Raw genomic sequence first — 230,686 nt, forward strand, 5'->3', positions numbered from 1 at the left:
AATTCTTCAACAGCACTGTCTAGAACTTTAGAATTTTGTACAGCGTCACCTACACCCATGTTCACTACAATTTTATCTATTTTTGGTACTTCCATTACTGAAGTATAATCAAATTTTTTCATTAAGTTTTCAGTAACTTCTGAGTTAAACTTTTCTTTTAAACGGTTCAAAGTGGGATCCTCCTTTCAACTTATAATTAATTATTAGATTTAATTTCTTCGCCTGATTTTTTAGCGATACGAACTTTTTTACCATCAACAAATTTGTAACCAACACGAGTAGGTTCATTTGTTTTTGGGTCTAACAATTGTACGTTAGAAACATGGATTGCTGCCTCTGTTTCTAAGATTCCACCTTCAGGATTTAATTGAGTTGGTTTTTGGTGTTTTTTCATAATGTTAACACCTTCCACAACGACACGGTCTTTTTTAGGTAGAGTTTCTAATACTTTACCTTCTTTACCTTTGTCTTTACCTGCGATAACTTTTACGTTGTCACCTTTTTTGATATGCATGTGGGCACCTCCTTATATATATTGGTTAATGATTATTATAGTACTTCTGGTGCTAATGAAACGATTTTCATGAAGTTACCTTCACGTAATTCACGAGCAACAGGACCGAAGATACGAGTACCACGTGGGCCTTTGTCATCACGAATGATAACACATGCATTTTCATCAAATTTGATGTATGAACCGTCATTACGACGAACACCTGATTTAGTACGTACGATAACAGCTTTTACAACGTCACCTTTTTTAACAACGCCACCTGGTGTTGCATTTTTAACGGTACACACGATTACATCGCCAATGTTCGCTGTTTTACGACCAGATCCACCTAATACTTTGATTGTAAGAACTTCACGAGCACCAGAGTTATCTGCTACTTTTAAGCGTGTCTCTTGTTGGATCATTAATTAAACCTCCCTTATCTTTAAACTTGTATTAAATAATTACTGACTCTTCAACAATCTCTACTAAACGAAAACGTTTTGTTGCTGATAAAGGACGAGTTTCTTGAATTTTAACAATATCTCCTAATTTAGCTGAATTGTTTTCATCATGAGTTTTGTATTTTTTAGAGTATTTTACACGTTTGCCGTATAATTTGTGTGTTTTGTAAGTTTCAACAAGTACAGTAATAGTCTTGTCCATTTTGTCTGAAACAACTCTACCTACATAAACTTTACGATCATTTCTTTCGCTCACTTTTGTAACCTCCTCTTTCACTTAATTATTGATTAGCCTTACTTTGTTCAATTTCTCTTTCACGAGCAACAGTTTTTAGACGTGCAATCGTTTTTCTTACTGTACGAATACGTGCAGTTTCTTCTAATTGACCTGTAGCTAACTGAAAGCGTAGGTTAAAAAGCTCTTCTTTTGAAGATTTGATTTGTTCTTCGATTTCTGAAGTGGTTAAGTCTCTAATTTCCTTAGCTTTCATTTGTTTCACCACCCAATTCTTCACGTTTTACAAACTTAGTTTTTACTGGAAGTTTGTGACTTGCTAAACGTAGTGCTTCACGAGCAACTTCTTCAGATACACCAGCAACTTCGAATAAAATTCTACCAGGTTTTACAACTGCAATCCAGCCTTCAACCGCACCTTTACCAGCACCCATACGTACTTCTAAAGGTTTTTTTGTATATGGTGTATGTGGGAAGATTTTAATCCAAACTTTCCCGCCACGTTTCATGTAACGTGTCATTGCTATACGAGCAGATTCGATTTGACGAGACGTAATCCAAGACGTTGTAGTTGCTTGTAATCCGTACTCACCAAATGTTACGTAGTTACCGCCTTTTGAACGACCAGTTGTTTTAGGACGATGTTGACGACGATATTTTACACGTTTTGGTAGTAACATTATTATTTTCCTCCTTCACTAGTGTTCTTAGTAGGAAGAACTTCTCCACGATAGATCCATACTTTAACGCCTAATTTACCGTAAGTAGTATCAGCTTCTGCGTGTGCATAGTCAATGTCAGCACGTAATGTATGAAGTGGAACAGTTCCTTCTGAGTATTGTTCAGCACGAGCGATGTCAGCTCCGCCTAAACGACCTGATACTTGTGTTTTAATACCTTTAGCACCAAGTTTCATAGCTCTTGTAATTGCTTGTTTTTGTACACGACGGAATGAAGCACGATTTTCTAATTGGCGTGCAATGTTTTCTGCCACTAAACGAGCATCAAGATCAATTTTTTTGATTTCAATAACGTTGATGTGTACTTTTTTATCAGTTAACGCATTTAATTTGTTGCGTAATTTTTCGATTTCTGAACCGCCTTTACCAATTACCATACCAGGTTTACCAGTATGAATTGCAATGTTGATACGGTTTGCAGCACGTTCGATTTCTACGTGAGAAACAGACGCTTCTTTTAATTCATTATCAATAAATTTACGGATTTTTAAATCTTCGTGTAATAGTGATGCGAAGTCTTTTTCAGCATACCATTTAGCTTCCCAATCACGGATGATACCAACACGAAGTCCGATTGGATTAATTTTTTGACCCACAGTATTCCCTCCTTAAAAAGTTTATTAAGCTTCTTTAGCTTCTTCTTTACCGTCACTTACGACGATTGTAATGTGGCTTGTACGTTTGTTAATCGCACTAGCACGACCTTGTGCACGTGGACGGAAACGTTTCAATGTTGGTCCTTCGTTAGCATATGCTTCTTTGATAACTAATTCATCTGTGTTCATGTCATAGTTATGTTCAGCATTTGCTAAAGCGGACATTAATACTTTTTCGATTACTGGTGATGAAGCTTTGTTAGTTAATTTTAAAATAGCAATAGCTTCAGCAGCATTTTTACCTCTGATTAAGTCAAGAACTAATCTTACTTTACGAGGTGCGATTCTTATTGTTCTAGCAACCGCTTTTGCTTCCATTAGGATGTCCTCCTCTACTTTTAAATATTATCTTCTAGTTTTTTTGTCGTCTGCAGCATGTCCTTTAAATGTACGTGTAGGAGCAAACTCACCTAATTTATGACCTACCATATCTTCTGTTACATATACAGGTACATGTTTACGTCCGTCGTATACTGCAAAAGTATGTCCGATGAAATTAGGGAAAATTGTAGAACGACGTGACCATGTTTTGATTACTTGTTTCTTTTCGCTTCCTTCTTGAGCTTCAACTTTTTTCATTAAATGCTCATCGACGAAAGGTCCTTTTTTAATACTACGAGCCATTTGGGCGCCTCCCTTCTTATTATGTGCGTGCAGCACTAGGCCGCACACTCAAATAAGTTGATTTTATTATTTTTTCTTACGTCCACGAACGATAAGTTTGTCTGATGATTTTTTACCACGACGTGTTTTCTTACCAAGCGTAGGTTTACCCCATGGTGACATTGGAGATGGTCTACCGATAGGAGCACGACCTTCACCACCACCGTGTGGGTGATCGTTAGGGTTCATTACAGAACCACGAACAGTTGGACGAATACCTTTCCATCTTGAACGACCAGCTTTACCAACATTAACTAATTCATGTTGAATATTACCAACTTGACCAATTGTAGCACGACAAGTTGATAAAATCATACGTACTTCACCAGAACGTAGTCTGATTAATACATATTTACCTTCTTTACCTAATACTTGTGCGCTAGCACCAGCTGAACGTGCAATTTGTCCACCTTTACCAGGTTTAAGTTCGATGTTGTGTACTACAGTACCTACTGGAATGTTTTGTAGTGGTAATGCATTACCTAATTTAATATCAGCTTCTGCACCACTTTCAACGATTTGTCCAACTTGCAATCCTTTAGGAGCAATGATGTAACGTTTTTCACCATCTGCATATACTAATAATGCAATATTTGCTGAACGGTTTGGATCATATTGAATTGAATCAACTTTTGCATTGATTCCATCTTTATTTCTTTTGAAGTCGATAACACGGTATTGACGTTTGTGTCCACCACCATGGTGTCTTACAGTCAATTTACCTTGGTTGTTACGTCCCGCTCTTTTCGGTAGCGGTTGTAATAATGACTTTTCAGGTGTTGTCTTTGTGATTTCTGCGAAATCCAAAGAAGTCATATTACGACGACCATTTGTTATTGGCTTATACTTTTTAATAGCCATTGTCGCTTACCTCCTTAATGGTAAATGTATTAGTTGAATAAGTCGATTGAACCTTCTTTTAATGTAACAATCGCTTTTCTTCTTTTATTTGTGTAGCCTTGGTAACGGCCCATACGTTTTTTCTTAGGTTTGTAGTTCATGATATTAACACTAGCTACTTTCACATCGAAGATTTCTTCAACTGCGATTTTAACTTGTGTTTTGTTAACACGAGTATCTACATCAAAAGTATATTTGTCTTCTGCCATAGCTTCAGAAGATTTCTCAGTGATCACGGGGCGCTTAAGAATGTCTCTAGCTTCCATTATCCGAGCACCTCCTCAACTTTTTTAGCAGCAGCTTCTGTAATTACTAAGCTGTCAGCATTTGTAATATCTAATACGTTTAAACCTTGTGCAGTTGTTACTTGAACATTAGGAATGTTACGTGCTGATAATTCAACATTAACATCTTCGTTATCAGTAACTACTAACACTTTCTTAGGTTGTTCTAATGTAGTTAATACATTTTTAAATTCTTTTGTTTTAGGTGCATCAAAATTGAATGCATCAACAATAGTTAAGCTGTTTTCTTGTACTTTGAAAGATAACGCTGAACGTAATGCTAAACGACGCATTTTCTTAGGCATTTTGTATGCATAACTTCTTGGTGTTGGTCCGAATACAATACCACCACCACGCCATTGTGGCGCACGAATTGTACCTTGACGCGCACGTCCTGTTCCTTTTTGTCTCCATGGTTTACGTCCGCCACCACGAACTGCTGAACGATTCTTAACAGCATGTGTACCTTGACGTAATGAAGCACGTTGTAAAGTAATAGCTTCGAAAAGAACACTATTATTCGGTTCGATAGCGAATACTGAATCACTTAATTCTACTGAACCTGATTTAGTTCCGTCTAATTTTAAAACATCATAATTAGCCATTATGCATTTCCTCCTTTCACTTCTTATTATTTATTACCTTTTTTAATTGAAGTTCTGATTTCTACTAATCCTTTTTTAGGTCCAGGTACATTACCTTTAACTAAGATAACTTTGTTTTCTGTATCAACTTGAACTACTTCTAAGTTTTGTACAGTTACTGTGTTACCACCCATACGTCCAGGCATTTTTTGACCTTTAAATACTCTAGAAGCATCTGAAGCCATACCTACTGAACCTGGTGCTCTATGGAAATGAGAACCGTGAGACATTGGTCCACGAGATTGTCCGTGGCGTTTAATTGCACCTTGGAAACCTTTACCTTTTGATACGCCAGTTACATCAATCACATCTCCAGCTTCAAAAGTATCTACTGAGACTTCTTGACCTACTTCGTAACCTTCCACGTCAACATTACGGAATTCACGAATGAAGCGCTTAGGTGCTGTGTCAGCTTTTTTAGCATGACCTTCAGCTGGTTTGTTAGCATATTTATTAGATTTAGCATCTTTTTTATATGCTTTTTTGTCTTCAAATCCTATTTGGATTGCGTTGTACCCATCAACTTCTTCAGTTTTCTTTTGTAATACAACATTTTCTTTTGCTTCTACTACTGTTACAGGGATTAATTCACCGTTTTCTCCGAATACTTGTGTCATCCCAATTTTTCTTCCTAAGATTCCTTTGGTCATCGAAAGTCCACCTCCTAATTTTGTCTATTATAATTTAATTTCGATGTCTACACCAGATGGTAAGTTTAAGCCCATTAAAGCATCAACTGTTTTTGGTGTTGGGTTAACAATATCGATTAAACGTTTATGTGTACGTTGTTCGAATTGTTCACGTGAATCTTTATCCTTATGCACCGCACGGATAATTGTGTAAACTGATTTCTCAGTTGGTAACGGAATTGGTCCAGAAACATCTGCACCAGAACGTTTCGCTGTTTCTACAATTTTCTCTGCTGATTGATCAATCACACGGTGATCATAAGCTTTTAATCTGATTCTGATTTTTTGTTTTGCCATTATTTTCCCTCCTCATTCGTCTACATTTAGTGATAGACTTCTCCACGAAAACTATCTTACACATCGCCATGACAAAGTGGCCGGGTGTGTCAGTAACCTTTCGCTTCATCGCTTTTCTTAAAGTCCAACGTTAGTTATATTACATGAAAAATGTCCATAAATCAAGGCTTTTCATATAATTATTCTATCTGTCTAACACATACTTTATTATTTTACTTTATATATATTGTTAGTTCAACAGTTTTCTAAATGTTTTTCTTTGTTTTTATTACATTAACTTTTTATAAATCATTTCATTATTAACTCTGGGAATAATTTTATATACTTATCTTATGAAAGGTGTTGTAGTTTATGAAAAATGGTATTAAATTAACTTTATCAATTATAGGTGTCTTTTTAATAGTTTGTGAATTCTTTTATGGCATTCCATTTCTTGGAGGTAGTGTAATCGTATCTTTTGGTTGGCAACCATTATTGTTTAATGCGTTATTATATTTAATTTTAATCATTGTGTTATTAGTAGATAATCAAAATGCTATAAAACCTATGGCCTTTATTCCTTTAATGGGATTAGTTGGTAGTTTTATTGCCTTTATTCCTATCATTGGAATGGTAATTCACTGGATTTTATTCTTCCTTATGATATTTTTTGTTATTGTGGTGCTGTCTGCACCAACTTATATACCAAACAGAAACGCTCGCGTAATTTATACTCAATATAAAGATGATAAAAGAGAGTAAGGTTGAAATATGTATTTATAATAGAAGAAACTATTTTAAATTAGTTTAAAACAATCAAAAAAGCCGACCTCCTTAATAGGAAGTCGGCTCTTATTTTTACAATTTATCCATGTACAAAAACGAAGTAAAGTATGAATAAAACCATCAATACATACATTATCGGATGTACTTCTTTATGTTTTTTAGAAATTAGCATCGTGATTGGATAGAAGATGAAACCACATGCAATACCTGTTGCGATAGAATATGAAAGTGGCATCATAATAATTGTTATAAATGCAGGCACGGCAACTTCAAAACTCTTCCAGTTTATTTCTGCAAAGTTAGCAGCCATCAGAACACCAACAACAACTAACGCAGGTGTTGTAACTGCACTTGTAACTACAGCTATTAATGGACTAAAGAACAATGCTAAAAGGAAACAACAGCCTGTAACAATACTTGCAAAACCTGTTCTAGCTCCAACTGCTACACCAGAAGTAGATTCAATATATGATGTTGTTGTTGTAGTACCAAATATTGAACCTACTATTGTTGCTAATGAATCAGAGAATAAAGCTCTACCTGCTCTAGGTAACTTATTATCTTTCATGATACCTGCTTGTGTTGCAACTGCAACTAACGTTCCCGCTGTATCAAAGAAATCAATGAATAAAAAAGTTAATATGACAATTAAAAATTGAATTGTAAATAGTTGGCCAGGATCTTTAAATGCTTCAAATGCTGCACCAAAAGTTGGTTTAATACTTGGTATTTGTCCAACTACTCCTGTAGGTGTATGTATTAAACCAGTCAGCATACCTACAATTGCAGTGACGATCATACCTATGAATATAGATCCTGGTAATTTCTTAGCATATAAAATAACCGTAATGGCGATACCAAATATTGCCAATAAAACAGGTCCTTTTGTTAAATGTCCAAGTGTAACTAAAGTAGAATCATTCTTCACAATAATTCCTGAACTTTGTAAACCAACAAATGTAATAAACAAACCAATACCGGCAGACACTGCCATCTTCATTTGATATGGTATAGCGTTAATAATAACTTCCCTAAACCCTGTGACCGTCAATATGGCAAAAAAGATTCCCGAGAATAGTACACCAGTTAATCCAACTTTCCACGGAATTCCCATAGTTAAGACTACAGTAAACGCGAAAAATGCATTTAATCCCATACCTGGTGCTAGTGCTATAGGGTACTTAGCAATTAATCCCATAAATAATGAACCTACAAATGCTGCAAGTGCAGTAGCTACAAATATTGCACCTTGGTCCATTTTCATATCTTCAGATATGCCTTTTACACCTGCTAAACTTAATACTTGTGGGTTTACGGCTAAAATGTAAGCCATTGATAAAAACGTTGTAATACCACCCAGAATTTCTCTTTTGAAATTTGTTCCGTATTTATCGAACTGGAAATAGTTTTTCACGAATGGATGCTCCTTTATTTAAAATACTTTAATAGTTTAATATCATTCACTCTAAAAAACAATACCAAAAACGAACTTTTGCAAATATAACTATTAATTTGTTCGATTTTATCTATAATTTTAGATTCTTAAGTGCATCTTTGAACGGATTATTATCAATATCTTCTTGCTGATTCATATATTTTTTCATTTCTTTTTTCGAAACTTTACCAGATGTTTTATTTTTCATACGTTTATCCATTTGCGCTTGCGTTTCAGAATGACCACAAACACATCTATAAACAGCTTCTTTTCCTTTACCAAATAATGTCATTTTCTTTTTACAATTTGGACAACGTGCATTTGTTTTACGTTGGATATTTTTTTTGGTCTTACATGATGGATCCTGACAAACTAACATTTGTCCATTTTTAGTTTTAACTTTAATCATAAATTTGCCACATGTTGGACATTCAGTTGTGGTTAAATTATCATGTTTATATTTTTGTTCACTATTTTTTATTTCATTAACAACGGCTTCAGTAAATTTCTTCATCTCATTTATAAATGTCTTACTTGAATATTTACCACGTTCAATTAACATCAATTTTTCTTCCCATTGAGCTGTCATTAATGGCGATGTTAAATCGATTGGTGCAAGTTCTAATATCTGTTTCCCCTTTGTAGTTACTTTAATTTTGCCATCTCTTGATTCGATAGCATTCATATTAAATAACTTATCAATAATATCAGCTCGTGTTGCTACCGTTCCAATACCACCCGTTTGTTTTAATGTTTGTGCATGCTTTTTATCTTTCATCTCTATATAATTTTGAGGATTTTCCATAGCTTTTAATAAAGACCCTTCATTAAAATATTCTGGTGGTGTCGTTTGATGTGTTTTAATTTCTAAATGATTAATATTAATCGCTTCATTTTTATAAAATGGCTGTTGCTGCTCAGTTAAAGTTGACTGTTGTCTGAGTGCCTTAAATCCTAAATTTGTCGTCACATTTTCTTTAAGTACAAAAATATGTCCACCTACTTCTATATTCACTGTAATCGTATCATATTCATGAGGTGGCATTAATGATTCTAAAAAGCGTTCCACAATCATGTCATATAGTTTAACTTCTCTATTAGTTAGTTCCGCTAGCATTGGTCTAATTTCTGTTGGAATAATAGCATGGTGATCAGATACTTTTTGATTATTAAATATAGACATTTTGGGTGATATATTTTTGGACATTAGCGTTCTTGCAACTTCTTTATATTCAGTAGCCATTGTCGCTTGAACACGTTCTTTAATTGTATCCGCCATATCAGTTGTTAAATAATTAGAATCTGTACGTGGATATGTCACTAATTTATGTCTCTCATATAAGTTTTGTAATGTATTTAAAGTTTCTTTAGGACCTATTTTATAGCGTTTATACATATCCTGTTGTAAATCAGTTAAATTATATAGTTGCTGTGGAAATGTTTTCTTATGCTTCGTCGTTACATCTTTAACTAGCCCTTGCTTACCCTTAATATCTGCAACAATACCCTCTAATATCGACTTATCTTTAATACGTTGTTGTGTTGCTAATTGAAAATCAAATCCTCTGGTCGACAACATTAATGTATAGTAATTTTCAGGTTTAAAATGATTGATTGCATTTTGACGTGTTTGTACTAATTGAATCGTTGGTGTTTGAACACGACCTAGTGATAATTGTGCATCATATTTCGTTGTTAACGCACGTGTCGCGTTAATACCTACAATCCAATCCGCTTCGCTTCGTGCTAATGCTGCACGATATAAATTATCATACTCACGACCGTCTTTAAGATGCTTAAAACCTTCTTGAATCGCTTTTTTAGTTACAGAACTTATCCATAAACGTCGTAACGGTTTTTTATTTCCCACTTTATCTAAAATAAGTCTTGCTACTAATTCGCCCTCTCGTCCGGCATCAGTGGCGATAATGATATCTTTAACATTTTTATCTAATATTAAAGATTTCACTGTTTTAAATTGTTTACTTGTCTTACCTATGACAATTGTTTTCATATGTTTAGGTATAATTGGCAGGTCTTCAAGACGCCATTCTTTTAAATTTTTATCATATTGTTCTGGAGTCGCATTAGTGACTAAATGTCCAAGAGCCCATGTCACAATATATGTCGGACTTTCAAAATATCCATTTCTTTGTTGATTCACATTCAAAGCATGTGCTATATCTCTTGCTACAGAAGGTTTTTCTGCTAAAATTAATGATTTCATAAACTAAATGTCCTTTCTCTTTGCCAAAATATCTTGTTATGCGATGTCGTTTCATAATAAATGTTAAGAGTATTGTAACATGTTCATGCACCTCTAAACTTTCATTTCCATATAAATACTATATAATTAAGATATTAAATCGTACGGAGGTCATTGTATGAACATTGTTCAGTTATATGATAAAAAACAAATCAAATCGTTCATTGAACATTCCAATTACGAATCAACATCCTATTTATATAAACTCCCTCAACAATATAAAGATATTGATAGTATGATTGATTGTTCCATCCAATCTCCAGGTGTTTTTGCTTATCAATTAGCTAATGACATCAAAGTATTAATTCTAAGTTTTGCTTATGCTGAAGATAAATATAAAGTCATTGGTCCTTTTGTCTCTAAAGATTTCAAATTAACTGCAGATATTTTCAAAGATTTATTTACTACTATGACTCAAAGTCAACCTGATGATGCTGTATTTAACTTTTCATTCGAACAAGGCATTCAACAATATAAACATTTCATGAAAGCAATACAATCAAGTTATAATTTTACAGACTACTACCTAGAAACACATTCGCCGCTTGAACAACAGACGCATCAGCCAAATATCATTCCATATCACAAAGGATTCTATCGTGCCTTTAATAAATTACACCATTCAACTTTTAAATATAATGCATTATCCGCACGAGAAATCGTTGATAATTTAGATGACCATCATCGTTTATTTTTATTTGTTAGCGAAGGCTTACTTAAAGGCTATTTATATTTAGAAGTAAATGCACAACAATCACTCGCTGAGATTAAATATTTTAGTTCGCATAGTGACTACCGCTTAAAAGGTATCGCTTTTGATTTACTTTCCTTTGCTTTAAGTTTTGCTTTTGATCACTTCACGATTAGAAAGGTATATTTTAAAATTCGAAATAAAAACAACAAATTAATAGAACGATTTAACCAATTAGGCTTTCAAATTAATTATGAATACGTAAAATTTAAATTCGAATCCCGTAACGTTAAAGAAGAACATCACTTATTATCATAAATAAATATGCTGTGATAATCTTCCAACAGACATCTTGACATAAATATTCCTTTGATCTATTCATCATAAATTGCACCTTATAAGAATTATAAATAATCAAAAATATAACAATAAACATTTAGACTGAACTCATATTGATACATTTTCCCAATAAATTATTTTTAAAAATATATTAATGGGGTATATAAAATCAATAGTGTTTCAGTCTAATTTTTTTACATTTTTTATCATTTATGAGCAATTGATTTTTACTATTAACACAGTTTGCTTTAAAATAGCTCTCAAGTGTAAAAAAGGGGAGCACTTTTAACAAATAGAATTGGAGAGTGAGTTTAACGTGCAATTTCTTGATTTCTTAATCGCACTATTACCTGCATTATTTTGGGGTAGTGTTGTTTTAATTAATGTGTTCGTCGGCGGCGGACCTTACAACCAAATTAGAGGTACAACTTTAGGTGCTCTGATTGTAGGTATTGGATTGTTATTAACTGGTTATGCTAAATTTGATGATCCAGTCGTCATTTTCGTCGGCTTATTCTCAGGTGCTTTCTGGGCATTTGGACAAGGTAATCAGTTGAAATCTGTTAATTTAATAGGTGTATCTAAAACGATGCCTATTTCAACTGGTATGCAACTCGTAGGTACGACATTATTTAGTGTCATTTTCTTGGGTGAATGGAGTACTATGACACAAATTATCTTTGGCTTAATTGCTATGATTTTACTTGTAACTGGTGTTGCATTAACATCTTTAAAAGCCAAAAATGAACAAAAATCGAATGACCCAGAATTTAAAAAAGCAATGGGTATTTTAATTCTTTCAACTATCGGCTATGTCGGTTATGTTGTTTTAGGAGATATCTTTGGTGTTGGTGGCACAGACGCACTGTTCTTCCAATCTGTAGGTATGGCTATTGGTGGTTTCCTACTATCAATGAACCATAAAACATCACTTAAATCGACTGCACTTAACTTACTACCTGGTGTTATTTGGGGTATTGGTAACCTATTTATGTTCTACTCTCAACCAAAAGTTGGCGTAGCAACAAGCTTTTCATTAACACAATTATTAGTTATCGTTTCTACTTTAGGTGGTATTTTCATCTTAGGCGAGAAAAAAGACCGTCGTCAGATGATTGGTATTTGGAGTGGTATTATTGTTATCGTTATCGCTGCTATCATTCTAGGTAACTTAAAATAGATTCAATATAGGAGGAGTCATTATGTTTGCTGATTTAAAAAATAAAGTTGTCATTATCACAGGTGCCGGAAGTGGTATTGGTAAATCAATAGCTGAAAACTTTGGCAAAGCTCAAGCTAAAGTGGTATTAAATTACCGTTCTGATAAACACCAAGATGAATTAAATGAAGCTAAAGAATTGATTACTAATGCTGGTGGTGAAGCCATCACTGTTCAAGGTGATGTAGCTGTGGAAGAAGACGTCAAAAATCTTGTACAAACAACAATTGACCATTTTGGTACATTAGATATTATGATCAACAACGCTGGATTTGAAAAAGCAATCCCTTCACACGAGATGTCTTTACAAGAATGGCAAAAAGTCATAGATATTAATTTAACAGGTGCATTTATTGGCTCAAGAGAAGCTATTAATCACTTTTTAAAAGAAGATAAACCAGGCGTTATTATTAATACAGCAAGTGTACACGATAGAATTCCTTGGCCTAACTACGTAAACTACGCCGCTAGTAAAGGCGGTTTGAAATTGATGATGGAAACGATGTCAATGGAATATGCACAATATGGTATTCGTATAAACAATGTCTCACCTGGAGCAATCGTTACTGAACATACTAAAGAGAAGTTTTCAGATCCAGAAACACGAGATGAAACTTTAGATATGATTCCAGCTCGCAAAATTGGTGAACCTCAAGATGTAGCCAATGTTGTTCTATTCCTAGCTTCAGACTTTTCAAGTTATGTCCACGGTACAACAATTTATGTTGATGGTGGTATGACAAATTACCCTGCATTTATGGGTGGCAAAGGATAATCACATAAGCTAAATCACTATAGTTGCTACAACAATAAATATGCCATGTATCTCTCATATACGTTAGATACATGGCATATTTTGGTTCTCTATTTTTTAGCACTGATAAATAAAAAAAGAATAATTTAAAAGACAAATTATTTTGAAGCCGAGACTCCTGAGGTAGGGACCCAACATAGAGAAACTGTGAAACAGTTTCTACAAGCAATGCAAGTTGGGCAACAGTGCTAGTCGAAGACCGGGGCCCCAACAAAAAGAAACTAATCATTTAGTTTCAACGGACAATGCAAGTTGGGGAGGCTGAGACAGCACCCTAGGAAGGGACCCAACACAGAAAAACTGGTTATCCAGTTTTTTCATGCAATGCAGGTTGGGCATAGCGAGGCCTTAAAATTTAATTATGTGTCAGTCCGACTTGTTAGAGAACCCATATTTTAAAATTTAGGACATTAATAAGTGAATCAGTAGTCAATAACATAATAGTTAGTGTTACACAAAAATTGCTTGATAAATATATAAAATAATGATACTTATAATAATAGTTAAGTTAGTTACCATTCCTATAAAGGGTAGCGTTTTATATTTAAATTGAATACCGTAAGAAATAATAGCAACACCTACTGGTAACATCCAAGTAATGAGTAGTGTTGTTTTAATCATGTCATCAGACACTGGTAATAAAAAGTGAATCAACAAACCGGCTACTAAAGCCAATCCATAATGTAAACCCAGATATTTAAACGTTGCTGGTAAATATTTGCGTTCTATTGTGAAATTCAACATCACTCCCAGTAATATCATAGATAAAGGCATATTAGCTTTTGAGATAATGCTGAAAAAGTCAATCGCTATATGTGGTAAATGAATTTGACTGATATTTAGTATAAACATCACAATATATGTCACTAGTGGCACAGATTGTATCAGCTTTTTACCTAAGAACTTAAAATTAAATTGATCACTACCCTCACTATAATAACTACCTACAAAATAAGTCACACCAAACATAATAAAGGCACCGCCTATATCGGCCATACCGAAATAAACAAGACCCATTTTAGGCCATATTGCTTCGACTAAAGGATATGCAAACAAACCGATGTTCATTGCCCCGGTCATCATCCCTACTGAACCTCTCATTTGATTATCATATTTTCTAAAAAACCAAATAACAATTATTTTAGCGATAATACCATATGCAATCATTAATAACGGTAAAATTGAAAATGACAGCTTTAAATCTGCACTATTTAAATTTACTATTACTAAAGAAGGCAATGTAACATTTAACACTAATGTGGCTAAAACTTGACTATCTGTAGCTTTCACAAAATTAATACGTTTTAAAAAATAGCCAAGTGCTATTAATAAAATAATCATCGTAAATTGCTCTGTCACTTTTATACCTTCTTTCTGATGGCTCATTACAATTGATAACTTTAACATATTTCCTAGTTATTTTAGAAGTCACTCGTTTCGTGATATAATCAATTAGACATGTACATAACTATACTTTAAAGGAGTTTATTTCAATGACATTAGAAGATAAATTGACTGAACTAAAATATGATTATGTTCGCTTGCAAGGTGACTTAGAAAAGAAAGAATCACTCAATTTAGATACATCCACACTCGTTAATCAATTGAAAAATATTGAAAATGAGATACGTGAGATTCGTACACAAATGGGAGTGGAACAGAAATAAATTTTATATAAAATTTATTTCGTATATGCCCGTCTTGCACATTTAGAACTAGTTAGATTTACAATCTTTACTAGTTCTTATGCAATTGTTGCGCTAGCAACCAATTGTAATCCTTTACTTAGATTTTAATCTTTAGTAGCTCTTGCCCAACCTGCATTGTTTGTAGAAACTGTAAGTACAGTTTCTCTGTGTTGGGTCCCTATACAATTGTAAGAGTTTCTGCTATCTTGATAGCTAGAAAATCTTATGCAGTTTATTATGAATTAATAAACTGTAAACCTTTTTCATAGCAACCAATTGTAATCCCTATATTTTTCTATGACGGGTCCCTCCCACCCCGGCAAGACTGACTAGGTTTGTAAAACGTTGATACATCAGCATTTTACAAACCAGATAGTTACTGCCAAATGCTTGAATTTAACTGTGACATGTTTTTGCCCCAGGCTCTTTTAAGTCATAATTATGTTCACCATCAACTAACTTATATGATCATCATATGATGAATTTTCAGATGAGAGAGGACGTTTCAACATGCAATTTTATCTCATATTACTAGCAATTCTTTATCTAGTTGTTAGTTATATCAGTATCTTTAAAATGGACAATATCTTTACACGTATCTTAAGAATAATAATGGGCGTATTGTTATTGTTTGTTTTAGCATTAACAACGATGCATTTCCCTAAAGAAAATTGGTGGGTGTTCATTGTCCTACTGTTACTAGTAGGTAATGTAGAAATTACATCCTTCAAAATGATTAAAAAAGATCTTAAGGGTGTTAATATTCTTAATTTAATGTCTCTATTTATCTTTATTATTTATTGTATTTTAACACTGATATTATTCTAATATCTTCCTAAATATTCATTTGAAAAAGGCTAACTGAGTCTCCCTCAGTTAGCCTTTTTCTTTGAATTTTTACACTTATCAAATACTATACTGTCTTATTTTATTTTCCAACTTTTATTTTGTGTGTCGGTGTGTTATTCGATTTTTTAAAGTGAATAAAATTTCATAAATAACTGGAACTACAACTAAAGTTAGAATGGTTGAAGATATTAATCCACCAATAACGGTAGCTGCCATGCCTTTAGAGATTAAGATTGAACTATCTTGTCCAAATAATAATGGTATTAATGCACCAATTGTTGCCACTGCTGTCATCAAGATCGGTCTAATTCTAGTACCACCTGCTTCTATTAATGCGTCTTTCATCTCCATACCATATCGTTCATTATTTATCACTCTATCTATTAATACAATCGCATTCGTTACAACAATACCGATCAACATGAGCATACCAATTAAACTTGGTACAGAAATCGTTTCTCCTGTAATTAATAATGCAATAATCACACCGATAATTGTATACGGTAATGAGAATAATATTGTAAATGGTGCTAAGCCACCTTTAAATGTAATTACTAAGATAAGGTAAACGATAATAATTGCAGCGATCATAGCAAATACTAATTGAGTAATTGCATTGTTAATATCATCATTCGCACCACCAACATTTACTTTGACATTATTAGGCTTATCTAGATGATTGACTTGTGACATCACATCTCTAGTTGTACCACCAACGTCTTTATTAATTACTTTACCTGTTATGGTAGTTGCATAATCACCTTGTTCTTGTGTTAACTTACTTGGCGTTGTTGTCTTTTCAAGTGATGCAATATCACTTAACTTAATTGTTCCACCTGTTGGTTTCTTCAATTCAATATTGTTAAGTTTCTTTGCAGACCAATCTGTAGCCTTATTTTGTTTCACTTTAACATCAATTGTCTTACCTTGTTCTTTAACAGTAGTAATTGTTTTTTCAGGCAAGTTTTCATTTAAATTCATTGCTAATTGTGCAGCTGAAATACCATTTTGAGCTGCTTTATTTTGATTTACTTTCACTTCATATTGATCATATGTTTGTGATAAATCAGATTTTACATTTGCTAATCCTTTGATGTCTTTCATTTTTTCTTCAATTTTATTAACTGTACCTTTGATATCATCAGTCGAAGGGCCTTTGACAGTTACTTCTACAGAGCTATTACCAGCACCTGTACCTAGATCTTGATTTTTCCATTCTCCTGGATGTTTAAAACTATCTACATGTTTCAATACTTTATCAGGTTCTTCATCAAAGTTCGGTGTATCATTATCATACTCAACCATAATAGCCATGCTGTTAGTACTACCAGTTGGATCTACTGGACTTGGTCCACCAACAGAGTATTGTACTATTTTCACTTTATCTTTATGTTGTAAATATTTTTCAACATCCTTGGCATGATTTAATACAGCTTGTTGTGTCTCACCAGGTTTAGGGGTATAGGTAATTGCTAAAAATTTATCATCACCAGAAGAGATAAAGCTTGTTCCTAATCTAGGTCCTCCAATCACTATCGTTAGTACTAAAATAATCGTGCTAATAATAATAACTAACCATTTATGATTCAACGACCATGCTAGGACTTTTTTATAACTTTTACTAACAATACCTAATTTTTCTTGTTGACCATTTTGACGATGTTTCACACCTTTTTTGAATAAAGTAGCAGCTAATGCTGGAACTAAAGTGATAGAAACTAATAATGAAGCTAATAAACTAAAGGCGATGGCTAAAGCAAATGGTCTAAACATCTCACCAACAGAGCCTGAAACAAATACAAGTGGTAAAAAGACAATAATTGTCACTAATGTCGATGACATGATTGGCTTAAATACTTCTGTAGTTGCACTAATAATTAAATTCTGTCCTTTCATCGATTCGTTAGGATCAGATAATCGTCTATAGATATTCTCTACTACTACAATAGAGTCATCTATCACACGTCCTATCGCTACAGTTAATGCCCCTAAAGTTAAAATATTTAACGATACATCACTCAATTTTAAAGCAATTAAGGCCATTAATAATGACAGTGGTATAGAAACAACAGATATTGCTGTAGTACGAATATTTCTTAAGAAAAGTAGTATAACTATGATAGCTACAATTGTACCAAGAATTGCTTTTTCAACCATTGTATAAAGCGAATCTTCAACAGGTTTGGCAGTATCCATTGTTTTTGTAGCCTTCAAATTATTGTTATCTTTGACAAATTCATTAACTTTTTTCTGAACATCTTTCGCTACTTGAACGGTATTAGCGTCTTGTGATTTCAAAACTTGTAAATTCACTGCATCTTTTCCATTTGTTTTCGAAATCGAAGTTCTAACGTCCCCAACTGATACATCTGCAATATCTTTCAACTTAATTGTTGGCATACTACTTGAATTTGAGCTAGGCATAGCCGCTTGAGATGATTTCGAACCTGAGGATTGATTAACTTCTGACATTGCAGAGTTATCTTCTTTACTATCATCACTACTTTGTGACTGACTTCCTGCAATATTCAGTGGTATATCAATATTTTTCAGTGCATTGACTGATGTAAATTGACCATCTACAACAATAGATTTATCTGTTTTCCCAAATTGGAATAAACCTAATGGTGTTTGCCTTGTAGCTGTCTTTAAATAATTTTCTACATCTTCCGCAGTCAAACCATTTTTTTCTAATTGGGATTGTTTAAATTTAAGTGTCACTTCACGATTTGTCTGACCATTTAATTGAGCGTTTTGTACACCATCTATAGTTTGTAGCTTAGGAATTAACGTATCATTTAGCTCTTTAGTTACTGTTTTTAAATCTGCATCTTTATTTGAAAATGAATACGCTAAAATTGGAAAAGCATCCATAGAGTTTCGTGTTAATTCTGGGTCTCCAACTTCATCTTTAAATTTAATCTTATCGATTTCTTTTTTGAGTTGTTCCTCTGCTTTATCCATGTCCGTGTTATTTTCATACTCAACAGTTACAATTGAAGCATTTTGAATCGATTGTGTTTTAACATTTTTAACGTAAGCTAATGACCTAACTTGATCATCTATTTTAGTACTGATTTCATCTTGCGTACTTTGTGGTGTAGCACCTGGCATTGTCGTTTGTACAGAAATGACTGGATTTTGTACATCTGGAAGCAATTCCAATTTTAACTTCGTACTAGCATAAACACCGCCCAAAATAACCAATACGACCATTAAAAATATGGCGAATTTATTCCCTAGTGAAAACTGCAATAATTTTTTTATCATTGCTAACAAGTACCTCTTTTCAATTTATAATTTTCTTTCTTATCTCCCATATTTTAAGCATTATTAAAAAATCTGAACGCTTGCAATCATTTGTATAGCGCTCAGATGTATTGTTCATTTATTATTTACGTTTTAATTTACGAGAAATTTTAATCTTAGCTTTTGTTAAACGTGGTTTAACTTGTTCAATTAATTGATATAATGGTTGATTTAACACATAGTCAAATTCACCAATTTTCTCACTTAAATAGGTGCCCCAAACTTTTTTAAATGCCCATAAACCATAATGGTCAGAATCTTTATCAGGATCATTATCTGTACCGCCAAAGTCATAAGTTGTTGCACCATGTTCACGTGCATACTTCATCATTGTATATTGCATATGATGGTTAGGTAAGAAATCTCTATATTCATTAGAAGACGCACCATATAAGTAATACGATTTAGCACCTGCAAACATTAATAGTGCACCCGATAAATAAATGCCGTCTGGGTGTTGACGTTCAAGTTCTTCTAAATCACGTTTTAAATCTTCATTTTTAGCAATTTTATTTTGCGCATCTTTAATCATATTTTGTGCTTTTTTAGCTTGCTTTTCTGATGTTTCTTTTTTCTTTTCCCATTTTTTTATTTCGTCATTTAAATCAGCAATATCTTGGTTTACTTTTTGTAAATTTGAAGTTGGGTCGAGCTTAACTAAGAATAGCTCTGCGTCGCCATCTTCATGTAATGCGTCATAGATATTTTCAAAATAGCTAATATCACGAGTTAAGAAACCGTCACGTTCACCAGTTATCTTCATTAATTCAGCAAATGTTTTCAAACCTTCTCTGTCTGAACGCTCTACAGTTGTGCCTCGTTTTAATGCTAATCTTACTTTAGAACGATTACGACGTTCGAAACTTTCTAATAATTCATCATCAGATTTATCTATAGGAGTAATCATTGTCATACGTGGCTGAATATAATCTTTTGATAAACCTTCTTTAAATCCTTTATGTTTAAAGCCTAACGCTTTTAAATTCTGCAATGCTGCTGTTCCATGTTCTACTTCTACGTCAGGGTCTATTTTAATGGCATATGCTTTTTCAGCTTTCGCTACTTCTTTCGCACTATCTAATAATGCTTGTAATGCTTCTTTGTCATTATAATCAACAACAAACCCTCGTGAAATATAGCATAATGTGTATGGTAATTTAGGTACTTTTTTAAATAGTAATTGCCCTACACCTTTAACTTCACCATTTTCTCCAACAGCAATACGTTTAGAATACCATCCTGTTAATTGTTTTGTTTCAGCCCATTTGCTCAATTGTAGTAAATCACCATTGGGATGAGATTTTACAAATGCGTCATGTTCTTGATTAGTGATATGCATCTTTTCCATGATTTATGATATCTCCTTCTATGTTTAACAATAATGTATATTATACCTTGTCTAAGCTACAGTGTCGATAAAGACTCTTCTTCATTAATAGAAACTCATTACTGTTATTTATTATCAAATCTTTGTCACCATTTCTGCCAACTTCATTCGTCCTTTGATACAAATCATGCTAAAAATTTGCTCAAATACACTACATTAGTAACAAGTGACATTTGTTTCCTGAAATACATTAACTTGTTATAATTGTGTCATTCTTTTAATGAGGTGTTATCAATGAGACGTATATTACTAAGTTTATTTATTTTAATAAATATCATTGCTATTTTTGTTTCCATGACAGAGACTTTATCTATTAACTATTTTAGTATTAGATTAATTATCGCGTTTTTCACATTAGTTATTTCAATATTCTTCATCTTAATAAAATCAAATCGTTTTAATCATGTTTTAGCGATTATGTCTGTTATTTTGGCTACTAGCCATTTAATAGTAATTGCACATAGTGCATATACCTATTTATACTAATGGTTCAAATTTATAAACAGCACCTCTGATAAAAATCGAAAACGGCATATTAGCTTGATTATCTTTAATGAGTAATGCATGGTATTTTGATTGTTTGCCATCTTCAATTCTAATGTAAATATCATCTGTTTTTAAAATTAAATCCGTATAGGTATCTGTGCTTTCAACAATGTCTAAATCAAACCATTGTTGAAAGTTTGTTACGGTCTGTTGTCTTTGACAACTTTTTATAGTAATCATTTCAATTGAAAAGTTAGTTTGAAATTTATCTTTTAATTTGTCATGTCTTACAGCATCCGTATCATCCCACTGAATGAAAAATGGCGGTTTGACACCTTCCTCATCATTATTAACAATATAAAGTAATTGCCATTTAACTTTGTTACCCTTTTTCCCTTCTCTTTCCATAGAAATCGGACCTACACTTTCAACACCACTATCATCTAATCTTTGTTTTACATTAGCAATATCATCTGTTCTAAAACATATATTTTTAAACCCTTGTTCATATTGCTCTTGCACAATTTGTGTAGCAAATGCGACATCACCTTCAGATGTTTTAGCCATTTTTTTTAATTTTTCATTATCTTCGACATCTAATAGTTCTATATAGTTGTCATTAATATATGCTATTTTATTATATGTACCGTATTTATGATGATTGCCACCAGATTTCAATTTTAAAATATCTCCTGGAAAGTTAAAGTGCTCTAATTGCTCAATATAATGAATAATATGATCGAATTTCAACGTCATAATATAATCCCCCAATATTTATCCTTACGCTTAGTCTAACAAAATAACAAATATTTTTCTCATTATACATTTTTAAAGTATGCAACTATTGAAATAAATGATTTCAAGTCTTATAATTATTTTTGTCGCTAAAAAGGTTAGCCTAGCTAACTATTTAACTAAAAGGAGTTTCACTATGCTAGAACATGATTTTTTCAATAGTTTCGTTACTGTTTATCGACCTTATTTAAAATTAGCTGAACCTATTTTAGAAAAGCATCAAATTTACTATGGTCAATGGCTTATATTACGAGATATCGCCAAACATCAACCTACGACACTCGTTGAAATTTCACATAGACGTGCCATTGAGAAACCAACTGCTAGAAAAACCATCAAAGCATTAATCGATTATGGTTATTTGAATGTCGATTCTAGTAAAGCAGATAAACGTCAAAAATTATTAAGTTTATCTATCTCTGGTCAAGATTTATATACAGCTGTGCATCAAGATATAACATTGTTACAACATTCAATTACCCAACAAACTGATATTACACATGAAGAAATGGCACAAACCATTACCATTATGAATAAAATTCATTCAACATTATTAGGAGGAGAACAAAGTGACTGAACATTCATCAATTAAAGATCCAATATTTACCAAAAGTTTTAATACTAACTTTTTAATTAATTTTGTTGTTTATTTATGCATGTATCTATTACTCGTAGTTATTGCTGGATATAGCATAAGTGAATATCACGCTTCTGATTCTTTAGCTGGATTAGTTGTCGGATTGTTTATTGTCGGATCGCTAATAGGACGTTTTGCATCTGGTAAGTTTGTTAACCAAGTAGGTCCAAAACGATTACTATTAATAGGACTTATTTGTTTAATTATTACGCAACTATTATATTTTATACCTGGATCATTAAGCTTTCTCATTTTCGTTAGATTAATTAATGGTATCGCTACGGCTATGGTAACTACTGCAACAGGTACAATCGCTGCATACGTTACTCCAGCTACAAGAAAAAGTGAAGGTATTAGTTTATTTTCATTAAGCTTAGTTCTCGGTACAGCAATAGGTCCATTCTTTGGTATGTTATTAATTACACATTATCCAATTACTTTATTATTCATTATTTGTGTCATATTAGGCTGCTTAGGTCTCGTGATGTCATTCTTTATCAAAGTTGACTTTGATACAACATCTGAGCCAACTGCCACAACACAACAAACAAGTAAATCTAAATGGAGTATACACAATTTTATTGCTAGTGAAGCAATACCTGTTGCCATCGTCATGTTATTAGTCGGTATTACTTATTCATCCGTACTAACGTATTTACAAGCGTTTGCCGTTGAACGTCAGTTGGTGACGGCCGCAAGCTATTTCTTTATATTCTTTGCCATCACATCATTAATTACACGTCCCCTTGCTGGTAGATTAATGGATGCTAAAAATGAAAATATCGTTGTTTATCCTGCATTTATTGCATTAATTATATCGTTCATATGTTTAATGTTCAGTTTCCAAGGTTGGATGATATTTATAGCTGGCGCTGCCTTAGGAATTGGCTATGGTAATTTATCTTCTTCTATGCAAGCGATAGCTATTAAAGTGTCTCCACCAGTTAAATACGGTTTAGCTACTTCAACCTTTTTCGTTGGGTTAGATGCTGGTGTTGGTTTTGGTCCATCATTACTTGGATTAATTACTCATATATTTAGTTATAGCCAAATTTATGGGTTAATGGCCTTACTTGGCTTAATTACATTGATCGTCTACTTCCTCATTCATGGTCGTAAAGTTAAAGCATCAACTTATTAACCATTGACCATGAAAAATACTAAAAAATAAGGATGTTTACAATGACCTTTAGACACATTGTCCCCGTACTTGAGTCTAAATCATGTAAACATCCTTTTTATATTAATTAGTGACGCTTAAAGCTTCAATTTCTTTCGTGATTTTATCTAATAATTTCTTTTGAGTTGCATTGTAGAAGTAAAATACTTGTCTTTCATCAGTTTCAGAACGTAATTTTGAAATAAGATCTTTTTTATAAATCTTACGGATAATGACATCTATCTTACTTGTATCCCATAACATTTCAAAATGAAGTGTATCTCTCAATTCTTTACCACTAATTTTTTGTCCTTCATATACTTTAAATAATACTACAAATTCCTCGATAGAAATTTTATAAGTACTTTTAAGCCAGTGCTTTAATTGACTTAATTCTCTTTCAGCTGATATGAAACGTTGAACTTTATTACTCATAATATGATGCCTCCTATGTCAATTCTTAGATGTGTGTAATTCATATTATAATAAAATTTCTTATTTTTATTATATAACATTTTATGCATCTTATCTATTTTAAATATTAAATTGTCGACTATATCTTGTTGATATTTATATCTTTTGAACAACTAGTTATTTATTTATCGGTATATCATCTTAAATTGTATATGTATTTCGTCCATAAATTCATAACTTTATAGTTCTAAAAAATAGATAACTTTATTAACATATATTTTTTTAGCAAGTTCTCTATTTTCTTAAACTCTATTAATAATTCCCAACCATATAAAGTGATTCTCTAACCAATGGGACTGAAATTTTTAATAATTTAAATTTACATTTAATTAAAGTTCTCTATTTTTCAAGATTGATAAATAAAAAATGAATAACTATGTATCAGTCCAATTTGGAAGAGAACCTTAATTAATCAGTCAAAAAAACGAATTACACAGTCCACACAAACAAAAAACTCAACAGTCATTGCGACTACTGAGTTTTAACAACATATTAGCTTTATTTATTAAAAACATAATTCAAGTATCAATACTTAACCACCAATATAGTTCATATTGATTTTTTTACGTCGACGATTAGCTACTGTTTGTTCTGTACGTTCGTCGGAATATCTATCATCTCTAACTTGCCATAAAGCTTTGAATTGTTCTAATAATTCTTCATCTGTCACACCAGAACGCATAAATTCTTTAACATTAAATCCATCAACCGTTGCAAATAAACAACCATAGAATTTACCATCTGATGATAAACGTGCACGTGTACATGTTGAACAAAATGATTGAGAGACACTTGTAATCAAGCCGAATTTAACACCATTATCTTGATGTCGATAATATTTTGCCACTTCACCAAAGTATTTAGGCTCTACTGGTGCCACTTCAAAATGTTGTTCAATCATAGATAGCATGTCGTCTTTTGATACGACCTTACTAAAATCCCATCCATTATCATTACCAACATCCATAAATTCAATAAAACGAATTTCAATATCTTTATGTTTAAAATATTCTAACATAGGAATAATTTGATCATCATTCACACCTTTTTGAACAACAACGTTAACTTTAACGTCAAAGCCAATTGATACTGCATAATCAATTTGTTCCAAAATGGTTGTTGCTTTAATATTTCTATTATTAAGTGCTTTAAATACTTCATTATCAATAGCATCTAAACTAACATTAATTCGTCTTAAGCCAGCATTATATAATTTTTGGCCATGTTTTTTAAGTAATAAACCATTGGTTGTTAAACCAATATCTTCAATACCTTCAATTTGAACTAATTGTGCAATCAGTTGATCTAAATTACGTCTTAACAACGGTTCTCCACCTGTGATACGTATCTTTTTAACGCCTAATCGGGCATATACTTTAGAAATTCTGACCATTTCATCAAATGTTAGCAATTCATCTTTAGGTAAGAAGACATAATCATCTCCAAAAATTTCTTTTGGCATACAATAATCGCATCTAAAATTACATCGATCCGTTACAGATAATCTTAAATCACGTATGGGACGCCCTAATTTATCTTTAATTTGTTCTACCATTTATGGACCTCCTTATTACTTATATTATTCTATTCAAAGAGTCCAAATCTTGTTGATAGTTAATATTTTTATACCAATAATCTGGTGAATTAACTGCTTTAACATCCAAACTATCCGTTGATAGCTGTTTATAGACATTTTTAAAGCTGTAATCATTTGAATGCAGTGCCTCACTTATTGCTGACATAGCATTCGGACTGTAAAATGCAATCGTTGGTATATAGCGACCATCTTCTTTAAATGCTGCAATATCTAGATGATCATCAATAAGATGTGACACTAAAAACTGATACAATTCACTAATTGCTTTACCAGTAATCATTGGCGTGTCAACTGACACAACAAAGAATAACTCTGCATCTTGATATTGTGTCATCACTGTATAAATTCCTGCTAATGGGCCCTTATCTTTATGCTCTTCATCATCTACAACAATCTGATCATAGTTAAATAATGATTTGATTTGATCATTGGTACTAATGACAATGTCATTAAACATGTTGGTCGCTTCTAATTCTCTAATGATACGTTGATAAAACATTTCACCTTGTATCGTCGCAAATGCTTTATGCTGACCAAATCTTGTCGAATGACCTCCTGCTAATATAATAGCTATCATATATGGTTTAACCTCCACTAACCGGTGGAATTAAAGCCACAACATCATTAGGTTGAATCACATCTGTTTTTTGAACAAATTCTTCATTAACTGCTACTTGAAATTTTTTATTATCTATTTGTGGATAACGTCCAAATAAGTAATTTTCAAATTGTTGTACACTTACTGCTTGCTCAAATGTAATATTTTCTTCTGCTTTTTGTATCAACTCTTTAATTTCGGCGAAGTAAAGTATCTTCATATTTATTCCCCCCTCTTCGCTTCTTCATAACTTCCTTTTTGATGCCCTTGCCATTCTGAACCGTCTTCCCATATTTCTTTTTTCCAAATAGGAACGATTTCTTTAATACGTTCAATAGCGTATTCGTTCGCACGATAGGCATCTTTACGGTGTGGCGATGATACCGCAATTAACACTGCTATATCAGAAATTTGCAATGGTCCGATTCTATGGACAATTGTTGTAATCGTCCCAGGCCATTGTCTAGATATTTCATCACCAATTTGAGCTAATTTCTTTTCAGCCATTGGAATATAAGCTTCATATTCTAAATATTCCGTTTTAACACCTTTAGTCCATTCTCGAACATGCCCGGTAAACACGACAACAGCACCCTGACATTCATTCAGCGTGAAGTCACGATACTGTTCTGTTTGAATAGGCTCTGTTACAATTTCAAATTGTTTCATTCATTTCAACCCTCTATTTTGATTCTATTTAAAAGCCACTCATCAAATGTTGTAAAATCTTTCGTCTCCCAAATATTGATGCTATAACAAATATGAGATAATTGCTCTAATTCTCTAAGTTGTTGCTCATCTTTATAAACTATCACTTTGTTGTAATCAGCTTGCTTAAAACCTTCAACTAAAATGATATTGGTATCAATTGTAACAGATTTCTCAATAATTTGAGTAAGATTTTGTTTATTATGACGTGTCACAGTTTGTTGAAAATTGGTACCTTGAACAATACTTTGATCTGCACCTGCTTCAAAATGTTTCATATGGTCAACATCATCACTTTGTAAAGCAATATCTTCTTGACTATGACCATGATGTTTAATCGTTGCTACTGTGTAGCCTTGAGATTTTAAAAATGACACCATATGTTCCATCAACGTTGTCTTTCCAGAATTTTTAAAACCTACAATTTGCAAAATCATAGCATTAATTCCTCTTCATAAGCGTTAGATTCCGTTAAAATGACATCAACAGTATGACCTGCTTTAAAACCACGTGAACCTCCAGGCAACATAATCATAGCATTAGCATGTGCTATAGCCACTACTGCACCAGATTTATTAAAACCAGAAGGTACTACTGTCGCACCAGCAGTTGTTAACGTTGCTTTAGCTCTAATAAAACGACTAAATGGATTAGCTTTAGTAAAATCCTCCATTAATGTTGCTTTAATAATTTGTGGATACATTTCTAGCGCACCACACATGTGTCTGACAGCTGTTTTAACAAATAGTTCAAAGCCTGTGAAACACGCTGATGGATTACCAGATAAACCAAATAAATATTTACCTTGTGCAAAAGCCACAGTTGTTACACTACCCGGACGCATAGCAACTTTATTAAATAGTACTTCAGCTCCGATGGCTTTATAAATTTCTGGTAAATAATCAAAGTCTCCTACTGAAACACCACCTGTCGTTATGACAATATCATGTTCAGACATGGCCTCTTTAACGATTTGAATACCACTAGCTAAGTCATCTTTTTGTGTACGATAAACACCAACTTCAAGTCCAATTTTTTCGGCTAACGCTTTAATCATTGGCCCATTAGAGTTTCGAATTTTACCTTCTTCTAATTCATCAGCTACATCAAGTAATTCACTACCAGTTGCAATCACAGCTACGCTAGGTTGCTTAACAACTTTAACCTCTGTATAGCCATATGTTGCTAAGACAGCGATGGCACCTGGATTAACTGTTTGACCTTTCTTAAGTACTAAATCACCTGTCGTTGTTTCTTCACCTTTTAATGAAATATTTTCATTTTTAGCAAATGGTTTACGAATTGTAAAAGTGTCCTCTTGTTCGATAGTTTGTTCAAACATCACGACAGCATCAGCGCCTTCAGGTACTTGTGCACCTGTCATAATTCTAACCGCTTCATGATCTCCTACAATTTTATTTGAAACTGATCCTGCCCCGATATGATCGATGACTTTAAATTCAACACGATGTTGACCACTGGCATTCGCTGAATCTTGACTACGAATAGCAAAACCATCGTATGGAGATTTATTAAATCTCGGAATATCATATGTTGCCACAATATCTTCAGCTAAAATATGACCTAAACTATCATTTAATGACACAGTCAATGTCTCCATAGAACTTTGTTGTTTAACGATACGTTCGATAGCTTCTTTAACTGGAATGGGATTTCTTTTTTCTACTACCATTAAAATCATCTCCAAAAAATTTATTTTTTCATGCTATACTAGATTAACTAGGAGGGGTAAAAATGTCTGAATTTACTCATATCAACCAACAAGGTCATGCAAAAATGGTTGATGTATCAAATAAAACTATTACTAAAAGAACTGCAATTGCACATTCCAGTATCATTGTTAATGATGTCATTTATCATCAAATCGTCACTAACACTGCAGCTAAAGGTAATGTACTTAATACTGCACAAATTGCTGGTATTATGGCAGCTAAAAATACTGCAACGATTATACCTATGTGTCATCCATTACCATTAACTGGCATAGATGTTTCATTCAGCTGGGACACGTCACAAGCACCAACATCTTATATATTAAATATTGAAGCAACAGTGTCTACGACCGGTAAAACTGGTGTTGAAATGGAAGCTTTAACAACTGCTTCTGTAACAGCATTAACAATTTATGACATGACTAAAGCTGTCGATAAAGGTATGATTATCGGTCAAACTTATCTTGAAAGTAAATCTGGTGGTAAATCCGGTGACTACCACCGTTCTAATTAATTCAATTACTATTTTGTTAGCTCATGAACTAGATGATTTAATTCTGGTTTGATGAGCTTTTCTATTGCTAACTTAACAGCACCTGTTGAACCAGGTAATGAAAAGATAAGTTGATTATTAACTGTACCTGCCACTGCTCTAGATAATAAAGCTCTTGTACCTACATCTTCTGTATAACTCAAATATCTAAATAACTCTCCAAAACCTTCTATTTCTTTAGTAAGCAATGGTCTAACTGCTTCAATTGTAACATCACGTTGGGCAATACCAGTGCCACCAGTTGTAATAATGACATCTACATCTTCAGCAAGCCATTCTTCTATTTGTGTTGTAATTAATGCTTTATCATCTTTGACGATTTGATAATGGTGATCAGCAATAATCACTTGATCTTCTTGTAATAAACGTTTAACTAACTGTCCGCCTTTATCTGTATCAACATCTCTAGTATCGGAGACTGTTAATACTGCTGCTTTCACTTGTCTATTCAATTTGACGTTAGTATGTTCACCCATGTTAATCTCTCCTTAACCAAATAATAAATTCATTAAATGCGTGGCATCTGTTACACGATTTAAACCATGAATTAAAAAGCGTCCACCCTCGAAGGCAACAATACGATGTCCTTTAAATTCAAACATCACCATATATTGATTACTCCGATAGTTTAATTGATGTTCATTTAAAAATTGAATTAACATATCATGTGTAATGGCTTTATTTTCGTATTGTACAGTATCTCGACCACATAATGTGGCATAACTTTGTTCGCCACTTTGTAAATACGGAAATGTTGGATTTTCACCACACGTTTGACATGTAGGTCGTTGCATTCTACTAAAACCAAAAGAATGATGTGTCCCATCCCAAATATCACCATATGTAATTTTAGTATCAATCTGTTGCTGTGTTAGTATTTTTAATGCATCTCTTAATTGTAAGCTTGTCGTCATCGTTACAGCTGGTTGTATCACGCCAACCGTATCACATGTTAAATTCAACACTGGCAACTGAGGAACCAAACAGTTAAAACATGGTGTTTGTCCAGGGATAAATGTTGCTTCTATATACGTACTTTGAACAACCCCACCATATATCCAAGGAATATGATATTTATAAGCTACATCATTAATGAGTTGTCTCGTTTCAAAATTATCAGTAGCATCTAAAATAACATCCACATCATGGATATGCGTATCTAAAAAATAATAATCAACATGTTCAATATATGCATCAATCTCAACATCATGTCGTATGTCAACCAAATGAGATTTAGCAGCTACTACTTTAGGCATCATTTTGAGCGCATCTTGTTCAGTGAATAATGTTTGTCGTTGTAAATTACTAAATTCAATATAATCTCGATCTACAATGGTAAGTTTCCCAATACCAGCTCTAACAAGACCTTCTGCTAAATGTGTCCCTAAAGCCCCCATTCCAATAATTAATGCATGTTTATGGTTAATTTGTTGTTGTCCTTTTGCACCAATATGTTTAAATAATATTTGTCTTGAATAGCGCTCTTGATTCACATTAAGTTTCCTTTCTTATCATGTCATTAACTCTATTATAAGGCTCCCACCATTGACTAACAAAAATTGCGCTTAAAAAAAGGCTAAAACATCATTAAAATTTCTATAGAAGTGAACAACTTCAAAATTTTAATACGTTCTAACCTCTTAATCACGATCATAACGTCCCCAAGACATTTATATTATCTTCGGTGTCCAATATTAACAATGTCATGAGCCATTCGTTTAGCTTCATAATCTGAATGCGTCACAAATATGATAGGAATTTTCCATTCATCAAAAATACGTTGTACTAATGTGATACTTTCATCTTTAGTAGCATCATCTAAACTAGAAAATGGTTCATCTAATAAGATTAAATCAGGTTTAGTACTTAATGCTCTCGCTAATGCTACACGTTGTGATTCACCACCAGATAATGTCATAGGATATTGATTTACTAAATGTTCAATATTTAATGTTTTCATCAAATTAGTAATATGCTCAGATGGTTCAGCCATAAAAGTAATATTATTATAAACCGTCATATTAGGAAATAGTTGATAATCTTGGAATAAATAGCCAATATGGCGTTGTTGTATTTTAACATTGACTTTATTGTTAGTATCAGTTAACAGTCGTCCATTTACTTTTATCAAAGCTTCGTCAGCTTGACGCAGTCCTGCAATCATATTGAGTACTGTAGTTTTACCAATACCAGAAGGACCTCGTACAGCATAAATTTTCGGTGTTGTATCATCTATATCGATATTGATTAAAGTATCTTTTAATTGATATTTAAGTTTAATTGTTAACATTTAGTCGACCTCCTTATACTTATCTCGATTTAATAAATTAATCGTTGAGATAACTACAACAGAGAATGCAACTAATACTAATACCCATAACCATGCTTCGTTTTCTCTACCTTGTTCTACTAAGAAGTAAATTTCTAAAGGTAACGTATTCGTTTTATTAGGAATGTAACCTGCCACCATTAAGGTAGCACCAAATTCACCAAGTGCACGTGCAAAACTCATCATAATACCAGCTAGAATTGAACGCTTGGCAAGTGGTAATACGAGCTTAAAAAATATTTTCAGCTCACTAGCGCCCATTGTTCTTGCGGTATTAAGCATTTTAGTATCGATGCTACGAAATCCTTGCACTGTATGTTGATACATTAATGGAAAACTAACAATGACAGATGCAATAACTGCACCTGTCAAAGTGAACACTACGGGTAAGTGTAAAATATTAGCAAAGAATTGCCCTACTACACTTCTTGGTGAGAATACAATAAGTAATATAAACCCAAGGACTGTCGGTGGTAGGACAATTGGTAATATCAATATACTTTCAAGAACTTTAACCCAATGCCCTTTACGATGATACAACCATTTAGAGATGATAATGCCAATGATAGTAACAATAATTGTACTAATGACTGCGACACGTATCGATATCCAAAAGGATGTTAAGTCAGGCATGGATTACAACTCCTTACGCTGCGAAATGATAATCTTTTAAGATTTTTTTAGCTTTTTCTGATTTTAAGAAATCCATCCATTCTTTAGCTAATTTCTTATCAGATGTAGCTCCTGCTTCATAAGTGATTGGTTTTTTAAGTTCTACTTGTTTAATTTCTTTTACAGAATCAATTTTTTTGTTTTGTTTGTATAAATCAGTTTTATAAACGAAACCTGCTTGAGCATTTCCTTTTTCAACATAATTTAATACTTGTTTAACATCTTTAGCATAAACAATTTTATTTTTTACAGAATCATAAAGATTATTATCTTCTAAATATTGTTTAGCATATTTACCAGCTGGTACAGTTTTTTCTTCACCAAGCGCTAATTTTTCGTTACCTTTTAAATCTTTAACAGATTTCAAATCAGCATTTTTATCTCCAATTAATACTAAGCTGTTTTTTGCATATTTGTATGTATCATGTGCTTTGTCTTTATCTTTCAAAGCATCAACATCTTTAGTGTTTGCTGACATGAATACATCTACAGATGCACCGGATTCAATTTGTTTTTTCAATGCACCAGAACCACCATAGTTGAATTTAATATCAACATTTTTGTGATCTTTTTTGAATTCTTTTTCAAGTTCTTTCGTTACATCTGTTAAGCTAGCTGCTGCAGAAATTTGCATTTCTTGTTTTTTACCATTATCAGATGATTCTTTTTTACTATCCTTACTGTCATTTGAACTAGAACAACCTGCAAGAACGATACATAATGCCATCACTAAAGCTAAAATATGTTTCATTTTCATTATGTGTACAACCACCATTTTTAAATTTATTACAATTTTAATTATACACTTATTACAAATTTTTAAAAGATGTGTGTGAATTTTTGAACAATATTCGAATAACTGACACATTTTTTATATTGTTGCTAATTGTGTTCAACATTTTTTATTGATCAAGTTTAATGAGTGATTTTTTTCAATCTTTTGCAATTATTAACTGGTCAATATAATTTTATTTAGGCAAATATATTAAAATTGTTTGTAAATTAGTATATTATATATATTATGCTATTTTTTAAAGGAGTATTATCATGAATGAAGATGTATCTACAGGGCAACCTATCGTTAGGTATGAAAACGGTGAATTATATGAAACTACAGATCAATATGTCACTGAATTTCCATTAACAATTATGGTTAATGGTGAAGAATTTGCCACTGTCATCTGTAGTCCAACAAATCTTGAAGAGTTGGTAATTGGTTTTTTAGCATCTGAGGGCGCAATTTTAAAAAGAGATGAACTAAAATCAGTCATGATTGATGATAGTAAAGGATTTGCTCATGTTGAGTTAACTAAAGCATTGGGAGATCGTTTTGAATACTCTACAAAACGTATGATTGCTTCTTGTTGTGGTAAAAGTCGTGAATTCTATTTTCAAAACGATGCTGCAGTTGCCAAAACATCTATGTCAAAAATCAAGTTAAATCCAACTCAAATATTTAATATGATGACTCGCTTACGAACTGCAAGTCAACTTTATCAACAAACTGGTGGCTTACATAATGCTGCTATTAGTGATGGCGATAATTTCTTCGAACATCGTCAAGATATAGGTAGACATAATGCCCTAGATAAACTGTATGGCTTTTGTATTCAAAGACATATTCCAGTACGCGATAAAGTTCTTATTTTTAGTGGTCGTATCTCGTCTGAAATTTTAATCAAAGCTGCTAAAATAGGTGTCGGCGTCATTTTATCTAAATCCGCACCGACAACTTTAGCTGTCACTTTAGCAGATGACTTAAATATTACTGCTGTTGGTTTTATTAGAAATGGCGGTTTCAATATTTATAGTCATCCAGAACGTATTGTAGAAGACGAAGACGTCATAGAACAAAATGACGTATCATTAACAAATTTTAAATTTAAATCATAAGAACAGGCGTGAGCCAGAAACAATTTGTTATGCAACAATGTTTTCTGGACCACGCCTTTTATGTTAGCTATTCTTCTGTACGCTCATTTTGTGTCACATCCGTTTTTAATACATGATAAGCAAAGCTTAAGAATACGTATCCTTGTTTTAAGTACATATCTTTAGCAGTATCTTCCCCATCTGCAACTAATATGATGGTTTTGTTACCATGCTTCGTAGCATATTCTCCGATGAACGCTTGAATAGTTGAGCCTATTCCTTGCCTTTGGTAGTCATCTAACACACCAAAACTATCAATTTCTATGGTTGATTCATTTTCAATAAAATCTACTGAAGCTACTGGTAAATCATTTAAATATGCCACTAAACGCGTAATATGGTCATCTGCAAATTGTTGTCTAACACTTTGGCAACTTTCTTCAGCAAATGCTTCACCAAACGGTTGTGCAAAATGATAATGTATCTGCAAATAATCTTCCAATGTTGTTTGATCAACGACTTTGATTTCTACATTATTGTTAACTGGTAATTGTTGCAGTGTTTCACTTTCAATCGCGTATAACTCCATCACTCCTAATTGAAAGCCCTTATTTTTAAACAATGTCATCCATTGTTCATCAAGCAATTCATTTTCCGGGAAATAAAAAGATAAATGATGTGATTGTTGTGCATCATGTAATTGTTGTTGTCTTGCCATATCCGACAGCCATTGAGCTATTGTCGGTGTGCGTTTATAAATCCAAGTATTGCAATAATATTTTAAAGGGAAGGAAGGCATTAAATAAATAACGTAATCATCAGTATCTTCAAAGATTTCTCCTTCACGATATATATCTGTCATCGAAAGTTGTTGCATGTTAACCCCACCTTTATCAATATGTGTACTTAAAACAGCATTTGATTTATGGAGTGGGGTAGACATAATTTTTATAAAATTTATGTCGTAATCCACCCGACAAAACTGACTAAGTTTTTAAAACGTTGATTTATCAACATTTTGAAAACCAGACAGTTACTACTCAATGCTTAATTTTAAGTGTAAAATATTTTTTATCTCAGGCTCACCTAATTAATTGTTTAAACCTAGAATGGTTAAGTATTGCAGTACCAATCAAACTAGCTATAATTGCTTTAATTAAATCTCCGGGCATAAATGTTAATGATAGTAACAACGCTTTAGATAGCGGTATATGTATCATCAACCCCATAATAATAGTACCTAAAATATTTAGTCCTACAACTCCAAATAATAAAATAGCTATAAACAACACGATAAAATTAACTCGTTGTAAATATTTATCTCTCACCAGTCCTATAAAATAAGCTACAAAAGGATATAGCACAAGATATCCTACTGTTGGGCCAGCGAAGACTGCAATTCCACCACGTCCGCCTGATAAAAGTGGCAATCCTGCAATGACAAGTAATAAAAATATGATAACACTTAATGCACCTAAACGACGTCCTAAAATAATTCCAGCTAAAAAGATACCAATATTTTGTAAGATAATGGGTACTGGCATAAATGGCAAAGGAATTCCCGGCACAAGGCCAAGTATAGCAATAATAGCAGTCATTAACGCTGTGTAAACTAATTGTTTGGTTGTCATATGTATCGTCATCTCCTTAGTAATATAGAGATAATTATAGCATTAATGTTAACTTGTAAAAACGAAAAGTTTACATTACAACTAGATAGACTTTCTGCTAACTATCTTATTTAACTTTTTTCGCTAACTCAGTGATGTAATCGAAAAATGACGTTCTATCAACATGATTAATCACATTAACTGGTCTTCCCTGTGAAACTTCAAATGTACGTCCCTGACTAGGGCCATGGTTGATAACATCAACTAACTTATGCTCATATTGTACAAGTTCAGGTTTACCTACATAAGCTGTTGTCAGTACATCCCATAAAAAATATGTGGAGTTTGTTACAAAATGAGTTAATGGTGGTACTGCTGCATAACTAACACCTAAAAAATCAACACCTTCATATTGACGTTCATTAGCCCAACGTTGTCTAACATCTAGTGTAAGAGGTACTTGGTTTGTGCTTTCTAACGCTATCATATCGATAGTTATGTCACTTTCAAAGACAGTTTTAACAGCATCTGGATCCCAAAATGCATTCCATTCAGCTGTACCATCATGTTCAGGTTCTTCTACATTGCCTTTGTCTAAAAACGTACCACCCATCCATACTAATTTTTCAATATTTTGAGTAATGGTTGTATCTACAGTTAATGCTTTTGCTAAATCTGTTAATGGTCCCGTAAATAATAACGTCACCTTGTTTGGATTAGTCTTTAACGTATCAATGATATCTTGATATGCTTCTTTATCACTTTCCAGCGCATTGCGTTCTTTATGTATAGGTTCATTTAATACTGGTAAGGCATCCATGAAAAATGCATGCATACGCCAATCTTTTGGAAATGGATTTTTACCACGTTCATATGATGGTGCAACATTTATCTGTTCATGTGAAAAACGATTAATCACTTTTATCGATGCACTAACTGAAGGTTCTAAATAACAGTCTGCACCTATTGTACTAACTCCAATCAAATGAATATCATCCATTTGTAATAATAAAAATAAAGATACTAAATCATCAACGCCACCATCATGATTAAAGTATACATCTGTCATAATTATTCCCCTTTATTAATTGATTTTAATTAACTATAACATGTACCAATAACTATCGTCGAAACAGCTCAAGATACTTGCAATAAAAAAGGAGTCCCCCAAATCGGACTGATATTTTTGATAGTTTCGCATGCCAACTTTCGCATTATAGTAAAATTCTTTACTTAGAGTTTTTCTCTATTGCTTTCGTAGCTCAGATGTCTCGGATTCAAATCATTTTATATTTTTAATATTTTCTACTTACATATAATCAGTCCTGAAGAATAGAAGACCCACAATATTTGTAATAAAAAAAGTTGTAACCAGGAATTTTAAGTATCCTAATTACAACTTATTATAATCACTGTTTAACTTATTCAGCAGCTTTGATTAGTTTTTCTTTTAAATCTTTACGCATAAAGTCTAATGTGTATGGATCGTTATACCAATAAGTACCAGCTTCAACTTTTACAATATGACCATCTTTAACAGCTTTTAAGTTTTTCCAAATGTTTGTTGATTCATATCCAGGTGTTGGTTTACCTTCGCTTGTACTTACGATGTAGTCACCACCATATTTATCAACTTCTTCTTGCTTAATTTCTGCAAATCCAGCTTTTTCAGTTGCTTTCTTTTGTTCTGGTTGCATTTTTAGACCAAATGCTTGGTATAATACTTCGCCACCACGACCCCAGTTATCGCCGTATGTGTATAATTTTTTGTCAAATTCATCAAATAATGACACTGTTGAGTCGGCACCAATTTTGTCTTTAATTTCTTTGCCGTCTTTTTTAGTAGTGTCTTCCCATTCTTTTTTCCATTCTTTTACTTTGTCTTCTTTACCAACTAATTTACCTAACATTTCTTGTTGTTCAAGATATTTATGTTTGTTATAGTCGATGACTACTGTTGGAGCCACTTTTTGATATTTTTTAATATCTTTATCAGTAGAATATACTAAAATCATGTCTGGTTTTTCTTTAGCAACTTTTTCAACATCCCCGTCGCCAACTTTAGTTACGCCTTTAAATTTATCTTTTAAGACTTTGCTTTGATCCACTTGTTCATTAACAGCAACAATATTTGCTCCCAATTTTTTAAGTCCACCAGCATATGTAGGTGCTACAACTGCAATACGTTTAGGGTTTTTTGGAATATCGACAGTTTTGCCGTCATCCATTTTGTAAGATTTAGTGTCTGCCTTCTTGTCTTTATCTGAATTATTACCACAAGCAGCTAACACTAATACCAATATTATTAATGGTAAAAGTAATTTTTTCATAATATCCTCCTATTGAAAATCGTTATCAATTACTTAAAAAGTATACTAGATTACATATAAATTTACAATAGCTAAAAATGATATTTTTTTACTGATAAAATATATTTTGACAAAACTTTTCTATTAAAATGGTAAGCGCTTCACTTATTTTGAATATTATTTCTTAATAAAATTAAACATTTGAAACCAACATTTAACTCTATTCATCGTTCATCATTTGATATCATCTGTCATTCAAAAATAGATGTCTCACTTCAATAGAATCATATCCATTTAAATATTCGACTGGTCGTTTCCATTCTTCATTACATTATAAAAAGCTTGAATCATCATAACTGACTTCAAGCTTTCAACACATTATTATTCAAATTGTCCGGTAATACTTTTGGCAATATTTGTATAAACTGCATCTTCCATTGGCGGATTATGCAATCCAGCACGCATATCTCTATAGTATCTTTGTAATGGTCGTTCCATCTCTAAACTTTTGGCGCCTACAATTCTCATCGCCAAATCTACAATTTCTAAACCTTGATTCATGACTAACACTTTACTAGCAGATGTTGCATTTCTAATTTGATTATCATCCTTGTAAAGTCCATACCCTTTAGCAGTGCTCCAGAGAAAATGTCTGGCTGATAATAATAAACTTTCCATTTTACCAATATTCTGCTGTACAGTTGGTAATGTCGCAATACTTCCTTCTATGCTATTAGGTTGATAGTGCTGTGCAAAGTCTACGGCATAATCACGTGCTGCTTGAGCAATTCCTAAATAACAACTTGGAATGTGTAATATCCAACCATTAGGTGCTGTGCTTCTTTGTTGCTCTACAAAATGATCAGCAGGTACAAAAACATCATTTAATATTAAATCATGACTTTCAGTAGCTCTCATTCCTAACATATTCCAGTTATCAGCAATTTCAACACCATGTGCATCTTTAGGTACTAAAAAGAAGCCAAGTCCATGTAATTCTTCAACATACGCACCCACAATAAAATGCGTTAGCGCCTTACTCATTGATGTGAATGTTTTAACACCATTGATAATATAACCTTCACCACTTTTAACAGCATGCGTGCTTGGTCTTCCACCTCGTGTAGGACTTCCTGTCTCCGCTTCACTAACCGCTCTATTAACTAAAGCACCATGTCGCACTTCCTGAGCGAATCGTTGCAACATATCTTCAGACCATAAACGTTGTTCGTAAATTTGACCTACTACACTCACATGCCAACCGATAGATAACGCAGTAGCTCCATCAATCTCACCTAAAAATGATTGCAAAATAACCATATCTTCTATTGTCGCACCTTCACCGCCATATGCTTTTGGCAATGTTAATAACGTATAGCCTTCATCAATAAGCCATTGAATATTGTCATATGGAAAATGACTATGTCGATCGTTATAAGCTGCTCGCGCTTTAAATTGTTCAGCAATCGTCGCAAATTTATCAATCCATTTTCGTTGAATATCAGTTGTGATTAACATTGAATTAGCCATACCATTCATTTGTAACACCTCGTCTAATTTAGCAATTTATCGAATTATTCCTAGTTTAACACTCGACTTTAAAAAGAAAAAGTAATGTGTTGTGAACATTTAGTAACAAAATACGTTTATGTAATTACCGTTAGAACACTACCATTTCACTTATAGTCATCCTTTCATCATGTAATAACATCATAATTAACAATATCTAATTTTTTATTGTCACTTCTATTAGGTAAATGATGTTTAAAATTAAGCCGACATCTATAAAATTTCTGCTACAACATTCTGTACTAGTTATCTGGGCAAATGATAACAACCTAAAAAAGCACTTCATCACATACCGAACTCAAGCATATGTAACAAAGTACCTTTATATAACTTTAAATTTATTGTGAAGAATCATTCTTGTCACGTTGAAATCTTACATGATTGTGTTCCCTATTTTTGATACCTGCAAATAATAGTATCCACGTTGCAATAATAAATGGCATTGTTAACGATGGTATACCGAAAGGCTCTAATAAAGTATTAAGTCCTAATTGGACAATTACTGTTAGCATTGTTCCAAAAATAGTTGCGACATATGGATTAATTACAGTTTTAAATGTATAGCCTAAAGCAATAGCCATTAACGTAAAATTATAACCAAATAAACCGTGGTTAATATCATCATAATTACCACCTAGTAATGCCACAATTAAAAATCCTGCTAAGTTAGCACCAATAGCTAATAATGCAGCTTTTCTTGAAGCTATCACTATACCTATTAAAATAAATAGTCCACCTAGTACACTTGTTTCAATAAACACTTGGCTAAATCCTTCTAATAAAGATTGAAATAAATGAATGTGTTCATAGTTTTGATTAAAATGAGTCGGTTCAATTTTATTAGGAATCAATTTTAACGGCGTATCGACCAATTTAACTTGTCCCGGCAACATTACCGCAAACCAAGTCACAATTACAAAAGGTATCGTTAACATAGGAATTTGATATGGTTTTAAAAATTCTCTCACCGCTGAGCCAACTGGCAATGTAAGTACCGTTGCCATAACAGTAATCAGAATATTTAATCCACTTTCATTTAAAAATATCGTTAGTGCGACTGCTGTTAAAACAGGATTAAATCCTACTAATCCTTCATTAATTTCTTCATCAGTATAGTTAACATGATGTGCCAACAAATAGGCAATTAGACTACCCATAATTGCTGCTAAACCTACTGACCAATCCGCAATAAACAAGCCAATTAAGATAAATAAGCCTGTCCATTTATTACTTAGTAATACTACTTGCGAAATATTTTTTAATAAAATATCTACAACTTTCAACACTTCCACCTGATTTCATTAACTTTGATATAACTATCATACATTATTGGTCAAATATACTACTATTTATAAAATTTAACATTATTATGAATGAATTTCCTGAAAATTAATAGAAGTTATTATTTATTTTGAATTTCATTTTTTCTATTATGTGACCAGTTTTTTAAAAAATTAGTTTTCTTTTTTACACTTATTGTTGTTTAAAACTTGTTTATTGCAATAAATAGGATTAAGATAAATTTTGTAAAACATATTAAACAGGAAAGTGGGGGTTTTTACTTTGCATTTTACACAACGTGAGCAGGACAAACTGATGATTGTTGTTGCAGCTGAAGTAGCACGTCGACGTAAAGCACGTGGTTTAAAATTAAATCATCCTGAAGCTTTAGCTTTAATTAGTGATGAACTATTAGAAGGTGCACGCGATGGCAAGACAGTTGCAGAATTAATGAGTTATGGTCGTCAAATCTTAGATAAAGACGATGTAATGGATGGCGTAGAACATATGATTACAGAATTAGAAATCGAAGCTACATTCCCTGATGGTACTAAGTTAATTACAGTGCACCATCCAATTGTATAAAGGAGGATTACAATGATACCTGGTGAAATTATTACTAAAAGTAATGAAGTTGAAATCAATAAACATCATCCAGAAACTGTAATAGAGGTTAAAAATACTGGTGATCGCCCTATACAAGTTGGATCTCATTTCCACTTTTTTGAAGCAAATCCAGCATTAGATTTTGAACGTGAAATGGCTTATGGCAAACATTTAGATATTCCAGCTGGCGCAGCTGTACGTTTTGAACCTGGAGATAAAAAAGAAATTCAACTCGTTGAATATTCTGGTAAACGTCGTATTTATGGTTTCCATGGTATGGTTAATGGTCCTATCGATGAAGAACGCGTATACCGTCCTACTGGCGAAGATGATAAGTATGCTGGTGTCTTTGGTGACGAAGGTGAAGAAAACGTCAACAAAAAAGGAGGAAAAAGATCATGAGTTTTAAAATGACTCAAAACCAATATACCAGTCTGTATGGTCCAACTATTGGTGATTCTGTTCGTTTAGGCGATACCAATTTATTCGCACAAATTGAAAAAGATTATGCCGTTTACGGTGAAGAAGCTACTTTTGGTGGTGGTAAATCGATTCGTGACGGTATGGCACAAAACCCACGTGTAACACGTGATGATGTCAATGTTGCAGATTTAGTTATCACTAATGCTGTTATTATCGACTATGACAAAATCGTTAAAGGTGATATTGGTATTAAAAACGGTTATATCTTTGCTATTGGCAAAGCTGGTAACCCCGACATTATGGACAAAGTAGATATCATTATCGGTTCTACTACAGATATTATTTCCGCTGAGGGTAAAATTGTAACTGCTGGCGGTATTGATACGCATGTCCACTTTATCAATCCTGAACAAGCTGAAGTAGCACTTGAAAGTGGTATTACAACTCATATCGGTGGTGGTACTGGTGCATCTGAAGGTGCTAAAGCTACAACAGTAACACCGGGACCTTGGCATATACATCGCATGCTAGAAGCTGCAGAAGCTTTACCAATCAATGTTGGTTTCACTGGTAAAGGTCAAGCTACTAACCCTACTGCCCTAATCGAACAAATTAACGCGGGTGCAATCGGCTTAAAAGTGCATGAAGACTGGGGTGCCACACCTTCAGCATTAAGTCATGCTTTAGATGTAGCTGATGAATTCGATATCCAAATCGCCTTACATGCCGATACTTTAAATGAAGCTGGCTTTATGGAAGACACTATGTCAGCAGTTAAAAATCGTGTACTTCATATGTATCATACAGAAGGTGCTGGTGGTGGACATGCCCCTGACTTAATTAAATCAGCAGCATTTTCAAATATCTTACCATCATCAACAAATCCAACACTACCATATACGCATAACACAGTTGATGAGCATTTAGACATGGTTATGATTACACACCATTTAAACGCTTCTATTCCAGAGGATATAGCTTTTGCAGATTCACGTATTCGTAAAGAAACAATTGCTGCAGAAGATGTCTTACAAGATATGGGTGTCTTCAGTATGATAAGCTCTGACTCTCAAGCAATGGGTCGTGTTGGTGAAGTTATTACAAGAGCTTGGCAAGTTGCGCATCGTATGAAAGAACAACGTGGACCTTTAGATGGCGACTTTGAATATAACGATAATAACCGTATTAAACGTTATATTGCTAAATATACAATTAACCCAGCTATTACACATGGTATTTCTGATTATGTTGGTTCTATTGAAGCTGGTAAATTAGCTGACTTAGTATTATGGGATCCAATCTTTTTCGGAGTTAAACCTGAATTAATTGTTAAAGGTGGACTAATTAACAGTGCTGTTAACGGTGATGCTAATGGTTCAATCCCAACATCTGAGCCAATGAAATATCGTAAAATGTATGGTCAATTTGGTGGTAACCTTACAAGCACATCTATGACATTTGTTTCTAAAACAGCATATGAAAATGGTATTAACCGTGCTTTAAACTTAAAACGTATGGTTCGCCCTGTTCATAATATTAGACAATTATCAAAAGCCGATATGAAAAATAACAGTGCGACACCAGATTTAGATGTTGATCCTCAAACATATGAAGTTTATGTTGATGGTGAAAAAATCACAAGTGAAGCAGCAACTGAGTTACCATTAACTCAAAGATACTTCTTATTCTAGGAGGAATTTATTTATGATTATTGAAGAAATTCAAGGCAATATTGCCAATTTATCAGATGCTGAAAAGCAAAAACATATTGAAAAAGTTTATCTTGAAAATTCAGACCTTGTAAAACGTATCCAACGCGTTGTTACAGATCATGGTAATGAAATTGGAATTCGTTTAAAACAACCTATCGATTTGCAATATGGAGATATTTTATATTCAGATGACCACAATATGATTATTGTTGATGTTAATTCTGAAGATGTCTTAGTGATTAAACCACGTACATTACAAGAAATGGGAGACATTGCTCATCAATTAGGCAATCGTCATTTACCAGCACAATTTACAGAAACTGAAATGTTAGTACAATATGATTATTTAGTAGAAGACTTATTAAAAAGTTTAGGTATCCCTTATGTTCATGAAGATCGTAAAGTCAATCAAGCCTTCAGACATATAGGACATTCTCATGATTGATCACACACATCTAAGACTATTTCAGTTCTGTGATTCACAATTTCCAACGGGTGCGTTTAGTCACTCGTTTGGATTAGAAACATATATTCAACGCAATGATATTCGCGATGATCAAACATTTATTAAATGGTTGAAAATGTTTTTAAGTGAGCAATTAACTTATACAGATGGCTTAGCTATGCGTATTGTTTATGATGCTATAGAGAATAATGATCCTGACAAAGTTTTGAAAATGGACCAATTGATTTATGTTCAAAGCTTGCCTAAAGAAACCCGTGTTGGAGCTAAACAAATGGGTACGCGCATGGTAAAACTAGCATTAGAACTATATGACAGCGAATGGATTGCTTGGTATCATCAACAGATGAAAGATAAAAAAGCAAAGCTTAATCCAGCAATTTGCTTTACTATGCTTGGACATTATTTAGGTGTCGATATAGCAACGATTATCGATTATTATTTATATCAAAATGTTTCAAGTTTAACTCAAAATGCTGTGCGTGCCATACCACTTGGACAAACAGCTGGTCAAAAAGTAGTAACGCATATGATTCCATTTATAGAACAAACAAGACAACATATCTTTAATTTACAAGAATCTGACTTTGGCTTAACTGCCCCAGGTTTAGAAATGAATCAAATGGAACATGAAAATGTTAACGTCAGAATCTTCATTTCTTAGGAGGTTTTTATTGTGGCAGATCCAATTAAAATTGGTATCGGAGGACCTGTTGGCGCAGGTAAAACTCAATTGATTGAAAAAGTAGTAAAACGTCTTTCAAAAGATATGAGTATCGGTGTTATTACCAATGATATTTATACTAAAGAAGATGAAAAAATATTAGTCAATTCTGGTGTCTTACCAGAAGACCGTATCATTGGCGTAGAAACTGGAGGTTGTCCTCATACTGCAATTCGTGAAGACGCATCTATGAATTTTGCTGCTATTGATGAATTATTAGAACGCAATGACGATATTGAATTAATTTTCATTGAATCCGGTGGAGATAATTTAGCAGCAACTTTCAGTCCAGAATTAGTTGATTTCTCAATTTATATCATTGACGTTGCACAAGGTGAAAAAATCCCACGTAAAGGTGGACAAGGTATGATTAAGTCAGACTTTTTCGTTATTAACAAAACTGACTTAGCACCATACGTCGGTGCATCTTTAGACCAAATGGCTGAAGATACAAAGGTATTCCGTGGTGATCGTCCATTCGCTTTTACTAACTTAAAAACTGACGAAGGTTTAGATAAAGTGATCGATTGGATCGAACGCGATACATTACTTAAAGGACTAGCATAATGGCTGACGAACAACAACGTTGGACTGGCCAATTAGATTTAACCGTCTTTTTCAATGGACAAAGATCTGTCGCTAGAGATATCTTTTTTGAAAAAGCGTTAAAAGTGATACGTCCTGTATATCTAAACAACTCAACTATCCCTACATTTTATATTGTCAATGTGGGTGGTGGTTATTTAGATGGAGATCGTTATCGCATGAATGTCAATGTCGATGATAATGCTAAAGTAACCTTAACATCACAAGGTGCTACTAAAATATATAAAACACCTAATGATTGTGTTGAACAATATCAAACATTTACACTTAAAGATAATGCTTATTTGGAATATGTTGCTGATCCTATCATAGCTTATGAAAATTCAAATTTTTATCAACATAATACTTTTAATTTAAGTAGTTCAAGTTCATTATTCTATACAGATATTATCACGCCAGGTTATTCAAAAGAAGATAAAGATTTTTCTTATAACTATATGCATTTGCTAAATGAAGTGTATATTGATAATGAACTTGTTACATTTGATAATTTATTATTAGAACCTGCGAAACAATCTATCAGTGACGTCGGATATATGGAAGGTTATTCCCATTACGGTTCAGCCTACTTTATCCATCCTGATGTGAATCAAAAATTAATCGATCGAATATATGACGCTGTTAAAGATTATTTAGCAACCTATGATTGTCGTTTATCGATTTCTCAACTACCTACTCATGGTTTAGCTATACGTATTTTAGCTTATCGTACACAAACAATCGAAAAAATATTAGGTACAATCCAAGGATTTATTGCAGAACATATTTATGATCGTCAACTCGATTTTTTAAGAAAATACTAATAAAAAAGACTAGGATCCTCACAGCTTTAGTTATAAAGCTGTGATTTATCCTAGTCTTTTTGTTATGCAACCCTATTCATTTTAAGTTAAGTGATTATTCCAACGCTGAATACTATATTTTCGCTTTAATAAATCTTTGCCAAATCTGTTACATTTAACCTAACATTCAATTAGTTATTAATATATTCTTCTAACTCAGAAATTAATTTTTTAATATTTTTCTTTTGAGTATCTGTAACAAAAACAATAACTGTTCTTTCATCGTGTAAGCTTCGTTTTTTTGAAAGTAACTTTAAGTCTTTTAATTTTTGTAAAGCCTTTGTTAAATAATATGGCTTAAACTCTGAACATCTCGCTATCTCTTTAGATGAAATTTCATTAGACTCACTATTTATAATATAATTTAATATATATATTTCTTCATAATTTAAATTAAATTTCTTTTTTGTGTCTCTAAAAAATTTCTTTACTTGAAATGTTGCACTAACTAAATCATTAATATCTTTGATTTTACTCATTATCAAACCACTCCTCTGATGCACATCTTGTTGTAGCAAGGTTCCTTTGTATTTATTAAATCGAAATTCTATCCAACTATGTTATAAAGTTATTCTAAACAAATAAGTATAAAAATTCAATATTTTTATTACTAGAATATGGATTTATACATTTATTTCTTATAATTATTTATTATTTTAGATATTTTGTCAAAATAAAAATTATTATTCTGAATTTTTCGTATTTTAAATGATATTATAATTATTTAAAATGAGAAACAATAACAATGCACTTCATTTAATATAAGGAGGCTGGGACATAAATCCCAAAATCGAGTAGGAGGATAACCATTATTTGATTATCCGTCCTCTCACACCACCGAGCGTACGGTTCCGTACTCGGCGGTTCAATATCTTGCGTAAGCCGTCTCTGCGAGTTGGGTTAATGGTTCTAACCCCCACTTGTAGAGACGTTTTGTTGTAAGTGCACGATGAACTTCATGCGTTGATGATAAGCGCCAGTATTTCTTTCTTGAATTGGCAATTTTCATTGCACTCTTATGGTCAAGTCCATACTTACGTAACATCTTATATTTGGTTTTTATTCTTTTCCATCTTTTGAGGATTAGTTGTCTAATGCGTCGGTTTAACCATGATTGTAACTTCGTTACAAAACCTGTAATAAATCCTTTACCAAAGTAATTTATCCACCCTCGTGTTACTTGATTAATTTCTGATATAATCTCTTTAAAGGTACCTGGTCTATTTCGTTTCGTTAGACGTCTTAAGGTGCGTTTTAAATTTCTTCTTGCTTCCATAGTCGGTCTGAAACGATAAGTGCCATTTACTTTGGTCATTAGACAACTCAAGAACTTTAAACGTGTGATAGAACCTACCTTGCTCTTTTCACTATTTACAATAAGTTTAAGGTCTTTTTCGATAAACTTTGTCACACTTTCCATGACACGTTGACCCGCTCGTTTTGTACGTACAAAGATGACGAAGTCATCTGCATAACGAACAAAGCGATGACCACGTTTCTCCAATTCATTATCTAATTCGTGAAGATAAATATTACAAAGTAACGGGGAAATAACACCACCTTGCGGTGCACCTATTTCTCTACTTCGATAATTACCATTGAGGTCGATTGCACCAACCTGTAGGCTTCTACGAATAAATTTAGAAATGGCTTTATCTTGAACATGTCGTTCAAATAGATACATTAATTTATCATGGTTCAACATATCAAAGCACTGTTTTAAATCACAATCAACTGCAACTAAGTAACCTTCTTCATAGTATGTTGCACATTCTTTAAGTGCAGTTCCTGTACTACGATTCGGTCTAAAGCCATGACTGTGTTTTGAGAAAGTACGGTCGATACTAGGTTCAATGACTTGTTTAATGGCTTGTTGGATAACTCTGTCTCTTGCGACAGGGATTCCAAGCACGCGCTTTTTCCCATTTGATTTAGGTATTTCAACCTTTCTTACTGCTTGTGGCTTATACGTGCCATCAAGCAGTTTTTGTTTAATTTGTGGAAAGTATTTTGCGAAATGTGATGTTAATTCACTTACTCGCATGCCATCGATGCCAGGTGCACCGTTGTTTTTCTTCACTTTCTTAATTGCTTTTTGTATATTATTCTCTCTTACAACAAGCTCCATCATAGATGGAGACTCACGATACATTTCTTTCATTTCACCTAAGATTTACTGTACGCACTCATATATCCTTTTTCGTTCCACTACTTATCTTTCTATGAGTTGCCAATCATTAATTGTATTCTGTACGTTGTAAATCTCTAACCTCCATTCTTTACTTTGTATGAATATTGTTCAGTCCTTCAGTATTTCTACCTACTATGACCTCTGCTGACTTCTCATCATTCGTTATTACTACGATTTTTTTTATCGCTGATGAGACCTCCCCGGGTAAGAGTAACCACTTTCCACTCATTCCACTGCATCATTTACTATATAGAACTCGGGTAGTATCGGACTTTATCTTGTATTGCAGATTCATCCATTCCACATAGCCTTGTATGATATTTCTGTTCGTCAGTGCGAGTGTTTGCGTCCGACTTCCTTCAGATTCCATTTCACAATGGACACCCTTGTCTTTCGCTAACAGTTCCTACTACCAAGCCTGTAACGGACTTTCACCGTCTAGTAATTACCCATGCCGGGCGCACAATAATAGCACAAAGATGATTTTATTGTTAAATCGTCTTTGTGCTTCTTTATGTTCAATACTCCGTATTGTAGTTTCGCGTTCCTAGGGTGCTGTCTCAGCCTGTAGTCTTCGACTAGCACTGCTCCCTCAGGAGTCTTCACTACAATACTTCGTTTTTTATGTAATTTTACATGTAAATACTTCAAAAAAATAAGACACTTTCGTATAATTTAATAAATACCAATAAACCAAATTAACGAGGTGTCTTATGTATAAAGATTATAACATGACTCAACTTACACTACCAATGGAAACTTCAGTAAAAATTCCTCAAAATGATATTTCAAGATACGTTAATGACATAGTTGAAAGCATACCAGATAGAGAATTCGACGAATTCAAACATTATCGTGGTGCGACTTCATATCATCCAAAAATGATGTTAAAAATTATTCTATATGCCTACACACAATCTGTATATTCTGGAAGAAAAATAGAAAGATTACTCAATGATAGTCTTCGTATGATGTGGTTGTCTCAAAATCAAACACCTTCATATAAAACAATTAATCGATTCAGAGTCAATCCTAAAACAGATGCCTTAATTGAATCTTTATTTATCCAATTTCATAGTCAGTGTCTAAAGCAAAATCTTATTGATGACCAAGCTATTTTTATCGATGGAACCAAAGTCGAAGCTGATGCCAATAGATATACGTTCGTATGGAAGAAAAGTATTTTAAATTATGAAACAGATATAAACGAAAATTCAAAAACAATCTATCAAGAATTAGTAAAGGATAAAATTATACCAGAGATTATAGAAGATAAAGATACTGATTTATCAAAAGAAGATATTGATTTAATCGGTAGTCACTTGGATAAAGAAATCGAAGATTTAAATCAACAAATTGATAATGAAACACAACCAGAACTAAGAAAGCAAACTCGTCAAAAAAGAACTAAAATAAAAAAAGTTAAAAAGAAATTTGATGATTATTCTGACCGAAAGTCGAAGTACGAAGAACAAAAAGCAATTCTTCAAGACCGTAATAGTTATTCTAAAACAGACCATGACGCTACTTTTATGAGAATGAAAGAAGATCATATGAAAAATGGACAACTTAAACCAGGATACAATTTACAAATAGCGACAAATTCGCAATTTGTTTTATCATATAATGTCTACCAAAATCCAACAGATACTAGAACTTTAATACCATTTTTAACTTTAATTAAAGAAACCTACGGTTATTTACCTGAGTATATTGTCGCTGATGCTGGTTATGGTAGTGAACAAAATTACATGGCTATTATCGATGATTTTAATAGAACACCATTGATTACATATGGAATGTTTATTAAAGATAAAACTAAAAAATTTAAAAGTGACATTTTTAATACTCAGAACTGGGATTATGATGAAATCAACGATGAATTTATTTGTCCAAATCAAAAACGATTAGGATTTAAACGATATGCTTATCGTAATGATAAATATGGATTCAAAAGAGATTTTAAATTATATGAATGTGATGATTGTACAGATTGTCCACTCAAACATCAATGTATGAAATCAAAGTCAAAAACAAATAAAAAAATAATGAAGAATTATAATTGGGAGTATTTTAAATCTCAAGTAAATCAAAAGCTTTCTGAGCCAGAAACGAAAAAAACCTATAGTCAAAGAAAAATTGACGTAGAACCTGTTTTTGGATTCACGAAGGCTATTTTGGGGTTCACTCGAATGTCAGTTCGAGGACTCGATAAGGTTAAACGTGAACTTGGATTTGTATTAATGGCAGTTAACATAAGGAAGCTAGCAGCTCAAGGAGCTGTTTATTTCAAAATTAATAATGAAAAAGACAATTTCTATCAATTTTCAATAGAAATTGTCTTTTTTACTTTCACCAAGAACTTAATGTCCCAGGCTCCTTATGCATTTTATTACGCAGTAATGAAATGTATTCCTCTAACCCTGCTATTTTAATAGCTAGAACCTCTTATATGAGGAGAACAAAATATATACAAATTATATTTTATCCATACCCCTTATTATAAAAAAAGAGTTAAGTTATCAACTACTATGTTAATTATAGTAGGATCCACTTAACTCTTTTTTAATATATTAAACTGTCATTTGTTCTTTAATATAAGCTACAAAAACTTCAACATCACCCGCTTTAAAATTATACATTGGAACATTACCAATATTAAATTTAAAATTTAACGTTTGACCATCATAATCTATTGCTTCAACCTCATTATAACTAATACTTCTATAATAGAATTGACCGTTCATATCAACATTCATAATTATTCTTTCATTTGTTGCAATAAATGCCCCTTCAAATTGTGACTGTCCTTGCACATTATATTCGATAGTTCCTAAAATAGATGGCCCTTTCTTTTCTGTTGGAAATAAATCTTTAGGATTTACATTATCTAAAATCATTGTTGTCCTCCTTTTATAACCTTGATTCCACCATCAAATAAGTTGAAAAATCACCTTAATGTATTGTGATGAACTTAATATTTATTATTGCTTAAAAAGTACTATTGTCAAACAATTACTTGGCGAAATCACTAATGATTATATTTTATTCCCTTTTCTAGAAAGTTATAACATGCTTCAATAATCTTATTGATTTTAGACCTTTTATCTTTCATGATTTGAATAGCTACACATCTTTCATCATGACTTGTTCTTGTTTTACTCACTAACTTTTTCTCTATTAATTTTTTAATGATTGGACTAACTGTCATAAACTGATGCTGTTGTTCGTATTGTAGCTCTTTAATTGTTAATCTATGATCATACAAGGATAATATTCCAAGTACATAGATTTCTTCAATAGATAAGTCACATAAAGATAAATATTTAGTCAATTTCTTTATTACTTGTTGGCTCTGAATTAAATATTTAACACTATCAGTCGCAGTTTGGAAAAAACAATACTTAAAATGATGTGCTAAATAGTCATCAATTTCTTTAAGTAAGTATTCAATTCTACTCAGTTGTGAACTTGAAAGTATAATACTTAACTTACGTTGGTCATTTATATCTTTAATTTTAGTTAGTAAATTTCTATTATTTAAATCATTTAACATTTGTAGCAATGATATTTTTGAATTGATATAACCACTATTAAGAATATAATCTATCGTCGATATATGAAGTTTTTGATATTGATAATTTAAAAGTAATTTTAAAAATTTTAACTTGGTTTAATGTGATATGAAATGAGTATTTTAAAATATCATCTATCACTTTTAACATCATTATATGAGCTACAACCACTTTAATGTGAGAATAAATCATTATAAATCACACCTCTTTAAATCACGCTTAGATTTTAAGATGGTATTTTACATGAATAATGCTGTATCCAGGGATCACTATGGTGCTGTCATTAATATATTTATCAACATAATATGCTTGCCAACACTGTGGTTGGTCTATAATTGCATTAATCATAGCACTATTCTGATTATGTACGAATGGTACATATGGATTAAATACTATTTGTGTCATATTAGCGTGATGAATTTTTTCCAGACCAATATACTTAATTTGTATATCGTCAATATCGCTACTGTACATTGTTATCGGCAAACATATGACACACTGTAGTTCATGCTTAAATCGAGTTACTATCATTGTGTCATCTATAAATATGACATTTCCTCTTAATTGATTAAACTTAGTAATAATAAATTGCATTATAGTATGTGGTGTTAGCTGTGATTTAGCCACGCTTTTGCTAGTATTGGGTGCAACTATTTTAAAACCACTTAATTTTTGGCAATACTTCATAATTGATGACATATGTACTATCATGTCATCTGTCACTTTATTTTCCGCCATTGCCGCAAATGATGATAAATCTAAGATAACCTTGGACATTGACCCCTTAAATCGCTCTATATTATCCACCTTTAGAATAAATTGATTTATATCCTCATAAAATTGTTGCGGATGGTCATTATTGTTATCCCAATCAGTCATTTGATATATCACTTCATAACACTCTATATAGTTATTTATCATTCTCTTTAATTTGTTAGTAGCTGTATGTGTTAAACGCTCTACTAAAAATGATATTTTTAAGCCTCTATTTTCAAATGTTGAATTAAATATTGCTATCATTATTTTTTCAAGTTTATTTCTTTCCATAGAAGTCAATATACCTTCATATCGATGCTGAATTTTAAAAATGATGTTACTGCGTAAATAAGTTATTTTATCTATAAATTGACATAAATCTTGATTTTCATCTATTAAATCTAAGTTAACTATTATATGCACTTTGTCCTTATTTACCTTAAGCAATTGATTAATCATATTTATAATATGACTATCAAGCCAATACCATTGCTCATGTTCAATTAAAATTTTCGGATAGTTATAATCCAAGTGAACCTTGCTATTGCTATTAGAGACATCAATTTCTTTAACTAACTGCTTGGACTCATTATCTTCTTCTAGTAATTTCAAAATATTATTGTTAATTTCAATTATTTGGAAATTGTCTTCAGAATAAGATGAAGGTTGATGTCTCTTCCTTATTAATTTAGGTGTATCTCCATATGTTTCTTTAAATAAGTGAATGAATCTAGAATAATGATTAAAACCGTGATTACTTGCTATTTTTTCAATAGGAGTTGTTGAAGTTAAGATATCAATTAAACAATAATTCAAACGTATTTGATTGACATACTGATTAAAATTATTATACGGAGAATGTTTAAACATTTCAGTTAATGATTTATTTGAAATACTAATATGACTGAGAAGATCCTTTTTATTAATTTTTTTATGGTGATTAGTTGTTAAATAACTATGTACTTCTTCAGCCACTAAAGACTTTTTAGATACATATACTTGTAAATTAGCTAACTCTATACATATGTATGTAAGCAACTTGTCATTCGATACTTCAATACTATTACTAATACAATGATTACTAATAAGATAATTTATTAAAATCTTAATCACTTTTTTATCTTTATGTGAGATGAGTTGTCCTGTCATATCATATAATGTCATATTAAATTTCAAAAAGAATTGAATATCAATATCTAAAATACAACAAATGGCATTACTGGAACTGTTAATTTGATATATATCATTAACTGTAACAAGTGCAATGTCATATCTTTTTACGTCAAATTTTTGTAGATTGATGACGATGTCACCATTACCTTGTAACCAGTATATTAATTTTATATTCGTAACTTTCGTACTTCCTATATTCATATTTTTAAAAATATGTAGTGAAAAATTCTCTGTCATCTTATATCCTCACATAACATCTGTTTTGATTTACTCCCCAATTTCTATTTATAAATCAATTCCAACATCTATTCTTCACTAACAATTATAAAAATCTATTTAAAAAAGCAGTAACAATACAAGATGCTATTATATCAAATAATTTAATTATTTAACTATTTTTTTATAATAAACTTGGACGTTTTATCATAATTTTTACTATTAACTTCAAAAATACCAACTATGCATTCTACATAAAATTTAAACGTCCGTATTGAATATTTATTCATTTTAAGCATAAATCGCTATCATTATTCACAAAATATACATTTTAAATATTCTGTATTTTTACAGTTATGTAACATAGTTATTTTCTGATTATTCATTAATTATGATAAATAGCGTTATTACAAGTTTTATAAAATACAATTACCTACAGTTCAATAATTTTATTGTGTCAATATATTAGAAGAAAATTACAAAATGTTAACATTGCACACAAATTGCATAATTTCTGATATAGTCTTTGTTGTCGTTAAATAACGAGATTACTAATTAAACACATTGTCACTTTTAGACAAATATAATATGAGTTATTTTTAAAATTATTTAGGAGGATATTTACAAAATGAAAAAAATCGCTACAGCTACAATCGCAACTGCCGGATTCGCTACATTCGCTTTTGCAGGACATCATGCACAAGCAGCAGAGCAAAACAACGGTGGATATAATCCAAATGATCCAACATCATACAGCTATACATATACAATTGATGCACAAGGTAACTATCATTACACTTGGCAAGGTAATTGGGATCCAAGTAAATTAGAACAAAATAATTATAACTATTACTACTACTATAATAATTACAACAACAATTACAATTATTATAACTATAATAACTACAGTTACAATAACTACAGTAATTACAATAATTACTCAACAACTACAACATCAGCTAAAAATTATAGCTACAATAATTACAATAGCTATAATTCAAGTAACCGTACTGGTGGTTTAGGTGCAAACTACAATTCAACAAGCAATAATGTGCACGTTACTTCAACTATAGCGCCATCATCAAATGGTCGCTCTATTTCAAGTGGTAGTGGTTCTTCACATAACCTATACACTGCTGGCCAATGTACATATTATGTATTTGACCGTGTTGGTGGTAAAATCGGTTCTACTTGGGGCAACGCTAATAACTGGGCAAATGCTGCAGCAAGATCTGGTTATACAGTAAATAATACACCAGCTGCTGGAGCAATCATGCAAACAACTCAAGGTGCATATGGTCACGTTGCTTATGTTGAAAGTGTTAACAGCAATGGTTCAGTTAGAGTATCAGAAATGAACTATGGTTATGGTCCTGGTGTTGTAACTTCACGTACAATTTCAGCAAGCCAAGCTGGTTCATACAACTACATTCATTAATCAATAATCATATCGAATACCAAAGAACGCTTCGCATGTATTATGCAGAGCGTTCTTTTTTATTATCATTATTAAACTATGATTATACTTACGGTTCTCTCCCAAATTGGACTGATACATAATTTTTTTAAATTATTTACTTTTTATTTATCAGTCCTGAAAAACAGAGAACCCAACTTACACATATATTTCTATTAAACCTCATTAGCATTTATTCACCAGACCAACAAATTGTCAGTTCGATTTGTTAGAGACCTTTATTATAGAGCCAAAAAAAGCGATTAATCACAACTATAAAAAGCTATGTTTAATCGCCTAACTATATTCTTATTTCATCTATAAATTTATAATGAATAGTGCCATTACTCTCGTAATGGCATTTGATTTAATACTTACATTATTAATACATTCCGCTACAAAATGTATAAATAATATGTAATGAGGATATTTAAGTTAAAAGACCAGTGAAATATAACCGCTACAATTATAAATCATGTTCACTTCTAACATAGTTTATATATTCCACCATTATGATTAATTAAACGTCTTTTTATTAATTTTTTTAATTCCTATACCAGTAAATCCATAACTTATGGCTATTATGGCACACAGATAACATGGTATGGTCCAAATAAAATAATCACTTACTGCAACGTTTAATTGATTAGCATAATAGATTCCAGATGTTCCCCACGGTATTAAAGGTAATACCATCGTACTAGAATCTTCTAAAGTTCTAGATAATACAACTCGTGAAACATTTAAATGTTCGTACATTTCTTTTAACAAGACACCTACCATAATAATGACAATTGATGCGACACCTGCAGCAAAGACTAAACAAATACAGCACACTACAGTAATTAAGATCAATGTACCTACAGATTTAATGCCTTTAGAAATTTGCTCTAGTAAGACATCTAAACAACCTGCTCGTTCCACGATACCAGCAAATGCATAACCACAAAAAATAGTCACTATAATTTGAGTCATGCTCATCATACCACCTTGTTCAATCAAGTGTTTAACATTAGCGGAAACATGAGATTGATGAATCATAGATAACTTAAAGCCATCAAAAATCGCTTTAAAGCCATCAACCATATTAAAATGATGATTAAATGTACCAACTAAAATAGCTACAAAACTAGAAATTAACATTGCAGGCACGGTAGATATTTTAAGCAACAAACAAATGATGATAACAACTAATGGCAGCCATACCCAAATATTAATATGATAGATTGTCGTTAACTCAGTTAAAAGTCGTTGTACTTGTTGTTCTTTACTTTGACCATGATAATTTAAACCAGTAATAAACCACACAATTAAACCAATTATTGAAGCTGGTATTGTCGTCCACATCATAGATCTAATATGTTTAAAGATATTCACTTTAGTAACTAAAGCAGCTAAATTTGTCGTATCTGACAAAGGTGACATTTTATCACCAAAAACCGCTCCTGCAATAATAGCTCCTGCAGCCATACCAGATGAAATATCTAATTGATGTGCTATAGAAATAAGTGCAATACCAGCTGTAGAAGCTGATCCCCATGCCGTACCAGTTGCGACTGAAGTAATTGCACTAATAACAAATGCTGAGACTAAAAAATATTGAGGATTTAATATGTCTAAACCGTAATAAATTAATGCTGGCACAGTACCAGAAAACATCCAACTCCCAACAATGATGCCAACTGCTAAAATGATAAAAATAGCCGGCATTGCAGTATTGAGTCTTTCTGCAATACCTTTTTCTAAATCTTGCCATGTTAAACCTAGTCGTACAGCAATAAATGCTGCATATACTGATGACATAATTAGTAAAACTTGTATGGGGATTTCAAAAAACACAAAGCCAGTTGTCACAATGACAACCATAACTATAATAGTTGATAATGATTCTACAAACGTCGGTTTTCTTGTCATTGAAATCAAACCCCTTTATTATTTAATTTTTGACACAAGACCTCTTTTCTTCATTTAATTATTTACTTTCCTTTTTTAACGTAAGTCTAGTTTGTCTAAACCGATTTTTTCAACAGTCAATCCTTCTTCAAAGAAATCACGTTCTAAAATCGTAGAAGCAATGACAATCACTGCATCAATGTTTGGTGTAGGAACATCAATGATTCGTCCTAGACTGGACCATAGAACTAAGCCATAAGCAATATCTTCTGTCAGATATCTACTTTCCACTTTGTTAGGGCCAGGAATTTGTGAAAATACAGGACTAGTATTGAATAATCTATTTAATGGTTCATCCTCTTTATCACGCTCTAGATAACCACGTTGAATTCTAGATTCTTTCGCTGTAGATAATTCAAAACCTAAACTTCTGCCAAGATTTAAACGCTCTAATTCAATCGCATGCAATAATCTAACTGTATGTTTAGTAATCCCTTCTTTATATAATGAAAATTCACCCGCATAATCAATACGACCTACATTTAATAATGTTGGTCCCGGATGCACTTCGGGGTTACCATTTTCCAAATTAGTCTTAATTAAACTTTCTTCTTTAACAAGATAATCATATATTTCAGACACTTGATCATAACAATCATTTAAGCGACTTCTGTCATATGTTGAAAAGAACACACGACGTACATTTAAAGATAAGTCAACAACTGCATTGTCAAAATCAACACGTGTTCCATATGTCAATGTGTTCGCTTCAGCAAACATAGGTTGTGTTTCAATACGTTTATCTTCTAGTACATTCATAAAGCGGATTGAACCCATAGCGGCTGCCATATTAAAGAAGATTAACTGGTCATCAGTAATATGTTCAGACATCACATCAGCATAGTATTCAATATATGAAGATGGAATGATAACTTGAATAATGTCAGCGTCTTTTAGTACATACTCCATGTCATCACTAATATCTGTAAATGGTACAAAGCGTTCTGCACCTTCATTATTAAAATCAAAGCCACCTTTAGCTATGGCATTATTAAATTTTTCGATAGACTGATTAAGACAATATAATTTAACGTCATGTCCTTTATCAACCATATCAATTGCTGCAGTTACAGCACCATTACCTGATCCTACAATAGCTATTTTCATAATTAACCTTCTTTCTTTTATAATTTAAAATTTCTTATAAAAATATTGCACCAATAAAAAATGATGCGATTGTTTACGCATCATTAAAGTTACTACTATATATCCTTAAAATAACTGATTTAAACGCAATAGTCTATCTTTTATTTATTATCTTTATTGATGAATCATATTAATTAATATGTTTATTTCATAATATGTTTGTTATGATGATATATAAATAGTTTATTATATAGGAGGGTTTGTTATGTCTACTGACATTGAAAATAATATGCATCAATATGCTGAACCACAAAATAAAGATGACAATACCATGGCTATGCTTATTTACTTGTTAAGTTTATTCTCTGGTATCATTGGTCCACTCATTATTTGGTTAATTAAAAAATCTGATTCAAAATTAGTTGATCGTGCCGGTAAAAATTATTTTAACTTTGCTATTTCATACTTTCTATGGACTATAGCTTTAGGTATTATTTGTCTTATTGGTTTTTTCTTCTTACTTACAGAAGCAACAGCATTAGTTGTTATTGGTTTTATTATTATATTCATTGCTGTTTTAGCGCTATTTGCCTTATCTATTTTACAATTAGTCTTTACCATCATTGCATGTGTTAAATATATGAATGGTCAAGAATACTTAATTCCTTTATCTTTACGTATGTTTTAATTATTACAGAAATTAACAACCCAAATTGATTTATTAATCTCTTTGTAACTTTGACTATGTTTATTACAAATGTAGTCAAAGTTTTTTTGTTTGTTTTACAAATCAATAACATTGCCCACAAACAATAAACCATCTGTTAAAGTTACTGTTGTCATTTACTTTAATGGCAATTTAAAACGCTCGCTACATTCAAAAAATATCATAGCGTTACATAACTTTGGGAGGAAATTTATCATGAAAAAAATAGTAACAGCAACAACTTTAACAGTTGGAATCGGTTCTGCAATGGTTGGACATGCTCATCATGCTGATGCAGCAGAATTTGATAACAATAATAATAACTTCAACTATAATACTACTACGCAAACTACTACTTCTAATACAACAACTTCAACAAATACAACTACTACAGCATCTAACTCTGGTAACTTATATACTGCTGGACAATGTACTTGGTATGTTTATGATCGCGTTGGTGGCAATATAGGCTCAACTTGGGGTAATGCTAACAATTGGGCTGCAGCTGCACAAAGCGCTGGTTATACTGTGAACAACACTCCAGCTAAAGGTGCTATTTTACAATCTTCTGCTGGCGCCAATGGTCATGTTGCTTATGTAGAAGATGTCAATAGTGATGGCTCTATTACAGTATCTGAAATGAATTACAATGGTGGACCATTTGTAGTCAGCTCACGTACTATTTCAGCTAGTGAAGCAAGTAGCTATAATTACATTCATATATAAAATTGAATTGAGACAAAATAATAACAAGTCTTGTTACCATATCAGCCGAAATGTCACATTTATAGTGCACATTTCGGCTTTTTTATTGTTTGATATAGCTCATTTTGAGAGAATAACATTATTAACTAGATTTCGGAGGTGTGTATATGCAGTGGTTGAAAGTCATACTCGCAGGATTGATTGAAATTATTTGGGTCGTTGGTCTTAGTCATTCAAATTCCATTATCGGCTACACAATAACTGCTTTATTTTTAATTTTAAGTTTTTATTTAGTTATTTCTGCAACTAAAATATTACCTGTAGGCACTGTCTATGCCATTTTTGTAGGTATAGGTGCTGCTGGTGCCGTCCTTGTTGACATTCTTCTATTTGGAGAACCCTTTTCTCTAATAAAGATTGGGTTATTACTATTACTAATCATAGGTATTATAGGCTTGAAATTATCGACAACTGATGATGAAGGGAGTTCAACATCATAATGGCATGGATATGGTTATTTATAGCAGGATGTTTCGAAATTTTAGGTGTCGTGCTATTAAATGAATTAAATCGTACTAATAATAAACTTTATATCGTTTTAATCGCTATTGCATTTGTGTTTAGTTTTTCTACTTTAAAAATAGCTATGAATACTATCCCAATGGGAACTGCGTATGCAATTTGGACTGGTATCGGAACTGCTGGCGGAACGCTCATAGGTATGTTAATTTATCAAGAATCTAAAAAATTAAGTCGTATCCTATGTCTCTTATTAATCATTATATCAGTCATAGGTCTAAAATTAATAAGTTAAATCCTAACTAGAACAAAATTCTTTATAATCTAGCTGAACAACAATGATTAGTTAAGATAATCAGCGACTTATTTGTAACCGCTGTTATCTTTTACTATACTAGAGTTAAAAGGAGTGAGCTTTATGGAAAAAGTTTATGTTGCAGGTGCAATTCCAGAGGTCGGATTAAAATTACTACAAGAACACTTTGATGTTGTTGATATGTATGAAGGTGACGGCCTTATTGATAAAGATACATTAATTGAAGGTGTCAAAGATGCTACAGCTTTAATTAGTTTACTATCTACCAACGTAGATCAAGATGTTATAGATGCGGGTAACAAATTGAAAGTGATCGCAAACTATGGTGCTGGTTTCAATAATGTCGATATTGAGTATGCTCGTGACAAAGGCATCGATGTGACTAACACACCAAAAGCATCTACGAATGCTACAGCTGATTTAACAATCGGTTTAGTTTTAGCTGTTGCTAGACGTATTGTGGAAGGTGATGAATTATCTCGCACAAAAGGTTTCGATGGTTGGGCACCATTGTTCTTTAGAGGTAGAGAAGTATCCGGCAAAACAATCGGTGTTATTGGTTTAGGTGAAATTGGTAGTGCCGTTGCTAAACGTGCAAGAGCTTTTGATATGGATGTATTATATACAGGTCCACATCGTAAAGAGGAAAAAGAACATGACATTGGTGCTAAATATGTAGATTTAGACACATTATTAAAAAACGCTGACTTTATCACAATCAATGCTGCATATAGTCCAAAGCTACACCATCTTATCGATACTGAACAATTCAAAATTATGAAACCAACAGCTTATTTAATTAATGCTGCAAGAGGTCCAATTGTTTATGAAGAGGCGTTAGTTCAAGCATTAAAAGATAAAGAAATCGAAGGCGCTGCTTTAGATGTTTATGAATTCGAACCAAAAATTACTGACGAACTAAAATCATTTAGTAATGTTGTTCTAACACCTCATATCGGTAATGCTACATTTGAAGCACGTGATATGATGTCTAGAATTGTAGCTAATGCTGCTATAAGCGCATCTAAAGGTGAAACACTTCAATTTATCGTAAACTAAATGACTTATAATTATCTTCATAAAAAATATCGACAAAGCGCGCAACCTTGTCGACATGGTAAGATGATGCATTCGCATCATCTTTTTTGTTATTATTTTACTTTTCTTTCGCTTTAAATAAAAACTTGGTTTGTGCTGATGATATACCATTTGGCAATATTTTCATTACTTTATTTCTTATACTTATCAATAAACGATTATGGTATTGTGCTATTTTCCCAATTTTTCTAGAGCGTAAAATAACTTTTTTAGTGTGTTTTACTCTTAATTTATTATATCGTTGCAATGCCTCTTCAAAATCATATGTTTCTAAACAATTCGTCAATACAATCGCATCTTCCATTGCTTGTCCTGCACCTTGTCCCATATTAGGTGTTGTAGCATGTGCAGCATCTCCTAATAAAATGGTACGACCATAAACAAATGATTTCAGTGGTTTTAAGTCATAAATATCATGAAGTAATATACCTGTCTCACTTTGTTTATCAAGTACTTCTCTTACTTCATTTGGAAAATGATTAAAATAAGCTTGTAAATGAGGCTTACCAAACGCTTGATACTTCAAGTCATGTTCTTTAGCATTAATAGTAATAAACCAGTAAGCTTGATTATTTAATAATGGAACAATGCCCACTCTACCTTTTCTGCCCCAATACTCTTTACCACATTGAGGATGTGCTAGCTGAATGTCATCAACCACACCTCTAAAACAAGTATAACCTTCATATAATACTTTACTATCTGGATTCACTACTTGTCTGACTTTTGAATGAAGTCCATCTGCACCGATACATAAATCAAAATCTTCACTATCAGCTTGTTCAAAATGTACTGTCACTTTATCATTGTCATTGTCTATTGTTGTTACTTTATGATTAGTATAAATAACTTCACCACGAATATAAGATTGTATTAATTCAATTAAAGTCTGTCTAGGTAGCGTTACATTTAGTGTATTACTTTTTAAATTTGCTACAGTTAACGTATTCCCTTTATCATCAAGTACAGCTAATGAAGTTAAATTTTGACCAGCATTTTTAATACCTTTGGCTAAATCATGTTGTCCTAATTTTTTTAAGACATTTTCTCCAATACCTATTCCTGCTCCAATTTCATCAACTTTATCATTTTTTTCAAAAACTTTAACAGTATGTCCTTGTTGCTGTAATAACGCTGCAGCTGTCAGTCCACCAATACCTGCCCCAATAATTGCTACTTTCATTATGTCACCTCAAATTATTCTATAATTATCTCCCTGGTAAACGTTTGGATAATTCATTTTTATTTTTATTCTTCACCAAACACTAATATATCCATTATGTCATAAAAGCCTTTATACTATAAAAACCTACTTACATATGATAATGTCACAGTAATTTATATATCGCTATGTTTTATAATATGATTTACGAATATCATCTTTTTTAATGCCCAATTGCTGATAGTACTTATCCATAATCTCTGCAATGTGATTCGCCCAATGAATATCACTAGCATACTGATGTTGCGCTGGATCTTTTGGGTTCCATCTCATTTGATATAACGTAATCTGTTGGTTATCAAAGTAGTCATTTCTTATAAACTTAGCACCACCTAAAATGGCTTTACTTGGCGATGTCCACTGTTGTTCTTTAGCATAACTTTTTCCACTACGGACTGCACTACTATCAAACGCACCGATACCAAAGAAATTATAATAACGTTTGTTACCATCCTTAATACCTTGTGCCAGTTCAGACCGTCCATTCCCAGTTTCAACTAAAGCATGACTTATTAAATAAATGGCATTCACTTCGTACTTATCTTGAGCTTCAAGAAAAGCTTTACCTTGATTTTTTAAAACACCTTTATCTTGTAATATATTATTAATTTCTTGTTCAGATAAAGGTACCTTTTCAGAAATATCCATATATTGTAATTTATTATCTTTATGCCCAATCATCATAGCATTTTGGATATCTTTTTTATTTGCTTCAACAAATTGTCCTTGCTGTTCTTTAGTATGCAACACATCTTTACTACTTTGTTTAGCTAAAGCTTGAGCAAATGTATAATTAATATCATTACTAAATAATTTTGTTTCATTGACAACTAAAAGTATTGCAAAAATAGCTATAATGATAAGCAAGATGATTGTAGAAGTCTTTATTTTCACTTTTTTAGCCATTGAATTAAGCCCTCATTTTTATTACTTAGATAACACTACGTATGCTATAACAATTGCTAATAGCACAATTAAAAATGAAATATTTATTACTAATCTCATTCCTGTTCTATCTCTAAACATCATATTAAAAATGACTAAACTAATTGATAATGAGACAGCGAAAAATGTAATCGCTAGAATAAGTTTCATCATAATTAAAAATACTATACCTATCACTAACAAAACATTAGACGAAATCGCCATTAGCTTTAAAATTTGCGGATTGATATGTCTTCACCCTTTTCTCTATAATTGATTCTTCAACATACAAAACGAAATAGACGTTAGCAAAACAACTTAAGTTGATTGACATCATTATTTCTATCAACATGTTTGACGGTGTCATTGCTAAAACAGTGTTAATCAAAACGTACACCACAATATTGGATGATTTCTAGCAACAACAATTGCACTTCGATATGGACCATGGGTATACAAAATAAGCATAACTGTTCGTACACTTTGTTGAAGAATCTATATTTTATACTCATAACTATTATGATACATGACGATAGACAGTTATGTCGATGTTGAATATTTAATTCAACCTATCAAAAATGGCTCTCTCCCAAATTGGACTGATACATAATTGTTTTTTTATTTATCAGTCCAGAAAAATAGAGAACCTCAAAAATAGTTAATGCAAAAACAAAAGACGTCCCATTGTTAAAATGGGAACGTCCTGTTATGTTGATTTATTCATCTCTAGACATACCTTTAAGCATATTTAGCATATACGTTAAACTACGATTCATGTCATCATCTTTTAATACACCTAACAAGCTTCTAATTGTTGTTTTAGAATTATCACTTGCTTGGTTAGCGACACTTAAACCTTTATTGACTTTATTTAAGAATTCACTTAAATCAGACACGTTCAAGTCACCTAATAAGAATACTAACGCAGCCATATTTGACATCAAGCCAGTATAAATATCTTTATTTAATTCGACGGCAAATTTATTAATGATAACTTGACGACCACGAATTGCTCCATTCAAGGCATCTAATAATTTGGCATCATCTAACGTTTTAAATAACTTAATTGCTTTTAAAATACTATCTTTATTTGCTGCAATTGCATCAGTTACTTCATTTAAACTTTCAAGTTTAATTTGCTCTTCAGATTTTTCTAAGCGAGTAATTTTAGAAGATATTCTTTCTGCCATTATTTATTCACCTGATTTCCTGGGAAAACATAATCGTCTCTTTCCCATTTTTTCTGAACTTGAACACTGTATTGTGGGTGACGTGTTTTACCTACACGGAAGTTATTTGGATTCAATGGTGATTTACCACGTTTCGTTATAACTTCTAAGCGCGCACTTGTACGTTTATATGATGGTGTATCAGTATACTTATCAACATCACTATTTGTCAGTAAGTTAATTGCACCCATGTCTCCATTTTCCATAGCATCATTATTTAATGGTATATAAATTTCTTTACCTTTAACACGATCTGTAACATGGACAAGTAATGTTGCTTCACCTGAGTCAGAAATTAATTTAACTTCTGCACCTTCATGTATACCACGATCTTCTGCTAACTCTGGTGAAATTTCAACAAATGCATTAGGTACTTTGTATTTTAACATTGGTGTTTGATAAGTCATATTTCCTTCATGGAAATGTTCTAACAATCTACCATTGTTTACATGTAAATCATAAACTTCATCTTGTTTGAAGTAGTTATCAAATGATAATGGGAATAATTTAGCTCGTCCATTATCAAAATTGAAGCCTTCTTGGTATAACAATGGTTCATCCGTACCATCTTCATGTACAGGCCACTGTAAACTGTTGAAGCCTTCTAAACGATCGTAACTCACACCAGCATATAAAGGTGTTACGCGCGCGATTTCGTCCATGACTTCACCTGGATGTTTATAATTCCAATCAAATCCCATTTCTTTAGCGATTGCTTGGAAGATTTGCCAATCTGGTTTTGAATCGCCTAATGGTTTCAATGCTTGGTATAAACGTTGAATACGACGTTCAGTATTAGTAAATGTACCATCTTTTTCTAATGATGGACTAGCTGGTAATACGACATCAGCAAATGTTGCAGTAAATGTTAAGAATTCATCTTGTACTACCATGAAGTCTAATTTTTCAAATGCTGCTTGAACAAAATTAATATTTGAATCAACGATACCAGTATCTTCACCATATAAGTATAATGAATGTATTTCGCCGTCATGGATACCTTCAACCATTTGATGGTTATCTTTACCAGGTTTTGGATTTAATTCTACACCATATTCTTTTTCGAATTTAGCACGAATATCATCCGCTTCAATACTTTGATAACCAGTGATTTTATCAGGCATACTACCCATATCACTACATCCTTGAACGTTATTATGTCCACGTAATGGATAAGCACCAGTGCCTGGGCGACGATAGTTACCAGTTACTAATAATAAATTAGAAATTGCTGTACTTGAATCACTACCGATATCTTGTTGTGTAATACCCATTGCCCAACATATAACTACTGATTCAGCTTTAGCACATTCTTCAGCAAAACTAATTAAGTCTTCTTTAGCAATACCTGTCGCTTCTTCAGCAAATTCCATTGTAAATGTTTCTAATGATTTATAATATTCATCAAAATCGTCTACCCATTTAGCAATGAAGTCTTTATCATGTAAATCATGATCAATAATATATTTTGTTACTGCGCTTAACCATGCTAAGTCAGTACCAGGTTTAGGTTGATAGAAACGATCAGCACGTTCAGCCATTTCATGTTTTCTAATATCAAAAACATGCATTCTTTGACCAAATAATTTTTGAGCACGTTTCATACGTGATGCGATAACTGGATGTGCTTCTGCTGTATTTGTCCCAATTAACACTGACATTGCTGATTTTTCTAAGTCTTCAATACTACCAGAGTCTCCACCATGACCTACCGTTCTAAATAGACCTTTAGTCGCAGGTGCTTGGCAATATCTTGAACAGTTATCTACATTATTTGTTCCAATAACTTGACGTGCTAATTTTTGCATTAAATAAGATTCTTCGTTCGTTGCTTTAGAAGAAGAAATAAATGATAATGCATCAGGACCATGTTGTGTTTTAATTTTATTAAAGTTATCTGCTACAACTTTTAATGCTTCGTCCCACTCTACTTCATGGAATTCACCATTTTTTCTAACTAAAGGCTTAGTTAAACGTTGATCAGAATTAATATGACCCCAAGAGAATTTACCTTTAACACATGTCGCAATTTTATTGGCTGGTGAATCGTGTGAAGGTTGTACTTTTAAGATTTCTCTATCTTTAGTCCAAACTTCGAATGAGCAACCAACACCACAATATGTACATACTGTTTTAGTTTTCTTAATACGCTCTTTACGCATTTCAGCTTCTGAATCAGAAATAGCAAATAATGGACCATAACCCGGTTCTGCTTTTTTAGTTAAATCAATCATAGCAGCTAATGAACCAGGTTCAGTATCTGTCATATAACCAACATTACCTTCCATATTTACTTCCATCATTGCGTTACATGGACATACAGTTGCACATTGTCCACAAGATACACATGAAGATTCATTAATTGGCACATCATTATCCCAAATAACACGTGGATGTTCACGATCCCAATCAATTCTAATTGTTTCGTTTACTTCGATATCTTGACATGCTTCAACACAACGACCACATAAAATACATTGGTTTGGATCGTATCTATAAAACGGACCATAATCTTTTTCATATGGTTTCTCTTTATATTCGTATGTTTGATGTTGGAGACCCCATGCGTCCATTGTATTATGGATTTCACAATCTCCATTATTGTAATCACATACTGTACAATACAGCATATGCTTTTCTAAAATACGGTCTAATGCTTCTTTTTGAGCATCTTTAACTTCATTATTAACAGTGTTTACTGTCATAGGACGATCAATCGTTGTACTACATGAACGTTCAATCTTTCCGTCGATTTCTACTGTACATGTATCACAAGTTTGTATAGGTCCCATCGATTCGTTATAACAAATTGAAGGTACAAACGTATCTTGAGATTTAATAAACTCAAGTAAATTCGTGCCAGGTTCAACAAGATAATCTTTGCCGTCAAGTGTGACTACCAAATGTTCTTGCATTCAATTCACCCCATCTATATATTTTCCGTAAATGACTAGATAATTACATTTTAATATTCCATCTAACTATGCCCCACATAATTTAAAAAGATAGAATTGTATTAATTGTATTACTTTATATGCATTATGTTAAGTATTATTTAGCAATTTAATTTATGAAAACTTTTTCATTTGCAATTATTTGTACAAAATTAAATTTTTAGAGCGTTTAATTGAAAATGACTATCAATACCGGTAACTCAACACATGCTAAACTAATCATTTAAATACAACAACTCTTCTTACTATACTAGTAACAAACTTTCACAGACAATCCATTAACCATAGCAAGTACACATAAAAAAGATGAAGACAACGCGTTCGTTATCTTCATCACTATATTGATTATTCTAAATTGTCTCTTAATAATTTAGTGTTTTCTGATTTAGATGCATCACTTGGTACAAAGTAATATAATCCATCACTTTGGATACCACCTTCACCGCTTAATTGGTGTTTATTAACAGTATCATTAGCATCTTTATAGTTGCTTCTTATAGTATTTAAATCACTCAATGTTAAATCTGTTTTAACATTATTTTGTATTTCATTCATTAAGCTATTAAAATGTGTAATAGATGACGGACTAGCCATTTTATTAGCCATCGCTTCTAATACTAATTGTTGACGTTGTTGACGACCAAAGTCACCACCAGCACCTTCTTCTTTACGACTACGTATAAATTTAAGTGCTTCGTCACCATCTACATGTGTTTTCTCACCTTTTGAGAATTTCAAACCACTGACAGTAAAGGTATCATTACTAGTAACATCGACTCCACCAATACTATCAATCATATCATGCAATCCATCCATATCAATCGTTGCATAGTGATCAATTGGTACATTCATTAATTTCTCAAGTGATTTCACAGCCATATTAGGACCACCATAAGCATAGGCATGTGCAATTTTCTCACTTGTACCTCGTCCTACAATATCTGCTTTAGTATCACGTGGAATACTTACTAGTTCTGTTTTCTTTGCTTTAGGGTTAACCGATAATATCATAATACTATCGCTGCGCTCGCCTCCACCATTTTTCTTACGCTCTGAATCTGAGTCAACGCCAAATAAAGCAATCGTAAATGGATCTCCATCTTTTAAGCTGACATTTTTATCTCGAAGTTCTGAATGACTGCGATCTAATGGATTATGTATTTTATTTCCTGTAATAAAAACTTTAGCTGCCACATAAACAACTGCGATAATCGCTAATAAAACCAATATCCCAAATACCCATAAAAATATTTTCTTTGGTAGGCTCATTTTATTTCTTTCTGCTCGTCTCAACCTAACCACTCCTTCATCGACTATTTTCTATTTATCTTCTACTCTTATTCATTATAACTTACTTCAGATTTATTACTATACTTCTTAAGCCCCATTACTATGCCAATAGCTTTTATGAACATTCACTAAATCCAAAGGATATAACTACTATTTTTGGTACCCACCATGACTATTTAAAATATCTAATACTTCTTGATGGCATGATGGATTACTAATGATAAATGGTCCAGCTTGAAGATGGTTGATAGGTTGTCCAGTTAGATTAGTCATCTTCAATCCCAATTCCTCAGCAAATAAAAATTGTGCTGCAATATCCCACGGCTTAGGATTAGTATTAACATGAGCACCAAATTGTCCTTTGATTACTCTTATTGAATCCAAACCGCATGCACCAATCAATCTATAGCTAAATGATGAAGCCAGTAACATTTGTACCGTTTCAATATTAATCACTTGTGCATTAAATGACACAATAGCATCCTGTAATGCAAGTGATTTAGGTTCCAATAATGGTTGCCCATTGGCAAAAGCTCCTTGCCCTTTAATAGCTTTATAAAGCACACCACGAGGATAATCATAAATATAGGATAATAATGGCTCTCCATTAACAAAATAAGCTAAAATGATGCAATAGTCTTCTTGTTGTTTAACCAGATTAGCTGTACCGTCTATCGGGTCCATAATCCATAAATGCTCAATATCTTCATGTATAAATTGATTATTTTTTTCTTCCCCTAATAAATGATGTGTAGGAAAATGTTCATTCAAAAACGTTTCAAATTGATTTTGAATTTGTTTGTCTACATTAGTCACTAAATCAAAGCGATTCTTTTTAGTCGATGTTTTCATGTCTGCTATTAATGGCGGAATAATATTATCTAAATTAGTCATCCACTCACAAATTACATCATCTAAATATTGCAATATCTTATTATCGATGCCAGTCACCTCATTAAATATATTATAACTATTAATGTCATCATAAATGAAAATTACATATAAATGAAGTCACGTTTAAATTTATTCATAAAAAAATCGGCTAGTCACGTGCTAGCCGACAAATAGAAAGGAAAGTAAGTAATAAATATTGAAGATGTTGTGATGTAACTTGAACGATTAATGAGCTATCTGCTATATAGCTCTACCCCTTTGTATAATCGCTCCCCCTGTTACAAATAATATAATAGCACAATTCGATTGAGTATGTAAGCGTTTTCTTAAAAGTTTTTTAATTTTTTAAAATTAAAAGTTGAAAATGTCTTCATTGTCACTCTTATGTTATACTTTGTGTAATATATCATCTTTGTGGGAGGTGTGGACGTTGAACAAAGCTGAAAGACAAAATTTAATTATTACTTTAATACAACAAAATAATAAAATGACCGCGCTCGAATTAGCTGAACGTTGCCACGTTTCAAAACGGACAATTTTAAGAGATATTGATGAATTAGAAAACCAAGGTGTAAAAATTTATGCACATCACGGTAAAAATGGTGGCTATCAAATTCAACAAACACAGTCTAAAATTGCAGTGAATTTAACTGAAAGTGAACTATCCGCCTTATTTTTAGTATTAAAAGAAAGTCAATCTTATTCAACGTTACCATATAAAAATGAAATCAACGCTATTCTTAAACAGTGTTTAACTTTACCTCAAACACGTTTACGAAAATTACTAAAACGATTAGATTTTTATATCAAATTTGAAGAGGAAAACTTAACAGCGCTGCCTTATTTATTTTCTGATATTTTAATTTATTGTACTGAAAGAAATGTAATGCTAGTCGACTATCAAGAAGATGGACATATTACAGCTGAAAATATCATCTTTATCGGCTTACTTTGTAAGAAAGGTCACTGGCTTGCAGTCGTATATGATATTGGGTTGGGTTGTACTAGAGAATTGGAAATCTCAAATATCCTAGATATTTCATACTCATTTAGAAAGACAATTCAAACACACGACATATCTATCGATAACTATCAGCAATTTTTAAACCCCATTGATACGCCTGATTAGGATATCAATGGGGTCACTATAATTAACGCAAGGTTATAATACTTATAATAAAGGATATTAAGTTATTTAAAATATGAAAAGCTATCGATGCACCAAGGTTTCTTCCTGATTTAAGATAAATGAATACAAGTGCACAAGCCAATATTAAATAAGGTCCTAACTCAAATGGAGATTTAGCTTCAGTAACATGCATTGCTGCGAATAAAATAAGTGAAATGATACTCATCACGATAAAATTAAACTTTTTACCAAGTTCTCCTATTAAAATATGTCTAAAAAATATTTCCTCTATCACTGGTGCTAATATTACTATTAATAAAAATGTAAATGGTAGAAACCAAGTTACGTTGAACAATTGATTTATTTCTAATTCATTTTGCGTTTCATCAAACTGTAAATGTTTTGGTAACCACTGTGTGGCATATCCATATCCTGACATCAATATCATCGATACAATATACAGTATGCCAATGAATAGCCAATGCTTTTTAATATAAGCTATTCCTTTTTTAAATCTTACTGTCATCGTTTTGAAATGCAACAAGTAAAATACAACTATTACAATGATATACGCTACAATTTGTGACAATGTAGACAGCAAAGCCATTTCTAATTGATTCATTTCACTCTTATACATACTAAACAGTAAACCTGAAATAAACATTAAACCAAACATAGCCACTATTAATATTGGTAATAATAGTAAATCACGCCAAGCTATATCTTTAAAACTATACTTTGTTTTAACTTTGCTCATTTTTATGTCCCTTCTACTTCAATGGTATATTAAATTTTATTGGAGGTATGCTTTAATGATAAACGAAAGTAAACTCATGTCTCAACAAATTATCACTTTACTCGTACTATTAGAACAAATGAAATTCACTTTCTTAATGACGAAAAATGAATTAGATCATCTATTACAACAATTTAATGCTCTTTGTGTTACTGAATTCGATAGACTCCAAACTAATCCGACTTCCTATCAATCAATTCCTGGTTATATTGCCTACTTTGAAACTTTAAAATTTTTAGCTGAACATCCATTAAGTCAGATGGACTACGGCAACCCTCTACACAATTTTAATCTTTTACAAACTAAACTATCTAACACATTAATTACAATTGATTTTATAAAATAACTATATAGCTATTAAGTAATTTAATATCTAACATTTATCAGAAAGTGTTTTATTAGATAAATTATTATATCAAATTTTTCCTTCAAATTGTAATGACTATTTAATAAGGTTATAATCATAATGATTAATATGATAAGTTGAGTCAGATTTAATTTACACAAATTAACTTTAAATTGTATGTAATAGCTATGGGTATGGGAAATTCATAGTTTAAATCTTCTTTTCTATTAGTAGCATATGGGAGTGTGGTTACTTATAGAATCGTATTTAACTTTAATGATATTACTCAACTATACTTATATCACCCATCAACTTATTTTTCATTCTAAATATGTAGCAAATCATGACATTATAATTTGCCATACAACAAAAGATAACACTTAATATTAAGTGTTGGACTGGAGTGATAAATATGTCAAACGTATTAACAAAAATTGATCATCAGTATCCATACATGACACAAAATGAAAAGAAGATTGCTCAATTCATTCTTAATTGCCCACAAAAAGTTATTCATATGCGGTCTCAAGACTTAGCAAAAAAGCTTGATATTAGTGCATCATCTGTAATCAGATTTAGTAAAAAAATTACTGATAGTGGCTTCAATGATTTAAAACTCAGTATTTCTAAATATGTACCCAAGGCATCATCACTATATAATGTTGAACTTGTACATAATGAATCAACATCATCTTTACGTAATAAATTACACAGTCGGACTGTTAAGACACTAGGTTATGCCAATGACGAAATAAATGATGACATAGTAGATGATATTTGCCATTATTTAAAACATTCAAATACAATATTTATCTACGGGTTTGGTTCATCTTTTGTTGCTGCAACTGATATGTACCAAAAGTTATCACGTGTAGGTTTAAATAAACAGCTTGTCCAAGAATCACATATATTTGCTACACTACTTGCAACGCATAATTCTAACGATTGCGTCATCTTGATTACAAACAATGGTATGCAAAATGAGTTGCAATCAATGGTCAAAGTTATTGTAGATTATCATATTCCTATTGTTACCATTACAAGCACCAAAGATAACCCAGTAGCATTAGCATCAAATATTGTTTTAACATATGGTAAGACTAATGATAACGAAACACATATGAGTGGTACTACTTCTTTATTCGCACAACTGTTTACCATTGATGTTATCTATTATCGATACGTTGCATTAAATTATCATGCGTCGTTAGATTTTATTACACAGTCTAAAATGGCACTTGATAATTACCGTAAACATTTATCAAATTTAAAATTCAAACATTAAATGCCTGGGACAAAATCATTTCACAGTTAAATTCAAGCATTCGGCAGTAACTGTCTGGTTTGTAAAATGTTGATGTATCAACGTTTTGCAAACCTAGTCAGTCTTGCCGGGGTGGGAGGGACCCGTCATAGAAAAATATAGGGATTACAATTGGTTGCTAACGCAACAATTGCATAAGAACTAGTAAAGATTGTAAATCTAAGTAAAGGATTACAATTGGTTGCTAGCGCAACAATTGCATAAGAACTAGTAAAGATTGTAAATCTAACTAGTTCTAAATGTGCCAGACGGGCATCTACGAAATAAATTTTATATAAAATTTATTTCTGTCCCACTCCCAAATGAATGATGTAACACTTGTGTGCCATGTGGCAACTAATCAACACAGACTAGCATTTGCTAATGTTGATACTTTTTTATCTCATAGCAGAAGCAATAACTAAAGATGTTTAAGCCTAAGTAATAATCTTTTAGTTATAGCGTCAATATTCATCAGTAAACTCAAACGCTATTCATTATATATAATAGAGATTATCGAGTAGGAGGATAACCATTATTTGATTATCCGTCCTCTCACACCACCGAGCGTACGGTTCCGTACTCGGCGGTTCAATATCTTGCGTAAGCCGTCTCTGCGAGTTGGGTTAATGGTTCTAACCCCCACTTGTAGAGACGTTTTGTTGTAAGTGCACGATGAACTTCATGCGTTGATGATAAGCGCCAGTATTTCTTTCTTGAATTGGCAATTTTCATTGCACTCTTATGGTCAAGTCCATACTTACGTAACATCTTATATTTGGTTTTTATTCTTTTCCATCTTTTGAGGATTAGTTGTCTAATGCGTCGGTTTAACCATGATTGTAACTTCGTTACAAAACCTGTAATAAATCCTTTACCAAAGTAATTTATCCACCCTCGTGTTACTTGATTAATTTCTGATATAATCTCTTTAAAGGTACCTGGTCTATTTCGTTTCGTTAGACGTCTTAAGGTGCGTTTTAAATTTCTTCTTGCTTCCATAGTCGGTCTGAAACGATAAGTGCCATTTACTTTGGTCATTAGACAACTCAAGAACTTTAAACGTGTGATAGAACCTACCTTGCTCTTTTCACTATTTACAATAAGTTTAAGGTCTTTTTCGATAAACTTTGTCACACTTTCCATGACACGTTGACCCGCTCGTTTTGTACGTACAAAGATGACGAAGTCATCTGCATAACGAACAAAGCGATGACCACGTTTCTCCAATTCATTATCTAATTCGTGAAGATAAATATTACAAAGTAACGGGGAAATAACACCACCTTGCGGTGCACCTATTTCTCTACTTCGATAATTACCATTGAGGTCGATTGCACCAACCTGTAGGCTTCTACGAATAAATTTAGAAATGGCTTTATCTTGAACATGTCGTTCAAATAGATACATTAATTTATCATGGTTCAACATATCAAAGCACTGTTTTAAATCACAATCAACTGCAACTAAGTAACCTTCTTCATAGTATGTTGCACATTCTTTAAGTGCAGTTCCTGTACTACGATTCGGTCTAAAGCCATGACTGTGTTTTGAGAAAGTACGGTCGATACTAGGTTCAATGACTTGTTTAATGGCTTGTTGGATAACTCTGTCTCTTGCGACAGGGATTCCAAGCACGCGCTTTTTCCCATTTGATTTAGGTATTTCAACCTTTCTTACTGCTTGTGGCTTATACGTGCCATCAAGCAGTTTTTGTTTAATTTGTGGAAAGTATTTTGCGAAATGTGATGTTAATTCACTTACTCGCATGCCATCGATGCCAGGTGCACCGTTGTTTTTCTTCACTTTCTTAATTGCTTTTTGTATATTATTCTCTCTTACAACAAGCTCCATCATAGATGGAGACTCACGATACATTTCTTTCATTTCACCTAAGATTTACTGTACGCACTCATATATCCTTTTTCGTTCCACTACTTATCTTTCTATGAGTTGCCAATCATTAATTGTATTCTGTACGTTGTAAATCTCTAACCTCCATTCTTTACTTTGTATGAATATTGTTCAGTCCTTCAGTATTTCTACCTACTATGACCTCTGCTGACTTCTCATCATTCGTTATTACTACGATTTTTTTTATCGCTGATGAGACCTCCCCGGGTAAGAGTAACCACTTTCCACTCATTCCACTGCATCATTTACTATATAGAACTCGGGTAGTATCGGACTTTATCTTGTATTGCAGATTCATCCATTCCACATAGCCTTGTATGATATTTCTGTTCGTCAGTGCGAGTGTTTGCGTCCGACTTCCTTCAGATTCCATTTCACAATGGACACCCTTGTCTTTCGCTAACAGTTCCTACTACCAAGCCTGTAACGGACTTTCACCGTCTAGTAATTACCCATGCCGGGCGCACAATAACAAAGCCAACTAAGTTTCGATTTTGTAATCTAAACTTAATTGGCTATTTTTAATGAAACATATTCAATGATATTATGTCATTATTTATTTACTGAATGATTATTTTTATTGTATCTAATAAAGTAGTAAATTGTTACTAGTGTTAAGAATACGATACCGATTAATACAGAAACCACTGTTTCTTTATTGAACAACATTCCGATTAACACGATAACTAAGAACGCAATTGTGATATAGTTACTGAATGCGCCACCAGGCATCTTAAATGGATGTCCTTCTACTTGCTCAGGATGTAATTTTCTGAAGCGTAAATGACTAAATAAAATCATAAACCAAGGTATCATACCAGGTAAAATTGACGCACTGTATACATATACGAAGATACTATCAGCACCCTTAATCAATAAAGGTAAAATCACATTTAATAATGCACCTACTAAAATACCAACAGATACTGCCATGACAGTATACACTGGCACACCATTTTTCATTACTTTAGTGAAAATCTTAGGCATTTCACCTTTTTGGGCAAGAGTGAAGATCATACGACTTGCACTAAAGATACCTGAGTTACAACCAGACATTGCTGCTGTTAATACCACAAAGTTAATTAAACCAGCTGCAAAAGTAATACCAACTTTAGCAAACGTTGCTACGAATGGGCTACCGATATTACCTAATTCATCCCATGGATAAACTGATACGATAACAAAGATAGCACCTAGATAGAATATTAAAATACGCCAGATAACGCCATTAACAGCTTTAACAATATTTCTTTGTGGATCCTTAGTTTCACCAGCTGAAATACCAATTAATTCAACACCTTGATAAGAACCAATAACAATTGATAATGCAAAGAAGAATCCAACGATACCATTTGGCATAAAGCCACCATGTGCCCATAAGTTAGAAATACCAACTGCATGACCACCATTCCCAATACCAAAGAATATAATACCAAAGCCAGCAATAATCATTAAGATGATTGTTACTACTTTAATTAATGCAAACCAAAATTCAAATTCACCAAATGCTTTAACAGAGAATAAGTTAGCAGCCATTAATAATAATACTGCTATAATTCCAGGAATCCAGTTTGGTAAATTAGGGAACCAATAGTTCATATATTCACCAACTGCAATAACTTCACTCATCCCTACAACGACCCATTGGAATATATTACTCCAAGCTGTCATATAACCTGCTGCCGGATGTATGTAATCACTGGCAAATGTCGCAAAAGAACCCGTTGTTGGGTTAAGATATATCATCTCTCCCATTGCTCTCATAATTAAAAATAAAAAGATACCTGCAATTAAGTATGCAAATATTACTGATGGTCCAGTCCATTTAATCGTACTTGTAGCACCCATAAAAAGACCTACACCAATTGTTCCGCCAAGTGCAATCATTTGTATTTGACGTGAACTCAATCCCCTTTGAAGTTCATTGTTTTCCATTCCATCTTACCCCATCTCTTTAAAATCCTAAAATATAATCAATAATTAACTTATTGACGTAATTATACTATAACTTTATGTATTTGGTACATTATTATTTTAATCATATGTAACCGTTTACAAAATTACTATAACAGGCTTTTTGTTATTTGCAAACAATTATTTTTGAGATTTTTCAAAAAAATAAAATAAATTATAAACAAAGCTTTAATACAATGTCTTTAGAGGTTATTATCACTTATGATATACTTTTTTTAATAATATGTTTAAGGAGCTTGCACATGTTCAAAGAGATATTACCCCGTGGTATTAAAATGTCGTTGTTATTTGCGGCTGCTTTTTTTATCATCAATTATTTCGGTATGACTAAACCAGATATTTATGCATTAGCGGGGAAAACAATTATTGCTACATTGGTCTTTTTAATACTTTATATCATCTTATTTTCACTTTTAAATTCACCTAACCGTAAAATCAAATTTGGCACAACGTTACCAATCGCAATACTTCTAGGTATTATCATTGGTAAACTTTTCTTCACAATACAACTTGGTGTTATAGCTGGAGTTATTTTAGGTATCTTAGCTGGGTTTATTTGGGAATTCATTAGTGGAAGAAATGGAGAGAATTAATTATGACAACTTTAATTATTGGACTTATTGTTTTGATATTATTAATCATTAGTTTTATCCCAAATTATCGTGCGATGAAATTTGCTAAAGCTGAAGGACAAAATCATACAAGATATACTATTATGGTTGGTATTGATGCGCTTTTAATTGTCTTAATCATTGTCACTCTATTACTCAAATATATGTAAACACATAGTAAAAGCACAAGATATTATCTTTATTCGTGATAATACCTTATGCTTTATTACTATAATTTACCTTGTAACAATAGAAAATAACCAATGGTTGCTATCATAAGATATATAACAGAACCAATAATAAACGATCTCATTTGTATATGAAAGGGTGTTTGTTTGTTAAAAATAGGCCCTATCATTAAATTACCAACTGCCAAAATGACTGGTCCTGCGATAAAGAAAAGTATGGTATATAACATTTAATGAGTCCCCTTATTTAGTAAAGAACTTTTCAATGATTTCATCAGCATCAACATCTTTAGCTACAAAATCCACATTAGAAAAATCTTGAACTTCAGTCATTTGATTTGTATTAACAATGACATCTAAACCAGCACGAATAGCTGCTGTTGCACCATTTACTGAATCTTCGATAGCTAAGCAGTGACTTGGACTATAATTCAATCGTTGTACAGCAGTTAAATATAACTCTGGGTCAGGTTTAACATTTTCTACATCTTCACTACCTACAACAACCTCGATATAGTTATCCAAACCAAGTGCTTTAAAAGTGGGCATAATATCTTTTCTGTTACTACTTGTTGCAATCGCCATAGGTATATGACGTTGTTTTAAAAACTCCATTAATGCTTTAATCGTAGGTCTAATAGGCAGAGATGCACTAGATTGACTATGCATATGATAAATAAAATCTTTACGCTGTTGTCCTACAACATTCACAATATGTTCTTGTAACTCTGTTGCAGCACCACCGATAGAATCTCTATAAAAATCTATACTTATAGGTTCAACTTGATCTTCTTTTAAATATTTATTGATGACTTCATATAGATGTTGTTCTGTATCAACAATAGTGCCATCAAAATCGAATACTACAGCTTTATACATAACGTCTCTCTCCTCTGTTATTAATCTTATAACTATACTCATAGTATACATGTCATAGCAAGAGTGAGACAGACATAACTTCCCAAAAGATTTATAACTTAGAGCTAGTTAGATTTTTAATCTTTACTAGCTCTTGCCCAACCTGCATTGCTTGTTGAAACTGTTTCACAGTTTCTCTATGTTGGGTCCCTATGCAATTGTTAGAGTTTCTACTATCTTGATAGCTAGAAACTCTTATGCAGTTTATTATGAATTAATAAACTGTAAACCTTTTTCAAAGCAATTGTAATCCTTTATGTTAGATTTTTAATCTTTTTATGACAGACCTTTCACTACAGCAGCACTGACTATATTTATAAAGTGCTAATTTACAATATGGACAATGGCTTATAATCACCTTAAATGTAAGTACACAATATTTTTATACTAGGCTTATTTAGCCTCTTTTTTGACCAATATCTTGCTAATATAGGCCCAGTTATATTATGAACAAAACTAAATACAGCACCTGGCACGGCTGCTAACGGACTAAAATGTACAGTTGCTAATGAAACTGCTAATCCTGAATTTTGCATTCCTACTTCGATACTCACAGCTTTTTTATCAGCTTTATTTAATTTAAACACACGTGCTAATAGATAACCGATAGAATAACCTAAGACATTATGTAAAATGACTACCGCAAAGATAAGCAATCCTGTAGTTAAAATTTGAGACTTGCTACCGCCAACTACTGCCGCCAATATTAATGAAATAGCAATAACTGACACAATAGGTAATGCAGTGGAAACTTTACGCGCAACTTTTTTAGCAACATTTTGTACAATAAATCCAATTACAATCGGTATTAATACAACTTGGACGACTGACCATAACATCGCAGCAAACGATACTTTTAACCACTCATTAGCAAATAAATAGATTAATGCAGGCGTAACGATAGGTGCTAATAATGTTGAAACAGATGTAATCGCTACTGACAATGCTACATTCGCATTTGCAAGATAGCTCATCACATTACTAGACGTTCCTCCTGGACAACATCCTACTAAAATAACGCCAATTGCAATTTCAGGAGGTAATTGAAATACTTTAGCAATTACAAAAGCTAATGTAGGCATAATCGTGAATTGTAAGATAACGCCAATAATAACTGGCTTAGGTGACTGAAAGACAACTTTGAAATCTTTTGGTTCGATGGTCATCCCCATTCCTAACATCACAATGCCTAATAAATAAGGCACGATTGTTCCTAAAGTTGCTAACTGACTTGGAAAGATAAATCCAATAATCGCAGCAACCAACATCCATAATAAAAATGTTTTTGTCGCAAATTGACTCATTTTTTCTAACACGTCAAACACTCCCTCATCCTAATCAATAATACCGAAAATAATAACATATGCTACTAGCAGTCACAATACTTTTTTCAGAAAATTCTTATTATTTATATCGTTTATCATCCTATTAATATTTAATGATAAATATTTTCAACTTCATTCAAAAGTCTTAGTGCTTAATGAAAAAAAGCGTGGTAAAATCAATTTGAATAAAATAATGTTTAACTCAAATTAACCACATTTTTATACATAACAGTTATATCCTCGGGAGGTCCTCATATGATTCTAGATAAGTTCGAAACTTATATCGTCAATATAGCAGGTTTAAATGATCGTACGACACGTAAAAAATTAAATAAATTATGTAAAAGCATCAATTTTTGTGATGCATTTCAATTTTCAATAATAAAAGAAGCACAACAATACGTTTTAGAAATTAGTTTACCGAAACAACAATTACCTTATTTCATATCTTTCCTAAGTTTTCATCAATACAGTATTTACCAAGTGTTATCACCTAAGAACATCAATGAATTACTAGATTCTAATAATCTATATCAATCTGCTAAACGTTTTGATATTAATATAGATGGGTTACAAGATGCATTTATTAAAGATAAAGTTATTGATATTATGACTATGTTCCAGAATCATCATGACATCTCATACACTTTGAATAAATCACATGCACATATCATCAGCTCACCTGAAACTTTCGCTAAAATTTTGCACACCATTGCTACTAGAAATATTGATATTTTATCAGCAACATATAAATCATCATCACTAAGTAAAGCACATATTTCTTAGTGCACTAAGAAACCGAGATCGTCACTCATGACCATCTCGGTTTCTTTTTTGCTATTATCTATTATTAAGTCACTTTCAAATTAGTTGTCATTTTTGTCGACCATATTTTCAAATGCTTCACGCACTTGAGGCACCGTCATCCCAACAACTACTTGGACACTTTTACCACTTTTCACTAAACCGTGTGACATTTGATTATGTGTGAAATAATCAGTATCTTCTACTTTATTTTCATCATACACCGTTAAGCGTAAACGTGTCGTACAGTTAGTCACATCTTTAATATTATCTTTGCCGCCTAAACCTTCTAAATAATATGCTGCTTTATCTTCGTATTCATTACCCGTTGATGACGTATGGCCTTTATCATCAATACCTTTTTTCTCTTTATAATCTTGTTTTGAAAATAGTTTAACTTCTTCATCAGTTTTTTTACGTCCTGGAAGTGGAATATCAAATTTCAAAATCAAGAATCTAAATAAGAAGTAGTATATTGCTACAAAAATTAATCCAATTATAACTTGTGCTACGTATGTACCCCAATGGTCTTTACCTAATGGTAACCAGTTTGTTGAGATAAAATCTAGCACACCGCCACCCATGTTACCAACAACACCAAAACCATACATAATTGTATCCATTGTTGCTGCTAATAATGCATGTAGGACAAATAAATAAGGTGCGATAAATAAGAATGTAAATTCTAAAGGTTCAGTAATACCAACTACTACAGCGGTTAATGTTGCAGGAATTAACAACGCTGCAACTTTTTTGCGATTTTCTTTAGGTGTCGTTGAATACATTGCTAAGGCGATACCTAAACAACCAAAGACTTTACCATTACCTTGTAACATAAAGCCATATGGGAACTGCTCTTTTAATGGTTTCGTACTCTTCGCAAAATCATTTAAATGTTCTAACCATTCTGCTTTTAGTCCATGATTGACTACAACTGGACCTACTTCAATAGGTGCATAAATAAAGTGGTGTAATCCTGTAGGAATCAATACACGCTCTAAGAAATGATACAACCATACACCAACATATCCTGAAGCAATAATAAAATGTTGCATTGAACCAATACCATTTTGCACTGTTGGCCATACTACACATGTAATTGCCGCTATCGGTAACATAACAAAGAATGAAATGGTAACAACGAATGTCAAGCCTTGGAATACACCAACCATTTCAGGCAGGCGTTTACTGTAGTATCTATTATGTATCCAAGTTATAATACCTGAGATAATAATACCGCCAAGGATATTAGTATCTAGTGTCTCAATACCTGCAATTGACTTTAATCCAGGTACGTTTTCCACACCTTTTTGTAAATTGGCACCAAATGTATGTGGCCATTGCGTTAAAATTGCATTAATAAAGGTATTAAACATTAAATATCCCATTAATGCTGCAAGTGCTGCATGACCAGGTGCTTTTTTAGCTAATGATAACGGTAATCCTACTACAAAAACAACTTCCATATGATTAAAAATTACCCAACCACCAGCTTCTATAACTGACCAAAACTTAAACCAAAATGTATGTTGATCTGCAAGTCCACCCATAATTGTTGGATTTTTGAATAACGTTGCAAATCCTAATACAATACCAAAGAACGCAAACATCAAAACTGGAACAATCATAGCACTACCAAATCGTTTTATCGCATTCATCTTTTCCCCTCCAAAACTTTTTATAATCAACTGTATGCTTCTCTTAATTATATTCAAGCAACTATATTGTTTAATCTATTTATATACAATATATAGTAAACGCTTACACATAGACAACGTCATTGACGCAATTTGAAAGTATTTTGTATAATCAGATTATCTTTTCATTTACTGAAATTATTTTCAGTTACGACTTTAGTGACTATGATTCAATCATCATGTACTAATATGTATACATTCAAAATTACTATATAAGTTTTTTCTAATATTACTAACAAAATTAAGGGGATGCTAAGCATGTTTCTAGATGGACGCGTTAATCGTCATTTCGATAAATTAAATGATAACGATCTGCAAATTGCTCATTATATTAATACGCACGTTGCTGCTTGTAAACATATGAAGATTCAAGATTTAGCACAATTCACTCACGCTTCTAATGCAACCATTCATCGTTTTACTAGAAAGCTTGGTTTTGATGGCTATAGTGATTTTAAATCTTATTTAAAATTCGAAAGTGACAAAACTCATCAATTACCTTCAAACTCAATCGATGGTTTTCGTCAAGAAATTGAAAGCACTTTCAGTTATTTAGAACGCGTTGATTACCACTTATTAACTTCTAAAATGCATGAAGCTACAACAATTTACCTTTACGGAACTGGTCGTGCTCAATTGAACGTTGCTGCAGAAGCACAACGTATTTTACTAACATTGCATAAAAACGTTATTGTATTACATGATGAACATGAACTAAAAATGGTATTAAATAAAAGTGATGATAATGATTTATTCTTTATTATTTCCTTATCTGGTGAAACACATCAACTTATTGAAGTAACGAACTTATTACAATTACGTCAAAAATTCTTCATTTCTGTAACAACAATGAAAGACAATACGCTTGCACAAAAAGCAAACTATAATGTTTATGTTTCTAGTAATACCTTTTATTTAACGGATGGTACAGACTATTCTAGCTTTATTAGTTATCATATTTTCTTTGAGACATTAGTTAGAAAATATAACGAACATTTACAACAAGGTGATTTAACATAACAATTATCAGCTATTGAGATTATGATATTAAAAAGGAAGTTATGACTATACTATTTTCATAGTCATAACTTCCTTTTTTGTTATTGATACTATTGTTGTTTTGAATCTTCAATATCTTGTAACACTTGGTTCATTTTATCAAACATTAATTCAAAACCATGTGTAATCGAATCATGATATTCTTTTTTCTTTTGTTTATATTCTAAACTTGTTAACCTGCGTTCTTTTTCAACTAATGAACGATAGTAGAAGAACATCTGAGTACCACCTGTTTCACGTTCAAAAAATTCTACTTCAATGACATCTTGTTCTTCACTTAACCCTGGCATACCAATTGTCATTTTAATAAATTCATCCATAATCAGTGTGTCAAAAGTACCCTCGATAATGTTTTCTTTACCATTTCTGACGTCGACAATACGGTACGTGCCACCTTCTTTAACATCTGCTTCTATACTCTTATTTGTACGTGTTGATGTCATAAACCACTGTTTTAAAATATCTTTTTTAGTCCAAGCTTCATAGACTAATTCTGGAGAAAATTTTAACAATCTTTCAACATCTATTTCTACATGTTCATTTTCTACATTGAATTTTGCCACTTTGTTCATCTACTTTCAATCTCACTCTTATTTTAACTTATTTTAACAAAGTTCCAAACTTAGACGATTAGATAGACATCAATGATCAAAGTCGTTACTTCAAGATATATAGTTGAAAGTCACCGCCATATTATACTTTAGACGTTTTTTTCTTTAATTTTGGAAGGTTAAAAACGATCGCAAACAAACCACAAACACCTAATAATATAGGATAAATACTATAAGGTACCATCATAAATGGTGAGATACCTGCGACACCAGCTGCTGAAATAACTTGTGGACTATAAGGTAACAATCCTTGGAAACATCCGCCAAAAATATCTAAAATACTTGCTGATTTTCTTGGATCAACATCATATTCATCAGCAATATTTTTTGCTAATGGGCCAGACATAATAATTGAAATCGTATTATTAGCCGTTGCAATATCTGCAGCACTTACTAAACTTGCGATACCTAGTTCTGCACCACGTTTGGATTTCACTTTTGAACGTACAAATTGTAACAACCAAGTAATACCGCCATTATGTTGAATAATACCTACTAAACCACCTATTAATAATGCAATCATGGCAATATCTTCCATGCTCATAATCCCTTTTGAAATTGCGTTTAACAATCCAGTCCAACCAAATGAGCCATCGATGATACCTATTAATCCAGCCAACAATGTACCACCTATTAATACGATAATAACATTCACACCTATTAAAGCTAATACTAACACCAAGACATACGGAATGACTTTGACGAGTTGGTAATCATAATTTTTAGTATGATCAATCGCTATACCATTAGTTAAAAAGAATAATACGATAATCGTTATAATGGCACCAGGTAAGACAATTTTAAAATTCACTCTAAATTTATCTTTCATTTTCGTATGTTGCGTACGTACGGCAGCAATAGTTGTATCAGAAATCATCGATAAATTATCACCAAACATGGCACCACCTACAACTGTCGCCATTGCTAGTGCAGTAGGAACATCTGTTGCTTGCGCAAACCCATAACCAACTGGAGCAATTGCTGCTACTGTACCAACTGACGTCCCCATTGAAATAGATACAAACATGCAAATAATAAACAAACCAACGATGATAAGATTTTGTGGAATTAATGATAATCCTAAATTTACTGTGGATGTTACGCCACCCATTTTTTCAGCAGTTGTTGAAAAAGCACCTGCTAAGACAAAGATTAACATCATTAAGATAATATTTGAATGTCCAGCACCTCTAGTAAACACTTCAACTTTAGACGCAAAAGATTCTTTCCTATTCATTAATAACGCCACAATGACTGTGACTGTAATCGCAACATTTAATGGCATTGTCGTAAAGTCACCCGTTACAATACCAACACCTAAAAATAAAGCTACAAATAATAACAATGGAAATAAGGCCCATGCATTACTTTTTTTCTGTTCTTCCATTTTTTTACCTGCTTTCCAATAAAAATACCTCTTTCTGATAAAGAAGAAAGAGGTCAATTGATGAATACCTGCTTATCTTCAAACCTTTTCGGTTACTGGAATTGGCACATTAGTCATGTTGCCGAAGTTTCGTAGGGCCAGTCCCTCCACTTCTCTTGATAAGTTTATATATGATTTAAAGTCTTACCGTAAAAGATAACATAGTTAGCGTCAAGTGTCATTAGAATAAAAGTACTTATTTAAATGATTTTTTTCATCACTTGTTGTTCGTTCATCAAACTAAGTTATCTTAATCATTGTTGTTAATATCATATTTAACATCGATATACAGCATAATAACAACGATAATAATTAATCCCATAATTGGAATGATTAATAGCAACCATAATTTAAAATACAGTGCTATTAAAATAAGCATAACGCTCACTAAAGTAATGATTAAAGACCAATATTTCAACTTTTTAGTGCGTTCTGCTGACATCACTTTAACGCGTTTATCTCTATCTGGCGCATTTATAATATAATCAATGCCCAACTTTCTAAGTATGATATTAGCAATGATGATTGGTACCCAAATTAAGAAGATGATAAGTAATTGCCATTGATTGCTAGAAACTGTTGGCACTACACCAATAATTAAAAAGGGTAAGAAGGCAATAACGGTTGCTATCATGGCCATCGTATAGTCACCTAATGGCGTCAGCCAAATACGTTGTTGTTGTATATTATGCGCTACTGCAAACATATTACCTAATAACATACAAGATAAGAATATCCCGCTACATAATATTAATAAACTTGTATCATCCATTTTATCGAACAATAATGCAGTACTAAGTACAATAGCCACAACTACAAACGTCAAAAGTTTAAATGTAATCGCTAGCCTTTTAAACATCGCTCGTCATCCTTTCAAGATGTAATATGTCGCTTTGTTTCTAAAAGGGCATTGATGTTGACTATGGTTCGCTAATTTTCAAAATTAATTTAATAGTAACATGCTAAAAGTAGGAGAGAGACAGACATAAATCTTGTCAAAAATTTATGGCGTATATGCCCGTCTTGCACATTTAAAGCTACTTAGATTTTAATCTTTTGTAGCTTTTATGCAGTTGCACGAATAGTGTCAACTGTAATCCTTAAATTTTTTCTATGACGGGTCCCTCCCACCCTGGCAAGACTGACTAGGTTTTTAAAACGTTGATTTAATAACATTTTTAAAACCGACAGTTACTGCTAAATACTACATGTTAAGTGTAAAATACTTTTTGTCTCAGGCTCATCAAAATCGTTTATCCAAGTTGTCTAGAAAACTTAAATATTGCTATTTTATGTATAAAAAATGGAATGACCAGAGATTCACTTACGAATAGTCTCTTAGTCATTCCATATACGATTATCAATGTGCTGTCATACACATTAATCTATTTGAATACCACCAGTTACACCAAATACTTGTCCAGTAGTATAACTTGATTCTTCTGCTGCAAGTAGAACATACGTACCTGATAGTTCAACAGGTTGACCTGCTCTACCTAGAGGTGTGTTCTGTCCAAAAGTAGGGATTTTACTTTGTGGTTGTCCGCCACTAATTTGTAGTGGTGACCAAAATGGACCTGGGGCAACACAATTGACGCGTATGCCTTTAGGACCTAATTCTTCAGATAAACTTTTTGTTAATGAAATGATTGCTGCTTTGGAAGCGGCATAATCATGTAATATTGGACTTGGATTATATCCTTGAACAGATGATGTTGTTGTAATTGATGCACCTGGTTGTAGGTATTGTAAGGCTTTTTGAACTGTCCAGAAGATTGGATAAACATTCGTTTCAAATGTTTCAGCAAATGATTTAGTATCAAAACCTTGAATATCATCATGATATTGTTGATGACCAGCCACTAACGTTACATTATCTAAGCCACCTAACGTTTTATATGCTTGTTCAACAAGGTCGTAATTAAATTGTTCATCACGAATATCACCAGGGATTAACACTGCTTGACGGCCTGCTTGTTCAATCACTTCTTTAACTTCTTGGGCATCTTGCTCTTCACTTGGTAGATAGTTAATCGCAACATCAGCACCTTCTTTAGCGTAAGCAATCGCAGCAGCACGACCTATCGCTGAATCTCCACCCGTTACTAATATTTTATAATCTTGTAAACGTCCATGCCCTATATATGAAGTTTCACCACAGTCTGGCGCTGGTGTCATTTCACTTTGTAAGCCAGGCACAGGTTGTTCTTGTTTATCATAATCTGATGTTTTAAATTTATTTCTAGGATCTTGTGCTCCCATATTTTAACATCTCCTCATTAAGTTTCTATATTATATTTACCCAATGAGCACCCTACTTTAATCATATTTTCATTCTTTTTACTATACAGCAAACATTTATGCAAGTAATTGCTTAACCAAATTGACAAAGTAAGACGGTACTTTTTTCAAAATCTTTTCGTCCGGGTCATATTGAGGATGATGTAAGTCATAGTTACTATTTGAACCGATAAAGGCAAAGACACCAGGAATTTGTTGACTAAAGCCTGAAAAATCTTCACCTATTGTCAATGGTTCTTCCATAACATTGACGTTATAACCTACTTCTTGTGCTACTTTAATAGCTGTATCAGTTAGTTGTTGGTCATTAATAACTGCACCTGGTAATTTTGTATAATTCAATGTTACTGTAGCGTTAAACATTGCTGTTAAGCCTTGCGCAATATCTTGAAGTCTTTGTTCAATCAAATCTCTAACATTAGCGTCAAAAGTTCTCACTGTTCCTTGAACATACGCTTGATCCGCAATGACATTCCATGTTGAACCAGAAGTTACTTGTCCAATGGTTACCACCGCTTCATCAAATGCCGATATATTCCTACTAACAATTGACTGAATACTATTAATTAATTGTCCTAATACAATGACTGGGTCATTACTTTGTTCAGGTTTCGCTGCATGTCCACCTACACCTTGTATGTTAAATTCAAAGCGGTCCACGGCAGAAGTAATAACACCAGATTTAATAGCAAATTCACCAACATTGAGTGACGGATAATTATGAAATCCTAACACTGCTGATACATCATCAACTACCCCTGTATTAACGACTTCCAAAGCACCATAACCTAATTCTTCAGCAGCTTGAAAAATAATTTTAACACGTCCATTTAACTGCTCTTCTATTGCTTTCAATTGCAATGCCGTACCTAATACACTCGCCATATGAATATCATGTCCACAAGCATGCATAACATCTGACTTGTCAGATTTAAAATCATGATTAACTAATTCGTTAATAGGCAACGCATCGATATCACTTCTAATTGCGATACATTGATCTCCTTGTCCTATTTCCGCTACTAAACCCGTTTTTAAAGGTGTCTCTAAAATGTTAATATCATGTTCTTCAAGAATTTGTTGTAATTTTGCAGTCGTGTTAACCTCTTCATTTGAAAGTTCTGGATGTTGATGAAAATATCGACGCCATTCTACTAATTGATTATATTCTGTCATTATTATCTCTCCTTTAATCGTACTACCCATCGGCCAATATAATAAATAAACGTACCAACAATCACACCAATTGCTAAATTATTAGTTACTAAAATTAAAGCCATCGTGATTAACATTAAGCTTCCGCGTTTAAAAGGTGCTTCTTTAATATGTGACCATGTTCTTCTATCAAACGTATTTAATGATACTGATACAAGTACAACTGCTAAAACAACCATTGGAATATGTCCAACAATCGGTCCTAATACAATGACACATAATAATAAAAATATTCCTGTTGATAGCGTCGCTACTCTAGTCGTTGCTCCCATTCTATAAAAAAATTTAGATTGACCTACGAGACCGCTAGAACCATAGCCTCCTAATAAAGACATTATTGTATTTGCAATACCTTGACTCAATACTTCTCTATCTTTATTACTATATTGTTGTGTTAAATCATTCATCATTTGTGTTGTTAGATTAGTTTGTATTACTGAAATGACTGCCATTGTTGCACCATACACTAGTGCGATGTTCATTGTAGACCAAGTGAATATGCCATAGGGGATATGTAGATGAGGTAGGGTCATTGTAATGTTAGCAAGATCATAAACGTACTGTATATTTGGATGTATCAACCACGTCAAAAACGTAACTATGATAATGGCAATGAGTGGTGCAGGAATCAAGCGAACCGTTTTCGATGCAATAATAATAATGAGACATGCTATGATTGCAACAATATAAGTAGCAACTGAGATACCGAAGATATACTTAATTTGTGTAGTTAATAACAGTAACCCTAATGCATTCATAAATCCCATAACAACTGTATTCGGTATACGCGTTAGTACTTTATCAATATGACATAAACCAAATATAATAAGTATAAGCCCCATTACTAAAGTTGCTAAAAATAAATAAGATATACCATGTTGTGCAACTAAAGGTGCTGCAACAATAGATATACCACTACTTGGTCCTGAAACCATAGCTAAACGATGACCTATAAAACTCATCATAAACATCATTAAGCCACACGTCATCAAACCAATTGCTGGATTAATATGAACAATAAACGAAAATGCAATGGCCACTGGTAATAATGCCAATGCTAATAATATTCCCGCTAAAATATTTTGACTATATTGACCTTTCCATTCATCAAGGTAACTTGGTCTATTTTTATCCGTCACGTTACCATCCCCTTATATGTTTTATGTTAACATTATTGTCAAATAATTCTTACAATTACAATAATTCATAGGTGTGGCTCACTTTGTTCGACATTATCTTTACTAACTAATTAAAAAGCTCTAAGTAGACGTATCTACATAGATACGATACTTAGAGCAGCTCTTGTTAAAACTATAGTCAGTCTAGTGTTAAAGTATTATCGACAATGACTTTACCATCTTTGATTACTTTTTCAGCATGGTTAATGCCAAAATGATAAGGAATATATTCATGGTTTGGCGCATCCCAAATAACAATATTCGCCTTATCACCTTTATTAATAGTACCCGCATCAACATCGATAGCCTTAGCAGCGTTGACAGTGACGGCATTCCAAACTTCATTTGGAGATAATTTTAATTTTAACGCTGCAATAGCCATAACCAGTTGTAAGTTATTGGTTACACTACTTCCCGGGTTATAATCTGTGGCAAGCGCAATCGCACCATTATTCTCTAACATTCCACGAGCGTCAGCATAATCATTTTTATCTAGGTAGAATGTTGTTGCCGGTAATAATACTGCAACCGTGTCACTATGGCGTAACTTTTCTTTACCTTTATCACTTGAAGCCACAAGATGATCAGCAGAAATCGCACCTTCATCAATAGCTAATTCAAGTCCTCCTAATGGATCAATTTCATCTGCATGAATCTTCACCTTAAATCCTGCTTCTTTTGCTTTTTGCATGTAACGTCGTGACTCTTCTATAGTGAAGACACCTGTTTCACAAAAGATATCTGCAAAATCTGCATATTGTTTCACTTCTGGCAATAATTCAATCATGTCATTTAAAAATGCTTCATTAGACTCTGCTTCTTTTGGCACTGCATGTGGCCCTAAGAAAGTATGTTTCATATCTAAATTATATTTATTAGCTAATCGATTAGATACTTTTAATTGTTTTAATTCATTGTCTTTATCTAAACCGTATCCACTTTTACTTTCTACAGCAAGCACACCATGTTTAATCATTGTTAATAAATCATGTTCCGCTTTGTTAAACAAATCTTCTTCTGACGTTTCACGTGTAGCTTTGACAGTAGATAATATGCCTCCACCCATTTCTAAAATTTCTAAATAAGACTTACCTTGACGTTTCAATGACATTTCATGCTCTCTTGAACCACCAAATATTAAATGTGTATGTGCATCTACTAATGCTGGTGATACTACTTTACCACTTGCATCGATGATTTCTTGAGCTTCAAAATCATCACTATGCTCTCCAGCATATACAATCTTGCCATCTTTAATGACTACCGTACCATTTTCAACAATAGTTAAGTCATCTAATTCTTGTCCTTTTAACGGTCTATCCGTTGATTTAGGTAAAATTAATTCTTGTATATTAGTAATGATTAAATCATTCATTATTTATCACCCACTTCATCAATCATTGGTATTTTAACCCCTTTGTCTTTAGCAGTTTGTATGGCAATATCATAGCCTGCATCAACATGTCTTGCTACTCCCATACCTGGGTCTGTAGTTAACACTCTTTCTAAACGACGATCAGCTTTTTCAGAACCATCAGCAACAACTACCATACCTGCATGTAAGGAATAGCCCATGCCAACACCACCACCATGATGGAAAGAAATCCAAGAACCACCTGCTGCAGTATTAATCAAAGCATTAAGTACTGCCCAATCTCCAACTGCATCACTGCCATCCTTCATACTTTCTGTTTCACGGTTTGGACTTGCCACAGAACCAGAGTCAAGATGATCACGTCCAATAACGATAGGTGCAGAAATTTCACCTTCTCGTACTAAACGATTTAGTGCTAAGCCCATTTTGGCTCTTTCTCCATAACCTAACCAAGCGATACGAGATGGTAACCCTTGATAAGCAATTTTTTCTTCAGCCAAGTCTAACCAGCGTAATAATTTTTCATTTTCCGGGAATAATTTACGCATTTCTTCATCAGCACGTTCAATATCTTTAGGATCACCACTTAATGCAGCGAAACGGAATGGTCCTTTACCTTCACAAAATAGTGGTCGAATATATGCTGGCACAAATCCTGGGAAATCAAAGGCATTTTTAACACCATTATTATAAGCAACTTGACGAATATTATTGCCATAGTCAAATGCTACTGCACCACGTTTTTGGAATTCTAGCATTAACTCCACATGTTTAGCCATAGATGCTTGAGAAAGTTCAACATATTTTTTAGGATCATTAACACGTAAATCACGTGCTTCTTCAACTGAATATCCTTGTGGTACATAGCCATTTAATGGATCATGTGCACTTGTTTGATCTGTAATGACATCAACTTTAAACTCTTTATCTAAAATAGCTTGGTGAACATCTACCGCGTTACCGACTATAGCAATTGACAAACCTTCACCTCGCTCTTTTGCTTGTTGTGCTAATCTTAACGCTTCGTCTAAATCATGTGTTTTTACATCGCAATATTTCGTGTCGATTCGTTTATCTATTCTTGATTCATCAACATCAACACAAATTGCTACACCGTTATTCATTGTAATAGCAAGTGGTTGTGCACCGCCCATACCACCAAGCCCAGCAGTTAACGTAATTGTGCCTGCTAAATCACTATGAAAATGTTGGTTTGCTAATTCTGCAAAGGTTTCATAAGTCCCCTGAACGATACCTTGAGAACCAATGTAAATCCAACTACCGGCCGTCATTTGCCCATACATAATTAAGCCTTTTTTATCTAAGTCATTAAAATGATCCCAGTTGGCCCATTCAGGTACTAGAACTGAATTAGAAATTAGCACACGTGGTGCTTCATCATGTGTTTTAAAAACAGCAACAGGTTTACCTGATTGCACTAACATCGTTTCATCAGCTTCTAAATCACGTAACGTTCTTTCAATAGCTTCAAAAGATTCCCAATTACGCGCAGCTTTGCCAATACCGCCGTAAACAACTAAATCTTCAGGACGCTCAGCAACTTCTGGATCTAAATTATTATAAAGCATGCGCAGTACAGCTTCCTGTTCCCAACCTTTACACTCTATATCTAAACCTTTTTTTGCTTGGATTTTTCTCATTAAAATCTCTCCCTATCTTAATTAGAATGACAGACGAAGTGAAGCGCTTACATAATTATCTTCATTAGTTATTATATTATGCTAAAATATAGTTAACAAATATAAATAAACTAATTATTTATAACTTCAAGTTATAAATGAGATGTAGGAGGATAACAATGAAAATCATTCAGCTTGAATATTTTTTAGCGATTGTTAAATATAATAGTTTCACTAAAGCTTCTCAATTTCTTCATATTAGTCAGCCTTCGTTAACTGCTACGATTAAAAAGATGGAAGCAGATTTGGGTTATGATTTATTTATCCGTTCTACTAAAGATATTAAAATTACCGAAAAAGGCATACAATTTTATCATTATGCTAAAGACTTAGTGCATCAATACCGTTCCACTATGGAAAAAATGTACGATTTAAATGTATCAACTGTTCCTAGAATAAAAGTTGGTGCCTTAGAATCGACAAATCAATGGTTATCTCAATTAATTAGAAAACATCATGTCGATTTTCCGCATCAGCAATATCGTTTATATGAAATTCATGATAAATCACGTTCTATTGAAGAATTATTAAATTTCAATATACATATCGCACTGACAAACGAAACAATAAATCATGACGATATTGAATCAGTAGCATTATATGATGAGTCATATATTCTTTTGGCTCCAAAAGAAACATTTTGTCATCAAGATTGGGTAAATGTTCAAAACTTACCACTCATTTTACCTAATAAAAATTCTCAAGTTAGAAAACACCTTGACGATTATTTTAATAGAAGTAATGTTCGTCCAAATATCATTGTTGAAACAGATCGTTTTGAATCAGCTGTATCTTTTGTGCATCTTGGTCTAGGCTATGCTATTATTCCAAGATTCTATTATCAATCTTTTAATACGGATCATTTGGAATATAAAAAAATCCGCCCCAATTTAGGACGGACAATTTATATTAATTATTTAAAAAAACGCAACCATTCAACAGAAGTCAATAACCTCATCCAACAATGTAAAGACTATTGGTTAGAGCTTGTACAATTTTAATTGTTACAAGCTCTTATGCATTTGGTGCCAAGCAACCAAATGTATTCTTCTTCCCTGTACAATTTTAATTGTTACTAGCTCTAATTGTTACTAGCTCTAATTGTTACTAGCTCTTATGGCTCAACTTGCATGGCTTGTTGAATTTCTTGTGAAATCCTCTGTGTTGGAGCTCTTGTTATACTAAGCTCAATTGATTACAAAAGTCTTTCGCCTTTTGCATAAGTAGCACTAACTTTTACTTCGTAAAAGAAGTGCGTTTTACGGATTACAAAAGTCTTTCGCCTTTTGCATAAGTAGCACTAACTTTTTCTTCGTAAAAGAAGTGCGGTTCACGGATTACAAAAGTCTTTCGTCTTTTGCATAAGTAGCACTAACTTTTTCTTCGTAAAAGAAGCGCGTTTTACGGATTACAAAAGTCTTTCGCCTTTTGCATAAGTAGCACTAACTTTTTCTTCGTAAAAGAAGTGCTACTTTAAAAAGTGGTGTACGAGGTTAGCAATTAGTTTAGCGGTTCTATTATCTGTATCATATGTTGGATTCATTTCCGCTATGCTTATAGATGTCACTTTATCACTTGGAACAATACGTTTTGCTAATTCGAATACGATATGTGGATATAATCCTAACACAGCTGGTGCACTCACACCTGGGGCAAAGGCACTATCTATGACATCCATACATATTGTTAACATAATCACATCATGATCATGAATAAAACGTTCAATCATATCCTTAATTGGTGGTGACACATGATGCAATAATTCATCTGAAAATACATATTTAATATCTTTTTCTTTTGCATAATCAAATAAACTTTGTGTATTGCCACCTTGAGAAATACCAAGCGCCATATAATCAGTATTATCATCTTCTTCTAATATTTGTCTAAAACTTGTTCCTGATGTTGATTCTTCTTCATCTCGTGTATCAAAATGCGCGTCAATATTGATAATACCAATTGATTGTTCAGGATATACTTTTCGTAAAGCTAAATACTGTGCATAGGCAATGTCGTGTCCACCACCTAAGAGAAACGTTTGTTTATGATTATTAATTGACTTTGATGCTAGTTCAGCAAATTCTTTTTGTGTATCAATTAATCGCTCATGAGTATGTTCAACATTGCCATAATCGACAAAGGTTTCACATTGATTTAAATCAGGTAATCCTGCAAAAGCTTGTTTAATAGCGTTGGGTCCTTCTTTAGCACCTACACGTCCTTTATTAAGTTCAACACCTTTATCTACAGCATAACCTAACATTCCAACGCCATTAGGTTGTTTAGACTTAGTAACTTGAGTTAAGTCTTCAAATTTTACTGTTTGGAAGTGTCTAAATTGCCTACGATCAGTTTCACTATCTAAACGCCCTGTCCATAAATTTGGTTCAGCAAGCTTGTACACACTATTTCCCCCTCATATTATAGAGATGATTTAATACTTAAAGTATAACGTAATGTTAAATTTCAATTCAATACATACCATTAGCCTATGATATTAATTATTACTTATTTTGATATTCAAAATATTAATTAAAGTTGAATTTTCTTTAAAAAGCTATTTTTATATTAATATAATACGTCAGGACTATTACATTTTGATTAATAAATGACATAGACAATTTAACTCTTAGCTTGTAATATGTATAATTGTTAATAAATGATTATTTGCACGGTACCTAACGGAGGTTACACTAATGGAAAATAATAAAATTTCTGGATTCCAGTGGGCAATGACAATTTTTGTATTTTTTGTCATTACTATGGCTTTATCCATCATACTTAGAGATTACCAAGCTACTGTAGGCATTAAACACTTTGTTTTTGAAATTACTGATATTGCACCTTTTGTTGCAGCAGTTATTTGTATTGTCGTGTTCAAACATAAGAAAATACAACTTGCAGGTTTAAAATTCACGATTGGCTTAAAAGTCATTGAACGTATTCTTTTAGCCTTAATCTTACCGTTAATTATTTTTATGATTGGTATGTATAGCTTTAATACATTTGCGGATAGTTTTATCCTGTTACAAGCTTCTGATTTATCAGTACCAATCACACAAATTCTTATCGGACATATCGTTATGGCATTTTTAGTAGAATTTGGTTTCCGTTCTTATTTACAAAACATACTAGAAACAAAAATGAATACATTTTTCGCTAGTATTATTATCGCTTTAATGTATTCAATATTTACGGCAAACACTACTTACGGATCACAATTTGCAATTTATAACTTTATCTATTCGTTCGCATTTTCAATGATTATTAGTGAATTAATCCGTGCAACACGCGGACGTACAATTTATATCGCTACAATTTTCCATGCTTCAATGACGTTTGGTTTAGTATTCTTATTTAGTGAAGAACTTGGCGATTTATTCTCTATGAAAGTGATTGCCTTATCAACAGCTCTTGTAGCAGTCGTGTTTATCTTATTAAGTTTAATTATTAGATTCATCGTCTATATGACTACGAAACGTAGTTTAGAGGAAGTTGAACCAAATAATTACTTTGATCATGTTGATGATAGTGACGATGAAAATACTAGTAATCAACAAGAAAATTCAAATATGCAAAATAATAAAACAACTGACAATACAAAGGAAGACATTAGTGACAATAAATCACATGATGATTACGACAAATCAACGGCAGATAATTCATTATCAGATAGTCATCACGAAGACCTTAAATCATCTGCACCATATAAGGATGATCGTCGTTCTTCAACCGTAACTGATGCTGAAGAAGAAATTCACGATAGTAACAAACATCACAATCATCACCGTCGTTAAATTTTAAAAAAACGCCCGTACACTTTTTGTACGAGCGTTTTTTTGGTTCTCTGTTTTTTAGGACTGATAAATAAAAAATGAATAATTTAAAACGAAAATTAATTTGAAGCCGAGACTCCTTAGGGAGCAGTGCTAGTCGAAGACTACAGGCTGAGACAGCACCCTAGGAAGGGACCCAACACAGAAAAACTGGTTATCCAGTTTTTTCATGCAATGCAGGTTGGGCACAGCGAGGCTTGAAAATTTAATTATGTATCAGTCCGATTTGTTAGAGAACCGTTTTTTTTGCTATTTCGTTAAGATATTAACTCCATTTTGTGTTCCAACAATTACTTTATCAGCCATATCTAAGAAATATCCTGTTTCAAATACACCTGTAATATGAATTAAAAACTCATGGAATTCATAAGCATCAATCCCTTGTGGTAATGTACAATCAAGAATATAATTACCATTATCAGTAATAAAAGCAACATCTTCTGTTACACGTCTTTCAACTTTAATATCACCATATGATTCAATCTTACGAACTACTTGTAACCAATTAAATTTATCTACCTCTACCGGCAATCTAAATGTCTCACCTAGATAATTAACAATTTTAGATTCATCAACAACAACAACAAAGCGGTCTGCAATTTCATCGATTACTTTTTCTCTAAATAATGCTCCGCCACCACCTTTAATAATATTTAAAGCTGGATCTACTTCATCAGCACCATCAATAGCTAAATCAACATGATCTACATCATTTACTTCTGATATTTTAATACCTAATTCTTTAGCTAAATATGCAATTTTATTCGACGTACATACACCGGTAATGTCATAACCCTGTTCCTTAATCAATTGAGCAATTTCAGGTAATAATAATTCCATCGTACTACCTGTACCAATACCTAAAATCATGTCCTTATTAATTTCTTTCAATACATCATTTAAAGTCATTAATTTAAGTTCATTGACATCTTTCATTTAGATAGCCTCCTGTAGTATATTTCTTTGGTCCATTCATCTTATATTCTACATGACCATCATCATTAAACATACCCTTATTTTCTAACATTTTAAAAACATTTTATATGTAATAATCAAACAATTTAATTTATGTAGCACAATATAGTGACAATAGTGGTGATATAAATGAAAACGTTTTAACTATTCGGAAACTATCTACTGAAAATTTCCACCTTAACAATTAATATATTTAACTTGAAATAATATAACAAATACAGTTCCATTATAAACATCATCATGAGAGGATGACACAATTATATCCTGGGCTTAGTAAACGACATCATGTTATATGATATTGGTGTAATATAACATTAGTCACTCTATCTAACTTTAATGCGTTGTCCTTGAACAAAGTAATCACTAATATTTAATCATAAAGATGAAAAAGCCGAGTTGTGCAACAAGGCACAACTCGGCTTTTTCATTTTACTTTCTAACTCTACATTTAGCTTTAATATATTTAATTATCATTACCTGTAACTGCGTATTCATGTATACGATAACTTGTTTTAGAATGGAATGGTTCACCAGCTCTTAATATTGATAAGGCTTTATCACCATCAATATTAATATCATTTGGCATAAATTGTGCTTCAAGGGTAAAACCAGAATGTGCTTTATAAATATTGAAATCACTTTGCCATGCTTCAGGTTGGTTAAAAGTAAACATAACGATATTCGGCATATCAGTTTCCACCTCTAGAGAAAATTCATGATTCTCGACAAAAAGTTTGTCGTTCCCTACTGTAAATGGATGGTCTAATCCACCGTATTGTGCCATTTGTTGTTGAAGCTGAGGATGTTCACTTGTAAATATATCACTAAGTTTAATTTTGTTGTCGCTAAAAATATCATGTAACTCCACTACTTCATCAGTAACAATATTTTGATCATCTAGTAAGTGCATATTCAAATGTTCACTATAAAGTCGATGATTATCAACGACATTATTATCTCTATTTAAATTAAAGTAGACATGATTGGTTGGATTAAACAAAGTATCTTCTGTAGCTACTGCTTCATAATCTATTGACCATTGATGATCTGCATCATAAGTATGCGTAATCTTCACTTCAAGATCACCTGGGAAATTGTCTTCTTGTGATTGTAATGTAGTTGTAAATACTACTCTAATTTGACCAATTTCATTAAAAATTTCATAATCGAACAATTTAGAATCCAATCCCTGTTTACCACCATGTATATGATGGGGCTGATCATTTTGCTCTAATTTATACTGTTGTTCATTAAGTTTAAAAGTAGTATCTTTAATTCTACCGCTATATCTCCCAATTGATGCTCCAAATTTAAATGGATTATCAAAGTAAAATTCATCCGCTTCAACAACATTACCTAAGACAGTATTATTATCGTGATACTTCCAAGATACGATGCCAGCTCCATAATTTGTAAAAATAATTTTAGTCTCATCATTATCAATCTTAATTAAATCTACACCATGTCTTTGGTGCTCAACTTCAACTATCATTTTTACTTCTCCCTTCCTTACACTAAACGCAGTATTTAAGCTCTGTTAGGTAGTAACATCACTAAAACACCAATAATACAAATAACTGCTCCCAAAATATCGTATTTATCTGGTACCTGTTTTTCAAATATCATAGCCCATACGATGCTCATAATGATAAATATACCACCATAAGCTGCATATACACGACCAAAAGTTGGAAACGATTGAAAGGTTGCAACAACACCATATAGGATTAAAATAATTCCACCGAAAAATCCAAGCCATGATGATTGTCCTTCTCTTAACCATAACCAGATAAGATAGCCGCCACCTATTTCACACAAACCAGCAAGTATAAAAATAGCCAATGGGTATAACAATTGATGACACCACCTATCCAAAACGCGTTATTCTTTTTGATAAAAATAAATATCGACGACTACTTTTTATCAATCCCTCAAAAACTTCTTTTTCACATTCATATTGTACACTTTTTTTGACATTATTCTATAGTTATAGCTAAAAAATATGGGAGTAAAGTAATAATCTTAACTAAATCATGACAATTACAATACTCCCATCAATATTATTTTTGTTTTGCTAATTTTAGGTAGCAAACCAGAGACAACCGTAATAACCAGTTCACATGATTAGAGAGCTGTTATTTTTTTAATACTCTCTTCAGTGATTTGAAAATTCCTTTTTCAAAGGTCAATACAGAATCTTTATATGTTTTAATCGCAGTCCACATAAGTACCACAATAACAATAATAGATATACCTGAACTAACAACGACTTCCCATAGATTTAAACTGGACGTCTGTGCACGTACAACTAACTGGAATGGTGCTAAAAATGGAATAAAACTCGTCACAGTTGCTAATTTCATATCCGGATTATTAATCGTAAATAATGCAATGTAAAAAGCTACCATCGCTATTAATGATAATGGCATAAGCGATTGATTTAAGTCTTCAATACGCGCTGTTAATGAGCCTAATATAGCAGCTAATAACACATAAGTTAATATACCAATAATTATACTTATCATTCCAACCGCTATAATTTGCCATGATAAATCATTCATTTCAACATTGAAGCCTTGTAACAAGTCTTTTAAGTCAAAAGCAAAAATACATATTACTGCAATGATACAAATTAAAATAATTTGCGTGAATGCTACAGCAATAATCGCTAGCATTTTAGCTAAAATATGTTTGATTGGAGAAATACTTGTGATAATCATTTCAATGACACGCGATGTTTTCTCACTGGCAATTTCCATAGCTAGTTGTGATGCGAAATTAAAAATAATAAAGAACATTAAAAATATAGTGACATACGCTAAAATATAATTAAACATCTTTTGTCCTTGTGATACTTTATCTACGTCATCTTTAGACACTACGTCGTTAGTCACTTCACTTTTATCCTGTAGCTTTTGTAAATCTTGTTGATTAATATTTAAGTCAGCCGCAATTAAATGTGTTTGTATTGAGCTTAGTACTGCAGTTAATTGTTGTTGATCTGACTCACCAATTCTTTTCTTACTAATAACCGTTGCATTTAATGTGTGATCTTTATTTTCTTTAATAAGATATGCTTTATCGAGTTGATCTTTCTTCACTTTTGAAGTTGCATCTTCCTTGCTCACTTTAACAAATTTAGCCTCATCATCAATCGCATGACTTTGTGCTTTAAATGCTTTATATAATTGTTCATTAGGTGTTGCTACACCAATCTTATCTGGCCCATCATCAAAGAAATCAATAATTTTATCAATATTTGATAAAGCCACCATTAATACAACTATAATAGACATAAAAATAATAAAGCCTTTAGATTTAATTTTGTTTAGATAGGTAAGTGAAAAAGTGGCCCAAAACTTATTCATGCTTATCACCTACCTTGGCAATAAAGATATCATGTAATGATGGTTCTTGAACTTGGAATCTTTTCACAAAACCATGTTGCGTTATAACCTGGTAAATATCTTTAGCTACGTCTTCTTGTTCAATAACTATAGTCATACCTCGTTTGTTGTGCTCTATATCTATAATACCTTCGATCATTGTTAATTCTGGTAATGTGTGGTCAGCTTCGATAATTACTTTTTTATTACCATGTGATGCACGTACATCATTAATATTGCCCGAAACAACTAATTGTCCTTTATTTAAAATACAGACATCGTCGCATAGTTCTTCAACGTGTTCCATTCTGTGAGAACTATAAATAATAGTACTACCCCAGTCATTTAAGTCTTTAACTGCTTCTTTTAATAATTCAACATTAACAGGGTCTAAACCACTAAATGGTTCGTCCAAAATTAATAACTCTGGTTGATGTAACATGCTAGCTAATAATTGAATCTTTTGTTGGTTACCTTTCGATAGACTATCTATTTTTTTCTTACGATTCTCAGTAATATCAAAGCGCTCTAACCAATAATCCATTTGTTTGTTAATTGCTTGTTTAGACATACCTTTTAAAGTAGCCAAATACTTCAATTCATCTTCTACTGTCATTTTAGCATGTAATCCACGCTCTTCTGGTAAGTAACCAATGTTGTTATACATTGTTTTATCAATTTTTTTATTGTTATATGTAATTGCTCCTTCAGTTGGTTCACTTAAGCCTAAGATCATACGAAACGTCGTTGTTTTCCCTGCGCCATTTCTACCAAGAAAGCCAAGCATGTTACCTTGTTCTAATTCTAAAGAAATGTCATCAACTGCCGTATTCGAGCCAAATCTTTTCGTGACGTGATCAACGTTTAGCACCATATTGAAACCTCCCTTAATGATAGTATTATCTTTAATATAACATTAATTCAAATTAAATATATACTTTTTTTATTAATTATATTATTTCCAATATTTAAGTGATTGTTGTTTGTTTTCAACAATATGTGTACCTTGAACATATCCTGCATCACCGATAGCTATCAAGTTACTATTGTCATATAATTATTTTAGAATTTTCAAGTTGATATCTATTATCTTGCAAATCAGCTAATATCCCTGCTTTCCAAGCCATTCCCGTAATTCCTCCACCACCTAAGACAACTGCTGTTTCTTCATCCATTTTATTTTCTCCCTTTCACGTATATTTTTAATTGTTATGACACATTTAAATCTATGACAAATCATTGGTTCTCTCCCAAATTGGACTGATACATAATTATTTTTTAATTTATTCACTTTTTATTTATCAGTACTGAAAAATAGAGAGCCAAATCATTTTCAGTTATCTAACTTTTCAAATGTACACTTCTTACCTTTAATTAAAAACAAAAAAACTCTAGTTAATGTGACATCAATTTCGTCAACTATAACTAGAGTATTATTATGATTAATATTGTGAAGGATATTTCGGACTATCACCATATTTATTAGCTGGTTTACTATCAAGTAATGAAAAGACTAACATTAAAATTGATAATACAAAATTTAAGATATAAATTACTACAAGTACTATCGTAGAACCTGTAGTGAATTCACCGAAATCATCCATTGGTAACAGTTCAACGATAATAATAACAAAGACGCTATATACAACCATAAATATCGGTAAAAACATCGTTTTAGAAATATCATGAAAACGTCTTACTGTCAAAGCTAAATTAGGAATAAGCGTAATAATTGCATAAATGGCAATATAAATTAAAGTTAACCCAAGTAAAATAGCACCCAAAGCTGCAGCACCATCTTCGGAGCTCGACAATCCTATAAATAATGTAATCGAACCAATAATCATTAATAAAATTGCTGGTGACATAAAGATCAGATGCCATAATGTCATGAACCAATATTCACTTCGTCTTGAGCGCCCTCGAAAATTAACATAGTTTTTCCAAAATAAGCCTAATGCTTCTGTAAATCTAACTTTGGGTTGTACATTCAAACTAATCATCCTCTCTATTTATTATACTGCATAAAATCGCACATACTTAGACAAGTACCTTTTAATTATAAGTAGTGTTATCATCATTTATTGCGGGCCTGAGACAAATACATTTTACACTTAAATGCAAGCATTTGGCCGTAACTGTCTGATTTGTAAATGATTGATAAATCAACATTTTGCAAATCTAGACAGTCTTGCTGGGGGAGATTACGAAATAAATTTTATATAAAATTCATTTCTGTCCCACTACCTAAAGTCCCTTATTTGAAAGTCTTTATTGTGTTGCTTATACTTAAATAAATGACATCGTTATAATATAGCATTGAAAATATGGCTATGTTACACTAACTCAATTCGCAAAAGTTATCATAATCTGTCTGCAATATTATCAATTGTCAACTTTAAATATTAATTATTATTTCAAAACACTTTATATTATAATTTTATCAAATTTTTCAACTTAAAAATATATGAATTTGAATATTTTTAAATAAATACTTTACGAGGAGAATGACATGGATTTTATAAATAAAGATACGATTCAAACTGCAAAAGATTTACTTGGTGTTAAGGTCATCTATCACGATGATCATCAAACTTATTCTGGGTATATTGTAGAAACTGAAGCTTACTTAGGATTTAATGATCGTGCTGCTCACGGCTTTGGCGGTAAAGAAACACCTAAAGTTACTTCTTTATATAAACGTGGCGGTACTATCTACGGTCATATGATGCATGCTTACTTACTAATTAACTTTGTAACCAAAGAACAAGGTATTCCAGAAGGTGTATTAATACGTGCGATAGAGCCAGAAGATGGGCTTGAAGCTATGATTCAAAACAGAGGCAAAAGTGGTTATGAAGTAACCAATGGTCCAGGTAAATGGACGATAGCCTTTAATATACCTCGTTCTATTGATGGTCTGACACTCAATGATTGCCGTTTATCCATCGATACCAAACATCGAAAACGTCCAATAGAGATTATTGAAAGTGCACGTATTGGTATTCCAAATAAAGGTGAATGGACGAATAAACCGTTACGTTATACTGTTAAAGGGAATCCTTTCGTCTCTCATATGCGTAAATCAGATTGCCAACAACCTGATGATACTTGGAAATAATCTATTAAAAATAGAGGCATACCAATTTATAGTGACACTCATGAAAACAACTTCTGTGAGCTTTGTCACTTAGATATGGTATGCCTTTTAATGATTATTTTATCTCTACTGTGCCAGAATCGTTGATAATATCTATAGCATATTTTCCATGTCCTAGTTTATGATGTGGAAAAATATTTTTATCTACATCAACATTGCCAGCATCATTATTAATAGTTAATTTACTATTGTATGGTTTGTTAGCAAATTGTATATTAACTGTGCCACTATCATTCTTGACTTGTATTGGTTGATCAGCTGTCAACTTTGTTAGTTCTATTTGTCCTGAGTCATTAACAATATTAAGTTTATGGAATTTGAAATGATGAACTGTCATTTGTCCTGAGTCATTTGTTAATTTAGTATCACCTAATGTACTATTGTTAATGTTTGTTTGACTAGAATCACTGTAGATATTTGTTTCTTTGCTATTAATCCCATCCATTTTCAGTTGTTGACTATCCACATTAATCGTTAATTTCTTAAGTTCAGTTGCTGGTACCGTAATAATAACTTTGTCATTGCTATTAAATGGTCTAAAATTAATCACTGGCTTTTTAGTGTGATTCTTTACGACCCATTTACCATTAGAAACTTTACTGCTCATATTGTTTTCTGTCGCTATATTGTCAATGGAATAAGTATGACCTTTACGTATTTCAATATTTCTACTATCACTATCAATATCTAAAGTTTCTATTTTTTGATGATACGTTTCTTTAAAATGCTTTTGTTGTCGTTGATTTTCTGACATAGCCTTCTTACCTTCTACCATAACGCCTATACCACATATCACGATGAGTACTGCACCAATTATTGTTAACCAGATATAAATTCTTTTCATCAATGAACACTCCTTTTGACAAGTTTAATGTTCCATTTTAAATACTTAACTACAATGCTATACGTATATTTAAAGAAGATACTTGTTATAACTAATAACATTAAGCCACAGCCAAACATGAGACCTGCCATAAAGCCGTCAAATAGTAAAATACTATTAAATCCATCAATTATTCCTTTCACTATTAACATAACAGGGCCTAGCAAACCAGCAATTGTAAAAGTAACCAAAAATGCCATAACACAAAGCAATAATATAAATGGAACTAAAATAACTACAAAATTAAGCAAGCTCAACCCCATTGTTGTAAAGATAGCTGACATAATATTATTAAATGAATGCTGTGTATTAGCCTGATCTAATGTATTAAAAGCATTATGTTCCTTAGCAAGTTGCTTAGGATCACCAAGCTCTTTACAAATCTGTTGCTCACTTTTACCATCTGTCAAACCACTATAAAAATGAGTCGTATATTCATTAATAATATCTTCTTTGTCATCATCCGACATATGTTTAAGGTTCTTTCGTAATACTTGTAAATATTGTTCTTTAGTCATCTGTATCACTCTCCTCAATAAATTGATTCACTGTTGTTGCAAATATCTGCCACTCTTCTTTAAGGGATTGTAGTTTTTGTTGTCCGGTAGCTGTCAAAGTATAGTATTTTCTTGGTGGTCCTTCGGTTGACGCTTGAAAATACGTGGATAAATCTCCATTTTTAACAAGTCTCCTTAACAAAGGATAGACAGTACCTTCCGCTATTTCCATATATCTCGAAATATTTTGAACTAACGAATAACCATACTGATCGTCTTTGTTAATCACTAATAACACAATTAACTCTAGTGCCCCTTTTCTAAATTGAGCATTCATCGCCTCACCTCGTTAATTAATCATTTAGTACTTTGTATTACACAGTACTGATTATCTTTAATATAACACTTACTACTGTGTATTGCAAAGTAGTAAGTGTTGATGGGGTGTAATGACGAAATAAATTTTATATAAAATTTATTGCTGTCCCACTCCCAAACTAATTTATTTCTACATTATTTTGATGTTCAAGTTATATAAATCAAATTTAAATATTAACGTTTTAATCACTATTGATCTTTTAATCTGTTTTAGTATTAATTGTCAAAGTAGAAATATTGCTTTGTCATATGTATAATGTTAAACATGGTTATTTATAACGCTTTCATAAAATGACTTTGGGGATTATATTATAACTAAGGGGGATTACTATGATAGAACTAGATGCAATTACAACATTATGTTTAGCTTGTTTGCTATATTTACTAGGCCAAACAATTGTTAATCATGTTTCTGTATTAAAGCGTATATGTATACCTGCACCTGTCATCGGTGGTTTGATTTTTGCGATTATTGTTGCAGTCTTAGATTCACTTAATATTGTGACGATTAAATTAAATGCATCCTTTATACAAGATTTCTTTATGCTAGCTTTCTTCACTACAATTGGTTTAGGAGCCTCATTAAAATTATTTAAACTGGGTGGCAAAGTTTTATTATTATATTTTTTCTTTTGTGCCATCATGTCAGTTATTCAAAATATTGTAGGGGTATCACTAGCTAAACTATTACATATTAAACCATTACTTGGTTTGACTGCTGGATCCATGTCAATGGAGGGTGGTCATGGTAATGCTGCTGCATACGGTAAGACCATTCAAGATTTAGGCATTGATTCTGCAGTTACTGCAGCATTAGCAGCAGCTACACTCGGCCTTGTCTTTGGTGGTTTGATCGGTGGACCTGTAGTCAAATACTTGATTAAACGCTATGATTTAAAACCACAACATCGTGATGATACATTTAAAGACTACAGCCAAGTAGAGTATAATCAACAGTTACATCATAAATACGATGGGACACAAGTATTTTTCATTCAATTTACCATTTTAGTATTTTGTATGGCTGTTGGAACATATTTTAGTAACTTATTTACAGAACATACTGGTATTAACGTCCCAATGTATGTAGGTTCACTATTTATTGCTGTTATCGTACGTAACGTCTCTGAAAGCTTTAATGTTAATATTGTTGATTTAAAAATGACTAACCAAATCGGCGACGTCTCTTTAGGTATATTTTTATCCATAGCATTAATGAGTATTAAACTCACTGAAATTTATGCCTTAGCTATACCTTTAGTCATCATTGTGCTTGTTCAAGTCGTTGTTATGATTTTATTTGCCATCTTCATACTATTTAAAGGCTTAGGAAAAGATTATGATGCTGCTGTAATGGTTGGTGGTTTTATAGGTCATGGACTAGGTGCCACACCTAATGCTATGGCTAATCTAGATGTTATTACGAAGAAATACGGTAACTCACCGAAAGCATACCTCGTTGTACCCATCGTTGGAGCCTTTCTTATTGACCTTGTTGGCGTTGTAGTTATTATGGGCTTTATTCAATGGTTTAGTTAAAGTCAAATTGAATAGGTATTTAACATAACAAAGAACCGTTCTTATCGTGGCATTGCCATCATACGATAAGAACGGTTCTGTTATTTATCCACGATGAATATCTAATCCTCGTTGTTCAATCCAAGATATCAACTCTGGACTGAAGACCATTGGTTTATGTGTTAGTTCATCAATATTTTGTGCATTTAGCATAGTCATAATTGCTTTGATATGTTCAATAAACGCTTCAACATATTCAACAGTATGCGCAATACCATTATTTTCTACTTGATTTAAAAATGGGCGAGACATACCAACAGCTTTAGCACCAAGTGCCAAGCTTTTGACTGCATCTAATGGTGTACGTAAACCACCACTAGCAAAGATATTGACACTCTTTTGATATGCTGTAGTTTCAAGTAATGATTCAACAGTTGATTGTCCCCATGATGACAAGTAACTCATATCTTGTTGTGCACGTCGTGCGTTTTCAATATCAACAAAATTAGTACCACCTTTGCCACTAACATCAACATAATTAACACCAATTTGATGTAAATCATTAACTAATTCTTTACTCATACCAAAGCCCACTTCTTTCACAATAACAGGGACAGTCACACGACCAACAATTTCTGCAATATTATCTAACCACGTAGAAAATTCTCTATTTCCTTCTGGCATAACTAGTTCTTGAGGAGAGTTTACATGAATTTGCAATGCTTGTGCTTCCAGTAACTCAACCGCTTCAAGCGCCTTATCGACTGGAACATCTGCACCCACATTACTGAAAATAATGCCATTGGGATTAGTTTGACGTGCAATCGTAAAAGTTTCAGCCATACGTGGATTTCTAAGTGCTGCATGTGTAGATCCCACTGCCATAGCTAATCCAGTTTCCCTAGCAACCACTGCTAACTTTTCATTAATATTTTTTGTCCACTCACTACCACCTGTCATTGCATTAATATAAACAGGATAGTCCATAGTTAAATCCGTTGTTGTTGAAGTTAAATCAACATCTGCAACATTGATTGAAGGAACAGAATGATGAACAAACCTTACTTTATCAAAGTCTGAAAGTGGTGCATCAGATTGTGACATAGCAATTTCCACATGTTCATTTTTACGTTGTTCTCTTTGTGTATCACTCATATTAAGACCTACCTTTTGTAGTGTTATTATTTAGAACCATTTTTTGCGTTTAAAATAAAGTACCAATAGCACAGTGATCATCAACATTAATGCTAAACATATGTAATAACCGTAATGCCACTTCAGTTCAGGCATATTATCAAAGTTCATACCATAAATACCTGCTATAAAAGTCAATGGCGAGAAAATAACAGAAACTAAGGTTAAAACTTGCATAATATTATTCATTCTAAACGACGTATAGGATTCATAGTTTTCCCTTATTTCATTCGTCATTTCTTGTGCCGTTCTAATAATATTTCGTTGTTTTATAAGGTGATCATCAATGTGTTGTATATATAAAGAATGTTTTTCATCCACGATTAAATCACCATTACGTTTCATCGTATCAATTAATTCTTGCATTGGAAAGAGTACACGTTTAACTTTTATTAAGTCTGAACGTAATTGGAATACATTATCCATAACCGTCTTATTGAAGCGGTCATCTACATGTCTATCTTCAAAATTATAGACTTTTTCCTCAATATTATAGACAAAGCTAAAGTATTTATCGACCATCATATCTAAGATTAGAATAACGACATCAGCACAATCAAGTTCTGGATCAAGTTTATGACTATAGATATTTACCACCTTGTCTAAAGACTGCATTGCATAATGATGATACGTCACTAAAGTATTCCCTTCGATAAAAATATTTAAGGCGATTGGGGAATAATCATTATTGATAATACTATGAAAAACAACATATTGGTAATTATCATATGATTTATACTTTGCCCTAGGTATACCATTGATTGCATCATCAACTTCCAAATCATTAAAATTAAAATGTGATTTTAACCAATGATTATCTTCTTCACTTGGTGCCTCAAAGTCATACCAAATAATTGTTGCGTCTTCCGGTACTTCTTGCGTTTGTGTCAATTCTTTAAATGGTGTCGTTGCAGTTTGATACCGTATTGTTATGCCCATACAGCCTTCCCCCTATCAAATATACCTTTATATTTTATCACGAAATTTATTACGTGTATGTCACTATTTAATTTAGTATGATATGTAAAAGGAGATGATGATGATCAATCAACTTTATTCAACGACACGACAAGTATCAGAACATGACATAGATCATAACAACCATATGCATGACGCATATTATAATATTATTTTTAGTGAAGTGATTAATGATTTTAATTATGCGCACGGATTATCTTTAGAGCAACGTGATTCACTACAATATACATTATTCACCTTAGAAGAACATACATCTTATTTATCTGAAGTATCATTAGATGAACATATTACAATCACACTTTATATTTATGACTATGACCATAAAAGATTGCATCTATTTTTAACCATGTCGAAACAAGATGGGACATTAGCGGCAACTAATGAGGTAATGATGATGGGAATTAATCAACGAACGAGACGCTCTGATAAGTTTCCAACTTCTTATTTGACGCAAATAGAACAATATTTTCAGTCACAACCAACTATGTCATGGCCCAAACAATTAGGCCATCAAATAGGTATACCCAAAAAGGAGCAGTTCTAATGACAGAAGAATTACAACAACACTTACAAATTGAATTATTAGATTTATTTGATGATGTTAAATACGAATTATCAGAAATCAATGCAGCTAAAGATTTATTTATTAATGGTCCTGCCCATCAAATATTAAAACGTGGTACACATATGGCGTATATTCAAGGTCAGAAACAAGCTATAGATAATATTATGACTTTATTAGAGTTGAAACTTGAAGATGACGAATTTTTACCGCGTTATGATACACTTCAACAAGCTATTACCAATGCTAATTACAAACAAACACATCAATTTGCTCAATTACAAGATATACCTCGCCAGTTTGATCAGTTTTTGACGGATCTTTATAATATTAAAGGTCAATATTTTATCATCACACATATTAATTCTATAATCAGTGATCATGTTTAATTAACCAAATTTAAAATCCCCTGAGTTTGATAACGATACACTTCAAATCTATTATCAAACTCAAGGGATATAATATTAATCTGATTGTATTACAGATTCATCAATAGAATTAGCAATTTGTTTAATTACTTTATGTGATTCACGAATAGGATAAATCGGGAAATCATGTACCATTTTAGGATAATCATAAAAATGTATTAATTGGTGTTGTTGTTCCATTAAATGCTCAAATAATTTCATATCTGGATGTGTCATTTCTCGACCACCACCGAACATGTATACAGGCGGTAAACCTTTCAACTCTCCATAAATAGGCGAAACTTTTTTATCAGTTAATGGTAAGCCATCAGCCCATTTTTTCATAATTTCATTAACACCAAATTGACTTAAAATAACATCTTTATCAATTAAATCGTCAGTAATTTCTTTATTGGATAATGTTGCATCTAAAATAGGACTAATCAAATATAATTTATTAGGAACTTGTTGCCCTCGCTCAATTAACGATTGCACGAATGCTAATGCAAGTGACGCACCACTACCATCCCCCATAACAACAATATTTTCAGCACCTACTTCTGATACAAGTTGGTCATAAACTTGTTGAATAGCTTTATAAGTATCATCAATATGAAATTCAGGTGTCTTAGGATAGATAGGCATGACAACTTCATATAATGTACTTAAAGCCACTTTATCTAATAAGCGCCAATGAAAAGGTGACGGTTGTAATGTATTAAATCCTCCATGAAGATATAATATTTTTTTATCTACTTGATGTCTAAAATTAAAACGAAATACTTTCATATCATCTAGTGATAACTTTTCAAGATTGGCTTTAACATTTAATGTAGAGGGTTGTTTATGCTTTTTTTGATTTTCAAGTTTACGTTTATTAAAAAAAGTTTCTACATCTTTATCATCTTTAAATTTGATGGATCTATTATGCAGTATGTATTTATTCACAACGTTACTCATGACTCTATTTCTAAACAATATACTAACCTACCTTTTCTATTTTTAATATCATCTTCATTAACCCCCTACATTCTCAACTTAAAAAAGTATATAATGTAGAAGATATTCTCTTTATCTTAACTAAGATAAAGACTACATTTAACAGGTGATTTTTCATCATTATAACAGAGATAACATTATCTTGATAATTAATGAAAATAATCTGCATAGGAGGCACTATTTAATGTCATATACAAATCAACCAAATGAACCTTATAATAACCAATATCAACAACAACCTATCGCTTATCGAGCTAATTACAAACCTAAGAAAAAAAGATCATGGGTAAGTTTAATTATCCAAATTATCGTTCTTGTTTTAACTGCTATTGCTGGTTACAGTATGTGGAAACAACCCATTTTTAATATTGTTTTTGCTAATAAACCAGTCAATTTCGATGGTCTAAAGCATTTTCAAGATACCACTACTAATATTGGTAATTTAAACATTAATCTTGGTAATGTTGGCGATTTACAACAATCACTTGATCGTTTAATTATGGTATTTAATGCATTCTTCATTTTATGTATCGTTAGTTTAATTATTACTATTTTAACAATCATCTTTAATCGTACGGTATTAAAAGTCTTGAATATATTTTCATTAGCAATAATGTTAGTCATTACTTTATATTTCAGTTATATTATTAAGACACTGGCTCAAAAAATTGCTGAATCCTTTAAACAATATTATATCAGTGTGTCACCACAGCAAGTGATTACAGAAGCTGATGCAATACACAACGGTATTATTTTACTAGGATGTAGTATTGCATTAATTGTCATCAGTTTATTCTTCCGTAACCGTAAATTAAAATTACAATAATAACTTACTTCATCTATGCTAATACAGCTGTTGCAATGCAATGGCTGTATTTTTATTGTCAAAATAATAAACTCCTAACATTGAAATTGGTAGATTCAACGTTAGGAGTAAATCGTGCATTAGAAAAATCATTTCATATTATTTAGTGTTTTTAGCAAATCGTTTAAATGTTAATAATGAACCTACAGCTAACAATACAGATGCAGCTAGTGTCATCCAAGTTGTAGTTGTTTGTTGTTCACCAGTTTGTGGTAATTCTTGAACCGTTGATTGTACTGGTGATTGAGTAGTCGTTTGTGTAGCTAGTTGATTATTAACTGTTTGGTTATCTGTTTGTTGTGGTGCGACATTCGACTGTGCTGGCGATTGTTCATTGGCAAACTCATACTTACCATACTTATCAAATTGACGTTGGTCCATAGAAGCATACATTCCTGATGACGATTCAACAGTACCATCTTTGTAAACTCTAGTACCACCAACACCTACACCTGATTTATTCACATAACTAATAAAATAATAATTTCCTTTATCCACTGGTTGATCGTAAGATATATATTCTGGTTGTGCACCATGGGCTCTTGATACTTCATTAGCAATATTAACAGCATTACCTGCATTTACGCCACTCTCTGCTGCATGTGCTTGATGCCCTACTCCAGTAAATAACAATACCCCTGCTAAAGCCGTTGTTCCTAATACATTTCTCTTTTTCATTTTAAAAGTCCCCTTTACATTTAATAGCTTACAAGCTTAATTATAAATAGCCATCAGGACACTTATTGACCCTTTAAAAAGTATTTTGCAAAACTTATATTTTATCAATCATAATCAATCAAACTTATTCACAAAGTGACTAATTATTAGTACAAATAAATGAATAGTAAATGCCTAGTTTTAACAGATTTAAGTTCTTTTGGTAGCAAAATTTCTCTGTCAGAAAACTAAAAAATAACGACAAAAAAAGCATCGATAACTGTTTAAGCTACCGACGCCTTAAAAATCATGCCCCCACAACACAATTTTTTGTCACACTTCAATATGATTACTTATCTATTTTTGAATTATTCATGATCGACACTAGACTGTGCTTCTAATCTTTGAGCAGTTGCTTTGGCTTTTTTACCACTTTGTAAGAATAAACTTAAAATAAGTGCAATGATACTGAAGATAGTTGCGATAATGAATGCATCATTAATACCTTCAACAGTTGCAAGTTTATTAACAAATGTCAGTAATACTTTCATGGCACCTTCTTGGCCACCATATTGTGCAGCTAATTCACGCATATGATCTTGAACAACTGGATTTGTTTTATCCAATTCTTCACCAAATGCTGATAAATGTTGCGTAGTTTGAGTAGTCATTACTGTTACTAATACTGCAGTACCAATTGACCCTGCTAACTGACGCATTGTGTTTAAGAAAGCATTACCATGCGATGCTAATCTTGATGGTAACGCATTTATTGCTGCTGTTACCATAGGCATCATAATAAATGCCATACCGAATGAACGTAGGATATAAATACCCATGATTGACATATATGGTGTATCCATATTTAACTTAGTCAATTCCCAAGTTGCATACGTCATAATTGCAATACCGAATAAGGCAAGTGGTTTAAGACCGATGGTGTCTAATAATTTACCTGCAAATGGACCCATTAAGCCCATCACTAATGAACCAGGTAACAATAACAGACCAGAATCTAATGCTGAGAAACCACGTAAGTTTTGTAAATAAATTGGAAGTAAAATCATACCACCATATAAACTCATCATAACAACCATGTTAATAACAGTTGTTAAAGTAAATGTTGGGAATTTCAATACTTCTAAATTTAACATTGGTGCTCTCATTCTCAATTCTCTTATTACAAATAAAATAATGAAAATGATACCAATAGTAAAGAATGAAATAATTTCAGCTGAACCCCAACCTTTATTACCAGCTTCAGAGAATGCATATAATAATGCACCGAAGCCGATAGTACTAAAGATGATTCCTGGGACATCTGCTTTTGGATTAGTTGTATATTGATACAATCTAAACCATACATAACCAATTACAATAGCTACAATACCGATAACAAACATACCATAGAACATAACGTTCCAATGATAGTTCTGAACAATATAACCTGATAATGTTGGACCAATTGCTGGTGCCAAAATCATAGCTATACCCATCGTACCCATGGCTGCACCACGTTTTTCAGGTGGATAAATCGTAATAATAACAATTGAACCAAGAGGCATTAAAATACCTGCACCAATTGCTTGCAAAATACGACCAGCCATCATAATTGGGAAGATCATTGAAATCGCACAAATCAATGACCCAATTGTAAATAATACTAAGGCAATGATGAATAATTTACGATAAGAGTATTTATTAAATAAATATGCTGTGATTGGTATTAGAATACCATTCACTAACATGAATCCTGTCATCAACCATTGTCCTGTTGACGCAGAAATATTGAATTCTGTATTTATTTTTGGTAAAGCCACGTTTAATAACGTTTGATTCAAGATAGCGATAAACATACCGAATAATAATGCAGTAAGTATTTTCCCTCTTGAAATACCTTTACCAAAGATATAATTTTTATGTTCTTTTTTTATTTTTTCATTCACTTTATATTCTTCAGAATTGGGATTCTTTTCTGGAAAAGCGTCATCCTGTTCATCTGTTTGATTGGCTTTATCAGCTTCTGTGAATGATTGTCGTTCTTGTTGATCATTATCTGAACGACGTGTTGTGTCATTTAGACCAAATTCTTTTTTACTTTTATCATCTTCAATATGCGCTGCACGCTCTTGATCTGTTGTATCGCTATGCTTCGTTGTTGAAGTTTGTTCTAAATCACTGGCTTTAAATTTAGATTGTTTTGTTTGACGTCCAGAATTCTCTGCCGTTTGTTGTTCCTGTTGTTGGTTTTTAGCTTTGCGTTTTGATCTCGTCATAACAAAGTTTACGATACCAACAAGAATGAGCGCTAATACAATGTAGCCAATAATGAAGGTCGCTGTCATTTAATGACCCCCTTAATTTTTATGAATTTTTACTTCAGCGTTCATTCCAGGAACAACTTGTTTAGATGGTTCAGAATCTAGAGAAATTTTAACTGGTACAACTTGTGATACTTTAGTGTAATTTCCGTCACTATTTGATGATGGCATTAATGAGAAGCTTGCAGCTGTTGCTTTACCAACATTGTCAACTTTACCTTTAATAGTAGCTTTTTGACCATCGATAGTTACATCTACGTCTTTACCTACTTCAACATCTTTCATATCTTGTTCGTCTACGTTAGCAGTAACGTATAAATCATCTAAATTATAAGCATATGCGATTGGTGTTCCAGCTTGTGCCATTGAACCTTCCATACCATCAAGTTTAGCGATTGTACCGCTTTTTGGCATTTTAAGATCTACATCTTTTGATTGGCCATCTTGACCTTGTACTGAAACAGTTGCGACTTTATCACCTTTATCTAGTTTGTCGCCTTCTTTAACATCTAATGATTTGATTTGTCCAGCACCTGGGCTAGCGATTTTAATTTGATCGCCACTTACTTTTGCGTTATCAGTCGTTACATAACTTGTTGCATTATTCCAGAAATAGAAACCTGCGATTCCTATTGCAATTAAAACAACAATTGTAATGATATTAATTAATATCATCTTCTTCATGAATAATTCCTCCTACTATTTGCTTTTAAAATTCACTTTATATATTATAGAGATATATTTTAGAAAAAAACACCAACAATTTTTTCGAAATTGTTGGTTAAACTTCACAAAGGTGTAACAATTATGAAACGACAAGCCAAAATTAAAATACAAAATGCTCTTGTTGACTTAATGGCAGATTATCCATTCCAAGAAATCTCAACCAAAATGATCTGTGCTTATTGCAACATTAATAGATCAACCTTTTACGATCATTATAAAGATAAATATGACTTATTAGATACGATTAACTCTAACCACAAAGAAAAGTTTGATCATTTGTTACGTTTGTTACATGATAACTTTGATAACATCAAAAAGGATAAATTTAAATTATATAAATTCTTCATTATTATAGCTAAATATATTGAACGTAATGAACAATTTTTCAAAGATATTTTAGTGACTTATCCAATGAAGAACTTATTCATCGCTTATATTGATTCAGCACGTGATTATTATCAACAAATTATTACTGACTATAGCACTAAAGTAACAAATAAATCTTTATTTGTTACTTATATTATTGGTGGGCAAGCCGGCGTCTTTGTCAACTGGTTGTCCAATGGTTGTCAAGAATCTCCTGAAGAGGTAGCCGATATTCTACTATTAAATACAATTAAATTACAAAAATAACAACAAGCACTATTATTGTGACATTGAGTTAAGACCTTCTTTCTCCAAAGGCCAACTTAATCAAATAATAGTGCTTTTATTATTAATATGATTAAACTTTAAGTTTATCTTTAAAAATTCGATAGTTAAGTAGTTGTAATATGACTAACACAATTGCTGTAATAGCAATAATGATAATATACGGTGTGGCACTTGCTTCACCATCAATACCTACTAGCGGTGACATAATTCCTCCGAATAGAAATTGTACTAAGCCAAGTAAACTTGATGAACTTCCGCGTCCTTTTTTACTTTCTTCCATCGCAATTGAAAATCCAAGCGTAGCAACACCAGTTACTGGAGCAATTAATATTATAAAGCTAATTAACAGCATCCAAAAATTCCAATGATTGATTAATGAAAATATAACTAATATCACACCTATCACTTGAATAATTGTCATAATTCTTAGTAAACGATGTTGTTCAATATAATCTACTAATAATCCAATAAGCTGACTTGAACCAATTAAAGTTAACCCAATAAATGCAAACATCCAACTAAAATGTAATGCACTCATATGATAAATATTTTGAACGATAAAAGGTGATGCAGAAATATATGTGAACAGTAATACGAATGTTACACCTTGAATCAGCATGGGTAATAAAAATCTAGGTGTCATCAATAATGATTTAAAATTACTAAACATAGTCTTAATGCCATTACCTTGTTCTCGTTGGTTATAATTTAAAGACTCAGGTACTTTAAATACGGAGCCAATTACCATTAAAACACCAAATATAGTTAATACAACAAACACCATGCGCCATACTGAATAGTTCAATATAATTCCGCCTAATGTAGGTGCAATTACTGGAGCTATTCCATTAACAAGCATCAGCAAGGCTAAGAATTTCGTTAAGTCATTACCACTATACATATCACTAGCTATTGCTCTTGAAATCACTGATGCAGCGCCACCTGTAATACCTTGTACTAATCTAAGTGAAACCATAACCCAAATATTATCTACAAAAATTATTCCAAAACTAGCTAACGTAAACAATACCATTGCTATGACAAGAGGCTTCTTACGTCCAATTGAATCTGAAATAGGTCCAGCAAATAAGTTACCGAAGGCTAAACCTATCATAAACATTGACAATGTTAATTGAGCATTTGATGTAGTTGTGTCAAAATCATGTCTAATGTCTGGTAATCCTGGTAAGAACATATCAATTGATAATGCACCTATAGCTGTTAGTGCACCTAATATAATAATAAAAATAGGTGACTTTTTATTAAAATGTGTTAAGTCATCCATTTCTCAACCACCTTTTCCGTTGTCTTTTATTTTTGTTTTCCATTTAAACAATGTCCCTATTATATAACAAAATACGTTTAATAAAACATCCTTTTTCACTAAAATATTTATAAGTCATTCTAACATAAACAATCCTTTCCAAAGTGATTTCATCTTCACTTCAGAAAGGATTGTTATCTTGATATTAATCGTCAACCTTTTTTACTAACTGTAATCGATCTTGTGCGTTGTGTTCTAATTCATATTGGTTGTTAACCACTTGTCCACTATCATCAATTAATTGTAATGTTGTTTTTATCGTGTTACCTTTTTGTTCAACATCAATGACTTCTGGTGATTTAATAGCTATCGTGTTACCTTGAGAAACATTTTTCTTCATACTATTATAATACGTTGTATCTTTCTTTAAATAGGTAGAAATAAAATTGAAATTATCTTCGCTAAATGCTGAATTGATAGCCATTGAATACCCAGTGAAGAACTGTGTTAATTTATTTTTTAAGCTATTTTCTTCTTTTTCTTTTTTAGCAACATAATCACTAATATCTTCACTATCAAAAGATAACGTTACTTCAGTATTACCTTTCAAATTACTCGCCTTAATTGTCTTGGTTTGCGTTGTAAATGTTTTACCCTTGGCTTTACCGGATGCTGAAATTGTAATGTCTTTGCTTTGTGGATAAGGTCCATAACTTTTAGCATTTGAAAAGGCCATTTCTTTATCATTGATGGTTACTTTTTTCGATTTATCGGATAACTTAGTATCACCTTTTAAAGTAACATTAATATTTGCTTCATCGAAGTCTTCAGTAACATCTACAGTTTCAGAATTACTTTGTTTGAAGTCAAAATTCAAGCTCCCAGAGAAGACACCATTGTCTGTCGTCTTAGTTGTTGGAATATGATAGTTACCTGGAATAAAATTACCAATAGGTGTTGTTTTATTCGCTTCGGCAATAACAACTTTTTTCTTACCATTTGATTTGAACTCATATTTTGTTTTGACTTTTGGCTTAACAATAGGTTGTTTTGAAGGTGCCGAAAAACTCAAATTATCGAAGAAAATATATCTAGTGCCATTTTTACTTACTCGTAATAAATTTTGACCAGATTTCGACTTAATATAAGAAGCTACACTAGTATGACTGTTATTCAATTTATGTACACTGTCTTCAAGTTCATTCACAAATTGTTTTATGCCCACTTCATCTTTGATATATTGAATATATACTTCTGCCTCTTCTGAATCAACTTTATTATTTTTAGTACTTAAAATAGTAGCTACTTTTTGTTTATCATTGTTCTCAATAGCATTCACCAAAATTTTCGATTGTGCTTCGGGAGAATTAAAGTTCTTCAATAATAAGAATAAAATAATTAATAAAATAATAATAAATAAGCCGATAGCCCATGGCACTATTTTTCTTAATTGCAAGTTGCCAGTTAGCACTTCATTATCTGAAGATTTTCTATATAGTGTAGGTTGACTGTCAAATTGATGTCCACATTGTGGGCATGAATTTTGTTCATCTTTAACTTGTTTGCCACACTTTGGACAGGACTTCATAGTTACACCTCGATTTCCCTTTCTATTTGAACAGTAAGTTTTAAATATTAAATATTATTAGCATTCTATTATAATTATATATTTTATCAAACATTCAGAAATACTGATATGCGAAATTTTTCATATAGTTATATTATACGTAGGAGGCTAGTCCTTTATAAATACACATTTAGTCTTATCTTTAAACACAACTAATCGTTCAAATTATATGCTTCTATACGTTTATTGATTACTTCCAAAATATATCTGACATTTTCAATTTCTTCATCTTCAAAATCATTTGTTATATCATTAGCAATATTATTCATTATTGCGTTACGTTCATCAACATATGCTTGGCCCTTTGGAGTGAGCGCAATAAACTTTAAACGTTGATCAACATTTAATTTAGGTTTATCTATCTTTACTAAATTAGCATCGATTAATTTTTTTATGCGTCTACTCACTGCAGCCTTATTAACCCCTTGTCGCTCAGTTATTTCGCTAATCGTTAACGGTTCACTATGTAATATACTTAACACATGCGATTGTTCTAATGAAATTTCATACTCGTTTTGTAAGTCTTTAAGCATTTGTGCTGTTAGTGCATTTATATTATTTATAAATTTTTCTAAAAATTGAATATGGTCATGTATTCGTCTTACCATTATTATTCTCCCTGTAGCGTTATTTTTATAAAAAAATTATAATTCGAATTTAAAAATGATGTCACTACTAATTATATATTAAAATTGCAACAAATAATATTATAGATTAACAAAGTTAATATATAAATCTTTACTACTAATACGCTTGCCTAAATATTTAATTTAAGCTACATTTATATCTATCTTTTATTGTTCGTGAGGTGAGTAAATGATAGGGTCTATACTCTTATCTATAATTATATTTAGTATTGTGTTCCCCATATTGTTAAATCGTACTATAACTTTGAATTTAACATATTATATCAGTGTGATTGTGTTGATATATATCAGCTTAATATACTCGCTCATTATGAATAACATACCATTTACGTTATTATGTATCATATTTTTGTTATGCTTATATTTAATTTTTAAGCATAAAGTTGTCTTTGCTGATCATGTAGGACGTCGATTTGTTGCACAATCACTACTTTTTGGCTATCGTTTTATACTTTTCACTTGTGCTTGCGCGTATATTAGTACGAGTCCTATTTTGGTTATCAATAGCTTATTTCTGTGGATTACTATGATTGCCGTGAGTGCTGTTTTGTCTTTTGTTATTTATTTAGTTTGGACATCTGCGTATGCTAAAATGTCTTTTACTAAAGAAGTGGATTTAATTATGGTACTTGGTGCTGGCATATTTACCGAAGATGTTACACCAATGTTACGTTACCGCTTAAATCGAGCTTTAGCCATTTATAAACAGCAAGTAAATCAAACTTATATCCTTGTATCTGGTGGACAAGGTCCTGATGAACCGATATCAGAAGCACTGGCAATGAAACGCTACCTAATTAAACAAGGCGTTCAGCCTGAAGATATAATAATGGAGAATCAATCCACAAATACCTATACTAACTTTAGTCAATCACAAGTCATTCTATCACAACGTTTCATCACAATGCCTAACATGATATGTGTTACGAGTCAGTTCCACATATTACGCGCGTTACGTATCGCTCAAAAATCAGGAGTTAAGACCAAAGGTATTGGTAGTCATACACCCTATCATTTTTTCTTCCCTGTGTTAGTTAAAGATTTTCTCGGAGTGATGTACCAATATAAATTATTATTAACGTTATACTTCGCAACATTATTTATTATTAGTATGTTGAAACCTTGGCTATAACAATACGGAGTGGGATAGAAATAATTGTTTCATAACAAATTATTTCTATCCCACCCCGACAAGACTGACTAGGTTTGTAAAACGTTGATTTATCAACATTTTACAAACCAGACAGTTACTGCCAAATACTTGAATTTAAGTGTGACATATTTTTTCCCAGTCGCTATTATTATTGTTATACTATTTCACCATCTTCTAATTCTATAATGCGGTCTGCATATTCAAACAATCTTTGATCATGTGTAATCATAATTCCAATCATTTGTTGCGACTTAATATATTGTCGTATCATTTCCACTACTTCAGTTGCTCTATGCGCATCTAAACTTGCCGTTGGTTCATCTGCTAAGATCATTTTAGGATGATTCATCAATGCACGCATAATCGCTACACGTTGTTTTTCCCCACCAGATAATTGCTGTGGATGAACATGTAAGCGGTGTGCTAAACCAATTTGAGTTAGCAGTGACTCAGCTCGTTTATTACTATCGTTTTTTGACATACCCGCTTCATTGCCAACAAGTGTTAATTGTTCCATGACTGTTAAATACGGCACTAAATGCGATGATTGAAAGATAAAACCAATATCGTTTAAGCGTAATTCACTTGCTTGATGTTCACGATCAAACAATGGCGTATCATTATAAAGTATTTGACCTTGAGTTTGAGTTAACAATCCACCTAAAATAGATAATAATGTCGTTTTACCAGAACCAGAAGCACCGTTTAAAATGACAAACTCGCCTTCATTCACTTTGAAATTGACTCCTTTTAATACTTTAGTTTCAGAATGTCCTTGTCCAAATGTTTTGACGATATTTTTAACTTCTATACTCACTATTCTGTACCTCCAATTGCTTCTATTGGATCCACTTTAATAACTTTTACAAAAGATAAGCTTGCTCCAATCATTGTTAGAACGAGTATTTGTATTAATAAAGCACTTATTAGGTGTCTCGTTTTGATACCTATTGCTTTTAATATACCTATTTGAGATATTTTTTGAATCGTCATAACATAAAAGAATGCAGTTAACACAATTGATGTTATGACAAACAAGCTCACGATCATCATGTTAAGTGGTGCTTGTTCTGCTTGATAACTCGCTATATTATTAGTTAAATCTTTTTCGCTAACCACACTAACACCTTTAATTTGTTCTATTTTATGTTGTTGTGAGTTTGTTAAGTTTGAAACAGGATAAAATGTTGCGTATTGTTGATTTAACTGTTTAAAATCAGATGGATTGAGTAACACAATAGAACTATGCGCATACATCGTTTCACTAAGTATTCCTACAACTTTGTAACTTTGTTTGTGTCCTTTGAAATGAATATGACTTCCAACTTTAACATCATTTACTGCTAATTTATCATTGATAGCTACTTCATGATTATTTGTTGGATAATGACCTTCTTTTAATTTAATATGATGTTCTTTATTATCGTTCATCGTCATAATATCTTGATCTTTATCAGCTAATTTTAAAGTTTGAGGATTTAGTTGATAAGGTTGTTGTTTAATTACCTTATTTATTTGTTGTTGTTGAGATGCTGTTAAATGGGACTTTTCAATCTGAGGTTGTTTCATTTTCTCAACAATATATTTATCATTATGAAACTGTTCAAATAAGGCAATATTTTCTCTACCTAAGCCTTGCGCTAATCCACTAATAAATAACACCATGATACCTAATAACAATATAATTATAGTGATCAGCGTGTAGCGGAATTTATAAAATAAAATTTCTTTTAACGCTAATTTCATATTTCTTCACTTCTCCTTGTATTATCTTTTTAGTCATTATAAAAAGTGAATGTGAACTCAATATGAACTGCAGCAATTTTGGTATATTTATTTTTACACTGTATAATAAAATGAATTAATCTAGTCAGTATATTAGCAATTGATAATTGTAAAATATAAAGTATGCTCGAGGTCTAAAATTATTTTTAATAAGGGAGTATGATAATGATAAAGTGTTTAATTGTAGATGACGATCAACAAATATTAGATTATGTCACGAATCATTTAACAAAACATCATATGCAAACGTATCGTGCACTAGGTGGAGATCAAGCTCTATCTTTACTTAATCATCAACACGTCGATATAGCTATTGTAGATATTATGATGGAGGGCATGAATGGCTTTGAATTATGCCAAACATTAAAGCATGACTACAACCTACCAGTCATAATGTTAACTGCTCGTGATGCCTTAAGTGATAAAGAACGTGCTTTTTTAAGTGGAACAGATGATTATGTAACGAAACCATTCGAAATCAAAGAATTAATCTTTAGAATACGTGCAGTCTTACGTCGTTATGATATTTATACAAACCAAGAATTAACAATTGGAAATCTCACGTTAAATCAAGCCTATATGGAATTACAGATTGGCTCTAAAACAATCACATTACCAAACAAAGAATTTCAATTACTCTTTATGCTTGCTAGTCATCCACGACAAATTTTTACTAGGGAACATATCATTGATAAGATTTGGGGATTGGATTATGAAGGAGATACACGCACAGTGGATGTACATATTAAACGACTGCGTCAACGACTACAAAAACTAGCAGCCACTATCACTATAGAAACAGTTCGTGGACAAGGATATAAGGTGGAAGAACATGTTTAAATCTCTTTATTCAAGAATTGCCATTTACACTATTACCGTTATTTTATTTAGCGCGATGATTAGTTTTTTATTTACCAATGTTTATTATCATTTCTATTTAAAACCTTCAAATGATGCAAAAATCATGGCCACTTTAAAAGAGGCACAATCTTTTGAAGAACATCATCAGACGGATAGTACACGTGCATATTTTAAACATCTTGGTCAACTAAACTACCAACTATTAACTGTTGACCAACAAGGACACAAAACATTTTATGGTGAACCTTTTCGCAAAGATACTTTGACACAACAACATATTAAACAAGTTTTAAATGGTAAAGACTATCACGGCATTAAAAATAAACCCTTTGAACTTTTTGTCACAGGCTTTTTCGATAATGAGACTGATAATACTGTCGGTGTTAATTTTAAAACAGATAAGCAAAATTTAGCTGTATTTATGCGACCAGATATCGGTCAAACATTTAGTGAATTTAGATCATTCTTAGCTATATTACTTACTTTATTATTAATCATTTCAATTTCTTTAGTCATAGCTTCAACTTATTCAATCATTAAACCAGTTAAAAAATTAAAACAAGCAACAGAACAATTAATGGATGGCAACTTTGATACGCCCATTAAACAAACTAGACATGATGAAATTGGTGCATTACAATATCGTTTTAATATGATGCGACAATCTTTAGGACAAGTTGATGAAATGAGACAACATTTTGTTCAAAATGTTAGTCATGAGATTAAAACACCATTAACACATATCCATCATCTGTTAAACCAACTAGAACATAGCAAAGATCAACAACAGCGCCAACAATATATTAGTGACATATTTAACATTACTTCACAGTTGAGTAATCTCACAACTGAGCTGTTACTACTATCTGAACTTGATAATCACCAACATTTAACATTCAAAGATCGCATTCAATTGGATATACTCATAAAAGACATTATTCGTCATGAACAATTTGCTGCAGATAGTAAAGATTTAATTATAATGTCTGATTTACAATCACTATATTTCCAAGGAAATGAGCGTTTACTTCATCAAGCTATTAGTAATTTAATTACCAATGCCATTAAATATAGCTTTCATGGTGATGTGATAGACATTACATTACATAAAACGAGCAATCAAATAGAACTATCAATTGCTAATGAAGGGGAATCATTGAGTGATGTTAGTCAACAAAGATTATTTGAACGGTTTTATAAAGTAAGTCAGCAGGATAACAGCAATGGCTTAGGTCTTGCTATCACTCAATCTATTATTGAATTACATCATGGTACCATTTATTTCCACCAGAATGATGATCATTTAAATACATTTACAATACACTTACCGTTATAACTTCATTGACACTACTTGATACCATACAGTTTCAAGTAGTGTTTTTATATATTTATGTTCCGTTTAGTACTTATTTTCGACCATTTAGTTTATTTTTAAATCACTCTTAATAGAATGTGATTTAATAAAAACAAAGGAGGTACCATCAACATGAAACTCAACTTATTTATCAATGAAAACGAGCATGACAGATATATTGATATTCATGCTCCTGAAATGGATGACAGTATCGAACATATTATTAGTACTGTTAAAAATTGTGATAAATCACAAATCATCAAAGGTTATGTTGAGAAGGACATACACTTTATTAATATCGATGATATCATTACATTTAAAACAGTAAATAAACATATCGTTGCCTTAACAAAGTCTCAACAATTTAACATTAAATATCGGTTGTACGAACTAGAAGATATGTTACCTAGCTTCTTTATACGTATATCAAAATCAGAAATTGTTAATAAGTACTACATTGAGAAATTATCTCTTGAACCAAATGGTTTGATACGTATGTATCTAAAACATTCATCTTACACCTATTCTTCTAGACGCTATTTAAAATCTATAAAGGAGAGTCTTGCGCTATGACTAAAATAATCCGTTCTATTTTTATAAGTTTATTAATCGGTTTAACATTGTCTATTTTATTTAGTGCACTATATGCACAAGGTCATTATTACCCACTGAATCCAGTATCAACCATAGGTCAATTCTACTTTACTCATTTTTCGGAACCAGCAATAATGACGATTGCAATTATTTTATGGTTATTAATTGGTTTTGTTTTTTACATTGGAAGTTTAATTTTTAATGCCACAGATTGGAGTATAACGACTGCGACTATTTTACATTTTATAGTGACTTACTTTGGTTTTTTACCTTTAGCTATATTAGCTGGTTGGTTTCCAATTACAATAATTAACCTGTTATTTTTCACTGTCATCTTTATCGCTATTTATATTGTCATTTGGCTTATCAATTATTTTAAAAATAAAAATTATGTTCGAGCTATAAATCAAGAGTTACAACAAAAGCGTCGCTAAATTCACTAAGACTCTGATAATCAGAATAAAATTGTTCTCTAACAAATCGGACTGATACATAATTAAATTTTCATTTTAAATTATTCATTTTTTATCAGTTCTAAAAAAACAGAGAACCAATAAAGTCCCGAAAAAACATCACTATTGTGAATCTTTTCGGGACTTAAATAATATACTGAGCATCCCTATTTACTACATAGCTCAAGCATTTAATTATAATCCAAAATTATTTTACATTTAAATGTTTAGTTACTTCTTTATTAATAGCATGATACATCTCTTCATTTTCCGATAATTTATTACCAAATGATGGTACCATTTCTTTTATTTTTGCTTCCCATTGTTTAAAATCTTCGCCATAACAACGTTGTAAGACATCAAACATAATATCGACTGCAGTTGAAGCGCCTGGTGAAGCACCTAAAAGTGCGGCTAACGTGCCGTCCTCAGATGTGATAACTTCTGTACCAAACTGTAAATTACCTTTAGCATCTTCTGTATCTTTAATAACTTGTACACGTTGACCAGCTGTAATAACTTCCCAATCTTCATTCCTAGCATTTGGGAAAAACACACGTAAATCGTCCATACGTTCGTCATTAGATAACATGAGTTGAGATATTAAATATTTAGTTAAACTCATTTCTTTAATACCTGCTGATAACATAGTAACGATATTATTAGGCTTAACTGATTTTATAAGATCTAAATATGAACCTGTTTTTAAAAATTTAGGTGAGAAACCAGCAAACGGACCAAATAGCAATGAACGTTCTCCATCCACAAAACGTGTATCTAAATGTGGTACCGACATTGGTGGTGCACCAACTGCAGCTTTACCATAAACTTTCGCATGATGACGATTAATAACATCTGGATTCGTACATCTTAAGAATAAACCACTAACAGGGAAACCACCTATATGTTTAGATTCTTTAATACCTGTTTTTTGTAGTAGCGGTAAACTTGCTCCACCTGCCCCGATAAAGACAAAATCCGCTTCGTATGTTGATACTTTATTATTTGATAAGTCTTTGACTTCAACTATCCAAGTTCCTTTAGCCGACTTAGAAATGTTTAACACTTCTTGTTTATATTGAATATGTACGTCACGTTGTTCTAAATTATGGAATAAGTCATTCGTCAATGCACCAAAGTTAACATCCGTTCCAGTTTCATCATATGTTAAAGCTATTGGTTCATCAGAAGAACGGCCTTCTATCATTAATGGTACCCATGACTTCATCTCTTCTTCGTCTTGAGATAATTTCATTTTTTCAAAAAGTACATTTTGTTGTAAGCTTGCAACACGATTTTTAATGAAATTAATATTATCTTCACCAATCACAAAGCTCATATGTGGCACTGATTGGATAAATCTTTCAGGGTGTTGTAATTGACCTGTTTTTACAAGATATGCCCAAAATTGTTTTGACACTTGAAATTGTTCATTAATTTTAATGGCCTTAGTAATATCAACAGACCCATCTTTACCTTCTTTAGTATAATTCAGCTCACATAAGGCTGAATGTCCTGTACCTGCATTATTCCAAACATTTGAACTTTCTTCCCCAGGTTGTGACAACCTTTCGAATACTTTAATACTTTTTTCAGGTGATAATTCTTTTAATAATGTTCCTAATGTTGCACTCATAATACCGCCACCAATTAAGATGACATCTGTTTTGCTATGTTGTGTTGTCATAACAAATACAGTCCCCCTTTTCAATGAATAATGGAACGTCTAGGCTTTGTAATCTTACGCTTTAATGTATTAACAAACGATTTCCATATATTGATGCCATTAAATATCGTTATAAGCTTAACTTATACCATTATTGTATCATTAAGTCGTAATTATTAAGATAATTAACAACCCTCAACAAGTTGAAAAAACTTTAAATAACTCATTTTCCATTTTAACATAAAGCGCTATCATTTTTGAAAGATTCAAACTTTAGCTTTGTCCTATTATTTTAATCATTTATTTTATTGATACTGCTCATCAATTTTCCAACATGTACAAATTAAAAACCGAGATTCACAATAAATAGCGCAAACCCCGGTCTATGTTATCTGTAAAAGTAATACATTACAGTGTTAGATGCTGAGACAAAAATCATTATTACATAAATATTCGTCTTATACATTTATATAAAATCTACGTATAGATTTTTTTGATGCTGAGTTATCCACATCCTAGCAAGACTCCTCCTTAGAATGATAAAACGTTTCTTTATCACTATTTGATAATTCAAATAGTTACTGCCAGTCGCATCATATTAAGTATAGACACCTTTTGTCGAAAATTCACTCTATAATAAAGATAGAATGAATGTCCAAACACAGACAAATATTAATAAGCAAATACTATATTTCAAAGTCATTTTCAGTAGTTCAGATTCTTTACCTACCTGTTTAACAGCTGCTGTAGCAATTGCAATTGATTGTGGAGAAATTAATTTAGCAGCTACTCCACCAACCGTGTTCGATGCTACAAGTAATGATCCACTTGTACCAATTTGTTGCGCAACAGAAGCTTGTATTGGTGCAAACAAGGAATTGTTGTTAACTACTGAACCAGTCATAAAGACACCTATCCAACCTAAAATTGGCGATAAAACTGGGAATACATGTCCTGCTTTAGCAATACCTTGTCCCATAGCAGCACTTAAACCGCCATAAGTTGTAATTTTAGAAATTGCTAAAATAAAACATATAGTTACAATTGGTAACCATAATTCTTTAAACGTCACACCAAATAATCTTACAGTATCGGTAAAACTCACTTTCTTAGACATTAATACCGTAATAATTATAGTTAATAAAATGGCTGTGCCCGTTTGTCCAATCACATTTAATGTTAATATTAATGGTTTATGCGTAATATCACTCAAAGTACCAGGTATATTGAAATGAAATACGAATGATGATAATGCACCTTTAGGTAAGAATAAATGTTTGAAAAATGGTGCACTCCAAATCATGACAATGACAGTTAAAATAATAAATGGACTCCAAGCATACAACACGTTGCTTGTTGAATGTTGTGTCGTTTGCTGAATTTGTTCATTAGGATTTACACGATAAATATGTTTCGGTTGAAACTTTTTAGAAAATAATGCCAGAGCTAACATAGAGGCTAACGGTGGAATAATATCCGCAAGTTCAGGACCACTGAATACTGTTAGCACAGCTTGTAAAACTGTATACGTGATTGATACCACTAAAATAGAGGGTAATGTTTCTTTAATCCCTTTAAATCCGTCTATTATAAATACTAATAAAAACGGAATAAAGAAATTAATAATAGCTAACGTTAATGTTGATGATTGAGATATATCCAATACAGTGACATGCCCAGGTAAATGTAATGTTTCAACTACTCCAACTGGAATACCGATAGCTCCAAATGCACCTGATGCTGCATTAGCAACTAAGCATAACATTGCAGCTTGTAATGGATGGAATCCTAACTGTGTTAATAATAATGCACAAATAGCAATCGGTACTCCAAAACCTGCTGCACCTTCTAAAAATGCATTAAATGAAAATCCAATAAGCAATACTTGAATGCGTTGATCTTGTGAAATATTCGTTATGCTATCCTGGATTGTAATAAATTGACCTGACTCAACAGTAATTTTATATAATAAGACGGCCATCATTACAATATAACCAATAGGAATAATACCTTGAAAGAAACCTTCTATAATTCCTCCAGTTGCAATACCAACAGGTAATTTAAAGAATGGCACTGCAATCACTAATGTAACAATTAATGTAGTAATTGCTGCATAAATACCTTTCATTTTGAATAAAGTTAAACATAATAAAAATAAAATAATAGGAATTGCTGCAATTAAAGTCGATAACAATAAATTATCAAAAGGGTTAAATGTGTGTACTAACATATGATGACTCTTCTTTCCTTTTAATTTTGTAGTGTTAATCATCTAAAATCTACTCATTTTTCTAGTTATCGATAATATTTTTAGATTTTATGTGATTTTTTTCACGTATAAATTATATCAACTTTTATTGTGTCACACAATATACATATTATATTTTATTATTTATTTATATGAATGTCGTAGAGACCTTTAAATTGTTCAAACTATTTAGATGAAGTTTGTGTGTGTCATGAATTTTACGATTTGTCATGATAGAATGAATAAGACACTATAATGAGAAACGGAAGATGACATAATAATGATTAAACAAATAAATGTATCGAACATAACTAACTTAGAATCTCATTTACAACAAGCTTCACGCGAAGGTTATACACATATTGCACCTTATAATAACGACTTAACACTTTACCAAGCAATGTTGGATGCTATTAAGGTAGAGCAACGTTCAATTGTTGTAGATTATACAATTGATGAGCAATATTTAAATAATTGCTCGTATTTCGGACAAACTACTATTCATTTTAATGATTGGGTCAATAATGATTATTTAATGCCCAATGTGATTTACTATATTGATCAAGCAATTGATATCATTAACAACTATCAAATTGACTCTTTATTCGACTTAGCACTGATAACTTTATTGCAAGATAATTTAGCTGTGGATGGACATGTAGTGTTCAATTTCAATAGTCAACCAACTACGAGTGATACTTTTTGGAATTCAACTGTGCATAAACTTGATATTGATGACCTAACTACGAGTGATACTTTTTGGAATTCAACTGTGCATAAACTTGATATTGATGACCTAACTACGCAATTTTATTTGGATAAAATTGCCTATGAACATCACTACAAAGTACCGTTTCGTCAAATTAATATGAACGATACCAGTCAATTAACTAAATTAGATCATAAGCTATTATCTACGCATTTCTTTATGCCACGTTGGTTTTATCGTTTTTCAAAACAACGAACATTAAATAAACATCGCAAAGCATGTGGTTTATACGACAAACAATATCATCAATTAAACAAACACATTGTTTTTTTAGGCGATCATTATCATTATGCAGGAAATTCTAAGTACCTTTTCAATTATTTTGTTAAGCATAATCCAACGCTTGAAGCTTATTTTATTACTAATGAACGAAGAGGGCCTCACTTTTTATCCCCCGATAAAAGTGACACGCTAGAAATAATAGAAAGTGCCCGTATTGTGATATTGGAAAATGATTTACCCAACGATGTTAACGCCAATGGTACTTTAATTCAATTACATCAAGGTACACCAATTAGACAACTCTTTTTAGATAGCAAAGAGCCTAGTAACAATGCTCACATACCTTATTATCGAGCTAAACGTTATAATCGTTGGTTACAACATGATTATATTATTCATTCTGTTAATGATGTTAGTCGTTTTTACGAAAGTGCATTTCCAAGTCATCAGGCAACTGTACTAGCATACGGTAATCCTAAAATTCAATATTTGCTACAAAAGCAACATGATATGTCGTTACGAAAACAATATCGTCAATCATTTAAATTAGCTGACGATAAACCGATTCTCTTTTATGCACCTATTGATACGCAGAGTCAAGAGCAACTCCCTTTATCTGATGCGTTATTCAAAGCATTTCATGTTATTGTACAAGGTATTGATGAAGCTATACTACCTGAAGAAGCCATTATTGCACCAAGACAATTAAGTGCACAAGATTTAATATTATTAGCTGATGTTATATTAACGGACTATTCTAATATTATTTTTGATGCTATGACTATAGATAAAAAAGTATGTTTATACACACCAAATCATAGTGAGTTCGTTAAAGAGCAAGGTGTCAACGAGGAAATATGGAGTCACTTAACTAAAATTTGGTATACCGATAGACAATTATTAATTAACAATTTAATAGCCGATGCCATTCCAACCTTAAAATACCCACAAACCGAACAAACTGAACAACCACTCGAATCCATCTCACAACTCATCCATAAGATTTTAAAAGCCACTTAGCAATTTATTGCTTAGTGGCTTTTATGCTGGGGCCCCAACACAGAGAATTTCGATTAGAAATTCTACATGCAATGCCAGTTGGGGGAGTAATCAACTGTATTCCTTTTTATACTTAGCAATTTATTGCTTAGGGGCTTTGAATATTTAAACTGACGCCCTTTATCCTAATATAATTCAAAAAGACTCTAACAAATATTTGCTAGAGTCTTTTTGAATTATTGCTGATAATTTGGATCTATGACCGCTACTTGTCCTTCTTGATTTACAGTAACTATTGAGTAAGCATCAACATTAGGGTCTTTGAAACTAAAGACATAATTATACTTACCATTGCTTCCATCAATTGAATAATCATTATATACTTTTTGGTTATTACCAAATTTATTCGCTTCTGTTTCAGCACTATTTAAAGCATTTTGAAAATTAGGCAATGTCGCTAATGCTTGTTCTTCATCACCATCAAATGGATAAAGGTTACGTGCTATTTTTACAGCATTTTCACTTTGATATGGATCTCCATTTTGTGCATGATTCGTTGTTGGTTGCTGGTTTGAATTGTTAACATTATTGGCTTGTTGGTTCTTACTATTACTTTGCTGTTCATTTGCTTGATTACTATCTTTTGTTTTATTCGCTTTATTATTTTTTTCTTTTACCTTTTTGTCATCAGATTTTTGATCTTGTTGGGTAGTCTTTTCTTTACTATCATTATCTTTATTCCTACCTTGTTCATGCTCATTATTTTGACCACAAGCTGCTAACAATAAAAACATCGCTAATACTATCGCCATTAACTTTTTCATTTGTATCTCTCCTCTCATAATCAAAGTTAAACTTTTTATTTAATATCATTTATTACAAGTTCACTTCATTACTACTAAGACACTATTGCATCATTAACTTATGCTATCTTTATTATAACTTAAATCTACAATAATTTTATTTATTTTCCTTAAAATTCATATCTTTTTCTACTTAAATTCAAAAAAATCATCACTAATGTTCAAATGAGCCTAAAAATTAGGATTATATACTTAATTTGAGATGTTAGTAGAACCCGTATATAAGATACTTTATTAATTAACATCAAAAAACTAAGTAAAGCAATTTATCTCTACTTAGTATCTTCTGACATTATTAATTTAATCATTTAAACATTATTTTTTAAGTCTTTTTCCATAATTAAATCTGTATCTACGACTTCACCTGTTCTAAATTGATGTTCGCCAACGACTTTAAAGCCATGACTTTTATAAAAAGCTAGTGCTTGTGGATTATGCTCCCATACACCTAGCCAAATTTTACTTTTATGATGTTGGCGCGCGACTTGTTCTGCTAATTCGATAAATTCAGAACCACGTCCCCCACCTTGAAATGCCTTATCAAAATAAATACGTTGGACTTCTAAATATGCTTCACCCATATCTTCAGTTTGAGCATCATCAATATTCAAATGTAAATAGCCAACATTTTTACCATCAACCTGATAAAAATAATGAAAAGATTTGGGATTCTTAATTTCATTATCAAATTTTTCAACAGTATAATTAACATTGAAAAATTGTTCGAAGTCTTTGTCATCATAATTACCTTTAAATGTATCATAAAAAGTTTTCTTTGCTAATGCTACTAGTTCTTCAGCATCTGCTGGGTTAATCGTAACAATTTCTCCCATATTATTGTCCCCCCTTTAATTCTAATATCAATTTAGCTAACCTTATATTAAATTAATATCATTTGTAAAATTACATTACCATAAAGTCACCTTAAAATATAATGATTGTATGTTCTAAACATAAGTGTTAAATTTATTCGATGTAATAGTCATTTTAATAGAAATAAGAAAGGATGTATCAATGTGGTAGAATCATTTAAAGCATTTGTCATTGATAAAGAACAAGATGGTAAAGTTAAATCACAATTCCAACAATTAACAACAGAAGATTTGCCAGAGGGTGATGTCCTTATTAAAATACATTACTCAGGTATTAATTATAAAGATGCTCTAGCAACTCAAGACAATAATGCAGTTGTGCAACAATATCCAATGGTTCCTGGTATCGACTTAGCTGGTACGATTGTTGAATCTAATGCACCTGGTCATGCTGTTGGCGACGAAGTTATTGTTACAAGTTATGATTTAGGTGTTAGTCATTTTGGTGGATTTAGTGAATATGCTCGTGTTAAATCCGAATGGATTGTTGATTTACCAAACACACTCACATTAGAAGAAGCAATGATTTACGGTACAGCAGGTTATACTGCAGGTCTTGCTATTGAAAGACTAGAAAAAGTAGGCATGAATATTGAAGATGGTCCTGTATTAGTACGTGGCGCTTCAGGTGGTGTAGGTACTTTAGCTGTTCAAATGCTAAGTGAAATAGGATATAAAGTCATTGCAAGTACAGGTAAAAAAGATACCGCTGACACTTTGAAATCTTTAGGTGCCAAAGAAGTTATCGATCGACTACCAATAGACGAAGATAATAATAAACCTTTAGCCTCATCAACATGGCAAGCATGTATTGATCCAGTCGGAGGAGCAGGTATTAATTACGTAACTAAGCGATTACAACATAGTGGTTCTATCGCTATCATTGGAATGACAGGTGGCAATACCTACACTAATTCAGTCTTTCCACATATTTTAAGAGGTGTAAATATTTTAGGTATTGATTCAGTCTTTACTGCTATGAAGTTACGTCAACGCGTATGGAGACGTTTAGCTAAAGATTTAAAACCCGAAAATTTACATTCTATTAAAAGCGTGGTGTCATTTGATGAACTACCACAACAACTTGATAGCGTCATTAATCATCATAATAAAGGTCGTATCGTCATTGATTTCGGCGTTGGACAATAATATTTAACAATATACACACAATAAGCTCCCAACAAAGTCATCACACTTTTAGTGCTTGCCTTATCGGGAGCTTAATTATTTTCCATCATTTAAATTATTATATTAAAATGATGTATATCATAAAGTTATCACTAGATAATCAGCCATTATCGACATAATGTAATCATTTATTATTCTATATCTCAAAGTACTAACAAGTCATGATGCTAATATTTAATATACATGCCACCAGAATGTGGTTCAGTAGGTATAAAACCAAACTTTTCATACAACTTATCAGCAGGATAATCAGCAATTAAACTCACATACGTACTCTCTACTGCCACATCTTTGATATAAGTCATAATATGTTCCATAATCGTACGTCCATAACCTTGTCCTTGATAATCTTTTCTTACGGCAATATCAACAATTTGAAATGCTGTACCGCCATCACCAATGATTCTTCCCATACCAATTAATGCATCGTCATCGTATATTGTGACGGTATAACACGCATTCGGCAACCCTTTTTCAGCTGCTTGTGGCGTTTTAGGACTCATACCAGCATTCTTTCTCAATTCACAATAGTCATTTACACTTGGTATCTTATTCTTAATTGTAATCATATAATCTCCATAATTTATCTGACATTCATGTTAAAATAAATACTTACTAGTAATGGCTTTATTATCTTCTTTGAAAATATCATTGTGACTAGAAACATATCCCTCTTCTGGTGCATTGGGTTGAATGTATTGTTTCGCCAAATTCGCGGCATTACCAGCATCACTAAAAGCACTTGCAATTAAATGAGATTTCGCATCATGATGAACAATATCTCCACATGCAAATATACCATCAACACTAGTTGTTGTATTACCAAAGCCTTTAACACGATAATCATCATACATAGCTAATTGCGCTGTTGTTTCACTCAATAATGTGTTAGAGTGATCAAAACCATGACTTACAATTACTTCATCAAATGGTTGTACGTGTTCCTGACCAGTATCAACATGTGCTAACACGACTTCATTAATATGCGTTTGTTGATCATTTCCTATTAAATATTTAATCGTTGTCTTAGGTAGTAATGTCACATTCAAATCTGCAACTAACGTCTTCATAACTTCATGTGCTGTGATGTCTTCTTTGCGGTAAATGACCGTCACACTATTCGCTATTAATGCAATATCTCTTGCCCAATCTAGTGCAGTGTTACCACCACCAGAAATTAATACATCTTTTCCTTTAAACTTACTATAGTTTTGTACGACATAATGTAAATTGGTTAATTGATAACGCTCTGCTCCTTTAATTTCTAAAGTCTTAGGACTAATGATGCCCCCTCCAATTGCAACAATAACCGCTTTAGATTCATAAATATGCCCTTTATCTGTTTCAACTTCAAAGTGTTGTTCTTGAATTTTTCTAATGTCTATCACACGCTCACCTAAATTAACTTCTGGCTTAAAATACAAACCTTGGTTAATCGTATCCTTAACAATATCAAAACACGGCTTAGGTGCTATACCACCGATATCCCAAATAATTTTTTCTGGATACAATTGCATCTTGCCACCTAGTTCAGATTGTACATCTATAATTCTTACAGACATGTCTCTCAATCCAGCATAAAAACTCGCATATAGGCCAGCAGGTCCGCCACCTATAATTGTTACGTCTTTCATAAAGATCCCCCTCAATAGATATATAACCGTACATTGATAATAATTATCATTTATTCACATTATACTACGCTCTATAAGTAAAGGAAAATAAAGCACACTACATTATCTTGTTATTTTCAAACATAAAAAAAGAGACTAAATCTTAAATGCAGCTACTATGTTTAGAGTCTATGACAGAAATAATTTTTATAAAAAATCATTTCAGAACACTCCCATACATATAGAACATTTTGACTTAATCTCAAAGTTATTTATTTTAATTATTAACGCTATTTAATTAATCACGCGGTTCTTTAATAATCGCTTGTCTAAGTAAAAAGAATAACAATAACAATGCTGCTAGCATACCTGTATGTCCAATACCAGCAAACCCGGCTAACGCTTCAGGCGAATATGATTTACCTGTCACTTGGAATGAGCCTTTAATTAACATCAACCCAATAGTAGTAATGACACTTATATGATAAACATAAAAGAACCAGTTAAATAGATAATAACTTGTTAATTTGAATAATTTTTCTAACGGTATGATAAGTAAAAACATGAACATACCTAAAATCAGTGTATGTGTATGTACTAGTGATAACTGTGTATCCCCTGTAAAATCATATGCCTTTGTTAATTCTCGATAATAGAAACCACTAATCAAACCAATTATCATATAGAAAAGAAACGAATATAATAGTCTACGCATCTTCAATCCTCCCTCACTACTACATTATAAATCATTATTTAAATTATAACAGTGACAATCTTACGAAGTAAAAGATGCTCTCATGCAATTATTTTTAAAATGTATAAAAATCAAACTGTAACAAAGGTCTTAACAAGGACTTTCGTTACAGTTTGTTCGCTTTAACTATTTTGGTTCTCTCCCAAATTGGACTGATACATAATTATTTTTTTAAGCCTCGCTATGCCCAACCTGCATTGCATGAAAAAACTGGATAACCAGTTTTTCTGTGTTGGGTCCCTTCCTAGGGTGCTGTCTCAGCCTGTAGTCTTCGACTAGCACTGCTCCCTCAGGAGTCTCGGCTTCAAATTAATTTTCGTTTTAAATTATTCAGTTTTTTATTTATCAGTCCTAAAAAATTGAACGGTTTAATTTAGTAATGCTTATTTTATTTATAAGTACTTGACTAATCGTAGGAAATAGAGAACCACTATTTTATAGTGCTGTATAACCACCATCTACTGTTACAACTGATCCTGTCACAAATGATGATGCATCTGACGCTAAATACAATGCTGCACCTTGTAATTCTTCAGGTACACCAGGACGTTGCATTGGTGTCATATTCATCCAAGTATCGATCATTTCTCCACCTTGTGCAAAATAATCTTTAGTTAATTCAGTTTTCATGTAACCTGGGGCAATCGTATTAACACGAATATTATGTTTCGCCCATTCATTTGCTAAGCTTTTTGTTAGCATAATAACAGCAGCTTTAGATGTGTTATATGCTGCTTGTGGTTGCGGCGTATTAACTATAATACCTGACATAGATGATGTATTGACAATAACACCACTTTGTTGCTCGCGGAAGACTTTACCTACAGCATTGGTAACTAATACCATACTATTTAAGTTTACATCCATCGTCTTTTTCCAGCGTTCATAAGGCATATCTTCAAAATCAACATGTTCATTAATACCTGCATTATTAAATAAAATATCAATATGTCCAAATGTATCCATAGTTTCTTTAACCATGGCATTAACTTCATCTTCATTTGTGACATCTACTTTACATGCGATTGCTTTATTACCAGTAGCTTGTTCAAATTCTTGTGCCGTTTGTTGGCCAACTTCTAAATTCATATCTGCGATAACCAAATTAGCACCCGCTTCTGCTAATGCCAGCCCCATTGCTTTACCTAAACCAGAAGCGCCCCCTGTTACAATTGCTACTTTATCATTCAATTTAAATTTATCTAAAATTGTCATATCCATCTCTCCTCTTTTTTCATTTATGTTCATTTTAAAACAAAAAGATAGATTTTTATAGAGAAAACGCTTACTTTTTCTCATATTTGCTTATTTTTTATTATTTTTTCACTATTTTAATGAAAAATTAGCATATACGAACAATTTTAAACAATGAATATATTAAATAACTCTATCTAAGTGATCATGCACTTCAATAGAGTCCTAAAAATCATAGTTATATTTTTTATGATGGTACTTCTGTACGTTTATTACTATGTTTTCTAACCATAGCAGAAATTAAACTTGATAATGCACCGAAAATCATAAATCCGATGAACATCCACATTGTACTATTTAACTCAATTGGATGATTCAAGTAGACGATTTCTCGAACAGTTCCAGCATAGTGAGTGAATGGATTCCAGTCATATCCATATTTTTGATAACTTTCTGGAAGCATTGCTTTAGGTAATGTTACTAGTTGCATACTAAAGAACATAAGGATGAAGAAGATTGGAATTGACTTCATACCTAACCAAACCATGACACCTAAGATTAAACCAACGAATCCTAATAACGCTAACGCCACAAAGATAGCGATACGATTTGGATGTTCAAAGTTAAAGTCTAGTACACCTTTCATAAAGTAGATGAAAGCAAAGCTACCTGCAAATGCTGAAATAACTGCGAATAGCATTTGTCCTACTGAAGCAATAATTCTATGTTGAATTTTAATATTATTACTTGTTCTAAATGCAAAGAATAATAATACTGATGTAACGATTGAGCCTATCCAAATTGGCATAAACATTAAGAATGGCGCATTACCACCAGCTTGATGATCTTTAACTTTATTAACTTTAACATTGTCAATTTTAACTGGGTTAGTAATACCATCAATGTCAGCAGCATTAACTTTAACGTTTTGTTTTTTCAAAGTGTCTAAACTTTGTTTAGTAATTTGATTATTAACGTTATCTCCCATACCTGTTAATACAGCAGTTGCAATTTGTGAACCTTGCATACTTGAGCCTTCACTAACAATTGTTTTAAATTGACCTTGTTTAACGTCAACTTTTTGATTGCCCATTTTCTTTTGCATTTGTTGAACGACTTGTGGAGGAACTTCTCCTGATTCAACTTTTTCTTTCATTTCTTTTTTTTTACTATCCATAACGACTTTTTGTGTTTTGCTCATTGCATCTTTAGAAAAGTCTTTGTCGAAAATAGCAACACCATAAATTTTTTCATTTTTAAGGTCTTTATCTAAATCTTTTTTATTATCAACTTTAACCCATTTAATTTTATTTGAGTCACTATCCATTAATTTATCTTCTATTTTTTTACCAATATTGATATCTTTATCTTGAATTGTAGTACCTTTATCATTATTCATAATACCAATAGGTAAGTCTTTAGGTTTTGGATTATATGCTGGATAAAAGGCGATTGAAAAAATTACCAAAATAATCATAATAGCTATTGGCGCTATCCATAGTAATTTATTTTTAAATATATTCATCTATTTGTACCTCCTTATTAGACAATGTGTTGAATATTTTGCACGTTGTTTATTATAATATGTAAATAAGAATATACAATACACAATTTTGGCTCAGCCGTTTGTTATTGAACATTCTGTGACAAATCGTTCATTTATGAGGAGGTTTTTATTTTTGAAAGAAGATAGACGTGTACGAAAAACAAAATCTTCAATAAAAGAAGCATTTACTAAATTACTACAGGAAAAAGATTTAGATAAAATAACCATCAGTGATATTACGAGTCGTGCTGATGTCAATAGAGGTACTTTTTATTTACACTATGAAGATAAATATATGTTACTAGCAGATATGGAAGATGAGTACATTGCAGAATTATCAAGTTATACTAAATTTAATGAATTACAAGGTGCTAGTGTTGAAGATATTGCTAACGATTTTGTGAATAATGTCTTGAAAAATATTTTCCAACATATTCATAATAATTTAGAATTTTACCATACAATTTTACAACTTGAGCGTACGAGTCAACTAGAATTAAAAATTAATGAACATATCAGAAAAAATATGCAAAAATATATAAGTATCGATCACACTGTTGGTGGTGTTCCTGAAATGTATTTCTATAGTTATGTCTCGGGAGCTACTATTTCAATCATCAAATATTGGGTACTAGACGATCAACCGATTTCTGTAGATGAGTTAGCTAAACATATCCATAATATTATTTTCAATGGACCTTTACGTATTATGGCTAAAAATCGTTTACATAAATCACATGTTGAATTACAATCAAAAGAATAATTTGCGTTAATTGTTAACCTTTAAGAAAGGACTTAAAAATTATGATTACTTCATTCAGACATTCAGAAGATGTAGATAAACATATTATTGAAACTCCTCTTGATCATACTGCATCATGGATTAATGTTGTAGAACCAGAACGTGAAGAAATTGAAATGCTTATAGAGCAATATAACATTCCTGAAGATTTCATTCGAGATCCACTTGATTCGGAAGAAAGTGCACGTATAGAATACGATGAAGATTCTGGTTATTCATTAATTATTATTGACTTACCTATTATCAACTCAACCAATCGTAGTGTCCTATCATTTGTAACTATGCCACTTGGTATTATTATTGGTAATGGTATTATTATGACAGTTTGTGATGCAGACAATGAATTTTTAGAGAATTTTTCACGTCGAGATATTAATTTGAAATATCACAGTCGTTTTGCTTTAGAAATCTTAATCACTATTTCCAATCATTATAATCGTAATTTACGCTTACTAAATAAAAGTAGAATTCGTATCGAAAAAGAATTAAAAAACAACATAACTAACAAACAATTATTTAAATTAATGGAAGTTGAAAAAAGTTTAGTTTATTTCTTAGCTGCATTAAAAGGTAATGACACGATTATTAAAAAGTTATTTAGATTACCTGCTATTAAACGCTTTGAAGAAGATGAAGAATTACTAGAAGATTTAATTATTGAAAATAACCAAGCCATTGAAACTACTGAGTTACATCAACGTATCTTAGAAAGTATTACAACATCATATGCGTCATTACTATCTAATGATATGAATACAATTATGAAAACATTAACGTTATTCACGGTACTACTTACTTTACCAACTTTAGTCTTTAGTTTCTTTGGTATGAACGTCCCTTTACCCATAGATGATCATAGTTATGTATCTTGGTTAATTGTTGTAGGTATTTCGTTAATTCTTGTAGTAATTGTTAGTATTTTCTTGTGGCGTAAACAAAAATTATAACGATAACTCGTTTTATCTCAAAGTGGACTGATACATAATTATTTTAAATTGTTTACTTTTTATTTATCAGTCTTAAAATATAGAGGACCCTATAACTAATCGAGTAGGAGGATAACCATTATTTGATTATCCGTCCTCTCACACCACCGAGCGTACGGTTCCGTACTCGGCGGTTCAATATCTTGCGTAAGCCGTCTCTGCGAGTTGGGTTAATGGTTCTAACCCCCACTTGTAGAGACGTTTTGTTGTAAGTGCACGATGAACTTCATGCGTTGATGATAAGCGCCAGTATTTCTTTCTTGAATTGGCAATTTTCATTGCACTCTTATGGTCAAGTCCATACTTACGTAACATCTTATATTTGGTTTTTATTCTTTTCCATCTTTTGAGGATTAGTTGTCTAATGCGTCGGTTTAACCATGATTGTAACTTCGTTACAAAACCTGTAATAAATCCTTTACCAAAGTAATTTATCCACCCTCGTGTTACTTGATTAATTTCTGATATAATCTCTTTAAAGGTACCTGGTCTATTTCGTTTCGTTAGACGTCTTAAGGTGCGTTTTAAATTTCTTCTTGCTTCCATAGTCGGTCTGAAACGATAAGTGCCATTTACTTTGGTCATTAGACAACTCAAGAACTTTAAACGTGTGATAGAACCTACCTTGCTCTTTTCACTATTTACAATAAGTTTAAGGTCTTTTTCGATAAACTTTGTCACACTTTCCATGACACGTTGACCCGCTCGTTTTGTACGTACAAAGATGACGAAGTCATCTGCATAACGAACAAAGCGATGACCACGTTTCTCCAATTCATTATCTAATTCGTGAAGATAAATATTACAAAGTAACGGGGAAATAACACCACCTTGCGGTGCACCTATTTCTCTACTTCGATAATTACCATTGAGGTCGATTGCACCAACCTGTAGGCTTCTACGAATAAATTTAGAAATGGCTTTATCTTGAACATGTCGTTCAAATAGATACATTAATTTATCATGGTTCAACATATCAAAGCACTGTTTTAAATCACAATCAACTGCAACTAAGTAACCTTCTTCATAGTATGTTGCACATTCTTTAAGTGCAGTTCCTGTACTACGATTCGGTCTAAAGCCATGACTGTGTTTTGAGAAAGTACGGTCGATACTAGGTTCAATGACTTGTTTAATGGCTTGTTGGATAACTCTGTCTCTTGCGACAGGGATTCCAAGCACGCGCTTTTTCCCATTTGATTTAGGTATTTCAACCTTTCTTACTGCTTGTGGCTTATACGTGCCATCAAGCAGTTTTTGTTTAATTTGTGGAAAGTATTTTGCGAAATGTGATGTTAATTCACTTACTCGCATGCCATCGATGCCAGGTGCACCGTTGTTTTTCTTCACTTTCTTAATTGCTTTTTGTATATTATTCTCTCTTACAACAAGCTCCATCATAGATGGAGACTCACGATACATTTCTTTCATTTCACCTAAGATTTACTGTACGCACTCATATATCCTTTTTCGTTCCACTACTTATCTTTCTATGAGTTGCCAATCATTAATTGTATTCTGTACGTTGTAAATCTCTAACCTCCATTCTTTACTTTGTATGAATATTGTTCAGTCCTTCAGTATTTCTACCTACTATGACCTCTGCTGACTTCTCATCATTCGTTATTACTACGATTTTTTTTATCGCTGATGAGACCTCCCCGGGTAAGAGTAACCACTTTCCACTCATTCCACTGCATCATTTACTATATAGAACTCGGGTAGTATCGGACTTTATCTTGTATTGCAGATTCATCCATTCCACATAGCCTTGTATGATATTTCTGTTCGTCAGTGCGAGTGTTTGCGTCCGACTTCCTTCAGATTCCATTTCACAATGGACACCCTTGTCTTTCGCTAACAGTTCCTACTACCAAGCCTGTAACGGACTTTCACCGTCTAGTAATTACCCATGCCGGGCGCACAATTAAAAAGGTATTACAGTCGAAGTTGTTCACTTCATTCTGTAATACCTTTTCTTATATTATTCTGTTACTTCTTTATTAGCTTTTCTCTTAGACAATACAAACGTTACAACGATTGCAATAGTAAAAGAAATAATCATTCCAATAAAGTAATGTAACCAACCTGAATGCACTGGATTGATTGAGATAAATCCTGGTATGCCTGCTGTTCCTAAGGCAATTGCTTTTACTTTAAAGAAAGCAATATACGCTGAACCGATACCTGAGCCAATAATAGCTCCAATAAATGGATATCTTAATTTCAAGTTAACACCAAACATTGCTGGCTCTGTAATACCTAATACTGCAGAAATACCTGCCGCAGACGCTACACCTTTAAGCTTTTTATTTTGCTTAATAATAAAGAATGCTGCAATAGCTGCGCCACCTTGTGCCATGTTAGACATAGTTGCAATTGGGAAGATAAATGAGCCACCAGTTTTAGCAGCATCAGCAATCAACGTTGTTTCAACTGCGATAAAGCTATGATGCATACCTGTAATGACTATTGGTGCATATAATAACCCAAAGATTAAACCACCAATAGCTCCACCAAATTCATATAACCAAGTTAATCCATCAGATAACCAATATCCTAATTGTCTTGTGATTGGTCCAACGAACAAGAATGTTAAGAATGCTGTAATAAATATTGATAATAATGGTGTTAATAAATTATCTAACACTGCTGGAATGACTTTACGTATACTTTTCTCAATAGTAGCTAAAATATAAGCAGCTACTAACATCGGTAATACTTGTCCTTGATAGCCTACTTGATTAATGTGTAATCCTAATACATCCCAATAAGGTATTGATTTGCCCGCTTCTACAGCTTTCGGAAAATCGTAAGCACTCATTAATCCAGGGTGTACCAAAATCATACCTAACGCAGCACCTAAGAATGGATTACCACCAAAGCGTTTAGCAGCACTAAAACCAATCAATATAGGTAATAATGTAAATGGTGCATTAGCAAAAACATTGATCATTTCAGCTAAACCTGCAAACTGGCTATAAACATCTATCAGTGATTTACCTGCAAAGAATAAATCTTTAGCTGTTAAAATATTGTTTAGACCCATTAATAAACCGCCAGCAACGATAGCTGGAATGATAGGTACAAAGATATCTGACAGCATTTTAACAAAACGTTGTAATGGATTCATATTCTTAGCTGACTGTGCTTTAACATCAGAAGTCGTAGAAGCCTCTTTACCTGTTAATTTTTCTAGCTCTGCGAACACTTTATTAACAGTACCTGCACCAATAATAATTTGGTATTGACCACCTGTTGAAAATGTCCCTTTTACTACATCTAAATTGCTTAGTGCTTGTTCATCAACTTTACTTTCATCATTTAACACTAAACGTAAGCGTGTTGAACAATGTGCCATCGCATCTAAATTATCTTCTCCACCAATGGCCTTTAGTATCTCTTCAGCGGATTTATTATAGTCCATGTTTTGCCTCCTATTAGAACCGGTTCCATCTTTTTTCATTATAATTGTAACCGGTTCCATTAATATTTGCAATACTCTATTTGTAATTTTTCACAAACACTTATATCATTGTTTTAATATATTCATAAATATGTCATTTATTGGGAGGGATTGTAATGAAAGAGCGTGGTCTTGTTGAAAAACGATGGCGAGAGGAAAAATATCATGTGTTATTACACAGTCAGCAATATTACAATGACATACGTCAACGTTTAAAAACAGATATGTCATTAACTGAACTTGAACAATTAATTTGCCAAGCACTTCAGCTATCTCCTTCAACTGGCAGTGTTATTAATGCTTATGATCACATGTGGGGATATTTCAAGACACTTGCAACTGAGGAAGAAAAAAGAAAGGCGTAAGATTTGAAACAACGTTATGCAGCAGATGCTATACCCTATTCAGATTTATTACATTATTTAGCAACATTAGCAGATAAATATCATGTTAGTTATTTACAACAAAGTAAAGTTTTAAAAAATTAAAAAAGATAGATAATAATACTTTAGTTATGTTGGAAAACTATTACTGGGGGCAGTAACTTGCATTCCTTGTCTAAAGTTATCATTATCTATCTCTGCTTAAATTTAAATGTACAATGTTGCTATGCGATATCATACACTTTAATGAACTACGACTTAATAATCATCTACCCAGTCATTTTACACTGGTCTATATATAAAATTCGGGGGGGAGTAATTTTAAAAAATATATAAATGTTATTGCATTATCTATTGTTAATAAATGATGTATTGTTGTAGAAATTGATAGTTATAATTGATAGTTGATGATTAAAGTTATAGTCTCATTATGCAATATTATTTAACGTTTTGTATGTTGTTATTCTTTATGGAAACAAATTGAGATGTTGTTGATTCTAAGTTGTTAAATATCTAATGAATTGAAACGATAGTCCAATGATATATCTGGTTGTATTGTCTTTGCTGAAAATATCAATATTTAAACTTATTGAAAAGTCCGTGGTGCTATCTTGTTGACTCATCTATGTTGTTTAACCAGTAGAACTTTTCTTTAATAATTGGACTGAGTCTATCGTTTATTTTGTTTAATGTTGTATATTCTGACAAAACGTTGAATGTCCAATAAATACCGTCGTTTCTTAGTTGATGAAGTTATGCTCTTTCCAAAGAGTAGCGAAATACTATAGTTTAAGGAATTTAAAGATTTCATAACTGACGTAAATATTAAACAGACATCTTATTTCTTGTGATTAAGTGTATGTCATGTTCACTTTTATCTTTTAGGAAGTTAGCGCGAAATTATTTTTTTAAAATTTATTCCGTAGATGCCTATATCGGCAAAGCTAACTATGATGATAAAATGAAGTTTTATCAATCAAACAGCATAGTATTAAGTATAAAATACTTTTGTTCCATGCTTACCTCTTAAAGATAAACACTAAGTACATTTAAATGTATGAATTCAAACGTGCCATTTTAAAATTTTATATTTTTAACATAGTTGAATAAAACAAAAGTTTTTTCATTTATTCTAAATGGCTGCGTATTTTTTTGTAATATGCATTAGCTTGAATTCTATATTTATTATGACCTAAAAAATTTTATATGACTCTATCAAAAATTTTCAAATTTTGCTTACTACCTTTCTAAACCTCTATTCATGTTGTACACAATGAACAAAGCAAACGTTTTCATACTAAATACCTTTAATTTCTTTTATTTTTTACTATTACTATTTCCTATTCATTCACTTATAATTAAATATACTCTCAAATAATTCTTTAAAAAAATTAATTTGAACAATGACTAAACTATTAAATTTATAAGCAGGAGACAAATAAATGACATGCCAATTTTATATACATCGTACGTTATCAACTGTACCCCGTAGAAATATCAACAATATTATTATTCTTTTTTCTTTAACTAATCAATGTCGCATTACGATCAATGGTTCTACAAAAGATGTCAATAATCATATAGTACTGATCAATCATAGCGATATTTATCATATCGATGAAGGTGACAATATTGTTGAACTTTCGATTCCAGTTTACTATTTTTTCCAACAAGATAGTAATTTTTTTAATGGCTACTTAGACCGTTATTTACTACAATCCAGTAACTATATCAAATCCGTATTTTCTGATATTATTCATAACGATCAAGCGCATTCAACAATAGAAAGTAAAATTTGCCAATTAATTGTCGATACCTTATTAAAAGAGACTTTTGTCAAAATTGAACAAGAATATCTGCCTAATATCGCTCTAACTAATCCTGTATTTATTGAATGCTTAAATTATATTCATGATCATATACAAAGCCATCTATCTTTGCGTGATATAGCAATGAACTGTAATATTTCGGAGTCATATTGTTCAAATCTTTTTGTAAGATATTTAAATATGAATTTCAAAGACTATTTTACTAGTATCAAGGTAGCAAAATCTATCAACCTATTACTTTCAACCGACCATTCTATCAATACAGTTGCTGAATTAGCAGGTTTCAATAGTCATACCAATTTTGCCAATCAATTTAAAAATTACTTGAACTTCAGTCCAAAACAATTTCGTACTTTACTATCTAAATTGACTCATACACCACATATTCAATATTCAAGTGACAACGTTGCACAATTTGCTAATTTAATCGCAACAATAGATTTAACTGCTCAAGTTGCAACAAATAATACGACAATTAATATTGATGATTTTAATCCTAAAGATCGCAGTCAACGTGCTAATGTGTTTGTGCGTTTTAATACTTTTAACGAGTTGTTCCAATTTATATTTAATGAATATTATGATATCAACTTTGAATATTTACCTAAACCTGTAGTATTAATAGATGATATTAGTGATATTGAAATGAGCCAGACTAACTACAATTTGCTCAATCGTTGCTTTGAAAAACTCTTCGACAAAAATATAGGTTTAGCTATTTGTATTAAATCTACAACACAATTTGAAACGCTGAGACAGTTGATTTTAACTTTCTTACAAGTGAATCAAGATTATAATAAGAATAAAAAGTCTGTTAAATTTATTCTGGTCTTCTGTTCTAAACACATGACTGCTGAGGAAATCCATTTATGCCATTTGAAAATTAAAAACAAAAATAAAAATATCAAGTATAGTGTTACTGTTGATGGTTTGTTAGCAAAATATCACACTATTAGTCAAACATATGACGTCATGAAACGTCTTAACTTTAATTATTATTTTATAGATATTGAAAGTACTGAAACGACACACCAATTAATCTCAAAAAGTCATCATTTTCATCAAACTGATACACATTTTGAACATTATAAAACATTTATACTTGAATCAGGTATCCCTTCTACAAAGTTTGTCTATAATGATTTAACAAAAGGTGGGTTCAAATACACTAACGGTGGAAAGAATCCTTTGCAGTTATCAGATTTAGTATGTCATTTAATAGCTTTACTACGTTATGGCGGGGGCATTAGTTATCAATTATTGGATGATCATACTAATCATTTGTCTCTATATAATAAATACGGCAGCCCTTTGCCTTTAGTTCATTTATATAAAATGATGGCACCGTTCGTTAATGAAAATATAGAAATTACCAATAATTATTTATTAAGCCGTAAAGATAATAACTATCATTTCTTACTCTTCAATAAAATTCATGATCGCTATTTATCTGATGCCCAACAAACATTTTCATTTTACAATCAATTGCCTAGTGATTCTTTAATGATTAGTCACACACTTAATCATGAGCATGGTTCTATAGAACATCTGTTACCTGCCAGTAACCACCTAGTATATATCGAAAAAGACATTTTAGATGCATTAGATAAGACAAATTATCCTAAGACGGAATTAGCCGTTCAAGAGGAAGATAATAAAACATTTGTTGTTAAATTAAATCAAGAAGAAGTTAAATATATTTGTTTTAAATCGTGCTAATTAAAATTAAGTTTACGTACAAGTAATTACGGTTATATTGTATGTAAGGAGATGGTTATAAATGGATAAAGCTCAAGTAACAACAGCAATCGCAAATGTATTAGATACATCTAAAGTGGGTGTATTATCAACAGCATATAATAATAAACCGAATAGTAGATATATGGTCTTTTATAATGATGATTTAACACTTTATACTAAGACAAATATTAACTCTACTAAAGTAAAAGAAATTAAAGAGAATCCTGCCGCATACGTTATGTTAGGGTATAACGAAACGACAAATCATAGTTTTGTTGAAATGGAAGCAACGATTGAGGTTGTAACAGATCAAAAAGTTATTAATTGGTTATGGGAAACTCAAGATAAATCATTCTTTGATTCAGAAAACGATCCAGAATTATGTGTCTTAAAGGTTGTGCCAAAACAAGTTAAATTAATGAATGACAAAAACTTAGATACGCCAGTTACGATTGAGTTATAATAAATAAAATATAAAACATACTAAGTTCACATATGTGGTGAATTTAGTATGTCTTTTTTAGTGATGCATGAATTTGTAATCTAATTTAAATATTGCACTAAATAAAATACTTAAAAGACATCGTATGATCTCTCTATTTATTAGCTGAGTTATCAATTTAAGTGCAACAGTTAGTGACATAAGACTTTATAAAGTGAATTCCATTATAATCACTTTCATGGTAGATGATAAATAGTTTCTAAAGTATAAACTAATTCTTCTTTGTTGGGGCCCCGCATTAGAGCTCCTAACAATCATGGATTATAAGATTCTATGGTTTACATGTGCTCGTTTCCTCGCTCCTCAACTTGCATTGCTGGGCGAATTTCTTGACGAAATTCTCTTTGTTGGGGCCCCGGCATAAGAGCTCCTAACGATCAAGATTGTAAGTTCTGTGGTTTACATGTGCTCGTTTCCTCGCTCCCCAACTCGCATTGCTGGACGAATTTCTCGATGAAATTCTCTTTGTTGGGGCCCCGGCATAAGAGCTCCTTACAATCACAGATTGTAAGATTCTATGGTTTACATGTGCTCGTTTCTTTCCGCATGCATAAGAGCTCCTAACAATCATGGATTGTAAGATTCTATGGTTTACATGCGTCTTTTCTTTCCGCATGCATTAGAGCTCCTAACAATCATAGATTGTAAGGAGCTCTAATAATGTCAGATATTGTTTTTTAAATTGATTCTAAGTATTCTTGGCCTTTTTTCTTATCATATACATTTTCCCATCTTGCAATAACTACTGTTGATAATGCGTTACCGATAACGTTAACACATGTACGTACCATATCTAAGATACGGTCGACACCGATAATTAAAGCAAGTCCTTGAGCTGGCAAGCCCATTGCACCTAATGTAGTTAATAATACTACAATGGATGTACCTGGTACTGCTGCCATACCTTTTGATGTAATCATTAACGTTAACATCAAGACAATTTGTTCTGATAATGTTAAATGCATACCATACATTTGTGCAACGAATAATGCTGCAATTGATTGGTATAAAGCTGATCCATCAAGGTTAAATGTATAACCAATTGGAATTACAAATGATGTAATATCTTTTGGAGATCCAAAGTGTTCCATTTTTTTCATCATAATTGGTAGTACAGCTTCTGAACTTGATGTAGAGAAAGCCAATAAGATTTCACTTTTAAGAATCCTAATAATATTCATAATATTAATCCCGCACAACCATGCTACAAAACCTAATACTACAAATACGAAAAAGAACATTGCAAAAACGACTACTAATACTAATTTTAATAATGGAAGTAATGCTGATGCACCAAATGTAATAATTGTTGTACAAATAAATGCAAATACACCTAATGGTGCTAATTTTAAAATCTTGTTAATCATCCAGAACACAGCTTCTAAAGTTCCACTCAAGAATTCTTTCACTGGTTCTCCTTTTTTACCTACTGCAGCTAATCCTAATCCAAAGAATACTGCGAAGAAGATAATTGGTAATAATTCACCTTTATTTAAAGCTTCAAAAAAGTTTGTTGGTATAATATTTACAATAGTATCAATGAAATGATTACCATATGTAGTTTGCTCTGCTGCATGTGCAGAACTTTGATATTTAGAAATATCACCTTTAGGTAACTTAGATGGATCTAATCCTGAACCTGGATGAAACAGGTTTCCGAAAATAATCCCTAAACCTATTGCGATTGTTGTTATAACTTCAAAGTAAAGAATTGTTTTCCATCCATAGCGTCCTACAGTTTTCGATTCCCCAACATTCGAAATAGAAAGCGCTAATGAGCAAAATACAACCGGAATAACGATCATTTTAATTAAGTTTAAAAATACATCACCAAACGGTTTAATATAATTTGCTACGTTTTCTTGTCCATATAATAAAAGTCCTACGACAACACCTAGCACTAATGCGATAACTACTTGCATAGGCAGGCTAATTTTTCTCTTGAATAGAGCCATAGTACAAACTCCCCTTCATCTGACATCACTCAATTATATCAGATAATTTTAAATTATCTATAAAAAATTTAAAAGTCTTTATCTTTATAGATGTAATATTCACCAAATTTCTAGAAAATACGTGAATAGTACAAACAATAATACAAATAACCTAATTATTGTTCGTACTATTTTAATAAACCATTACTTATTAGGTTTATATGTTTGACTAAAGTATTTATGTTTAGCATGTTTCAGACTTTTCTTAGTTTCTGAATCAAAGCCTTCTACAAAAATACCTTTATACGTACTAATAGGTTGTACAATATATGTCACACCTGGGTCATCCTTAAAAGTAATTTCCTTATAATAAATACCTTTTTTAGCACTATATAAAGTATCTTGTGTTTTAACTTTATCTTTCAGGTTCTTTTCTTCTAAATAACTATCTATCATAGCGATATTTTTATGGCCTTGATATGTTTTTAAACAAAAGAAAAATGCAACTGCAACTATTAAAGAAATGACTAAAATAATCACAACTCTTGTTATTATTTGTTTTCTACTCATTTTGAGACTCCTTTTAACTTATCCATTCAGTATGAACCAATCATTTTATTTTATAAAGAGAATTTACTGGATTGTAACATTTTTTTATTTCTATAATATGGTAGAAACTTAACAGTTATCAATAAATAATATTAAATCCATGAATAACTTTCATTTTACTACCAAACGGATTTTTACACCACTTTCAACTATTTTTGTTGCTATGACTGAGTTTATTTATGTTTTCCAAAACATTAATTCCTTTAACACTGATTATTTTACTATGTTTTCGTTCAAAAGTATTATTTAATATTAAAATTTAATTAAAGACAATTCGATAATCGCGATAAAATCAGTACTTGACAACCATTAGACTTCATAATATTGTTTATTCTAACAAGGAGTGATTGAATGTATGTAGAGAACAGTTATCTTAGTAAGCAAATATGTTTTTTATTTTATGTTTCTTCTAAAGAAATTATCAAAAAATATACAACATATTTGAAAGAGTATGATCTAACTTACACTGGTTATATTGTTTTAATGGCGATTGAAAATGATGAGAAACTTAACATCAAAAAATTAGGTGAGCGTGTATTCTTAGATTCGGGAACATTAACACCACTACTTAAAAAGTTAGAAAAGAAAGATTATGTTATTCGTACACGTGAAGAAAAAGATGAAAGAAATCTTCAAATTTCACTAACTAAACAAGGACAAGAAATTAAAAAACCTTTAGCAGATATTTCATTGAAAGTATATGATGAATTTAATATAACAAGCGATGAAGCATCTGAACTTGTTCATAGTTTACGTAATTTTGTATCTAAAAATTTCGACAATCCATCTAAATAATAATATATGAGAGATTCTTGGTAAAAGTAACAAATTTAAGATGTGTTTTATTTCTTTTATTTTATTACTTGTTATAAATGACGAAACCTTTTACCAGGTTCTCTTTTTTTTGTCAATTTTGTCATGGTAGATTATTCATCACAAGCTTCGCAAAATTGTCATTCTTAATCCCTTTATTATTTCATGTAATATTTTTAATTTAAAGGTGTTTTAAGCCACGATTCAAATTCAAGATGAAAATTATCTCGACAAATAAAACAAAGCCCTTATATAGTGTTATATGGACTATAAAAGGGCTTTGTTAAGTTATTATTAACTAATTATTAATTTTTCAAACTAATTTAACTGACAGTTTTTATTTTCTTCTATATCACAGTGCTAATAACACGATAGTTTTATTAGTTAATATCTTATTTTACTTTTAAACTACCATACTCTTTTTTATATAAGTGACCCATTGTTATTAAAGCTAGTACACCGAAAACAGCCAGTAAAATAAACGCTGGATGACTTGAACCAGTTAAGCTAGCAATATAAGTGATGACTAATGGTGGGAAGAAACCACCTAAACCACCCATCATTGAAACAATACCGTTTGCTGAACCTGCTTCGTTTGAGAAATATGATGGTACTAATTTGAAGATTAATCCATTACCAATACCAGCACAGATACTAATTGTTAAACATCCTACTGTAAACAATGCGATATGATCTGAAATACCTAAGATAACTGCACCAATAATCATTATAACGAAATCAATCATCAATACTTTAACCGCATTAAATTTATCTCCTAAAACGCCGCCTAAAGGTCTTAAGAATGTCGCTAATGCGATAAAGATACCTGAGCGAATACCCGCATCGACTTTATCAATACCAAAATGATTTACTAAATAGTTAGGTAAGAATAAACCAAACGCTACAAAAGCACCAAAAGTAATGAAATACCATAAACTTAAATAATATAATTTATAGTTTTTAGATAATGACTTCATTTGTGCCATCAACGGAACTTTAACTTTACGTTCTTTCGCATCACCAAAGATAAACATAATCAATGCAAACAAAGCAATGATAATTAAATAAGTTCTCACCGTTGTTTGCCAACCTATAATACCGGCAATCGGAGGCGCTAAAAATGATGATACTGCTGTACCAATATTACCCATTCCATAGATTCCGTTAGCCAATCCAACTTTTTCTTTAGGGAAATATTTAGGTACAGATGTTACACCAACTGAGAAGATAGCTCCTCCTACACCTAGGAATAAACCTGACAACATCAGCATACCTGGTGTTTGTGCTGTACTTAAGAAGAATATAGGGAATAATAAAACGATAAAACTACAAAAGAATACCCATTTGGCACCTACAATATTTGTTAAATAACCAAATGGTACACGTAAAATAGATCCTAAAATAACTGGTATAGCTAAAATAATTGAAATTTGCCCTGCAGATACTTTTACATCTTGTGAAATATAGGGCATTAAAGGAGCGATAATGCTCCAAGCCATAAAGCCGACTACTAAGCTTAATGTTTGTAAAGTAAGCTGGAAACCACCTTTTGTCTTATACATACGTTTCACCTTCACTAAATTGTTATTTTAATAGATATCAATACTTTGCCTACTATATATTAAGAGGTCATTGTCATTTACACGAAAACATTTGAGGGTATAACTATAGACAAAGTATTGACTACACCTATATTCTATATTGATTGTGAAAATGTGAACATAAGGATATTCCCTTATTTATTAGATAATTTCCCCTATAACAATCTTAAAGATGTAAACGTTTCACAAAAAGCGTTGATATTACCGCATTTTACTGATATCACTCTAATTATGACATAATTGTGACTATCTAAAAATTGACGTGATTTTTACTATTGAAAGTAACGCTACGTTATCCTATATCTTTTACAATATAGGAGGGATTACTAATGTATCAACTTAATATTTATAGAACTGACCAAATATATAAACATTTATTATCATTACCGATTAAAGAACGTAACAACTATTTTATTAACAACTTAATCAATCCATTTAAAGGTAAATTCAGTGCACAACATATTCCATTAAAAGCACAAAGTAATAACTTTGTTGATGCATTATTTATGTTAAATCAAATTCAAATATCTCCAGAAAATCTTAGTAACGGTGATTTACAACACATTAAGCACTTAAATGACGATTTCTGGTTAAAGTGTGATAAGTATTTTAAACATGCCTTAAAAACTTTTGAAGAAAAATATATATTTTCTAAAATTAAGCATTATCATTTTACTGTGTTACTTGGAGATAAAACTAAACCATCTATGTATTTGAATAACAACTATTTAGGTGATGGTGGTATTCCTGGTTATATTATTATATATCTCATCCCGAACATTTATACCTTGTCTAAGTTGAAGGGAGTTATTGCTCATGAAGTTAATCACAATGTCAGATATCAATATATAAATTGGGATGGAGGTAGTTTAAAAGAATTAGTGGTCGCAGAAGGTCTAGCAGAAAACTTCGTTGAGCATTTGTATGGTAGAGATGCTTTAGGACCTTGGGTTACTGCTATCAACTGGCAAGATAATGAACAAAGAATTAAAAATACTATCAATGCTCATTTAGATATTACTGATTTATTTAGTGCTATGCCTTATTTGTATGGTGATGACATCACAACTGCTCAAGGTGGAAAAGCAGTTGGACTTCCTCATGCAGCAGGTTATACGTATGGTTATTATTTGATCAAATATTTTCTATCTAAAACTGATATATCTATAGAAGAAGCAACTATATTACCAGCAGAAACGATATTAAATGAGGTGACTGAGTTTTGGAATATAACTACACATTAACAGATATAATTAAAATTACTGGCGTAACTAAAAGGACATTACATTATTATGATGAAATCGGCTTATTAACACCTGTAAAAAACAACAAAAATTATAGAATCTATACCTAAGATTATTTAATGACACTGCAAAAGATATTAATATTCAAATCTTTAGACTTTACAATAAAACAAATCAAACAATTATTAACCTATGATGAAAAAGACTTAACAACACTTATTGCTAAACAGCGTGATGTATTAGATAACAAAATAGCTCACTTACAGTCAATACAATGTTCTATAGATCAATTAATTAAAGGTGTTCCCATCAGTGAATTAAATATATTGAATAAATCAATGGTCAAGCAATATCAAACAGAAGCAGAATTAAAATACGGACATACTACTTCTTATCAATCTTTTAAACAACAACATAGTAATGACGTATTTAACACTAACCAAATACAAGCAATGGATGCTGTCTTTGACCTTTTCAATAATCTTTCACTTAATAAATGTAGCTTAAAAGAAGCTCAAACAACCGTATTACAATGGAAAAATTTACTACAACAGTATGCTGACTTTGATGACACCACATTATGTTGTATCGCTCAGACTTACCAAACTGATGAGCGGTTTAATAATTATTTTAAACGCTATGATAATCCTAAGTTAACAGACTACATCGTTAATGCAGTTAACTATCATTTAAATGTTTAACTATATATTAGAGACTGAGACTGAGCCTGGAACAAAAAGTTTTTTATACTGAAAATTAAGCGTTTGGCAGTAACTGACTAGATTTTAAAACGTTGGGATATCAACATTTTAAAACCTAGTCAGTCTTGCCGGGGTGGGAGGGACCCGTCATCAAAAATCCATGTGTGGATTTTACATTAATGTGCAAGACGGGCATCTACGAAATAAATTTTATAGAAAATTCATTTCTATCCGACTCACTTCTCTCGATTTACCTTACTCGCTTTGCTCCTAATGCATAAGAGAGCCTGGGACATAAATCCCAAAAATAATAGCACAAAGATGATTTTATTTTTAAATCGTCTTTGTGCTATTTTATGTTCAATACTCCGTATTGTAGTTTCGCGTTCCTAGGGTGCTGTCTCAGCCTGTAGTCTTCGACTAGCACTGCTCCCTCAGGAGTTTTCACTACAATACTTCGTTTTTATGTAATTTTACATGTAAATACTTCAAAAAAATAAGACACTTTCGTATAATTTAATAAATACCAATAAACTAAATTAACGAGGTGTCTTATGTATAAAGATTATAACATGACTCAACTTACACTACCAATGGAAACTTCAGTAAAAATTCCTCAAAATGATATTTCAAGATACGTTAATGACATTGTTGAAAGTATACCAGATAAAGAATTCGATGAATTCAAACATTACCGTGGTGCGACTTCTTACCATCCAAGAATGATGTTGAAAATTATTCTATATGCCTATACACAATCTGTATATTCTGGAAGAAAAATTGAAAGACTGCTCAATGATAGTCTTCGTATGATGTGGTTATCTCAAAACCAATCACCTTCGTATAAGACAATTAATCGTTTCAGAGTTAATCCTAAAACGGATGCTTTAATCGAATCTTTATTTATCCAATTTCATAGTCAGTGTCTAAAACAAAACCTTATTGATGATCAAGCTATTTTTATCGATGGAACCAAAGTAGAAGCTGATGCCAATCGATATACATTCGTATGGAAGAAAAGTATTTTAAACTATGAATCAGATATGAACGAAAATTCAAAAATAATCTATCAAGAATTGGTAAAAGACAAAATTATACCAGAGATTATAGAAGATAAAGATACTGATTTATCAAAAGAAGATGTTGATTTAATCGGTAGCCATTTGGATAAAGAAATCGAAGATTTAAATCAACAAATTGACAATGAAACACAACCAGAACTAAGAAAGCAAATTCGTAAAAAAAGAACAGAAATTAAAAAAGTTAAAAAGAAATTTGATGATTATTCTGAACGAAAAATGAAATATAAAGAGCAAAAAGCAATTCTTCAAGACCGCAATAGTTATTCTAAAACAGATCATGATGCTACCTTTATGAGAATGAAAGAAGATCATATGAAAAATGGACAACTTAAACCAGGATACAATTTACAAATAGCGACAAATTCACAATTTGTTTTATCATATAATGTCTACCAAAATCCAACAGATACTAGAACTTTAATACCATTTTTAACTTTGATTAACGAAACCTACGGTTATTTACCTGAGTATATCGTCGCTGATGCTGGTTATGGTAGTGAACAAAATTATATGTCTATCATAGATGATTTTAATAGAACACCTTTAATTACGTATGGAATGTTTATTAAAGATAAAACTAAAAAATTTAAAAGTGACATTTTTAATACTCAGAATTGGGATTATGATGAAATTAACGATGAATTTATTTGTCCAAATCAAAAACGATTAGGTTTTAAACGATATGCTTACCGTAACGATAAATATGGATTTAAAAGAGACTTTAAATTATATGAATGTGATGATTGTTCGGACTGTCCACTCAAACATCAATGTATGAAATCCAAGTCAAAAACAAATAAAAAAATAATGAAAAATTATAATTGGGAGTATTTTAAATCTCAAATTAATCAAAAGCTTTCTGAGCCAGAGACGAAAAAAATCTATAGTCAAAGAAAAATTGACGTAGAACCTGTTTTTGGATTCATGAAGGCTATTTTGGGGTTCACTAGAATGTCGGTTCGAGGGCTCGATAAGGTTAAACGTGAACTTGGATTTGTGCTAATGGCAGTTAACATAAGGAAAATAGCAGCTCAACGAGCTGTATATTTCAAAATTAAAAACGAAAAAGACAATTTCTATCAATTTTCAATAGAAATTGTCTTTTTTTTACTTAAACCTAGAACTTAATGTCCCAGACCCTCTAAAATTCTAATAGTTTTTTCTTTAATGCATATTCAACGAGTTCTGGTTTACTTTTCAATCCTAACTTTGTCATAATATGCGTTTTATGCGCTTCGACCGTTTTAACTGATACAAATAATTTTTCTGCGATTTCTTTATTACCATAGCCTTTAGCTATAAGAGGTAATATTTCTAATTCTCTTTTAGATAATATTTTGAAAGGATCTGACGAATTTTCAATATCTTGGTTTGAATTAGTCACAAATTCATTGACTAACGATGTGGTTAACTTCATATCTACATAAGTTTCGCCCTTATAGACAGTTCTAATAGCTAGTAACAACTGTTCATCCGGCGCATTTTTTAAAATGTACCCTTTGGCACCATTACGTAATACATGGAATAAATATTCTTCATCATCAAACATCGTTAAAATAAGAATCTTTGTTTCGGGAAAACTTTCGGCAATTTTACTTGTAGCGATTAATCCTGATTCTCCTGGCGGCATACTTAAATCCATGAGTAATACATCAGGCTTGTATTCCATAACTTTTTGGTAGGCTTCTACCCCATCTGCAGCCGTCGCTACAACTTCCATATCATTTTGATAATTCAAAATCATAGAGAAACCAGTACGTACCACAGCATGATCATCGGCAATCACAATTTTCACTTTTATTCCCCCAATGTATGCTTTAAATTGGTATGTTTAGTGTAACGTTGGTTCCTTTACCAATTTCAGTCTCGATGTTTACTCTGCCATTAACTAATTCTGCCCGTTCATTCATACCATATAATCCTAATCCAGAACCTTTTGGTTTAGAGCTAGGATCAAAACCATTCCCATAGTCTACAATTTCAGCAATTAAATGACGTCCAGTTTGTTGAATGACAACATGTATATCATTTACATCTGCATATTTCAAAGCGTTAAGTATGGCTTCTTGGACAATACGATAAACGACTGTTTCCACTTCACTATCAAAGCGCATATTTTTAATGTTAGATGTGTAATCAATTTTAACGCCATAATTTTCTTCAAATTGCTTAAAATAAGATTTGAAAGCTGCTTCTAACCCTAAATCATCTAATGACGCTGGTCTAAGCTCTACAGACATATTACGTATATCATCAATCAATTTAGTCACTAAACACTCAATATTTTCTGCACTATCTAACAGTTGAGTTTTATCTTCTTGATATTTTAATAAACGTAATTGGACATCTACATTAAGCATTTCTTGAATCACACTATCATGTAATTCTCGGGAAATACGTTTACGCTCATTTTCTTGTGCTGAAATCGTTTTACGCATCATTCGTTGTTGATGTAACTTTTCCTGTCTTTCTATTTGTGATGATACATTTTGTAAGGTAAAAGCATGAATACCTTTGACAGGATCTATCGTTTGATACGTAGCAGTAAATGGCATGATTTTATGGTCTTTGGTCTTCATAAATACTTGGAAATTTGAAGTCTGTACTTGTAAAGATTCTAAGAAACAATCCTTGCATGATTGTAAATCGTATTCATTAGTATAACCTTCACATCTTCGGCAAATAGCATTTGTCATAGCACTATAATTGTCTTCTTCTGACAAAATATCTTTTGCTGCATTATTCATAGCAATTATTTTACCAAGATCATCAACGAAGACAATTTTTTCGATGGAATTTTCATAATATTTTTTTAATAAAGCTTCTAATTGTATACTGTCTTCATTTATCATGATTATCACCTAAATTAACTTCATCTATTATTCTTCATTAAAGATTCCAAACTTATGTTGAATGTCATAATGGTCAATTATTTTTGGTAAAGGATTCCCATCCCTTTGACCAAATAATAACACACCATACACTTGATTATTATACCATAACGGCAAAGCAAATACTGCTGTTAAGTTCTCACTTAATAAAATAGGGTAATCAATTTTTTCTTCAGGACTCAGTGCCCAGCCAACATTAGCAATGACCATACGTTTACCTGTTTTCATTACAGTGCCAGCTAAGCCATGTCCTTTACGTAAAATAATTAATTTGAAACGGTTGTTCTGATTGCCTGAAACATAGTGCCATTTGATTGGAGCTGACGGTTTTTTAGATTCATAGAATGCTATCGCTGCAAAATCATACCCCTCATGTATGCGAATGTTATCCAATGTCTCTTGAAAACTTCGATTTTGAATTATTGCTTCTGGTGTCAAATCCTTTCACCTCTTATATTACACTTTATTCTTACGATAAATGATATATCTACGATTGATATATGATAACGGTACACTCCATACATGAACTAGTCTTGTAAATGGCCAACATGCCATAATTGTAAAGCCTAATAAAACATGTATTTTAAAACCAATTGGTACACTATTCATCAATGATGCATCAGGCTTAAACATTAGTAATTGTCTAAACCAAATTGATAAAGACGTTCTATAGTTAAATTCAGGATGTTGCGCATTCGTCACTAATGTTGCATAGCAACCCATAAATACAATAAGTAATAATAAGAAATTAACAAAGATATCTGAAGCAGAACTTAGTCTTCTTATACTTTTAGTCGTTACACGTCTTGCTGTTAATAAAAACATACCTATAAGCGTAATTATACCAAAGATACTACCAATATACACAGCTCCGATATGATATAGATGTTCTGTTACGCCAAATGCTTCCATCCAACTCTTTGGAATGAGTAATCCTACAACATGTCCAAAGAAAACTGGAATGATACCTAAATGGAATAATAAACTACCCCACATCAATCTTTTCTTTTCAATTAACTCGCTCGACTTAGCTGTCCATGAAAATTGGTCATATCGATAACGGACAAGATGTCCAAAAATGAAAATTGCCAAACATAAATATGGATAAATAACCCATAAAAATTGATTAAGCATGATGTTTCACTCCTTTTGGTGACTCCAAACATGATTTCAATGTTTTTCTAAGTGCTTGTATCACATAGGCATATGGGTTATTATCTTTACCTAGCTCATTCGCCATGACGTATGTGCCATCTTCAATAATCATAATGATCAATTGAATATTTTCTTCTGCTCTTGAATCATTACGCCAATCTGCCACTTGTAAAAATTGGAGCATCAACGGTAGATAATCTGATAATTCATTATCTACCATTTTTAGTCCAAACATTTCATATAATACTTTTAACTTTGCTAGCATTTGACCACGTTCTTTTTGTGTATCAAATTTGTTGTAAGTCATATGCAATGGTGCTTTTTTTGTAAAATCAAATGTATCTGTATATATTGCTTTAATTTCTGATAAAGAGAATTCCATCATTACACTTCGATAAGCCACTAAATCTTCATACCCTGGATGATCTTGTGAAATTGTTTCTTCAAATGTAGCAGGATGGAAAGTTAACTTATCTGGGAAACATAATTGTTGTGCCATATAGCCAAAACTTTCTTGATATTCTTTTAGGTTATCGAAATTAATCACGGAAAATCCCTCCATAGAAATTCTCATTATAAATTTCTTGTCCTGTTTTTCCAGAGCCTACTGGAACACCACAACCTTCACAGTTATCACCAAAGTGTTCTCCACCGTAGCCTTCACTACCTTGTGCATGATAAGTGTCTAGATATGTTTCTTTATGTGATGTCGGGATGACAAAACGATCTTCGTATTTTGCAATACCTAATAAACGATACATATCTTTAGTTTGACGTTCAGTTAAGCCTAGTCTTTCTAATCTAGATGTATCAAACGGTTTGTTTGTCACTTGTGATCTCATATAACTTCTCATCATCGCCATTCGTTGCAATGCTTCTTTTACAGGTTGTGTGTCACCAGCTGTAAATAAGTTTGCTAAGTACTCTATTGGTAAACGCATTTCTTCAATTGCTGGGAAAATACTGTCAGGATTTTGATCTGTATTTTTACCTTCGAAGTAACTCATAATTGGACTTAATGGTGGACAATACCAAACCATTGGCATAGTTCTAAATTCTGGGTGTAATGGGAATGCTAATTTATACTCAATTGCCAATTTATAAATTGGAGAATTTTGAGCTGCTTCAATCCAATCATATCCAATGCCATCTTTTTCAGCTTGTGCAATCACTTCTTCATCAAATGGATCTAAGAATAAATCTAATTGTTTTTCATACAGATCTTTTTCGTCTGTAGCTGAAGCCGCTTCATGCACACGATCAGCATCATATAATAATACGCCTAAATATCTCATACGACCTGTACATGTTTCTGAACAAACTGTTGGCATACCTGCTTCAATTCTTGGGAAACAGAATGTACATTTTTCAGCTTTATTCGTTTTCCAGTTGAAGTAAACCTTTTTATATGGGCAACCTGTCATACAGTAACGCCATCCACGACATGCATCTTGGTCAACAAGTACGATACCATCTTCATCACGTTTATACATTGCACCTGAAGGACAAGAAGCAACGCAACTTGGGTTCAAGCAATGTTCACATAAACGAGGTAAATACATCATAAATGTTTCATCAAATTGGAATTTAATATCTTCTTCTATTTTTTGAATATTTGGGTCTTTAGGTCCAGTTACATGACCACCTGCTAGGTCATCTTCCCAGTTTGGTCCCCATTCAATTTCAATATTTTCGCCAGTAATTTCAGAATATGCTCTAGCTACTGGAGAATGATTACCAGCTTTAGCAGTTGTTAAATGTTCATAGTTGTAGTTCCATGGCTCATAATAATCTTTAATTAAAGGCATATCTGGGTTGTAGAAGATTTTACCTAGAGCAATCTTAGAAATTCTACTACCTGATTTAAGTTCTAACTTACCTCTTTTATTTAATACCCAGCCACCTTTATAGTGTTCTTGGTCTTCCCAACGTTTTGGATAACCCATACCTGGCTTAGTTTCAACGTTGTTAAACCACATGTACTCTGCACCTGGACGATTCGTCCAAGTGTTCTTACAAGTTACACTACATGTATGGCACCCTATACATTTATCTAAATTTAATACCATTGCTACCTGCGCTTTAATCTTCAAGCCAATTGACCTCCTTCATTTTTCTAACTGCTACGTATAAGTCTCTTTGGTTACCAATTGGACCATAGTAGTTAAAGTGATAACTAATTTGTGCATATCCCCCAACAAGTTGTGTTGGTTTTAAGTGAATTCTCGTTGGTGCATTATGTGAACCACCACGAGTATCAGTAATTTCTGAACCTGGTGTTTGTATATGTTTATCTTGAGCATGATACATAAACATTGTCCCTTTAGGCATACGGTGTGAAATAACAGCTCTAGCAGTTACGACACCATTACGGTTATATACTTCTAACCAATCATTATCATTAATATCATGTTTAGCTGCATCTTCATCTGAAATCCAAACTGTTGGACCACCTCTAAATAATGTCAACATATGTTTATTGTCTTGATACATAGAGTGGATATTCCACTTACCGTGTGGTGTTAAGTAACGTAATACTAAGGCATCAGTTCCACCTTTAATTTTTTTGTCTTTGTTACCAAATACCATTGGCGGTAATGTTGGTTTATAAACTGGTAAGCTTTCACCGAATTGTTGGAATACTTCATGGTCAACATAATAACTTTGACGACCTGTTAATGTTCTAAATGGTACTAAGCGTTCAACGTTTGTTGTAAACGGAGAATAACGACGTCCTTGTTTATTAGAACCTGGGAATACAGCTGTTGGAATAACTTCTCTTGGTTGTGATGTGATATTTAAGAACGTAATTTTTTCTGCTGCACGTTCACTTGAAATATCTTTTAATTCCATACCAGTTTGTTCTTCTAAATCTCCGTATGATTTTTGAGATAATTTACCGTTTGTCGCAGATGATAGATTTAACATAGCGTCTGCAACATTACGAGCTGTATCAATACGTGGGTGATCTGTTCTCACTGAATCTTCATTAGTATCTCCCCATGTACCTAACATACTTTTCAGTTCTTCGTATTGTTCGCTAACACCAAAGCTAACACCATGTGCGCCTAATTTATCTGTTTCTAATTTAGGTCCTAACGTTACGTATTTGTCGTAAATTTTAGTAAAGTCTCGCTCAACGATTGCAAAGTTTGGCATTGTACGTCCTGGTACTGCTTCAACCTCACCTTTAGACCAATCTTTGACGATACCATATGGTGTTGAAATTTCTTGTTTAGAATCATGACTTAATGGCGTAGTGACAACATCTTTGAATGTGCCAGGCAAATAATCTTTAGCCATTTCTGATACTGATTTAGCCAATGTTTTAAAGATGTCCCAGTCAGAGCGTGATTCCCATAATGGGTCAATTGCTGGATTGAATGGGTGAACAAATGGATGCATATCAGTTGATGATAAGTCATGTTTTTCATACCAAGTTGCTGCTGGTAATACGATATCTGAATATAACGGTGTTGCTGTCATTCTAAAATCAAGTGATACCATTAAATCTAATTTACCTGTTGTTTCTTCACGCCATTGGATTTCTTCTGGTTTATCGTCTTCATTTGGGCTTGCTAATAATCCTGATTTTGTACCTAATAAATGTTTCATAAAGTACTCTTGACCTTTAGCTGAACTTGAAATCAAGTTTGAGCGCCAAATAAATAATGATTTAGGATGATTTTTTCTTAAATCTGGATCTTCTATAGAAAATTGTGTTTGTTTTGTTTTAACTTCTTCAATTGCACGTTTTAAAATATCTTCATTTGATTCAATACCTTCATCTTTTGCTTCTTCAGCAAATAATAAACTATTTTTATTAAACTGCGGATAAGAAGGTAACCAACCAAGACGTGCTGCTAAGACATTATAATCAGCAGGATGTTGATGTTTAAGTTCATTAGCTAATGGTGATTTTAATTTGTCTACGTTTGATTCTTCATATTTCCATTGATCTGTTGCGAAGTAGAACCAACTTGTACCATTTTGTAAACGTGGTGGACCTTGCCAATCTTTAGCAAATGAAATTGTATTCCATCCTTCAATTGGACGGCATTTTTCTTGTCCTACATAGTGTGCCCAGCCTCCGCCGTTAACACCTTGGCAACCACATAACATAACTAAGTTTAAAATTGCTCGATAAATCGTATCTGAGTTGAACCAGTGATTGATTCCTGCACCCATGATAATCATTGAACGACCTTCTGTATCAATCGCATTTTGAGCAAATTCTTTACCTACTTGAGTAACTAAGCTAGCTTTGACACCAGAAATAGTTTCTTGCCAACCTGGTGTATATTTAGATTCTGCATCATCATAGCCTTTAGCTTCCAATTCATGATTGAATCTACGTACACCATACTGACTTGCCATTAAATCGAAAATAGTAGTCACTTGAACTTCCTTGCCATCAGCTAATGTTAATGTTCTAGTTGGAATTGGACGTTCGAAAATACCATCTCCAAAGCTGTCAAAATATGGGAATTGAATTGTTTGTAAATCATATTCACCATCAGCCATTGATAATGTTGGGTTGATTTTAGAACCGTCTTCAGTTTCTAATTTAAGATTCCATTTTTTACCTTCTTCCCAACGTTGACCCATAGTACCGTTTGGAACTACTAATGACTCACTAATCGTATCGTAAATAACTGGTTTCCATTCGCTCTGTTCAGTTTCTTGTCCTAAGTCACTTGCTCGTAAGAAACGTCCTGCTTTATAACCATTTTCATCTTCATCAAGCATAATAACGAATGGCATATCAGTATATTGTTTAGCATAATTGATAAAACGTTCATTAGGTTTATTGACATAGTGTTCTTGCAAGATAACATGTGTCATCCCTTGTGCAATTGCTGCATCTGAACCTGGGTTTGGCGCTAACCAATTATCTGCAAACTTAACATTTTCAGCATAGTCTGGTGCTACAGAAATAACTTTCGCACCTTTATAACGTACTTCAGTCATAAAGTGAGCATCAGGTGTACGTGTTAAAGGAACGTTAGACCCCCACATAATAATGTATGATGAGTTATACCAGTCACTTGATTCTGGCACGTCTGTTTGTTCACCCCAAATTTGTGGTGAAGCTGGTGGTAAATCGGCATACCAGTCGTAGAAACTTAACATTTCTCCACCAAGTAAATTGATAAATCTTGCACCAGCTGCATAACTAATCATCGACATAGCAGGAATTGGTGTGAAACCAGCAATTCTATCTGGACCATCTTTTTTAATTGTGTAAAGTAATTGTGCTGCAATAATTTCTGTGACATCTTTCCAAGTAGAACGTACATGGCCACCCATACCACGTGCTTGTTTATATTGTTTGGCTTTATCTTCATTTTCAACAATAGAAGCCCATGCAGCTATACGATCACCATTTTGTTCCTCTAATGCTTCATTCCATAAATCTAAAAGTTTACCTCTAATGTATGGATATTTAACACGTAGTGGACTATATTCGTACCAAGAGAATGATGCACCACGAGGACATCCCCTAGGTTCATATTCGGGCATATCTGGTCCACAACTTGGATAGTCAACTTGTTGGTTTTCCCATGTAATCACACCATTTTTAACAAAAACTTTCCATGAACATGAACCAGTACAGTTAACACCGTGCGTTGTTCTTACTTCCTTATCATGACTCCAACGCTCTCTATACATTTTTTCCCATTCTCTACTTTTAGATTCAAGAACAGACCAATTACCATTAAACTTTTCTGTTGGTTTAAAGAAATTTAATCCGAATTTTCCCATTTATTTTATCCTCCTACGTACAAATACGATCTATATTCATTCCATTAATTGTTTAATTCATCAAGATGTTTTTTCCTTTAACTAGATTGTATATTTTTTCACAAAATATTAATATTAGGGAATTACCTAATTGGTTAGGGATTTTCCCTATCCTGTTGTAAAATTTCAACATTTTCATGACATTTCACTTCACATATCTCATGTGTTTCGAAATATAAAAAATAAGACTTTAATACAGGTCATTCAGTTACCTATGATTAAAGTCTTACTTATATTGTTTATAAAGTGACTACATACACTGTTCCATTGATTGTTTAAAATGTGATGTTGAGATATAAATCACATCTTGTTGGTCATTAATAAAATTTTGATAAAATTTACGTTGTGATGGGTGATAATCAATATGTTTAGTTTGATTAGGATTGATCATACAGCCAAATCCTTTATCATATAAATATTCACAAATTTCTAGTGCTTCTTGCTGGTCACCACTGATCACATAAAATGGTCGATGTTCAGGCCAAGTTTGTCTAGAATAATCCACATATTCTCCAACATCACCAATAATACAAATTCCTGGCTTTGCCTCTACCTGATGTTGTTCTAAACGTTGGATAATATTACTTAAGTAACCTGTTACTACAAATTCATTAAAGCATGATGCATTAAATACGATTGCAATTGGGTAATTTATATCGGTATAGCGCTTAATTTGGTCGATAATTTTACTTAGTCGTTTAATTCCCATATAAATTGCTAGTGTACCACCATTAATCAAATTACTAATATCAACTTCATTTTCTTCAGAATCTTTAAAATGACCTGTTGAAAATGTCACACTCTTAGCAATAGTTCGCATCGTTAACCCAGTATTCATCGTAGCAACTGCTGCACTTGCCGATGTTACTCCAGGCACAATTTCAAATTGAATGCCATATTCATTCAATGCATCAATTTCTTCTTGTACACGACCAAAGATGGCTGGGTCGCCACCTTTTAACCTAACAACTAGCTGATGATGTCGTGCCGCTTCAATAATTTGTTCATTAATACTTTGTTGTTGTATATGTTTAGCGTAAGGTTTCTTTCCTACATCTATAACTTCTACATTAGGCTTAGCATATTGTAAGATAAGAGGATTTACTAAACGATCAACTAAGATAATATCAGCTCGTTGTATTAAACGTTCCGCTTTTTTTGTTAAATAATTAGGATTTCCAGGCCCAGCACCTATCAAATATACTTTACCGTAGTCTGTTACAGACATACATATACGTCTCCGTCTATAACTTCAACTTCATAAACGTCAACGCAACCTTCGTCTGGTTCTTGAACAATACCCGTGTTCAAATCAATTTTTTGATCATGAAGTGGACAAAAGACGTATTCACCACTTACTGTGCCTTCTGATAATGGACCTTGTTTATGCGGACACACATTATGAATAGCGTGAATTTTACCACTTTCAGTTAAAAATAAACCAATTTGTTTATCTCCAACAAAGACCTTTTTACCAATTAATGGTGTTAATTCATCCAATGTAGTTACTTTCACTTTTTCTTTTGTAGCCATTAATTACACCTTCTCCACTTCAAAGATTTTTCTTGCTTCTGCATCATTAGTAATAGCTTTCCAAGGTTCTTCTTCAACTGCTTTTTTAGCTTCCATGACGCGTTCAAATAATTCTTCTTGTCTGTCTTTATCTAATAGTACTTCTTTAACATTTTCGAAACCAAGACGTCTTAACCATGGTGCTGTTCTTTCAGCGTAAATACCAGTTTCTCTGTAATATTGCATTAGTGCACCACATAATTTAACTACTTCATCTTCAGTTTCTACTGTAGTTAAGAATTCACCTTTTTCAACTTCAGTACCACCGTTACCACCAATGTATATTTGGAAGCCGTTTTCTACTGAAATAATACCAAAGTCTTTAACACCTGATTCTACACAACTTCTAGGACATCCTGAAACACCCATTTTAAATTTATGAGGTGTATCAATATATTCGAATGTTTTTTCTAGTCTAATACCAAGTGCTGTTGTATATTGTGTACCAAAACGACAGAACTCTTTACCTACACAACTTTTTACTGAACGTGTTTTCTTACCATACGCAGATGCTGAACGCATACCTAAATCTTCCCAAACTTGTGGTAATTCTTCTTTTTTAAGACCATATAAACCAACACGTTGAGAACCAGTAACTTTAACTAATGGTACATCGTATTTTTTAGCTACCTCTCCTAAGCGAATTAATTGATCGGCATCTGTTACACCTCCACGCATTTGCGGGATAACAGAGAATGTACCATCATTTTGGATATTTGCATGGTAACGTTCATTAGCGAATCTTGATTCTTTCTCATCTTTATGGTCGAATGGATAAACCATATTTAAGTAATAGTTTATTGCTGGACGACATTTTGGACAGCCGCCTTTATTTTTAAAGTCTAGGACATGACGCACTTCTTTAGATGTTTTAAGTCCTTTTGCTCGTATTTGTGTAACAATTTGATCTCTAGATAAATCCGTACAGCTACAGATACCTGCTGGTTTAGCTGCTACAAAATCGTCACCTAATGTATATTGTAAAATTTGCGCAATTTGAGGTTTACATTTACCACAAGAATTACCGGCTTTTGTTTGAGCTGTAACTTCTTCAACTGTAGTCAAACCATTTTCAGTAATTGCTTTAACGATAGTTCCTTTATCTACACCATTACAACCACAAATCGTTTCATCATCAGCCATATCAGCAATAGATGTACCTGTTTCTTCTCCACCTTTTGTTAATAATGACACAAGCGTGTAATCCTCAATAGATTCACCTTTTTTCATCATACTATAGAAACGAGAGCCATCATCTGTATCTCCGTATAATACTGCACCAACAACATTACCATCTTTTAAGAATACTTTTTTGTAGTTATTATCAATACTATTAAAGATTTCAATGCCTTTAACATCTGGGCTTTCGATAATTTGTCCAGCACTATATAAATCACAACCGGATACTTTTAAAGATGTAAATGTTGTTGAACCTTTGTATCCATCTGTTTGTTGTTCAGTTAAGTAATCTGCAAGCACTTTTCCTTGTTCATATAATGGTGCAACCAATCCATAAACTTTACCATCATGTTCAGCGCATTCACCAACAGCATAGATATTGTCGTCACTTGTTTGCATGACATCATTAACAACGATGCCTCGATTTACTTCTATACCAGCATCTTTCGCTACTTCTGTATATGGTCTAATACCTACAGCCATCACTACTAAATCTGTTTCTATTTCTCTGCCATCCGCTAGTCTAACGCCTTCAACATCATCTTCCCCTAAGATTTCAGTTGTGTTTGCTTGCATTTCAAATTTCATACCTTGCTTTTCTAAATCTGCTTTTAGCATTGCTCCTGCTTTACGATCTAATTGCATTTCCATTAACCATTCAGCTAAATGTAACACAGTTACTTCCATACCTTGGTCTAATAAACCACGTGCACATTCTAGACCTAAAAGCCCGCCACCAATAACGATAGCTTTTTTCTTCGTTTTGGCAATTTCCATCATTTGTTCAGTATCATCAATTGTTCTCCAGCCAATGACACTTGGCAAGTCAGATCCTGGCACAGGAATAACAAAAGCTTTAGATCCTGTAGCGAAAATCAATTTATCATAATCGACTTCGACACCTTTTGAAGTTGTTACTGTTTGTGCTTCTTTATCTACATTTACAACTGGATCGTCAGTAATTAATGTAATATTATTTTCTTCGTACCATTCGTAAGGATTCATGATTGTTTCTTCAACAGTCATTTTATTTTGTAAAATATTGGATAACATTATTCTGTTGTAGTTTGGATATGGTTCTTTACCAATAACAGTAATATCATACATATCATTAGCACGACCTAGAATTTCTTCAATTGTTCTAATACCCGCCATGCCGTTACCAATCATTACTAATTTTTGCTTTGCCATAAATATGCCCCTTTACCGCGTAATATTTGTTTTAAAAAGGATTTGGTATGTTATTCGTTTTAAACAGTCATTAACTCAAGTTGATCATTAATAATATTATTTAAAATCGGATCAAAGTTAATAGACGGTGTGAAATAGATGTCACTATTCACATTCATCTCTGTCATTTGTTGCTTTACCTTGTTAACTAATCGGCCATCATATAAAAATAATGGTACGACGATTAACTTGTCGTATTGATCAGCTATGTCGTCTAAATCATTCTTGAAACTTAACGCTCCATATAATGTTCGAGCGTAAGTTGGTTTGTTAATAGTTAAAGTTTTAACAAAGTCTTGTAATTCGTCATGTGCCTTAGTAAACTGCCCACTACCGTTACCATGTGCCACTACTACTACAGCCACATCTAAATAGTCATCATCAATAGCGTCGTTAATTCGCTGTTCTACTAATAATGTCATCAGTTGATGTGTGCCGAGTGGTTGACTTACTCGTGATGAAATATGTGGAAACTGTTGCGTCATACTATTAAGAATATTCGGAATATCACTAATGTAATGCATCGCACTGAAAATAAGTAATGGAATAATTCTAAATTGGTCAATTCCTTCATCAATCATCTTCGTCATGACCTGTTCCAAATTTTGACTATCACTTTCCAAAAAAGCCATTTCATAGTGATATGATTCATTTTTAAGCATGTCATCAACAAAAGATTCTAACGCTTTATTCTGTTGTCCTTTTCTCATACCATGCGCAACGATTATATTTCCAATCACATATACCAACCCTTTCAATTGTATTGTAATACAAACATTTGCGTTTTTGTGAATAAAATCACATTTTAAGGTAAAATTAGGGAATTCCCTTATTAGTTTTTAATCATGTATTTTACCTTTATTCTTTCTTTTACAAAGTATTTTTAAACGTCAAAAACACCAACTACAAGTCTTATCTCATAGTTGGTGTCTAAATATGGCCGACATATTCTGAATTTCAATGGTCGACGATTCTTATATTTAATTTTAAAATGTCCAATTGATAAATTTGCATCGTAATCAGTTAAAATGACATATTATTTTAAAATGGTGGTTGTCCTAAAATTTCAGCTTCAAAGCGTTCTGGTATTAAAATTTTACGCATAATCACACCTAAATCACCATCGTCATTTTCATGTTCAGCATAAATTTCATAACCTCTTTTTTCATAGATACTTAATAACCAAGGGTGTAAGCGGGCTGACGTTCCTAGTGTGACTGCAGCAGCTTTTAATGTATCTCGTAAAAATGCTTCTTCTACATATTTTAGTAATTGACTACCATATCCTTGTCCATCATATTGAGGATTGGTCGCAAACCACCATACAAAGGGATAACCTGAAATAGTTCTTACGCTTCCCCATGGATATCTTACGGTAATAGTAGATACAATGTCATTATCAACTTCTAAGACAAATGTTGTATTATTAATAATATTATCTTCAACTGCTTGAATATCAGCATTAACGGAAGGCCAGTCAATACCTAATTCTCTTAGTGGTGTAAACGCATCATGCATTAATTGATGCAGTACTGGTGCATCTTCAACTGTGGCAATTCGAATGTTAGTTTGTGTCATATCATCTCTCCTTTTATAATGCTCCGTAAACATTCGTAGTTTGATATTTTGTGCTACCTTTTAATGGGGTATACTATTATCTTTGTTCTTGATGCTGCAATATCATAGCAATTGATCAACACATCAGGTTTTTGAAAAATATCATCACTAACCCATGTCAAATATGGGAGTGGGACAGAAATAAATTTTATATAAAATTTATTTCGTAGATGCCCGTCTTGCACATTTAAAGCTACTTAGATTTTAATCTTTAGTAGCTTTTGCCCAACCTGCATTGTTTGTAGAAACTGTAAGTACAGTTTCTCTGTGTTGGGTCCCTATGCAATTGTTGCGTTAGCAACCAATTGTAATCCCTATATTTTTCTATGACGGGTCCCTTGCCCAACTTGCATTGTCTGAAAAAACTGACTAACCAGTTTTTTTGTGTTGGGTCCCTTGCCCAACTTGCATTGTCTGAAAAAACTGACTAACCAGTTTTTTTGTGTTGGGTCCCTTCCACCCCGGCAAGACTGACTAGGTTTTCAAAATGGTGATTTATCAACGCTTTTAAAACCAGAAAGTTACTGCCAAATGCTTAAATTTAAGTGTAAAATACATTTTGTCCCAGGCTCATTTATTAACAAATATCTTCATTCCATATTTATTAATATAATCTTCTTTATGACTAGACGATAATAATATGCTTATTCATAAATTCATTAAGTATGTGAAAATATTTTTGGTTAGTTAACCAAAACTTAAAAGGTACATTCCCTTGTTCAAACGGAAATGTACCTTTTGTTATCCTAATATTTGTTTGTTCAATATAATTTAGTGTTGTTCAAGACTATTACGCTTACCATTTAAATATGCGAAGACTAGACCAATAAATAATCCGCCACCTACATAGTTACCTAAGAAAGCGAAGACTAAGTTTTTCAATACGCCCATCCAGTTTAATGCATCAAGGTTAAAGAACAGCATTCCAGCATATAAACCAGCATTGAAAACAACGTGTTCGTAGCCCATAAATACGAAGACTACAACACCACAACCAATATAAAATGCTTTTGATAATCCATCTTTAAATTGCATTGCAATAAAGATACCTACATTAATAAAGAAGTTACAGAAAATACCTTTAGTGAAAATATTTAACCACGTAGATTCTACAGTTTTCTTATGTACTAATGCAGTTAATGATTGTGTCATTTCTGGTGTCATAACGTGTGAAAACTTCATTAAGAAGAATAAGAATAAGCCCCCAATGATATTTCCTAAGAAACAAAATGTAAAAATCCATAACATTTTCTTCATTGTTACAACTTTATAATACCAACCAACTGTAAAGAACATGAAGTTACTTGTTAATAATTCAGAGTTCGTTAATACGACTAAGATTAATCCCAAACTAAAAGCAATCGCTCCCATTAAATTGACTAAACCATCAAGATGAGTCGCAGCAAATTGCGTTTTAATTGCTAACATAAATACAGTAACAATTGATAATAAAAAGCCAGCCATCATAGCTTTAAGTAAATAACGGCCAGGTGTTTTATCAGCCATCACTTGTTTCATTTGAACTGAACTAGCAATCGCTTCAACTGTTGGCCTAGTTGAATATGTATCTTCAACAGTCTTATTATTTTTTAACATTATACTTCCCCCACTTACTATTTAACTAAATTTACTAATCAATTATATTAGTAATTACATGCAATTGATAGCATAAATTAAAAATATTTGTAAAATTATAAAAATGTAATTATCACATATAAAAATATCGGAGAGGACATATCATCGATTGTTCAAAAATCAATTTCCATTTCCCACTCCGACAGTATTTACTTCTTATCATTTATCAATTAAGCAATCACTCTGTTAGCTAATCATTTACTACTAAGCAACCAACATCAATACTTATTTAAGCATTGCTTAAACCTATGTTCTATGCGATAAATTTATTCTTCATCTTTTTTATAACTTTTTAATTTTGAGAAGAAATGTAGTCCATAAGCAAAGACACTATATCCAACCATCGTACGTAAGACAAATTTAACTACTTTATTCGCTACTTTTGATGATGGTACGATAATTGCTGATAATAACGTAGTAATAATATATAATCCTAACACTTTGATATAACGTTCTAACATAAATTGTCATCCCTCTTCATTAATTTGTTATTATACTTTTATTATATACAAAATGATAACTAAAATATATTACATATTTTCAACAAATTTACTTAAGTAACTGTTCTAACTGATTAAGTGTTTGAGTCATTCCTTTTTCAACACCCATATCTACCACTTGTTGTGCCGCTTCCTTAGTTGGAAATACTGACGTTGATGTTACAGTTGTCGTATGGTTATCAATTTTGTCAAACTCCAATATTACTTTCATACTAGGCATTTTAGTATCTTTGTCACCTTGGGCAGTGGCAAAAGAATCAATATATTCAAGTAAGTATGGTCGTTGAACTTTGTTGTATTCAGCTACAGTATAACTTGTCATACCAGGGGCTTTAATTGCATAAAAAGCACGTCCACCTTTAACTATATCAAATTCATACACTTCAGTTGTGGCACCATCTGGATGAAACCATTGTTCAAATTGTGATTTTGTTGTGTATGCATCAAACACTTTGTCAATTGGTGCTTTAAATGTTCTACTAAAAATGACTTTATTATTATCTATGTTAAGTGTCATTGATTTACTCCTTTTTCTTATGATATGTATTTATCTTAACACGCTTGATTACAGTACTAAAAATAACAATATCCTTTGCATACTGAATCTCTATAATTATATACAAAGGCAACCCTGATTAGATTGAACGTTTAATCAAGATTGCCTATTTGTATTTATTCAATTTTTCTTAATGTGCTAACATTTCTTCTTTAATTTCATCTTTGTTTAATTTAGCTGGATAATATGTTGGCCAATTGTCTAATTCTTTTAATACTTTGTCGTTATCATCACCCATAAAAATATGGAAATGTTCTGCTTTTTTAGGTGCAATATTGTGATCGCTAAATTGAATATATTTAGGTAATACTTTATCGTTACTATCTACTAATTTAAACATGTATCTAACGCCACGATTTCCTTTGGCATATTTTAATACTTTCTTACCATTGTATTCATATTTACCAGTATGTTCTTTACCATCTTTAGTAAATGTGATGTCATTACCTTTAATTTTTATGTTGGCAATATCTGTTTTATAACCTTTATCATAGTACGCTTTTAAGTCTTTAGCTGATTTTTTAGGATCATCTTCAGCTTTATGTTTCATAACATCATCAAGTGAACCATCTTTTAAATATGGATAAACCGATTGCCAATCACCTTCATAATCGCTTAGTTGACGATCTTTAATATCACTATCTTTAAAATAACCATCAGATATCGCTTTGTCATGTTTATGTTTAGCTTTATTATCATCAATCTTAATGTTGCTATCTAAAGCTTTATCAATATTTTTAATATTAGACTTCATTAAAGACTGATAAGTAATGTTATCTTTCTTCTGTTGCTCTTTATTTAATGATTCCATATTATAAAATTTTAACGGTTGTGCATCCGTTTCTTGTCTAATCGTTTCTGTCACTTTGTTAGCTACGTTATCTTCATAAAGTATGTATTTGACGTCATTATCTTTAATTTCTTTAACAATTTTCGTTAATTCTTTTTGTGATGGATCTTCTGCATTCATATTTTGAATACCTTTTTGAACAAAGCCGTAACGATCCGCAAGATAACCAATAGATTCATGTGAGATAAATACTGCATTACCTTTTTTATCTTTAGTCGTTTGTGCCATTTCTTTATCTAATTCTTTAAGGTCATCATTTAATTTTTTATAATTTTTTTCATATTCATTTTTATGTTTAGGATCTTTTTTCACTAGCTCATCTTTGATTTCTTTAGCAAATGTTTGATCCATTTTTGGATCTAACCAAACATGAGGATCATATCCACCATGATGACGGTGTCCCTTATGTTCTTCGTGACCTTTATCGTCATGGTCATGCTTTTCTCCATGATTATGCTCTTCTTCATGTTCATGTTTATCACTGCTATGCTCATGCTCTTCTTCATGGTGATGTTGATCTGTTAATAATGCTGTTTTATCTAATTTATCTTCAAGTGATAACTTTTTATCTTTATCTTTTATTGTTGATGCTACCTTTTTAGCTACTGGATCTAATTTATCACCTGTATAAACAAATAAATCTGCTTTACTCGCACTCAAGATATCCTTTTGTGTAGGTTCATAACTATGTAAGTCCGTACCTGCTGGGTAGATTGATGATACATTTACATGCTTACCACCAATTTGTTGTGCAAATGACTGTAATGGATAAACGGTTGTTTTAATTGTTATCTTGCCATCTTGGTGTTTATGATCATCATTGCCACATGCTGCTAAAGAAAGTGCTAAAGCAGGTACTAGACATAATATTCCTAATTTCTTTTTCATTGCCTTCCTCCTAAATAGTAATCATTACGTTTTAAAATTATATACGTAGTTGTTATAAATTACAAGAAGAATTTAATCAATGAACTAAAATAGACATATGATTCTTAAACTTTATCTTTTGTTGTCGTAGGATCTATAGTTTCTAAATAACAAAATAGGCTGAAACACATCGTGTCTCAACCTATTGCCGTTACCATTATTTATATTTTTTTAATAATTTATCATAGTTGTCATATTTATATGGATCTTCGACTTTTTCACCATTAACAAATGCTGTAGGTGTCGTCTTAATATGATGTTCCTTAGCGATTGCTTTATCCTTATCAGCTGCTTTCCAAGATTTACTGTTCTTTGTTTTATAATCTTTCATAATCTTGTCTTGCGTAGCTTGATCAATGTTTAGCTTCTTAATCTCTTTATCTAATAAAGATTCAGTTAACCACGCTTTCTTTTCATCTTGTTGTGCAGCATATAGCTGTTGTTGAAAATCCAAAAATTGCTGTGGTGCATAATGTTCAACTGCGTGACTTGCTCTTGATCCTATAATCGAATCTTTACCTAAAAAAGCTAAATTAATATATTGATAGTCAGCTTTATGATTATCCAAATAATTTTTACGTAACTTTGGCATAACATGATCTTCTAATTTTTTACAATATGGACATTTATAGTCACCGTATACAACGATTAATGGTTTACCATCCTTAGTAGCTTTGGGTGCTGTTGGTTTATTCGAACATGCTCCAAGAACAATTAAACAAACAAATAATAAAGGTAATAATCTTTTAATCATAATTTCTCCTATTTACTCCGTCATATTTTCTTCTTGATAATCCGGATCATGTTGTTGATAATACCTTCTAGAATCAAAATGTTGCTTGCTAACTACTTTATCTCCACTATAATCATATGCATAATATCGGACTTCATCATCATTACGTAACGGTTTATACGCTAAAATAATATATTTGTCTTTATCATAAACATAGATATTCGCTTTTTTCTTATCAAAATGTTTTACTTCATCTCCATTATGCTTTTTAGCAAGTTGTTCTTGCTTAGCATTTTGTAATTTAACAGCTTTATCTATTTCTTTAACATATTGATCATTACCGCAACCAGCCATTATTATTAATGACAACATTAAAGTGATTACTACTTTCCTCAATGCATTCACTCCTAAAATTTATACTTCTACTCGCTTCAATTATATCTTTTACTATACACTGTCCCTCATCATCATGCCATATCATGTTATAAAAGATAATAATAATTTTAGAATTAATGAAATATTTTATAAATTCCATATTTCTTTATCTACATATGTTGTGAAACATTAGATATTTTTTGCTAAAATGTCATAGATAGTATTTTTAGGGAATTTGCAACTTTTTAAAAGTTGATTCTAGAGAGGACAGAGATAAAATGAAATTTGTAAACTTAACTGCGGAGGAATTGGACACTATAACATCCAAATATTTTTCGCATTATACACAATCAAGTGTACACTTTAACAATAGAAATGAAATGAAAAATGACGTACATTTAGTCGGTGTTAAGAATGACAGTGATGAAGTAATTGCTGGCTGTTTATTAACTGAGGCACGCACTTTAAAGTTCTTTAGGTATTTTTATACACATCGTGGCCCTGTCATGGACTACTCAGACCAAGCATTAGTACGCTTTTTCTTCAAATCATTAACAGCATATTTGAAAAAGCAAAATTGTCTATATGTGCTTGTTGACCCATATTTGCTTGAAAATTTACGAACAGCTGATGGAGAAATCATTAAATCTTATGATAATCGATCATTTATGAAGACAATGAATGACTTAGGCTATAAGCATCAAGGATTTACCATTGGTTATGACCCTATGAGTCAAATCCGTTGGTTATCTGTATTAGATTTAAAAGATAAATCAGAAGATCAATTATTAAAAGAAATGGATTACCAAACACGTAGAAATATTAAGAAAACGTATGAAATGGGCGTCAAAGTTAGAACATTACCTATTGAAGAAACGTCCACATTTTTCGACTTATTCCGCATGGCAGAAGAAAAACATGGTTTCAAATTCCGTGAACTTCCATATTTTGAAGAAATGCAACGCATTTATGGCGATAAAGCTATGCTAAAAATGGCATATATTGATTTAAATGAATATCTTGATTCTCTAAAAGAAAAGCACCAACAATTAGCAAACGACTTAGCTGATGTTGAGCAAGCATTAACAGAAAATCCAAACTCAAAGAAAAATAAAACTAAACGTACTCAAGTACAACAACAATATGATAGTAATGCACGCAAAGTTAAACAAACAGAAGATAAAATTGCTGAAGAAGGTAGTATTTTAAATCTAGCAGCTGCAATATATTTATACAATGATTATGAAGTTTACTATCTATCAAGTGGTTCAAACCCTAAGTATAACGAATATATGGGTGCTTATCGTTTGCAATGGGACATGATTAAATTTGCAAAAGATCATGGCATTGATCGCTATAATTTCTATGGTGTTAGTGGTGATTTCACAGAAAATGCTGAAGATTATGGTGTTCAACAATTCAAAAAAGGGTTTAATGCTAACGTTGAAGAATATATTGGTGATTTTATTAAACCAATCAAACCAGTATTCTATAAAATCCAAAAACTTATTGAACGTCACAGATAACAAACGTTTAAAATCGAGTAGGAGGATAACCATTATTTGATTATCCGTCCTCTCACACCACCGAGCGTACGGTTCCGTACTCGGCGGTTCAATATCTTGCGTAAGCCGTCTCTGCGAGTTGGGTTAATGGTTCTAACCCCCACTTGTAGAGACGTTTTGTTGTAAGTGCACGATGAACTTCATGCGTTGATGATAAGCGCCAGTATTTCTTTCTTGAATTGGCAATTTTCATTGCACTCTTATGGTCAAGTCCATACTTACGTAACATCTTATATTTGGTTTTTATTCTTTTCCATCTTTTGAGGATTAGTTGTCTAATGCGTCGGTTTAACCATGATTGTAACTTCGTTACAAAACCTGTAATAAATCCTTTACCAAAGTAATTTATCCACCCTCGTGTTACTTGATTAATTTCTGATATAATCTCTTTAAAGGTACCTGGTCTATTTCGTTTCGTTAGACGTCTTAAGGTGCGTTTTAAATTTCTTCTTGCTTCCATAGTCGGTCTGAAACGATAAGTGCCATTTACTTTGGTCATTAGACAACTCAAGAACTTTAAACGTGTGATAGAACCTACCTTGCTCTTTTCACTATTTACAATAAGTTTAAGGTCTTTTTCGATAAACTTTGTCACACTTTCCATGACACGTTGACCCGCTCGTTTTGTACGTACAAAGATGACGAAGTCATCTGCATAACGAACAAAGCGATGACCACGTTTCTCCAATTCATTATCTAATTCGTGAAGATAAATATTACAAAGTAACGGGGAAATAACACCACCTTGCGGTGCACCTATTTCTCTACTTCGATAATTACCATTGAGGTCGATTGCACCAACCTGTAGGCTTCTACGAATAAATTTAGAAATGGCTTTATCTTGAACATGTCGTTCAAATAGATACATTAATTTATCATGGTTCAACATATCAAAGCACTGTTTTAAATCACAATCAACTGCAACTAAGTAACCTTCTTCATAGTATGTTGCACATTCTTTAAGTGCAGTTCCTGTACTACGATTCGGTCTAAAGCCATGACTGTGTTTTGAGAAAGTACGGTCGATACTAGGTTCAATGACTTGTTTAATGGCTTGTTGGATAACTCTGTCTCTTGCGACAGGGATTCCAAGCACGCGCTTTTTCCCATTTGATTTAGGTATTTCAACCTTTCTTACTGCTTGTGGCTTATACGTGCCATCAAGCAGTTTTTGTTTAATTTGTGGAAAGTATTTTGCGAAATGTGATGTTAATTCACTTACTCGCATGCCATCGATGCCAGGTGCACCGTTGTTTTTCTTCACTTTCTTAATTGCTTTTTGTATATTATTCTCTCTTACAACAAGCTCCATCATAGATGGAGACTCACGATACATTTCTTTCATTTCACCTAAGATTTACTGTACGCACTCATATATCCTTTTTCGTTCCACTACTTATCTTTCTATGAGTTGCCAATCATTAATTGTATTCTGTACGTTGTAAATCTCTAACCTCCATTCTTTACTTTGTATGAATATTGTTCAGTCCTTCAGTATTTCTACCTACTATGACCTCTGCTGACTTCTCATCATTCGTTATTACTACGATTTTTTTTATCGCTGATGAGACCTCCCCGGGTAAGAGTAACCACTTTCCACTCATTCCACTGCATCATTTACTATATAGAACTCGGGTAGTATCGGACTTTATCTTGTATTGCAGATTCATCCATTCCACATAGCCTTGTATGATATTTCTGTTCGTCAGTGCGAGTGTTTGCGTCCGACTTCCTTCAGATTCCATTTCACAATGGACACCCTTGTCTTTCGCTAACAGTTCCTACTACCAAGCCTGTAACGGACTTTCACCGTCTAGTAATTACCCATGCCGGGCGCACAACAAATGGAGTGGAGTAGAAATTAATTTCTGCTCCACTCCTATTTTATTTTTATGATAATTTAACAAGTATTTTCGCTTGAGATTTATCATTAACCAGTTGTTCAAATCCATTTTGTACGATATCTTCTAAGTCAATTTCATCAGTGATGACATCTTTCACATTCAAATTACCTTCATTTATCAAATCAATTGTTTGTTGGAATGTGGTTGGTGTATAAGCAATAGTTGAAGTAAGTTTAACTCCAGAATTAGTTAATTGCATAGGATTCCATTCAATAGCATGACCAAAGATAGAAACGATAACAACAGTTCCTCTTGCTCTAGTAACTTCTATTGAATCTTTAAGTGTAGATGCAACACCAGCGACTTCAAATGCTACATCCACACCAGCATTGGTATTGTTACGAATCACGTCGTTAGGATTTTCTTCTCCCGAATTAACAGTATGTGTTGCGCCAACTTCTCTAGCTTTCTTCAAGCGTTCATCTGATAAGTCAAAGACAAATATTTTACTCGCGCCAGCCGCTTTAGCAGCAATAATTGTTAATAATCCAATAGGACCTGCACCAAAGATTGCTACAGTATCTCCAAACAATACTTCCCCTTCTTTAATCGCTTGTACTGCTACTGCTGTAGGTTCAACAAGTGCACCTTCTTTATCAGAAACTTGATCTGGTAATTTATAAACATTTTCTTCAGGCGCATTAGTAAATTCTGCGAAACCACCATCAGAACCTAATCCAATAAATGAATAACCATCATACAAATCGATGTTTTCTTCTTTCTCCCTATTAGAAACAGTTGGGTTTACTACTACTCGATCACCTTTTTTAAATTTAGTAACATTAGCGCCAACTTCGTCAACAACACCTGCAAATTCATGTCCTAAAGTTACTGGTGCCTGTTGACCAAGGAATGGATCTGGTTTGTCTGTTGAAATAAAGATAGGTCCTTCTAGATATTCATGTAAATCTGTACCACAAATACCAGCCCAGGATACTTTAACTTTAACTTCATTATCTTGTAATACTTTAGGTTCCCTGTCTTCAACTCTTACATCTTTTTGACCGTACCATACTGCAGCTTTCATTAATAACCCCTCCTATTTTGATATACTGTCATTCTATACCTTTTGAGAATCATTATCAATTAAAGTAGTTTGAATTTTCAAAACATGGTCTTGATTTTGTAAAAAAATGACTATCTATAATTAGATGACAACATCTTGCACAATTATTTAAATTAAAGGTTCTCTAGCAAATCGGACTGATACATAATTAAATTTTCAAGCCTCGCACCCCAGCTTGCACATTAAAGTAAAAATTCTGTTGACAGAATTTTTCTTTGCTGGGGCCCCAATGACCAACCTTGCCCGTCTTGCACATTATAGTAAAAATTTTATTTTTAAAATTTTTCTATGACGGGTCCCTGCATTGCATGTTAGAGTTTCTGCTATCTTGATAGCTAGAAAATCTTATGCAGTTTATTATGAATTAATAAACTGTAAACCTATTTCAGATAACCAGTTTTTCTGTGTTGGGTCCCTTCCTAGGGTGCTGTCTCAGCCTCCCCAACTTGCATTATCCTTTGAAACTAAATGATTAGTTTCTTTTTGTTGGGGCCCCGGTCTTCGACTAGCACTGTTACCTGGAAATGATAATTTAATAATGTACACTTTTGACTGTTTAAGTATGTACAATCTGTAAAATTTAGAGATAATTTTATTGAGGTGAATAACAATGAAATTATCTTTAGATATAAATACAGATTATGAAGTTACAACTCTTTCAGATTTACCAAAATTAAAAATTGTTATGGAGAGCTTAAACATGAAAATTAATAAAAGTGAAATCGCAAGACAAATGAATGTAGATCGAAGAACAATAGATAAATATTTAAATGGCTTTAAACCTTCGGTTAATCGAAAAAAACAATCTAAAATTGATCCCTATTATGATTTAATAAAAGAATTGTTGTCTGAAGAATGTGAACAGAAATTCTTTTATAAACGCGTGTTATGGCAATACCTTAAAGATAATCATGGTCTAAATTGTGCGTATTCCACATTTAGAACATATATAAGAAAACATGATTTATTCAATAATTATTTTAAAAAAGGACGACAAAAGTCAACGCCTGTTGGAACAACTAGATTTGAAACAAAACCAGGTTGCCAAGCTCAATTTGATTGGAAGGAAGATATAAGATTTAAAACGAAGGATCATCAAGAGGTATCTTTAAATATTGGTGTTTTACTCCTGTCATATTCACGCTTCAAAATTATGCAAGTTACGATGAGTAAATCATTAGATGTATTACTTAATTTAATGGTTCAAGCTTTTGAATCTATTGAAGGTGTTCCAGAGGAACTTGTTACAGATAATATGAAAACAGTGATGAGTCAACCTAGGACTGAAACGTTTAGTGGACAAGTTAATCCTAAATTCAAACAATTCGCTGATGATTTTAATTTTAAAGTGAAGCCGTGTATAGCTGGTCGTCCTAGAACGAAAGGTAAAGTTGAATCCATTATGAAAATATTAGATGAAATTCATGCCTATCAAGGACAATTATACTTACATGAAATTCCACAATTTATTGACGAATTAAATGATCGTTTGAATTACTCAGTGCATAATGGGACAGGAAAAATACCAATTATTGAAGTAAAAAAAGAAAAGAGCTTCTTACAGCCATTACCCAATGTCCATGTAAGAAACTCATATAAAGTAGAACATAAATATTTGAAAGTCAATCGTTCGAATATGATTACATATCGCTCCAATCAGTACTCAGTTCCTGCTGAATACTATGGAAAAACGGTTGAAGTTCAAGTTTATGATCAACGTTTGTTTGTTTATTATAACACCAAATTAATCGTTGAGCATCCTATTACCCATCATAAATTAAATTATCAGCAACAACACTATTTAGAAACGCTAGCTGTCTCCTATGGAGACCATGATGATATTAATCAGCTGGCCTTAGATAATTTAAAAACGATAGGAGAGATGTATGATGAATAATATTACTAACTACCAACGTTTAAAAGATAATCTGTCATATCTAAAAATGAATCAAATGATTACTCATTTAGATGAAGTGATAGATTTTAGTATCACTAACGATTTATCATTTATTGATACTTTAATTAAATTGAGTGATTATGAAATCGCAGTTAAAGAAAAGAATATGATTGAATCAATGGTTAAGGTAGCAGCATTCCCTTTTAAAAAGGAACTGTGCGACTTTGACTTTTCATTCCAACCTAACGTCAATAAACAAGAAATCGTAGATTTTACTCATTTACGATTTATAGAAAACCATCAGAATATTGTCTTTTTAGGTCCAAGTGGTGTAGGTAAAACCCATTTAGCTACATCAATTGGTATGTCAGCAGCGAAAAAAAGAGTAAGTACGTATTTCATTAAATGTCATGATTTAATACAAAATTTGAAAAAATCTCAATTAGAGAATCGGTTAGAAAATAGACTCAAGCACTATAGTAAATATAAATTACTAATTATTGATGAAATAGGCTATTTACCTATTGATAGTGAAGATGCCAAACTCTTTTTCCAACTGATTGATTTAAGATATGAGAAGAAAAGTACCATTTTTACTACAAATATTAATTTCAATTTATGGAATGAAATATTTGAAGACCCTAAAATAGCTAATGCCATTTTAGATCGCATATTACATCACTCAAATGTCATAAAAATAACTGGGAAGTCTTATCGGTTAAAAGACCATTTTGTGAAAGTTGAAAAGACAGAATGACATTTTTGTACATTCTTAAACAATCATTTTTGTACATTCTTTTATTGACATTTACACTGTTACCCAACTTTCATTGTTTGTAGAAACTGTTTCACAGTTTCTCTATGTTGGGTCCCTACCTCAGGAGTCTCGGCTTCAAATTAATTTTCGTTTTAAATTATTCATTTTTTATTTATCAGTCCTAAAAAACAGAGAACCAAATTAAATCGCTTAATTACCATCATTAAATTTACAAAACGCAAAAACGAGATAACCACATTTATAGTGATTATCTCGTTATGATTATCATTAACAAAATGATGTTATCTTAATTTATATTTCTTCTTCCTTGATTACATTAAGGAAACGGCGTAATTCATCCGTTTTAGGATGATTAAACATAGCATCAGGCGAACCTTGCTCACCAATTAAACCTTCATGTATAAAAACAATATTATTTGAAACTTCTTTAGCAAAGCGCATTTCGTGCGTAACAATAACCATTGTCATACCTTCGTTAGCTAAGTCTTTAATTACTTTTAACACATCATTAACTAATTCAGGATCAAGTGCTGATGTTGGTTCATCAAATAACATCACTTTAGGATTCATAGCTAATGCTCTTGCAATCGCTACACGTTGCTGTTGACCACCAGACAATGCATGTGGTCGTTGATCTTTAACATGAGTTAACCCTACTTTTTCAAGTAAGTCTAAAGATTTATTTCTTGCTTCTGCTTTATTCATTTTCTTAACTGTGATTAAACCTTCCATCACATTTTCTAAAGCAGTCTTATGTGGGAAAAGATTATAACTTTGGAACACCATTCCAGATTGTTTACGAACTTCTATTTGTGACTTTTTGTCCTTAGCAGTGTATGTCTTACCGTTAACATAAACTGTACCTTCACTAGGAATTTCTAAGGCATTAATCATACGCAGTAAGGTTGTCTTACCTGAACCAGAACGACCGATTAATGTCACAACTTCACCTTGTTCAACTGATAAATCTATACCTTTAATGACTTCAACATCTTTAAAAGATTTATGAATATTATTTAATTGAATCATGAGCGATACCCTCTTTCAATATAAGATTCATAGATACTTTGGATAATAGAAATGATGAAACATACGACCCAATACATTACGGCAACAAGTATATAAATTGTTAAATATTCATATGTTGTTGACGCAACTTCTTGTGCCTTTCTGAACATTTCTGCTACCAAGATAAAACCTAATAAAGATGTATCTTTGATTAAACTTAAAAATGTATTTCCTAAAGCAGGAATAGATACACGAATTGCCTGTGGCAAAATAATTCTTCTCACTGTTTGAGCATATGTCATACCAATAGAATATGCCGCTTCAGTTTGTCCTTTAGGAATAGAAATAATACCTCCACGGATAATTTCTGATGCATATGCACCAACATTTAAAGATAAACCTATAATCGCTGCTACCACTGGTGCTAATGTCCATTGATTATCAGCATTATTAGTTAATAATCGACCTAATTCAGGTATACCATAAAATATAATAAACAATTGAACAATCATTGGCGTACCTCGAATAATAGAAACATATACTCGAGCAATACCTTTTAAAATTTTACTAGTTGAAATTCGCATTAAGGCTGTAAATAAAGCGATAATAAGGCCAAAGACAAATGTCACTAATGTTATAGGAATTGAATATTTTACCAACCCTTCTAGCATTGGTTGAAATGCCTGTTTTGCTGCGTCTAATGCATGTAGTTGTTCACTATTTAGATTTAGAAACATCTTGACCAAACCATTTCTTACCTATTTTAGCTAATTCACCATTCTCTTCAATTTTTTTCAAACCGTCGTTGAATTTTTGAACTGTTTCATCATCAACTTTTTTAGAGAATGCGAAACCAGATTTATTTTGTTCTGCATCACCTTTGATAGCTTTGATCTTAGCATCAGGTTTTTGTTTTTTATAATCTAAGTATGACAAACTATCATTGAAAGTACCGTCAACACGATTAGATAATAATAAATCCATTGATTGGTTAAAACCGTCAACTTTTGTAATATCTGCGCCTTTATCTTTTGCTAATTTACCATAATTAGAGGTAAATGTTTGAGCTAATTTCTTACCTTTAACATCGTCAAAATCTTTAATGTTTTTCTCATTTTCACGTACAACTAATACTGCACTTGAATATGTGTAAGGTTTTGAGAATTTATATTTTTTCTCTCTGTCTGGGTTAATACCTACTTGGTTAGCGATAACATCAAATCTACCAGCATCTAAACCAGCAAACATTGAATCCCATGATGTTTCACTAAACTTAAGTTTAATACCTTCTTCTTTCGCAACTGCTTTAATTACGTCAATATCATAACCAGTTAATTTACCTTGTTTACTATGGAAACTAAATGGTGCGTATGTACCTTCAGTACCTACATTAAGTGTTTTACCACTTTTGCTACTATCTTTGGAATCGTTATTACCACATGCTGCTAATACAAATACTAATGCCATTACCACAAATAAAAGTCTTTTCATAGAATTTGCTCCTTATTCTTATTATTCTAATCGGAATAAAAACATTTTAATCTTAAATCATTGATAAGTCAATATCTTCATCTTTTGCTAAAGAAAATAAAATAGTTAACAATTAAATTTCTTGTCCTTATTTTGATTGTTCAGTAATATCTTTTTTCTTACCTTGTAACATAAATGAGCAGAAGAAACTAACAATTGTAATGATTACTGCAAATAAGAAGCCAGCATGATAACCATGTAATAACGTATCAACTTTAATTTGATTCATCATGTCTACCTTATCCATTCCTTTATAATCAGACATTGTAGGTGTAAAGTTTTTACTTGCTTGAGATAAAATAGTAATTAATATTGCTGTACCTATTGAACCAGCGATTTGTTCAATGGTATTAGTCATAGATGAACCGTGTGCATTCATTTCTGGTGCCAGTTGATTCATCGTATGTGTCATCACTGGGATTAATCCTAATGCGATACCAATCATTCTAATCGCATATACTGTTGCCAAGACAATTGTGGATGTATGTTCATCCATAACTACAAAATAAGCTGTAGTTACTACAACAATAGCCATACCAATCAGTGCTAAATTCCTTGGACCAAATCTTTCATATAATGCACCTGATGTCATAGACATAAATGCCATCACAATTGCACCAGGTAATAAAGTTAAGCCCGAATCCAAAGCAGTTCTATGCAGTAAATTTTGCACAAAAATAGGTAAAATCGTTTCAGAACCTATCATCGATATCATCGTAACACCTAATATAATAATTCCGACTGTAAATTGTTTATTCTTAAATACACCAAAATTCAACAGTGGTGTTGTTAATTTAAATTGTCTAATGACAAAGACAGTAACAAGAATAATACCGCCAATAATTGCAATTAAGACGATTGGATCATTCCAACCACGTTCTGATATCGAACTTGTACCATATAATAAACCACCAAATCCTAAAACAGACACAATCACAGATAAGATATCAATTGGCACTTTGATATTAGTACCTACATTCTTAACAGTCTTAAATCCTAAAATGAAAGTCACTGCAGCAATTGGTGCCACAACATGGAATAATGATCTCCAATTAAAATATTCAACTAAATAGCCTGATAATGTTGGTCCAATTGCTGGTGCTAAGCCAATAACCAAACCAAAAGTCCCCATATACTTACCGCGTTCGTGTGGTAAAAAGATATCTAATATAGTAGTCATCATTAAAGGCATCATTATTCCTGAACCCAATGCTTGAATAATTCTCGCTACCAATAATACTGTAAAATTAGGACTAAAACCGCCTAAAATGGTACCTAAAAAGAAAATAAAGATAGAAACTAAAAAGACTTGTCTCGTACTATATCTCTGTATAACAAGCGCTGATAAAGGTATAACGATACCATTAGTTAATAAGAAAGCTGTCGTTAACCATTGTACTTGTGTATATGTAATATCAAAATCTTTCATAATACTTGGTAAAGCTGTCACTAATAGCGTTTCATTTAGTAAACCGAAAAAGCCACCAAATAACATTGTGATGATCATTGTTAATTTTTGTTTGATTGACACTCGAATCCCCCTCTATATCTAAAAGGTATTATGCAATTTTTTAGACATTTGGTAATTATACCGATTTTTAAAATAATAAGCACTTGATTAGTTTTATTTTTACAAATCGTAACAATTACTATTTACATTCGCATTGTTTTCATGCATAATATATGCATAAGGAGGTATAGAGGAGATGAAACTAGACTTACAAACTGCTCGTCGTAATTTGAATAGCCCGAATATTAAGACAAGAAAACGTGCTTTGAAAATTATCAAACAACATAAGAAATCGCAAAAATAGTACGTTATTAATACTTTTGTGATCTAAGTTATTTATCATTGAGTTCCCTAGCTCAATAGTAACCACTCTATAAATACTATTTCCTTAGATTACTTCACATACAAAATGACCCGAATTACAATCACTCCTTTTGTAATCGGGTCATTTATTATATTAATAAATCATCGTATAAATATCTTTTATATGTTGGTTCATTCCACCAATAATTATTTCATTTATAAATAATATTTATCTTTTACTTCTAAATCATCTGTTAATTCATAAATTAGCGGTGCACCTGTTTTAAGTTCATAACCGACAATATCTTCGTCAGATACGTTTTCTAAATATTTAATCAACGCACGGATTGAATTTCCGTGTGCAGAAACTAATACAGTATCTCCATCTAAAAGATGTTGTGAAATGTGGTCTGTCCAAATTGGAATGACACGTTCCAAAGTATCTTTTAGGCTTTCAGAATATGGCATCATGCGTTTGTCTAAATGATTATAACGACGATCTTGCAAGTAAGCATCACGTTGTTCTTCACTTTCAGCAGGTGGTTTGACATCATAAGAACGACGCCAAATATGAACTTGTTCTTCTCCGAATTCTTGTCTTGCATCATCTTTGTTTAATCCTTGTAGTGCACCATAATGTCTTTCGTTTAAACGCCAGCTTTTATTAACAGGAATCCATTGTTGCTCAGATTTAGTTAAAATATAATGTGTTGTATCTAATGCACGTGTAAGTAATGAAGTATAAGCAATATCAATATTTAATTGATGTTCTTTAATTTTTTCACCTGCTGTAATCGCTTCTTTAACACCTTGCTCAGATAAATTAACGTCTTCCCAACCTGTAAATAAGTTTTTAGCGTTCCATTCACTTTGTCCGTGGCGACATAAAATTAATTTTGGCATAATCATTACCTCTTTCTTTAACTCTGTTTAAAATTCAACAGATTTACTTATCGTTGTGACTAGACATGTTTCATTACAATCACTACTCTATTAGCATTCAGCTAATGAATATCATGCAATGATTGCATTCACTCTTTTTCTTTGACACTTGTATTATACACCTAGCTTCTAATTTTTACTAATAAAAGAAAAGAAATTTTTAGGCTAACCTAAAAAAAGAAATCACTCTTCCACATTAGATAATCACAAAAAAAAATGGGACTACGAAATAATTATTTCAAAACAAATTATTTCGTAGTCCCACTCAGGCAAGACTGACTAGGTTTGATAATACTAGTCCATTCAATCAGGGTGAATATATCATCAAAAATTTATATATAGCTTTTACATTAATGTGCGAGATGGAAAACTACGACATAATTTTTCGAAAGATTTATTTCTGTTTGGCTTCTACTTTTATAACGTTATAAATGATCAGGTTCTGGATGGACATAAACTGATGAAATACCTTTGTCGTGAAGATGATGCTCAACGTTATCACAAACATGATGTGCTTCTATTAATGACAAGTCAGAATCAACTACAATTGTGACATCAATAAATACACTGCTGCCATGATAGCGTCCTTTAATACTTTTGACATCCATTACTTGAGGTACTTCTAAAATATCATTACGATATTCTTCTAATTCTTGTTCATTGAAACCATCGCTAAGTGCAAAAATAGATTCTTTAAAGATACCAAACCCAGTGTAGATAATGAGTAAGCCGAGTATTGTCGCTAAGATAATATCGACGATAGGAAAGCCAAATTGTGTAAAAACTAACCCTATCGCTGTACCAATACTAACTAAGCTATCTGATAGATTGTCTTTTGCCGCTGAACTTAACGAACTACTTTTAGTTTTCGTCGCTAATCTTTGATTAACAACAAAAACGACTAACATCACTAGTCCACTAATTAAACTCACTATGATATTAATCGCATTAGGTACAACATCATCATTTCTAATTAAACGTGGTGCATTTTGAATGACGACTTGAATACCCACAAACATAATGATGAATGATACTAATAATGAAGATATATTTTCTGATTTAAGATGGCCATATGGATGATTTCTATCAGCTGGTTTAATAGAAATTTTCAGACCAATAATAACGGCAACAGATACAATAATATCGGTCATATTATTTAATGCATCTGCTCTAACAGCTGCCGAATTAAAGACATACCCAGTTAAAAATTTAGTAACAGATAAGATAATATATACAACTAAACTTAAATAAGCACCACGCTGTGCTAACTTAAGATTTTCACTTTGAGACATGCCGTTAAACCACCTTGAAATAGTATAGTAACAACATTATGAATGATTCATTTTAAATTTACAACGTTTTTATTTTTTATAAATTTTTATAAATTACATCTAATTTTTTAATTAGACCTACCTAATAAAATTTAGAGCTTGTGCTATTTTTAATAGCTACAAGCTCTTATGCAGTTGTAGCGAGAGCTATCAACTGTGTTCCTTTAATTTTTATTAGCTAGAACGACTTATGCAATTTATTACGTAGTAATGAATTGTATTCCTTTAAACTTTAATAGCTACAAGCTACAAGCCCAACCTTGCCCGTCTTGCACATTAAAGTAAAAATTTTAGTTATAAAATTTTTCTATGACGGGTCCCTGCATTGCTTGTTAGAGTTTCTGCTATCTTGATAGCTAGAAAATCTTATGCAGTTTATTATGAATTAATAAAAAAGCTATTTCAGATATCCAGTTTCTCTTTGCTGGGTCCCTACGCAGTTGTCAGAGTTTCTAATGTCTTAATAGCTAGATAGCTATCAACCGACCACAACTTTTTAATCTTTTAATACCCATTTGGATAAGACAAAAGTAATAGGTATAGTAATGATCAAACCAGCAAATGGTGCGATTTCTGCCGGTAAGTTTAACCACTTTACAAAAACATATAAAAAAGCAGTTTGCAATAAGACATTAACAACTTGAGTTATAGGAAAACTAATAAATTTTTTCCAAGTTGGTTTAACTTTATATACAAAATAGCAATTCAAATAATATGAAATGACAAAGGCCACAATAAACCCTGTGACATGACTCAACATATAATTCAAGTGCAATAATTTTAACAATAGTAAGTAAACAACATAATAGTTGAAAGTGTTTATACCACCCACAACGATAAATTTAATAATTTCAAAATGTGTCTTTGTTAATTTCATTTTCAATTCCTTTTGCCCTTCTTTATCTTTATCTATTTCGTTGAAATTCCCCTTTTACATAGCCAGTTTATATAATTTCAATTCATTATACACTAAATCAACTTTTTCATTTGTCTTCAAACTCTTGTCATCAAAGTTGCTAAAAGTTCCATAACAAACATTTTCATGTCACCTCCGACTTTAACTTTAGTAAACGACTTATTTTCTATACAATAAGATTAATAAAGTTGGGAGGGCTCTTTATGCATATCAATAAAGTGATTATAGCTTCAGACTCATTTAAAGAAAGTATGACTGCTCAACATATAGGTCAAACCATTCAAAAGGCATTTCAGCAAGTGCTACCAGATGACATTCAATACGATATCATTCCAATGGCTGACGGCGGTGAAGGAACAACAGAAGCTTTAATAGATGCTTTAAATGCGCAAAATTACACAGTAGCTGTTCACGATCCTTTAATGCGTCCTGTTAAAGCATCTTATGCAAGATCTGACTTACATCAAACTGCTATTATCGAAATGGCTGAAGCTTCAGGACTGCAGCTACTACACGATAATGACAAGAACCCGCTTCATACAACATCTTTTGGAACCGGCGAACTTATTAAGGACGCCTTAGACCATGACGTTAAAACAATTATCCTAGGACTCGGTGGTAGTGCAACCAATGATGGTGGTAGCGGCATGTTAAGTGCACTTGGCATTAAATTTATAGATCATACTGGTCATCAATTACAAATGAATGGTGCCACACTTGACCAAATTGATACGATTGATTGTAGTCATGTAGATCATCGTTTACAGCATGTGTCATTCAAAGTGGCTTGTGATGTAAATAATCCTTTACTGGGTCCCAATGGTGCAACTGCAATTTATGGTCCACAAAAAGGTGCTAGTCAAAAGATGATACCAAAGTTGGATACCGCTATGCGTCATTATCATGATAAGATAGCATCATACACAGGAAAAGTTGTCAAAGACATACCTGGTGCTGGTGCAGCAGGAGGTATGGGTGCCGCTACATTAGCATTTTTCAATACCACTTTACAAAAAGGTATTGATGTTGTCTTTGATATCACTAACTTTTACGACAGAATTAACAATGCAGATTTAGTCATTACTGGTGAAGGTCGAATAGATCATCAAACCATTTTTGGCAAAACACCTGTTGGCGTAGCTCAAGCAGCTAAACAGTTTAATATTCCAGTTATTGCTATATGTGGCAGTCTAGGCGATGGTTACCAAAGCGTTTATGAACACGGTATCGATAGCGTCTTTTCTATTATCCCTGCCCCTTGTGAGCTATCAAAAGCAATCTCACATAGCGAACAATATTTATATGATACCGCAACGAATATAGCTCGATTACTTAATACTAACAGCAAGTTTAAGTCTTAATATGGTTTACACAATTAGAACGAGGTGAGTGAAATGAAACGAACTGACAAATATCGTGATTCTTATCAATACGATAATCAATATCATAGCCATAAACAACAGCAAGAAGACAATAATTATCAACAACAATATAATGAGGAACATCCTGAACGTTACTATAACGGTAGAGATTATCGTCGTGAACAACTACTTGAAGAGGAAAATCAACAAAATCGTAAATCTAAAAAATGGCTATATATTATTATTGTCATCTTATTAATTATCGTAGCAATTTTTGTCACACGCGCTTTTCTAAATCACAATAGTGGTGATAAAGTTAATAATGATCCAAATGTCTCTCAAAATTACAAAAAACAAGTAGAAGATAGCAACGATAATATAAACAAACAAGTCGATGATGCTAAGTCTTCTATTAAACAAAATCAAAATAGCCAACAACAAATTGATCAACTTCAAAACGAAGTTAATAACTTAAAACAACAAGAGCAAAATAAAGCTGATTCTAAATTTACTCAATTCTATCAAGACCAAATTGATAAATTAAAAGATGCTAATACAGCTCAACAAAATAACGAAAACCAAAGTAAGATTAACAATATGTTAAATGATATTAATACTAAGTTTGACAGTATTAAATCCAAACTAGAAAGCTTATTTAATAGCAATAGTTCAAATAATCAAAATACAACACAATAGTCCTTAATTCCCTTACTATATCTGAATTTTAAGTGTCAAACAGTTACTGACAAATGCTTAATTTTAACTGTAAAATGCTTTTTGTCTCAGGTCCTTCAATATAGTAAGGGTTTTTTTATGTGAATTTATATTCAAACTACATACAAATTTCTATAAAACCGTTATAATTTATATCATTAAACCACTTAAGGAGTATGATTATGTCATCAGCTAAATCAAAGCATTTTTCACTATTATTATTAATCACATTAGGTGTTATGACAGCATTTGGACCATTAACTATAGATATGTATGTGCCCTCATTACCTAAAGTTCAAAATGCTTTTAGTTCAACAACTTCTGAAATTCAATTAACACTCTCATTTACAATGATTGGACTCGCACTTGGTCAATTTATTTTTGGACCATTATCTGATGCTTTGGGACGTAAACGTGTTGCTGTATCCATTTTAATTATTTTTGTCATCACTTCGTTCATTGCTATTGTCACAACACATTTATATTTATTTTTAATCTTACGTCTTATACAAGGATTGACTGGTGGTGGTGCAATAGTTATTGCTAAAGCATCTGTAGGAGATAAATTCAGTGGTAACGAGTTGGCAAAATTTTTAGCTTCTTTAATGGTTATCAACGGTATTATTACTATCCTTGCACCTTTAGCTGGTGGTTGGGCATTATCAATGTATACGTGGAGAACAATATTCACTATACTAACTGTCATTTCGTTAATTATATTAATTGGAGTCGCTTCACAATTACCTAAAACACCTAAACATGAATTAAAGCAAGTGAATTTTAATCAAGTTTTTAAAGACTTTGGTAGTTTATTAAAGAAACCTGGTTTTATTATTCCTATGTTGTTACAAGGCTTGACTTATGTCATGTTATTTAGCTTTTCATCAGCTTCGCCATTTATTACCCAGAAATTATATAATATGACGCCTCAACAATTTAGTGTCATGTTTTCAGTGAATGGTATTGGCTTAATTGTCGTAAGTCAAATTGTGGCTTTATTGGTAGAAAAAATGCATCGTCACTTCTTACTTATCTTATTAACAATGATTCAAGTGACAGGTGTGATACTCATTGTCATTACTTTAGTATTCCACTTACCTTTATGGTTATTACTTGTCGCCTTTTTCTTAAATGTTTGCCCAGTAACTTCTATTGGTCCTTTAGGTTTCACAATGGCTATGGAAGAACGCACAGGTGGAAGTGGTAATGCCTCGAGTTTACTAGGCTTATTCCAATTTATTTTAGGGGGACTCATCGCTCCATTAGTTGGGTTAAAAGGGCAATATGATACAACACCTTACATTGTCATCATCGTTATGACGGCAGTTGCTTTAATTACACTGCAAATGATTTATTTTAAAATGATTAATAAGCAATCAGCATAAAAATTAACACGCATTATTCTTTGTCATGATATGAAAGTACATGACTAGGAACAATGCGTGTTTTTAATATTAGTTAATTGGTATCCATAGTTCAGTAATATAATTGTCACTTGTCGTATCACCTTCACCATATAATTCAAAACATGGTGCATGTTTAGCACTGATATCGCGACTATTCGTCAAATAATCATGAATCTCTGACATTTTGTGTTGTATCGCTTTAGGAACCGCACCTTTAGCTTCAACAACCATATATTTACTTGCTGCTAATTCTATTGTCTCAAACTCACTATCATCTTCAATATCTGTTGTTACAGCTATCATATAGTCCATGCATCCATTGTCATGTGGCGATAATACACCTAAAAAACCTGGAAGTTGATTATTACTTTGTGCAACTAACGTTTGTTCCCACTGCATATTAAAAAACTGTTGCCAGAAATCAGCTATGTGCTGTTGTGCTTCAGTACCATTGCTATATGATTTAGTTACACCAATCAAATTTAATGTCTCAAGTTGTTTTACTTTATAATCCATATCCTTACCTCTTTTCCTCATTAACTTTTATCCAATCAAATTTGTGAAACATTTTAATAGGACAAATCGCATTGACGATATATAATAATAATTATTTAATGAAATCATATGATACGAGGGTCATTTTTATGAATAAAACAATATTACCTGTAAAACCTATCAGCCAACTATTCCCTATTCCTATGGTTATGGGATGTGAAGGTGTCTCAGCAGCAATGATGTTGCAATATAACAACCAACATATCAAAGCGACAGATATTATGAAACATTGGCCGACGCATCCTAACAATCCTCATAAAGGTTATGTAGGTCACCATTTCTTAGTTAAATTAGGCAATTATCATCAAACTATTTTTCCAGATGCTTATGTACCTTTTTTACAACGCTATAATCCGAATATTATAGATGGAACTGGTAAATCTTTAGACGAATTGAAACATGTTATTGATCAAGGCCAACCAGTAGTTATATACCATACAAATCTTGGTTCTAAACCTTTGTTACGCGTCTTTAAATTTGATAACCAACCTGCAAAACACGTTTCAAACATCCATGTGACATTGCTCATTGGTTATGATGATTACTATTATTATTATATTGATCCTTTATGGAGTCATATCAGACGAGGCTTAGTTTTTCCAGCTATCTTCCCAAACAGGAAACAGATCATCAAAATACGTAAAGAAAAAATGGAATTTAGTTTTAACGCTCCTGGGCGAAAATGTCTTTATATCGACCCATCAACAACTTCTAATTAGCAATATAGATTTAAAATAACAGCGACATTTCTGACTTTATGATGTCATTAGTGTCGCTTTTACTATTTTTCGTCTTTAAATCTCAAACGTCATTAAAGTTTGAACCATTTCATGTTGTATATCATTTGTGCGCCATTGTCTTGGGTACCCTAAACATGGACACATGAATGTTGTTCCCTGCTCTGACACTACTTTTCTAAAATGAACGTGACCCATAATGCTAAATGGTATATGATATCGATGATAAATATCGTCGAAATCACTAGTTCCAATATAAGCATTATAAAAATCAAAAATTCGGTGTGGTGTGGGTACTACGAATTGATGATGTGTGACCATATGTGTCATTAAAATTATCTTCCTATTTCCTACTTTCTTAATATCTTGTTCAACTTGTTCAGCTGCTAACCTTGATAAACGTTGATCACTTATTCCCCAAGAAATTTTTTCTTTATCTTGCCATGTTGCGCCATAATGTTTACCACTTTCGAGTTGTTCAAGTGAAAATTTATCATTGGCATAACTATAATCATACCAAGCCGTATGCCCTACTATGGCCCATTCTTCATTTGCAATATACGGCTGATTTATTAAACATTGGTCGAGTTGTTGATACTTAGCTAATATATCTGGCGTAGATAATGTAGCTGCTTGCCAAAAATCATGATTCCCAGGAACGAACAATACTGGTATATCAATTTTGTCAGTTAATCTTTGTATAAAATGCGTAGTGATTTCAAAATGATTAGCAATATCCCCTGCTAACAATAAAATATCTATATGCTTACTATTAACAGCTACAACAAGCGCTGCTAAATAATCTTCTGATGTTAAGACATTATGTCTATCAACATGCAAATCTGAAATAGCTCCAATTCTCACAAATATACCCTTCTTTGCTTTATATGAAATGACATCTATTATGGCATAACTACGCCACTTTTTATAATAAATGGATTTTTATATCAATTATGATAAAATTTTGCCATATAAAACTTATTACCAAATAATAAAATGATAAGTTTTATTTATCATTGACTATGTAAATCAATGTATTTTCTTATATTTCAAAAAATAATTGCTTTATTTTTTCGTTTTCTATAATATTTATAAATAAGAAAACGCTTTCATGCAATTTATTTTTTTATTTGCTTTATCCCGAGGAGGAACGACATGGCAAGAAAATTACATAGAGAGTTGAATAATAGACACATCCAATTAATTGCGATTGGTGGTGCCATAGGTACTGGATTATTCTTAGGTTCTGGTCAAACAATTTCATTAACTGGACCTTCACTATTATTCACTTACATGATTATCGGCGTTGTATTATTTGCCTTTATGCGTGCTTTAGGCGAATTATTATTGAGTAATACTAAATTCAATTCATTTGTAGATATTGCTAATGAATATTTAGGTCCCTTTGGTGGGTTCGTCATTGGTTGGACTTACTGGATATGTTGGATTGTTTCAAGTATGTCTGATTTAACTGCAATGGGACAATACTTTGCTTTTTGGTATCCACAAGTTCCAAACTGGATTACTGTACTATTTATTGTGCTCATCCTAATCTCTTTCAATTTATTGGGAGCAAGATTATTTGGGGAATTAGAATTTTGGTTCTCAATTATTAAAGTTGTTACAATTATTGCGATGATTATTGTCGGACTAGTCTTAATATTCTGTTCATTTAAGACCCATTATGGTCATGCATCATTTGGAAATCTAGTGAATCACGGAGGTATCTTCCCAAATGGTACATTTGGTTTCTTAATGTCATTCCAAATCGCGGTATATTCCTTTATAGGTATAGAACTTATAGGTGTTACTGCTGGTGAAACGAAAGACCCTGAAAAGACTTTGCCAAAAGCCATCAATAATGTTCCTATTAGAATTCTATTATTTTACATTGGTGGTCTGTTAGTTATCATGTCTGTCATTCCTTGGAATGAAATGAATCCTGATAGCAGTCCTTTCGTAAAATTATTCACATTAATTGGTGTCCCTTTTGCAGCTGGTATCGTTAACTTTGTTGTCTTAACTGCAGCTGCATCAGCAACCAATAGTGGTATTTATTCAAATAGTCGTATTTTGTTTGGTTTATCACAACAAGGATTAGGACCTAAAGTATTAAGTAAGACGAATAGTAATGGTGTTCCTTATCTTTCAATGTTTGTGTCATCACTCACATTATTAGTTGCAGCATTACTTAACTTTATTTTTCCGAATGCTATTCAATTATTTATTTATGTTACGACCCTATCAACAGTATTATTCTTAGTTGTTTGGGCAATGATTATTGTGGCATACCTTATGTATTTGAAAAAGCATCCTAACGCACATAAAAATAGTAAATTTAAGTTAGTTGGAGGCCGTCCAATTGCTTATATAATTTTAGCATTCTTCTTGTTTGTCTTTATACTATTATTCTTTAGTGACGAAACAAGAGCAGCAATATTTATTTCACCATTCTGGTTTATCTTCCTTTTCTTCTATTATAAAAAGTATAAATCAAATGCTGAACGTTTAGCTGCAGAACAAAAACGACAAGATAGTAATCATTTCAGATATGAAAACTAACAACTTTATAATATAAATAACACCATTGATTGTATAGGTAGTATCGTTTAAAGGATGATAAAATGTCCTCACAAACGTAATGATATTACCAATAACAGTCAATGGTTTTTTATTGATAACAACAACATGCTATTTGAAGATACATTAATGAAATAGATGAATTTAAAAATACCTCTCCTTATGGATTACAATTGCTAGCTTCACTACAATTGCATTGGGACCCAGCACAGAGAATTTCCTCTAGAAATTCTACAAGCAATGCCAGCTGGGCTTGAGGTTCTAAAATTTCAGAGAAATTAGAACCTGTGCTCGTTTCTCTCGCCTCTCTTTGAGGATTACAATTGCTAGCTTCGCTACAATTGCATAAGAGGTTCTAAAATTTCAGAGAAATTAGAACTTCTTAATGTCAATTGGTTTTATAAATGATAAAATATAAACTATTAAACTTTTTGAGGAGTAAGTCATGGAATTATTAGAAGCTTTTTTAATTTTTATCTTTGCTGTTGTGATTAGTTCAGTCATCAACAATCGTTTTCCGCAAATACCAACAGCATTTATACAAATCGCCTTAGGTGCACTTATATTTTTCATTCCTATCGATGTAGAATTTGAATTCAATTCAGAAGTATTTATGTTTGCTGTTATCGCTCCATTATTATTTGTTGAAGGCACTCATATATCACGTAAAAAATTATTAGAATATAGAAAACCTATATTATTAATGGCAATGGCTCTCGTCTTTACAACTGTTATCGGTGTTGGTTACTTCATACATTGGATTTGGCCTTCATTACCAATGCCAGCAGCATTCGCTATAGCCGCAATACTTTGTCCTACTGATGCTGTAGCAGTTTCAGCAATTACCCGTGGTAAAGTGTTACCTAAAGGTTCAATGTCTATTCTTGAAGGTGAATCTTTACTCAACGATGCAGCTGGTATCGTTTCCTTTAAAATAGCAGTCACAGCTTTAATCACTGGTTCATTTTCAGCTTTTCATGCCATTGAGCAATTTATCATATCAACAATTATCGGTATTTTAATTGGTATAATTGTAGGATTTATTATCATCAGAGTTCGTATTGATTTAACAGCCAATAAAGGGCTTAAAGATAATAATACTTTAACCTTCATTCAATTATTAACACCTTTTGCTGTCTATTTCCTTGCAGAAGAACTCCATGCGTCAGGGATTATCGCCGTTGTTGTAGCTGGTTTAATTCATGGTTTAGAGCATGACCGACTAATCAAAGCACAAACTGAATTACAAATGAATTATCACCAAATATGGAATACCTTCAGCTATGCCTTGAATGGCTTCGTTTTTGTTGTATTAGGCTTTATAGTACCTACCGTTGTTCTTGATATTTTAAAAACTGAACCACAAAATCTATCATTTCTAATTACAACAACGTTACTCATAGCGTTAGCAATCTATGTCTGTCGTTTCATTTGGGTTTATTTCTGGTTTAATGACTTTTATTACCCTAAAAATATCCAATCTTATTTGGATGATGATAATACAGTTAATGAACAACCGCCCACTAGGCTTCGTTATGCCTTTATTATGACAATGTGTGGCATTCACGGTACCATATCACTATCAATGGCATTAACACTACCGTATATCATTGCTCAAGGGAAAGCATTTGAATATCGTAATGACTTATTATTCGTTGCCTCATTGATGGTACTTATTAGTTTGGTTTTAGCACAAGTCGTTTTACCATTTATAACGCCTTCAGCTAACAAACCTATCTTCGAAGGTATGACTTATCAATCTGCCAAAATATTTATGGTTCAAAAAGTGATTGAACATTTTACAGAGTTAAATAAAAAAGATAAAGACATAGACTATCGTCCAGTCATTAATCAATACTATGGAGAGTTACTATTCCTACTCAATTCTGAACCGAATAACAAAAACACTAAAGAGCTAAAACGTCTAGAAGACATTGCTAAAACTGTAGAAACTGAAACGCTAGAACGATTAATTGACAAAGGTAAAACCACATATCAAGATATCAACAACTATCGTACAGTCATTGAATTATCAGAGAATCATCGTAATGCTAATGTTGTAGAAAAAATTGCTAATTTCTTTAAAATGTTCTTACTACGTCTAAAAGCTTTTAAACATTCTAAAGCTGAAGATCGAGAAACAAGAGAACAAGAATTTAATAATAGCTTTAAAGATGTACAAAAAATTATGCGTGTTGTGACGCATAACATTACGATACGTTTAAGAAAAGAACAAACGACAGATAATGTACTAGAAGTTAACATTGTTATTAATCACTTTTATAACATTAGTCGTTCACTTAAATGGCAAGCACAACGTCGGGAATTACAAAAAAATCCTGAAAATCGTTTACCTTCTGTTCCACATGAAATCTTTAGCAATCATAAATTGCAAGCACTCTATTTACAACGTGATTATTTAGACCAAATGATTAGACGTAGTAAAATCGATAATACTGTCGCTGCACAAATTAGAGAAAATATTAACTATAATGAAATTGTACTTGCACAAGAATCTAAATCATAACTATTAAAAAAGCCCCGTTGAACATGTTACATTCAACGGGGCTTGTTATATATTAATACATTACTTTTTAAGTTTAAATGGTATCGTACACACGTTAACATTCTTTTGATAAATTAAATACAGTTTCATTCTCAAGCTTGTTTGGTTATGCAATAAATTATGCCAACGCTTTTTAGTGATAAATTCTGGAACTACGACTGTAATCATGTAATTTTGATCTTTAGCTTTACGATTAATCTTATCAATGAAACGTGAAATTGGTCTAATAATACTACGATATTCCGAGTGTAGTATCACTAGTCTAACATCAGGGAAATGTCTCTTCCATTTCTCTACAAATGCTTTTTCATCTTCATCGCCAAATGATACGTGCACCGCAATAACATCATTATTAGCAAGCATTTGAGCATAATAAATTGATTTATCGACAGCTGTTGTAATACTTGTAATTGGAACTATTGCTAAATTACGGTCTACAACTTCAACATTATGAACATCTACTTCAGAGCGAAGCTGTTCAGCGATATCACAATAATGCTTGTTAATCTTCATAAAGAATAAAACGACAAATGGTAAGAAAATCAATATCGGCCAAACCTGACTAAATTTAGTGATGAGCAATATCATAAATACGACAAAAGTAATTAAGCCACCCACCATATTAACAGATAATTTGGCTATCCAATGTTTAGGTCGTTCATGAAACCATTTAATAACCATACCAAATTGCGCTAACGTAAATGGAATAAACACACCTACAGCATATAATGGAATTAAATCTTCAGTCATACCATCAAAAGCGATAATTAACACAATAGCTAAGACACCTAAAATAATAATAGCATTAGAATATCCTAAACGATCACCACGCACTGTGAACATTCTAGGCATATATTTATCTTTCGACATAGATGCTGCTAACATTGGAAATGCTGTAAATCCTGTGTTTGCAGCTAATACTAATATCATTACTGTTGTAGCTTGGATAAAGTAAAATGCAAAGTTATCACCAAAAATATGTGTTGCCAATTGTGATAACACTGTTGTTTCTTGTTCCGGCATAATGCCATAGACATATGCTAAACCTATAATACCAACTAGTAAGAATGCTAAAATCGCACCCATTGCTACTAATGTCTTAACAGCATTTTTAGCGCTAGGTTCTTTAAAGTTAGTTACAGCATTAGAAATAGCTTCGACACCAGTTAACGACGCGGCACCGGATGAAAATGCTTTTAATAGCAAGAATAATGTAACGCCTGGAACTGATGTACCAACAGTTGCATGAATATTAGGTTGTATATCGCCAGTTGCAACTCTCCATGTACCAATAACAATGAGTACAATTAAGCCAAAAATAAACAAATACACTGGGTAAGATAATACAGTAGCTGACTCAGTCAAACCACGTAAATTTAATACTAAAATACACAGCACTAACAAACATGCAATAAGCACTTTATGATCATACAAACTAGGAAATGCTGCCACAAAGGCATCTGCACCAGAAGAGATACTAACTGCAACGGTTAAGATATAGTCAACTAACAATGAACCACCTGCAAGTAATCCCCACTTCTCCCCTAAATTAGATTTCGATACCATATAGGCACCGCCACCCTTAGGATAAGCATAAATAATTTGTTTATATGACATAATTAATGCTGCTAATAATATTAATACTGCACCAGCAATAGGTAATGTATACCATGTTGCAACAGCACCAATGACAGATAATGTAATTAAAATTTGTTCAGGTCCATAAGCTACTGAAGATAATGCATCCGAAGATAAAATAGCTAAACCTTTTATTTTTGTAATCTTTTCATTTTTAAGTTCCCTGTTCTTTTTCGGTTGTCCTATAATAAGTCTTTTTAATTGATTGAACATTAGCCCCTATTCCTTTATTAGTACTTTTGGATATCACTATACTCTCATCTTGCCAAATTGTATAGAGAGTTACTTAACATTTTAATTGTACTATTACACTTATATAGAGCTAAGTTTACAAAAGGATTGTAAATATACAAGACTTATTGATATATTTTTCAATAATACCTGCTATAATAAACTATATTTTTACAATTTAGTGAAAAAATCAATCACATTAAGGATACTGGCATGACTATTAAAAATCTTTATTTTATTTCAATTATCGTAATTATGATTACTGCAATCATTTTAAGCGTCTATCTTACAACAACAAGCAATACTAAAACGCTACTAACTCACGATTCCGAACAACATGTCGATACTATTATCAAGCACGAGATGAACAAAGGTCATATCCCTGGTGCTTCAGTGTTAATTATTAAAGATGGTAAAGTATTCTTAAACAAAGGTTACGGTTATCAAAATATTGCTGACAAAGAAAAAGTAACGCCAAATACAAAATTTGAAATTGCTTCCAATACTAAGGCATTTACCGGATTAGCTATATTACAACTTGCTGAACAACATAAATTGAATTTAAATGATTCTATATCCAAATACATCCCAAATTTTCATATGACATATAAAGATAAAAAGCAAGACATTACTATTAAACAATTACTTAATCATACTAGTGGTATCTCAGGTGATATTACTAGCGAGGATAAAGTCACAACTAAACATAATCAGCTTAGTGATTTAACTAAAGAAATTAACGGCAAAGCGTTAGATGATAAGCCTGGAGATACTTTTAATTATGCTAATATGAATTATGATTTATTAGGTTTAATCATTCAACACGTTTCTAATCAGTCTTACCAACAATATATGACAGAACATTGGTTAAAACCATTGCATATGTCTCATACTTCATTTAAAACGTCTAATTCTAAAAATAAGATGCAAGCTACTGGTTATGAATTAGAAGGTACAACACCACATGCAACAAAGCCTGAATTCAATAGTTGGGATACACCAGCAGCATTTATGATGACTTCTACAAATGACTTAGAAAAATGGATGAAATTACAACTAGATCCACCATCAAAATATCAAAACATTGTTAAACAATCTCATCAAACCTTAGCAAAAGCAACTGGAGAACCTAACGCTAATGGTTATGCCTCTGGTTGGTTTACTAATGACGATGAACACATTGCCTTTCATCAAGGCACTTTAGATAATTTTTCATCATATATTTTGTTAAATAACAATAAGCATTATGGTATTGTCGTATTAGCTAATCTCAACTCTGAATATATACCATCATTAATTGATCACATAAGTACTCAAATCATTAATAATGATCATTATTCAACTGTTGAAAATGCATTGAGTCACCATAGCAATGATTTTAATATTATAACTGTTATTGCTACAGCCATTTTACTATTGTGTGCCACGATGATGGGTTATAGAGTTTGGCGTATTAAACATCATGAAATCTCTCTTAGAAAATTGAAGTATACTTCGATTGTTAGTTGGTTATGTATTTTTATCATTGTGATGTTACTAGTAGTCATATACTTATTACCATATTTCATTCTTGGAAGTAATGATTGGATGTTCGTCTTAACTTGGCTGCCAAATGAGATTAAAGTTGATTTAATAAGTATCGTATTAGCACTCTTGGCGATATTAATGCTATCGTTATTAGTATTGAATAGTGGACAACGACGTTAAAGATATCAAACTAAAACAGTTAGGCAATTATTCAACACAGTTAAGCACTAATATATTGCTATTATGACATTTCAAATATCTGTTAATGACAAAAAATTAAGCTCTATGCGATCCATTCAAATGATATGGATAACATAGAGCTTATTTATTATTATGGTTCTCTATTTTAGGACTGATAAATAAAAAATGAATAATTATGTATCAGTCCAATTAGGGAGACAAGCATCACTATTTAATTGGGTTCATGCCGTCTTTCCATGATTTATAAATTAAAGTACCACCTTGTGCTTTAAATTTATCATTGCTTACACCACGTTCAAATGGTTGTGCTGGTTGAATATCAATCTTAGGTTCAACACCTAATTGGTTTTTATACCATTCTGCGAAGTCTGAACCTTTTACTGGTTCGTCGTCAGCAACATTGTAAATACCATTGTCAAAATCTATTGCTTGAATTGATGTTTCAACAGCATCATCTAAATGAATAAATGAAGTTACGCCATCAGATAATGTCACATTGCCATCGATAAATTGATTATAAATCATACCATCTTTACCGTACCAAGTTCCTGGTCCATATAACCAACCAAAACGAAGTATTACGTAATTGTCCATACGTGCAGTTTCTTCTTCTAATCCTACAACACCATCTACAGTGATTTTTCTATCACCCGTAGAATTGAAATCTAATGGTGTTTCTTCAGTTGCTAATCCTTCACCTGGTTCATACATAAACGCAATACTTTGAGCGATCACTTTTTGAACATTATGTTTTTTAGCAGCATCGATTAAATTTTTAGAACCTTCAACACGTACTTTAGTATTAGCTGACATATCAACATTTTTTAAATCAGTAATTTGATTAATGATAATTTCTGGTTTGAAATCAGCAAGCGCTGCATCAATTGTTTCTGCTTTTAAAATGTCTCCAATATAAGATTTGCAATTAACTGAGTCCAACTTTTGTTGACCATTTTCAGATGTCGTAAAGCCAGCAACTTCATGACCTTCTTCTTTCAATCTTTGAACTAATTTAATGCCTATTAAACCTGTTGCTCCTGTAACAAAAATTTTACTCATCATAACACCTTTTCTTTCTATTTTAGTTTATTACGCAAAATTACTTTGTTGCATCATGAACATAGTCTATCGTATTCATCCACACAATGTGACCAAAAAGCTCAGAAAGTCGTTCTTCTTTTGGTAAATCCTTCACTTTCGGTGTTAACTTCAACATCGGTAGTAAATATTCATGAAAAGCAACGTTAACAACAATACCAAAGATAGATCCCCTTAAACATGTCACTTTTGGATATTTTTCAGCTAGTACAGCATAGAACAACGCATTGGCAATTGAAAAACCAAAATGCACACCCATAACTGTTAACGGAATATCATTACCATTATAATGATAAGTCGCATTTTTAATACTATCAGGAAGATGTAATTGGTTTAACATCGTCATTGGTGGTGGCTCTTCTTCACGTTTCGGTGTACGCGGTGGAAATAATGCTTCCCATCCTATTTTTACTGCACCACCTAAAAAGCCTCCAACAATACCTGTTACTATAACTTTCTTATACGCATTCGCCATAACATTACCTCTCTCTTTCTTTATTTTATAATTAATCAACAATTTAAAAATGAGGTTACTATATTAGTGATGTCCTGTTGATTCTGGCGTGATGATATCGTTATAACTTCATATTATTGTGCGCCACGTTGACTTTCTTTAGCATGGACTAAGTCTGTAATAAATTGATTAATCGGTGCTGCAATTTGATGTTCTTTTCCTAATTTAGCTACTGCACCATTAATATAATCAATCTCAGTTTTTCGATTATTAACAATTAAATCTTGGTACATAGATGGATAATGAGGTCCTACTTTGTCATTTAAATCTATTAAATATTCAAATACTTCATCCACATTTAAATGTACATCATCCACTGTCGCTACATGGACGATTTCTTGTGTTAATTTATAAATTAATGTTTGTGCATAATCACTTTCATTAAGTGCAGCTAAATTACACTCCAATACAGCCGTTAAAGCATTAGCTGTACCATTAACACAGATTTTCTTCCATATTGATTGATGTAAATCTTGGCTAACGACACCATTCAAACGTGCGTCATTTAAGACTGTTACAACTTTCTCTACTTGTGGCTTAGCCTCATCAACTAATGCACCAACTTCAACAGGTCCACTACCTAATAAATGTGTATGTCCTGGACTTTCAATGCCAGCAGTCCATGTTGTGACACCTCTAACAATTTGTGATTCATTAACATATTTATTTAATACCCGTTCATGTTTTAATCCATTCATTGTACAAACTATAATTGTATTGTCATCTATGTGAGGCGCCATATAATCCATGACACTACTAAGTTGCATTGACTTAGGAAATAAAAATACCATATCATAGATTGCGTTTTCAGGGATCTCAGTTGACTGATAAATTGGAATATCTAAATTAAAATTATCTCCATTGATTACAATATTAAGCCCTTGTTTCTTTACAGCATGTACTTGAGGCTCCCAACTATCAATTAACGTTACATCATACTCAGCTTGATATAATCTTGCTCCAAATCCACTTCCCAATGCGCCTGAACCAGCTACTGCTATTCTCATAAAAATACCTCCATTAAAAGTGTTAATTTGTTTTTAAAATACTACTTTAACTAGGCAACGTCAATTTTATACCATTTAAATAACAGAATATTCTTGAATTTAGTGACAAAATAAAGACGATGCCCCAACATCGCCTTTAAACTTATATTTATGAATTTCTTAAATTTTTTGGTACTAAGAATAAAATGACTAAAAAGCCAATTAATGCTAGTGTGGCATTAAACATAATGCCGGTAAAGCCACCTAAATGCAAATCTAAATTTGCTGCTAAGACTGTATATACCGTACCTGACACTGCTACACCAAATGCATTCCCAAGTGATGAGGCCATCTTATATACACCAGATGCCACACCAGCTTTATCATCAGGCGCACTAGCGACTGCTGTATCTGTTGATGGTGTAGCATAAAGACCTAAACCAGCACCAAATAATAAATAACCAACAATACTAGATATGATATACCAAATATCAGGTAAGAATGTTAATGATAATAATATTAAGCCAAGTACAGCTAAGCCACTTCCTAGTAGTAAAGGTCTTTTCGGACCAAAGTTAGCTAATATTTTTTCTCCAACTCTAATCATCACTAATACAGCTATTAAATATGTTAGTGAGATATATCCAGTTTGCTCTGAATTAAATCCTAATTGTTGTTGATAATACGTGTTGATAACAATTAATGTACCACCAGCAACACCATTTAATAGAAAATTAGAAATTGTTGCACCACTATAACCCTTATTTTTAAAAATAGAAAAATCAACTAAAGGATGCTTAATTTTTTCTTCGTAATAAACAAACGCGATAATAGATATGATAAAGACTGCAATTAAGCTAAGTATAAGTGGGGATACTAGACCAAAATTAGAAGTTTGAGTAATTACAACATTCAAGCTTAACATCACAATAACTAGCAAGATTAAACCAATAACATCAAACTTTTTAGCTTCGTTTTTCGTAGAATCATTAGGTTGTGCTTTTGTTTCAGGCGTACCTTTGATAAGCCACATCGCGAGTAACGTTAATAAAATAGAAACAATAAATATTGAACGCCAACCAAGATGTGTTGCCATTAAGCCACCAAACATTGTACAAATACCACTACCGCCCCATGAGCCGATAGACCAGAAACTTAACGCACGTTGCCTTTCTGTTCCAATATAATATTCATTAATGATAGCTAAGGTAGCAGGCATAATAAATGCTGCTGAAAAGCCTTGAACGATACGTCCAACAATCAATAATGCTGGTAAGGGTGTAATAATAATTAATATTGAGCCAATTATATTTAATGCAAGACCAATATACGTCATTTTCACACGTCCAAATTTATCTGCAATATCACCAGCACCAACGATAAATAAACCAGCAAATAATGCGGACAAACTAACAGCAATATTAATCGTACCCACATCACTGTTATATGCTGCTTGCAATGGGACAACTAAGTTAACAAGAGATTGCGCAAAAAGCCAAAAGGTAATAACACCGAGTACGATACCTAATAACAATCTATTGTTTCCTTTAAATTCTTTTGTAGTGTCCATGAATTTATACTTCCTCCTAAATAATTAAAACCCAAATTAATTATATGATATATATTAAGACACATTATCATAATTTTGCAGAAAATTATAAATAAATCCTGAAACATTTTTGTATTTTTACATCATTGTAGTAATTTTATATAAATATTTTTTCATGCAATATGACTACAATTTCTGTCACAATCATTATGTATCATCCGGTTTTTATGTAAGCGTATGCAACATTTAAGCGGCTTAACTTAATATTTTCAAACATTAGTTAGTAACTGTCCGAATTGTAAGATGTCACAAAAACAACATCTTACAATTCTAGTTACTCTTAATGGGGCGGAGTCAGAGTAGTATTAAGTTTGAATTGTTAATAATTTATGTCTACTCACTACCTATCATTTTTTATCTTTACGAATCATACAATACCCATTACTTGTAACATGCCAAAACTAACTTACACGTTGTGGTTGATGTTTGGCACGGCGTTTAGCATTACGAATAGCTGGGTCTAGTCTTTTTTCTAATAAACGCAGTACAACGTCAATAATAATAGCAATTAAGGCAATTGGAATAGCGCCTGCTAATATAAATGTTGTACCATCCGTGGCATTTGTACCTCGAATAACGATATCACCTAATGTTGGCGCACCGATAAATGAACCAACTGCTACAACTCCAATGGCTACAACTAGCGCAATGCGTAAACCTCCAATAATAACTGATACTGATAGTGGTAGTTCAATCATACGCAATACTTGATTACGCGTCATACCCATACCTTTACCTGCATCTTTAATATTGTCATCTACGCCTGCTATACCTGTATACGTATTTTTAATAATTGGCAGCAAAGCATATAAGAACACTGTTACGACTACAGTTTCTGATCCCAATCCCATGACCAACATTAAAATAGCTAACATCGCAATCACAGGAACCGTCTGAATAATATTAGCAATCGTAATAACGAAACCTGACAATTTAGTATATCTTGCTAATAAAATACCTATTGGAATACCGATAATTGACGCAAATAGTACACCATACACTGACATCAACAAATGTTTGAAGAATAGTTCCCAGAGGTAGCCGAAATTCATAACGTAATAATCAAATAATTGTTGTAATAAATTACCTTCCATGATTATTGACCACCTTTCTTATCATCAAAGTAATGGTGTTTTTTCAAGAACTCTTCTGCCACAACAGCCGGTTCTTTACCTTGACCATCCGCTTCATAATTAAGTCTCTGCATTTCTTTAGTTGAAATTTTACCAGCTAGTTTATCTATAGATTGCTTCACTTCTGGATGCTTACGCAACAATTCATTGGTTGCTACTGCACTAGCATCATATGGAGGAAAGAAATGTTCATCGTCTTTTAAGACTTTTAAATCATATGCTGCTATACGTCCATCTGTAGAATATCCTAATGCCACATCTAAATTCCCGGAATTTAAGGCATCATAGACTAAACCAATTTGCATTGGACGAATCGTACCGAAATCAAAGCCATATTCTTTCTTAAAGCCTTGATAACCATCGCCTTGACGGTTCATCCAAGAACTATCCATTCCTAAACGTAAATCTTTACTATATTTTTCTAGATCAGATACTGTTTCTAAATGATATTTTTTCGCTGTTTCTTTCGTTACCATAAATGCATAGGTGTTAGCAAAACCATACGAATTAAAAAATGTTTGATCAAATTTCTTTTGGAAACCTTGCTGTGTAACTTCCATAGCCTTTTTTGGATCTTTAATTGGGTCTTCTTTTAACGCGCCTGTTAAGTCAGTACCGTTATAACGTGCACCAGAAATATTGGCATCTCCATTCATTAATGCATTATGTTGAATCGTACTAGATCCTAAATTGTTAACTAATGTAGGTTTAATTTTGCCTTTAGTGTCATGTTCAATTAATAATCTAACCATATGCGAAATAATTTGTGACTCACTAGTGGCTACTGCAGTAATTTTAACGTCATCTTCAGTTGTCTTACCGCTTAATCCTGGCAAATTACATCCAGATAATGCAGTAAGAGACAAAATGAGCATGACAATCATCGTTTTAAACTTCTTCATACTTATTTCCTCCTTACTATCTAGATATTTTTAACCCTTTGGGTACTGCCCATTTTTCAATAAGTGACAGCGCGAAATCCACAATTAATGCGAGTAAAGTAACTAAGATAGCTGCGCTAACGATCATCACTGGATCATATAAATTTAGTCCGTTAAATATGAAGTCTCCTAAACCACCTGCGCCAACATAACTTGCTAAAGTTGCCCAACTAATCACATAAACTGCTGACAAACGAATACCACCTAAAATGAGTGGTAAGGCTAATGGTAATTCGACATCTTTCATTAATTGATATTGTGTCATCCCCATACTTTTGCCTGCTTCTTTAATATTACTATCTATGTTTTGAACACCTAACACAGTGTTATTTAAAATTGGTAGTAACACGTAAATAAACAAAGCGACAATCGCAGGTGTTTTTCCTACTCCAAATATCGGAATCATGATTGCTAACACAGCTAGCGTTGGAATCGTTTGTAAGACACCTGCCACAGTTAAAATAATATTAGCTGTACGTTTTGTTTTGGATAATAAAATACCTAGTGGGACAGCAACAATAATGGCAATGATTAACGCCATTATAGAAATATAAAAGTGTTCGATTGTTTTTGATACAAGCTGCCCTCCATATTCATGAAGAAATGCTCTCATAATTAATCCACCCCTATATTGTTATTCTCTTGAGTTTCTTTCTCTTGTTGCTCGTTAGTTGTATATCCAAGTGATTCACCTATTGTTGTGTCATCATCTTCATTATCTCCCCAAATGGAGTCATAAACGATATCTACGACATTGGCACGTGTAATAAGTCCAATTAAATGATTGTCGCTATCAACGACTGGAACATTTCTAACATTTCTTTTTAAAATTGTGCGTACTGAATCTTGTAACTTTGAATGAATATTCACTTTATAGACATCTCGTTGCATCGTATCAATTAATTCTTTATGTCCCCTAATACCTTGATTGATATCTTCAATATCTAGGAAGCCCAATAAACGCTGGTCATTACTAACAACAAAGATAGTATCAATTCGTTTTTGTCGCATAATATTAACTGCATCATTCAATGAATCATCTGCACTAATTGTAATAGGCTTAATCATCGCATCTGCAACAGTCTTTTTATTTGGTCGATCTTGAATCAATCTATTTTGACCTATAAAATCACGCACAAAATCATTTGCAGGATATCTTAAAATATTGTCTGGTGTATCAAATTGAACTACTTTACCTTGTGACATAATACATATTTTATCTGCTAATTTAATGGCCTCATCCATATCATGTGTAACAAAGATAAAGGTTTTTCCTAGTTGCTGTTGTAATTGTTTAACTAAATCTTGCAATGTGTCTCGGGTAATAGGATCAAGTGCGCCAAATGGTTCGTCCATTAAAATAATGTCTTGTTCAGCAGCCAATGCTCTAACTACACCTATACGTTGTTGTTGTCCACCTGATAATTCAGCTGGATATCTATCTAAATATTCTTCAGGTAAATCGACTAATTTAATTAATTCTTTAGCCTTAGCGTCTTTTTTCTCTTTTGACCATTTTAATAATTTAGGCACTAAGACTATATTTTCTTTAATTGTCATATGAGGCATTAAACCAATTTGCTGTATGACATAGCCAATACTTCGTCGTAATTCTACAGGATTCATACTACGAACATCTTTACCATCTATTTCAATTTGACCTTCAGTCGCTTCAATCATGCGATTAATCATCCGTAAAGCTGTGGTCTTACCACTACCACTCGTACCAATAAATGCGACAAACTCTCCAGATTTAATATCTAGTGAAATATTATCTACAGCTTTTTTATTACCTGCATAAATTTTAGTTAAGTTCTTAATCGTTAACATCTTTGTTTCCCCTTTCGCGTACTAAAATATGTCAACACATATACAAATAAAAAAGACCAAAACAGCATATGTTAAACAAATAGAGTCATAAGTTAAACAAGTGCACACTTTGGCCTTGGTTATGTAGAATTGTAATTTTTTTGTATATGAAGATGTTTCAAAGTTATCGGATCAATTGTATGTTAAAGGATGTCCTCATACTTTGATGTAACATCTTTATATTCGACATTTAGAACTAACATACTCTATATAATAATATTAAACAGTATTATTTCACTATTGGCAACTAATTCACTATTTCATATTTTCTAAACACTATTTTATTAAAAAATAAAATTCATTTATTTTTCATAAAATAATGTCAATCATGTGAAAAGACTAATACAAATGTTTAATTTCTGAAATAGTTGGCGCAGTACAGCACTAAATGTTTATCTATTATTTATCGTGCATACCTTTACCTGCTAAAATTTGATTGATATATTTTTCAACACGTTTTTTTCTTGTTTCACTACGCTTAGCTTGTGAAATGTGATGAATATATTGACGTTGTCTACCTGGTGTCAGTTTATAAAATGATGATTCAAGCTGTGGCATTGCTTCAAAGGTTTCTTCTAATTCTTTAGGTATAATGTAATCTTCTGTTTTTTTCATTTCTACTTTTTTACCAGCTTTTTCAACTTCAATCGCTTGCTCTAAATAATACTTAATTTCAGACGTACGTTCCTTGATTTCGTCTAGACTTGTAAAACGTAATTGTCTAGCTGCTTGAACTTTGTCAGTCTGTTGAATTAACGTCTGATACTGATCGTCTAAAATGGCACCTTTATGAAATAATAATGCTACATAATTTTTAAAACCATGGATAAGAACAACATTTTTATTATTTATTGTATAACAAGGATGCATCCACTTATATGTTTCTTCAAGTTCTGTTTGCTCGAAAATGAGTTGTCTTAAATATTGATACTCTTGTTGCCATTGACTGTCTTGTTGTAAAAATGCTTCTACTTGTTGGTTAGCTATTTTTTCTGACATGTGCGTCACTCCACTTTCCATATCTTAAATTATCTTTATTATATAATTATTTATTTTAAAAAACTAATTTAATCCGCTTTATTGCAAATACACATTAAATTATATTGACTATTCATGCTATAAGCGTATAATTGTCACATATTATTTTTTTCGAATTAAAGGGGAAAACGAAGGAGTATTTATGAGCAAAGAACAACAATCAAATAACGACAAAATCAATCTCTCCCAATTAGTATTATTAGGACTAGGATCACTAATTGGTTCTGGTTGGTTATTCGGTGCGTGGGAAGCATCATCTATTGCTGGTCCAGCAGCAATCATATCTTGGATTATAGGATTTCTTGTTATAGGGACTATAGCCTATAACTATATTGAAATCGGTACAATGTTCCCACAATCTGGAGGTATGAGTAACTATGCACAATATACTCACGGCTCTTTATTAGGATTCATTGCAGCATGGGCTAACTGGGTATCATTAGTTACTATTATACCTATAGAAGCTGTTTCGGCAGTGCAATATATGAGTTCATGGCCATGGAGTTGGGCTAAACCAATGGCACATCTCATGCATAACGGCTCAATTAGTACCATTGGTTTATTAGCTGTTTATGTTATTATCATTATTTTTTCATTATTAAATTACTGGTCAGTTAAATTATTAACATCATTCACAAGCTTAATTTCATTCTTTAAACTTGGGGTTCCAACATTAACTATTATTATGTTAATGTTATCTGGTTTCGACACATCGAATTATGGACATTCAGTTAGCACATTTATGCCTTATGGTAGTGCACCAATTTTTGCAGCTACAACTGCTTCAGGAATTATCTTCTCATTTAACTCGTTCCAAACGATTATTAATATGGGTTCTGAGATTAAACATCCTGAAAAGAATATCGCTCGTGGTATTGTGATTTCATTATCATTAAGTGCTATTTTATATATTATTTTGCAAAGTACATTTATTACTTCAATGCCAGCATCTATGTTACATGCCCACGGTGGTTGGAGCGGTATTAATTTCAACTCACCATTTGCAGATATGGCTATTTTATTAGGTATTAATTGGCTTGCAATATTACTTTATATCGAAGCTGTCGTATCTCCATTTGGTACTGGCGTCTCATTCGTAGCTGTAACTGGTCGTGTGTTACAAGCAATGGAAAAAAATGGTCATATTCCTAAGTTTTTAGGAAACATTAATCATAAATATAATATTCCACGTGTTGCCATTATCTTTAATGCCATTATCAGTATGTTAATGGTGACATTATTTAGAGATTGGGGTACGTTAGCAGCAGTAATTTCTACTGCGACATTAGTGGCTTATTTAACAGGACCAACAACGGTTATTGCTTTACGTAAAATGGGGCCTAAAATGACTCGTCCATTCCGAGCGAAAATTTTAAAATTTATGGCACCATTATCATTTGTCTTGGCTTCATTAGCCATTTATTGGGCTATGTGGCCGACAACTGCTGAAGTCATTTTAATTATCATTCTTGGTTTGCCAATTTATTTCTTCTACGAATATCGTATGAATTGGCGTAATACAAAGAAACAAATTGGTGGTAGCTTATGGATTATTGTCTACTTAATCGTCCTATCCTTCTTATCATTCATAGGTAGTAAAGAATTTAATGGCTTAAACTGGATTCATTATCCATACGACTTTATCGTTATTATTGTCATGGCAATTATTTTCTATTTAATTGGTACATCAAGTTCATTTGAAAGTATTTATTTCAGAAGAGCCAAACGTATTAATACTAAAATGACTGAAACATTGAATGAAGAAAATAATAATAACTAACAACGTTTATAACTAACTGCGTTTTAGCGTTAAAATATCTTCTATAGCAGATGGCAGGGATTACCTGAATATCTTACAGGAGTGAAATTACGACATTTTTTTTATTGATGACGTAGCTTCACTCCTTTTTTCTATTTTGTGGACTATTGAAAAAAGTAAATTCAAACATGATATGATACTAGTAAAGGAGTGATTGCATGGTTCAAGTAAGTAGTCGAAGTGGTCTTATCAATGGTTTTACTAAAGATAATTTAGACATCTTTTTGGGCATCCCTTATGCCCATCCCCCTATTAACGAACAGCGTTTTAAACATTCAATCTTACTTGACCATTGGAACGACCCTATTGATGCGACAAATTTTAAAGCTATCCCACCACAACCTTATAATAAATTGGAAACATTTTTCTCATCACAATCACAAACGACCATCGCACAAAATGAAGATTGTTTATATTTAAACATATGGAAACAGCACAATCACAGGACGAATAAGCCTGTTATCATATATTTTTATGGCGGTAGCTTTGTTAACGGTCATGGTAGTGCAGAACTATATAATCCTGAACATGTCGTTGACAATCACGATATCATTATCATAACTTTTAATTATCGCTTAGGCGCATTAGGATTTCTTGATTGGTCCCACTTTGATAGTGCTTACCATAGTAATAATGGCTTGTCTGATCAAATCAATGTTTTAAAATGGGTCAAGCGTAACATTGCATCTTTTGGCGGAGACCCTAACAATGTGACATTGATGGGGCAGTCTGCTGGGAGTATGAGTATCATGGCATTGATGCGAATGCCTCAAGTCAACAACTTGTATCATAAAGCTATATTATTAAGTGGTACTTTGAGGCTAGATACGATTGAACAAGCCCAAATTAAAGCTCAGCAATTTAGACAGCTCATGATACAGCAGTTAAATTTAACAGATGTCCAACAATTAACAACTGCTAATATATTAATGTTAATGGACAAGATGGATGAAGTTCATGGCAAATCCAAAGGCTTGGAGTTGATATATGCACCTATTCAAACTATAGACATCTCAGAACAAACGACTTCTAATCATCCTATTGTTGTATGTTATACGACTGATGAAGGTTATATTTATATTAAAAATGAACATAAAAAATTATCACCTCAACGCTTTGTAGAAGTCATGGCATTAAATGATATTACCGTAGAAGCAAACTATGTTACATCTGCTAAACAGCAGTCACAAGCTATCACTAACTGGTATTTTAAATATCCTGCACAACAGTTTTTATCACAGCTATCAGTAAAACAATCAGAATTATGGTTGGCTGAATTTGCTTGGTATGATCAATGCGATTCGTTATTCTCTAGTGCTTACCATATATTAGATATGATTTTTTGGTTTGGAAATCTTCAAATTTTAACAGCACATCATATTACTGTCACTAAACCTGTTCGTCAATTGAGTCTGCGCATGCAACATGATTTAGTTCACTTTGCGCGTACGGGTACCATGCCTTGGCCTCGCTACACTAACAACAATCGTCATGTTTATATATAAAAAGTCCTCTATAAAATGGGAGTGGGATTACGAAATAATTTTTAAATAAAATTTATTTCGTAATCCCACTCCGGCAAGACTGACTAGGTTTGTAAAACGTTGATTTATCAACATTTTATAAAACAGACAGTTACTGCCAAATGCTTGAATTTAAGCGGAAACTCTTTTGTCCCAAGCTCAACTCTATAGAGGACTTTGATTTTATTTTACATCTATTTCTTTATGATAATCATACATTAAAAAACCAAATTCACTCAAAAAATCACTAATTTATTTTGTCATTACAATTGATGCCAGTCTATATCATCTATATTACTTGTACCAGAATTGTCTTTTTCTCTTTCTCTGACTTTATTCATTGTTCCTGTCACTTCAAGATACACCGTTTCTTGAATACTATTCCAAACTTCTTGGCTAATGATTACTGCATTATTCTCTTTATTTTCCCCATTTATAAAAACCGGTTCATGGTTGTTATTAACATCTTTTAATAATTGATAAAAGCCTTTCCTCGCATCTGCGGATGTAGTAATGTTCATCAGACTAACCTCCTACATTAAGTTGCAATTATTATAATCTATATCAAATATTTTATTCAACTACACAAAAGTCCTCTACAAAATGAGCATGTCTTACTCATCTTTATAGAGGACTTCCATTTTATTATCATATTTTCTGTAGTGACATATCGATGACATTAACTTAATTATATTTTTTAGCATAGTGATTATTTTTCAAAGTGAAGATGACAATTAAACCTAATGCACCAATAATGGCGCTTGTATACGTTACTGCTTGCACTGAAATATTAGATATCACTAATCCACCTACGATACCACCAACACCTATACCAGCATTTAAACTAGACATATTCCAACTCATGACTTGACTTGTATCGCCTTCAACGTGTTCAATGACACCACTTTGTACAGCGGGATTAGTACTCCATTGCATAATATTCCAAATAAATAAACCAATTAATAATATACCTGAACCTGGCAATAACACATTCATTAACAACATCATTATGATAAAAATAGATACGGAAATGATTAACCAGCGTTTACTAGTTAACTTATCAGAGAAAATACCACCCAGTGATGTTCCGATAACGCCTGCTACACCATTAACTAATAAAGCAATAGAGACAAACGACATCTCATGACCATTGGATAAAATTAACGGATTAATATATACAAATGACACTGAATTTGCCACTAATACTAAGAAAGTTATAATTAAATATTTTGCTACTTCTGCTGGTCTTAAAATTTTAGATGTCACATTATTATCGTGTGTCGGTTGATCTTGATTGATATGTGCCGCAGACAGCTCTTGTTCTTTAGGTAAGAATATCATCATCAAACCACCTACAAGAATACTCACAATAACTAAGAAGACAAAGGTATAACGCCAGCCTACTAAATCTCCAATCATCGTACCGATTGGCACACCAAACACGTTAGCACCACTAAACCCTGTATATACTAAACCAATCATCTTACCTCTGTTTTTGGGAGCAGTTAACATCGCTGTAAGTGCTAATACTTTAACAATGATTAATGCAGCTGCTGCTGATGAAATAATTCGTCCGATGACTAGGATGGTAAAGTTTGGTGACACAGCAATAATGCCATTTCCTATAATAAAAATAACTAATGTCCATAATAAGACAGGTCTAGAAGCAAAACGGTTGGTTAGCTTCACTAATATCGGTCCACAGATAGCAAAGGTTAATGCATACATCGTCACTAATTGACCTACAACCGCTTCAGAAACATGTAAATCATGACTCATCAAATTCATGATACCTGCGACCATCATTTCAACCATACCTACAATAAAGACACTTAAAATAAACGTAATAATACGCATTATCGACATGTTTACGTCTCCTTTCTTAAATTTTGCTAATAACATATTTCCCCAAAAATATTAGTATTTAATATTTTTATAACCGTTCTATTATATAACATTTAGTAGTCAATTTCTGTATTTTTATACTGAAAATATTGCAAATTTAAGTACTTCAAACATTAAGTACTGCTAATTTGTTGTGTTTGAATGACTCAACTTTACGTGAAGCTCATTAAAAATTTAATCATTAATGTCTTAATGAGCATTTCTACAAATAAAAGAGTAGGGTAGAAATAAATCTTGTCAAAAATTTATTTCATTGCCCCACTCCAGTAAGACTAACTAATCTTAATAAAACATTGCTTGCTTAACATTTTAAAAACTAGACAGTTACTGCCAAATGCTTAATTTTAAGCGTAAAATACTTTTTGTCTCAATCCCTACACAAGGCACTTTCATCATCAATCCTTCTTCTAAAGGTGTCTATTTCACTATCGAGCTAAAAAATTCAATCTGAAGATATAATAAAGCAGTCTGGATGACCTTCCAAACTGCTTTTCTTGGTTTTTTAATTTTCAGAACTAATAAGTAACAAGTGAATAATTTAAAATCAGTCCAATTTGATAGAGAACCTTTTTATTGCATTATCATTAAATCGCTTTGTAATCATTTCATCAACTATCTTCTATTCTGATTCTTTAATATCTGTATTACGTGAAATCAATTGATCTCTAGCATTAAAGAATTGGCCATAACTTAAATAAGTCGCAATTAATGCTGACATAATCGTTGCTGTTGTATGAATAAAGACCACTAACAATTGGAATTTAATCGCTTGTAAGGGTGGAACGCCACCAATAATTAAACCCGTCATCATACCAGGAATTGATACTAAACCATATGTTTTCACTGAATCTATCGTTGGCACAATAGCCAAACGAATACTTTCACGAATAGCACCTTTTGATGCTAATTTAGGTGTTGCTGCTAATGATAGCTTAGACTCGATTTCAGTACCTTCTTCTACAAAGGCATGATTTAAGTTTTGATAGGCTAGGTTAATGGCAATCAAACCATTATTAGCTAACATCCCGCCAATTGGAATGACTTCATTGGCTGTAAAATGAATGGCACCAGTTGCAATTGTTCCTGCTAATGGTAAAGCTGTACCAATAAAAATAGCTGTAAAGGAAATCCAAAATACATGATGCATAATTGGTGATGAACGACTAATTGTATTCCATGAGGCATTAATAATAATGACTAAGACACATAGAATAAGTAACCATTTATCATTGATTTTAAAGATGTAATGTAATAAGAAACCTAAGATAACTAATTGAATAATTGCTCTAATCGTAGCCACTACTAAATCTTTGATAATATGTAAGCCTTCTTTGTACGATATGATAATCGGTACAATTAATAATAACGCTGTTAGACAGAGTGCTGTATTACTCATTATGTTTCAGCTCCTCTACTTTTGAAATTTTACCGTCAACAATGGTCATGCGTTTTTGAAAATGTCGCATGCTTTGATCATCACTATGTGTAATCCACATGATTGCTACACCTTTATCCGTAGCTAATTTGAAAATGATATCTTCAATAACTTCTTTATTATGTACATCTAACGCGCTTGTTGATTCGTCTAATAGTAATAAATCTGGTATATACATTAACTGTCTCGCGATAGTAATTCTTTGACGTTCTCCACCTGACATATGTTCTATTTCGGAATCCAAATTATAATGACTCAATCCCACATCTTTAATTAATTGCTTAGCACGTTGCTCATCAAATGAATCATTGCGTGCAATACTAGGAAATTTCAAATTATCGCCAATCGTTTCTCCAAACAAATAACTATTTTGCATTAAATAGCTAATATGTCGTCTTAATTCTTCAGGATTATAATCACTAAATGCTTTACCTTTAAAATAAAGTTCCCCACTTGTCGGACTTATCAAGTTACATATTTGCTTTTGCAAAGTACTTTTCCCACTACCTGATGGTCCAACAATAGCAATCGTTTCTCCTTTATCTACTTGTAAATTCATTTTATCGAGAATTGTCCTGTCATCAGCTTTATAAACAAGATCTTTTATCTCTAATAACATTTGCTTCACTCCTTTTTGCCCAATCCTGTATGTTATTCCCTATTATTACAATTTAATAACCTATTTTCTAAAAATTCTTCATCATTTAATATTAAGTCGTTAATTAGTGAGACTGCATCTTATTCAAAACAAATTTAAAAAGCCTCTAACCCAATTACGAGTTAAAGGCCAATGAATGATTGAAGATTACCACATCATTTGGTTATACACTTCATCATTAAGTGAGCGTACAATTTCAGTTACTAATTTAACTGAATGATTGTAATCATCAACATTCAATACTGATACATTTGAGTGCATATAACGTAATGGCACACCAATTGTAATGGTTGGAATACCTTCATTTGCGACGTGAATACTACCGGCATCTGTACCACCACCAGGTGTTGTATCCCATTGCACATCAATATGATGTTTGTTAGCGACTTCTTTAATATGTTTACGGAAACCTTGATGTGCAATACTTGTAGCATCCATCATAATCACTAATGGACCTCCACCTAGTTTACTATCACTCGTTTGTCCTGACATTCCAGGTGTATCATAAGCAATACCCACATCAACAGCAATAGCTAAATCAGGTTTCACTGTATTAGCAGCAACTTTAGCACCTCTTAAACCAACTTCTTCTTGTACAGTGGCACCAGAATATAAATCAATATCAATGTGATCATCTTTCAATTGATTTAAGACATCTATCGCAAGTGCACAACCATAACGATTATCAAATGCCTTAGCAGTTAAGTATTTATCGTTGGCCAACACTTCAAACTCACTATACGGTGTTATCATATTACCTAATTCAACACCTGCATTTTCAGCTTCTTCTTTACTATTAACACCAATATCGATGAACATTTGCTTAATATCTATCGGTTGCTTGCGTTCTTCAGCAGATAAGACATGTGGTGGTTTAGAACCAATAATACCTCTAATTTCTTTACCGTCATCAGTTGTAATCGTTACCTTTTGAGACAACATTACTTGGTTCCACCAGCCACCAACAGTATTGAAGAAAATATAGCCATCTTTATCAATCTTAGTGACGATAAATCCGACTTCATCCATATGACCAGAAATCATAATAGAATGTTGACCATTTCGTGCATTTCTTTTACCGAAAATGCCACCCAAGTTATCTTCCACTATACTATCACTAACAGGTTCAATATAGTCACGCATGAGTGATTTAACTTGCATTTCATATCCTGCAATACCATTAACATCTGTTAAATCTTTTAAAAGTTTCACTGAATGATCCATACCGTGTCATCCTCCCAATATCATTATGTTTCTATTGTAACATTGACGCTCATTTTGTCGTCTAATTTACTCATTTATTTCTCTATTGCATAACAAATTACACTTTTAAATAATAACTATGAAAAAATTTTCACTTTTACAAAATATATTAATAACACCATCTTTAACTAAATGATATAATTTGATTAACGAATATTATTGAGAGAAGGCGACTCCTTTGAAAAAAATAACTACGCTATTTATTATAATGATCTTATCAGTTGTAACCTTAGCAGCTTGTAGTAAAGAACAAACGAAAACATACGAAGGGGATATTAATGGTAAACAAGTGATTACTACCCTAACATATAAAGGTGACGACTTATTAAAACAATCAACTATTGGTACCGTTAAATATGATGACTTAGGTATTGATGAACAAAAAGCTAAAAAATTATTTGCTAAAAATGAAAAAGCTTTTAAAAATTTAAAAGGTGCAGATTATAACGTTGATTATAAAAAGAATAAAGCTGTAGAACATATCGATGTTGATTTTAAAGAAGCAAATATTAAAGAACTTAAAAAACGTTTAGGTTATGTATCTCCTTCTGATGACGATAGTAAAATTAGTTTCGAAAAAATGGAGAAACAACTCAAACGTAGTGGCTTAACTGAAAAAAGTAATATGAACGAAAACTAATATCAGGTCATAATAAATAGGAAGTTCTAACGTAGTTATTACTGCGATAGAACTTCCTTTGTTATAGTTAACTTGTTAATTTCAATTTGTAATCATGAATCGTTTGTAATTCGCCATCCATTTTACGATAAATAATGTGATCTTCTGTTATATCTGTTGGGCTTGATACACCAACTGCTGCAGCAATGTTAAACAAACCTTCATGTAAACTTGTCACATAATTTGTCACACGATATTGTTTTTCACCAACGATTAACGCTTTTTCTTTTTTCGGGTCTGTTGTGGCAACACCTACGGGACACGTGTTCATATGACATTGTTGACTCATAATACATCCAACACTAATCATCATGCCACGTGCAATATTAACAAAATCAGCACCTAAACCTAAGGCAATCGCAATCTTGTCTGGCGTAACTAATTTACCAGACGCCGCAAGTTTAACTTTGTCGCGTACACCATACTTCTCAAGCATACCTGCAACAATAGGTAATGCTGTAAATAATGGTAATCCAACACTATCTTGCAGTTCTTGGAATGTAGCACCCGTACCACCTTCACCACCATCTATGGTAATAAAGTTAGGGTATTTATCTAATTTAACCATCGTTTGTACTAATGTTTCAATTTCAGCCACTTTACTGACCACGATTTTAAAGCCAACGGGTTTTTGACCAATATGTTGTAACTTATCCACGAAATTCATTAAATCTTCGGCATTATGAATAAATTCATAACGGTTAGGTGAATTTATCGTTTTATATGGTTCAACATTACGGATTTTAGCAATTTCTTCATTTACTTTTTCCGCTTCCATATGACCACCACGTGTCTTAGCACCTTGCGCAAGTTTCAACTCAAACGCACGTACATTGTTCATTTTTGCTACTTCGCCAAATAGTTCATCGCTAAAGTTACCCGCTTTATCTCTAACACCAAATAATCCAGGTCCTATTTGGAAAATAATATCCCCATTACCTTTCAAATGATATTCTGATAAACCACCTTCTCCAGTGTTCATCCATGTACCCGCTTTGGCCAAACCTTTAGATAACGCTGTGATAGCATTTTTACCTAAAGCTCCATAACTCATACCAGACTGTCCAACTAAGCGTTTCATTTTAAATGGATGTTGTAAATTTGGCCCTAAAATAATAGCATGCTCATCACTTAAGAAGAATGGATTAACTTCCATCGGTGCACGATACTCTTCACGACTAAATAAACGTTCATTCGCAATTTTATAAATAAATGTTGAAATCAATGTCGTATTATCAATTGCTAATTCATGACGTTGCATTGGAAACATTGTATTTTGTATGTAAAAACCATCTTCATAATTCATTGTTGTACCAAAACTTGTCATACGAGAATTATATTTGCCCGCTAAAACGATATGTTTATATTCATTACGAGAAAATGGTTTCCCATCATTGTCTCCTGAGAATAAATACTGACGTAATTCTGGTCCTATTTTTTCTGATATATATCTAATGCGTGCTAACAATGGATAGTTTCTAAGCACACTATGTTGTGACTGTCTCTTATCTTTTATAAGCCAAATTAGACCTATAACCATGACAGTGAGTAAAAAGCCAACAACTAGAATGTTAACTATAAATTGCATGACTGTAAGGAACGCCATTACAATTCCCTCCCCCAAAATTTTCAATTCATCACTATGATACACCTTACACAACAAAATACAATGAAAGCGATTAAATTTTTTTAATTATTTTTCTTTACTAGTAATTTTTATGTATAAAGCATATAAATTAACTACTTCACATGATAAAGTAACGATATATATACTAAATTTAAGAGGTGCCTGATGCCACATCGTTATAATTCTAATCAACACACTTTATCATCTTCTTCACGTATTGATAAACGCATGTTTATTTTTGTTTTAATTTATATTGCCATGCTTATCTTAGTGCCAATTATTGTTGTTTTTGGAACGTTAGGGTTAACTGCAGCAATTACACAACAACCACCAAATGCTTCATTATTTCCAATCACTTTAAGTGTCAGTATATTACTCGCTCAAATCGTTGCGTTAATCATTTTTTATAAAATGTATCAATCACGTGTTAAATCTTTTATACAACAGCAAATCATGCAAAGTCGTATTAGCAATACTAAGAGGCGTCTTATCGTAGTCACACTCATCGTGATTGCAATATTATGTGTCATTCAGTTATTATCTCAATGCTCGCCAGTACAGATCCTTGATATATCTACAACATCATATACCTCGGTCATCATGCATTCTAAGTTAGCAATACTTGCCGTAAGTCTATCTACCATTATTGTCAAACCGATGCTCGATCAACTCATTTTCCGATACATATTCATTCATGAATTAGCTAAAAAGTTTCCTTTACGTCTGGTGATTCCTTTGTCCATACTCTGTGAAGTCATCGTTCAGAGCTATCATTTCGATTCAATTGTCGATGTCATACCTTGGTTGATTATAGCTAGTGGCGCGACATATCTTTACATATCATCTCATTACAATCTCATCGTTAGTTATTACTACCAAGTGGCGATTGAAATTTTCAAATTAATACTACTTTTGATTGTGTTTCGCTAATCAAATATTCTATGCAAGCTAGACATTAACACTAGTAGTCAATCATCAACATTCACTTTATATAAATATAATAATCAACGTTAAAAAACGCTTATCGCTACGTTCCACATCATGTGTTTGTAGTGATAAGCATTATTTTTGATTCTTTATCAAATTGGATTGCAGGAGAATTACTTAAATGATTTCTTTTTTAGTCATTAGTCCTAAAACACAAGAAGACTTTACTTTTTCATTCTATTGAATTCATTGGTTGCCAATAACATTTTTAGTGTAAGTTAATAACTCACCATC

Annotated in this window: 220 protein-coding genes, 1 pseudogene and 1 riboswitch (2 of these 222 running past the window's edge); of the genes and pseudogenes, 72 read left to right on the forward strand and 149 right to left on the reverse strand. The window is 32.3% G+C overall.

Annotated elements, in window-relative coordinates; all coding sequences use genetic code 11:
• The 14 genes from rplE to rpsJ form a co-directional block, all read right to left on the reverse strand.
• Positions 1-170, reverse strand: the 5' portion of a protein-coding gene (gene rplE, locus J3R86_RS09870) for a 50S ribosomal protein L5 (RefSeq protein WP_002461783.1). Its footprint begins 370 nt before the window's first position; 170 of the gene's 540 nt are visible here — the first part of the coding sequence; its start codon is at positions 168-170; its stop codon lies off the left edge, out of view.
• A 26-nt stretch (positions 171-196) separates the two neighbouring features.
• Positions 197-514 carry a 50S ribosomal protein L24 gene (gene rplX, locus J3R86_RS09875; protein ID WP_002461784.1) on the reverse strand — a complete coding sequence of 106 codons (318 nt, stop codon included), beginning with the start codon at positions 512-514 and terminating at the stop codon, positions 197-199.
• A gap of 35 nt (positions 515-549) precedes the next feature.
• Positions 550-918, reverse strand: coding sequence for a 50S ribosomal protein L14 (gene rplN / locus J3R86_RS09880; RefSeq protein ID WP_000615921.1), 369 nt, complete (start codon positions 916-918; stop codon positions 550-552).
• 31 nt (positions 919-949) lie between these two features.
• Positions 950-1,213, reverse strand: coding sequence for a 30S ribosomal protein S17 (gene rpsQ / locus J3R86_RS09885; protein WP_002432741.1), 264 nt, complete (start codon positions 1,211-1,213; stop codon positions 950-952).
• Between the two features lie 25 nt (positions 1,214-1,238).
• Positions 1,239-1,448, reverse strand: a complete 210-nt coding sequence (gene rpmC, locus J3R86_RS09890; RefSeq protein WP_000644737.1) for a 50S ribosomal protein L29 — start codon at positions 1,446-1,448, stop codon at positions 1,239-1,241.
• Positions 1,438-1,872, reverse strand: coding sequence for a 50S ribosomal protein L16 (gene rplP, locus J3R86_RS09895; protein ID WP_002432945.1), 435 nt, complete (start codon positions 1,870-1,872; stop codon positions 1,438-1,440). The genes rpmC and rplP overlap by 11 nt, the downstream gene beginning before the upstream one ends.
• 2 nt (positions 1,873-1,874) lie before the next feature.
• Positions 1,875-2,528, reverse strand: coding sequence for a 30S ribosomal protein S3 (rpsC, locus tag J3R86_RS09900; RefSeq protein WP_002461788.1), 654 nt, complete (start codon positions 2,526-2,528; stop codon positions 1,875-1,877).
• A gap of 24 nt (positions 2,529-2,552) precedes the next feature.
• The gene (gene rplV, locus J3R86_RS09905) at positions 2,553-2,906 is read right to left on the reverse strand and encodes a 50S ribosomal protein L22 (RefSeq protein WP_002432623.1); all 354 of its coding nucleotides are present in this window, start codon (positions 2,904-2,906) and stop codon (positions 2,553-2,555) included.
• A 27-nt stretch (positions 2,907-2,933) separates the two neighbouring features.
• Positions 2,934-3,212 (reverse strand): 30S ribosomal protein S19, encoded by a 279-nt coding sequence (gene rpsS / locus J3R86_RS09910; RefSeq protein ID WP_002461789.1) that lies wholly within the window; start codon positions 3,210-3,212, stop codon positions 2,934-2,936.
• 66 nt (positions 3,213-3,278) lie between these two features.
• A complete protein-coding gene (rplB, locus tag J3R86_RS09915; protein WP_002461790.1) occupies positions 3,279-4,112 on the reverse strand; it encodes a 50S ribosomal protein L2 in 834 nt (277 codons plus the stop codon).
• Between the two features lie 29 nt (positions 4,113-4,141).
• Complete coding sequence (gene rplW / locus J3R86_RS09920; protein ID WP_002461791.1) at positions 4,142-4,417, reverse strand: 50S ribosomal protein L23; 276 nt, start codon at positions 4,415-4,417, stop codon at positions 4,142-4,144.
• Complete coding sequence (rplD, locus tag J3R86_RS09925) at positions 4,417-5,040, reverse strand: 50S ribosomal protein L4 (RefSeq protein ID WP_207517135.1); 624 nt, start codon at positions 5,038-5,040, stop codon at positions 4,417-4,419. The genes rplW and rplD overlap by 1 nt, the downstream gene beginning before the upstream one ends.
• A 26-nt stretch (positions 5,041-5,066) precedes the next feature.
• On the reverse strand, positions 5,067-5,729 hold the full coding sequence (rplC, locus tag J3R86_RS09930; RefSeq protein ID WP_207517136.1) for a 50S ribosomal protein L3: 663 nt from the start codon (positions 5,727-5,729) through the stop codon (positions 5,067-5,069).
• Between the two features lie 27 nt (positions 5,730-5,756).
• Positions 5,757-6,065, reverse strand: coding sequence for a 30S ribosomal protein S10 (rpsJ, locus tag J3R86_RS09935; RefSeq protein WP_001118666.1), 309 nt, complete (start codon positions 6,063-6,065; stop codon positions 5,757-5,759).
• A 351-nt stretch (positions 6,066-6,416) separates the two neighbouring features.
• Between rpsJ and J3R86_RS09940 the strand changes: the two genes are divergently transcribed.
• Positions 6,417-6,806: a hypothetical protein gene (locus tag J3R86_RS09940; RefSeq protein WP_207517137.1), complete on the forward strand. Its 390-nt coding sequence runs from the start codon at positions 6,417-6,419 to the stop codon at positions 6,804-6,806.
• Between the two features lie 103 nt (positions 6,807-6,909).
• Here J3R86_RS09940 and stgP read toward each other — a convergent pair whose 3' ends face one another.
• On the reverse strand, positions 6,910-8,244 hold the full coding sequence (gene stgP, locus J3R86_RS09945) for a 6-thioguanine permease StgP (protein WP_207517138.1): 1,335 nt from the start codon (positions 8,242-8,244) through the stop codon (positions 6,910-6,912).
• Positions 8,245-8,356: 112 nt separating this feature from the next.
• Entirely contained in the window at positions 8,357-10,492 is a 2,136-nt protein-coding gene (locus tag J3R86_RS09950; RefSeq protein WP_207517139.1) for a DNA topoisomerase III, read from the reverse strand.
• A 157-nt stretch (positions 10,493-10,649) separates the two neighbouring features.
• Between J3R86_RS09950 and J3R86_RS09955 the strand changes: the two genes are divergently transcribed.
• From J3R86_RS09955 to J3R86_RS09965, 3 genes are all read left to right on the forward strand, one after another.
• The gene (locus J3R86_RS09955; RefSeq protein WP_207517140.1) at positions 10,650-11,540 is read left to right on the forward strand and encodes a GNAT family N-acetyltransferase; all 891 of its coding nucleotides are present in this window, start codon (positions 10,650-10,652) and stop codon (positions 11,538-11,540) included.
• Positions 11,541-11,877: 337 nt separating this feature from the next.
• Complete coding sequence (locus tag J3R86_RS09960; RefSeq protein WP_207517141.1) at positions 11,878-12,741, forward strand: GRP family sugar transporter; 864 nt, start codon at positions 11,878-11,880, stop codon at positions 12,739-12,741.
• Between the two features lie 22 nt (positions 12,742-12,763).
• Positions 12,764-13,555: a glucose 1-dehydrogenase gene (locus J3R86_RS09965; protein ID WP_207517142.1), complete on the forward strand. Its 792-nt coding sequence runs from the start codon at positions 12,764-12,766 to the stop codon at positions 13,553-13,555.
• 489 nt (positions 13,556-14,044) lie between these two features.
• On the opposite strand, the gene J3R86_RS09970 is transcribed toward J3R86_RS09965, so the two are convergent.
• On the reverse strand, positions 14,045-14,953 hold the full coding sequence (locus J3R86_RS09970; RefSeq protein WP_207518549.1) for an AEC family transporter: 909 nt from the start codon (positions 14,951-14,953) through the stop codon (positions 14,045-14,047).
• 134 nt (positions 14,954-15,087) lie between these two features.
• Between J3R86_RS09970 and J3R86_RS09975 the strand changes: the two genes are divergently transcribed.
• Together J3R86_RS09975 and mspA are read left to right on the forward strand one after the other, a co-directional pair.
• Positions 15,088-15,261 carry an SE1832 family protein gene (locus J3R86_RS09975; protein ID WP_207517143.1) on the forward strand — a complete coding sequence of 58 codons (174 nt, stop codon included), beginning with the start codon at positions 15,088-15,090 and terminating at the stop codon, positions 15,259-15,261.
• A gap of 531 nt (positions 15,262-15,792) precedes the next feature.
• Positions 15,793-16,110, forward strand: coding sequence for a membrane stabilizing protein MspA (mspA, locus tag J3R86_RS09980; protein ID WP_207517144.1), 318 nt, complete (start codon positions 15,793-15,795; stop codon positions 16,108-16,110).
• Between the two features lie 114 nt (positions 16,111-16,224).
• On the opposite strand, the gene J3R86_RS09985 is transcribed toward mspA, so the two are convergent.
• Positions 16,225-19,401: an efflux RND transporter permease subunit gene (locus J3R86_RS09985; protein WP_207517145.1), complete on the reverse strand. Its 3,177-nt coding sequence runs from the start codon at positions 19,399-19,401 to the stop codon at positions 16,225-16,227.
• 121 nt (positions 19,402-19,522) lie between these two features.
• On the reverse strand, positions 19,523-20,788 hold the full coding sequence (locus tag J3R86_RS09990; RefSeq protein ID WP_207517146.1) for a lipid II:glycine glycyltransferase FemX: 1,266 nt from the start codon (positions 20,786-20,788) through the stop codon (positions 19,523-19,525).
• A 273-nt stretch (positions 20,789-21,061) separates the two neighbouring features.
• On the opposite strand from J3R86_RS09990, the gene J3R86_RS09995 reads away from it, so the two are divergent.
• A complete protein-coding gene (locus J3R86_RS09995; RefSeq protein WP_207517147.1) occupies positions 21,062-21,313 on the forward strand; it encodes a hypothetical protein in 252 nt (83 codons plus the stop codon).
• Here the strand turns inward: J3R86_RS09995 and J3R86_RS10000 are convergent.
• On the reverse strand, positions 21,305-22,069 hold the full coding sequence (locus tag J3R86_RS10000; protein WP_207517148.1) for a VOC family protein: 765 nt from the start codon (positions 22,067-22,069) through the stop codon (positions 21,305-21,307). The genes J3R86_RS09995 and J3R86_RS10000 overlap by 9 nt on opposite strands.
• Positions 22,070-22,244: 175 nt before the next feature.
• Between J3R86_RS10000 and J3R86_RS10005 the strand changes: the two genes are divergently transcribed.
• A complete protein-coding gene (locus J3R86_RS10005) occupies positions 22,245-22,685 on the forward strand; it encodes a MarR family winged helix-turn-helix transcriptional regulator (RefSeq protein WP_207517149.1) in 441 nt (146 codons plus the stop codon).
• Positions 22,678-23,886, forward strand: coding sequence for an MFS transporter (locus J3R86_RS10010; RefSeq protein WP_207517150.1), 1,209 nt, complete (start codon positions 22,678-22,680; stop codon positions 23,884-23,886). Before J3R86_RS10005 ends, J3R86_RS10010 begins: the two co-directional genes overlap by 8 nt.
• Before the next feature lie 102 nt (positions 23,887-23,988).
• On the opposite strand, the gene J3R86_RS10015 is transcribed toward J3R86_RS10010, so the two are convergent.
• The 7 genes from J3R86_RS10015 to J3R86_RS10045 form a co-directional block, all read right to left on the reverse strand.
• Positions 23,989-24,339 (reverse strand): SarA family transcriptional regulator, encoded by a 351-nt coding sequence (locus J3R86_RS10015; protein WP_207517151.1) that lies wholly within the window; start codon positions 24,337-24,339, stop codon positions 23,989-23,991.
• Between the two features lie 571 nt (positions 24,340-24,910).
• A complete protein-coding gene (gene moaA, locus J3R86_RS10020; RefSeq protein WP_207517152.1) occupies positions 24,911-25,933 on the reverse strand; it encodes a GTP 3',8-cyclase MoaA in 1,023 nt (340 codons plus the stop codon).
• A gap of 19 nt (positions 25,934-25,952) precedes the next feature.
• On the reverse strand, positions 25,953-26,552 hold the full coding sequence (gene mobA, locus J3R86_RS10025; protein WP_207517153.1) for a molybdenum cofactor guanylyltransferase MobA: 600 nt from the start codon (positions 26,550-26,552) through the stop codon (positions 25,953-25,955).
• A 7-nt stretch (positions 26,553-26,559) separates the two neighbouring features.
• Positions 26,560-26,793: a molybdopterin converting factor subunit 1 gene (gene moaD, locus J3R86_RS10030; RefSeq protein ID WP_207517154.1), complete on the reverse strand. Its 234-nt coding sequence runs from the start codon at positions 26,791-26,793 to the stop codon at positions 26,560-26,562.
• Between the two features lie 2 nt (positions 26,794-26,795).
• The gene (locus tag J3R86_RS10035; protein ID WP_207517155.1) at positions 26,796-27,242 is read right to left on the reverse strand and encodes a molybdenum cofactor biosynthesis protein MoaE; all 447 of its coding nucleotides are present in this window, start codon (positions 27,240-27,242) and stop codon (positions 26,796-26,798) included.
• A 5-nt stretch (positions 27,243-27,247) separates the two neighbouring features.
• Positions 27,248-27,718, reverse strand: coding sequence for a molybdopterin-guanine dinucleotide biosynthesis protein B (gene mobB / locus J3R86_RS10040; RefSeq protein ID WP_207517156.1), 471 nt, complete (start codon positions 27,716-27,718; stop codon positions 27,248-27,250).
• Positions 27,715-28,974: a molybdopterin molybdotransferase MoeA gene (locus J3R86_RS10045; RefSeq protein WP_207517157.1), complete on the reverse strand. Its 1,260-nt coding sequence runs from the start codon at positions 28,972-28,974 to the stop codon at positions 27,715-27,717. The genes mobB and J3R86_RS10045 overlap by 4 nt, the downstream gene beginning before the upstream one ends.
• A gap of 62 nt (positions 28,975-29,036) precedes the next feature.
• Between J3R86_RS10045 and moaC the strand changes: the two genes are divergently transcribed.
• Entirely contained in the window at positions 29,037-29,528 is a 492-nt protein-coding gene (moaC, locus tag J3R86_RS10050) for a cyclic pyranopterin monophosphate synthase MoaC (RefSeq protein ID WP_207517158.1), read from the forward strand.
• Positions 29,529-29,536: 8 nt separating this feature from the next.
• Here the strand turns inward: moaC and J3R86_RS10055 are convergent, their stop codons facing one another.
• The 5 genes from J3R86_RS10055 to modA all read right to left on the reverse strand — a co-directional run bounded on the left by J3R86_RS10055 (position 29,537) and on the right by modA (position 33,325).
• Entirely contained in the window at positions 29,537-30,043 is a 507-nt protein-coding gene (locus J3R86_RS10055; RefSeq protein ID WP_207517159.1) for a MogA/MoaB family molybdenum cofactor biosynthesis protein, read from the reverse strand.
• Between the two features lie 12 nt (positions 30,044-30,055).
• On the reverse strand, positions 30,056-31,060 hold the full coding sequence (locus J3R86_RS10060) for a ThiF family adenylyltransferase (RefSeq protein ID WP_207517160.1): 1,005 nt from the start codon (positions 31,058-31,060) through the stop codon (positions 30,056-30,058).
• A gap of 182 nt (positions 31,061-31,242) precedes the next feature.
• A complete protein-coding gene (locus J3R86_RS10065; RefSeq protein ID WP_207517161.1) occupies positions 31,243-31,857 on the reverse strand; it encodes an ATP-binding cassette domain-containing protein in 615 nt (204 codons plus the stop codon).
• Entirely contained in the window at positions 31,858-32,529 is a 672-nt protein-coding gene (modB, locus tag J3R86_RS10070) for a molybdate ABC transporter permease subunit (RefSeq protein ID WP_207517162.1), read from the reverse strand.
• Positions 32,530-32,542: 13 nt separating this feature from the next.
• Positions 32,543-33,325, reverse strand: a complete 783-nt coding sequence (modA, locus tag J3R86_RS10075; protein WP_207517163.1) for a molybdate ABC transporter substrate-binding protein — start codon at positions 33,323-33,325, stop codon at positions 32,543-32,545.
• 290 nt (positions 33,326-33,615) lie between these two features.
• Between modA and fdhD the strand changes: the two genes are divergently transcribed.
• A complete protein-coding gene (fdhD, locus tag J3R86_RS10080) occupies positions 33,616-34,461 on the forward strand; it encodes a formate dehydrogenase accessory sulfurtransferase FdhD (protein WP_207517164.1) in 846 nt (281 codons plus the stop codon).
• Between the two features lie 67 nt (positions 34,462-34,528).
• Here the strand turns inward: fdhD and J3R86_RS10085 are convergent, their stop codons facing one another.
• The 6 genes from J3R86_RS10085 to yut all read right to left on the reverse strand — a co-directional run bounded on the left by J3R86_RS10085 (position 34,529) and on the right by yut (position 41,211).
• Positions 34,529-35,317 (reverse strand): GNAT family N-acetyltransferase, encoded by a 789-nt coding sequence (locus J3R86_RS10085; RefSeq protein WP_207517165.1) that lies wholly within the window; start codon positions 35,315-35,317, stop codon positions 34,529-34,531.
• A 205-nt stretch (positions 35,318-35,522) separates the two neighbouring features.
• Positions 35,523-36,071, reverse strand: a complete 549-nt coding sequence (locus tag J3R86_RS10090; RefSeq protein WP_207517166.1) for a biotin transporter BioY — start codon at positions 36,069-36,071, stop codon at positions 35,523-35,525.
• A gap of 106 nt (positions 36,072-36,177) precedes the next feature.
• Positions 36,178-37,122, reverse strand: a complete 945-nt coding sequence (locus tag J3R86_RS10095) for a nucleoside hydrolase (protein WP_207518550.1) — start codon at positions 37,120-37,122, stop codon at positions 36,178-36,180.
• Between the two features lie 349 nt (positions 37,123-37,471).
• The gene (locus J3R86_RS10100; RefSeq protein WP_207517167.1) at positions 37,472-38,380 is read right to left on the reverse strand and encodes an ABC transporter substrate-binding protein; all 909 of its coding nucleotides are present in this window, start codon (positions 38,378-38,380) and stop codon (positions 37,472-37,474) included.
• A gap of 360 nt (positions 38,381-38,740) precedes the next feature.
• Entirely contained in the window at positions 38,741-39,898 is a 1,158-nt protein-coding gene (locus J3R86_RS10105) for an acyl-CoA dehydrogenase family protein (protein WP_207517168.1), read from the reverse strand.
• A gap of 368 nt (positions 39,899-40,266) precedes the next feature.
• Entirely contained in the window at positions 40,267-41,211 is a 945-nt protein-coding gene (gene yut, locus J3R86_RS10110; RefSeq protein WP_207517169.1) for an urea transporter, read from the reverse strand.
• Between the two features lie 280 nt (positions 41,212-41,491).
• Between yut and J3R86_RS10115 the strand changes: the two genes are divergently transcribed.
• The 7 genes from J3R86_RS10115 to J3R86_RS10145 are packed head-to-tail and all read left to right on the forward strand — an operon-like array spanning position 41,492 to position 46,546.
• A complete protein-coding gene (locus J3R86_RS10115; protein WP_207517170.1) occupies positions 41,492-41,794 on the forward strand; it encodes an urease subunit gamma in 303 nt (100 codons plus the stop codon).
• A gap of 12 nt (positions 41,795-41,806) precedes the next feature.
• Positions 41,807-42,217 (forward strand): urease subunit beta, encoded by a 411-nt coding sequence (locus J3R86_RS10120; RefSeq protein ID WP_002461838.1) that lies wholly within the window; start codon positions 41,807-41,809, stop codon positions 42,215-42,217.
• Positions 42,214-43,929 (forward strand): urease subunit alpha, encoded by a 1,716-nt coding sequence (gene ureC, locus J3R86_RS10125; RefSeq protein WP_207517171.1) that lies wholly within the window; start codon positions 42,214-42,216, stop codon positions 43,927-43,929. The genes J3R86_RS10120 and ureC overlap by 4 nt, the downstream gene beginning before the upstream one ends.
• A 13-nt stretch (positions 43,930-43,942) precedes the next feature.
• The gene (gene ureE / locus J3R86_RS10130) at positions 43,943-44,395 is read left to right on the forward strand and encodes an urease accessory protein UreE (RefSeq protein ID WP_207517172.1); all 453 of its coding nucleotides are present in this window, start codon (positions 43,943-43,945) and stop codon (positions 44,393-44,395) included.
• Positions 44,388-45,077, forward strand: coding sequence for an urease accessory protein UreF (locus J3R86_RS10135; protein ID WP_207517173.1), 690 nt, complete (start codon positions 44,388-44,390; stop codon positions 45,075-45,077). Before ureE ends, J3R86_RS10135 begins: the two co-directional genes overlap by 8 nt.
• 12 nt (positions 45,078-45,089) lie before the next feature.
• Positions 45,090-45,704 (forward strand): urease accessory protein UreG, encoded by a 615-nt coding sequence (gene ureG, locus J3R86_RS10140; RefSeq protein ID WP_002461843.1) that lies wholly within the window; start codon positions 45,090-45,092, stop codon positions 45,702-45,704.
• Complete coding sequence (locus J3R86_RS10145; protein ID WP_207517174.1) at positions 45,704-46,546, forward strand: urease accessory protein UreD; 843 nt, start codon at positions 45,704-45,706, stop codon at positions 46,544-46,546. The genes ureG and J3R86_RS10145 overlap by 1 nt, the downstream gene beginning before the upstream one ends.
• A gap of 170 nt (positions 46,547-46,716) precedes the next feature.
• On the opposite strand, the gene J3R86_RS10150 is transcribed toward J3R86_RS10145, so the two are convergent.
• On the reverse strand, positions 46,717-47,064 hold the full coding sequence (locus J3R86_RS10150) for a transcriptional regulator, SarA/Rot family (protein WP_002461845.1): 348 nt from the start codon (positions 47,062-47,064) through the stop codon (positions 46,717-46,719).
• A 386-nt stretch (positions 47,065-47,450) separates the two neighbouring features.
• Positions 47,451-48,737 (reverse strand): group II intron reverse transcriptase/maturase, encoded by a 1,287-nt coding sequence (gene ltrA / locus J3R86_RS10155; RefSeq protein WP_207518488.1) that lies wholly within the window; start codon positions 48,735-48,737, stop codon positions 47,451-47,453.
• A 752-nt stretch (positions 48,738-49,489) separates the two neighbouring features.
• On the opposite strand from ltrA (J3R86_RS10155), the gene J3R86_RS10160 reads away from it, so the two are divergent.
• Positions 49,490-51,211 carry an IS1182 family transposase gene (locus J3R86_RS10160; RefSeq protein ID WP_207517175.1) on the forward strand — a complete coding sequence of 574 codons (1,722 nt, stop codon included), beginning with the start codon at positions 49,490-49,492 and terminating at the stop codon, positions 51,209-51,211.
• A gap of 138 nt (positions 51,212-51,349) precedes the next feature.
• Here the strand turns inward: J3R86_RS10160 and J3R86_RS10165 are convergent, their stop codons facing one another.
• From J3R86_RS10165 to J3R86_RS10175, 3 genes are all read right to left on the reverse strand, one after another.
• Positions 51,350-51,676, reverse strand: coding sequence for a PH domain-containing protein (locus tag J3R86_RS10165; RefSeq protein ID WP_207517176.1), 327 nt, complete (start codon positions 51,674-51,676; stop codon positions 51,350-51,352).
• 131 nt (positions 51,677-51,807) lie between these two features.
• Entirely contained in the window at positions 51,808-52,332 is a 525-nt protein-coding gene (locus J3R86_RS10170) for a transcriptional regulator, SarA/Rot family (RefSeq protein WP_207517177.1), read from the reverse strand.
• 238 nt (positions 52,333-52,570) lie between these two features.
• Complete coding sequence (locus J3R86_RS10175) at positions 52,571-54,517, reverse strand: helix-turn-helix transcriptional regulator (RefSeq protein ID WP_207517178.1); 1,947 nt, start codon at positions 54,515-54,517, stop codon at positions 52,571-52,573.
• A 607-nt stretch (positions 54,518-55,124) separates the two neighbouring features.
• On the opposite strand from J3R86_RS10175, the gene J3R86_RS10180 reads away from it, so the two are divergent.
• Complete coding sequence (locus tag J3R86_RS10180) at positions 55,125-55,934, forward strand: CHAP domain-containing protein (protein WP_207517179.1); 810 nt, start codon at positions 55,125-55,127, stop codon at positions 55,932-55,934.
• Positions 55,935-56,468: 534 nt separating this feature from the next.
• Here J3R86_RS10180 and nhaC read toward each other — a convergent pair.
• Positions 56,469-57,866 carry a Na+/H+ antiporter NhaC gene (gene nhaC / locus J3R86_RS10185; RefSeq protein WP_207517180.1) on the reverse strand — a complete coding sequence of 466 codons (1,398 nt, stop codon included), beginning with the start codon at positions 57,864-57,866 and terminating at the stop codon, positions 56,469-56,471.
• Between the two features lie 75 nt (positions 57,867-57,941).
• A complete protein-coding gene (locus J3R86_RS10190) occupies positions 57,942-59,012 on the reverse strand; it encodes an NAD/NADP-dependent octopine/nopaline dehydrogenase family protein (protein WP_207517181.1) in 1,071 nt (356 codons plus the stop codon).
• A 244-nt stretch (positions 59,013-59,256) separates the two neighbouring features.
• Here J3R86_RS10190 and J3R86_RS10195 point away from each other — a divergent pair, with 244 nt between their 5' ends.
• The 5 genes from J3R86_RS10195 to J3R86_RS10215 all read left to right on the forward strand — a co-directional run bounded on the left by J3R86_RS10195 (position 59,257) and on the right by J3R86_RS10215 (position 62,296).
• On the forward strand, positions 59,257-59,679 hold the full coding sequence (locus J3R86_RS10195) for a DUF4870 domain-containing protein (RefSeq protein WP_207517182.1): 423 nt from the start codon (positions 59,257-59,259) through the stop codon (positions 59,677-59,679).
• A 234-nt stretch (positions 59,680-59,913) separates the two neighbouring features.
• The gene (locus J3R86_RS10200; protein ID WP_207517183.1) at positions 59,914-60,423 is read left to right on the forward strand and encodes a CHAP domain-containing protein; all 510 of its coding nucleotides are present in this window, start codon (positions 59,914-59,916) and stop codon (positions 60,421-60,423) included.
• 146 nt (positions 60,424-60,569) lie between these two features.
• Positions 60,570-60,902, forward strand: coding sequence for a DMT family transporter (locus J3R86_RS10205; protein ID WP_207517184.1), 333 nt, complete (start codon positions 60,570-60,572; stop codon positions 60,900-60,902).
• Entirely contained in the window at positions 60,902-61,216 is a 315-nt protein-coding gene (locus J3R86_RS10210; protein ID WP_207517185.1) for a DMT family transporter, read from the forward strand. Before J3R86_RS10205 ends, J3R86_RS10210 begins: the two co-directional genes overlap by 1 nt.
• A gap of 123 nt (positions 61,217-61,339) precedes the next feature.
• Positions 61,340-62,296, forward strand: coding sequence for a 2-hydroxyacid dehydrogenase family protein (locus tag J3R86_RS10215; RefSeq protein ID WP_207517186.1), 957 nt, complete (start codon positions 61,340-61,342; stop codon positions 62,294-62,296).
• A 97-nt stretch (positions 62,297-62,393) separates the two neighbouring features.
• Here J3R86_RS10215 and J3R86_RS10220 read toward each other — a convergent pair whose 3' ends face one another.
• From J3R86_RS10220 to J3R86_RS10250, 7 genes are all read right to left on the reverse strand, one after another.
• Entirely contained in the window at positions 62,394-63,518 is a 1,125-nt protein-coding gene (locus J3R86_RS10220) for an FAD-dependent monooxygenase (protein ID WP_207517187.1), read from the reverse strand.
• Positions 63,519-63,683: 165 nt separating this feature from the next.
• Complete coding sequence (locus tag J3R86_RS10225; protein WP_207517188.1) at positions 63,684-64,463, reverse strand: N-acetylglucosaminidase; 780 nt, start codon at positions 64,461-64,463, stop codon at positions 63,684-63,686.
• Between the two features lie 21 nt (positions 64,464-64,484).
• Positions 64,485-64,706: a hypothetical protein gene (locus J3R86_RS10230; protein WP_207517189.1), complete on the reverse strand. Its 222-nt coding sequence runs from the start codon at positions 64,704-64,706 to the stop codon at positions 64,485-64,487.
• Positions 64,707-65,197: 491 nt separating this feature from the next.
• Complete coding sequence (locus J3R86_RS10235) at positions 65,198-65,671, reverse strand: helical membrane plugin domain-containing protein (RefSeq protein WP_207517190.1); 474 nt, start codon at positions 65,669-65,671, stop codon at positions 65,198-65,200.
• Positions 65,671-68,625, reverse strand: a complete 2,955-nt coding sequence (fdhF, locus tag J3R86_RS10240) for a formate dehydrogenase subunit alpha (protein WP_207517191.1) — start codon at positions 68,623-68,625, stop codon at positions 65,671-65,673. Before fdhF ends, J3R86_RS10235 begins: the two co-directional genes overlap by 1 nt.
• A gap of 384 nt (positions 68,626-69,009) precedes the next feature.
• Positions 69,010-69,933, reverse strand: coding sequence for an LCP family glycopolymer transferase (locus tag J3R86_RS10245; protein WP_431607782.1), 924 nt, complete (start codon positions 69,931-69,933; stop codon positions 69,010-69,012).
• 171 nt (positions 69,934-70,104) lie between these two features.
• On the reverse strand, positions 70,105-70,896 hold the full coding sequence (locus J3R86_RS10250) for an inositol monophosphatase family protein (protein ID WP_207518551.1): 792 nt from the start codon (positions 70,894-70,896) through the stop codon (positions 70,105-70,107).
• A gap of 382 nt (positions 70,897-71,278) precedes the next feature.
• Between J3R86_RS10250 and J3R86_RS10255 the strand changes: the two genes are divergently transcribed.
• Positions 71,279-71,977, forward strand: coding sequence for a helix-turn-helix transcriptional regulator (locus J3R86_RS10255; RefSeq protein WP_207517193.1), 699 nt, complete (start codon positions 71,279-71,281; stop codon positions 71,975-71,977).
• A 22-nt stretch (positions 71,978-71,999) separates the two neighbouring features.
• Here the strand turns inward: J3R86_RS10255 and J3R86_RS10260 are convergent, their stop codons facing one another.
• Positions 72,000-72,734: a CPBP family intramembrane glutamic endopeptidase gene (locus J3R86_RS10260; RefSeq protein ID WP_207517194.1), complete on the reverse strand. Its 735-nt coding sequence runs from the start codon at positions 72,732-72,734 to the stop codon at positions 72,000-72,002.
• 55 nt (positions 72,735-72,789) lie between these two features.
• On the opposite strand from J3R86_RS10260, the gene J3R86_RS10265 reads away from it, so the two are divergent.
• A complete protein-coding gene (locus J3R86_RS10265) occupies positions 72,790-73,119 on the forward strand; it encodes a hypothetical protein (protein WP_207517195.1) in 330 nt (109 codons plus the stop codon).
• A gap of 412 nt (positions 73,120-73,531) precedes the next feature.
• Positions 73,532-74,404 (forward strand): MurR/RpiR family transcriptional regulator, encoded by an 873-nt coding sequence (locus tag J3R86_RS10270; protein WP_207517196.1) that lies wholly within the window; start codon positions 73,532-73,534, stop codon positions 74,402-74,404.
• Positions 74,405-75,013: 609 nt separating this feature from the next.
• On the opposite strand, the gene ltrA (J3R86_RS10275) is transcribed toward J3R86_RS10270, so the two are convergent.
• The gene (gene ltrA, locus J3R86_RS10275; protein WP_207518488.1) at positions 75,014-76,300 is read right to left on the reverse strand and encodes a group II intron reverse transcriptase/maturase; all 1,287 of its coding nucleotides are present in this window, start codon (positions 76,298-76,300) and stop codon (positions 75,014-75,016) included.
• Between the two features lie 588 nt (positions 76,301-76,888).
• Entirely contained in the window at positions 76,889-78,271 is a 1,383-nt protein-coding gene (locus J3R86_RS10280; RefSeq protein WP_207517197.1) for an amino acid permease, read from the reverse strand.
• A 281-nt stretch (positions 78,272-78,552) separates the two neighbouring features.
• On the opposite strand from J3R86_RS10280, the gene J3R86_RS10285 reads away from it, so the two are divergent.
• The gene (locus J3R86_RS10285; RefSeq protein WP_207517198.1) at positions 78,553-78,903 is read left to right on the forward strand and encodes a hypothetical protein; all 351 of its coding nucleotides are present in this window, start codon (positions 78,553-78,555) and stop codon (positions 78,901-78,903) included.
• A 2-nt stretch (positions 78,904-78,905) separates the two neighbouring features.
• The gene (locus J3R86_RS10290; protein ID WP_207517199.1) at positions 78,906-79,091 is read left to right on the forward strand and encodes a hypothetical protein; all 186 of its coding nucleotides are present in this window, start codon (positions 78,906-78,908) and stop codon (positions 79,089-79,091) included.
• A gap of 59 nt (positions 79,092-79,150) precedes the next feature.
• Here J3R86_RS10290 and J3R86_RS10295 read toward each other — a convergent pair whose 3' ends face one another.
• The 3 genes from J3R86_RS10295 to J3R86_RS10305 form a co-directional block, all read right to left on the reverse strand.
• Positions 79,151-79,339 (reverse strand): hypothetical protein, encoded by a 189-nt coding sequence (locus tag J3R86_RS10295; RefSeq protein ID WP_207517200.1) that lies wholly within the window; start codon positions 79,337-79,339, stop codon positions 79,151-79,153.
• Between the two features lie 13 nt (positions 79,340-79,352).
• Positions 79,353-79,988 carry an HAD family hydrolase gene (locus J3R86_RS10300; RefSeq protein ID WP_207517201.1) on the reverse strand — a complete coding sequence of 212 codons (636 nt, stop codon included), beginning with the start codon at positions 79,986-79,988 and terminating at the stop codon, positions 79,353-79,355.
• Positions 79,989-80,386: 398 nt separating this feature from the next.
• The gene (locus J3R86_RS10305) at positions 80,387-81,331 is read right to left on the reverse strand and encodes a bile acid:sodium symporter family protein (protein WP_242689008.1); all 945 of its coding nucleotides are present in this window, start codon (positions 81,329-81,331) and stop codon (positions 80,387-80,389) included.
• A gap of 276 nt (positions 81,332-81,607) precedes the next feature.
• Between J3R86_RS10305 and J3R86_RS10310 the strand changes: the two genes are divergently transcribed.
• Complete coding sequence (locus tag J3R86_RS10310) at positions 81,608-82,138, forward strand: hypothetical protein (RefSeq protein WP_207517203.1); 531 nt, start codon at positions 81,608-81,610, stop codon at positions 82,136-82,138.
• A gap of 80 nt (positions 82,139-82,218) precedes the next feature.
• Here the strand turns inward: J3R86_RS10310 and J3R86_RS10315 are convergent, their stop codons facing one another.
• On the reverse strand, positions 82,219-83,814 hold the full coding sequence (locus tag J3R86_RS10315) for an alpha-glucoside-specific PTS transporter subunit IIBC (RefSeq protein WP_207517204.1): 1,596 nt from the start codon (positions 83,812-83,814) through the stop codon (positions 82,219-82,221).
• A 297-nt stretch (positions 83,815-84,111) separates the two neighbouring features.
• Here J3R86_RS10315 and J3R86_RS10320 point away from each other — a divergent pair, with 297 nt between their 5' ends.
• Positions 84,112-84,873 (forward strand): MurR/RpiR family transcriptional regulator, encoded by a 762-nt coding sequence (locus J3R86_RS10320; protein WP_207517205.1) that lies wholly within the window; start codon positions 84,112-84,114, stop codon positions 84,871-84,873.
• An 89-nt stretch (positions 84,874-84,962) separates the two neighbouring features.
• Here J3R86_RS10320 and J3R86_RS10325 read toward each other — a convergent pair whose 3' ends face one another.
• The 8 genes from J3R86_RS10325 to hutU form a co-directional block, all read right to left on the reverse strand.
• Positions 84,963-85,475 carry an SRPBCC family protein gene (locus J3R86_RS10325; protein ID WP_207517206.1) on the reverse strand — a complete coding sequence of 171 codons (513 nt, stop codon included), beginning with the start codon at positions 85,473-85,475 and terminating at the stop codon, positions 84,963-84,965.
• 130 nt (positions 85,476-85,605) lie between these two features.
• The gene (locus J3R86_RS10330) at positions 85,606-86,910 is read right to left on the reverse strand and encodes a Na+/H+ antiporter NhaC family protein (RefSeq protein ID WP_207517207.1); all 1,305 of its coding nucleotides are present in this window, start codon (positions 86,908-86,910) and stop codon (positions 85,606-85,608) included.
• A 69-nt stretch (positions 86,911-86,979) separates the two neighbouring features.
• Positions 86,980-87,075: riboswitch (SAM riboswitch) on the reverse strand.
• A 124-nt stretch (positions 87,076-87,199) separates the two neighbouring features.
• Positions 87,200-87,808 carry a hypothetical protein gene (locus J3R86_RS10335; RefSeq protein WP_207517208.1) on the reverse strand — a complete coding sequence of 203 codons (609 nt, stop codon included), beginning with the start codon at positions 87,806-87,808 and terminating at the stop codon, positions 87,200-87,202.
• Between the two features lie 521 nt (positions 87,809-88,329).
• Complete coding sequence (locus J3R86_RS10340) at positions 88,330-89,211, reverse strand: SDR family oxidoreductase (protein ID WP_002464620.1); 882 nt, start codon at positions 89,209-89,211, stop codon at positions 88,330-88,332.
• 96 nt (positions 89,212-89,307) lie between these two features.
• On the reverse strand, positions 89,308-90,426 hold the full coding sequence (locus J3R86_RS10345) for an amidohydrolase (protein ID WP_207517209.1): 1,119 nt from the start codon (positions 90,424-90,426) through the stop codon (positions 89,308-89,310).
• 2 nt (positions 90,427-90,428) lie between these two features.
• On the reverse strand, positions 90,429-91,604 hold the full coding sequence (locus J3R86_RS10350) for a SulP family inorganic anion transporter (RefSeq protein ID WP_207517210.1): 1,176 nt from the start codon (positions 91,602-91,604) through the stop codon (positions 90,429-90,431).
• 178 nt (positions 91,605-91,782) lie between these two features.
• Positions 91,783-93,018 carry an imidazolonepropionase gene (gene hutI / locus J3R86_RS10355; RefSeq protein ID WP_207517211.1) on the reverse strand — a complete coding sequence of 412 codons (1,236 nt, stop codon included), beginning with the start codon at positions 93,016-93,018 and terminating at the stop codon, positions 91,783-91,785.
• Positions 93,018-94,679: a urocanate hydratase gene (hutU, locus tag J3R86_RS10360; protein ID WP_207517212.1), complete on the reverse strand. Its 1,662-nt coding sequence runs from the start codon at positions 94,677-94,679 to the stop codon at positions 93,018-93,020. The genes hutI and hutU overlap by 1 nt, the downstream gene beginning before the upstream one ends.
• Positions 94,680-94,837: 158 nt before the next feature.
• Between hutU and J3R86_RS10365 the strand changes: the two genes are divergently transcribed.
• Positions 94,838-95,719, forward strand: coding sequence for a LysR family transcriptional regulator (locus J3R86_RS10365; protein ID WP_207517213.1), 882 nt, complete (start codon positions 94,838-94,840; stop codon positions 95,717-95,719).
• Between the two features lie 467 nt (positions 95,720-96,186).
• Here the strand turns inward: J3R86_RS10365 and hutG are convergent, their stop codons facing one another.
• Positions 96,187-97,122 carry a formimidoylglutamase gene (hutG, locus tag J3R86_RS10370; RefSeq protein ID WP_207517214.1) on the reverse strand — a complete coding sequence of 312 codons (936 nt, stop codon included), beginning with the start codon at positions 97,120-97,122 and terminating at the stop codon, positions 96,187-96,189.
• 292 nt (positions 97,123-97,414) lie between these two features.
• On the opposite strand from hutG, the gene J3R86_RS10375 reads away from it, so the two are divergent.
• On the forward strand, positions 97,415-98,515 hold the full coding sequence (locus tag J3R86_RS10375; protein WP_207517215.1) for a peptidoglycan release complex CPBP-like subunit SdpC: 1,101 nt from the start codon (positions 97,415-97,417) through the stop codon (positions 98,513-98,515).
• A gap of 288 nt (positions 98,516-98,803) precedes the next feature.
• On the opposite strand, the gene J3R86_RS10380 is transcribed toward J3R86_RS10375, so the two are convergent.
• The 7 genes from J3R86_RS10380 to J3R86_RS10405 form a co-directional block, all read right to left on the reverse strand.
• Positions 98,804-99,490, reverse strand: coding sequence for a ribose 5-phosphate isomerase A (locus tag J3R86_RS10380; protein WP_207517216.1), 687 nt, complete (start codon positions 99,488-99,490; stop codon positions 98,804-98,806).
• Positions 99,491-99,992: 502 nt separating this feature from the next.
• Positions 99,993-101,021 (reverse strand): aldose epimerase family protein, encoded by a 1,029-nt coding sequence (locus J3R86_RS10385; protein WP_207517217.1) that lies wholly within the window; start codon positions 101,019-101,021, stop codon positions 99,993-99,995.
• A gap of 35 nt (positions 101,022-101,056) precedes the next feature.
• The gene (locus tag J3R86_RS10390; RefSeq protein ID WP_207517218.1) at positions 101,057-101,383 is read right to left on the reverse strand and encodes a YnfA family protein; all 327 of its coding nucleotides are present in this window, start codon (positions 101,381-101,383) and stop codon (positions 101,057-101,059) included.
• A gap of 281 nt (positions 101,384-101,664) precedes the next feature.
• Positions 101,665-102,897: an ABC transporter permease gene (locus tag J3R86_RS10395; protein WP_207517219.1), complete on the reverse strand. Its 1,233-nt coding sequence runs from the start codon at positions 102,895-102,897 to the stop codon at positions 101,665-101,667.
• The gene (locus tag J3R86_RS10400) at positions 102,890-103,789 is read right to left on the reverse strand and encodes an ABC transporter ATP-binding protein (RefSeq protein ID WP_207517220.1); all 900 of its coding nucleotides are present in this window, start codon (positions 103,787-103,789) and stop codon (positions 102,890-102,892) included. Before J3R86_RS10400 ends, J3R86_RS10395 begins: the two co-directional genes overlap by 8 nt.
• A 175-nt stretch (positions 103,790-103,964) precedes the next feature.
• Positions 103,965-104,090, reverse strand: a complete 126-nt coding sequence (locus J3R86_RS12245; protein WP_278249687.1) for a hypothetical protein — start codon at positions 104,088-104,090, stop codon at positions 103,965-103,967.
• 267 nt (positions 104,091-104,357) lie between these two features.
• The gene (locus tag J3R86_RS10405) at positions 104,358-104,918 is read right to left on the reverse strand and encodes a DUF805 domain-containing protein (protein WP_242685725.1); all 561 of its coding nucleotides are present in this window, start codon (positions 104,916-104,918) and stop codon (positions 104,358-104,360) included.
• A 509-nt stretch (positions 104,919-105,427) separates the two neighbouring features.
• Here J3R86_RS10405 and J3R86_RS10410 point away from each other — a divergent pair.
• Positions 105,428-106,036: a DNA-3-methyladenine glycosylase gene (locus J3R86_RS10410; protein WP_207517221.1), complete on the forward strand. Its 609-nt coding sequence runs from the start codon at positions 105,428-105,430 to the stop codon at positions 106,034-106,036.
• Between the two features lie 94 nt (positions 106,037-106,130).
• Here the strand turns inward: J3R86_RS10410 and J3R86_RS10415 are convergent, their stop codons facing one another.
• The 3 genes from J3R86_RS10415 to J3R86_RS10425 are packed head-to-tail and all read right to left on the reverse strand — an operon-like array spanning position 106,131 to position 107,792.
• Positions 106,131-106,919 carry a DUF4097 family beta strand repeat-containing protein gene (locus tag J3R86_RS10415; protein ID WP_207517222.1) on the reverse strand — a complete coding sequence of 263 codons (789 nt, stop codon included), beginning with the start codon at positions 106,917-106,919 and terminating at the stop codon, positions 106,131-106,133.
• Positions 106,919-107,476, reverse strand: coding sequence for an HAAS signaling domain-containing protein (locus J3R86_RS10420; RefSeq protein ID WP_207517223.1), 558 nt, complete (start codon positions 107,474-107,476; stop codon positions 106,919-106,921). The genes J3R86_RS10415 and J3R86_RS10420 overlap by 1 nt, the downstream gene beginning before the upstream one ends.
• Positions 107,469-107,792: a PadR family transcriptional regulator gene (locus J3R86_RS10425; protein WP_207517224.1), complete on the reverse strand. Its 324-nt coding sequence runs from the start codon at positions 107,790-107,792 to the stop codon at positions 107,469-107,471. Before J3R86_RS10425 ends, J3R86_RS10420 begins: the two co-directional genes overlap by 8 nt.
• 371 nt (positions 107,793-108,163) lie before the next feature.
• Here J3R86_RS10425 and gltS point away from each other — a divergent pair, with 371 nt between their 5' ends.
• On the forward strand, positions 108,164-109,372 hold the full coding sequence (gene gltS / locus J3R86_RS10430) for a sodium/glutamate symporter (RefSeq protein ID WP_207517225.1): 1,209 nt from the start codon (positions 108,164-108,166) through the stop codon (positions 109,370-109,372).
• 84 nt (positions 109,373-109,456) lie between these two features.
• On the opposite strand, the gene fni is transcribed toward gltS, so the two are convergent.
• Positions 109,457-110,506 (reverse strand): type 2 isopentenyl-diphosphate Delta-isomerase, encoded by a 1,050-nt coding sequence (fni, locus tag J3R86_RS10435; protein WP_207517226.1) that lies wholly within the window; start codon positions 110,504-110,506, stop codon positions 109,457-109,459.
• 30 nt (positions 110,507-110,536) lie between these two features.
• On the reverse strand, positions 110,537-111,484 hold the full coding sequence (gene corA / locus J3R86_RS10440; protein WP_207517227.1) for a magnesium/cobalt transporter CorA: 948 nt from the start codon (positions 111,482-111,484) through the stop codon (positions 110,537-110,539).
• A gap of 94 nt (positions 111,485-111,578) precedes the next feature.
• On the opposite strand from corA, the gene J3R86_RS10445 reads away from it, so the two are divergent.
• Together J3R86_RS10445 and J3R86_RS10450 are read left to right on the forward strand one after the other, a co-directional pair.
• Positions 111,579-112,067 (forward strand): thioesterase family protein, encoded by a 489-nt coding sequence (locus tag J3R86_RS10445; protein WP_207517228.1) that lies wholly within the window; start codon positions 111,579-111,581, stop codon positions 112,065-112,067.
• Entirely contained in the window at positions 112,067-112,474 is a 408-nt protein-coding gene (locus J3R86_RS10450) for a hypothetical protein (protein WP_207517229.1), read from the forward strand. The genes J3R86_RS10445 and J3R86_RS10450 overlap by 1 nt, the downstream gene beginning before the upstream one ends.
• Before the next feature lie 75 nt (positions 112,475-112,549).
• Here J3R86_RS10450 and J3R86_RS10455 read toward each other — a convergent pair whose 3' ends face one another.
• Positions 112,550-113,470, reverse strand: a complete 921-nt coding sequence (locus tag J3R86_RS10455) for an alpha/beta hydrolase fold domain-containing protein (RefSeq protein WP_207517230.1) — start codon at positions 113,468-113,470, stop codon at positions 112,550-112,552.
• Between the two features lie 205 nt (positions 113,471-113,675).
• On the opposite strand from J3R86_RS10455, the gene J3R86_RS10460 reads away from it, so the two are divergent.
• A complete protein-coding gene (locus tag J3R86_RS10460; protein ID WP_207517231.1) occupies positions 113,676-114,317 on the forward strand; it encodes a hypothetical protein in 642 nt (213 codons plus the stop codon).
• A gap of 138 nt (positions 114,318-114,455) precedes the next feature.
• Here the strand turns inward: J3R86_RS10460 and J3R86_RS10465 are convergent, their stop codons facing one another.
• The 3 genes from J3R86_RS10465 to J3R86_RS10475 all read right to left on the reverse strand — a co-directional run bounded on the left by J3R86_RS10465 (position 114,456) and on the right by J3R86_RS10475 (position 118,018).
• Positions 114,456-115,034: an LPXTG cell wall anchor domain-containing protein gene (locus J3R86_RS10465; protein ID WP_207517232.1), complete on the reverse strand. Its 579-nt coding sequence runs from the start codon at positions 115,032-115,034 to the stop codon at positions 114,456-114,458.
• 347 nt (positions 115,035-115,381) lie between these two features.
• On the reverse strand, positions 115,382-117,358 hold the full coding sequence (locus tag J3R86_RS10470; RefSeq protein WP_207517233.1) for an MDR family MFS transporter: 1,977 nt from the start codon (positions 117,356-117,358) through the stop codon (positions 115,382-115,384).
• A 12-nt stretch (positions 117,359-117,370) separates the two neighbouring features.
• Positions 117,371-118,018, reverse strand: a complete 648-nt coding sequence (locus tag J3R86_RS10475; protein WP_002464943.1) for an HlyD family secretion protein — start codon at positions 118,016-118,018, stop codon at positions 117,371-117,373.
• 123 nt (positions 118,019-118,141) lie between these two features.
• On the opposite strand from J3R86_RS10475, the gene J3R86_RS10480 reads away from it, so the two are divergent.
• Positions 118,142-118,693: a TetR/AcrR family transcriptional regulator gene (locus J3R86_RS10480; protein WP_207517234.1), complete on the forward strand. Its 552-nt coding sequence runs from the start codon at positions 118,142-118,144 to the stop codon at positions 118,691-118,693.
• A gap of 91 nt (positions 118,694-118,784) precedes the next feature.
• Here the strand turns inward: J3R86_RS10480 and J3R86_RS10485 are convergent, their stop codons facing one another.
• From J3R86_RS10485 to J3R86_RS10495, 3 genes are all read right to left on the reverse strand, one after another.
• Positions 118,785-119,999 (reverse strand): putative multidrug effflux MFS transporter TcaB, encoded by a 1,215-nt coding sequence (locus tag J3R86_RS10485; RefSeq protein ID WP_207517235.1) that lies wholly within the window; start codon positions 119,997-119,999, stop codon positions 118,785-118,787.
• 184 nt (positions 120,000-120,183) lie between these two features.
• Positions 120,184-121,566, reverse strand: a complete 1,383-nt coding sequence (locus tag J3R86_RS10490) for a membrane-associated protein TcaA (protein WP_207517236.1) — start codon at positions 121,564-121,566, stop codon at positions 120,184-120,186.
• Between the two features lie 191 nt (positions 121,567-121,757).
• A complete protein-coding gene (locus J3R86_RS10495; RefSeq protein WP_207517237.1) occupies positions 121,758-122,213 on the reverse strand; it encodes a MarR family transcriptional regulator TcaR in 456 nt (151 codons plus the stop codon).
• 208 nt (positions 122,214-122,421) lie between these two features.
• On the opposite strand from J3R86_RS10495, the gene J3R86_RS10500 reads away from it, so the two are divergent.
• Positions 122,422-123,384, forward strand: a complete 963-nt coding sequence (locus J3R86_RS10500) for a YdcF family protein (protein WP_207517238.1) — start codon at positions 122,422-122,424, stop codon at positions 123,382-123,384.
• Positions 123,385-123,559: 175 nt separating this feature from the next.
• On the opposite strand, the gene J3R86_RS10505 is transcribed toward J3R86_RS10500, so the two are convergent.
• Together J3R86_RS10505 and J3R86_RS10510 are read right to left on the reverse strand one after the other, a co-directional pair.
• A complete protein-coding gene (locus J3R86_RS10505) occupies positions 123,560-124,222 on the reverse strand; it encodes an ABC transporter ATP-binding protein (RefSeq protein WP_207517239.1) in 663 nt (220 codons plus the stop codon).
• Positions 124,222-125,151, reverse strand: coding sequence for an ABC transporter permease (locus J3R86_RS10510; RefSeq protein WP_207517240.1), 930 nt, complete (start codon positions 125,149-125,151; stop codon positions 124,222-124,224). Before J3R86_RS10510 ends, J3R86_RS10505 begins: the two co-directional genes overlap by 1 nt.
• A 204-nt stretch (positions 125,152-125,355) precedes the next feature.
• Between J3R86_RS10510 and J3R86_RS10515 the strand changes: the two genes are divergently transcribed.
• The 4 genes from J3R86_RS10515 (at position 125,356) to J3R86_RS10530 (ending at position 128,433) form a co-directional block, all read left to right on the forward strand.
• A complete protein-coding gene (locus tag J3R86_RS10515) occupies positions 125,356-126,030 on the forward strand; it encodes a response regulator transcription factor (protein WP_207517241.1) in 675 nt (224 codons plus the stop codon).
• Positions 126,023-127,387, forward strand: a complete 1,365-nt coding sequence (locus J3R86_RS10520; RefSeq protein ID WP_207517242.1) for a HAMP domain-containing sensor histidine kinase — start codon at positions 126,023-126,025, stop codon at positions 127,385-127,387. The genes J3R86_RS10515 and J3R86_RS10520 overlap by 8 nt, the downstream gene beginning before the upstream one ends.
• Before the next feature lie 150 nt (positions 127,388-127,537).
• Positions 127,538-127,978: a LytTR family DNA-binding domain-containing protein gene (locus J3R86_RS10525; RefSeq protein ID WP_207517243.1), complete on the forward strand. Its 441-nt coding sequence runs from the start codon at positions 127,538-127,540 to the stop codon at positions 127,976-127,978.
• Positions 127,975-128,433 carry a DUF3021 domain-containing protein gene (locus tag J3R86_RS10530; RefSeq protein ID WP_207517244.1) on the forward strand — a complete coding sequence of 153 codons (459 nt, stop codon included), beginning with the start codon at positions 127,975-127,977 and terminating at the stop codon, positions 128,431-128,433. Before J3R86_RS10525 ends, J3R86_RS10530 begins: the two co-directional genes overlap by 4 nt.
• Positions 128,434-128,659: 226 nt before the next feature.
• Here J3R86_RS10530 and mqo read toward each other — a convergent pair whose 3' ends face one another.
• Both mqo and J3R86_RS10540 read right to left on the reverse strand, forming a co-directional pair.
• Positions 128,660-130,138, reverse strand: coding sequence for a malate dehydrogenase (quinone) (mqo, locus tag J3R86_RS10535; RefSeq protein ID WP_207517245.1), 1,479 nt, complete (start codon positions 130,136-130,138; stop codon positions 128,660-128,662).
• A 610-nt stretch (positions 130,139-130,748) separates the two neighbouring features.
• Positions 130,749-132,347 carry an L-lactate permease gene (locus J3R86_RS10540; protein WP_207518553.1) on the reverse strand — a complete coding sequence of 533 codons (1,599 nt, stop codon included), beginning with the start codon at positions 132,345-132,347 and terminating at the stop codon, positions 130,749-130,751.
• A gap of 298 nt (positions 132,348-132,645) precedes the next feature.
• On the opposite strand from J3R86_RS10540, the gene J3R86_RS10545 reads away from it, so the two are divergent.
• Positions 132,646-134,376, forward strand: coding sequence for a CDP-glycerol glycerophosphotransferase family protein (locus J3R86_RS10545; protein ID WP_207517246.1), 1,731 nt, complete (start codon positions 132,646-132,648; stop codon positions 134,374-134,376).
• A gap of 215 nt (positions 134,377-134,591) precedes the next feature.
• Here the strand turns inward: J3R86_RS10545 and J3R86_RS10550 are convergent, their stop codons facing one another.
• Positions 134,592-135,179 (reverse strand): hypothetical protein, encoded by a 588-nt coding sequence (locus tag J3R86_RS10550; protein WP_207517247.1) that lies wholly within the window; start codon positions 135,177-135,179, stop codon positions 134,592-134,594.
• A 347-nt stretch (positions 135,180-135,526) separates the two neighbouring features.
• Entirely contained in the window at positions 135,527-136,051 is a 525-nt protein-coding gene (locus tag J3R86_RS10555) for a GNAT family N-acetyltransferase (protein ID WP_207517248.1), read from the reverse strand.
• Between the two features lie 183 nt (positions 136,052-136,234).
• Between J3R86_RS10555 and J3R86_RS10560 the strand changes: the two genes are divergently transcribed.
• Positions 136,235-137,239, forward strand: coding sequence for an acrylyl-CoA reductase family protein (locus J3R86_RS10560; RefSeq protein ID WP_207517249.1), 1,005 nt, complete (start codon positions 136,235-136,237; stop codon positions 137,237-137,239).
• A gap of 206 nt (positions 137,240-137,445) precedes the next feature.
• On the opposite strand, the gene J3R86_RS10565 is transcribed toward J3R86_RS10560, so the two are convergent.
• The 5 genes from J3R86_RS10565 to J3R86_RS10585 form a co-directional block, all read right to left on the reverse strand.
• Entirely contained in the window at positions 137,446-137,847 is a 402-nt protein-coding gene (locus J3R86_RS10565; RefSeq protein WP_207517250.1) for a GNAT family N-acetyltransferase, read from the reverse strand.
• A gap of 30 nt (positions 137,848-137,877) precedes the next feature.
• Positions 137,878-138,912 carry an NAD(P)/FAD-dependent oxidoreductase gene (locus J3R86_RS10570; RefSeq protein WP_207517251.1) on the reverse strand — a complete coding sequence of 345 codons (1,035 nt, stop codon included), beginning with the start codon at positions 138,910-138,912 and terminating at the stop codon, positions 137,878-137,880.
• Positions 138,913-139,189: 277 nt separating this feature from the next.
• Positions 139,190-139,606 carry a DUF2871 domain-containing protein gene (locus J3R86_RS10575; protein ID WP_207517252.1) on the reverse strand — a complete coding sequence of 139 codons (417 nt, stop codon included), beginning with the start codon at positions 139,604-139,606 and terminating at the stop codon, positions 139,190-139,192.
• 474 nt (positions 139,607-140,080) lie between these two features.
• Positions 140,081-140,860: an SDR family NAD(P)-dependent oxidoreductase gene (locus tag J3R86_RS10580; protein ID WP_002464674.1), complete on the reverse strand. Its 780-nt coding sequence runs from the start codon at positions 140,858-140,860 to the stop codon at positions 140,081-140,083.
• A gap of 226 nt (positions 140,861-141,086) precedes the next feature.
• On the reverse strand, positions 141,087-142,364 hold the full coding sequence (locus J3R86_RS10585; RefSeq protein ID WP_207517253.1) for a YhgE/Pip domain-containing protein: 1,278 nt from the start codon (positions 142,362-142,364) through the stop codon (positions 141,087-141,089).
• A gap of 154 nt (positions 142,365-142,518) precedes the next feature.
• Between J3R86_RS10585 and J3R86_RS10590 the strand changes: the two genes are divergently transcribed.
• Together J3R86_RS10590 and J3R86_RS10595 are read left to right on the forward strand one after the other, a co-directional pair.
• Positions 142,519-143,148, forward strand: coding sequence for a TetR/AcrR family transcriptional regulator (locus J3R86_RS10590; RefSeq protein ID WP_207517254.1), 630 nt, complete (start codon positions 142,519-142,521; stop codon positions 143,146-143,148).
• A gap of 41 nt (positions 143,149-143,189) precedes the next feature.
• Positions 143,190-144,134 carry a magnesium transporter CorA family protein gene (locus J3R86_RS10595; RefSeq protein WP_207517255.1) on the forward strand — a complete coding sequence of 315 codons (945 nt, stop codon included), beginning with the start codon at positions 143,190-143,192 and terminating at the stop codon, positions 144,132-144,134.
• Positions 144,135-144,308: 174 nt separating this feature from the next.
• Here J3R86_RS10595 and ltrA (J3R86_RS10600) read toward each other — a convergent pair whose 3' ends face one another.
• Together ltrA (J3R86_RS10600) and J3R86_RS10605 are read right to left on the reverse strand one after the other, a co-directional pair.
• Positions 144,309-145,595 carry a group II intron reverse transcriptase/maturase gene (gene ltrA / locus J3R86_RS10600; protein WP_207518488.1) on the reverse strand — a complete coding sequence of 429 codons (1,287 nt, stop codon included), beginning with the start codon at positions 145,593-145,595 and terminating at the stop codon, positions 144,309-144,311.
• 562 nt (positions 145,596-146,157) lie between these two features.
• Entirely contained in the window at positions 146,158-147,600 is a 1,443-nt protein-coding gene (locus J3R86_RS10605) for a sucrose-specific PTS transporter subunit IIBC (RefSeq protein WP_207517256.1), read from the reverse strand.
• Between the two features lie 155 nt (positions 147,601-147,755).
• Here J3R86_RS10605 and J3R86_RS10610 point away from each other — a divergent pair.
• The 3 genes and pseudogenes from J3R86_RS10610 to J3R86_RS10620 all read left to right on the forward strand — a co-directional run bounded on the left by J3R86_RS10610 (position 147,756) and on the right by J3R86_RS10620 (position 152,054).
• A pseudogene (locus J3R86_RS10610) lies at positions 147,756-148,127 on the forward strand (YbgA family protein).
• 1,337 nt (positions 148,128-149,464) lie between these two features.
• Entirely contained in the window at positions 149,465-151,570 is a 2,106-nt protein-coding gene (gene rsp / locus J3R86_RS10615; protein WP_207517257.1) for an AraC family transcriptional regulator Rsp, read from the forward strand.
• Positions 151,571-151,631: 61 nt separating this feature from the next.
• Positions 151,632-152,054: a pyridoxamine 5'-phosphate oxidase family protein gene (locus J3R86_RS10620; protein ID WP_207517258.1), complete on the forward strand. Its 423-nt coding sequence runs from the start codon at positions 151,632-151,634 to the stop codon at positions 152,052-152,054.
• Between the two features lie 716 nt (positions 152,055-152,770).
• Here J3R86_RS10620 and J3R86_RS10625 read toward each other — a convergent pair.
• Positions 152,771-154,048 carry a cation:dicarboxylate symporter family transporter gene (locus tag J3R86_RS10625; RefSeq protein ID WP_002464683.1) on the reverse strand — a complete coding sequence of 426 codons (1,278 nt, stop codon included), beginning with the start codon at positions 154,046-154,048 and terminating at the stop codon, positions 152,771-152,773.
• A gap of 183 nt (positions 154,049-154,231) precedes the next feature.
• Entirely contained in the window at positions 154,232-154,597 is a 366-nt protein-coding gene (locus J3R86_RS10630; RefSeq protein WP_207517259.1) for a DUF3139 domain-containing protein, read from the reverse strand.
• Positions 154,598-154,987: 390 nt separating this feature from the next.
• Between J3R86_RS10630 and J3R86_RS10635 the strand changes: the two genes are divergently transcribed.
• Positions 154,988-155,431: a MarR family winged helix-turn-helix transcriptional regulator gene (locus J3R86_RS10635; RefSeq protein WP_207517260.1), complete on the forward strand. Its 444-nt coding sequence runs from the start codon at positions 154,988-154,990 to the stop codon at positions 155,429-155,431.
• A gap of 410 nt (positions 155,432-155,841) precedes the next feature.
• On the opposite strand, the gene J3R86_RS10640 is transcribed toward J3R86_RS10635, so the two are convergent.
• Complete coding sequence (locus tag J3R86_RS10640; protein WP_207517261.1) at positions 155,842-157,011, reverse strand: nitrate/nitrite transporter; 1,170 nt, start codon at positions 157,009-157,011, stop codon at positions 155,842-155,844.
• A gap of 368 nt (positions 157,012-157,379) precedes the next feature.
• Here J3R86_RS10640 and J3R86_RS10645 point away from each other — a divergent pair, with 368 nt between their 5' ends.
• The 4 genes from J3R86_RS10645 (at position 157,380) to J3R86_RS10655 (ending at position 161,205) form a co-directional block, all read left to right on the forward strand.
• On the forward strand, positions 157,380-158,294 hold the full coding sequence (locus J3R86_RS10645; RefSeq protein ID WP_207517262.1) for a DUF2268 domain-containing putative Zn-dependent protease: 915 nt from the start codon (positions 157,380-157,382) through the stop codon (positions 158,292-158,294).
• Complete coding sequence (locus J3R86_RS12195; RefSeq protein WP_242685726.1) at positions 158,273-158,404, forward strand: MerR family DNA-binding transcriptional regulator; 132 nt, start codon at positions 158,273-158,275, stop codon at positions 158,402-158,404. The genes J3R86_RS10645 and J3R86_RS12195 overlap by 22 nt, the downstream gene beginning before the upstream one ends.
• A gap of 9 nt (positions 158,405-158,413) precedes the next feature.
• Positions 158,414-158,995, forward strand: coding sequence for a MerR family transcriptional regulator (locus tag J3R86_RS10650; RefSeq protein WP_242685727.1), 582 nt, complete (start codon positions 158,414-158,416; stop codon positions 158,993-158,995).
• Positions 158,996-159,549: 554 nt separating this feature from the next.
• Positions 159,550-161,205 (forward strand): IS1182 family transposase, encoded by a 1,656-nt coding sequence (locus J3R86_RS10655; protein ID WP_207517263.1) that lies wholly within the window; start codon positions 159,550-159,552, stop codon positions 161,203-161,205.
• 13 nt (positions 161,206-161,218) lie between these two features.
• Here the strand turns inward: J3R86_RS10655 and nreC are convergent, their stop codons facing one another.
• The 18 genes from nreC to J3R86_RS10745 all read right to left on the reverse strand — a co-directional run bounded on the left by nreC (position 161,219) and on the right by J3R86_RS10745 (position 181,099).
• Positions 161,219-161,872, reverse strand: coding sequence for a nitrate respiration regulation response regulator NreC (gene nreC / locus J3R86_RS10660; protein WP_002464689.1), 654 nt, complete (start codon positions 161,870-161,872; stop codon positions 161,219-161,221).
• Positions 161,873-161,894: 22 nt separating this feature from the next.
• Positions 161,895-162,929: a sensor histidine kinase gene (gene nreB, locus J3R86_RS10665; protein WP_207517264.1), complete on the reverse strand. Its 1,035-nt coding sequence runs from the start codon at positions 162,927-162,929 to the stop codon at positions 161,895-161,897.
• A 27-nt stretch (positions 162,930-162,956) separates the two neighbouring features.
• Entirely contained in the window at positions 162,957-163,406 is a 450-nt protein-coding gene (gene nreA, locus J3R86_RS10670) for a nitrate respiration regulation accessory nitrate sensor NreA (RefSeq protein WP_207517265.1), read from the reverse strand.
• Positions 163,407-163,424: 18 nt separating this feature from the next.
• Positions 163,425-164,102 carry a respiratory nitrate reductase subunit gamma gene (gene narI / locus J3R86_RS10675; protein WP_207517266.1) on the reverse strand — a complete coding sequence of 226 codons (678 nt, stop codon included), beginning with the start codon at positions 164,100-164,102 and terminating at the stop codon, positions 163,425-163,427.
• On the reverse strand, positions 164,095-164,670 hold the full coding sequence (gene narJ, locus J3R86_RS10680) for a nitrate reductase molybdenum cofactor assembly chaperone (protein WP_002464693.1): 576 nt from the start codon (positions 164,668-164,670) through the stop codon (positions 164,095-164,097). Before narJ ends, narI begins: the two co-directional genes overlap by 8 nt.
• The gene (narH, locus tag J3R86_RS10685; RefSeq protein WP_207517267.1) at positions 164,663-166,216 is read right to left on the reverse strand and encodes a nitrate reductase subunit beta; all 1,554 of its coding nucleotides are present in this window, start codon (positions 166,214-166,216) and stop codon (positions 164,663-164,665) included. The genes narJ and narH overlap by 8 nt, the downstream gene beginning before the upstream one ends.
• The gene (locus J3R86_RS10690) at positions 166,206-169,889 is read right to left on the reverse strand and encodes a nitrate reductase subunit alpha (RefSeq protein WP_207517268.1); all 3,684 of its coding nucleotides are present in this window, start codon (positions 169,887-169,889) and stop codon (positions 166,206-166,208) included. Before J3R86_RS10690 ends, narH begins: the two co-directional genes overlap by 11 nt.
• 289 nt (positions 169,890-170,178) lie before the next feature.
• Complete coding sequence (gene cobA, locus J3R86_RS10695) at positions 170,179-171,156, reverse strand: uroporphyrinogen-III C-methyltransferase (protein WP_207517269.1); 978 nt, start codon at positions 171,154-171,156, stop codon at positions 170,179-170,181.
• Positions 171,147-171,461 carry a nitrite reductase small subunit NirD gene (gene nirD / locus J3R86_RS10700; protein ID WP_207517270.1) on the reverse strand — a complete coding sequence of 105 codons (315 nt, stop codon included), beginning with the start codon at positions 171,459-171,461 and terminating at the stop codon, positions 171,147-171,149. Before nirD ends, cobA begins: the two co-directional genes overlap by 10 nt.
• 3 nt (positions 171,462-171,464) lie before the next feature.
• Entirely contained in the window at positions 171,465-173,870 is a 2,406-nt protein-coding gene (gene nirB, locus J3R86_RS10705; protein ID WP_207517271.1) for a nitrite reductase large subunit NirB, read from the reverse strand.
• 59 nt (positions 173,871-173,929) lie between these two features.
• Positions 173,930-174,649, reverse strand: coding sequence for a sirohydrochlorin chelatase (locus tag J3R86_RS10710; RefSeq protein ID WP_207517272.1), 720 nt, complete (start codon positions 174,647-174,649; stop codon positions 173,930-173,932).
• A 301-nt stretch (positions 174,650-174,950) separates the two neighbouring features.
• Entirely contained in the window at positions 174,951-175,487 is a 537-nt protein-coding gene (locus J3R86_RS10715) for a GNAT family N-acetyltransferase (protein ID WP_207517273.1), read from the reverse strand.
• Positions 175,488-176,297: 810 nt separating this feature from the next.
• Positions 176,298-177,122: a formate/nitrite transporter family protein gene (locus J3R86_RS10720; RefSeq protein ID WP_207517274.1), complete on the reverse strand. Its 825-nt coding sequence runs from the start codon at positions 177,120-177,122 to the stop codon at positions 176,298-176,300.
• A gap of 305 nt (positions 177,123-177,427) precedes the next feature.
• A complete protein-coding gene (locus J3R86_RS10725; protein WP_207517275.1) occupies positions 177,428-177,622 on the reverse strand; it encodes a hypothetical protein in 195 nt (64 codons plus the stop codon).
• 88 nt (positions 177,623-177,710) lie between these two features.
• Positions 177,711-178,178: an SRPBCC family protein gene (locus J3R86_RS10730; RefSeq protein WP_207517276.1), complete on the reverse strand. Its 468-nt coding sequence runs from the start codon at positions 178,176-178,178 to the stop codon at positions 177,711-177,713.
• 169 nt (positions 178,179-178,347) lie between these two features.
• Positions 178,348-179,955, reverse strand: coding sequence for a zinc ABC transporter substrate-binding lipoprotein AdcA (gene adcA, locus J3R86_RS10735; RefSeq protein WP_207517277.1), 1,608 nt, complete (start codon positions 179,953-179,955; stop codon positions 178,348-178,350).
• Positions 179,956-180,151: 196 nt separating this feature from the next.
• Positions 180,152-180,748, reverse strand: a complete 597-nt coding sequence (locus J3R86_RS10740) for a DsbA family protein (RefSeq protein ID WP_207517278.1) — start codon at positions 180,746-180,748, stop codon at positions 180,152-180,154.
• 12 nt (positions 180,749-180,760) lie between these two features.
• Positions 180,761-181,099: a DUF4467 domain-containing protein gene (locus J3R86_RS10745; protein ID WP_431607783.1), complete on the reverse strand. Its 339-nt coding sequence runs from the start codon at positions 181,097-181,099 to the stop codon at positions 180,761-180,763.
• A 281-nt stretch (positions 181,100-181,380) separates the two neighbouring features.
• On the opposite strand from J3R86_RS10745, the gene J3R86_RS10750 reads away from it, so the two are divergent.
• Entirely contained in the window at positions 181,381-182,628 is a 1,248-nt protein-coding gene (locus tag J3R86_RS10750; protein WP_207517280.1) for an aminoacyltransferase, read from the forward strand.
• 88 nt (positions 182,629-182,716) lie between these two features.
• On the opposite strand, the gene ltrA (J3R86_RS10755) is transcribed toward J3R86_RS10750, so the two are convergent.
• Positions 182,717-184,003: a group II intron reverse transcriptase/maturase gene (gene ltrA, locus J3R86_RS10755; protein WP_207518488.1), complete on the reverse strand. Its 1,287-nt coding sequence runs from the start codon at positions 184,001-184,003 to the stop codon at positions 182,717-182,719.
• 554 nt (positions 184,004-184,557) lie between these two features.
• On the reverse strand, positions 184,558-185,598 hold the full coding sequence (locus J3R86_RS10760) for a 2,3-butanediol dehydrogenase (RefSeq protein WP_207517281.1): 1,041 nt from the start codon (positions 185,596-185,598) through the stop codon (positions 184,558-184,560).
• Between the two features lie 649 nt (positions 185,599-186,247).
• Here J3R86_RS10760 and istA point away from each other — a divergent pair.
• On the forward strand, positions 186,248-187,534 hold the full coding sequence (gene istA / locus J3R86_RS10765; protein ID WP_207516747.1) for an IS21 family transposase: 1,287 nt from the start codon (positions 186,248-186,250) through the stop codon (positions 187,532-187,534).
• Positions 187,527-188,291 (forward strand): IS21-like element helper ATPase IstB, encoded by a 765-nt coding sequence (gene istB, locus J3R86_RS10770; RefSeq protein WP_207516745.1) that lies wholly within the window; start codon positions 187,527-187,529, stop codon positions 188,289-188,291. The genes istA and istB overlap by 8 nt, the downstream gene beginning before the upstream one ends.
• Before the next feature lie 312 nt (positions 188,292-188,603).
• On the opposite strand, the gene J3R86_RS10775 is transcribed toward istB, so the two are convergent.
• From J3R86_RS10775 to J3R86_RS10790, 4 genes are all read right to left on the reverse strand, one after another.
• Positions 188,604-189,341, reverse strand: a complete 738-nt coding sequence (locus J3R86_RS10775) for an amino acid ABC transporter ATP-binding protein (protein ID WP_207517282.1) — start codon at positions 189,339-189,341, stop codon at positions 188,604-188,606.
• Positions 189,338-190,057 (reverse strand): amino acid ABC transporter permease, encoded by a 720-nt coding sequence (locus tag J3R86_RS10780; RefSeq protein ID WP_002464711.1) that lies wholly within the window; start codon positions 190,055-190,057, stop codon positions 189,338-189,340. Before J3R86_RS10780 ends, J3R86_RS10775 begins: the two co-directional genes overlap by 4 nt.
• Positions 190,038-190,811, reverse strand: a complete 774-nt coding sequence (locus J3R86_RS10785) for a transporter substrate-binding domain-containing protein (protein WP_207517283.1) — start codon at positions 190,809-190,811, stop codon at positions 190,038-190,040. The genes J3R86_RS10780 and J3R86_RS10785 overlap by 20 nt, the downstream gene beginning before the upstream one ends.
• Before the next feature lie 127 nt (positions 190,812-190,938).
• Complete coding sequence (locus J3R86_RS10790; protein WP_207517284.1) at positions 190,939-192,381, reverse strand: MDR family MFS transporter; 1,443 nt, start codon at positions 192,379-192,381, stop codon at positions 190,939-190,941.
• A 175-nt stretch (positions 192,382-192,556) separates the two neighbouring features.
• On the opposite strand from J3R86_RS10790, the gene J3R86_RS10795 reads away from it, so the two are divergent.
• On the forward strand, positions 192,557-192,664 hold the full coding sequence (locus J3R86_RS10795) for a putative metal homeostasis protein (RefSeq protein ID WP_002464714.1): 108 nt from the start codon (positions 192,557-192,559) through the stop codon (positions 192,662-192,664).
• Positions 192,665-192,879: 215 nt separating this feature from the next.
• Here the strand turns inward: J3R86_RS10795 and J3R86_RS10800 are convergent, their stop codons facing one another.
• The 3 genes from J3R86_RS10800 to J3R86_RS10810 form a co-directional block, all read right to left on the reverse strand.
• Complete coding sequence (locus tag J3R86_RS10800; RefSeq protein WP_207517285.1) at positions 192,880-193,566, reverse strand: 2,3-diphosphoglycerate-dependent phosphoglycerate mutase; 687 nt, start codon at positions 193,564-193,566, stop codon at positions 192,880-192,882.
• 464 nt (positions 193,567-194,030) lie between these two features.
• Entirely contained in the window at positions 194,031-194,897 is an 867-nt protein-coding gene (locus J3R86_RS10805; RefSeq protein WP_207517286.1) for a cation diffusion facilitator family transporter, read from the reverse strand.
• A 535-nt stretch (positions 194,898-195,432) separates the two neighbouring features.
• Positions 195,433-195,813 carry a GtrA family protein gene (locus J3R86_RS10810; protein ID WP_207517287.1) on the reverse strand — a complete coding sequence of 127 codons (381 nt, stop codon included), beginning with the start codon at positions 195,811-195,813 and terminating at the stop codon, positions 195,433-195,435.
• Between the two features lie 242 nt (positions 195,814-196,055).
• On the opposite strand from J3R86_RS10810, the gene J3R86_RS10815 reads away from it, so the two are divergent.
• The 3 genes from J3R86_RS10815 to J3R86_RS10825 all read left to right on the forward strand — a co-directional run bounded on the left by J3R86_RS10815 (position 196,056) and on the right by J3R86_RS10825 (position 199,312).
• Positions 196,056-197,213: a glycerate kinase gene (locus J3R86_RS10815; protein WP_207517288.1), complete on the forward strand. Its 1,158-nt coding sequence runs from the start codon at positions 196,056-196,058 to the stop codon at positions 197,211-197,213.
• Positions 197,214-197,246: 33 nt separating this feature from the next.
• Positions 197,247-197,909: a hypothetical protein gene (locus J3R86_RS10820; RefSeq protein WP_207517289.1), complete on the forward strand. Its 663-nt coding sequence runs from the start codon at positions 197,247-197,249 to the stop codon at positions 197,907-197,909.
• 194 nt (positions 197,910-198,103) lie between these two features.
• On the forward strand, positions 198,104-199,312 hold the full coding sequence (locus J3R86_RS10825) for a putative multidrug effflux MFS transporter TcaB (protein ID WP_207517290.1): 1,209 nt from the start codon (positions 198,104-198,106) through the stop codon (positions 199,310-199,312).
• Between the two features lie 69 nt (positions 199,313-199,381).
• Here J3R86_RS10825 and J3R86_RS10830 read toward each other — a convergent pair whose 3' ends face one another.
• The gene (locus J3R86_RS10830) at positions 199,382-199,849 is read right to left on the reverse strand and encodes a GyrI-like domain-containing protein (protein WP_207517291.1); all 468 of its coding nucleotides are present in this window, start codon (positions 199,847-199,849) and stop codon (positions 199,382-199,384) included.
• A 128-nt stretch (positions 199,850-199,977) separates the two neighbouring features.
• On the opposite strand from J3R86_RS10830, the gene J3R86_RS10835 reads away from it, so the two are divergent.
• Complete coding sequence (locus tag J3R86_RS10835; RefSeq protein WP_207517292.1) at positions 199,978-200,607, forward strand: C39 family peptidase; 630 nt, start codon at positions 199,978-199,980, stop codon at positions 200,605-200,607.
• A 75-nt stretch (positions 200,608-200,682) separates the two neighbouring features.
• Here J3R86_RS10835 and J3R86_RS10840 read toward each other — a convergent pair whose 3' ends face one another.
• Complete coding sequence (locus tag J3R86_RS10840; RefSeq protein WP_207517293.1) at positions 200,683-201,489, reverse strand: metallophosphoesterase; 807 nt, start codon at positions 201,487-201,489, stop codon at positions 200,683-200,685.
• A gap of 291 nt (positions 201,490-201,780) precedes the next feature.
• On the opposite strand from J3R86_RS10840, the gene J3R86_RS10845 reads away from it, so the two are divergent.
• Positions 201,781-203,187, forward strand: a complete 1,407-nt coding sequence (locus J3R86_RS10845; RefSeq protein ID WP_207517294.1) for an amino acid permease — start codon at positions 201,781-201,783, stop codon at positions 203,185-203,187.
• A gap of 463 nt (positions 203,188-203,650) precedes the next feature.
• Complete coding sequence (locus J3R86_RS10850; protein WP_207517295.1) at positions 203,651-205,732, forward strand: cation:proton antiporter; 2,082 nt, start codon at positions 203,651-203,653, stop codon at positions 205,730-205,732.
• Between the two features lie 60 nt (positions 205,733-205,792).
• On the opposite strand, the gene J3R86_RS10855 is transcribed toward J3R86_RS10850, so the two are convergent.
• On the reverse strand, positions 205,793-207,622 hold the full coding sequence (locus J3R86_RS10855; RefSeq protein ID WP_207517296.1) for an APC family permease: 1,830 nt from the start codon (positions 207,620-207,622) through the stop codon (positions 205,793-205,795).
• Positions 207,623-207,853: 231 nt separating this feature from the next.
• Here J3R86_RS10855 and J3R86_RS10860 point away from each other — a divergent pair, with 231 nt between their 5' ends.
• Entirely contained in the window at positions 207,854-209,347 is a 1,494-nt protein-coding gene (locus J3R86_RS10860) for a serine hydrolase domain-containing protein (protein WP_207517297.1), read from the forward strand.
• 228 nt (positions 209,348-209,575) lie between these two features.
• Here J3R86_RS10860 and J3R86_RS10865 read toward each other — a convergent pair whose 3' ends face one another.
• The 9 genes from J3R86_RS10865 to J3R86_RS10905 form a co-directional block, all read right to left on the reverse strand.
• On the reverse strand, positions 209,576-210,427 hold the full coding sequence (locus J3R86_RS10865) for an NAD-dependent epimerase/dehydratase family protein (protein ID WP_207517298.1): 852 nt from the start codon (positions 210,425-210,427) through the stop codon (positions 209,576-209,578).
• 40 nt (positions 210,428-210,467) lie between these two features.
• A complete protein-coding gene (locus J3R86_RS10870) occupies positions 210,468-210,941 on the reverse strand; it encodes a DUF1440 domain-containing protein (RefSeq protein ID WP_207517299.1) in 474 nt (157 codons plus the stop codon).
• 113 nt (positions 210,942-211,054) lie between these two features.
• Entirely contained in the window at positions 211,055-211,987 is a 933-nt protein-coding gene (locus tag J3R86_RS10875; RefSeq protein ID WP_207517300.1) for a 2-dehydropantoate 2-reductase, read from the reverse strand.
• Between the two features lie 148 nt (positions 211,988-212,135).
• Positions 212,136-213,536: an MFS transporter gene (locus tag J3R86_RS10880; protein ID WP_207517301.1), complete on the reverse strand. Its 1,401-nt coding sequence runs from the start codon at positions 213,534-213,536 to the stop codon at positions 212,136-212,138.
• A gap of 440 nt (positions 213,537-213,976) precedes the next feature.
• Entirely contained in the window at positions 213,977-214,669 is a 693-nt protein-coding gene (locus J3R86_RS10885) for an ABC transporter permease (protein ID WP_207517302.1), read from the reverse strand.
• Positions 214,670-214,671: 2 nt separating this feature from the next.
• Positions 214,672-215,610, reverse strand: a complete 939-nt coding sequence (locus J3R86_RS10890) for an osmoprotectant ABC transporter substrate-binding protein (RefSeq protein ID WP_207517303.1) — start codon at positions 215,608-215,610, stop codon at positions 214,672-214,674.
• A gap of 16 nt (positions 215,611-215,626) precedes the next feature.
• Positions 215,627-216,262 (reverse strand): ABC transporter permease, encoded by a 636-nt coding sequence (locus J3R86_RS10895; protein ID WP_207517304.1) that lies wholly within the window; start codon positions 216,260-216,262, stop codon positions 215,627-215,629.
• A gap of 2 nt (positions 216,263-216,264) precedes the next feature.
• Entirely contained in the window at positions 216,265-217,479 is a 1,215-nt protein-coding gene (locus J3R86_RS10900) for a betaine/proline/choline family ABC transporter ATP-binding protein (RefSeq protein WP_207517305.1), read from the reverse strand.
• 438 nt (positions 217,480-217,917) lie between these two features.
• Entirely contained in the window at positions 217,918-218,517 is a 600-nt protein-coding gene (locus J3R86_RS10905) for a YdeI/OmpD-associated family protein (RefSeq protein ID WP_207517306.1), read from the reverse strand.
• Positions 218,518-218,698: 181 nt separating this feature from the next.
• Here J3R86_RS10905 and J3R86_RS10910 point away from each other — a divergent pair, with 181 nt between their 5' ends.
• Together J3R86_RS10910 and J3R86_RS10915 are read left to right on the forward strand one after the other, a co-directional pair.
• Positions 218,699-220,336, forward strand: coding sequence for an APC family permease (locus J3R86_RS10910; protein WP_207517307.1), 1,638 nt, complete (start codon positions 218,699-218,701; stop codon positions 220,334-220,336).
• A 197-nt stretch (positions 220,337-220,533) separates the two neighbouring features.
• Positions 220,534-221,880, forward strand: a complete 1,347-nt coding sequence (locus J3R86_RS10915; RefSeq protein WP_207517308.1) for a carboxylesterase family protein — start codon at positions 220,534-220,536, stop codon at positions 221,878-221,880.
• Between the two features lie 281 nt (positions 221,881-222,161).
• Here J3R86_RS10915 and J3R86_RS10920 read toward each other — a convergent pair whose 3' ends face one another.
• From J3R86_RS10920 to J3R86_RS10940, 5 genes are all read right to left on the reverse strand, one after another.
• A complete protein-coding gene (locus J3R86_RS10920) occupies positions 222,162-222,419 on the reverse strand; it encodes a type II toxin-antitoxin system Phd/YefM family antitoxin (RefSeq protein WP_207517309.1) in 258 nt (85 codons plus the stop codon).
• 163 nt (positions 222,420-222,582) lie between these two features.
• The gene (locus tag J3R86_RS10925; RefSeq protein ID WP_207517310.1) at positions 222,583-223,764 is read right to left on the reverse strand and encodes an MFS transporter; all 1,182 of its coding nucleotides are present in this window, start codon (positions 223,762-223,764) and stop codon (positions 222,583-222,585) included.
• A gap of 658 nt (positions 223,765-224,422) precedes the next feature.
• A complete protein-coding gene (locus J3R86_RS10930) occupies positions 224,423-225,199 on the reverse strand; it encodes an ABC transporter permease (protein WP_207517311.1) in 777 nt (258 codons plus the stop codon).
• Positions 225,192-225,857 (reverse strand): ABC transporter ATP-binding protein, encoded by a 666-nt coding sequence (locus tag J3R86_RS10935; protein WP_207517312.1) that lies wholly within the window; start codon positions 225,855-225,857, stop codon positions 225,192-225,194. Before J3R86_RS10935 ends, J3R86_RS10930 begins: the two co-directional genes overlap by 8 nt.
• A gap of 186 nt (positions 225,858-226,043) precedes the next feature.
• The gene (locus J3R86_RS10940) at positions 226,044-227,120 is read right to left on the reverse strand and encodes a M42 family metallopeptidase (protein WP_207517313.1); all 1,077 of its coding nucleotides are present in this window, start codon (positions 227,118-227,120) and stop codon (positions 226,044-226,046) included.
• 217 nt (positions 227,121-227,337) lie between these two features.
• Between J3R86_RS10940 and J3R86_RS10945 the strand changes: the two genes are divergently transcribed.
• Positions 227,338-227,799, forward strand: a complete 462-nt coding sequence (locus J3R86_RS10945; RefSeq protein WP_207517314.1) for a YehR family lipoprotein — start codon at positions 227,338-227,340, stop codon at positions 227,797-227,799.
• Positions 227,800-227,866: 67 nt separating this feature from the next.
• On the opposite strand, the gene J3R86_RS10950 is transcribed toward J3R86_RS10945, so the two are convergent.
• Positions 227,867-229,444 carry an FMN-binding glutamate synthase family protein gene (locus tag J3R86_RS10950; RefSeq protein WP_207517315.1) on the reverse strand — a complete coding sequence of 526 codons (1,578 nt, stop codon included), beginning with the start codon at positions 229,442-229,444 and terminating at the stop codon, positions 227,867-227,869.
• Positions 229,445-229,630: 186 nt separating this feature from the next.
• On the opposite strand from J3R86_RS10950, the gene lnsB reads away from it, so the two are divergent.
• Positions 229,631-230,395 (forward strand): CPBP family lipoprotein N-acylation protein LnsB, encoded by a 765-nt coding sequence (gene lnsB, locus J3R86_RS10955; RefSeq protein ID WP_207517316.1) that lies wholly within the window; start codon positions 229,631-229,633, stop codon positions 230,393-230,395.
• Between the two features lie 243 nt (positions 230,396-230,638).
• Here lnsB and J3R86_RS10960 read toward each other — a convergent pair whose 3' ends face one another.
• Positions 230,639-230,686 carry the end of an MBL fold metallo-hydrolase gene (locus J3R86_RS10960; protein ID WP_207517317.1) on the reverse strand. 738 nt of this gene lie beyond the right edge of the window, so only the last 48 of its 786 coding nucleotides appear in the window; its start codon lies off the right edge, out of view — the gene reads right to left on this strand; it ends in the stop codon at positions 230,639-230,641.

It is taken from the genome of Staphylococcus simiae (genome assembly GCF_017357005.1).
In the GTDB taxonomy this organism is placed as follows: Bacteria; Bacillota; Bacilli; order Staphylococcales; family Staphylococcaceae; genus Staphylococcus; species Staphylococcus simiae_A.

What these genes read in the sequence shown, in the direction of transcription:
- rplX (WP_002461784.1), bottom strand. Translation starts at nt 514, where the DNA reads ATGCATATCAAAAAAGGTGACAACGTAAAAGTTATCGCAGGTAAAGAC.
- rplN (WP_000615921.1), bottom strand. Translation starts at nt 918, where the DNA reads ATGATCCAACAAGAGACACGCTTAAAAGTAGCAGATAACTCTGGTGCT.
- rpmC (WP_000644737.1), bottom strand. Translation starts at nt 1,448, where the DNA reads ATGAAAGCTAAGGAAATTAGAGACTTAACCACTTCAGAAATCGAAGAA.
- rplP (WP_002432945.1), bottom strand. Translation starts at nt 1,872, where the DNA reads ATGTTACTACCAAAACGTGTAAAATATCGTCGTCAACATCGTCCTAAA.
- rplV (WP_002432623.1), bottom strand. Translation starts at nt 2,906, where the DNA reads ATGGAAGCAAAAGCGGTTGCTAGAACAATAAGAATCGCACCTCGTAAA.
- rpsS (WP_002461789.1), bottom strand. Translation starts at nt 3,212, where the DNA reads ATGGCTCGTAGTATTAAAAAAGGACCTTTCGTCGATGAGCATTTAATG.
- rplB (WP_002461790.1), bottom strand. Translation starts at nt 4,112, where the DNA reads ATGGCTATTAAAAAGTATAAGCCAATAACAAATGGTCGTCGTAATATG.
- rplW (WP_002461791.1), bottom strand. Translation starts at nt 4,417, where the DNA reads ATGGAAGCTAGAGACATTCTTAAGCGCCCCGTGATCACTGAGAAATCT.
- rplD (WP_207517135.1), bottom strand. Translation starts at nt 5,040, where the DNA reads ATGGCTAATTATGATGTTTTAAAATTAGACGGAACTAAATCAGGTTCA.
- rplC (WP_207517136.1), bottom strand. Translation starts at nt 5,729, where the DNA reads ATGACCAAAGGAATCTTAGGAAGAAAAATTGGGATGACACAAGTATTC.
- rpsJ (WP_001118666.1), bottom strand. Translation starts at nt 6,065, where the DNA reads ATGGCAAAACAAAAAATCAGAATCAGATTAAAAGCTTATGATCACCGT.
- J3R86_RS09940 (WP_207517137.1), top strand. Translation starts at nt 6,417, where the DNA reads ATGAAAAATGGTATTAAATTAACTTTATCAATTATAGGTGTCTTTTTA.
- J3R86_RS09950 (WP_207517139.1), bottom strand. Translation starts at nt 10,492, where the DNA reads ATGAAATCATTAATTTTAGCAGAAAAACCTTCTGTAGCAAGAGATATA.
- J3R86_RS09955 (WP_207517140.1), top strand. Translation starts at nt 10,650, where the DNA reads ATGAACATTGTTCAGTTATATGATAAAAAACAAATCAAATCGTTCATT.
- J3R86_RS09965 (WP_207517142.1), top strand. Translation starts at nt 12,764, where the DNA reads ATGTTTGCTGATTTAAAAAATAAAGTTGTCATTATCACAGGTGCCGGA.
- J3R86_RS09975 (WP_207517143.1), top strand. Translation starts at nt 15,088, where the DNA reads ATGACATTAGAAGATAAATTGACTGAACTAAAATATGATTATGTTCGC.
- mspA (WP_207517144.1), top strand. Translation starts at nt 15,793, where the DNA reads ATGCAATTTTATCTCATATTACTAGCAATTCTTTATCTAGTTGTTAGT.
- J3R86_RS09985 (WP_207517145.1), bottom strand. Translation starts at nt 19,401, where the DNA reads ATGATAAAAAAATTATTGCAGTTTTCACTAGGGAATAAATTCGCCATA.
- J3R86_RS09990 (WP_207517146.1), bottom strand. Translation starts at nt 20,788, where the DNA reads ATGGAAAAGATGCATATCACTAATCAAGAACATGACGCATTTGTAAAA.
- J3R86_RS09995 (WP_207517147.1), top strand. Translation starts at nt 21,062, where the DNA reads ATGAGACGTATATTACTAAGTTTATTTATTTTAATAAATATCATTGCT.
- J3R86_RS10000 (WP_207517148.1), bottom strand. Translation starts at nt 22,069, where the DNA reads ATGACGTTGAAATTCGATCATATTATTCATTATATTGAGCAATTAGAG.
- J3R86_RS10005 (WP_207517149.1), top strand. Translation starts at nt 22,245, where the DNA reads ATGCTAGAACATGATTTTTTCAATAGTTTCGTTACTGTTTATCGACCT.
- J3R86_RS10015 (WP_207517151.1), bottom strand. Translation starts at nt 24,339, where the DNA reads ATGAGTAATAAAGTTCAACGTTTCATATCAGCTGAAAGAGAATTAAGT.
- moaA (WP_207517152.1), bottom strand. Translation starts at nt 25,933, where the DNA reads ATGGTAGAACAAATTAAAGATAAATTAGGGCGTCCCATACGTGATTTA.
- mobA (WP_207517153.1), bottom strand. Translation starts at nt 26,552, where the DNA reads ATGATAGCTATTATATTAGCAGGAGGTCATTCGACAAGATTTGGTCAG.
- moaD (WP_207517154.1), bottom strand. Translation starts at nt 26,793, where the DNA reads ATGAAGATACTTTACTTCGCCGAAATTAAAGAGTTGATACAAAAAGCA.
- J3R86_RS10035 (WP_207517155.1), bottom strand. Translation starts at nt 27,242, where the DNA reads ATGAAACAATTTGAAATTGTAACAGAGCCTATTCAAACAGAACAGTAT.
- mobB (WP_207517156.1), bottom strand. Translation starts at nt 27,718, where the DNA reads ATGATTTTGCAAATTGTAGGTTTTAAAAATTCTGGAAAGACAACGTTG.
- J3R86_RS10045 (WP_207517157.1), bottom strand. Translation starts at nt 28,974, where the DNA reads ATGGTAGTAGAAAAAAGAAATCCCATTCCAGTTAAAGAAGCTATCGAA.
- moaC (WP_207517158.1), top strand. Translation starts at nt 29,037, where the DNA reads ATGTCTGAATTTACTCATATCAACCAACAAGGTCATGCAAAAATGGTT.
- J3R86_RS10055 (WP_207517159.1), bottom strand. Translation starts at nt 30,043, where the DNA reads ATGGGTGAACATACTAACGTCAAATTGAATAGACAAGTGAAAGCAGCA.
- J3R86_RS10065 (WP_207517161.1), bottom strand. Translation starts at nt 31,857, where the DNA reads ATGTTAACAATTAAACTTAAATATCAATTAAAAGATACTTTAATCAAT.
- modB (WP_207517162.1), bottom strand. Translation starts at nt 32,529, where the DNA reads ATGCCTGACTTAACATCCTTTTGGATATCGATACGTGTCGCAGTCATT.
- modA (WP_207517163.1), bottom strand. Translation starts at nt 33,325, where the DNA reads ATGAAAATGAAACATATTTTAGCTTTAGTGATGGCATTATGTATCGTT.
- fdhD (WP_207517164.1), top strand. Translation starts at nt 33,616, where the DNA reads ATGAATGAAGATGTATCTACAGGGCAACCTATCGTTAGGTATGAAAAC.
- J3R86_RS10085 (WP_207517165.1), bottom strand. Translation starts at nt 35,317, where the DNA reads ATGCAACAACTTTCGATGACAGATATATATCGTGAAGGAGAAATCTTT.
- J3R86_RS10090 (WP_207517166.1), bottom strand. Translation starts at nt 36,071, where the DNA reads ATGACAACCAAACAATTAGTTTACACAGCGTTAATGACTGCTATTATT.
- J3R86_RS10100 (WP_207517167.1), bottom strand. Translation starts at nt 38,380, where the DNA reads ATGAAAAAATTACTTTTACCATTAATAATATTGGTATTAGTGTTAGCT.
- J3R86_RS10105 (WP_207517168.1), bottom strand. Translation starts at nt 39,898, where the DNA reads ATGAATGGTATGGCTAATTCAATGTTAATCACAACTGATATTCAACGA.
- J3R86_RS10120 (WP_002461838.1), top strand. Translation starts at nt 41,807, where the DNA reads ATGATACCTGGTGAAATTATTACTAAAAGTAATGAAGTTGAAATCAAT.
- ureC (WP_207517171.1), top strand. Translation starts at nt 42,214, where the DNA reads ATGAGTTTTAAAATGACTCAAAACCAATATACCAGTCTGTATGGTCCA.
- ureE (WP_207517172.1), top strand. Translation starts at nt 43,943, where the DNA reads ATGATTATTGAAGAAATTCAAGGCAATATTGCCAATTTATCAGATGCT.
- J3R86_RS10135 (WP_207517173.1), top strand. Translation starts at nt 44,388, where the DNA reads ATGATTGATCACACACATCTAAGACTATTTCAGTTCTGTGATTCACAA.
- J3R86_RS10145 (WP_207517174.1), top strand. Translation starts at nt 45,704, where the DNA reads ATGGCTGACGAACAACAACGTTGGACTGGCCAATTAGATTTAACCGTC.
- J3R86_RS10150 (WP_002461845.1), bottom strand. Translation starts at nt 47,064, where the DNA reads ATGAGTAAAATCAAAGATATTAATGATTTAGTTAGTGCAACATTTCAA.
- ltrA (WP_207518488.1), bottom strand. Translation starts at nt 48,737, where the DNA reads ATGTATCGTGAGTCTCCATCTATGATGGAGCTTGTTGTAAGAGAGAAT.
- J3R86_RS10160 (WP_207517175.1), top strand. Translation starts at nt 49,490, where the DNA reads ATGTATAAAGATTATAACATGACTCAACTTACACTACCAATGGAAACT.
- J3R86_RS10165 (WP_207517176.1), bottom strand. Translation starts at nt 51,676, where the DNA reads ATGATTTTAGATAATGTAAATCCTAAAGATTTATTTCCAACAGAAAAG.
- J3R86_RS10170 (WP_207517177.1), bottom strand. Translation starts at nt 52,332, where the DNA reads ATGTTAAATGATTTAAATAATAGAAATTTACTAACTAAAATTAAAGAT.
- J3R86_RS10175 (WP_207517178.1), bottom strand. Translation starts at nt 54,517, where the DNA reads ATGACAGAGAATTTTTCACTACATATTTTTAAAAATATGAATATAGGA.
- J3R86_RS10180 (WP_207517179.1), top strand. Translation starts at nt 55,125, where the DNA reads ATGAAAAAAATCGCTACAGCTACAATCGCAACTGCCGGATTCGCTACA.
- nhaC (WP_207517180.1), bottom strand. Translation starts at nt 57,866, where the DNA reads ATGACAAGAAAACCGACGTTTGTAGAATCATTATCAACTATTATAGTT.
- J3R86_RS10190 (WP_207517181.1), bottom strand. Translation starts at nt 59,012, where the DNA reads ATGAAAATAGCTATTGTAGGATCAGGTAATGGTGCTGTAACTGCAGCA.
- J3R86_RS10195 (WP_207517182.1), top strand. Translation starts at nt 59,257, where the DNA reads ATGTCTACTGACATTGAAAATAATATGCATCAATATGCTGAACCACAA.
- J3R86_RS10200 (WP_207517183.1), top strand. Translation starts at nt 59,914, where the DNA reads ATGAAAAAAATAGTAACAGCAACAACTTTAACAGTTGGAATCGGTTCT.
- J3R86_RS10205 (WP_207517184.1), top strand. Translation starts at nt 60,570, where the DNA reads ATGCAGTGGTTGAAAGTCATACTCGCAGGATTGATTGAAATTATTTGG.
- J3R86_RS10210 (WP_207517185.1), top strand. Translation starts at nt 60,902, where the DNA reads ATGGCATGGATATGGTTATTTATAGCAGGATGTTTCGAAATTTTAGGT.
- J3R86_RS10215 (WP_207517186.1), top strand. Translation starts at nt 61,340, where the DNA reads ATGGAAAAAGTTTATGTTGCAGGTGCAATTCCAGAGGTCGGATTAAAA.
- J3R86_RS10220 (WP_207517187.1), bottom strand. Translation starts at nt 63,518, where the DNA reads ATGAAAGTAGCAATTATTGGGGCAGGTATTGGTGGACTGACAGCTGCA.
- J3R86_RS10225 (WP_207517188.1), bottom strand. Translation starts at nt 64,463, where the DNA reads ATGGCTAAAAAAGTGAAAATAAAGACTTCTACAATCATCTTGCTTATC.
- J3R86_RS10230 (WP_207517189.1), bottom strand. Translation starts at nt 64,706, where the DNA reads ATGGCGATTTCGTCTAATGTTTTGTTAGTGATAGGTATAGTATTTTTA.
- J3R86_RS10235 (WP_207517190.1), bottom strand. Translation starts at nt 65,671, where the DNA reads ATGGCAGAAAGAATATCTTCTAAAATTACTCGCTTAGAAAAATCTGAA.
- fdhF (WP_207517191.1), bottom strand. Translation starts at nt 68,625, where the DNA reads ATGCAAGAACATTTGGTAGTCACACTTGACGGCAAAGATTATCTTGTT.
- J3R86_RS10245 (WP_431607782.1), bottom strand. Translation starts at nt 69,933, where the DNA reads ATGAGCCTACCAAAGAAAATATTTTTATGGGTATTTGGGATATTGGTT.
- J3R86_RS10260 (WP_207517194.1), bottom strand. Translation starts at nt 72,734, where the DNA reads ATGAGCAAAGTTAAAACAAAGTATAGTTTTAAAGATATAGCTTGGCGT.
- J3R86_RS10265 (WP_207517195.1), top strand. Translation starts at nt 72,790, where the DNA reads ATGATAAACGAAAGTAAACTCATGTCTCAACAAATTATCACTTTACTC.
- J3R86_RS10270 (WP_207517196.1), top strand. Translation starts at nt 73,532, where the DNA reads ATGTCAAACGTATTAACAAAAATTGATCATCAGTATCCATACATGACA.
- ltrA (WP_207518488.1), bottom strand. Translation starts at nt 76,300, where the DNA reads ATGTATCGTGAGTCTCCATCTATGATGGAGCTTGTTGTAAGAGAGAAT.
- J3R86_RS10280 (WP_207517197.1), bottom strand. Translation starts at nt 78,271, where the DNA reads ATGGAAAACAATGAACTTCAAAGGGGATTGAGTTCACGTCAAATACAA.
- J3R86_RS10285 (WP_207517198.1), top strand. Translation starts at nt 78,553, where the DNA reads ATGTTCAAAGAGATATTACCCCGTGGTATTAAAATGTCGTTGTTATTT.
- J3R86_RS10290 (WP_207517199.1), top strand. Translation starts at nt 78,906, where the DNA reads ATGACAACTTTAATTATTGGACTTATTGTTTTGATATTATTAATCATT.
- J3R86_RS10295 (WP_207517200.1), bottom strand. Translation starts at nt 79,339, where the DNA reads ATGTTATATACCATACTTTTCTTTATCGCAGGACCAGTCATTTTGGCA.
- J3R86_RS10300 (WP_207517201.1), bottom strand. Translation starts at nt 79,988, where the DNA reads ATGTATAAAGCTGTAGTATTCGATTTTGATGGCACTATTGTTGATACA.
- J3R86_RS10305 (WP_242689008.1), bottom strand. Translation starts at nt 81,331, where the DNA reads ATGAGTCAATTTGCGACAAAAACATTTTTATTATGGATGTTGGTTGCT.
- J3R86_RS10310 (WP_207517203.1), top strand. Translation starts at nt 81,608, where the DNA reads ATGATTCTAGATAAGTTCGAAACTTATATCGTCAATATAGCAGGTTTA.
- J3R86_RS10315 (WP_207517204.1), bottom strand. Translation starts at nt 83,814, where the DNA reads ATGAATGCGATAAAACGATTTGGTAGTGCTATGATTGTTCCAGTTTTG.
- J3R86_RS10320 (WP_207517205.1), top strand. Translation starts at nt 84,112, where the DNA reads ATGTTTCTAGATGGACGCGTTAATCGTCATTTCGATAAATTAAATGAT.
- J3R86_RS10330 (WP_207517207.1), bottom strand. Translation starts at nt 86,910, where the DNA reads ATGGAAGAACAGAAAAAAAGTAATGCATGGGCCTTATTTCCATTGTTA.
- J3R86_RS10335 (WP_207517208.1), bottom strand. Translation starts at nt 87,808, where the DNA reads ATGTTTAAAAGGCTAGCGATTACATTTAAACTTTTGACGTTTGTAGTT.
- J3R86_RS10340 (WP_002464620.1), bottom strand. Translation starts at nt 89,211, where the DNA reads ATGGGAGCACAAGATCCTAGAAATAAATTTAAAACATCAGATTATGAT.
- J3R86_RS10345 (WP_207517209.1), bottom strand. Translation starts at nt 90,426, where the DNA reads ATGACAGAATATAATCAATTAGTAGAATGGCGTCGATATTTTCATCAA.
- hutI (WP_207517211.1), bottom strand. Translation starts at nt 93,018, where the DNA reads ATGAATGATTTAATCATTACTAATATACAAGAATTAATTTTACCTAAA.
- hutU (WP_207517212.1), bottom strand. Translation starts at nt 94,679, where the DNA reads ATGAGAAAAATCCAAGCAAAAAAAGGTTTAGATATAGAGTGTAAAGGT.
- J3R86_RS10365 (WP_207517213.1), top strand. Translation starts at nt 94,838, where the DNA reads ATGAAAATCATTCAGCTTGAATATTTTTTAGCGATTGTTAAATATAAT.
- J3R86_RS10375 (WP_207517215.1), top strand. Translation starts at nt 97,415, where the DNA reads ATGGAAAATAATAAAATTTCTGGATTCCAGTGGGCAATGACAATTTTT.
- J3R86_RS10380 (WP_207517216.1), bottom strand. Translation starts at nt 99,490, where the DNA reads ATGAAAGATGTCAATGAACTTAAATTAATGACTTTAAATGATGTATTG.
- J3R86_RS10385 (WP_207517217.1), bottom strand. Translation starts at nt 101,021, where the DNA reads ATGATAGTTGAAGTTGAGCACCAAAGACATGGTGTAGATTTAATTAAG.
- J3R86_RS10395 (WP_207517219.1), bottom strand. Translation starts at nt 102,897, where the DNA reads ATGAATAAGTTTTGGGCCACTTTTTCACTTACCTATCTAAACAAAATT.
- J3R86_RS10400 (WP_207517220.1), bottom strand. Translation starts at nt 103,789, where the DNA reads ATGGTGCTAAACGTTGATCACGTCACGAAAAGATTTGGCTCGAATACG.
- J3R86_RS12245 (WP_278249687.1), bottom strand. Translation starts at nt 104,090, where the DNA reads ATGGATGAAGAAACAGCAGTTGTCTTAGGTGGTGGAGGAATTACGGGA.
- J3R86_RS10405 (WP_242685725.1), bottom strand. Translation starts at nt 104,918, where the DNA reads ATGATTAGTTTGAATGTACAACCCAAAGTTAGATTTACAGAAGCATTA.
- J3R86_RS10410 (WP_207517221.1), top strand. Translation starts at nt 105,428, where the DNA reads ATGGATTTTATAAATAAAGATACGATTCAAACTGCAAAAGATTTACTT.
- J3R86_RS10415 (WP_207517222.1), bottom strand. Translation starts at nt 106,919, where the DNA reads ATGAAAAGAATTTATATCTGGTTAACAATAATTGGTGCAGTACTCATC.
- J3R86_RS10420 (WP_207517223.1), bottom strand. Translation starts at nt 107,476, where the DNA reads ATGACTAAAGAACAATATTTACAAGTATTACGAAAGAACCTTAAACAT.
- J3R86_RS10425 (WP_207517224.1), bottom strand. Translation starts at nt 107,792, where the DNA reads ATGAATGCTCAATTTAGAAAAGGGGCACTAGAGTTAATTGTGTTATTA.
- gltS (WP_207517225.1), top strand. Translation starts at nt 108,164, where the DNA reads ATGATAGAACTAGATGCAATTACAACATTATGTTTAGCTTGTTTGCTA.
- fni (WP_207517226.1), bottom strand. Translation starts at nt 110,506, where the DNA reads ATGAGTGATACACAAAGAGAACAACGTAAAAATGAACATGTGGAAATT.
- corA (WP_207517227.1), bottom strand. Translation starts at nt 111,484, where the DNA reads ATGGGCATAACAATACGGTATCAAACTGCAACGACACCATTTAAAGAA.
- J3R86_RS10445 (WP_207517228.1), top strand. Translation starts at nt 111,579, where the DNA reads ATGATGATGATCAATCAACTTTATTCAACGACACGACAAGTATCAGAA.
- J3R86_RS10450 (WP_207517229.1), top strand. Translation starts at nt 112,067, where the DNA reads ATGACAGAAGAATTACAACAACACTTACAAATTGAATTATTAGATTTA.
- J3R86_RS10460 (WP_207517231.1), top strand. Translation starts at nt 113,676, where the DNA reads ATGTCATATACAAATCAACCAAATGAACCTTATAATAACCAATATCAA.
- J3R86_RS10465 (WP_207517232.1), bottom strand. Translation starts at nt 115,034, where the DNA reads ATGAAAAAGAGAAATGTATTAGGAACAACGGCTTTAGCAGGGGTATTG.
- J3R86_RS10470 (WP_207517233.1), bottom strand. Translation starts at nt 117,358, where the DNA reads ATGACAGCGACCTTCATTATTGGCTACATTGTATTAGCGCTCATTCTT.
- J3R86_RS10475 (WP_002464943.1), bottom strand. Translation starts at nt 118,018, where the DNA reads ATGAAGAAGATGATATTAATTAATATCATTACAATTGTTGTTTTAATT.
- J3R86_RS10480 (WP_207517234.1), top strand. Translation starts at nt 118,142, where the DNA reads ATGAAACGACAAGCCAAAATTAAAATACAAAATGCTCTTGTTGACTTA.
- J3R86_RS10485 (WP_207517235.1), bottom strand. Translation starts at nt 119,999, where the DNA reads ATGGATGACTTAACACATTTTAATAAAAAGTCACCTATTTTTATTATT.
- J3R86_RS10490 (WP_207517236.1), bottom strand. Translation starts at nt 121,566, where the DNA reads ATGAAGTCCTGTCCAAAGTGTGGCAAACAAGTTAAAGATGAACAAAAT.
- J3R86_RS10495 (WP_207517237.1), bottom strand. Translation starts at nt 122,213, where the DNA reads ATGGTAAGACGAATACATGACCATATTCAATTTTTAGAAAAATTTATA.
- J3R86_RS10500 (WP_207517238.1), top strand. Translation starts at nt 122,422, where the DNA reads ATGATAGGGTCTATACTCTTATCTATAATTATATTTAGTATTGTGTTC.
- J3R86_RS10510 (WP_207517240.1), bottom strand. Translation starts at nt 125,151, where the DNA reads ATGAAATTAGCGTTAAAAGAAATTTTATTTTATAAATTCCGCTACACG.
- J3R86_RS10515 (WP_207517241.1), top strand. Translation starts at nt 125,356, where the DNA reads ATGATAAAGTGTTTAATTGTAGATGACGATCAACAAATATTAGATTAT.
- J3R86_RS10520 (WP_207517242.1), top strand. Translation starts at nt 126,023, where the DNA reads ATGTTTAAATCTCTTTATTCAAGAATTGCCATTTACACTATTACCGTT.
- J3R86_RS10525 (WP_207517243.1), top strand. Translation starts at nt 127,538, where the DNA reads ATGAAACTCAACTTATTTATCAATGAAAACGAGCATGACAGATATATT.
- J3R86_RS10530 (WP_207517244.1), top strand. Translation starts at nt 127,975, where the DNA reads ATGACTAAAATAATCCGTTCTATTTTTATAAGTTTATTAATCGGTTTA.
- mqo (WP_207517245.1), bottom strand. Translation starts at nt 130,138, where the DNA reads ATGACAACACAACATAGCAAAACAGATGTCATCTTAATTGGTGGCGGT.
- J3R86_RS10540 (WP_207518553.1), bottom strand. Translation starts at nt 132,347, where the DNA reads ATGTTAGTACACACATTTAACCCTTTTGATAATTTATTGTTATCGACT.
- J3R86_RS10545 (WP_207517246.1), top strand. Translation starts at nt 132,646, where the DNA reads ATGATTAAACAAATAAATGTATCGAACATAACTAACTTAGAATCTCAT.
- J3R86_RS10550 (WP_207517247.1), bottom strand. Translation starts at nt 135,179, where the DNA reads ATGAAAAAGTTAATGGCGATAGTATTAGCGATGTTTTTATTGTTAGCA.
- J3R86_RS10555 (WP_207517248.1), bottom strand. Translation starts at nt 136,051, where the DNA reads ATGGGAGAAATTGTTACGATTAACCCAGCAGATGCTGAAGAACTAGTA.
- J3R86_RS10565 (WP_207517250.1), bottom strand. Translation starts at nt 137,847, where the DNA reads ATGATTACAATTAAGAATAAGATACCAAGTGTAAATGACTATTGTGAA.
- J3R86_RS10570 (WP_207517251.1), bottom strand. Translation starts at nt 138,912, where the DNA reads ATGAAAGACGTAACAATTATAGGTGGCGGACCTGCTGGCCTATATGCG.
- J3R86_RS10575 (WP_207517252.1), bottom strand. Translation starts at nt 139,606, where the DNA reads ATGCGTAGACTATTATATTCGTTTCTTTTCTATATGATAATTGGTTTG.
- J3R86_RS10580 (WP_002464674.1), bottom strand. Translation starts at nt 140,860, where the DNA reads ATGACAATTTTAGATAAATTTAAATTGAATGATAAAGTAGCAATTGTA.
- J3R86_RS10585 (WP_207517253.1), bottom strand. Translation starts at nt 142,364, where the DNA reads ATGAATATATTTAAAAATAAATTACTATGGATAGCGCCAATAGCTATT.
- J3R86_RS10595 (WP_207517255.1), top strand. Translation starts at nt 143,190, where the DNA reads ATGATTACTTCATTCAGACATTCAGAAGATGTAGATAAACATATTATT.
- ltrA (WP_207518488.1), bottom strand. Translation starts at nt 145,595, where the DNA reads ATGTATCGTGAGTCTCCATCTATGATGGAGCTTGTTGTAAGAGAGAAT.
- J3R86_RS10605 (WP_207517256.1), bottom strand. Translation starts at nt 147,600, where the DNA reads ATGGACTATAATAAATCCGCTGAAGAGATACTAAAGGCCATTGGTGGA.
- rsp (WP_207517257.1), top strand. Translation starts at nt 149,465, where the DNA reads ATGACATGCCAATTTTATATACATCGTACGTTATCAACTGTACCCCGT.
- J3R86_RS10620 (WP_207517258.1), top strand. Translation starts at nt 151,632, where the DNA reads ATGGATAAAGCTCAAGTAACAACAGCAATCGCAAATGTATTAGATACA.
- J3R86_RS10625 (WP_002464683.1), bottom strand. Translation starts at nt 154,048, where the DNA reads ATGGCTCTATTCAAGAGAAAAATTAGCCTGCCTATGCAAGTAGTTATC.
- J3R86_RS10630 (WP_207517259.1), bottom strand. Translation starts at nt 154,597, where the DNA reads ATGAGTAGAAAACAAATAATAACAAGAGTTGTGATTATTTTAGTCATT.
- J3R86_RS10635 (WP_207517260.1), top strand. Translation starts at nt 154,988, where the DNA reads ATGTATGTAGAGAACAGTTATCTTAGTAAGCAAATATGTTTTTTATTT.
- J3R86_RS10640 (WP_207517261.1), bottom strand. Translation starts at nt 157,011, where the DNA reads ATGTATAAGACAAAAGGTGGTTTCCAGCTTACTTTACAAACATTAAGC.
- J3R86_RS10645 (WP_207517262.1), top strand. Translation starts at nt 157,380, where the DNA reads ATGTATCAACTTAATATTTATAGAACTGACCAAATATATAAACATTTA.
- J3R86_RS10650 (WP_242685727.1), top strand. Translation starts at nt 158,414, where the DNA reads ATGACACTGCAAAAGATATTAATATTCAAATCTTTAGACTTTACAATA.
- J3R86_RS10655 (WP_207517263.1), top strand. Translation starts at nt 159,550, where the DNA reads ATGTATAAAGATTATAACATGACTCAACTTACACTACCAATGGAAACT.
- nreB (WP_207517264.1), bottom strand. Translation starts at nt 162,929, where the DNA reads ATGATAAATGAAGACAGTATACAATTAGAAGCTTTATTAAAAAAATAT.
- narI (WP_207517266.1), bottom strand. Translation starts at nt 164,102, where the DNA reads ATGCTTAATCAATTTTTATGGGTTATTTATCCATATTTATGTTTGGCA.
- J3R86_RS10690 (WP_207517268.1), bottom strand. Translation starts at nt 169,889, where the DNA reads ATGGGAAAATTCGGATTAAATTTCTTTAAACCAACAGAAAAGTTTAAT.
- cobA (WP_207517269.1), bottom strand. Translation starts at nt 171,156, where the DNA reads ATGTCTGTAACAGACTACGGTAAAGTATATTTGATAGGTGCTGGGCCT.
- nirD (WP_207517270.1), bottom strand. Translation starts at nt 171,461, where the DNA reads ATGGCTACAAAAGAAAAAGTGAAAGTAACTACATTGGATGAATTAACA.
- nirB (WP_207517271.1), bottom strand. Translation starts at nt 173,870, where the DNA reads ATGGCAAAGCAAAAATTAGTAATGATTGGTAACGGCATGGCGGGTATT.
- J3R86_RS10715 (WP_207517273.1), bottom strand. Translation starts at nt 175,487, where the DNA reads ATGACACAAACTAACATTCGAATTGCCACAGTTGAAGATGCACCAGTA.
- J3R86_RS10720 (WP_207517274.1), bottom strand. Translation starts at nt 177,122, where the DNA reads ATGTTAAAAAATAATAAGACTGTTGAAGATACATATTCAACTAGGCCA.
- J3R86_RS10725 (WP_207517275.1), bottom strand. Translation starts at nt 177,622, where the DNA reads ATGTTAGAACGTTATATCAAAGTGTTAGGATTATATATTATTACTACG.
- J3R86_RS10730 (WP_207517276.1), bottom strand. Translation starts at nt 178,178, where the DNA reads ATGACACTTAACATAGATAATAATAAAGTCATTTTTAGTAGAACATTT.
- adcA (WP_207517277.1), bottom strand. Translation starts at nt 179,955, where the DNA reads ATGAAAAAGAAATTAGGAATATTATGTCTAGTACCTGCTTTAGCACTT.
- J3R86_RS10740 (WP_207517278.1), bottom strand. Translation starts at nt 180,748, where the DNA reads ATGATTAAAAGATTATTACCTTTATTATTTGTTTGTTTAATTGTTCTT.
- J3R86_RS10745 (WP_431607783.1), bottom strand. Translation starts at nt 181,099, where the DNA reads ATGTTGTCATTAATAATAATGGCTGGTTGCGGTAATGATCAATATGTT.
- J3R86_RS10750 (WP_207517280.1), top strand. Translation starts at nt 181,381, where the DNA reads ATGAAATTTGTAAACTTAACTGCGGAGGAATTGGACACTATAACATCC.
- ltrA (WP_207518488.1), bottom strand. Translation starts at nt 184,003, where the DNA reads ATGTATCGTGAGTCTCCATCTATGATGGAGCTTGTTGTAAGAGAGAAT.
- J3R86_RS10760 (WP_207517281.1), bottom strand. Translation starts at nt 185,598, where the DNA reads ATGAAAGCTGCAGTATGGTACGGTCAAAAAGATGTAAGAGTTGAAGAC.
- istA (WP_207516747.1), top strand. Translation starts at nt 186,248, where the DNA reads ATGAAATTATCTTTAGATATAAATACAGATTATGAAGTTACAACTCTT.
- istB (WP_207516745.1), top strand. Translation starts at nt 187,527, where the DNA reads ATGAATAATATTACTAACTACCAACGTTTAAAAGATAATCTGTCATAT.
- J3R86_RS10775 (WP_207517282.1), bottom strand. Translation starts at nt 189,341, where the DNA reads ATGATTCAATTAAATAATATTCATAAATCTTTTAAAGATGTTGAAGTC.
- J3R86_RS10780 (WP_002464711.1), bottom strand. Translation starts at nt 190,057, where the DNA reads ATGTTTCTAAATCTAAATAGTGAACAACTACATGCATTAGACGCAGCA.
- J3R86_RS10785 (WP_207517283.1), bottom strand. Translation starts at nt 190,811, where the DNA reads ATGAAAAGACTTTTATTTGTGGTAATGGCATTAGTATTTGTATTAGCA.
- J3R86_RS10795 (WP_002464714.1), top strand. Translation starts at nt 192,557, where the DNA reads ATGAAACTAGACTTACAAACTGCTCGTCGTAATTTGAATAGCCCGAAT.
- J3R86_RS10800 (WP_207517285.1), bottom strand. Translation starts at nt 193,566, where the DNA reads ATGCCAAAATTAATTTTATGTCGCCACGGACAAAGTGAATGGAACGCT.
- J3R86_RS10805 (WP_207517286.1), bottom strand. Translation starts at nt 194,897, where the DNA reads ATGTCTCAAAGTGAAAATCTTAAGTTAGCACAGCGTGGTGCTTATTTA.
- J3R86_RS10810 (WP_207517287.1), bottom strand. Translation starts at nt 195,813, where the DNA reads ATGAAATTAACAAAGACACATTTTGAAATTATTAAATTTATCGTTGTG.
- J3R86_RS10815 (WP_207517288.1), top strand. Translation starts at nt 196,056, where the DNA reads ATGCATATCAATAAAGTGATTATAGCTTCAGACTCATTTAAAGAAAGT.
- J3R86_RS10820 (WP_207517289.1), top strand. Translation starts at nt 197,247, where the DNA reads ATGAAACGAACTGACAAATATCGTGATTCTTATCAATACGATAATCAA.
- J3R86_RS10825 (WP_207517290.1), top strand. Translation starts at nt 198,104, where the DNA reads ATGATTATGTCATCAGCTAAATCAAAGCATTTTTCACTATTATTATTA.
- J3R86_RS10830 (WP_207517291.1), bottom strand. Translation starts at nt 199,849, where the DNA reads ATGGATTATAAAGTAAAACAACTTGAGACATTAAATTTGATTGGTGTA.
- J3R86_RS10835 (WP_207517292.1), top strand. Translation starts at nt 199,978, where the DNA reads ATGAATAAAACAATATTACCTGTAAAACCTATCAGCCAACTATTCCCT.
- J3R86_RS10845 (WP_207517294.1), top strand. Translation starts at nt 201,781, where the DNA reads ATGGCAAGAAAATTACATAGAGAGTTGAATAATAGACACATCCAATTA.
- J3R86_RS10850 (WP_207517295.1), top strand. Translation starts at nt 203,651, where the DNA reads ATGGAATTATTAGAAGCTTTTTTAATTTTTATCTTTGCTGTTGTGATT.
- J3R86_RS10855 (WP_207517296.1), bottom strand. Translation starts at nt 207,622, where the DNA reads ATGTTCAATCAATTAAAAAGACTTATTATAGGACAACCGAAAAAGAAC.
- J3R86_RS10860 (WP_207517297.1), top strand. Translation starts at nt 207,854, where the DNA reads ATGACTATTAAAAATCTTTATTTTATTTCAATTATCGTAATTATGATT.
- J3R86_RS10865 (WP_207517298.1), bottom strand. Translation starts at nt 210,427, where the DNA reads ATGAGTAAAATTTTTGTTACAGGAGCAACAGGTTTAATAGGCATTAAA.
- J3R86_RS10870 (WP_207517299.1), bottom strand. Translation starts at nt 210,941, where the DNA reads ATGGCGAATGCGTATAAGAAAGTTATAGTAACAGGTATTGTTGGAGGC.
- J3R86_RS10875 (WP_207517300.1), bottom strand. Translation starts at nt 211,987, where the DNA reads ATGAGAATAGCAGTAGCTGGTTCAGGCGCATTGGGAAGTGGATTTGGA.
- J3R86_RS10880 (WP_207517301.1), bottom strand. Translation starts at nt 213,536, where the DNA reads ATGGACACTACAAAAGAATTTAAAGGAAACAATAGATTGTTATTAGGT.
- J3R86_RS10885 (WP_207517302.1), bottom strand. Translation starts at nt 214,669, where the DNA reads ATGGAAGGTAATTTATTACAACAATTATTTGATTATTACGTTATGAAT.
- J3R86_RS10890 (WP_207517303.1), bottom strand. Translation starts at nt 215,610, where the DNA reads ATGAAGAAGTTTAAAACGATGATTGTCATGCTCATTTTGTCTCTTACT.
- J3R86_RS10895 (WP_207517304.1), bottom strand. Translation starts at nt 216,262, where the DNA reads ATGAGAGCATTTCTTCATGAATATGGAGGGCAGCTTGTATCAAAAACA.
- J3R86_RS10900 (WP_207517305.1), bottom strand. Translation starts at nt 217,479, where the DNA reads ATGTTAACGATTAAGAACTTAACTAAAATTTATGCAGGTAATAAAAAA.
- J3R86_RS10905 (WP_207517306.1), bottom strand. Translation starts at nt 218,517, where the DNA reads ATGTCAGAAAAAATAGCTAACCAACAAGTAGAAGCATTTTTACAACAA.
- J3R86_RS10910 (WP_207517307.1), top strand. Translation starts at nt 218,699, where the DNA reads ATGAGCAAAGAACAACAATCAAATAACGACAAAATCAATCTCTCCCAA.
- J3R86_RS10915 (WP_207517308.1), top strand. Translation starts at nt 220,534, where the DNA reads ATGGTTCAAGTAAGTAGTCGAAGTGGTCTTATCAATGGTTTTACTAAA.
- J3R86_RS10920 (WP_207517309.1), bottom strand. Translation starts at nt 222,419, where the DNA reads ATGAACATTACTACATCCGCAGATGCGAGGAAAGGCTTTTATCAATTA.
- J3R86_RS10925 (WP_207517310.1), bottom strand. Translation starts at nt 223,764, where the DNA reads ATGTCGATAATGCGTATTATTACGTTTATTTTAAGTGTCTTTATTGTA.
- J3R86_RS10930 (WP_207517311.1), bottom strand. Translation starts at nt 225,199, where the DNA reads ATGAGTAATACAGCACTCTGTCTAACAGCGTTATTATTAATTGTACCG.
- J3R86_RS10935 (WP_207517312.1), bottom strand. Translation starts at nt 225,857, where the DNA reads ATGTTATTAGAGATAAAAGATCTTGTTTATAAAGCTGATGACAGGACA.
- J3R86_RS10940 (WP_207517313.1), bottom strand. Translation starts at nt 227,120, where the DNA reads ATGGATCATTCAGTGAAACTTTTAAAAGATTTAACAGATGTTAATGGT.
- J3R86_RS10950 (WP_207517315.1), bottom strand. Translation starts at nt 229,444, where the DNA reads ATGGCGTTCCTTACAGTCATGCAATTTATAGTTAACATTCTAGTTGTT.
- lnsB (WP_207517316.1), top strand. Translation starts at nt 229,631, where the DNA reads ATGCCACATCGTTATAATTCTAATCAACACACTTTATCATCTTCTTCA.